The organism is Vibrio misgurnus, from assembly GCF_029635775.1.
In the GTDB taxonomy this organism is placed as follows: Bacteria; Pseudomonadota; Gammaproteobacteria; order Enterobacterales; family Vibrionaceae; genus Vibrio; species Vibrio chanodichtyis.
On sequence record NZ_CP113241.1, the window covers coordinates 1 to 230686 of the forward strand.

Annotated in this window: 195 protein-coding genes, 14 tRNA genes, 6 rRNA genes, 2 pseudogenes and 1 riboswitch (1 of these 218 cut by a window edge); of the genes and pseudogenes, 136 read left to right on the forward strand and 81 right to left on the reverse strand. The window is 47.1% G+C overall.

Going from position 1 to position 230686, the window contains the following annotated elements:
• From dnaA to gyrB, 4 genes are read left to right on the forward strand one after another with little or no spacing between them, the layout of a single operon-like run.
• A complete protein-coding gene (gene dnaA / locus OOK74_RS00005; RefSeq protein ID WP_166013994.1) occupies window positions 1-1404 on the forward strand; it encodes a chromosomal replication initiator protein DnaA in 1404 nt (467 codons plus the stop codon).
• Between the two features lie 52 nt (window positions 1405-1456).
• Window positions 1457-2557: a DNA polymerase III subunit beta gene (gene dnaN / locus OOK74_RS00010; RefSeq protein WP_274723433.1), complete on the forward strand. Its 1101-nt coding sequence runs from the start codon at window positions 1457-1459 to the stop codon at window positions 2555-2557.
• An 18-nt stretch (window positions 2558-2575) separates the two neighbouring features.
• Window positions 2576-3676, forward strand: coding sequence for a DNA replication/repair protein RecF (gene recF, locus OOK74_RS00015; protein ID WP_278182833.1), 1101 nt, complete (start codon window positions 2576-2578; stop codon window positions 3674-3676).
• Between the two features lie 11 nt (window positions 3677-3687).
• Window positions 3688-6105 (forward strand): DNA topoisomerase (ATP-hydrolyzing) subunit B, encoded by a 2418-nt coding sequence (gene gyrB, locus OOK74_RS00020; protein WP_274723435.1) that lies wholly within the window; start codon window positions 3688-3690, stop codon window positions 6103-6105.
• A gap of 71 nt (window positions 6106-6176) precedes the next feature.
• Here the strand turns inward: gyrB and OOK74_RS00025 are convergent, their stop codons facing one another.
• The 3 genes from OOK74_RS00025 to glyQ all read right to left on the reverse strand — a co-directional run bounded on the left by OOK74_RS00025 (window position 6177) and on the right by glyQ (window position 10759).
• A complete protein-coding gene (locus tag OOK74_RS00025; RefSeq protein WP_278182834.1) occupies window positions 6177-7433 on the reverse strand; it encodes a valine--pyruvate transaminase in 1257 nt (418 codons plus the stop codon).
• Window positions 7434-7745: 312 nt separating this feature from the next.
• The gene (glyS, locus tag OOK74_RS00030; RefSeq protein ID WP_278182835.1) at window positions 7746-9827 is read right to left on the reverse strand and encodes a glycine--tRNA ligase subunit beta; all 2082 of its coding nucleotides are present in this window, start codon (window positions 9825-9827) and stop codon (window positions 7746-7748) included.
• Between the two features lie 14 nt (window positions 9828-9841).
• Window positions 9842-10759: a glycine--tRNA ligase subunit alpha gene (glyQ, locus tag OOK74_RS00035; RefSeq protein ID WP_166013988.1), complete on the reverse strand. Its 918-nt coding sequence runs from the start codon at window positions 10757-10759 to the stop codon at window positions 9842-9844.
• A 204-nt stretch (window positions 10760-10963) separates the two neighbouring features.
• Window positions 10964-11074: riboswitch (yybP-ykoY riboswitch) on the forward strand.
• Window positions 11075-11164: 90 nt separating this feature from the next.
• Between glyQ and OOK74_RS00040 the strand changes: the two genes are divergently transcribed.
• Together OOK74_RS00040 and OOK74_RS00045 are read left to right on the forward strand one after the other, a co-directional pair.
• Window positions 11165-11719, forward strand: a complete 555-nt coding sequence (locus OOK74_RS00040; protein ID WP_274723438.1) for a TMEM165/GDT1 family protein — start codon at window positions 11165-11167, stop codon at window positions 11717-11719.
• A gap of 132 nt (window positions 11720-11851) precedes the next feature.
• Window positions 11852-12103, forward strand: coding sequence for a hypothetical protein (locus OOK74_RS00045; protein ID WP_166013986.1), 252 nt, complete (start codon window positions 11852-11854; stop codon window positions 12101-12103).
• Between the two features lie 88 nt (window positions 12104-12191).
• On the opposite strand, the gene tusA is transcribed toward OOK74_RS00045, so the two are convergent.
• Entirely contained in the window at window positions 12192-12443 is a 252-nt protein-coding gene (tusA, locus tag OOK74_RS00050; RefSeq protein ID WP_166013985.1) for a sulfurtransferase TusA, read from the reverse strand.
• A 261-nt stretch (window positions 12444-12704) separates the two neighbouring features.
• On the opposite strand from tusA, the gene OOK74_RS00055 reads away from it, so the two are divergent.
• Window positions 12705-13661, forward strand: coding sequence for a LysR family transcriptional regulator (locus OOK74_RS00055; RefSeq protein ID WP_274723439.1), 957 nt, complete (start codon window positions 12705-12707; stop codon window positions 13659-13661).
• Between the two features lie 18 nt (window positions 13662-13679).
• Here OOK74_RS00055 and acuI read toward each other — a convergent pair whose 3' ends face one another.
• The 6 genes from acuI to ilvG form a co-directional block, all read right to left on the reverse strand.
• Complete coding sequence (acuI, locus tag OOK74_RS00060; RefSeq protein WP_274723440.1) at window positions 13680-14660, reverse strand: acrylyl-CoA reductase (NADPH); 981 nt, start codon at window positions 14658-14660, stop codon at window positions 13680-13682.
• Between the two features lie 178 nt (window positions 14661-14838).
• The gene (gene ilvA / locus OOK74_RS00065) at window positions 14839-16371 is read right to left on the reverse strand and encodes a threonine ammonia-lyase, biosynthetic (RefSeq protein ID WP_274723441.1); all 1533 of its coding nucleotides are present in this window, start codon (window positions 16369-16371) and stop codon (window positions 14839-14841) included.
• Window positions 16372-16374: 3 nt separating this feature from the next.
• Entirely contained in the window at window positions 16375-18216 is a 1842-nt protein-coding gene (gene ilvD, locus OOK74_RS00070) for a dihydroxy-acid dehydratase (protein ID WP_278182836.1), read from the reverse strand.
• A 9-nt stretch (window positions 18217-18225) separates the two neighbouring features.
• A complete protein-coding gene (ilvE, locus tag OOK74_RS00075; protein WP_278182837.1) occupies window positions 18226-19164 on the reverse strand; it encodes a branched-chain-amino-acid transaminase in 939 nt (312 codons plus the stop codon).
• Between the two features lie 11 nt (window positions 19165-19175).
• Entirely contained in the window at window positions 19176-19460 is a 285-nt protein-coding gene (gene ilvM, locus OOK74_RS00080) for an acetolactate synthase 2 small subunit (protein ID WP_166013981.1), read from the reverse strand.
• 11 nt (window positions 19461-19471) lie between these two features.
• The gene (gene ilvG / locus OOK74_RS00085) at window positions 19472-21118 is read right to left on the reverse strand and encodes an acetolactate synthase 2 catalytic subunit (RefSeq protein WP_277207649.1); all 1647 of its coding nucleotides are present in this window, start codon (window positions 21116-21118) and stop codon (window positions 19472-19474) included.
• Between the two features lie 652 nt (window positions 21119-21770).
• Here ilvG and OOK74_RS00090 point away from each other — a divergent pair.
• A complete protein-coding gene (locus OOK74_RS00090) occupies window positions 21771-23294 on the forward strand; it encodes a YifB family Mg chelatase-like AAA ATPase (RefSeq protein WP_277207617.1) in 1524 nt (507 codons plus the stop codon).
• A gap of 93 nt (window positions 23295-23387) precedes the next feature.
• On the opposite strand, the gene OOK74_RS00095 is transcribed toward OOK74_RS00090, so the two are convergent.
• The 5 genes from OOK74_RS00095 to OOK74_RS00115 all read right to left on the reverse strand — a co-directional run bounded on the left by OOK74_RS00095 (window position 23388) and on the right by OOK74_RS00115 (window position 27368).
• Window positions 23388-23993 (reverse strand): thiol:disulfide interchange protein DsbA/DsbL, encoded by a 606-nt coding sequence (locus tag OOK74_RS00095; RefSeq protein WP_166013979.1) that lies wholly within the window; start codon window positions 23991-23993, stop codon window positions 23388-23390.
• 45 nt (window positions 23994-24038) lie between these two features.
• Window positions 24039-25025 carry a serine/threonine protein kinase gene (locus OOK74_RS00100; protein WP_278183241.1) on the reverse strand — a complete coding sequence of 329 codons (987 nt, stop codon included), beginning with the start codon at window positions 25023-25025 and terminating at the stop codon, window positions 24039-24041.
• Window positions 25026-25072: 47 nt separating this feature from the next.
• Window positions 25073-26494 carry a cytochrome c oxidase accessory protein CcoG gene (gene ccoG, locus OOK74_RS00105; protein WP_278182838.1) on the reverse strand — a complete coding sequence of 474 codons (1422 nt, stop codon included), beginning with the start codon at window positions 26492-26494 and terminating at the stop codon, window positions 25073-25075.
• A gap of 272 nt (window positions 26495-26766) precedes the next feature.
• The gene (locus tag OOK74_RS00110) at window positions 26767-27033 is read right to left on the reverse strand and encodes a YihD family protein (protein WP_166013977.1); all 267 of its coding nucleotides are present in this window, start codon (window positions 27031-27033) and stop codon (window positions 26767-26769) included.
• A gap of 167 nt (window positions 27034-27200) precedes the next feature.
• Window positions 27201-27368, reverse strand: a complete 168-nt coding sequence (locus OOK74_RS00115) for a hypothetical protein (protein WP_274723446.1) — start codon at window positions 27366-27368, stop codon at window positions 27201-27203.
• A gap of 289 nt (window positions 27369-27657) precedes the next feature.
• Between OOK74_RS00115 and trhA the strand changes: the two genes are divergently transcribed.
• The gene (trhA, locus tag OOK74_RS00120) at window positions 27658-28308 is read left to right on the forward strand and encodes a PAQR family membrane homeostasis protein TrhA (protein WP_278182839.1); all 651 of its coding nucleotides are present in this window, start codon (window positions 27658-27660) and stop codon (window positions 28306-28308) included.
• 20 nt (window positions 28309-28328) lie between these two features.
• Here the strand turns inward: trhA and OOK74_RS00125 are convergent, their stop codons facing one another.
• The 5 genes from OOK74_RS00125 to def are packed head-to-tail and all read right to left on the reverse strand — an operon-like array spanning window position 28329 to window position 34034.
• Window positions 28329-29774 carry a TrkH family potassium uptake protein gene (locus OOK74_RS00125; protein ID WP_278182840.1) on the reverse strand — a complete coding sequence of 482 codons (1446 nt, stop codon included), beginning with the start codon at window positions 29772-29774 and terminating at the stop codon, window positions 28329-28331.
• Between the two features lie 15 nt (window positions 29775-29789).
• Window positions 29790-31166: a Trk system potassium transporter TrkA gene (trkA, locus tag OOK74_RS00130; RefSeq protein ID WP_166013974.1), complete on the reverse strand. Its 1377-nt coding sequence runs from the start codon at window positions 31164-31166 to the stop codon at window positions 29790-29792.
• Window positions 31167-31224: 58 nt separating this feature from the next.
• Window positions 31225-32505 carry a 16S rRNA (cytosine(967)-C(5))-methyltransferase RsmB gene (gene rsmB / locus OOK74_RS00135; RefSeq protein WP_274723461.1) on the reverse strand — a complete coding sequence of 427 codons (1281 nt, stop codon included), beginning with the start codon at window positions 32503-32505 and terminating at the stop codon, window positions 31225-31227.
• Between the two features lie 54 nt (window positions 32506-32559).
• Complete coding sequence (fmt, locus tag OOK74_RS00140; RefSeq protein ID WP_278182841.1) at window positions 32560-33507, reverse strand: methionyl-tRNA formyltransferase; 948 nt, start codon at window positions 33505-33507, stop codon at window positions 32560-32562.
• Window positions 33508-33524: 17 nt separating this feature from the next.
• Window positions 33525-34034, reverse strand: a complete 510-nt coding sequence (gene def / locus OOK74_RS00145) for a peptide deformylase (RefSeq protein WP_274723462.1) — start codon at window positions 34032-34034, stop codon at window positions 33525-33527.
• Window positions 34035-34172: 138 nt separating this feature from the next.
• On the opposite strand from def, the gene OOK74_RS00150 reads away from it, so the two are divergent.
• Genes OOK74_RS00150 through OOK74_RS00165 form a run of 4 tightly spaced genes read left to right on the forward strand, consistent with a single transcriptional unit; the run spans window position 34173 to window position 37484 of the window.
• Window positions 34173-35294 (forward strand): LysM peptidoglycan-binding domain-containing protein, encoded by a 1122-nt coding sequence (locus tag OOK74_RS00150; RefSeq protein ID WP_274723450.1) that lies wholly within the window; start codon window positions 34173-34175, stop codon window positions 35292-35294.
• Window positions 35294-36409 (forward strand): DNA-processing protein DprA, encoded by a 1116-nt coding sequence (dprA, locus tag OOK74_RS00155; RefSeq protein ID WP_278182842.1) that lies wholly within the window; start codon window positions 35294-35296, stop codon window positions 36407-36409. Before OOK74_RS00150 ends, dprA begins: the two co-directional genes overlap by 1 nt.
• 2 nt (window positions 36410-36411) lie before the next feature.
• The gene (locus OOK74_RS00160; protein WP_274723452.1) at window positions 36412-36888 is read left to right on the forward strand and encodes a DUF494 family protein; all 477 of its coding nucleotides are present in this window, start codon (window positions 36412-36414) and stop codon (window positions 36886-36888) included.
• Window positions 36889-36899: 11 nt separating this feature from the next.
• Window positions 36900-37484: a DNA topoisomerase family protein gene (locus OOK74_RS00165; RefSeq protein ID WP_278182843.1), complete on the forward strand. Its 585-nt coding sequence runs from the start codon at window positions 36900-36902 to the stop codon at window positions 37482-37484.
• Window positions 37485-37572: 88 nt separating this feature from the next.
• Here the strand turns inward: OOK74_RS00165 and OOK74_RS00170 are convergent, their stop codons facing one another.
• Both OOK74_RS00170 and purE read right to left on the reverse strand, forming a co-directional pair.
• Window positions 37573-38706: a 5-(carboxyamino)imidazole ribonucleotide synthase gene (locus OOK74_RS00170; RefSeq protein WP_277207595.1), complete on the reverse strand. Its 1134-nt coding sequence runs from the start codon at window positions 38704-38706 to the stop codon at window positions 37573-37575.
• A 3-nt stretch (window positions 38707-38709) separates the two neighbouring features.
• Window positions 38710-39195, reverse strand: coding sequence for a 5-(carboxyamino)imidazole ribonucleotide mutase (gene purE, locus OOK74_RS00175; protein WP_166013966.1), 486 nt, complete (start codon window positions 39193-39195; stop codon window positions 38710-38712).
• Window positions 39196-39364: 169 nt separating this feature from the next.
• On the opposite strand from purE, the gene tsaC reads away from it, so the two are divergent.
• The 4 genes from tsaC to OOK74_RS00195 are packed head-to-tail and all read left to right on the forward strand — an operon-like array spanning window position 39365 to window position 42042.
• Complete coding sequence (tsaC, locus tag OOK74_RS00180; protein ID WP_274723455.1) at window positions 39365-39922, forward strand: L-threonylcarbamoyladenylate synthase type 1 TsaC; 558 nt, start codon at window positions 39365-39367, stop codon at window positions 39920-39922.
• Window positions 39923-39952: 30 nt separating this feature from the next.
• Entirely contained in the window at window positions 39953-40873 is a 921-nt protein-coding gene (hemF, locus tag OOK74_RS00185; RefSeq protein ID WP_274723463.1) for an oxygen-dependent coproporphyrinogen oxidase, read from the forward strand.
• Window positions 40874-40933: 60 nt separating this feature from the next.
• Complete coding sequence (gene aroE, locus OOK74_RS00190; RefSeq protein WP_274723456.1) at window positions 40934-41770, forward strand: shikimate dehydrogenase; 837 nt, start codon at window positions 40934-40936, stop codon at window positions 41768-41770.
• A complete protein-coding gene (locus OOK74_RS00195) occupies window positions 41767-42042 on the forward strand; it encodes a DUF1488 family protein (protein WP_274723457.1) in 276 nt (91 codons plus the stop codon). Before aroE ends, OOK74_RS00195 begins: the two co-directional genes overlap by 4 nt.
• On the opposite strand, the gene OOK74_RS00200 is transcribed toward OOK74_RS00195, so the two are convergent.
• Window positions 42023-42574: a gamma carbonic anhydrase family protein gene (locus OOK74_RS00200; protein WP_274723458.1), complete on the reverse strand. Its 552-nt coding sequence runs from the start codon at window positions 42572-42574 to the stop codon at window positions 42023-42025. The two genes, OOK74_RS00195 and OOK74_RS00200, sit on opposite strands and share 20 nt — an antisense overlap.
• Window positions 42575-43083: 509 nt before the next feature.
• Between OOK74_RS00200 and OOK74_RS00205 the strand changes: the two genes are divergently transcribed.
• The 5 genes from OOK74_RS00205 (at window position 43084) to OOK74_RS00225 (ending at window position 48373) form a co-directional block, all read left to right on the forward strand.
• Window positions 43084-44626 (forward strand): 16S ribosomal RNA (locus tag OOK74_RS00205).
• A gap of 62 nt (window positions 44627-44688) precedes the next feature.
• Window positions 44689-44764 (forward strand) — tRNA-Ala (locus OOK74_RS00210).
• A 284-nt stretch (window positions 44765-45048) separates the two neighbouring features.
• Window positions 45049-47936, forward strand: a 23S ribosomal RNA gene (locus OOK74_RS00215).
• A gap of 128 nt (window positions 47937-48064) precedes the next feature.
• Window positions 48065-48180 (forward strand): 5S ribosomal RNA (gene rrf, locus OOK74_RS00220).
• The 16S, 23S and 5S rRNA genes sit together here with 2 tRNA genes alongside, the layout of an rRNA operon.
• Window positions 48181-48282: 102 nt before the next feature.
• Window positions 48283-48373 (forward strand) — tRNA-Ser (locus tag OOK74_RS00225).
• Window positions 48374-48494: 121 nt separating this feature from the next.
• On the opposite strand, the gene ilvY is transcribed toward OOK74_RS00225, so the two are convergent.
• Window positions 48495-49388 (reverse strand): HTH-type transcriptional activator IlvY, encoded by an 894-nt coding sequence (ilvY, locus tag OOK74_RS00230; protein WP_278182844.1) that lies wholly within the window; start codon window positions 49386-49388, stop codon window positions 48495-48497.
• 138 nt (window positions 49389-49526) lie between these two features.
• Here ilvY and ilvC point away from each other — a divergent pair, with 138 nt between their 5' ends.
• Window positions 49527-51011: a ketol-acid reductoisomerase gene (gene ilvC / locus OOK74_RS00235; protein ID WP_278182845.1), complete on the forward strand. Its 1485-nt coding sequence runs from the start codon at window positions 49527-49529 to the stop codon at window positions 51009-51011.
• Between the two features lie 127 nt (window positions 51012-51138).
• On the opposite strand, the gene ubiK is transcribed toward ilvC, so the two are convergent.
• The 4 genes and pseudogenes from ubiK to OOK74_RS15055 form a co-directional block, all read right to left on the reverse strand.
• A complete protein-coding gene (ubiK, locus tag OOK74_RS00240) occupies window positions 51139-51390 on the reverse strand; it encodes a ubiquinone biosynthesis accessory factor UbiK (protein ID WP_166013958.1) in 252 nt (83 codons plus the stop codon).
• A gap of 119 nt (window positions 51391-51509) precedes the next feature.
• Window positions 51510-54620: a multidrug efflux RND transporter permease subunit VexB gene (vexB, locus tag OOK74_RS00245; RefSeq protein ID WP_278182846.1), complete on the reverse strand. Its 3111-nt coding sequence runs from the start codon at window positions 54618-54620 to the stop codon at window positions 51510-51512.
• An 11-nt stretch (window positions 54621-54631) separates the two neighbouring features.
• Complete coding sequence (locus tag OOK74_RS00250) at window positions 54632-55738, reverse strand: efflux RND transporter periplasmic adaptor subunit (RefSeq protein WP_274723589.1); 1107 nt, start codon at window positions 55736-55738, stop codon at window positions 54632-54634.
• A gap of 18 nt (window positions 55739-55756) precedes the next feature.
• Window positions 55757-56052, reverse strand: a pseudogene (locus tag OOK74_RS15055) (TetR family transcriptional regulator); the annotation flags it as partial.
• A gap of 188 nt (window positions 56053-56240) precedes the next feature.
• On the opposite strand from OOK74_RS15055, the gene rep reads away from it, so the two are divergent.
• A complete protein-coding gene (rep, locus tag OOK74_RS00255; protein WP_278182847.1) occupies window positions 56241-58256 on the forward strand; it encodes a DNA helicase Rep in 2016 nt (671 codons plus the stop codon).
• Window positions 58257-58330: 74 nt separating this feature from the next.
• Here the strand turns inward: rep and OOK74_RS00260 are convergent, their stop codons facing one another.
• Window positions 58331-58738 carry a c-type cytochrome gene (locus tag OOK74_RS00260; protein ID WP_277208460.1) on the reverse strand — a complete coding sequence of 136 codons (408 nt, stop codon included), beginning with the start codon at window positions 58736-58738 and terminating at the stop codon, window positions 58331-58333.
• Window positions 58739-59026: 288 nt separating this feature from the next.
• On the opposite strand from OOK74_RS00260, the gene OOK74_RS00265 reads away from it, so the two are divergent.
• The 12 genes from OOK74_RS00265 to msrQ all read left to right on the forward strand — a co-directional run bounded on the left by OOK74_RS00265 (window position 59027) and on the right by msrQ (window position 68391).
• Window positions 59027-59103 (forward strand) — tRNA-Arg (locus OOK74_RS00265).
• Window positions 59104-59139: 36 nt separating this feature from the next.
• Window positions 59140-59215: transfer RNA gene (locus tag OOK74_RS00270), tRNA-His, on the forward strand.
• A 62-nt stretch (window positions 59216-59277) separates the two neighbouring features.
• Window positions 59278-59354, forward strand: a tRNA-Pro gene (locus OOK74_RS00275).
• Window positions 59355-59424: 70 nt separating this feature from the next.
• Window positions 59425-59500: transfer RNA gene (locus tag OOK74_RS00280), tRNA-His, on the forward strand.
• Window positions 59501-59561: 61 nt separating this feature from the next.
• Window positions 59562-59638, forward strand: a tRNA-Pro gene (locus OOK74_RS00285).
• Window positions 59639-59993: 355 nt separating this feature from the next.
• Window positions 59994-61709 (forward strand): dipeptide ABC transporter ATP-binding protein, encoded by a 1716-nt coding sequence (locus OOK74_RS00290; RefSeq protein WP_278182848.1) that lies wholly within the window; start codon window positions 59994-59996, stop codon window positions 61707-61709.
• Between the two features lie 96 nt (window positions 61710-61805).
• Window positions 61806-63362 (forward strand): ABC transporter substrate-binding protein, encoded by a 1557-nt coding sequence (locus tag OOK74_RS00295; protein WP_278182849.1) that lies wholly within the window; start codon window positions 61806-61808, stop codon window positions 63360-63362.
• A 230-nt stretch (window positions 63363-63592) separates the two neighbouring features.
• A complete protein-coding gene (locus tag OOK74_RS00300) occupies window positions 63593-64570 on the forward strand; it encodes an ABC transporter permease (protein WP_166013951.1) in 978 nt (325 codons plus the stop codon).
• A 2-nt stretch (window positions 64571-64572) separates the two neighbouring features.
• Complete coding sequence (locus OOK74_RS00305) at window positions 64573-65511, forward strand: ABC transporter permease (protein WP_278183242.1); 939 nt, start codon at window positions 64573-64575, stop codon at window positions 65509-65511.
• Window positions 65512-65684: 173 nt separating this feature from the next.
• Window positions 65685-66632 carry an SPOR domain-containing protein gene (locus tag OOK74_RS00310; protein WP_278182850.1) on the forward strand — a complete coding sequence of 316 codons (948 nt, stop codon included), beginning with the start codon at window positions 65685-65687 and terminating at the stop codon, window positions 66630-66632.
• A 152-nt stretch (window positions 66633-66784) separates the two neighbouring features.
• Entirely contained in the window at window positions 66785-67789 is a 1005-nt protein-coding gene (msrP, locus tag OOK74_RS00315; protein WP_274723583.1) for a protein-methionine-sulfoxide reductase catalytic subunit MsrP, read from the forward strand.
• Entirely contained in the window at window positions 67789-68391 is a 603-nt protein-coding gene (gene msrQ, locus OOK74_RS00320) for a protein-methionine-sulfoxide reductase heme-binding subunit MsrQ (protein WP_278182851.1), read from the forward strand. Before msrP ends, msrQ begins: the two co-directional genes overlap by 1 nt.
• Window positions 68392-68461: 70 nt before the next feature.
• On the opposite strand, the gene gorA is transcribed toward msrQ, so the two are convergent.
• Together gorA and OOK74_RS00330 are read right to left on the reverse strand one after the other, a co-directional pair.
• Entirely contained in the window at window positions 68462-69817 is a 1356-nt protein-coding gene (gene gorA, locus OOK74_RS00325; RefSeq protein WP_278182852.1) for a glutathione-disulfide reductase, read from the reverse strand.
• A gap of 118 nt (window positions 69818-69935) precedes the next feature.
• On the reverse strand, window positions 69936-70775 hold the full coding sequence (locus tag OOK74_RS00330; protein WP_278182853.1) for a 23S rRNA (adenine(2030)-N(6))-methyltransferase RlmJ: 840 nt from the start codon (window positions 70773-70775) through the stop codon (window positions 69936-69938).
• Window positions 70776-71083: 308 nt separating this feature from the next.
• On the opposite strand from OOK74_RS00330, the gene prlC reads away from it, so the two are divergent.
• Together prlC and uvrD are read left to right on the forward strand one after the other, a co-directional pair.
• Window positions 71084-73126, forward strand: coding sequence for an oligopeptidase A (gene prlC, locus OOK74_RS00335; protein WP_278182854.1), 2043 nt, complete (start codon window positions 71084-71086; stop codon window positions 73124-73126).
• A gap of 137 nt (window positions 73127-73263) precedes the next feature.
• Window positions 73264-75435: a DNA helicase II gene (gene uvrD, locus OOK74_RS00340; protein ID WP_278182855.1), complete on the forward strand. Its 2172-nt coding sequence runs from the start codon at window positions 73264-73266 to the stop codon at window positions 75433-75435.
• Between the two features lie 754 nt (window positions 75436-76189).
• Here the strand turns inward: uvrD and OOK74_RS00345 are convergent.
• From OOK74_RS00345 to rarD, 3 genes are all read right to left on the reverse strand, one after another.
• On the reverse strand, window positions 76190-76852 hold the full coding sequence (locus OOK74_RS00345) for a LysE family translocator (RefSeq protein ID WP_274723577.1): 663 nt from the start codon (window positions 76850-76852) through the stop codon (window positions 76190-76192).
• Between the two features lie 60 nt (window positions 76853-76912).
• Window positions 76913-77731 carry an AraC family transcriptional regulator gene (locus OOK74_RS00350; RefSeq protein ID WP_274723576.1) on the reverse strand — a complete coding sequence of 273 codons (819 nt, stop codon included), beginning with the start codon at window positions 77729-77731 and terminating at the stop codon, window positions 76913-76915.
• 70 nt (window positions 77732-77801) lie between these two features.
• Window positions 77802-78710 (reverse strand): EamA family transporter RarD, encoded by a 909-nt coding sequence (gene rarD, locus OOK74_RS00355; protein WP_347403813.1) that lies wholly within the window; start codon window positions 78708-78710, stop codon window positions 77802-77804.
• Window positions 78711-78871: 161 nt separating this feature from the next.
• Between rarD and recQ the strand changes: the two genes are divergently transcribed.
• Window positions 78872-80707, forward strand: coding sequence for an ATP-dependent DNA helicase RecQ (gene recQ / locus OOK74_RS00360; protein ID WP_278182857.1), 1836 nt, complete (start codon window positions 78872-78874; stop codon window positions 80705-80707).
• 245 nt (window positions 80708-80952) lie between these two features.
• On the opposite strand, the gene OOK74_RS00365 is transcribed toward recQ, so the two are convergent.
• On the reverse strand, window positions 80953-82782 hold the full coding sequence (locus OOK74_RS00365; protein WP_278182858.1) for an ABC transporter ATP-binding protein: 1830 nt from the start codon (window positions 82780-82782) through the stop codon (window positions 80953-80955).
• 133 nt (window positions 82783-82915) lie between these two features.
• On the opposite strand from OOK74_RS00365, the gene OOK74_RS00370 reads away from it, so the two are divergent.
• From OOK74_RS00370 to fhuB, 4 genes are all read left to right on the forward strand, one after another.
• Entirely contained in the window at window positions 82916-85024 is a 2109-nt protein-coding gene (locus OOK74_RS00370; RefSeq protein WP_278182859.1) for a TonB-dependent siderophore receptor, read from the forward strand.
• A gap of 167 nt (window positions 85025-85191) precedes the next feature.
• Window positions 85192-85977 carry an ABC transporter ATP-binding protein gene (locus OOK74_RS00375; protein ID WP_278182860.1) on the forward strand — a complete coding sequence of 262 codons (786 nt, stop codon included), beginning with the start codon at window positions 85192-85194 and terminating at the stop codon, window positions 85975-85977.
• The gene (locus OOK74_RS00380) at window positions 85968-86891 is read left to right on the forward strand and encodes an iron-siderophore ABC transporter substrate-binding protein (RefSeq protein ID WP_278182861.1); all 924 of its coding nucleotides are present in this window, start codon (window positions 85968-85970) and stop codon (window positions 86889-86891) included. Before OOK74_RS00375 ends, OOK74_RS00380 begins: the two co-directional genes overlap by 10 nt.
• Window positions 86891-88852: a Fe(3+)-hydroxamate ABC transporter permease FhuB gene (gene fhuB, locus OOK74_RS00385; protein WP_278182862.1), complete on the forward strand. Its 1962-nt coding sequence runs from the start codon at window positions 86891-86893 to the stop codon at window positions 88850-88852. Before OOK74_RS00380 ends, fhuB begins: the two co-directional genes overlap by 1 nt.
• 622 nt (window positions 88853-89474) lie before the next feature.
• Here the strand turns inward: fhuB and OOK74_RS00390 are convergent.
• Complete coding sequence (locus tag OOK74_RS00390; RefSeq protein ID WP_278182863.1) at window positions 89475-90788, reverse strand: ATP-binding protein; 1314 nt, start codon at window positions 90786-90788, stop codon at window positions 89475-89477.
• A 392-nt stretch (window positions 90789-91180) separates the two neighbouring features.
• Here OOK74_RS00390 and OOK74_RS00395 point away from each other — a divergent pair, with 392 nt between their 5' ends.
• From OOK74_RS00395 to OOK74_RS00430, 8 genes are all read left to right on the forward strand, one after another.
• A complete protein-coding gene (locus OOK74_RS00395) occupies window positions 91181-91423 on the forward strand; it encodes a helix-turn-helix transcriptional regulator (RefSeq protein ID WP_045610741.1) in 243 nt (80 codons plus the stop codon).
• Window positions 91410-93152 (forward strand): DUF927 domain-containing protein, encoded by a 1743-nt coding sequence (locus OOK74_RS00400; RefSeq protein ID WP_278182864.1) that lies wholly within the window; start codon window positions 91410-91412, stop codon window positions 93150-93152. Before OOK74_RS00395 ends, OOK74_RS00400 begins: the two co-directional genes overlap by 14 nt.
• Window positions 93153-93384: 232 nt before the next feature.
• Entirely contained in the window at window positions 93385-93684 is a 300-nt protein-coding gene (locus OOK74_RS00405) for a hypothetical protein (protein WP_278182865.1), read from the forward strand.
• A 32-nt stretch (window positions 93685-93716) separates the two neighbouring features.
• Window positions 93717-94049 (forward strand): HVO_A0114 family putative DNA-binding protein, encoded by a 333-nt coding sequence (locus OOK74_RS00410; protein ID WP_278182866.1) that lies wholly within the window; start codon window positions 93717-93719, stop codon window positions 94047-94049.
• Window positions 94039-95064, forward strand: a complete 1026-nt coding sequence (locus OOK74_RS00415; RefSeq protein ID WP_278182867.1) for a DNA cytosine methyltransferase — start codon at window positions 94039-94041, stop codon at window positions 95062-95064. Before OOK74_RS00410 ends, OOK74_RS00415 begins: the two co-directional genes overlap by 11 nt.
• An 18-nt stretch (window positions 95065-95082) precedes the next feature.
• Window positions 95083-97092 (forward strand): McrB family protein, encoded by a 2010-nt coding sequence (locus OOK74_RS00420; RefSeq protein WP_278182868.1) that lies wholly within the window; start codon window positions 95083-95085, stop codon window positions 97090-97092.
• 85 nt (window positions 97093-97177) lie between these two features.
• Complete coding sequence (locus tag OOK74_RS00425; protein WP_278182869.1) at window positions 97178-99784, forward strand: restriction endonuclease-like protein; 2607 nt, start codon at window positions 97178-97180, stop codon at window positions 99782-99784.
• A gap of 84 nt (window positions 99785-99868) precedes the next feature.
• Complete coding sequence (locus OOK74_RS00430; RefSeq protein WP_051498221.1) at window positions 99869-100081, forward strand: hypothetical protein; 213 nt, start codon at window positions 99869-99871, stop codon at window positions 100079-100081.
• A gap of 138 nt (window positions 100082-100219) precedes the next feature.
• Here OOK74_RS00430 and OOK74_RS00435 read toward each other — a convergent pair whose 3' ends face one another.
• Window positions 100220-100906 (reverse strand): hypothetical protein, encoded by a 687-nt coding sequence (locus tag OOK74_RS00435; RefSeq protein WP_045610747.1) that lies wholly within the window; start codon window positions 100904-100906, stop codon window positions 100220-100222.
• A gap of 555 nt (window positions 100907-101461) precedes the next feature.
• Between OOK74_RS00435 and OOK74_RS00440 the strand changes: the two genes are divergently transcribed.
• Together OOK74_RS00440 and OOK74_RS00445 are read left to right on the forward strand one after the other, a co-directional pair.
• Window positions 101462-102514 carry a helix-turn-helix domain-containing protein gene (locus OOK74_RS00440; RefSeq protein ID WP_273492824.1) on the forward strand — a complete coding sequence of 351 codons (1053 nt, stop codon included), beginning with the start codon at window positions 101462-101464 and terminating at the stop codon, window positions 102512-102514.
• A gap of 9 nt (window positions 102515-102523) precedes the next feature.
• Window positions 102524-102994 (forward strand): PIN domain-containing protein, encoded by a 471-nt coding sequence (locus OOK74_RS00445; protein WP_430741953.1) that lies wholly within the window; start codon window positions 102524-102526, stop codon window positions 102992-102994.
• Between the two features lie 132 nt (window positions 102995-103126).
• Here the strand turns inward: OOK74_RS00445 and OOK74_RS00450 are convergent, their stop codons facing one another.
• From OOK74_RS00450 to OOK74_RS00460, 3 genes are all read right to left on the reverse strand, one after another.
• Window positions 103127-103465 carry a hypothetical protein gene (locus OOK74_RS00450; protein ID WP_278182870.1) on the reverse strand — a complete coding sequence of 113 codons (339 nt, stop codon included), beginning with the start codon at window positions 103463-103465 and terminating at the stop codon, window positions 103127-103129.
• Between the two features lies 1 nt (window position 103466).
• The gene (locus OOK74_RS00455) at window positions 103467-104723 is read right to left on the reverse strand and encodes a tyrosine-type recombinase/integrase (RefSeq protein WP_278182871.1); all 1257 of its coding nucleotides are present in this window, start codon (window positions 104721-104723) and stop codon (window positions 103467-103469) included.
• A gap of 351 nt (window positions 104724-105074) precedes the next feature.
• Window positions 105075-105941: a YicC/YloC family endoribonuclease gene (locus tag OOK74_RS00460; RefSeq protein WP_274723569.1), complete on the reverse strand. Its 867-nt coding sequence runs from the start codon at window positions 105939-105941 to the stop codon at window positions 105075-105077.
• A gap of 285 nt (window positions 105942-106226) precedes the next feature.
• Here OOK74_RS00460 and rph point away from each other — a divergent pair, with 285 nt between their 5' ends.
• Together rph and pyrE are read left to right on the forward strand one after the other, a co-directional pair.
• On the forward strand, window positions 106227-106943 hold the full coding sequence (gene rph, locus OOK74_RS00465; RefSeq protein WP_274723568.1) for a ribonuclease PH: 717 nt from the start codon (window positions 106227-106229) through the stop codon (window positions 106941-106943).
• Window positions 106944-107035: 92 nt separating this feature from the next.
• Window positions 107036-107677 carry an orotate phosphoribosyltransferase gene (gene pyrE, locus OOK74_RS00470; RefSeq protein WP_278182872.1) on the forward strand — a complete coding sequence of 214 codons (642 nt, stop codon included), beginning with the start codon at window positions 107036-107038 and terminating at the stop codon, window positions 107675-107677.
• Window positions 107678-107768: 91 nt separating this feature from the next.
• Here the strand turns inward: pyrE and lpxM are convergent, their stop codons facing one another.
• The 4 genes from lpxM to coaBC all read right to left on the reverse strand — a co-directional run bounded on the left by lpxM (window position 107769) and on the right by coaBC (window position 111662).
• Entirely contained in the window at window positions 107769-108731 is a 963-nt protein-coding gene (gene lpxM / locus OOK74_RS00475) for a lauroyl-Kdo(2)-lipid IV(A) myristoyltransferase (protein ID WP_274723566.1), read from the reverse strand.
• Between the two features lie 10 nt (window positions 108732-108741).
• The gene (locus OOK74_RS00480; protein ID WP_278182873.1) at window positions 108742-109689 is read right to left on the reverse strand and encodes a Kdo(2)-lipid IV(A) acyltransferase; all 948 of its coding nucleotides are present in this window, start codon (window positions 109687-109689) and stop codon (window positions 108742-108744) included.
• Between the two features lie 5 nt (window positions 109690-109694).
• Window positions 109695-110285: a nucleoid occlusion factor SlmA gene (gene slmA / locus OOK74_RS00485; RefSeq protein WP_274723564.1), complete on the reverse strand. Its 591-nt coding sequence runs from the start codon at window positions 110283-110285 to the stop codon at window positions 109695-109697.
• 174 nt (window positions 110286-110459) lie between these two features.
• Window positions 110460-111662 carry a bifunctional phosphopantothenoylcysteine decarboxylase/phosphopantothenate--cysteine ligase CoaBC gene (coaBC, locus tag OOK74_RS00490; protein WP_278182874.1) on the reverse strand — a complete coding sequence of 401 codons (1203 nt, stop codon included), beginning with the start codon at window positions 111660-111662 and terminating at the stop codon, window positions 110460-110462.
• A 289-nt stretch (window positions 111663-111951) separates the two neighbouring features.
• Here coaBC and radC point away from each other — a divergent pair, with 289 nt between their 5' ends.
• The 7 genes from radC to OOK74_RS00525 all read left to right on the forward strand — a co-directional run bounded on the left by radC (window position 111952) and on the right by OOK74_RS00525 (window position 118102).
• Window positions 111952-112626 carry a RadC family protein gene (gene radC, locus OOK74_RS00495; protein WP_278182875.1) on the forward strand — a complete coding sequence of 225 codons (675 nt, stop codon included), beginning with the start codon at window positions 111952-111954 and terminating at the stop codon, window positions 112624-112626.
• A gap of 310 nt (window positions 112627-112936) precedes the next feature.
• On the forward strand, window positions 112937-113173 hold the full coding sequence (gene rpmB / locus OOK74_RS00500) for a 50S ribosomal protein L28 (RefSeq protein WP_000091952.1): 237 nt from the start codon (window positions 112937-112939) through the stop codon (window positions 113171-113173).
• Between the two features lie 13 nt (window positions 113174-113186).
• On the forward strand, window positions 113187-113354 hold the full coding sequence (gene rpmG, locus OOK74_RS00505; RefSeq protein ID WP_001051800.1) for a 50S ribosomal protein L33: 168 nt from the start codon (window positions 113187-113189) through the stop codon (window positions 113352-113354).
• A gap of 164 nt (window positions 113355-113518) precedes the next feature.
• Window positions 113519-114025, forward strand: a complete 507-nt coding sequence (locus OOK74_RS00510; protein WP_278182876.1) for a hypothetical protein — start codon at window positions 113519-113521, stop codon at window positions 114023-114025.
• 76 nt (window positions 114026-114101) lie between these two features.
• A complete protein-coding gene (mutM, locus tag OOK74_RS00515) occupies window positions 114102-114938 on the forward strand; it encodes a bifunctional DNA-formamidopyrimidine glycosylase/DNA-(apurinic or apyrimidinic site) lyase (RefSeq protein WP_278182877.1) in 837 nt (278 codons plus the stop codon).
• Window positions 114939-114977: 39 nt separating this feature from the next.
• Complete coding sequence (locus tag OOK74_RS00520) at window positions 114978-115982, forward strand: NAD-dependent epimerase (RefSeq protein WP_278182878.1); 1005 nt, start codon at window positions 114978-114980, stop codon at window positions 115980-115982.
• Between the two features lie 122 nt (window positions 115983-116104).
• Complete coding sequence (locus OOK74_RS00525; RefSeq protein WP_278182879.1) at window positions 116105-118102, forward strand: LTA synthase family protein; 1998 nt, start codon at window positions 116105-116107, stop codon at window positions 118100-118102.
• 49 nt (window positions 118103-118151) lie between these two features.
• Here the strand turns inward: OOK74_RS00525 and coaD are convergent, their stop codons facing one another.
• The 5 genes from coaD to OOK74_RS00550 form a co-directional block, all read right to left on the reverse strand.
• Window positions 118152-118649, reverse strand: a complete 498-nt coding sequence (coaD, locus tag OOK74_RS00530; protein WP_278182880.1) for a pantetheine-phosphate adenylyltransferase — start codon at window positions 118647-118649, stop codon at window positions 118152-118154.
• A 75-nt stretch (window positions 118650-118724) separates the two neighbouring features.
• The gene (locus OOK74_RS00535; protein ID WP_278182881.1) at window positions 118725-119819 is read right to left on the reverse strand and encodes a glycosyltransferase family 4 protein; all 1095 of its coding nucleotides are present in this window, start codon (window positions 119817-119819) and stop codon (window positions 118725-118727) included.
• Window positions 119820-119842: 23 nt separating this feature from the next.
• Complete coding sequence (locus OOK74_RS00540; protein WP_278182882.1) at window positions 119843-120625, reverse strand: glycosyltransferase family 2 protein; 783 nt, start codon at window positions 120623-120625, stop codon at window positions 119843-119845.
• A complete protein-coding gene (locus OOK74_RS00545; protein WP_278182883.1) occupies window positions 120625-121395 on the reverse strand; it encodes a glycosyltransferase family 2 protein in 771 nt (256 codons plus the stop codon). The genes OOK74_RS00540 and OOK74_RS00545 overlap by 1 nt, the downstream gene beginning before the upstream one ends.
• On the reverse strand, window positions 121388-122458 hold the full coding sequence (locus OOK74_RS00550) for a glycosyltransferase family 9 protein (RefSeq protein WP_278182884.1): 1071 nt from the start codon (window positions 122456-122458) through the stop codon (window positions 121388-121390). The genes OOK74_RS00545 and OOK74_RS00550 overlap by 8 nt, the downstream gene beginning before the upstream one ends.
• Window positions 122459-122557: 99 nt before the next feature.
• On the opposite strand from OOK74_RS00550, the gene OOK74_RS00555 reads away from it, so the two are divergent.
• The 4 genes from OOK74_RS00555 to neuC all read left to right on the forward strand — a co-directional run bounded on the left by OOK74_RS00555 (window position 122558) and on the right by neuC (window position 126425).
• Window positions 122558-123286, forward strand: coding sequence for a 3-deoxy-D-manno-octulosonic acid kinase (locus OOK74_RS00555; protein WP_278182885.1), 729 nt, complete (start codon window positions 122558-122560; stop codon window positions 123284-123286).
• Window positions 123287-123561: 275 nt separating this feature from the next.
• Window positions 123562-124257: an acylneuraminate cytidylyltransferase family protein gene (locus OOK74_RS00560; RefSeq protein ID WP_278182886.1), complete on the forward strand. Its 696-nt coding sequence runs from the start codon at window positions 123562-123564 to the stop codon at window positions 124255-124257.
• Complete coding sequence (locus OOK74_RS00565; RefSeq protein WP_278182887.1) at window positions 124254-125297, forward strand: N-acetylneuraminate synthase family protein; 1044 nt, start codon at window positions 124254-124256, stop codon at window positions 125295-125297. Before OOK74_RS00560 ends, OOK74_RS00565 begins: the two co-directional genes overlap by 4 nt.
• 3 nt (window positions 125298-125300) lie before the next feature.
• Complete coding sequence (neuC, locus tag OOK74_RS00570) at window positions 125301-126425, forward strand: UDP-N-acetylglucosamine 2-epimerase (protein ID WP_278182888.1); 1125 nt, start codon at window positions 125301-125303, stop codon at window positions 126423-126425.
• 428 nt (window positions 126426-126853) lie between these two features.
• Here neuC and OOK74_RS00575 read toward each other — a convergent pair whose 3' ends face one another.
• The 10 genes from OOK74_RS00575 to OOK74_RS00620 all read right to left on the reverse strand — a co-directional run bounded on the left by OOK74_RS00575 (window position 126854) and on the right by OOK74_RS00620 (window position 138241).
• Entirely contained in the window at window positions 126854-127849 is a 996-nt protein-coding gene (locus tag OOK74_RS00575) for a glycosyltransferase 52 family protein (RefSeq protein ID WP_278182889.1), read from the reverse strand.
• Window positions 127850-127853: 4 nt separating this feature from the next.
• Complete coding sequence (waaA, locus tag OOK74_RS00580; RefSeq protein ID WP_278182890.1) at window positions 127854-129116, reverse strand: lipid IV(A) 3-deoxy-D-manno-octulosonic acid transferase; 1263 nt, start codon at window positions 129114-129116, stop codon at window positions 127854-127856.
• The gene (gene waaF, locus OOK74_RS00585; RefSeq protein ID WP_278182891.1) at window positions 129110-130165 is read right to left on the reverse strand and encodes a lipopolysaccharide heptosyltransferase II; all 1056 of its coding nucleotides are present in this window, start codon (window positions 130163-130165) and stop codon (window positions 129110-129112) included. The genes waaA and waaF overlap by 7 nt, the downstream gene beginning before the upstream one ends.
• 83 nt (window positions 130166-130248) lie before the next feature.
• Complete coding sequence (locus tag OOK74_RS00590; protein ID WP_278182892.1) at window positions 130249-131415, reverse strand: nucleotide sugar dehydrogenase; 1167 nt, start codon at window positions 131413-131415, stop codon at window positions 130249-130251.
• A gap of 110 nt (window positions 131416-131525) precedes the next feature.
• Window positions 131526-132470 carry an ADP-glyceromanno-heptose 6-epimerase gene (gene rfaD / locus OOK74_RS00595; protein WP_278182893.1) on the reverse strand — a complete coding sequence of 315 codons (945 nt, stop codon included), beginning with the start codon at window positions 132468-132470 and terminating at the stop codon, window positions 131526-131528.
• A 106-nt stretch (window positions 132471-132576) separates the two neighbouring features.
• Complete coding sequence (locus tag OOK74_RS00600) at window positions 132577-134091, reverse strand: hypothetical protein (RefSeq protein ID WP_278182894.1); 1515 nt, start codon at window positions 134089-134091, stop codon at window positions 132577-132579.
• A 171-nt stretch (window positions 134092-134262) separates the two neighbouring features.
• The gene (locus OOK74_RS00605; RefSeq protein ID WP_278182895.1) at window positions 134263-136449 is read right to left on the reverse strand and encodes a YjbH domain-containing protein; all 2187 of its coding nucleotides are present in this window, start codon (window positions 136447-136449) and stop codon (window positions 134263-134265) included.
• Complete coding sequence (locus OOK74_RS00610; protein WP_278182896.1) at window positions 136446-137255, reverse strand: capsule biosynthesis GfcC family protein; 810 nt, start codon at window positions 137253-137255, stop codon at window positions 136446-136448. Before OOK74_RS00610 ends, OOK74_RS00605 begins: the two co-directional genes overlap by 4 nt.
• Complete coding sequence (locus OOK74_RS00615) at window positions 137255-137944, reverse strand: YjbF family lipoprotein (RefSeq protein WP_278182897.1); 690 nt, start codon at window positions 137942-137944, stop codon at window positions 137255-137257. Before OOK74_RS00615 ends, OOK74_RS00610 begins: the two co-directional genes overlap by 1 nt.
• A gap of 66 nt (window positions 137945-138010) precedes the next feature.
• Window positions 138011-138241 carry a hypothetical protein gene (locus OOK74_RS00620; protein ID WP_278182898.1) on the reverse strand — a complete coding sequence of 77 codons (231 nt, stop codon included), beginning with the start codon at window positions 138239-138241 and terminating at the stop codon, window positions 138011-138013.
• Window positions 138242-138783: 542 nt separating this feature from the next.
• Between OOK74_RS00620 and OOK74_RS00625 the strand changes: the two genes are divergently transcribed.
• The 20 genes from OOK74_RS00625 (at window position 138784) to OOK74_RS00720 (ending at window position 161904) form a co-directional block, all read left to right on the forward strand.
• Window positions 138784-139272, forward strand: coding sequence for an outer membrane beta-barrel protein (locus tag OOK74_RS00625; protein ID WP_278182899.1), 489 nt, complete (start codon window positions 138784-138786; stop codon window positions 139270-139272).
• Between the two features lie 107 nt (window positions 139273-139379).
• The gene (locus OOK74_RS00630; protein WP_430741954.1) at window positions 139380-142034 is read left to right on the forward strand and encodes an SLBB domain-containing protein; all 2655 of its coding nucleotides are present in this window, start codon (window positions 139380-139382) and stop codon (window positions 142032-142034) included.
• 112 nt (window positions 142035-142146) lie between these two features.
• The gene (locus tag OOK74_RS00635; RefSeq protein WP_278182900.1) at window positions 142147-143127 is read left to right on the forward strand and encodes a Wzz/FepE/Etk N-terminal domain-containing protein; all 981 of its coding nucleotides are present in this window, start codon (window positions 142147-142149) and stop codon (window positions 143125-143127) included.
• Window positions 143128-143319: 192 nt separating this feature from the next.
• Window positions 143320-144450 (forward strand): non-hydrolyzing UDP-N-acetylglucosamine 2-epimerase, encoded by a 1131-nt coding sequence (gene wecB / locus OOK74_RS00640; protein WP_278182901.1) that lies wholly within the window; start codon window positions 143320-143322, stop codon window positions 144448-144450.
• 10 nt (window positions 144451-144460) lie between these two features.
• Window positions 144461-145738 (forward strand): Vi polysaccharide biosynthesis UDP-N-acetylglucosamine C-6 dehydrogenase TviB, encoded by a 1278-nt coding sequence (gene tviB, locus OOK74_RS00645; RefSeq protein WP_278182902.1) that lies wholly within the window; start codon window positions 144461-144463, stop codon window positions 145736-145738.
• An 83-nt stretch (window positions 145739-145821) separates the two neighbouring features.
• On the forward strand, window positions 145822-146841 hold the full coding sequence (locus OOK74_RS00650) for an NAD-dependent epimerase/dehydratase family protein (RefSeq protein WP_278182903.1): 1020 nt from the start codon (window positions 145822-145824) through the stop codon (window positions 146839-146841).
• An 8-nt stretch (window positions 146842-146849) separates the two neighbouring features.
• A complete protein-coding gene (locus tag OOK74_RS00655; RefSeq protein ID WP_278182904.1) occupies window positions 146850-147989 on the forward strand; it encodes a CapA family protein in 1140 nt (379 codons plus the stop codon).
• Between the two features lies 1 nt (window position 147990).
• Window positions 147991-149316, forward strand: a complete 1326-nt coding sequence (locus OOK74_RS00660; RefSeq protein WP_278182905.1) for a phenylacetate--CoA ligase family protein — start codon at window positions 147991-147993, stop codon at window positions 149314-149316.
• Window position 149317: 1 nt separating this feature from the next.
• A complete protein-coding gene (locus OOK74_RS00665) occupies window positions 149318-150562 on the forward strand; it encodes an O-antigen polymerase (RefSeq protein ID WP_278182906.1) in 1245 nt (414 codons plus the stop codon).
• Window positions 150559-151659, forward strand: a complete 1101-nt coding sequence (locus tag OOK74_RS00670) for a glycosyltransferase (protein ID WP_278182907.1) — start codon at window positions 150559-150561, stop codon at window positions 151657-151659. The genes OOK74_RS00665 and OOK74_RS00670 overlap by 4 nt, the downstream gene beginning before the upstream one ends.
• Window positions 151656-152897, forward strand: a complete 1242-nt coding sequence (locus OOK74_RS00675) for an MATE family efflux transporter (protein ID WP_278182908.1) — start codon at window positions 151656-151658, stop codon at window positions 152895-152897. Before OOK74_RS00670 ends, OOK74_RS00675 begins: the two co-directional genes overlap by 4 nt.
• Window positions 152894-153982, forward strand: a complete 1089-nt coding sequence (locus OOK74_RS00680; RefSeq protein WP_278182909.1) for a glycosyltransferase family protein — start codon at window positions 152894-152896, stop codon at window positions 153980-153982. Before OOK74_RS00675 ends, OOK74_RS00680 begins: the two co-directional genes overlap by 4 nt.
• Window positions 153979-155043, forward strand: coding sequence for a dTDP-glucose 4,6-dehydratase (rfbB, locus tag OOK74_RS00685; RefSeq protein WP_278182910.1), 1065 nt, complete (start codon window positions 153979-153981; stop codon window positions 155041-155043). The genes OOK74_RS00680 and rfbB overlap by 4 nt, the downstream gene beginning before the upstream one ends.
• Before the next feature lie 3 nt (window positions 155044-155046).
• Complete coding sequence (gene rfbA / locus OOK74_RS00690; protein WP_278182911.1) at window positions 155047-155916, forward strand: glucose-1-phosphate thymidylyltransferase RfbA; 870 nt, start codon at window positions 155047-155049, stop codon at window positions 155914-155916.
• Between the two features lie 12 nt (window positions 155917-155928).
• Window positions 155929-156801 carry a dTDP-4-dehydrorhamnose reductase gene (rfbD, locus tag OOK74_RS00695; protein WP_278182912.1) on the forward strand — a complete coding sequence of 291 codons (873 nt, stop codon included), beginning with the start codon at window positions 155929-155931 and terminating at the stop codon, window positions 156799-156801.
• An 8-nt stretch (window positions 156802-156809) separates the two neighbouring features.
• The gene (gene rfbC, locus OOK74_RS00700) at window positions 156810-157361 is read left to right on the forward strand and encodes a dTDP-4-dehydrorhamnose 3,5-epimerase (protein ID WP_278182913.1); all 552 of its coding nucleotides are present in this window, start codon (window positions 156810-156812) and stop codon (window positions 157359-157361) included.
• Complete coding sequence (locus OOK74_RS00705) at window positions 157354-158265, forward strand: glycosyltransferase (protein WP_278182914.1); 912 nt, start codon at window positions 157354-157356, stop codon at window positions 158263-158265. Before rfbC ends, OOK74_RS00705 begins: the two co-directional genes overlap by 8 nt.
• Entirely contained in the window at window positions 158262-159176 is a 915-nt protein-coding gene (locus tag OOK74_RS00710) for an NAD-dependent epimerase/dehydratase family protein (protein ID WP_278182915.1), read from the forward strand. Before OOK74_RS00705 ends, OOK74_RS00710 begins: the two co-directional genes overlap by 4 nt.
• On the forward strand, window positions 159173-159721 hold the full coding sequence (locus OOK74_RS00715; RefSeq protein ID WP_278182916.1) for a sugar transferase: 549 nt from the start codon (window positions 159173-159175) through the stop codon (window positions 159719-159721). The genes OOK74_RS00710 and OOK74_RS00715 overlap by 4 nt, the downstream gene beginning before the upstream one ends.
• Before the next feature lie 227 nt (window positions 159722-159948).
• Window positions 159949-161904 carry a polysaccharide biosynthesis protein gene (locus tag OOK74_RS00720; protein WP_278182917.1) on the forward strand — a complete coding sequence of 652 codons (1956 nt, stop codon included), beginning with the start codon at window positions 159949-159951 and terminating at the stop codon, window positions 161902-161904.
• Window positions 161905-162056: 152 nt separating this feature from the next.
• On the opposite strand, the gene OOK74_RS00725 is transcribed toward OOK74_RS00720, so the two are convergent.
• Window positions 162057-162326, reverse strand: coding sequence for a type II toxin-antitoxin system YafQ family toxin (locus OOK74_RS00725; RefSeq protein WP_278182918.1), 270 nt, complete (start codon window positions 162324-162326; stop codon window positions 162057-162059).
• Window positions 162319-162597: a type II toxin-antitoxin system RelB/DinJ family antitoxin gene (locus OOK74_RS00730; protein WP_278182919.1), complete on the reverse strand. Its 279-nt coding sequence runs from the start codon at window positions 162595-162597 to the stop codon at window positions 162319-162321. Before OOK74_RS00730 ends, OOK74_RS00725 begins: the two co-directional genes overlap by 8 nt.
• Window positions 162598-162785: 188 nt before the next feature.
• Here OOK74_RS00730 and OOK74_RS00735 point away from each other — a divergent pair, with 188 nt between their 5' ends.
• Window positions 162786-162959, forward strand: coding sequence for a Txe/YoeB family addiction module toxin (locus OOK74_RS00735; protein WP_278182920.1), 174 nt, complete (start codon window positions 162786-162788; stop codon window positions 162957-162959).
• Between the two features lie 249 nt (window positions 162960-163208).
• A complete protein-coding gene (locus tag OOK74_RS00740; RefSeq protein ID WP_278182921.1) occupies window positions 163209-163703 on the forward strand; it encodes a YehS family protein in 495 nt (164 codons plus the stop codon).
• A gap of 120 nt (window positions 163704-163823) precedes the next feature.
• On the opposite strand, the gene OOK74_RS00745 is transcribed toward OOK74_RS00740, so the two are convergent.
• Window positions 163824-164060, reverse strand: coding sequence for an RNA recognition motif domain-containing protein (locus tag OOK74_RS00745; RefSeq protein ID WP_166013882.1), 237 nt, complete (start codon window positions 164058-164060; stop codon window positions 163824-163826).
• 272 nt (window positions 164061-164332) lie between these two features.
• Here OOK74_RS00745 and OOK74_RS00750 point away from each other — a divergent pair, with 272 nt between their 5' ends.
• The 17 genes from OOK74_RS00750 (at window position 164333) to OOK74_RS00830 (ending at window position 179269) form a co-directional block, all read left to right on the forward strand.
• Window positions 164333-165685: an MBL fold metallo-hydrolase gene (locus OOK74_RS00750; RefSeq protein ID WP_278182922.1), complete on the forward strand. Its 1353-nt coding sequence runs from the start codon at window positions 164333-164335 to the stop codon at window positions 165683-165685.
• A 501-nt stretch (window positions 165686-166186) separates the two neighbouring features.
• Window positions 166187-166414: a Flp family type IVb pilin gene (locus tag OOK74_RS00755; RefSeq protein WP_274723261.1), complete on the forward strand. Its 228-nt coding sequence runs from the start codon at window positions 166187-166189 to the stop codon at window positions 166412-166414.
• Complete coding sequence (locus OOK74_RS00760; protein WP_274723292.1) at window positions 166383-166844, forward strand: A24 family peptidase; 462 nt, start codon at window positions 166383-166385, stop codon at window positions 166842-166844. The genes OOK74_RS00755 and OOK74_RS00760 overlap by 32 nt, the downstream gene beginning before the upstream one ends.
• A 269-nt stretch (window positions 166845-167113) precedes the next feature.
• A complete protein-coding gene (gene cpaB, locus OOK74_RS00765) occupies window positions 167114-167893 on the forward strand; it encodes a Flp pilus assembly protein CpaB (RefSeq protein ID WP_274723260.1) in 780 nt (259 codons plus the stop codon).
• A 12-nt stretch (window positions 167894-167905) separates the two neighbouring features.
• The gene (locus OOK74_RS00770) at window positions 167906-169234 is read left to right on the forward strand and encodes a type II and III secretion system protein family protein (RefSeq protein WP_278183244.1); all 1329 of its coding nucleotides are present in this window, start codon (window positions 167906-167908) and stop codon (window positions 169232-169234) included.
• Window positions 169231-169761 (forward strand): hypothetical protein, encoded by a 531-nt coding sequence (locus OOK74_RS00775; RefSeq protein WP_278182923.1) that lies wholly within the window; start codon window positions 169231-169233, stop codon window positions 169759-169761. The genes OOK74_RS00770 and OOK74_RS00775 overlap by 4 nt, the downstream gene beginning before the upstream one ends.
• 8 nt (window positions 169762-169769) lie before the next feature.
• A complete protein-coding gene (locus OOK74_RS00780; protein ID WP_278182924.1) occupies window positions 169770-171020 on the forward strand; it encodes a CpaE/TadZ family protein in 1251 nt (416 codons plus the stop codon).
• Window positions 171017-172306, forward strand: a complete 1290-nt coding sequence (locus OOK74_RS00785; protein ID WP_278182925.1) for a TadA family conjugal transfer-associated ATPase — start codon at window positions 171017-171019, stop codon at window positions 172304-172306. The genes OOK74_RS00780 and OOK74_RS00785 overlap by 4 nt, the downstream gene beginning before the upstream one ends.
• Window positions 172303-173223 (forward strand): type II secretion system F family protein, encoded by a 921-nt coding sequence (locus OOK74_RS00790; RefSeq protein WP_278182926.1) that lies wholly within the window; start codon window positions 172303-172305, stop codon window positions 173221-173223. Before OOK74_RS00785 ends, OOK74_RS00790 begins: the two co-directional genes overlap by 4 nt.
• On the forward strand, window positions 173213-174121 hold the full coding sequence (locus OOK74_RS00795) for a type II secretion system F family protein (protein WP_278182927.1): 909 nt from the start codon (window positions 173213-173215) through the stop codon (window positions 174119-174121). The genes OOK74_RS00790 and OOK74_RS00795 overlap by 11 nt, the downstream gene beginning before the upstream one ends.
• Window positions 174114-174980, forward strand: coding sequence for a tetratricopeptide repeat protein (locus tag OOK74_RS00800; RefSeq protein WP_278182928.1), 867 nt, complete (start codon window positions 174114-174116; stop codon window positions 174978-174980). The genes OOK74_RS00795 and OOK74_RS00800 overlap by 8 nt, the downstream gene beginning before the upstream one ends.
• Window positions 174961-175458 (forward strand): TadE family protein, encoded by a 498-nt coding sequence (locus tag OOK74_RS00805; RefSeq protein WP_274723253.1) that lies wholly within the window; start codon window positions 174961-174963, stop codon window positions 175456-175458. The genes OOK74_RS00800 and OOK74_RS00805 overlap by 20 nt, the downstream gene beginning before the upstream one ends.
• The gene (tadF, locus tag OOK74_RS00810) at window positions 175439-175981 is read left to right on the forward strand and encodes a tight adherence pilus pseudopilin TadF (protein ID WP_278182929.1); all 543 of its coding nucleotides are present in this window, start codon (window positions 175439-175441) and stop codon (window positions 175979-175981) included. Before OOK74_RS00805 ends, tadF begins: the two co-directional genes overlap by 20 nt.
• A gap of 2 nt (window positions 175982-175983) precedes the next feature.
• Window positions 175984-177270 carry a TadE/TadG family type IV pilus assembly protein gene (locus OOK74_RS00815; RefSeq protein ID WP_278182930.1) on the forward strand — a complete coding sequence of 429 codons (1287 nt, stop codon included), beginning with the start codon at window positions 175984-175986 and terminating at the stop codon, window positions 177268-177270.
• A 72-nt stretch (window positions 177271-177342) separates the two neighbouring features.
• On the forward strand, window positions 177343-177984 hold the full coding sequence (locus OOK74_RS00820) for an OmpA family protein (protein WP_278182931.1): 642 nt from the start codon (window positions 177343-177345) through the stop codon (window positions 177982-177984).
• 275 nt (window positions 177985-178259) lie between these two features.
• Window positions 178260-178532 (forward strand): nucleoid-associated protein HU-alpha, encoded by a 273-nt coding sequence (gene hupA / locus OOK74_RS00825; protein WP_166013866.1) that lies wholly within the window; start codon window positions 178260-178262, stop codon window positions 178530-178532.
• A 47-nt stretch (window positions 178533-178579) separates the two neighbouring features.
• On the forward strand, window positions 178580-179269 hold the full coding sequence (locus OOK74_RS00830; protein WP_278182932.1) for a DUF1481 domain-containing protein: 690 nt from the start codon (window positions 178580-178582) through the stop codon (window positions 179267-179269).
• 219 nt (window positions 179270-179488) lie between these two features.
• On the opposite strand, the gene purD is transcribed toward OOK74_RS00830, so the two are convergent.
• The 3 genes and pseudogenes from purD to OOK74_RS00845 all read right to left on the reverse strand — a co-directional run.
• Window positions 179489-180778, reverse strand: coding sequence for a phosphoribosylamine--glycine ligase (gene purD / locus OOK74_RS00835; protein ID WP_278182933.1), 1290 nt, complete (start codon window positions 180776-180778; stop codon window positions 179489-179491).
• A gap of 80 nt (window positions 180779-180858) precedes the next feature.
• Window positions 180859-182451: a bifunctional phosphoribosylaminoimidazolecarboxamide formyltransferase/IMP cyclohydrolase gene (gene purH, locus OOK74_RS00840; protein WP_278182934.1), complete on the reverse strand. Its 1593-nt coding sequence runs from the start codon at window positions 182449-182451 to the stop codon at window positions 180859-180861.
• A 91-nt stretch (window positions 182452-182542) separates the two neighbouring features.
• Window positions 182543-182676, reverse strand: a pseudogene (locus tag OOK74_RS00845) (phosphoribosylamine--glycine ligase); the annotation flags it as partial.
• Window positions 182677-182708: 32 nt separating this feature from the next.
• On the opposite strand from OOK74_RS00845, the gene zntR reads away from it, so the two are divergent.
• Window positions 182709-183107 (forward strand): Zn(2+)-responsive transcriptional regulator, encoded by a 399-nt coding sequence (gene zntR, locus OOK74_RS00850; RefSeq protein WP_278182935.1) that lies wholly within the window; start codon window positions 182709-182711, stop codon window positions 183105-183107.
• A 158-nt stretch (window positions 183108-183265) separates the two neighbouring features.
• Here the strand turns inward: zntR and OOK74_RS00855 are convergent, their stop codons facing one another.
• Window positions 183266-183871, reverse strand: a complete 606-nt coding sequence (locus tag OOK74_RS00855; protein ID WP_166013849.1) for a bifunctional 4-hydroxy-2-oxoglutarate aldolase/2-dehydro-3-deoxy-phosphogluconate aldolase — start codon at window positions 183869-183871, stop codon at window positions 183266-183268.
• A 12-nt stretch (window positions 183872-183883) separates the two neighbouring features.
• On the reverse strand, window positions 183884-185260 hold the full coding sequence (locus OOK74_RS00860; protein WP_166013848.1) for a GntP family permease: 1377 nt from the start codon (window positions 185258-185260) through the stop codon (window positions 183884-183886).
• Window positions 185261-185414: 154 nt separating this feature from the next.
• Between OOK74_RS00860 and OOK74_RS00865 the strand changes: the two genes are divergently transcribed.
• Complete coding sequence (locus OOK74_RS00865) at window positions 185415-185930, forward strand: gluconokinase (protein ID WP_166013847.1); 516 nt, start codon at window positions 185415-185417, stop codon at window positions 185928-185930.
• Window positions 185927-187723 carry a phosphogluconate dehydratase gene (gene edd / locus OOK74_RS00870; RefSeq protein ID WP_278182936.1) on the forward strand — a complete coding sequence of 599 codons (1797 nt, stop codon included), beginning with the start codon at window positions 185927-185929 and terminating at the stop codon, window positions 187721-187723. Before OOK74_RS00865 ends, edd begins: the two co-directional genes overlap by 4 nt.
• A 121-nt stretch (window positions 187724-187844) precedes the next feature.
• Here the strand turns inward: edd and OOK74_RS00875 are convergent, their stop codons facing one another.
• From OOK74_RS00875 to OOK74_RS00885, 3 genes are all read right to left on the reverse strand, one after another.
• Complete coding sequence (locus OOK74_RS00875) at window positions 187845-188843, reverse strand: substrate-binding domain-containing protein (protein ID WP_278182937.1); 999 nt, start codon at window positions 188841-188843, stop codon at window positions 187845-187847.
• 112 nt (window positions 188844-188955) lie between these two features.
• Window positions 188956-190194 carry a mechanosensitive ion channel family protein gene (locus OOK74_RS00880; RefSeq protein WP_278182938.1) on the reverse strand — a complete coding sequence of 413 codons (1239 nt, stop codon included), beginning with the start codon at window positions 190192-190194 and terminating at the stop codon, window positions 188956-188958.
• 78 nt (window positions 190195-190272) lie between these two features.
• The gene (locus OOK74_RS00885) at window positions 190273-191196 is read right to left on the reverse strand and encodes a D-2-hydroxyacid dehydrogenase (RefSeq protein WP_278182939.1); all 924 of its coding nucleotides are present in this window, start codon (window positions 191194-191196) and stop codon (window positions 190273-190275) included.
• 73 nt (window positions 191197-191269) lie between these two features.
• Here OOK74_RS00885 and OOK74_RS00890 point away from each other — a divergent pair, with 73 nt between their 5' ends.
• Window positions 191270-191857: a YjaG family protein gene (locus tag OOK74_RS00890; RefSeq protein ID WP_274723241.1), complete on the forward strand. Its 588-nt coding sequence runs from the start codon at window positions 191270-191272 to the stop codon at window positions 191855-191857.
• A gap of 105 nt (window positions 191858-191962) precedes the next feature.
• Here the strand turns inward: OOK74_RS00890 and fis are convergent, their stop codons facing one another.
• From fis to aroQ, 6 genes are all read right to left on the reverse strand, one after another.
• Window positions 191963-192259 carry a DNA-binding transcriptional regulator Fis gene (gene fis / locus OOK74_RS00895; RefSeq protein ID WP_000462885.1) on the reverse strand — a complete coding sequence of 99 codons (297 nt, stop codon included), beginning with the start codon at window positions 192257-192259 and terminating at the stop codon, window positions 191963-191965.
• A 23-nt stretch (window positions 192260-192282) separates the two neighbouring features.
• Window positions 192283-193251 (reverse strand): tRNA dihydrouridine synthase DusB, encoded by a 969-nt coding sequence (gene dusB, locus OOK74_RS00900; RefSeq protein ID WP_278182940.1) that lies wholly within the window; start codon window positions 193249-193251, stop codon window positions 192283-192285.
• Window positions 193252-193390: 139 nt separating this feature from the next.
• Window positions 193391-194278 carry a 50S ribosomal protein L11 methyltransferase gene (prmA, locus tag OOK74_RS00905; protein ID WP_278182941.1) on the reverse strand — a complete coding sequence of 296 codons (888 nt, stop codon included), beginning with the start codon at window positions 194276-194278 and terminating at the stop codon, window positions 193391-193393.
• 273 nt (window positions 194279-194551) lie between these two features.
• On the reverse strand, window positions 194552-195895 hold the full coding sequence (gene accC / locus OOK74_RS00910; protein WP_277207884.1) for an acetyl-CoA carboxylase biotin carboxylase subunit: 1344 nt from the start codon (window positions 195893-195895) through the stop codon (window positions 194552-194554).
• Window positions 195896-195909: 14 nt separating this feature from the next.
• Entirely contained in the window at window positions 195910-196368 is a 459-nt protein-coding gene (gene accB, locus OOK74_RS00915; RefSeq protein ID WP_278182942.1) for an acetyl-CoA carboxylase biotin carboxyl carrier protein, read from the reverse strand.
• Window positions 196369-196428: 60 nt separating this feature from the next.
• A complete protein-coding gene (aroQ, locus tag OOK74_RS00920; protein ID WP_274723153.1) occupies window positions 196429-196878 on the reverse strand; it encodes a type II 3-dehydroquinate dehydratase in 450 nt (149 codons plus the stop codon).
• 312 nt (window positions 196879-197190) lie between these two features.
• Between aroQ and OOK74_RS00925 the strand changes: the two genes are divergently transcribed.
• A complete protein-coding gene (locus tag OOK74_RS00925) occupies window positions 197191-198381 on the forward strand; it encodes a 3-phenylpropionate MFS transporter (RefSeq protein ID WP_278182943.1) in 1191 nt (396 codons plus the stop codon).
• A gap of 16 nt (window positions 198382-198397) precedes the next feature.
• On the opposite strand, the gene gppA is transcribed toward OOK74_RS00925, so the two are convergent.
• Both gppA and rhlB read right to left on the reverse strand, forming a co-directional pair.
• Window positions 198398-199891 carry a guanosine-5'-triphosphate,3'-diphosphate diphosphatase gene (gppA, locus tag OOK74_RS00930; protein ID WP_278182944.1) on the reverse strand — a complete coding sequence of 498 codons (1494 nt, stop codon included), beginning with the start codon at window positions 199889-199891 and terminating at the stop codon, window positions 198398-198400.
• A gap of 7 nt (window positions 199892-199898) precedes the next feature.
• On the reverse strand, window positions 199899-201209 hold the full coding sequence (gene rhlB, locus OOK74_RS00935) for an ATP-dependent RNA helicase RhlB (RefSeq protein ID WP_277207876.1): 1311 nt from the start codon (window positions 201207-201209) through the stop codon (window positions 199899-199901).
• A 111-nt stretch (window positions 201210-201320) separates the two neighbouring features.
• On the opposite strand from rhlB, the gene trxA reads away from it, so the two are divergent.
• The 11 genes from trxA to OOK74_RS00990 all read left to right on the forward strand — a co-directional run bounded on the left by trxA (window position 201321) and on the right by OOK74_RS00990 (window position 211978).
• Complete coding sequence (trxA, locus tag OOK74_RS00940; protein ID WP_001280783.1) at window positions 201321-201647, forward strand: thioredoxin TrxA; 327 nt, start codon at window positions 201321-201323, stop codon at window positions 201645-201647.
• 197 nt (window positions 201648-201844) lie between these two features.
• A complete protein-coding gene (gene rho, locus OOK74_RS00945) occupies window positions 201845-203104 on the forward strand; it encodes a transcription termination factor Rho (RefSeq protein ID WP_274723118.1) in 1260 nt (419 codons plus the stop codon).
• 150 nt (window positions 203105-203254) lie between these two features.
• Complete coding sequence (ubiD, locus tag OOK74_RS00950) at window positions 203255-205096, forward strand: 4-hydroxy-3-polyprenylbenzoate decarboxylase (RefSeq protein ID WP_277207872.1); 1842 nt, start codon at window positions 203255-203257, stop codon at window positions 205094-205096.
• On the forward strand, window positions 205093-205362 hold the full coding sequence (locus OOK74_RS00955; RefSeq protein WP_278182945.1) for a 2Fe-2S iron-sulfur cluster-binding protein: 270 nt from the start codon (window positions 205093-205095) through the stop codon (window positions 205360-205362). Before ubiD ends, OOK74_RS00955 begins: the two co-directional genes overlap by 4 nt.
• A gap of 15 nt (window positions 205363-205377) precedes the next feature.
• Complete coding sequence (gene fre, locus OOK74_RS00960) at window positions 205378-206088, forward strand: NAD(P)H-flavin reductase (RefSeq protein ID WP_278182946.1); 711 nt, start codon at window positions 205378-205380, stop codon at window positions 206086-206088.
• Between the two features lie 599 nt (window positions 206089-206687).
• Window positions 206688-208230: ribosomal RNA gene (locus tag OOK74_RS00965) — 16S ribosomal RNA — on the forward strand.
• 62 nt (window positions 208231-208292) lie between these two features.
• A tRNA-Ile gene (locus OOK74_RS00970) sits at window positions 208293-208369 on the forward strand.
• Between the two features lie 8 nt (window positions 208370-208377).
• Window positions 208378-208453, forward strand: a tRNA-Ala gene (locus tag OOK74_RS00975).
• Between the two features lie 284 nt (window positions 208454-208737).
• Window positions 208738-211624, forward strand: a 23S ribosomal RNA gene (locus OOK74_RS00980).
• 128 nt (window positions 211625-211752) lie between these two features.
• Window positions 211753-211868 (forward strand): 5S ribosomal RNA (gene rrf, locus OOK74_RS00985).
• A gap of 33 nt (window positions 211869-211901) precedes the next feature.
• Window positions 211902-211978: transfer RNA gene (locus OOK74_RS00990), tRNA-Asp, on the forward strand.
• A 215-nt stretch (window positions 211979-212193) separates the two neighbouring features.
• Here the strand turns inward: OOK74_RS00990 and pssA are convergent.
• Both pssA and OOK74_RS01000 read right to left on the reverse strand, forming a co-directional pair.
• The gene (pssA, locus tag OOK74_RS00995; protein WP_274723685.1) at window positions 212194-213534 is read right to left on the reverse strand and encodes a CDP-diacylglycerol--serine O-phosphatidyltransferase; all 1341 of its coding nucleotides are present in this window, start codon (window positions 213532-213534) and stop codon (window positions 212194-212196) included.
• A gap of 82 nt (window positions 213535-213616) precedes the next feature.
• Complete coding sequence (locus tag OOK74_RS01000; RefSeq protein ID WP_278182947.1) at window positions 213617-214051, reverse strand: GNAT family N-acetyltransferase; 435 nt, start codon at window positions 214049-214051, stop codon at window positions 213617-213619.
• A gap of 36 nt (window positions 214052-214087) precedes the next feature.
• Here OOK74_RS01000 and murB point away from each other — a divergent pair, with 36 nt between their 5' ends.
• Window positions 214088-215161, forward strand: a complete 1074-nt coding sequence (gene murB / locus OOK74_RS01005) for a UDP-N-acetylmuramate dehydrogenase (RefSeq protein WP_278182948.1) — start codon at window positions 214088-214090, stop codon at window positions 215159-215161.
• The gene (gene birA / locus OOK74_RS01010) at window positions 215158-216120 is read left to right on the forward strand and encodes a bifunctional biotin--[acetyl-CoA-carboxylase] ligase/biotin operon repressor BirA (protein WP_274723688.1); all 963 of its coding nucleotides are present in this window, start codon (window positions 215158-215160) and stop codon (window positions 216118-216120) included. The genes murB and birA overlap by 4 nt, the downstream gene beginning before the upstream one ends.
• A gap of 64 nt (window positions 216121-216184) precedes the next feature.
• On the opposite strand, the gene coaA is transcribed toward birA, so the two are convergent.
• Window positions 216185-217108, reverse strand: a complete 924-nt coding sequence (gene coaA / locus OOK74_RS01015) for a type I pantothenate kinase (protein ID WP_278182949.1) — start codon at window positions 217106-217108, stop codon at window positions 216185-216187.
• A gap of 209 nt (window positions 217109-217317) precedes the next feature.
• Here coaA and OOK74_RS01020 point away from each other — a divergent pair.
• From OOK74_RS01020 to rpoC, 13 genes are all read left to right on the forward strand, one after another.
• Window positions 217318-217393: transfer RNA gene (locus OOK74_RS01020), tRNA-Thr, on the forward strand.
• Between the two features lie 36 nt (window positions 217394-217429).
• Window positions 217430-217514: transfer RNA gene (locus OOK74_RS01025), tRNA-Tyr, on the forward strand.
• A gap of 34 nt (window positions 217515-217548) precedes the next feature.
• Window positions 217549-217623 (forward strand) — tRNA-Gly (locus OOK74_RS01030).
• Window positions 217624-217636: 13 nt separating this feature from the next.
• Window positions 217637-217712, forward strand: a tRNA-Thr gene (locus OOK74_RS01035).
• Between the two features lie 103 nt (window positions 217713-217815).
• Entirely contained in the window at window positions 217816-219000 is a 1185-nt protein-coding gene (tuf, locus tag OOK74_RS01040; protein WP_278182950.1) for an elongation factor Tu, read from the forward strand.
• A 222-nt stretch (window positions 219001-219222) separates the two neighbouring features.
• A complete protein-coding gene (gene secE / locus OOK74_RS01045) occupies window positions 219223-219603 on the forward strand; it encodes a preprotein translocase subunit SecE (RefSeq protein ID WP_278182951.1) in 381 nt (126 codons plus the stop codon).
• Window positions 219604-219618: 15 nt separating this feature from the next.
• Window positions 219619-220167 carry a transcription termination/antitermination protein NusG gene (gene nusG / locus OOK74_RS01050; protein WP_001287510.1) on the forward strand — a complete coding sequence of 183 codons (549 nt, stop codon included), beginning with the start codon at window positions 219619-219621 and terminating at the stop codon, window positions 220165-220167.
• A 130-nt stretch (window positions 220168-220297) separates the two neighbouring features.
• A complete protein-coding gene (rplK, locus tag OOK74_RS01055) occupies window positions 220298-220726 on the forward strand; it encodes a 50S ribosomal protein L11 (protein ID WP_166013822.1) in 429 nt (142 codons plus the stop codon).
• Between the two features lie 4 nt (window positions 220727-220730).
• A complete protein-coding gene (gene rplA / locus OOK74_RS01060; protein WP_166013821.1) occupies window positions 220731-221432 on the forward strand; it encodes a 50S ribosomal protein L1 in 702 nt (233 codons plus the stop codon).
• Window positions 221433-221702: 270 nt separating this feature from the next.
• Window positions 221703-222191, forward strand: a complete 489-nt coding sequence (gene rplJ, locus OOK74_RS01065; protein ID WP_274723608.1) for a 50S ribosomal protein L10 — start codon at window positions 221703-221705, stop codon at window positions 222189-222191.
• A 66-nt stretch (window positions 222192-222257) separates the two neighbouring features.
• Window positions 222258-222620: a 50S ribosomal protein L7/L12 gene (rplL, locus tag OOK74_RS01070; protein WP_274723607.1), complete on the forward strand. Its 363-nt coding sequence runs from the start codon at window positions 222258-222260 to the stop codon at window positions 222618-222620.
• Between the two features lie 239 nt (window positions 222621-222859).
• A complete protein-coding gene (gene rpoB, locus OOK74_RS01075; RefSeq protein WP_274723606.1) occupies window positions 222860-226885 on the forward strand; it encodes a DNA-directed RNA polymerase subunit beta in 4026 nt (1341 codons plus the stop codon).
• Between the two features lie 105 nt (window positions 226886-226990).
• Window positions 226991-230686, forward strand: the 5' portion of a protein-coding gene (gene rpoC, locus OOK74_RS01080; RefSeq protein WP_274723605.1) for a DNA-directed RNA polymerase subunit beta'. It continues 510 nt past the right edge of the window; the window shows 3696 of its 4206 coding nt (coding positions 1-3696); the start codon lies at window positions 226991-226993; its stop codon lies off the right edge, out of view.

A 230686-nucleotide genomic window follows, 5' to 3' on the forward strand; every position in this document is an offset into this window, starting at 1 on the left:
GTGTCATCTTCGCTATGGTTGCAATGTTTGCAACGGCTTCAGGAAGAGCTACCTGCCGCAGAATTTAGTATGTGGGTGCGTCCGCTCCAAGCGGAGCTCAATGACAATACTCTCACTTTATTTGCGCCTAACCGCTTTGTATTAGATTGGGTGCGCGATAAGTATCTCAATAGTATCAATCGCTTGCTGCTAGAGTTTAGTGGTAACGATGTGCCTAGCCTGCGCTTTGAAGTGGGTAGTCGCCGCGTGGTAGCAGTAAAGCCTGCTCCGGTGCGCACTGCCGCCGATGTGGCGGCAGAGTCTTCAGCTCCGGCCCAGCTTGCCCAGCGTAAACCGATCCATAAAACGTGGGATGACGACAGCGCAGCGGCCGATATTACTCACCGTTCGAATGTGAACCCGAAACACAAGTTCAATAACTTCGTGGAAGGTAAATCTAACCAGCTCGGTTTAGCGGCAGCGCGTCAAGTATCCGATAACCCTGGTGCGGCTTATAACCCACTGTTTTTGTACGGTGGTACGGGTTTAGGTAAAACTCACTTGCTGCACGCGGTGGGCAACGCGATTGTCGATAACAACCCGAACGCTAAAGTGGTGTACATGCACTCCGAGCGTTTCGTACAAGATATGGTAAAAGCATTGCAAAACAATGCGATTGAAGAGTTCAAGCGCTATTACCGCAGTGTTGATGCCTTGCTGATCGATGATATTCAATTTTTTGCTAATAAAGAGCGCTCGCAGGAAGAGTTCTTCCACACCTTTAATGCGCTGCTGGAAGGCAATCAACAGATCATTTTGACGTCTGATCGCTATCCAAAAGAGATCAATGGCGTAGAAGATCGTCTCAAATCACGTTTTGGTTGGGGTTTAACGGTAGCGATCGAGCCTCCGGAGCTAGAAACTCGCGTCGCGATTTTGATGAAAAAGGCCGAAGATCACCAAATTCATCTACCTGACGAAGTGGCCTTCTTTATTGCTAAACGTCTGCGCTCTAATGTGCGCGAGTTGGAAGGAGCACTCAATCGGGTGATCGCTAACGCCAATTTTACCGGTCGACCGATTACGATTGATTTTGTACGTGAAGCGTTGCGGGATTTGCTCGCACTGCAAGAAAAGCTGGTCACCATTGATAATATTCAGAAAACGGTGGCCGAATACTACAAAATCAAAGTCGCCGATCTGCTATCAAAACGTCGTTCGCGTTCCGTAGCGCGCCCGCGTCAATTAGCCATGGCACTGGCTAAAGAGTTAACTAACCACAGCTTGCCTGAAATTGGTGATGCTTTTGGCGGGCGTGACCACACCACAGTATTACACGCATGCCGTAAAATCGAACAATTGCGCGAAGAAAGCCACGATATCAAAGAAGATTACTCGAATCTGATCCGTACGCTTTCCTCTTAATTAGCGCTATGGTTTAGTGAACTTTGCTTTCACTTTCGTTGAAGAGAAGACGATGAAATTTACCATTGAACGTAGCCATTTAATTAAACCATTGCAGCAAGTATCTGGCACTTTGGGTGGCCGTGCTAGCTTGCCGATCTTGGGTAATTTGTTGCTCAAGGTGGAAGATAATCAACTATCAATGACCGCGACGGATCTGGAAGTTGAATTGCTAAGCCGCATCACCCTAGAAGGTGAATTTGAAGCCGGTAGCATTACCGTGCCAGCCCGTAAGTTTTTAGATATTTGCCGTGGTTTGCCAGATAGCGCAGTGATCACTGTGCTGCTCGAAGGCGATCGCATTCAAGTACGCTCAGGTCGTAGCCGTTTCTCGCTGGCCACGCTGCCAGCCAGTGATTTTCCAAATATCGAAGATTGGCAAAGTGAAGTACAAGTGTCACTCACCCAGGCCGAGCTACGTGGTCTGATTGAAAAAACCCAGTTTTCAATGGCTAACCAAGATGTACGCTATTACTTAAATGGTATGCTATTTGAGATTGAAGGATCGACTTTGCGTTCTGTAGCAACCGATGGTCATCGTATGGCGGTGGCGCAAGCTCAGCTTGGTGCGGATTTTGCGCAAAAACAGATCATTGTGCCGCGTAAAGGGGTACTCGAGCTGGTCAAATTGCTTGATGCGCCAGAGCAGCCAGTGGTACTGCAAATCGGCAATGCTAACTTGCGAGCAGAAGTGAACCACTTTGTTTTCACTTCTAAGCTGGTTGATGGCCGTTTCCCGGATTATCGCCGTGTATTACCGCAACATACCAGTAAAACGCTTGAAGCGGGGTGTGATGAATTACGCCAAGCTTTTTCGCGTGCCGCGATCCTGTCCAATGAAAAATTCCGTGGCGTGCGGGTCAATTTAGCCGATAACGAAATGCGGATTACCGCCAACAACCCAGAGCAGGAAGAAGCGGAAGAGTTGCTGGATGTGAACTTTGATGGCGATTCGATCGAGATTGGCTTTAACGTCAGCTACATTTTGGATGTGCTCAATACCTTGCGTTGCGACCAAGTGCGTGTGTCAATGTCGGATGCCAATGCCAGCGCTTTGGTGGAAAATGTCGCGGATGACAGTGCCATGTATGTGGTGATGCCGATCCGTCTTTAAAGGTGTAATCCAGTTGCCATGCCGCTTTCTCGGTTAGTGATCCAACAGTTTCGTAATATTAAAGCCTGTGATATTCGCCTATCAGCAGGCTTTAACTTTCTTATTGGGCCAAACGGCAGCGGTAAAACCAGTGTGCTTGAGGCGATTTATCTGCTTGGTCATGGCCGCTCTTTTAAAACCGCACTGACGGGGCGGATCATTCAAAACGAGTGCCGAGAACTGTTTATCCATGGTCGAATTTGTGAGCATGGTTTGAGCTCTGATCAATTTGAGCTACCGGTTGGCATTAATAAGCAGCGTGATGGCTCAACAGAGGTTAAAATAGGCGGCCAAACTGGGCAGAAGCTAGCGCAATTAGCGCAAATTTTGCCATTGCAACTGATTCATCCGGAAGGCTTTGAGCTGCTGACCGATGGACCGAAACAGCGCCGTGCTTTTATCGATTGGGGAGTGTTTCATACTGAACCCGCCTTTTATGAAGCATGGGGGCGGTTTAAGCGGCTAACTAAGCAGCGCAATGCGCTATTGAAAAGCGCGCACAGCTACCGTGAACTGAGTTATTGGGATCAAGAATTAGCCAATTTGGCGGAGCAGATTGACCAGTGGCGAGCCCATTATGTCAATCAATTGAAAAATGTGGCAGAGCAGTTATGTCGCGCATTTTTGCCAGAATTTGAGATTGATTTAAAGTACTATCGAGGTTGGGAAAAAGATCAGCCTTATCAATCAATTCTGCAGAAAAACTTCGAAAGAGATCAGCAATTAGGCTACACCGTTAGCGGCCCTAATAAAGCCGATTTGCGGATCAAGGTCAACGCAACCCCAGTGGAAGATGTGTTATCACGGGGGCAATTGAAATTAATGGTGTGTGCGTTGCGAGTTGCGCAAGGTCAGCACCTTACTGAGTTAACCGGCAAGCAATGCATTTATCTTATCGATGATTTTGCTTCCGAATTGGATAGCCTACGTCGCCAACGTTTGGCAGATAGCCTTAAAGGGACGGGGGCGCAGGTTTTTGTAAGTTCTATTACCGAAAGCCAAGTGGTGGATATGTTGGATGAGTCCAGTAAAACTTTTCATGTTGCCCATGGTGTAATAGAGCAAGGATCAATAGAGTGAGAGAGTAACTCATGTCGAACAATTACGATTCATCGAGTATTAAGGTACTGAAGGGTCTGGATGCAGTACGTAAGCGTCCGGGTATGTACATCGGCGACACGGATGATGGCACCGGTCTGCACCACATGGTTTTTGAGGTGGTGGATAACTCAATTGATGAAGCGTTGGCAGGTTACTGTAAAGACATCGTGGTGACGATCCACGAAGACAACTCAGTGTCAGTCAGCGATGACGGTCGTGGTATTCCGACTGAAATGCATCCTGAAGAGCAAGTTTCGGCGGCAGAAGTGATCATGACCGTACTGCACGCCGGCGGTAAATTTGATGATAACTCCTATAAAGTCTCCGGCGGTCTGCACGGGGTTGGGGTTTCCGTGGTTAACGCCTTGTCGGAAAAAGTCCAACTGACGATTTACCGTGGTGGCAAAATCCATTCGCAAATCTATCACCATGGTGTGCCACAAGCACCCCTCGCCGTCGTCGGTGAGAGTGAGCGTACCGGTACTACGGTACGTTTCTGGCCAAGTGCTCAAACCTTTACCAATATTGAATTCCATTATGACATTCTCGCCAAGCGCTTGCGTGAGCTGTCATTTCTCAACTCTGGCGTGTCGATTAAGCTGGCCGATGAGCGTGAACAAGATAAAAAAGACCACTTTATGTATGAAGGTGGTATTCAAGCGTTTGTTTCTCACTTAAACCGCAATAAAACTCCAATCCATGAAAAGGTATTCCACTTCAATCAAGAGCGTGAAGATGGTATCAGTGTCGAAGTGGCGATGCAGTGGAACGATGGTTTCCAAGAGAACATTTACTGCTTTACCAACAATATTCCACAGCGTGATGGTGGTACCCACTTAGCCGGCTTCCGTGGAGCTTTGACCCGTACGTTGAACAACTACATGGACAAAGAAGGTTTCTCGAAGAAAGCGCAAGCGGCGACTTCCGGTGATGATGCCCGTGAAGGTTTGACGGCGGTCGTGTCGGTCAAAGTGCCAGATCCTAAATTCTCTAGCCAAACCAAAGACAAACTGGTTTCTTCTGAAGTGAAATCAGCGGTTGAATCGGCGATGAATGAGAAACTGGCTGACTTCTTGGCGGAAAACCCGAGTGAAGCGAAACACGTCTGCTCCAAGATTATTGATGCGGCGCGTGCGCGCGAAGCGGCCCGTAAAGCCCGTGAGATGACTCGTCGTAAAGGTGCGCTTGATTTAGCCGGCTTGCCGGGCAAATTAGCCGATTGTCAGGAAAAAGACCCAGCATTATCTGAACTGTATATTGTGGAAGGAGACTCAGCGGGCGGTTCAGCGAAGCAAGGCCGTAACCGTAAGAATCAAGCTATTCTGCCGCTGAAAGGTAAAATTCTTAACGTAGAAAAAGCACGTTTTGACAAAATGCTCTCTTCGCAAGAGGTCGCGACACTGATCACCGCGCTGGGTTGTGGTATCGGCCGTGACGAGTACAACCCAGATAAACTGCGTTATCACAACATCATCATCATGACCGATGCGGACGTCGACGGCTCGCACATTCGTACCCTGCTGTTGACCTTCTTCTACCGCCAAATGCCAGAGCTGATTGAACGTGGTTACATTTACATCGCGCAGCCACCACTCTACAAAGTGAAAAAAGGCAAGCAAGAGCAGTACATCAAAGATGAAGATGCGATGAACCAGTACCAAGTGGCACTAGCAATGGATGGTGCAGCTTTACACGTTAATCCGGATGCTCCTGCGTTGGCGGGTGAGCCGCTTGAGAAACTGGTGCAGCAATACAATGCCGCGATCAAGTTGGTGGAACGGATGAGTCGCCGTTACCCGTATGCGCTGCTGCATGAATTGCTGTACGTACCACGTATCAGTGCTGAGTTGTGTGTTGACCAAACGGCGGTGCAAGCTTGGACCGAGCGTCTGGTTGAGCAACTGAATGCCAAAGAAGTGGGTGCCAGCCAATACAGTGTGCTGGTTGAGCACAATGCTGAACTGAATGTGTATCTGCCAAAAATTCAGGTGCGTACTCACGGTGTGACCCATGAATACTTATTGAGTGCTGATCTGATCAACTCGAAAGAGTACGCCAAACTGGCTGATCTGTCGCAAGCGTTAGATGGCCTGATTGAAGCGGGGGCATTCATTAAGCGTGGCGAGCGCGTGCAACCGATCACCAGCTTTGCTGCCGCACTGGAGTGGCTGATCAAAGAGTCACGCCGTGGCCTATCGATTCAACGCTATAAAGGTCTGGGTGAAATGAATCCAGATCAGCTGTGGGAAACCACGATGGATCCAGATACGCGACGTATGATGCAAGTGACGATTGAAGATGCGGTGGGCGCCGATGAACTGTTCACCACTTTGATGGGCGATCAAGTTGAGCCACGCCGTGCGTTTATCGAAACCAACGCCTTGAAAGTGGCTAACCTCGACGTCTAATCCAGCCTGTTAAGTGCTATAAATTAAGCCCGCGAAATTCGCGGGCTTTTTGCATTGCTCAGTTTGGGGGTTTAGACGTTGGCCTGTTGATACGCTTTTTTTACTTCTTCAGCGATGATCGCGATGCCTTGTGCCATTTCGGCTTCATTTTGCACATAGTTCATGCGCAAACATTGATGGGCGTGTGGCCACTCTTGTGGTTGACCGATAAAGAAGTATTCGCCCGGTACTATCAGCACCCCACGCGCTTTCAAACGTTGGTACAGCTCCATGGTGGTGATCGGCAATTCATCAAACCACAGCCAGAGGAAGATCGCCCCTTCCGGTTTATGGATGCGAAAACGCGGATCATCAATCGTACTTTGCAGCAGTTCTACCGCATGTTGCGCTTTTTGGCGATAAAACGGTTTGATCACCTGCTCGCTTAATCTCAGTAGATCGCCTTTTGCTATCATTTGTTGTACCAGTGCAGGGCCCATACTACCCGGCGCTAAGCTAATGATACCATTCATGTTGGTTAGCGCTTGAGTGACCGCTTGATTGGCGATCACTATCCCACAGCGCAGGCCGGGTAAGCCCAGCTTGGACAAACTCATACACAAGATGGTGTTGTCATTCCAAAACGGTGCAACGTCTTCAAAAATGATATTGGGGAAGGGCACTCCGTAAGCATTGTCGATGATTAAAGGCACACCGTGTTCACGCGCTAATTGGTCGAGTTTGTGGATTTCCTGCTCGGTTAAGACATTACCGGTTGGATTAGTCGGGCGTGAGACACAGATCGCTGCCACCGACTCATCGACTTTCAGCTCAGAAAAATCCACATGGTATTTGAACAGTCCTTGGTCGAGCAGCTCAATCTCTGGTCGGTAGGAGACAAAAATATCTTCATCAATGCCAGCATCCGCGTAGCCAATGTATTCGGGGGCCAGTGGTAGCAGAATTTTTTTGTGTGAACCATCGGGCTGTTTACCCGCCAGCAAGTTAAATAGGTAGAAAAAGCCGCTTTGGCTACCGTTGGTCAGGGTGATGTTTTTTTCGCTGATCTCCCAGCCATAGGTTTCGCGTAGCAGCTTAGCTAGCGATTTCACAAACACATCTTTGCCTTGTGGCCCATCATAATTGGTCATCGCATGCAGCAGCGAGCCATCGGCCAACATGTCGGCACTGGTGTGGTGAAAGTAATCGAGCATGGCAGGAATCGCGGCAGGGTTACCGCCACCGAGCATGATCGCACCAGGGGTGCGCAGACCATCATTCAAATCATCCATTAACTGGGTAATACCGGAATAGCGATTAAACTTTTCGCCAAAAGAGGAATAGTGCATTGCTCGACTACCTAATGATTGTTGTGTTTGTGAAAGATATACCGGTGGGATCTCCGCCGTTTAGAGTAGTGTTTCAACATAGCGCAATGTTTTTAACTGGCAAAGCACTATTTTTGAATCCCCTTCCGACTTGAAGCTGCAGCGGTGTTGGCTACGTTGCTTCAGCCCAATCACATAGCGTATCTATGCTCATGGGGATTCACTCACTTGCCGCCTACCTGCAACTCCAAGTTGTTTGGGGTGCGCGATGAAAAACAAAGCCCAACTCATAGGAGTTGGGCTTAAGCTTAGTCAGATCAAAGCTGGGCGAGCTTATTTTTGCAGTAGCGAAATGTCGGCAATTTGCAAGAACAGGTTACGCAGCTTGTTAAGCAGGGTGAGACGGTTCTGCTTCAGTGCTTGATCGTCGGCCATTACCATCACGTTGTCGAAGAAGGCATCGACAGGCTCGCGTAGGCCAGCCAGCTTGCTTAGGGCTTGTTGATAGTCACCAGTTGCGAACGCCGGTTCTAACGCTTCAGCCATGATTTCGACCGCTTCCGCTAAGGTTTTTTCGGCGTCTTCTTGCAGCAAAGCCAGATCGATTTCTGCGGCTAACTCACCATCGTACTTAGCCAGAATGTTGCCTACTCGCTTGTTAGCGGCGGCCAGTGCTTCGGCTTCTTCAAGTGCACGGAAGTGTGATACCGCTTTGACGCGTTGATCAAAATCAGCCGGTTTGGTTGGGTTACGCGCCAGTACCGCTTGGATGATGTCGCTGCTAAAGCCGGCATCTTGGTACCATGTTGGGAAGCGGCCGAGCATAAACTCAATCACTTGCTGCTCAACGTTGGCGTTGGTCAGGCGGTCACCAAACAGGGATTTGGCTTTGGCGATTAAATCGACCAGATCCAACTGGTAGCCGTATTCAACCAGAATACGCAGCACACCGAGTGAAGCTCGACGCAGCGCAAATGGGTCACTGCCTTTCGGCGCTTGGCCGATACCAAAAATACCAACGATAGTATCGAGTTTATCAGCCATCGCGACCGCCGCAGAAACGCCACGGCTTGGCAGTGCATCACCGGCGAAACGTGGCATGTATTGCTCGTTCAGTGCAACGGCTACTTCTTCAGCTTCACCATCGTGACGCGCATAGTGCATACCCATTACGCCTTGAGTGTCGGTAAATTCAAACACCATTGAGGTCATGAGATCGCATTTAGCCAGTAGGCCAGCGCGCTTAGATTTTTCAACGTCAGCACCGATCTGCGCGGCGATGTAGCCAGCCAGTTCAGTAATGCGGTCGGTTTTGTTTTTAATGGTGCCGAGTTGCTGTTGGAAAATCGCGTTTTCCAGCAGAGCTAAGCGAGCCACCAGCGGACGTTTACGGTCGGTATTGAAGAAGAATTCCGCATCCGCTAGACGTGGACGCACCACCTTCTCGTTACCTTCGATAACGTGGCGAGGCTCTTTCGATTCGATGTTGGAAACGAAGATGAAATTCGGCAGCAGTTTTTTGCTGGCATCATCCATCTGGTGCGAATAAACCGGGAAGTACTTTTGGTCACCTTTCATGGTGTACACCAAAGCTTCAGCCGGAACTTTGAGGAATTTCTCTTCAAATTTCGCGGTCATCACCACTGGCCATTCAACCAATGAGGTCACTTCTTCCACTAATGCATCATCCAGATCGGCGATACCGCCCAGTTGTTGCGCCGCTTGTTGCGCGCCTTCAATGATCAGCGCTTTACGCGTTGCGTAATCCGCGATGACTTTACCGCGCTGTTCAAGGATTGCAGGGTATTGTTGCGCAGATTCGATGGTGAACTCCGCTTCGCCCATGAAACGGTGGCCGCGTACGATGCGATCCGATTTCACGCCCAAGATTTCACCTTGGATCAACTCGCTACCAAACAAGATAGTCAGGGTTTTGACTGGGCGGATAAATTGAGTCTCTTTATCGCCCCAACGCATTGGTTTGGCAATCGGCAGGTTAGCCAGCGCTTTGGCGGCCATCTCCACCACCACAGATGCGGTTTGTTGACCTTGTACTTGCTCTTGAAACAGCAGCCATTCACCTTTATCAGTGACTAGGCGATCGGCTTGTTCTACCGTAATGCCATTACCACGAGCCCAACCTTCGGCGGCTTTGGTTGGCTTGCCATCGGCATCAAATGCCACGTTGACGGCTGGGCCACGTTTTTCTACCACGCGATCTGGTTGACTTGTAGCCAAATTGGCCACTTTGAGAGCCAAGCGGCGTGGTGTGGCAAACCAAGTCACGCCTTGGTGTGCGATGTCGGCGGCGGCTAGCTCAGTTGCAAAATTGGCCGCAAAGGCTTCAGCCAGTGTGCGCAGTTGCTTTGGTGGTAACTCTTCTGTGCCTAGCTCAATTAAAAATTCTTTTGCCATGAGTGCTGTTCCCCTTACTTCTGTTGTGACGGCTTACACATAGGGAAGCCCAGCGCTTCACGGGATGCGTAATAAGCTTCGGCGACCGATTTAGTGAGGTTGCGAATGCGCAGAATGTAGCGCTGGCGCTCAGTGACTGAGATCGCTTTGCGTGCATCAAGCAGGTTGAAGGCGTGCGCCGCTTTCAAAATGCGCTCGTAGGCTGGCAGTGGCAGTGGCTTTTCAAGTTCCAGCAAATGTTGGCACTCTTTTTCGCACTGGTCGAAGTAAGTGAACAGGAAATCCACATCCGCATGTTCAAAGTTGTAAGTGGATTGCTCAACTTCATTTTGGTGGTAGATGTCACCGTAAGTCACTTTGCCGAGTGGGCCATCGTTCCAGGTCAGATCATAAACTGAATCGACGCCCTGAATGTACATCGCGAGACGCTCAATACCGTAAGTGATTTCACCGGTTACTGGTTTACACTCTAGACCGCCCACTTGTTGGAAGTAAGTAAATTGAGTTACTTCCATGCCGTTCAGCCACACTTCCCAGCCCAGACCCCAAGCACCTAAGGTTGGGTTTTCCCAGTTGTCTTCCACAAAGCGGATATCGTGCACACAAGGGTCAATCCCCAATACACGCAGAGAACCTAAGTACAATTCTTGAATGTTGTCTGGTGATGGTTTGATGATCACCTGAAACTGGTAGTAGTGTTGCAGACGGTTTGGGTTTTCACCGTAGCGGCCGTCGGTTGGGCGGCGTGAGGGTTGAACGTACGCGGTCGCGATAGGTTCAGGGCCTAATGCTCGTAAGCAAGTCATCGGGTGAGAAGTACCTGCACCCACTTCCATGTCGAGCGGTTGCACAATAGTACAGCCTTGTTGGGCCCAATAATCCTGCAGCGCGAGGATCATACCCTGAAAGGTTTTGATGTCGTATTTTTGCATAGTCAGGTTCGCGCGATTCTTCTGTCTGAATTGATAAAAAATAACACTGAAGTATACCCAGTTATTGGCTGACAAAGTAGAGCAAATCTTGCTGATTTATTGGTCACACTGCGCTTTTATCGCTGCATGCTGGTTATTAGCGGGTAACCAGTGCATTAAGCTGGAGACAAAAGGTTGCACTCGGAACGCGATGTGGCTAAAATCCGCCCCGTCTTTGGGGAGTAGCTGGTCGTTAAGTGGTCAACTTAGCGATTCACACATCAACATATTTGGTACTCAATTACCATGGTGTGTGAGACCTGAGCCTTCAGGTTTAGCAAGACCTTAGACAAACAACACGAACTGGGATAGGGCGTGGTTGTTTGTCTATGGTTGCATAATAATCCCTATCCCGAAGAGCATGTCATGAGCGTTTTAGCAATTTCCATCACTACCGTTGCGTTGGCCGAGATTGGCGACAAAACCCAACTGTTATCCTTGTTACTGGCGAGCCGTTATCGTAAGCCGATCCCAATTATTGCCGCGATTTTTCTGGCTACGATCGCCAATCACGCGTTAGCGGCTTGGCTCGGCGTGGTGGTTGCAGACTATCTCTCGCCGGAGATCTTAAAATGGGTGTTGGTGGTCAGTTTCCTCGCGATGGCGGGTTGGGTGTTGATCCCGGATAAATTGGATGAAGATGAGTCTATCTCCAATCGCGGTCCATTTATTGCCAGTTTTATCGCTTTCTTTGTGGCGGAAATTGGCGATAAAACCCAGATCGCAACCTCAATTCTTGGTGCACAGTATGCTGATGCTCTGAGTTTTGTCATTTTGGGCACGACCATTGGTATGTTGTTAGCCAACGTGCCTGTGGTGCTGATTGGTAAGCTTTCGGCCGACAAACTGCCATTGGCATTGATCCGTAAAATTACAGCGCTGCTGTTTTTTGCTTTGGCGATTGCTGCTGGGTGCTATTAATCTGCACTGGGCAGTGCGATCTGGCTATGCCGCGTTGCACAGCGTGATCGACTGCCCATCCTAAGCCTGCATCTCGTGCTAGGGTTGTGTCGAGATCCATCTGAGAATCAACGGACACAAGGAGCAAGCCGTATGCTGACCCGCTATATGGGCATGAGTGCCAAAAGCCAAAGTTATTTATTTACCTTTGGCTTAATTTTGACCCTGCTAGGGATGACCTTAACCAATTTATGGATGCCAATGGTGATTGGTGCGCTTGTGATGACCGCCTTAGCGGTCGAAGCTTGGATCCGAGTAGCGCATATTATTCCGCTGCACGATCAAGTGCGTGAAATCAAACAGCAGCTCCATCAGCTACAAGCGGAGATCCACCGCGTCGAATAGAGGTTGATAAAAGCCATAACGGCAAGGTGGCCAGTTCGGTGGTTTTGCCGTTATGGGGCTATTTAAGCTTGGTTGATTCAGCGTTGATCTATTCAACTAGGCCTTTTTTAATCAAATATTGATACGGCAGAGTATCGGTGATAGCGCCGAGTAATTGATGATCCATAAAGCGGCAAAAACTCGGTATATCCCGCGTGGTCGAGGGATCATCTGCCGTGACCAATAAAATCTCCCCATCTTGCATTGTGCGCATGGTTTTCCGAACCATCATCACGGGCTCTGGACAGCGTAATCCTTCTGCTTCTAGGGTATGTGTGGCAATGTGCGGATTAAAATTCATGCTAAAACCTGCTGGGTATCACAATTAGGGCGTAGATATTACTGGTGAGGAAAAAATATTCAACATTCAGTCGCGAAAAGCTGGCTGGTAGCAGCCATTAATTATACGCCTATATCCATACTGATTATGACTCTCTCGCTGGTCGTCTTGCTGCTGCCTGCCAATAGTCTTGGTATCAGCTTTAGTCGAGAAAGCTGAGATTTTATTTATCGATTGGGTAAACTCTAGAGTATGGCCTTCTTGTAATAAGCGGATGTGAGTGTGGAATTAGAAGATATCTACCGTCGCGATCTCAACCTTTTGGTTGCTTTATGTGTGTTGGTTGAGGAGTGCAGTGTCAGCAAAGCCGCAGCTAGGTTGAATCTAAGTCAATCAGCAATGAGCCGAATACTTGGCCGTTTGCGTTATTTACTTAATGACCCATTATTTACCCGTCATGGACAGCGCCTGATCCCAACTGAAAAAGCCCTAACATTTAAACATGATCTTGGCCAGCCGCTTGAAACACTGCGCCAGTTATTATCTCCTGCTGAGTTTAATCCTAAGTCTTGTCAACAAACCTTCACCATTGCGACTACTGATTATGCGATGCAGACCATTTTGCCATTTGCTTTACCACGCATTTATCAAGAAGCTCCGAATGTGGCATTTGAGTTATTGCCATTGCAGCATGAGCGGCTAGTGGATCAACTGACTTATGATGGTGCTGATTTGGCGATTTGTCGGCCAATTGGTTCGATTCAACCTTTGCAAAGTCAAGTTTTGGGGCGGGTGGGTGTGCTGTGCTTATTATCAGAGCATCATCCGCTAGCTCAAGCGTCGATGACTTTACAAGATTATATTTATTATCCCCACGCGATGATTGCGATTAGTGATGGAGTTAAAGCTCTGCTTGATCAGGCGCTGCAAGGGCAACCAGCACGTCGAATGGTGCTTAGGGCTTATCATTTAGCGGCAGCGCTAGCGATTATTGATATCATGCCGCTTATTATTACCGTACCTGCGGATTTGGCTTATTTGGTGGCTGAGCGTTATCAGTTGGTGGTGAAACCTTTGCCGTTTGCATTTACTCCTTTTGATTATTCGATGATTTGGCATCCGCGCTGTGAGCATTCTCCTGCCCAAGAGTGGCTGCGCAGTATTGTCAAAGAGGAGTGCGGTAAATTGATTGCTAAGCGAGTAGAAGATATGGGACTTGATGATTCAAGGCCCATATAGGGCCTTGAATGGATGAGATTACAATTTAATCACCACCCGACCAGTCACTTGACCATTGGTGATGGCGGCGGCGTATTCCGCTACCTGTGCTAAGTCGATTTGGTGGCACGCTTGTTCAAAGTAACTGGCAGGAAGCAGTTCGACCAGTTTTTGCCACGCCGCCACGCGTTTTTCCAATGAGCAGTTAACCGAATCTACCCCTTGTAGGCGTACGTTACGCAAAATAAATGGCATCACGGTGGTCGGCAGATCGAAACCGCCCGCTAAACCACAGGCCGCGACCACACCGTGGTAATTCATTTGTGCCAAGATGTTAGCCAGCATCTGGCTACCAACCGTATCGATCGCTCCAGCCCACTGCTGTTTTTCCAATGCACGAGCTGGCTCGGCAAATTGGTCACGCTCAATAATACGACTCGCGCCGAGTTTCGTGAGTAGTGGACCATTCTCGGCCGCTCGCCCAGTCACGGCTACCACTTGATAGCCCAATGCCGCTAGCAAGGTTACCGCTACGGAACCCACCCCGCCACTGGCGCCTGTAACTAAGATTTCGCCATCTTCAGGTTGAATGCCACCATCGAGTAGTGCTTGCACGCACAGCATGGCGGTTAAACCTGCGGTGCCAATCATCATCGCTTGTTGGCTGGTTAAGCCTTGTGGCAGCGGTACTAACCAATCAGCCTGTAAACGTGCTTTCTGTGCCATGCCGCCCCAGTGGTTTTCACCGACGCCCCAGCCGGTCAGTATGACTTGATCGCCCGCTTGGTAGCGTGCATCTTGTGAGCTGAGCACTTTACCGGCTAAATCGATGCCCGGCACCATAGGAAAATGACGAATGATTTTGCCTTTACCAGTGATGGCGAGCCCATCTTTATAGTTGAGAGATGAGTAATCGACCGAGATCAGTACATTACCATCAGGTAATTGTTCCTCATCAATCGTGTTGATAGTGGCGATGGTGCGTTTATCTTGTTGGTTTAAGATTAATGCTTGAAACATGGGATTCTCCATTCATGGTCAGCGTTGGCTCTAGTCTAGTCTTGATTGGACTATGAATTAAATGAAAGTTAAGCATGATCGCTATGCTTCATGTGCATAGTTTTATTCAAGGTATGGTTTGAGGTGGTAGAACATAAGAAAAGCCCCACTATAAAGTGGGGATAAGGTGGGGCGGAGACTATTTCGCGAGGAAGAAACGGTAGGCCGGATTATCTGTTTCATCTTTATAACGATAACCGAGTTCAACCAAGTGTTCCGAGAAGCGGCCTAAATCTGGCGTATCCAATTCAAAACCGCACAATACCCGACCGTAGTCGGCACCGTGGTTGCGGTAGTTGAACAAGCTGATGTTCCAGTGAGTACCGAGCATGCTTAAGAATTTGAGCAGTGCGCCGGGGTATTCGGGAAACTCAAAGCTGTACAACCGCTCAGTCAGAGTTTTGGAGGGGCGTCCACCAATCATGTAGCGAATGTGCAGTTTGGCCATTTCGTCATCGGAGAGATCTTGTACCGGATAACCAGATTGGCGTAACTCATGGATGATCGACTTCAACTCTTCCGGTCCGCCAATTAAGCGCACCCCGACAAAAATATTGGCCAGTTTATCGTCACTATAGCGGTAGTTAAATTCGGTTACCGCTCGATTGCCGATAATATGACAGAATTCGAAAAAGGCCCCTTTGCGTTCCGGAATGGTCACCGCGAGTAAGCCCTCTCGCTTCTCCCCCAGCTCACAACGCTCAGAAACATAACGTAAACCATGGAAATTGGTATTGGCACCAGAAAGCACCGTGCCGAGCTGTTTGCCTTTCAGTTGCTGCTGTTCGGCAAATTTTTTCAGTCCAGCCAGTGCCAGTGCGCCAGAAGGTTCCGCGATGGCGCGCGTATCTTCAAAAATATCTTTCACTGCGGCACAAATCTCATCACTGGAGACGGTGATGTGGCCATCGAGATATTGTTGGCACAGGCGAAAAGTTTCATCGCCAATCCGTTTCACCGCCACGCCATCAGCAAACATGCTGACTTGATCGAGCACGACCGGCTTGCCGGCATCTAAGGCGGCTTTCAGACAGGCCGAGTCTTCCGGTTCAACCGCGATCACTTGAATTTCTGGCATCAACTGTTTGACCAATACCGCCACTCCAGCGGCTAGACCGCCGCCGCCGACCGGCACAAAAATGTAATCGAGATGGCCATTTTGTTGCAGCATCTCCATACCAATCGTACCTTGGCCAGCAATCACCAACGGATGATCGAACGGCGGCACAAAGGTGTAGCCTTGCTGTTTGGCGAGGCGTTCCGCTTCGGCTTTGGCCTCATCAAAATTATTGCCATGCAGCAGCACTTCACCGCCAAAACCACGCACCGCTTCGACTTTGATGTCTGGCGTCGTGCGTGGCATGACAATCGTGGTTTTGATGCCGAGTTTGCTGCCCGACAGCGCCATACCTTGTGCATGGTTACCGGCTGAAGCGGCGATCACGCCGGCGTCTTTTTGCGCTTGGCTTAAATGTGCCACCATATTGTAGGCACCGCGCAGCTTAAAGGAATGCACCGGTTGGCGATCTTCCCGCTTGATTTGTACTTGGTTGGCAATCCGTGCCGAAAGGCGCGGCATATTTTGCAAAGGGGTGATCGTGGCCACTTCATAGACTGGAGAGCGTAAGATTTGGCGCAGATAATCTGCGCCCGTTGGTTGCGTTTGTTCCATGATTTAGCCCTCAAGTTTCGACTGATCGCGCACCGCACCTTTGTCGGCACTGGTCGCCAAGCTAGCGTAGGCTTTGAGTGCCAGTGACACAGGTCGTTGGCGATCAACCGGTTTCCAGCCGAGTTGATCTTGCTCAGCGCGGCGGGTAGCCAGTTCAGTCTCACTGACTTGGAGCGTGATCGAGCGGTTGGGAATATCAATCGCGATGCTATCACCACTGCGCACTAAACCTATGCTGCCACCATTGGCGGCTTCGGGCGAGACATGCCCAATCGATAAGCCGGAGGTGCCACCCGAGAAGCGTCCATCGGTGAGCAGCGCACACTGTTTACCCAGTCCCATTGATTTGAGGTAGGTAGTTGGGTAGAGCATCTCTTGCATACCCGGTCCACCTTTCGGGCCTTCATAACGGATCACCACCACATCACCCGCTTGTACTTGGCCACCCAGAATGCCAGATACCGCCTCTTCTTGGCTTTCAAACACGACCGCGCGGCCACAAAATTGCAGAATGCTGGCATCCACCCCTGCGGTTTTGACAATGCAGCCATCGAGTGCCAAATTGCCTTTTAGCACCGCCAGCCCACCATCTTGGCTGTAAGCGTGGGCTTGATCGCGGATACAACCGGTTTGGCGATCGTCATCGACCGTCTCCCAGCGGCAATCTTGTGAGAACGCTTGGGTGGTGCGAACTCCAGCTGGACCGGCGCGGAACAAGGCGTTGATCGCATGATCTTCGCTCTGTTTCACATCGTATTGTGCCAACTGTTCACGCAGCGAAAGACCTAACACCGTACGGGTTTGATCGTTAAGTAAGCCTGCCCGTTGCAACTCGCCCAAAATGCCCATCACCCCACCAGCGCGGTGCACATCTTCCATATGGTATTTCTGGGTCGATGGCGCCACTTTACATAGGTGAGGTATTTGGCGAGATAGGCGATCAATATCAGCCATATCAAAGCCGATTTCACCTTCCTGTGCTGCGGCTAACAGGTGCAATACGGTGTTGGTCGAGCCGCCCATGGCAATATCCAGCGCCATCGCGTTTTCAAACGCGGCTTTGCTGGCAATATTGCGTGGCAAAACGGCGGCATCATCGTGCTCGTAGTAGCGCTTGGTGAGTCCAACAATCCGTTGCCCTGCGCTCAAAAATAGCTGTTTGCGATCCGCATGCGTGGCGAGGAGCGAGCCATTCCCCGGTTGAGAGAGACCGAGCGCTTCGGTGAGACAGTTCATCGAGTTAGCGGTAAACATTCCCGAGCACGAGCCACACGTGGGGCAAGCCGAACGCTCGATCTGTTCACTTTGCGCATCGGAAACCTTGGGATCTGCGCCTTGCATCATCGCATCGACCAGATCGAGCTTGATGATCTGGTCAGAAAGCTGGGTTTTGCCCGCCTCCATTGGTCCGCCAGAGACGAAAATGGTCGGAATATTGAGGCGCATTGCCGCCATCAGCATTCCCGGGGTAATTTTGTCACAGTTGGAGATGCACACCATCGCATCGGCGCAGTGGGCATTGACCATATATTCAACCGAATCGGCGATCAGCTCACGGGAAGGCAGCGAATAGAGCATGCCGCCATGTCCCATCGCGATACCATCATCGATCGCAATGGTATTGAACTCTTTGGCAATCCCGCCGCTGGCTTCAATTTCACGTGCGACCAGTTGACCGAGATCTTTTAAATGTACATGGCCGGGAACAAATTGGGTGAAGGAGTTGACCACTGCAATGATCGGTTTACCAAAATCTTGCTCTTTGACGCCAGTGGCACGCCATAATGCGCGTGCCCCCGCCATATTACGTCCGTGAGTGGTGGTAGCGGAACGATACTTAGGCATGGAAACTCCTTATTGCGCAGCTGGGTAAACGTAATCCAACCAGCCCCACTTGTCTTCGGTGCTGCCGTTGAACAGGCCAAAATAAGCGTTTTGGATGGCTTTGGTGATCGGACCGCGTTTGCCAGCTCCGACGGTAATTTTGTCGACGCTGCGTACTGGAACTACTTCGGCAGCGGTGCCGGTCATGAAAATCTCGTCGGCCAGATACAGCGCTTCACGGGAGATATTGGCTTCACGCACTGAGTATCCCATGTCACGAGCAAGGGTAATGATCGAATCACGGGTGATGCCCGGCAGGATCGAGCTGGTGGTTGGGGGGGTGAGTAATTCACCATTTTTGACCACGAAAATATTTTCGCCCGCACCTTCTGAAAGATAACCATCGACACTCAGCGCGATGCCTTCCGCGTAGCCGTGGCGACGTGCTTCGCCACCCACCAACAGTGAAGAGAGGTAGTTACCACCGGCTTTAGCGGCAGTTGGAATAGTATTCGGCGCGGCACGGTGCCAACTAGACACCATCGCATCTACGCCATTTTCCAGCGCTTCGTCACCCAGATAAGCGCCCCAAGGGAATGCGGCAATCATCAGATCCATTTCTGTGCCCGTTGGTGGACACACACCAAGACCGACGTTACCCACGTAGGCCAGTGGACGAATGTAGGCGCTATCGAGTTTGTTGGCGCGCAAGGTTTCACGGGTCGCTTCCATAATGGTTTCCATCGAGTAGGGGATCGGGAAGCGATAGATTTTGGCAGAATCAAGCAGGCGCTGCGCGTGTTCACGGTGGCGGAAGATGATTGGGCCTTTTGGAGTGTTGTAACAGCGCACACCTTCAAACACCGAAGTGCCATAGTGCATTGCATGGGTCAGTACGTGAACGGTCGCATTTGCCCATGGGATCATTTCGCCATTGAACCAAATATAATCAGCAGTTTTTGTTGCCATGATTGCCTTCCTTATGCATAAAGTTTTTGCTGTAAATTGTTGTTGGGGAGTTCGTCATTGCGGATCACGGTGACTTCCACCGAGCGTACATCCCACAGTTTTTCAATTTGATTGGTCAAGGTTGAGATCGGACGGTCACTGTCGACAATAATCTCAACGCTGGCGATTTTGCTGGCATGGTTTTGGGTCGCCGCGACTTGCTTGATCACAAAGCCACGATGCCGAGTTACGCGCAGCACGCGCTCTAATAACACGGGTTTATCATCGGCTTTAATATCGAGTAGATAACGTTGCATGTGGCTTCTCCCTAAGTATTCTCAAGCATGTCAGTATTGGATGCGCCCGGTGGTACCAATGGCCACACGTTCTCTTCTTCATCAATCTGCACATGCAGCAGATAAGCGGTCGGGCTGGCAAGCATTGCCCGTAGCGCAGGCTCAACTTCTTGTTTGCGGCTGATGGTTTTCCCTGGGATGTTGAAGGCTTTGGCCAGCATTACGAAATCTGGATTGTCATCCAAAATCGTTTCGCTGTGGCGACCATCAAAAAATAGCGATTGCCATTGACGCACCATGCCTAACCGTTGGTTATCCAGTAGCACTATTTTGACTGGGATCTGGCGTCGCTTGAGCGTGCCGAGTTCTTGCACATTCATCATAAATGAGCCGTCGCCGCTGATCAGGATTGATTGATCGTCAGGCCGTGCCACGGCTGCGCCCATTGCTGCTGGTAAGCCAAAGCCCATGGTGCCAAGCCCTGCTGATGAGATGAAGTTTTGTGGTGCGCGTGGTTGAATGTGCTGCGCAGCCCACATTTGGTGTTGGCCGACATCGGTGGAGACGATCGCGCTATCTGGCATCAGGTCGGACAGTTGCTTAAGCAGCAGTGGGGCATAGATTTTTTCGCCCGGATGATCGTAATTCCATTTTAATTCATGGCGCAGGCTGGCACTGTAATCGAGCCAGGATGCGATAGTGTGAGGCAGCTTAAGTTGCGGCAAAATCTGCTGAATATCGCCACGCAGTGCGGCGTGCGCATGGCGCAGTTTATTGAACTCGGCGGCGTCAATATCAAGGTGGATCACTTTAGCGTGGGGGGCAAAGGTATCGAGCTTGCCGGTCACACGGTCATCGAAACGCGCGCCTACCGCGATCAACAAATCACACTCTTGCACGATCAAGTTGGCCGCTTTGGTGCCATGCATGCCGAGCATGCCGAGATAATGCGGGTCGTGCCGTTCAATCGTACCTAACCCTTTGAGAGTACTCACCGCAGGCATTGGATTGTCGCGCAAAAACGTGCGTACTGTATCGGTTGCATGTGCCAGTTGGACACCGCCACCGACGTACAATACCGGACGTTCACTTTGCGCGAGCAGAGCTTGCGCGGCAGTTAACTGTGCACCATCCACTTGTGGCATCGCTGGCGGAGTAAAATTGGGTAAACGAGATACGGGAACTTGGCCAAGTTGCACATCTTTGGCGATATCAACCAGTACCGGGCCTGGTCGGCCGGTTTGTGCTACTTGAAAGGCTTCCGCCAGGGTTGGCGCAAGCTCATTTGGGTCGGTGACTAAGTAGCTGTGCTTGGTGCAAGAGAGTGACATGCCGATCACATCCATCTCTTGAAAGGCATCTGTGCCGATATGTGAGCTGGCGACTTGGCCAGTAATCACCACGATAGGTATCGAATCCAACAGTGCATCGGCGAGTCCGGTCACCAAATTGGTTGCTCCAGGGCCAGAGGTCGCCATACACACCGCGACTTGCTGGGTTGAGCGCGCCATACCAATCGCGGCCATCGCCGCACCTTGTTCATGACGACACAGGATATGCTCGACACCACCATCGTATAGCGCATCATAAATCGGCATGATTGCGCCACCGGGGTAACCGAACACGGTTTTAATGCCCTGTTGTTGTAATGCTGCAACGACTAATTGTGCGCCAGTCATCGTGCCTCCTTGCGGCAACAATTGCTGTTGCTGCGGGTGTTGTGTTTGCACTTCATGTGCTGCTCCCATGCTTCCTGTTGATTCTGAACGCGATTCTTGCGACGGGCTGCTGAACGGCAACTGCCAGTGGCGAGAGATTATCCCTATCCTGCTTGACGCTACAGTGGTGTTAGTGACGTGAATTCCCAATCGTATAACTTGTTTATTGCTATGTTCATGGTGATCAATTCACTTGCTGTCTATCTGCAACGCTAAGTTGTTTGGGGACACAAGGTCAGAATGTATTTTTTTGTACTGTCTAAATGGTAAAAAACCCCCGGACTTTTCAGTGCGGGGGTTTTTGGATTTGTTTGGTTATCTTTCGTCCACTCGCCCCTGCGTCGTCACCAGAATGACCACGATAATTAGGTTAATTAGAGCGTTAATGCGAGTGTTCAAATTCATAGTCAATTCGTACTTTAGGTTGAACTAATATCTTACCAATCGTTTTCTGTCTCTAGTGTTAACACACATGTTCGTTACATGACAAGCAAAAACTCATTCTTTTTTCACATTATTATTCTATCTCCTCAGGCTATATAACCTGTTCTGCACGGTTTATCGTCACTGTTGCTAGTGGTGCCGGCGGTTTAAATCAACCTAGAGGGATGTCATGGGACTTGCGATTATTCACAGTCGGGCCAGTATTGGTGTGCAGGCTCCTCCGGTCACGGTTGAGGTGCACATCAGTAACGGAATGCCCGGTTTCACATTAGTCGGTCTGCCAGAAACCACCGTTAAAGAATCACGCGATCGGGTGCGCAGCGCGATTATTAATTCCCGCTTTGAGTTTCCAGCCAAAAGAATAACCGTTAATTTAGCGCCGGCGGATCTACCTAAGGAGGGAGGACGATTTGATTTGCCGATCGCGCTGGGCATTTTGGTCGCTTCAGAGCAAATTGCACGAACTAAGCTGGAAGGTTACGAATTTATTGGTGAACTGGCGCTATCGGGGAAGATCCGTCGTGTAAAAGGGGTGTTGCCTGCCGCCTTGGCGGCCAACCAAGTGCAGCGAAGTTTAGTGGTGCCACATGCTAATGGCGATCAAGCGGCGTTGGTTAAGGGTGCAGCGCATAAGTCTGCGCACAGTTTGCTTGAAGTGTGTGCCGATCTGTGTGGTCAAAAAAACTTGTCGCTGTTTCAAAGTGCGCCGAGTGAGCAGCCACCGCCAAGCAGCCGTGATTTACAAGATATTATTGGTCAGCAGCAAGGGAAACGCGCATTAGAAATTGCCGCCGCTGGCAGTCATAATTTGCTGTTTTTAGGTCCTCCCGGCACTGGCAAAACCATGTTGGCGTCTCGTTTGTGTGATTTATTGCCGCCCATGAGTGATCAAGAAGCGATCGAAACCGCCTCAATTGCTTCGCTGACTCAGCAGGAGATTAACCAACACAATTGGAAATTGCGCCCGTTTCGCGCTCCCCATCACTCCAGTTCCATGGCGGCATTGGTTGGTGGCGGTACGATTCCGCGTCCTGGCGAAATATCGTTAGCGCATAACGGGTTATTATTTTTGGACGAAATGCCTGAGTTTGAACGCAAGGTGCTCGATTCGCTGCGTGAGCCATTGGAGTCGGGCGAGATTGTGATTTCTCGTGCGCAAGGTAAAACCCGTTTTCCCGCTCGTTTTCAATTGGTTGGCGCGTTAAACCCCAGCCCAACCGGTTATTATCAAGGCAGCCAAGCGCGGGCTAATCCACAGACGATCTTGCGCTATTTAAGTCGGCTCTCTGGCCCGTTGTTGGATCGGTTTGATATGTCGATTGAGATCCCAGCGCTACCGAAAGGCACTTTAGCTCATGGAGGTGATCGTGGTGAGTCGACCGCGGCGGTGCGTCAGCGTGTGATGGTGGCGCGTGAGCGAATGTTAGATCGTGCTGGCAAGGTAAACGCTTTGCTGCAAAGTCGTGAGATTGATCGTGATTGCCCATTGCTGAAGGCGGATGCTGAGTTTTTGGAGAGTGCCTTGCATCGGCTCGGTTTGTCGATTCGGGCTTATCACCGGATTATTAAGGTGGCACGTACCATCGCTGATTTGCAGGGGGAAAAGCAGATCACGCGGGCTCATTTGGCCGAAGCGCTCGGTTATCGCTCGATGGATCGCTTGCTTAGGCAGCTTAGTGCGCAGAATGTGTAATTTTGGTGTACCCGCTAATGATGAGCATCCAACTTAGCGAGCGCTTGGCTCGCTAAGTTTTTTAGCACAGAACGCTTGGTGTTTTTGCAGCATTTAGTGTTTTTGGGTCAGTAGGTAGTTGACCAGTGCGAAATATTCATCCAGTGAGGCAACGGACTGTCCTTGTACTAAGTAGCGGTTGTTGACCACTACCGCTGGTACACCAGTTAAGCCATTATCTTGGAACAGCTTATCAAAACGACGCACCATAGAATCGACCGCAAAGCCGTTATAAGCCGCATCAAATTTTGCAGCATCGACACCTTGATCTAGGAAAATTTGACGTAGTTCTGATTCATCTTTTGGTGGCTTACGTTGGCTATGGATGCGGTTAAATAGTACTGGCACCATTTGCTCTTCGATATCGAGAGCTAGCATGGTGGCGTAAGCTTTGCTCATCACCTTACCCATGTTACCGCCCATGAAAGAGACATGATTTTTGTGTAATTTAACGCCTTCTGGTAGTTGCTGTTTTAATTGGGCGATGATCGGTTCAAAGCTACTGCAGTGTGGGCAGTAGAATGAAAAAAACTCATTGACCACAGGGGTTGAGGAAACCGGAGTCTTCAGCACTTGGTAATGCTCGCCCGCTTTAAATTGAGTCGCATAGGCTGACACGCTTAACATCAGGGTTGCAACCAGTGCAAACAGCTTTTTCATGACTTTCTCCATTAAATTGATGGTGCTTAAAATAATTGTGCTTGCTTACCACTGCGGTTGCAGTGATAGCGGAGGGGCTTGCAGGGCGACAATCTGCTCTTGGAAAGCGAGAATTTGACTTTCCCAGTATTTGGCATCGTTAAACCAAGGAAAGGCTACCGGAAAGGCCGGATCTTGCCAGCGTTTGGCGAGCCATGCCATATAGTGCACCATGCGTAGACCACGTAGTGGCTCGATTAGTTTCAATTGCTGCGGGTTAAAATCGCAAAACTCTTGATAGCCTTCCAGCAGGATGTCCAATTGCAGTAATTTTTCTTGGCGATCGCCATGCAGCAGCATCCACAAATCCTGTACTGCTGGGCCGCTGCGTGCGTCATCCAGATCGACAAACATTGGGCCATCACGCCACAATATATTGCCGGGGTGACAATCGCCGTGTAGGCGGATGTGTGATTGATTCGCTGGCCAGTGTTGCTGTATCTCATTGATTAACAAGTCGAGTTGCTCAAAAAAGCCACGTTGTAAATGCGCGGGAACGCAGTGACTGTATTCCAGAATATGCCGCGGTTGATAGAGGTACTCATCCAGAGACAGAGTGGGGCGGTGATGAAATGATTTGCTCGCTCCCACCTTGTGAATCCGGCCAAGAAAGCGTCCGACCCACTCTAAATGCTGCTCATTATCCACTTCATATTGGCGTCCACCCATGCTGTTAAATAGGGCAAAACGGTAGCCTTGATGGTGATGTAATGTGGCACCGTTGATCTCTAGTGGGGGGACAACGGGGATCTCTTGCTGTTGTAGCTCCAGTGCGAAATCGTGCTCTTCATGGATCTGTTGATCGCTCCAGCGTTGTGGTCGATAAAATTTGACCACCAAGCGGCGTCGCTGTTCATCGCTAAACTGGTAGACGCGGTTTTCGTAACTGTTGAGTGGTAAAAAACCAGATTCTGCACGAATACCGATACTTTCTAGCGCGAACCAGATCAGATCGGGCGTTAAAGCATTAAAGTGAAAAGTAGCTTGGGTCATCAAATCATCAGAACTCATTACTGAGCCCTTTACCATGCGGGTGATTGTCAGAGCGGCTGAATAAACCGGCTCTCGACTTCAAGGGTAAATGGGTGGCTTATATCGTGCAGTATAAACTGAATTGTGGTTACCGCAGAGCTGATATTTTCTGGTTCGACCCCAAGGGCCATCGGCAGATTGATCATCTCACCCGGCTGCACCACCACAGTTTGCTTGCCGTACCATGAGACCTGATCCAGTCCGGTGACGGATAGCTGGTAAGTTTGCACTTGCTGAGTTTTATTGATCACTTTGAGCGTGTAAGTATTTTCAATTTCACCCGAGCTGTTGGTTCTAAACAGTTGGCTGCGATCTCTGAGCACGCTAAGGCCCGCGGGATCGAGATTGACGATTTGCACGAACAATAGACCGAGCATCATGCACAATACGCCAGCGTAGCCGAGTAGTTTGGGGCGCATGATTTTGGTGGGTTTACCGCGCAGCCGATGTTCAGAGGTGTAACTGATCAACTTTGTGGCGTAGCCCATTCGCTGCATCGTATGGTCGCAGGCATCGATGCAAGCACCGCAGTTGATGCACTCATATTGTAGGCCGTTGCGAATATCGATTCCGGTTGGACAGACCTGCACGCACAGCTCACAGTCGACGCAATCACCTAAGCCTTGGGCTTGGCGATCGGTGGTGCGGGTGCGTGGACCGCGTGTTTCGCCACGTGCCGCATCATAGCCGACGATCAAGGTGTCTTTATCAAACATCGCGGATTGAAAGCGTGCATAAGGGCAGATGTGAATGCACATAATTGAGCGCATCCATCCCGCATTGCCATAAGTACAGACGGTAAATAACAATACCCAAAACAGTGGCCAGAACTCGGCATTGAAGGTCAGCACATCGACTGTCAATTGGCGAATCGGTACAAAATAACCGACAAAAGTCAGCCCGGTTAGCAAGGCAATCGCTAACCAAGCGCCATGTTTGATGGTTTTGCGTAGCGCAAGGGATAGGGTGAGGCGGCCGCTGTCTTGCAAACGTCTTTTATTGGCACTGCCTTCGAGTTTTTCTTCAAACCAGAGATAGACAAATGTCCAGACCGTTTGGGGACAGAGATAACCGCACCAAACTCGGCCTAACCAGGTGGTGATAAAAAAGAGAGCGAAGGCGGCGATGATCAGCAGCAGCGCGAGTAACGTCAGATCTTGTGGGTAGAGGGTGGTGCCAAACAGATTAAATTGCTGATGCGTGATATCGAGTAAAATCGCCGGCCGATCACCATAAGTGAGCCATGGCAGCAGGCCAAACAGCAGCAGGAGCAAGCCACCAGCATAACGGCGCAGTTGTTGGTAGCGACCGCGACTGTGACGAACATAAATGTGATGATTGGGGTTAACGCGCGCGGGTCTGGAGTGGGGCGCTTTGCGATCCTGCTCTGGCAGCGTGATCGGTTTGACATCGATTTTATCCTGACTCATGGCGTGATCCTTGTTGGCATAAGCACAATATTAACCACCTATTTAAAGCACTAATTTATGGTCTCACACCAACCTAAGGCAATCGCGAGTTGGCGATTAAGTATAGTGTTAATCTGCAGATCTTGGTGGCCGAGACTCATTGTGTCATCAGCACTGTTCGCCCCTACGGTGACTGAGTTAACCCAGTGTAAAAAAAGCGGCTGACGCCGCTGGATAGATATTTTGAATGGTGTGACACAGGTTTAAGCGGCCAAACACCGCAGGATCATTGGCTATTGAATGATACCGCGCGCCCGGAGAATCGCGGTTTTGAAATCATCCTGATAATCTTTTTTTAGCCCTGGGATCGCTTCATCTTTGGCGCTATTGCGCATTTTTAGATGGTAGATCAGTACATCATCGGTCAAATCTTGCAGATCGCCTTGATAGCCTGCTTCTTGCGCCAGTTTGAGCAGAAATTGGATCAGATTGAGCTCAGAATCTTTGTGCCATTCAGGCTCCAGTAGTTGCAGTAGTTCTTCTACGCGATGGCATTGCATGACTTTCTCCACAGTTATTATAGTGATTTGTGACTAAAGGTAGCAAAAGCGCTCGGCAATACCAATTGATCGGTAAAAAAAAGTGAATCGTTAAAAACATCAGTGCCAAAAGCGTCTTGCACGCCAAGAGCGCGTATAAAAAAGCGCAGCTAAACTGCGCTTTTCGCTTAAGCCGCCTGACCGATTTTGGTTTCAGGAAAGGTGGTTAACACTTTTCTTTCAACCAAGGTGGGTGCGGTGGCTGTTTTTTTGCCAACCGGAGCCATGGCAAAGCCACTACGGCGACGCATTGCACTACGATTGGTATTTGAAAACCTGACGGTTGTTGGGCGCATAACATAACCTAACTGTCAGGCATATCCATTGCCGAGAGTAAACCCTGAATCATTACTCGTCGCACTTGAGTGATGAACATCATTGGGCACGACTGCTTTTGGCGCTGGCCGATCCGAATCATGAATCAGGAATAGCGATATGTGTTCATATCGCATACAGAATAGCACTTGCAGTTTGAATGGTCGATAGTTGACCAGCTTAGTAATGAGCATAATGATTAATTTTAGCTAACGCGTGTAAGCTCAATGTGCAATACTAGCGGCCAATGGTATGATTGAGTGAAATGAAATGTTGAATCGTTATCCGTTCAGAGAGGAGATCGCCAACGCGATCAGTCACGGACTTGGGCTGATTTTGGGGATCGTCGGTTTAGTGTTATTGCTGGTAAAAGCCAACGCCCAGCACGCAGATAGTTTGACTATCGCCAGTCTGAGTGTTTACGGCAGCAGCATGATCGTGCTGTTTTTAGCGTCGACTCTGTATCACGCCATCCCTTATCAACGGGCAAAACGCTGGTTAAAAACCTTTGATCACTGTGCGATTTATTTATTGATTGCCGGAAGTTACACCCCATTTTTGTTGGTCAGTTTACGCACTCCGCTGGCGGTGGGATTGATGATTGTCATTTGGTCGCTGGCTTTGATCGGTATCTTAGGCAAAATTGCTTTTATTTATCGCTTTAAAAGATTGTCGTTGCTGACTTATCTCACTATGGGGTGGTTATCCTTGCTGGTGGTGTATCAGTTAGCGATTCACCTTGCTGTCGGCGGATTAACCTTGTTGGCGGCGGGCGGAATCATCTACTCGCTGGGGGTGATTTTTTACGTGGCTAAGCGCATTCCTTACCACCATGCCATTTGGCACGCCTTTGTGCTCGTTGGCTGCACCTGCCATTTTTTAGCGATTTATTGGTACGTCGAGCCGATGGCTGCTGGCTAGTGAGCATGTTCGCATGGTGGCTAGTGACGCCAAAATGCCGGGAAAAATAGCACCAATATGGTCAGGATTTCCAAGCGTCCCATTAGCATTCCCAAACTTAATAGCCACTTGGCGGCATCTGGGAGCGAGGCAAAATTTCCCGTTGGACCAATCACGCTTCCCATGCCGGGGCCGACGTTAGCCACTGCCGTCACAGCGCCAGAAATGCTGGTGATCGAGTCTAATCCCATGGCCGATAACGCCCCCGCTAGCACCACGATAGTAATAAAGTAAGTCAGTGCAAATGCTACCACCGAGCGGATGATCTCTTCGTTGACTGGGCGTTGGTTATAGCGCTGAATAAAGATGCCGGATGGATGGATAAGATTAAGCAGTTGTTTTTTGAGGAGCGCCATCGCGATTTGAAAACGGAACACTTTGATGCCGCCGGACGTTGAGCCCGAGCAGGCACCGGCCATTAATAAAAAAGCAAAAATGGTCGAAGGCAGTGCGCCCCAGGCGGTAAAGTCATCCAACCCAAAGCCGGTGGTGGTCATCACTGAGACGATGTTAAACATCGCGACACGCAGTGCATCGCTTATCTGATAACCGTTTTTTAGCCATAACCAGCTGGCAACCATTAAGCTGGAGATGAGCACCACCCAGAAAAATCCACGCACCTGTTCATCGCTGAGTAGTGAGCGCGGGCTTTTTTTACGCAGAACTTGTACAAACAGCAGAAACGGCAGCCCGCCAAGAAACATAAATAAGGTGCCAACCCAATGTGCACCATGGGAAAAGCGATTCATAGAGCTGTCGCTAGTTGAGTAGCCCCCGGTCGAAAGGGTGGTGAAGGCGTGATTAATCGCCTCAAAGGGGGTCATGCCCGTGGCGAGATAGCTCATAAAACATAAGATGGTCAGCACCAGATAGACCGCCATAATGTTTTTGGCCACCGTTTTGGCGCGTGGGCTGCTTTTATCCGACTTATCGGATGATTCGGTTTGGAATAGCTTCATACCGCCGACGTTGAGCATCGGCAGCACCGCAACCGCCATCACAATAAATCCGACCCCGCCAAGCCATTGCAGTATCGAGCGCCAGAGCAGGATGCTCGGAGGCATAGAATCTAAGCCACTGAGTACCGTTGAACCCGTGGTGGTGAGGCCGGACATGGTTTCAAAATAGGCATCGGTAAAACTGATGTGGTTGATCAACACAAAAGGTAGCGCAGCAAATGCACTGGCGATGGTCCAGACTAAGCTGGTGATCAAAAACATATCGCGCACATTGAGTCGAAAGTGTTGGGTACGGCCAACGCTCAAACAAGCAAATGCCACTACATGGGTAATGATCACCGCTTGGGCAAAATCGAGGAAACCGCCACTGCCGGTCACAAACGCCACCAGTGTCGGTACATACATAAATAGGGCAAGCTTAGACAGCACCAACCCAATAATAAAAGCAATCGGCCGTAAGTTGAGCATAGCGCCAACCTTTATCTATAAGAAGAATGGACTCGGCTGGAATAGGGCTTCCACGTCGGGCACGTATTTTTTATCGACCAAGAACATCACCACATGATCGCCTTGCTCAATGGCGGTGCGATCATGGGCAATCAGCACCTCTTCACCACGTACGATGGCGCCAATCGTGGTGCCGGGGGGCAGTTTGATATCTCCCACTGCGCGTCCGACCACTTTGGAGGTAGTTTCATCGCCGTGCGCTACCGCTTCAATCGCCTCTGCCGCGCCTCGGCGCAGTGAGGAAACGTTAACAATATCGGCTCGCCGCACGTGAGTCAGTAGCGCGGAAATGGTCGCTTGTTGTGGTGAAATTGCCACATCAATCACCCCGCCTTGTACTAAGTCAACATAGCCGCTGCGCTGGATCAGCACCATGGCTTTTTTAGCGCCCATCCGTTTGGCGAGCATGGCCGACATAATGTTGGTTTCATCTTCATTGGTGAGGGCGATAAACACATCGACTTGATCGATGTTCTCTTCCGACAGCAACTCTTGATCGGCGGCATCACCACAAAACACGATAGTATTAGCGAGCTCTTCCGATAGCTGTTCGGCGCGCTGGTCATTACGTTCAATCAATTTAACACTATAGCTGTGCTCTAGCCGCTTGGCTAAGCTGGCCCCAATGTTACCGCCACCGACAATCATGATCCGTCGATACGGTTTTTCTAGGCGCTGTAATTCACTCATCACCGAGCGAATGTGGTTACTGGCGGCGATGAAAAACACTTCGTCATCGGCTTCGATAATGGTCGAACCTTGCGGGCGAATTGGTCGGCCTTGACGGAAAATAGCGGCAACCCGAGTGTCGATGTGCGGCATGTGATCGCGCAGTGCCGCAAGCGCGTTGCCGACCAGTGGCCCACCATAATAGGCTTTGACCGCCACTAGGCTAACTTTTTCTTCTGCAAAGCTGACCACTTGTAACGCTCCCGGATACTGGATCAAGCGTTCAATATAGCTGGTGACCAGCTGCTCTGGGGCAATCAGGTGGTCGACGGGCACCGCTCCAGATTGAAACAGGGCCTCTTTTTCGGCCAGATATTGCGGTGAACGAATACGCGCAATCCGGTTCGGCGTATTAAACAGAGTGAAGGCGACTTGGCAGGCGGCCATATTGGTTTCATCGGTATTGGTGACGGCAACCAGCATATCCGCATCTTGCGCACCCGCTTCGCGCAGCACATCTGGATGGCTGGCGTGGCCATTGACCACGCGCAAGTCATATTTATCTTGTAGATCACGCAGTCGTTCAGCGCTTTTATCCACTACTGTGATGTCATTGTTTTCACCAACTAAGTTTTCGGCCAGTGTGCCGCCGACTTGTCCGGCGCCAAGAATGATGATTTTCATAACCTGTTCTCTTTGTTTACTCAGCCCAAGACAAGCTGGCTTGCCTTGGATTCGTGCATCACAGTTGTTTTTTCAATACCGCGTAATAGAAGCCATCCATCGCTTGTTCACCGGGCAAAATTTGACGGCCAGGCTGGCTAGGATCGGAATCGATCAGGCTTGCATTGGGAGTGCGTTGCAAGAACGCTTTAACCTGTAAACTGTTCTCTTGTGGCGTAATCGAACAGGTCGCGTACACCAACGTACCACCGGGTTTTAATTGTTGCCACATGGCGTCTAAAATTTCGCGCTGCAGCTCAGCAAGAGCAGTAATATCGTTAGCGCGACGGAGCCATTTGATGTCTGGATGGCGACGAATTACCCCAGTGGCTGAACAAGGGGCATCGAGTAAGATGCGATCAAACTGCTCGCCTTGCCACCAATCTTGCGGATAGCGGGCATCACCACAAATCACTTGTGCCTTAAGTTGTAAGCGTTGCAAGTTGTCTTGTACCCGTTTCAGGCGGGTTTGGTCACAATCAATCGCCACCACTTGGCTATTTGGGGTGCGCTCTAGGATATGTGCCGTTTTACCACCCGGTGCGGCGCAGCAATCTAAAATCAGCTCTCCGGCTTGCGGAGTGAGGTAATTGATGGCCAACTGCGCTGCGGCATCTTGTACTGAAACCCAGCCTGCGGCAAAGCCCGGCAGTTGCTGCACATCACAAGGCGTGTCTAAGCAGAGTGCATCTGCTGCTTGCGAGTGCGGCTGGCTAGCAATACCCGCTTGCTCAAGCAGCGCTTGATACTCAGCACGCGTATGGTGTTGATGGTTGACCCGCAGCCACATCGGCGCTTTGCTGTTATTGGCTTCTACAATTTGTGGCCACTGCTCAGGATAGCTCTCTTTGAGCAGTTTGAGTAACCAACCTGGGTGACCGTAGCGTCCGGCATCATGGCTGGTGGCTTGTGCATCTAAGCGATCTTGATCGCGCTGGTAGTTACGCAGCACGGCGTTAATCAGACCACGTAGGCGCGGGCCTTTGAGATCTTGTGCGCCTTCGACCGTTTCACCGACGGCGGCATGGGCAGGAATGCGCATAAAACTCAATTGGTACAAGCCGACCAAAATCAGGAAGTGAAAGACCCGTTGCTTGCCTTTTAATGGTGTTTCCATCAGCGCTTGGCTGATCGATTCTAAACGGGGCAGTTGGCGTAATACGCCATAGCAGATCTCTTGCAGGAGCGCATGATCGCGTGGCCGAACTTGCTGCTGAGCGATAGGTAAAGCATTGGAGAGTGATTGGCCTAAATCAACCACTTGGTACAGAGCCGACGCGGCGGCGGCGCGGATATTCATCATAAAATCGAAACCAAAAAAATAGGCCCCAGCGCTATCGGCTAGGGCGAACCATTAACTGAGCTGGCTACCGACACTAAACCAGTCGGCGCGCGCATTAAGAATATCGGTCACAGGCAAGGCTTTTTTGCCTGGGATTTGTAGGCTTTCCAGCACCAAAACTTGGTGTCCGGTTGCTATATAAATGCCACTCTTATCCGCTTGCAGGATGGTGCCCGGCGTTTGGCTTACCACTCGATCTTCAACCCGAGCTTGCCAAACTTTGACGCTGTTTTCGGCGACCTCAAAATGGCTCATCGGCCATGGATTAAAGGCGCGGATACAGCGTGCAATGTGCGCAGCATCGTCACTCCAGTTGATGCGTGCCTCTTCTTTACTGAGCTTATGCGCATAATTAGCCTGTGCATCGTCTTGCGCTACCGCGACTGCGGTGCCTTGCGCGATTTGGCTTAAACAGTCGAGCAGTGCCTGTGGGCCGAGTCCAGCTAGCTTGTCATATAGGCTAGCGCTGGTATCGTGCGGCTCAATCGGCAAGCGAGCAATGTTGAGCATCGCACCGGTGTCCAGCCCAACATCCATTTGCATAATGGTCACGCCCGTTTCACTATCACCGGACCAAATCGAGCGTTGGATGGGTGCTGCACCACGCCAGCGTGGCAAAATTGAGCCATGCACGTTAATGCAGCCGAGTTTTGGTGTGTCGAGCACAGCTTTGGGGAGTAACAAACCGTAGGCGACCACGACCATCAGATCGGCATTGAGATCGGCAAGCTGCTGTTTGGCCTCTGGCGATTTAAAGTTTTCTGGCTGATAAACCGGAATGTTGTGCTCAAGTGCCAGGTTTTTAACTGGGCTGGCGGTCAGTTTTTTACCGCGTCCCGCTGGGCGATCCGGTTGGGTATAGACCGCGATGATGTCGTGCTCCGAAGACAACAACGCCGCCAAATGACGGGCGGCGAAATCCGGAGTACCTGCAAACACAATACGGAGTGATTGGCTCAAGTTTACCTCACAGTAAATTATTTTTTCTGGTTGAAGCGTTTGATTTTCTCTAGCTTCTCTTTAATACGGTTACGTTTCAGCGGTGACAGATAATCGACAAACAGTTTACCGGCTAAATGGTCCAGTTCGTGCTGAACACAAATCGCGAGCAGATCGTCTGCGATGAAGCGATAGGGTTGGCCATCTCGGTCTTGGGCTTGCACTGTTACTTGTGCCGCACGTGGCACCAGTGCACGAGCCCCCGGCACCGACAGACATCCCTCTTCAATACCGTCTTCCCCTTGGCTGGCAATGATTTCTGGATTAATCAGCACCATCGGCTGATCGCGCGTTTCAGAAATATCAATCACCACAATTCGTTGATGGATATCGACCTGGGTCGCTGCCAAACCGATGCCTTGCTCGGCATACATGGTTTCCAACATGTCATCGACAATTTGTTGGATGTGCGGCGTGATGGTCGTGACCGGTTTGGCCACGGTACGCAGCCGATCATCAGGGAAGGTTAGTACTTGCAATACAGACATATACACTCGAAATGTTGAACTGTGCCGAAACAGCTTAATGCGTGTTGGTTCAATTCTAGACATTTTATGATCCAAATGACAGCATCCGGACGTGATTTCTCCACCACCCAGTTCTCTTTCGACCAAGGAAGCAAGGTCATGGCACGATTAACCCGCTATATTGCTTGCGCGTTATTACCTTTCACTTTATGCAGTGCACCGGTAATCGCCGAGCCGAAAACTCCACTGACACTCAAACACAATGCGCCGCAAACTTATACTGTGGTCAAAGGCGATACTCTGTGGGATATCTCGGCATTGTATCTAGATAGTCCATGGTTATGGCCGAGGCTTTGGCAGGCTAACCCAGAGATCAATAACCCGCATTTAATCTACCCTGGCGATAAATTGACCCTGTTTTGGCGCGATGGGCAACCGGTGCTGAGTTTAAAGCCGATGGTAAAACTTAGTCCGCAAGTGCGAGTGGTGACAAAGCAAGCGGTACCTACGGTGCAAGAGAGTTTGGTGTTACCTTATCTGCAGTCGGATCGCTTGATGAGTCCCGCGGTTTTGCAAGATAGTGCGCGGGTGATAGGTTCCAGTGATGACCGTAAATATCTGACCAAGCAAGAGCAGTTGTATATCACAGGCGTTCACAGCGAGAAAACGTGGGGAATTTATCGCGAAGTTGCCCAATATCTGCGGCAAGATGAGGTGATGGTGGTGCTGCGTTTGGTGGCGCTAGGTGAGTTGGTGATGACTGACACGCATTTCAGTGGTTTGACGCTGTTCGAGCAGACGCAAGAGATCCTGCGCAATGATATTGCGTTACCAGAAGTTGACCTTGCACAGCGCGCTCTTTCTACCACTTTCTATCCACAACCTGCGCCAGAGGGAAGCCAAGCCCAGATCCTTGGTTCATTAGAAGGCAGTCATTATGCCGGGCAAAACCAAGTGGTGGTGATTGACCAAGGTCGTGATGATGGTTTGGTGCAAGGCAGCATGTTTGAGCTTTATCAGGCCGGAGCAAAAGTCAACACCAAGCAGGCTTGGTTTGCCAGCTCGCAGTCAGCTTCAGAGGTGCAGCTGCCGAATTTAAACATCGGCAGTTTGATGGTGATCCGCCCTTATGCGCGTTTTAGTCTGGCGTTAATTACCCACAGTTTAGCGCCGATCAGTCAGGATATTTTGGCGCTTGCCCCTGAGGCCGCTACACCATCCTCAATCGCGGATCGAGGGGATGTGGCCACACCCATTCCCCCACTTGATGATGCGGGTTAATGAAGGATCACGATTTAGCCACTTGGCTAGCGCTGTGTTTTACCCCCAAGCTGGGGAGCAGAACACTCTCTTATCTATTGGCTACTCAATCGCCAGCTCATCTGTCAACCTTCACGCCTCAGCAATGGTTGGCGCGTGGCCTTAAACCAGAACAGTTAGCCTTTTTAACCACTCGCGCCGCCGCGCAAGCTGAGCAGAGCTTGCAATGGCGTAGCGCTGCCGATCACCGCTACATAGTGACACCACATTGCTCGCACTATCCTCGTTTATTGAAAGAAATTGCAGCGCCGCCTCCGGTGCTGTTTATCGAAGGTCAGCTATCCGCTTTGCACGATCCTGCACTGGCGATTGTCGGTAGCCGTAATGCCAGTATTGACGGACGACAAATTGCGCGCCAGTTTGCGACCGAGCTGGTTCAATCCGGGTTGGTGGTAGTCAGTGGATTAGCGCTCGGGATTGATGGACATGCGCATGATGGCGCTTTGCAAGCCAAGGGGCAAACGGTGGCGGTATTGGGCTCTGGGTTAGCGCAAATCTACCCCAAACAGCATCAAGCTTTGGCGGAGCGAATTATTGCCCAAGGCGCATTGGTTTCCGAGTTTGCACCGCATGCTGCACCGCGGGCCGATCACTTTCCACGCCGCAACCGTATTATTAGTGGTTTGTCACTGGGGGTGGTGGTGGTCGAAGCGGCGGAAAAAAGTGGTTCGCTGATCACCGCCCGTTATGCTGCCGATCAAGGGCGTGAAGTTTTTGTGGTGCCCGGATCAATTTTCAACGCCGCCAGTCAGGGCAGTAATCAACTGATCCGGCAAGGGGCGTGTTTAGTGCAAAGCGTGCAACAGATCCATCAGGAGCTCAAAAATCCACTCTCTTGGTTACTCTCTGAACAAGCATCGCGCCAAGCGACACTTTTTTGTGCCAGCCACAGTGATGAAGAATTGCCATTTCCCGAGCTGTTAGCTAACGTAGGGGTAGAAGCTACACCCATTGATATTCTGGCAAGCCGGACTAAAATCCCGGTGCAGGAAATCATGATGCAGCTCTTGGAGTTAGAACTCCTTGGGCATGTGGTTGCAGTACCTGGTGGCTATATTAGAAAGGGGAGAGGCTAGCTATGATGATGGATATTTTGATGTATCTGTTCGAAACCTATATCCATAGCGATGCTGAGTTGCAAGTGGATCAGGACCATCTGGAAGATGAACTGTTGCGCGCAGGTTTTCATCAGCAAGATATTTATAAAGCCCTCCATTGGTTGGAAGATTTGGCGGCGTTGCAACAAACCGATGCCCAAACGGCGATCGCGAAAAGTGCCCCAACTTCAATGCGCATTTACGCTGCCGAAGAGATTGAGCGGCTTGATCTTGAGTCGCGTGGTTTCTTGCTTTTTCTTGAGCACATCAATGTGCTCACCGCAGAAACGCGAGAGATGGTAATTGATCGTGTGATGGGATTAGAAACCGATGAGTTTGAACTAGAAGATCTCAAATGGATCATTTTAATGGTGCTGTTCAACGTTCCGGGCAATGAAAATGCTTATACTTTGATGGAAGAGTTGCTGTATAGCCAAGAACAAGGCGTGTTGCATTAAGCGGGTGATAGATGAAGCGTAAAATTGACCCCCAACTGTTCACGGCTCACGAACAGGCGCTACCAAGCTCACCTTGTCCTCAATGTGGTGCAACCTTGCAGTTGCGTCACGGTAAACATGGGCCTTTTTTAGGCTGCAGCGCTTACCCAGAGTGTGATTATATTCAGTCGCTGCATCACAATGATGCTCAAGTTCTCAAACCGTTAGGCGTGGCTTGCCCAGCATGTGGCCATGAATTGGTGCTACGCCAAGGTCGTTATGGGATGTTTATTGGTTGTAGTGACTATCCGCAGTGTCATCATATTGAGTCGACCGACAGCCCCCATCAACCAAGCGAGCCTGTATTAGCCATCACTTGTCCTGAATGCGCTCAAGGTCATCTGATTGAGCGCCAATCTCGCTTTGGTAAACGGTTTTATGCTTGTGATCGTTACCCTAAATGCAAATTTGCACTCAATGGGACACCACGGGCTCAAATCTGTACCCAGTGTGGTTTTTCGGTAATGCTTGAGAAGCACAGCGCTGCGGGGATGCGTTTTCAGTGTGCCAATCGCAAATGTGGCCATATTCAAGCGGTTGCTACAGGGGTGATTTGATTCACCGTAGGGCTAACCCCATTCTCATTTTCAGCGTATCAACCATCAAGCCGCGTTAAACGCGGCTTGATCGCCAGAGCGGATCTGGTTAATGCTCGATCTGATTAGCAGCCAGATGCAGTGCTGGAAAGGCTTCTGCATCAAGTAGCGCCGCTAGCTGGCATAGTTTACGCTGCAGCTCACCGGTGTAATCGGCGGTCACATTGATGTGACCCATCTTGCGTCCAGCACGCTTCTCTTTGCCGTACCAATGTACATGACAACCTTCGAGAGCCAACACGGCGCTTGCCAATTGGTCTTCGCCGAGAATGTTGATCATCGTGGTTTCACGGACCAATTTGGTACTGCCTAGTGGCAAACCACACACCGCGCGTAAGTGATTTTCAAACTGACAGGTTTCTGCGCCCTGTTGGGTCCAGTGGCCCGAGTTATGTACCCGCGGCGCAATTTCGTTAACTAACAGTTGCCCCTGCACGTCGAAAAACTCCAGCGCTAATACACCAACATAGTTGAGTTGCTCGGCGACAGCTTGAAACATGGCGTGCGCTTGTGCTTGTAGCTCTGGTGCGTCAATCGCAGTCGATAGGCTGAGCACGCCTTGAGTGTGCACATTTTCTGCCAAGGGATACACCACGATATCGCCGGCTAAGTTACGCGCACCAACTAGTGAAACTTCACGATCAAAGGCGACAAACTGTTCGGCAACAATCGCTTGCTGTGGGTTGGCCGCTAAGTATTGTGCTAATTGTTGCCAAATCTCTTCGATCTGTGAATGGTGCTTTAAGCGCCATTGGCCTTTACCATCGTAGCCGCCAAGGGCACTTTTTAGCACCATAGGCAGCCCGATGTCAGTTACCGCTTGTGCGAAATCCGCTTGAGTGCGGATAATCGCATAGTCTGCGTTGGCTACTTGAGCGCGATCCAATAACGCTTTTTCTAGACGGCGATCGCCACCAATTTTGATGGCTTGCGCACTTGGGTAGAGTTTTCCGCTACTCGCACACAGATCAAGAATAGGATGTGGAATATGCTCAAACTCGGCGGTGATCACATCCACTTGCTCAATCGCGTGCTGCAACCCATGTCCCAGCACCTGTTGGGTTAATGGATGGACAATTTGTTCTGAGCCAACATCAAAAGCGATGGTGGTAATATTGAGCGGAGCTCCTGCCAAAGACATCATTCGCGCGAGCTGACCTGCGCCTAGCACTAACACACGCATCGGTTACTCCTCGCGAGGGTCTGGGTTATCCAACACCAATTGAGTTTGCTGAGCGCGGAACGCTTCAACTCGGCTCATCACTTCTGGTTGATGCACGCCGATAATTTGTGCCGCGAGTAATCCGGCATTGGCAGCACCGGCTTCGCCAATCGCTAGCGTGCCGACCGCAATACCTTTAGGCATTTGCACAATCGAGTATAACGAATCGAGTCCAGACAGTGCCCGTGACTGGACTGGTACGCCTAAAACCGGCAGGCAGGTAAATGCCGCGGCCATCCCTGGTAAGTGAGCTGCACCGCCAGCACCAGCGATGATGACTTGCAGGCCGCGCTGTTTGGCGCTGGAGGCATAATCAGCCAGTAGTTGAGGAGTACGGTGTGCCGAAACCACTTTGGTTTCATATGCCACACCTAAGTGGTCGAGCATCTCTGCTGCATGCTTCATGGTTGGCCAGTCTGACTTAGAACCCATGATAATACCGACGGTCATCTCAAACTCCTTCAGTGTTGTAAATTGAGCGACGAGCGCTGATTGCCGCGCATTATACGAGGATTTTTACCTCAAGCAAACGTTTGCTTTTTGTGGTTGTTCGGAAATACTGGTCAATTGCTCTGCGATTCGTACACTGAACAGAATAGAGCGATGAGGAGTTGAATAAGTGGATAATCTGCAACAAGCGGTCGATGCGCTACGCAGCGGTGGCGTGATCGCTTATCCGACAGAAGGTGTGTTTGGTTTAGGGTGTGATCCGGATAATCAAACGGCTATGCTACGTTTATTAGCGATTAAGCAGCGCCCTGTAGAAAAAGGGGTAATTTTAATTGCGGCTAACTATCAGCAACTGCAACCCTATATTGATGAAACCCAATTAAGTGCTGAGCAACTGGCGCAAGTCTTGGCATCTTGGCCCGCGCCTTTAACTTGGGTGATGCCAGCCAGTCGCTACACTCCAAGCTGGGTTCGTGGTCAGTTTGATACTGTGGCGGTGCGGGTTTCAGCTCATCCACTGGTGCAACAACTGTGTGTCGCGTTTGGTAAACCTTTAACTTCAACCAGCGCTAATCTGAGTGGTCAGCCAGCGTGTGTGACGCAACAGCAAGTCATCGCACAGCTTGGGGAACACATCAGTGTGGTGGTGGAAGGTAAAACCAGTGGCCGGAGTGGACCGAGTGAAATTCGTGATGCTCGCAGCCTACAAGTATTAAGACAGGGATAACCCTGCGCAGGAGAGAAAGTGAAGTCTACTATTGTTCAACCGGCGATTGATAAACAGGCGGTACAACATTTTTTACGGCAGTTGCAAGATAGTATTTGTCAGCAACTGGAGGCGGCGGATGGTCAAGCGCGGTTTATTGAAGATCAGTGGCAGCGGGAGGCGGGTGAAAAATTAGCGGGAGGCGGCCGCACGAGGGTGATGCGTGATGGTGCGGTTTTTGAACAAGGTGGCGTGAATTTTTCGCACGTCTTTGGTGAGCAAATGCCCGCTTCTGCCACTGCGCACCGGCCAGAGTTAGCTGGGCGTCGCTTTGAAGCGATGGGAGTCTCGTTGGTGATGCATCCGCATAATCCACATGTTCCCACCTCCCATGCTAATGTGCGTTTTTTTATTGCCGAAAAAGAGGGTGAAGCACCGATTTGGTGGTTTGGCGGCGGTTTTGATCTAACTCCTTGCTATCCAAGACTTGAGGATTGCCAAGCTTGGCATCAAACGGCGAAAAATCTCTGCGCGCCTTTTGGAGCGGATGTCTACTCTGAGCATAAAGCGTGGTGTGATCGTTATTTTTACCTGCCCCATCGTAATGAAACTCGTGGCATTGGCGGGTTATTTTTTGATGATCTCAATCAGTGGCCGTTTGAGCGTTGTTTTGAATATTTGCAAGCTGTGGGTGCTGGATATACCGAGGCGTATCTGCCTATCGTTGAACAGCGTAAAGCCACCCCGTTTGGTGAGCGCGAGCGTCAATTTCAGCTTTATCGTCGTGGTCGCTACGTTGAATTTAACTTGGTATTCGATCGCGGTACGTTATTTGGTTTACAAACGGGTGGGCGTACTGAGTCAATTTTGATGTCAATGCCACCTTTAGCGCGCTGGGAATATAGTTATCAACCCGAAGCCGGAACGCCTGAAGCTCTGCTTAGTGAGTTTTTAGTTGCGCGAGATTGGTGACGCGTTAGGTTTCCAATGATAGGGTCATGTCAGTGACCCATTGATGACGTAGGCAAGGATATGGCTTCTCAAATTGATCAGTATGTCGTGTTTGGTAATCCCATCCAGCACAGTAAATCGCCCTTTATTCATACTTTATTTGCTCGGCAAACCCAGCAGTCGATGACTTATACTGCTCAATGTGTCGCGCTGGATGGATTTAGTGAGGCTGCTCGCCACTTTTTTGCACAAGGCGGGCGAGGGTGTAATGTCACCGTGCCATTTAAGGAACAGGCGTATCATTTGGCTGGGCGGCTCACTGAGCGTGCTCGTTTGGCTGGTGCGGTCAATACGCTTAAAAAACTCGACGATGGTGAAATCTTGGGCGATAACACTGATGGTGCTGGCCTAGTGCAAGATTTGCTGGCTCGATCGGTATCACTGTGTGGTGCGCGCATTTTGCTGATTGGTGCTGGCGGCGCGGCGCGTGGTGTGCTTAAGCCTCTGCTTGATCAACAGCCCGCATCAATAACTATTACCAATCGAACCCTGGCTAAGGCGGAGCAACTGGCGGCGCTGTTTTCTTTATACGGCGAAGTGGATGCACAACCTTTTGCGAAGCTGGATCAGAGCTATGATGTGATCATCAACTCAACCTCGGCCAGTTTGAGCGGTGAACTTCCGGCGATTAGCCCCACGATCTTTTCTCCTCACTCAGTATGTTATGACATGATGTATGGTCAGAGCTTGACGGTATTTAACCAATGGGCGTTGCAACATGGTTGTACTCAGGTGATGGATGGTTTAGGCATGCTGGTGGGACAAGCGGCAGAAAGTTTTATGCTTTGGCGTGGCTTGCGTCCGGGAACACAACAAATTTTGCGTGAATTGCGTAAAAATCTAGCTGGTGGGATATGAATCAATCAATCTTATTCTCTGATTTACACCATTGGGATGAAGCGAAACAAGCGGTGGTCTTTTTTGCTCAGCAAAATGGGGCATTAATTGAGTGTCTTGCTGCTCGGCAAGTTTTACAAGCCTTAGCAGCAAGGGAGTTAACTGACCCACAAGAGATCGTCTGGGCATTTGAACAATGGCGCTTTGACCTAGAGGAGATCGCTGAACAGGCGATTGAAGAGGAAATGTTTAATCCTCTAGGCCAAATTGAGATCACTCGTGAGCCGATTTAACCTCACTAATATAGTCATTTTTGCTCTGCACATAATTGGCCGCTGATTGGAGTAGAAAAGCGCGCTCTTGTTCAGTCAGAGCTCGCGCTTGCTTTACTGGGCTGCCTAAATAGAGAAAGCCGCTGATCAGCCGCTTGCCGGGAGGGACTAAACTTCCGGCTCCGACCATCACATCACTTTCAATCACCGCTCCATCTAATACAATCGATCCCATGCCAACCAAAACGCGATCGTGTATTGTGCAGCCGTGTAGCATCACTTTATGCCCAACGGTGACATCATTGCCTATCAATAAAGGATGGCCATCAGGGTTTGCCGCATTCTTGTGGGTCACATGCAATACTGACCCGTCTTGAATATTGCTGCGTTTTCCAATTCGGATATGGTTGACGTCTCCACGAGCCGCGACTAAGGGCCAAATGCTGGCATCATCATCCAGCTCAATATCACCGACAATCACGGCGCTAATATCCACATAAACTCCAGTCCCCAATTTTGGTTCAATGCCCTTATAGCGACGAATCGAGCTCATAGTTGCTCCTTTTTATAGTCAATCTGGTGTGAATAGAGAGTTTAATCGCCAATAAATGGTGAATTACGGCTAAACTATCATCACTTGGTCGAGTGGTTAAAAAAAAACTCAAAAAGTCCTTGCTAATGTAATCAGCATCCCTATAATGCGCCCTCACTGACACGGCAGACGCCGCAAGGCTTCAGGGCCAGTCAGCTAGGCAAAACGCTTCGATGCAAAAAGATGAAAAAAGTGTTTGACACTGACCATTATCTCGCTAGAATGCACAGCCTCTTCGGTAAGAAAGCCGAAGCAAAACGCTCTTTAACAATATAAACCAATCAATCTGTGTGGGCACTCGTTGATGATAATCTCAAAAAGATTAATCAATGAACTGAGTGACCAAACGAGACGCAAGTCTTGGCACAGTCAATTCATTATCGTTCTGTTGGAACGATAATAACTTTGAATTACTAAGGTAATTTAAAGTCAGTATTCATTGAGCCGAAGCGAAAGCTTCAAAAAACTTTTAATTGAAGAGTTTGATCATGGCTCAGATTGAACGCTGGCGGCAGGCCTAACACATGCAAGTCGAGCGGCAGCACAGAGGAACTTGTTCCTTGGGTGGCGAGCGGCGGACGGGTGAGTAATGCCTGGGAAATTGCCCTGATGTGGGGGATAACCATTGGAAACGATGGCTAATACCGCATGATGCCTACGGGCCAAAGAGGGGGACCTTCGGGCCTCTCGCGTCAGGATATGCCCAGGTGGGATTAGCTAGTTGGTGAGGTAATGGCTCACCAAGGCGACGATCCCTAGCTGGTCTGAGAGGATGATCAGCCACACTGGAACTGAGACACGGTCCAGACTCCTACGGGAGGCAGCAGTGGGGAATATTGCACAATGGGCGCAAGCCTGATGCAGCCATGCCGCGTGTATGAAGAAGGCCTTCGGGTTGTAAAGTACTTTCAGTCGTGAGGAAGGTTGTAGTGTGAATAGCACTATGATTTGACGTTAGCGACAGAAGAAGCACCGGCTAACTCCGTGCCAGCAGCCGCGGTAATACGGAGGGTGCGAGCGTTAATCGGAATTACTGGGCGTAAAGCGCATGCAGGTGGTTTGTTAAGTCAGATGTGAAAGCCCTGGGCTCAACCTAGGAGTTGCATTTGAAACTGACAAGCTAGAGTACTGTAGAGGGGGGTAGAATTTCAGGTGTAGCGGTGAAATGCGTAGAGATCTGAAGGAATACCGGTGGCGAAGGCGGCCCCCTGGACAGATACTGACACTCAGATGCGAAAGCGTGGGGAGCAAACAGGATTAGATACCCTGGTAGTCCACGCCGTAAACGATGTCTACTTGGAGGTTGTGGCCTTGAGCCGTGGCTTTCGGAGCTAACGCGTTAAGTAGACCGCCTGGGGAGTACGGTCGCAAGATTAAAACTCAAATGAATTGACGGGGGCCCGCACAAGCGGTGGAGCATGTGGTTTAATTCGATGCAACGCGAAGAACCTTACCTACTCTTGACATCCTCAGAAGAGACTGGAGACAGTCTTGTGCCTTCGGGAACTGAGAGACAGGTGCTGCATGGCTGTCGTCAGCTCGTGTTGTGAAATGTTGGGTTAAGTCCCGCAACGAGCGCAACCCTTATCCTTGTTTGCCAGCACGTAATGGTGGGAACTCCAGGGAGACTGCCGGTGATAAACCGGAGGAAGGTGGGGACGACGTCAAGTCATCATGGCCCTTACGAGTAGGGCTACACACGTGCTACAATGGCGTATACAGAGGGCAGCGATACCGCGAGGTGGAGCGAATCTCAGAAAGTGCGTCGTAGTCCGGATTGGAGTCTGCAACTCGACTCCATGAAGTCGGAATCGCTAGTAATCGCAAATCAGAATGTTGCGGTGAATACGTTCCCGGGCCTTGTACACACCGCCCGTCACACCATGGGAGTGGGCTGCAAAAGAAGCAGGTAGTTTAACCTTCGGGAGGACGCTTGCCACTTTGTGGTTCATGACTGGGGTGAAGTCGTAACAAGGTAGCGCTAGGGGAACCTGGCGCTGGATCACCTCCTTACACGAAGATTATAGTGATGAGTGTCCACACAGATTGATATGGTTTAGATTTGAGCATGAAGTGGGGCTATAGCTCAGCTGGGAGAGCGCTTGCATGGCATGCAAGAGGTCTGCGGTTCGATCCCGCATAGCTCCACCATCTTTAAGTGCATTCGATGAGTGCTTTTAAAAATGGTTCTTCATGAATCTTGCTCTTTAACAATTTGGAAAGCTGACAAAACAACAATTTATTGTTGTTTGTAAAGTTCTCAATGTTTATCGAAAGATAAACACCAACAACACATTCAAGTGTGCTTGGTATCGAATAAGACTTAGGTCTTGTTCAAATTTGAGTCCGGCAAAATCTGTCTCGCACTCATGAAAATTAAACGCGAGACAACTTAGGTTGTTTAAACAACAACCCGAAACTCCTTCGGGTTGTATGGTTAAGTGACTAAGCGTACACGGTGGATGCCTGGGCAGTCAGAGGCGATGAAGGACGTACTAACTTGCGATAAGCGCAGATGAGGCAGTAAGAGCCGTTTGAGTCTGCGATTTCCGAATGGGGAAACCCAGCTGCATAAGCAGTTATCACTAGATGAATACATAGTCTAGTGAGGCAAACCGGGGGAACTGAAACATCTAAGTACCCCGAGGAGAAGAAATCAACCGAGATTCCGGTAGTAGCGGCGAGCGAACCTGGATTAGCCCTTAAGCACTCGTTGAAGTAGGTGAACAAGCTGGAAAGCTTGGCGAAACAGGGTGATAGCCCCGTAACCGACGCTTCATCGAGCGTGAAATCGAGTAGGGCGGGACACGTGATATCCTGTCTGAATATGGGGGGACCATCCTCCAAGGCTAAATACTCCTGACTGACCGATAGTGAACCAGTACCGTGAGGGAAAGGCGAAAAGAACCCCTGTGAGGGGAGTGAAATAGAACCTGAAACCGTGTACGTACAAGCAGTAGGAGCACCTTCGTGGTGTGACTGCGTACCTTTTGTATAATGGGTCAGCGACTTATATTCAGTGGCAAGGTTAACCGAATAGGGGAGCCGTAGGGAAACCGAGTCTTAACTGGGCGTTCAGTCTCTGGATATAGACCCGAAACCGGGTGATCTAGCCATGGGCAGGTTGAAGGTTGAGTAACATCAACTGGAGGACCGAACCGACTAATGTTGAAAAATTAGCGGATGACTTGTGGCTAGGGGTGAAAGGCCAATCAAACTCGGAGATAGCTGGTTCTCCCCGAAAGCTATTTAGGTAGCGCCTCGGACGAATACTACTGGGGGTAGAGCACTGTTAAGGCTAGGGGGTCATCCCGACTTACCAACCCTTTGCAAACTCCGAATACCAGTAAGTACTATCCGGGAGACACACGGCGGGTGCTAACGTCCGTCGTGGAGAGGGAAACAACCCAGACCGCCAGCTAAGGTCCCAAAGTATTGCTAAGTGGGAAACGATGTGGGAAGGCTCAGACAGCTAGGATGTTGGCTTAGAAGCAGCCATCATTTAAAGAAAGCGTAATAGCTCACTAGTCGAGTCGGCCTGCGCGGAAGATGTAACGGGGCTAAGCAATACACCGAAGCTGCGGCAATGTTCTTTAGGACATTGGGTAGGGGAGCGTTCTGTAAGCCGTTGAAGGTGAACTGTAAGGTTTGCTGGAGGTATCAGAAGTGCGAATGCTGACATGAGTAACGACAAAGGGGGTGAAAAACCTCCTCGCCGGAAGACCAAGGGTTCCTGTCCAACGTTAATCGGGGCAGGGTGAGTCGACCCCTAAGGTGAGGCCGAAAGGCGTAATCGATGGGAAACGGGTTAATATTCCCGTACTTTTGACTATTGCGATGGGGGGACGGAGAAGGCTAGGTGGGCCAGGCGACGGTTGTCCTGGTTCAAGTGCGTAGGCTAGAGAGTTAGGCAAATCCGGCTCTCTGTTAGGCTGAGACACGACGTCGAGCTGCTACGGCAGTGAAGTCATTGATGCCCTGCTTCCAGGAAAAGCCTCTAAGCTTCAGATAGTCAGAAATCGTACCCCAAACCGACACAGGTGGTCGGGTAGAGAATACCAAGGCGCTTGAGAGAACTCGGGTGAAGGAACTAGGCAAAATGGTACCGTAACTTCGGGAGAAGGTACGCTCTTGATGGTGAAGTCCCTCGCGGATGGAGCTGACGAGAGTCGCAGATACCAGGTGGCTGCAACTGTTTATTAAAAACACAGCACTGTGCAAAATCGCAAGATGACGTATACGGTGTGACGCCTGCCCGGTGCCGGAAGGTTAATTGATGGGGTTAGCGCAAGCGAAGCTCTTGATCGAAGCCCCGGTAAACGGCGGCCGTAACTATAACGGTCCTAAGGTAGCGAAATTCCTTGTCGGGTAAGTTCCGACCTGCACGAATGGCGTAATGATGGCCACGCTGTCTCCACCCGAGACTCAGTGAAATTGAAATCGCTGTGAAGATGCAGTGTACCCGCGGCTAGACGGAAAGACCCCGTGAACCTTTACTACAGCTTGGCACTGAACATTGAACCTACATGTGTAGGATAGGTGGGAGGCTATGAATCGATGACGCTAGTTGTCGTGGAGCCGTCCTTGAAATACCACCCTTGTATGTTTGATGTTCTAACTTAGGCCCCTAATCGGGGTTGAGGACAGTGCCTGGTGGGTAGTTTGACTGGGGCGGTCTCCTCCCAAAGAGTAACGGAGGAGCACGAAGGTGGGCTAATCACGGTTGGACATCGTGAGGTTAGTGCAATGGCATAAGCCCGCTTAACTGCGAGAATGACGGTTCGAGCAGGTGCGAAAGCAGGTCATAGTGATCCGGTGGTTCTGAATGGAAGGGCCATCGCTCAACGGATAAAAGGTACTCCGGGGATAACAGGCTGATACCGCCCAAGAGTTCATATCGACGGCGGTGTTTGGCACCTCGATGTCGGCTCATCACATCCTGGGGCTGAAGTCGGTCCCAAGGGTATGGCTGTTCGCCATTTAAAGTGGTACGCGAGCTGGGTTTAGAACGTCGTGAGACAGTTCGGTCCCTATCTGCCGTGGGCGTTGGAAGATTGAAGGGGGCTGCTCCTAGTACGAGAGGACCGGAGTGGACGAACCTCTGGTGTTCGGGTTGTGTCGCCAGACGCATTGCCCGGTAGCTAAGTTCGGAATTGATAACCGCTGAAAGCATCTAAGCGGGAAGCGAGCCCTGAGATGAGTCTTCCCTGACGGTTTAACCGTCCTAAAGGGTTGTTCGAGACTAGAACGTTGATAGGCAGGGTGTGTAAGCGTTGTGAGGCGTTGAGCTAACCTGTACTAATTGCCCGTGAGGCTTAACCATACAACACCCAAGGGGTTTTGATGGACTCAAAGTTAAGCGCATAAGAATGTGTGTGAGAATGAAGACAGCTTTCCAGAATTGTTGGTTTTCACTTTTTAAGAAAAAGTGAAATCAAAAACAGAATTTTGCTTGGCGACCATAGCGTTTTGGACCCACCTGATTCCATTCCGAACTCAGAAGTGAAACGAAACAGCGTCGATGGTAGTGTGGGGTTTCCCCATGTGAGAGTAGAACATCGCCAGGCTTTGATGTGTTGTTTTTAGATTGTTAAGAAAAATCTAAAGGCAAAAAAGTAGACGAAACGTCTAAGCTAGTAGTGTAAGCATACTGTTAGCACAAAATTTGCGGAGAGATGGCTGAGTGGTTGAAAGCACCGGTCTTGAAAACCGGCGATGGTTAATAGCTATCCTAGGGTTCAAATCCCTATCTCTCCGCCACTATTAGAAAAGGCCGCTGATTAGTCAGCGGCCTTTTTGCATTTCAGTGTATTCAATTTTAATTTATGGATTATGATTAGTGGCTGAGAACTCGGTTTCCTTAGATGCTCCCTCAGTTTTTTTAATTCACAATCTTTTGATTAGTTGAAATTACCCGCCATAATGCTTGAACTAGGGGATTATCTAGTTGCGAGCGTTTGCAGCAAACTCCGAGTTTAAAGGGATTGATTGGCACAAAGTTTAAGCGCTGAATTTTATCTCGAACAGGACTGTTGTTGATCACCACATCTGGCGCGATTCCCACCCCATACCCTAGAGCCACTAAGCTGACAATCGCTTCATGGCCTGCGATTTGTGCGTAGATATTGGGTTTAATCTTCATTTGCTTAAACCAAGCATTCGCTCGTTCACGAGCTGTCCCGGATTCTGGAATCACAAATGGAATTTCATGCCAACTGGGCTGCTGTTTTTTTAACTCATCGCTAAAGCTACTGCTACCACGCGGAGCGATAATCGAGAGTGGAATTTCACCGATGGTTGCGAATTCAATTCGATTTGGCAACTGTTCTGGCATTGCGGCAATCGCAATATCCGCTTCATCATGTAGGATTTTATCGATGGCTTGCGCGGGATCACCGGTCAATAATTTAAACTCAATATAAGGGTGCTGGAGGCGAAATGCGCTGAGGAGATCCGGTAGATGGCTATAGCTTGCGGTGACAGAGCAAAAGAGTTTTATTTCGCCACGTAATTCTTGGCCATGCTCATTGAGCTGGGTGCTGAATTGTTGCCAATCATTAATCATACGCACCGCCACGGGAAGTAATTGATGGGCAATCGGAGTCAGTTCGACGCTGCGGTTATCACGCAGAAATAGTGTATGATTTAAATCCTGTTCAAGCTTTTGGATTTGTCGACTTAAAGCAGAAGGGCTCAGATGCATTGCTGCTGCAGTATGACTGAAGTTTTTGCTGTCACACAGATGGATAAAAATCTGTAACGTTTTGATGTTCATAACACAATCCAATGTTGCATTTATTGCAATACTTGGTTGTGAATATATCACTTTATGCAATCTTGTCGCTCACTTAGTATGAGTTTATTCGGTCATATCACACCGACTTAACGGAATCACTTATTAAGGAGCATCCACATGGCAAACTATTTCAATACACTGAATCTGCGTGAACAGTTGGATCAACTGGGGCGCTGCCGCTTTATGGCTCGTGAAGAGTTTGCCAGCGCAGCGGATTATCTGGTTGGTAAGAAAATTGTGATTGTGGGCTGTGGTGCGCAAGGACTGAATCAAGGTCTGAATATGCGCGATTCGGGTTTAGATGTTAGCTATGCCTTGCGTCAGGCGGCGATCGATGAGCAGCGTCAGTCATTCAAAAATGCTAAAAATAATGGCTTCAAAGTGGGCAGTTACGAACAACTGATCCCTGATGCTGATTTGGTGATTAACTTAACCCCTGATAAGCAACATACCAGTGTGGTCAATGCGGTGATGCCACTGATGAAGCAGGGGGCGGCGCTCGGCTATTCACACGGTTTTAATATCGTGGAAGAAGGCATGCAGATCCGTAAAGATATTACCGTAGTGATGGTTGCGCCAAAATGCCCTGGCACAGAAGTTCGTGAAGAGTATAAGCGTGGTTTTGGTGTTCCGACACTGATTGCGGTACACCCTGAAAATGATCCACAAGGTGAAGGGTGGGAAATCGCTAAAGCGTGGGCGGCTGCAACAGGCGGCCATCGTGCAGGTTGTTTGGCGTCTTCTTTTGTGGCAGAAGTGAAATCAGACTTGATGGGTGAGCAAACCATTCTGTGTGGCATGCTGCAAGCAGGTTCAATCGTTTGTTACGAGAAAATGCTGGCCGAGGGTATCGAACCTGGTTATGCCGGTAAATTGCTGCAATTTGGCTGGGAAACGATTACCGAAGCACTAAAGTTTGGTGGCATTACCCATATGATGGATCGTCTCTCTAATCCAGCCAAAATTAAAGCGTTTGAACTCTCTGAACAGCTCAAAGACTTAATGCGTCCGCTGTATAACAAGCATATGGATGACATTATTTCTGGCCACTTTTCCAGTACCATGATGGCGGATTGGGCCAATGATGATAAGGAACTGCTTGGCTGGCGTGCTGCCACCGCTGAAACTGCATTTGAGAACTACCCTGCGAGCGATGTGAAAATTACTGAGCAAGAATATTTTGATCGCGGTATTTTGATGATTGCCATGGTGCGGGCAGGGGTTGAGCTTGCGTTTGAAGCGATGACTGCCTCAGGCATTATTGATGAGTCGGCTTACTATGAATCTTTGCATGAGCTGCCATTGATTGCTAATACTGTGGCTCGCAAACGCTTATATGAAATGAACGTGGTTATCTCTGATACGGCGGAATACGGTAATTATCTGTTTGCGAACATCGCAGTACCACTATTGCGTGAGCAATTCATGCCCAATGTAGGTGTCGATGTGATTGGCAAAGGTTTGGCTAGCACATCAAATCAAGTCGATAATGCCACTCTGATTGAAGTCAACAGCGTTATTCGTAATCACCCGGTCGAGTACATTGGTGAAGAGCTGCGCGGTTATATGAAAGATATGCAGCGTATCGCGGTGGGTGATTAATCTCGTTATCGGTTTTCCGCCAGCAAACACAACAACACCATATAAGAAAAACCAACAAGGCTTAGTCTACTGACTAAGCCTTTTTTGTATACGCTACTAGCTAAAGTTGGCGGTGTGTTTAGCGTGTTTATTTAGCGGCGAGTTTGGCTTCAAGCTCAGCCATTTTTTGTTCTAACTCGCTAAGCTTTTGGCGAGTGCGCAATAATACTTGGGTTTGTACATCAAATTCTTCTCGATTGACGACATCGAGTTTGTTGAGTTGGCCTTGGATGACTTGGCGTACTTTCTGTTCTACATCTGCGCCTAATTCTTTGACCGGTTGTGGCATCGCTTCATGAATTTGCTTGGCGATCTGCTCGAGTTTTTTCGCATCAAACATACTGATTACTCCTGTTAGGTTGGCAATATTCTATGCAATTCAGCCGACAATGTCGTTAGATTCGGCAATAAAAAAGGCCATCGAAATGGCCTTTTGTGAGTGGGTGATGGGAGATTGGATTACAGCTGACGGTGTGCCGCTTTCACTTCATCCATCCGTGCCAATTTCTCAAGATCTTTATCTTCGACAAAGATCGGCAGTGGTTTGTGTTTTTCAGCCAAGTAGCTGTAAATCACTGGCAGTACAAACAGAGTAAACAGAGTACCGATGGCCAAGCCTGAAACAATCACGATACCGATACTGAAGCGTTGAGCCGCACCAGCACCAGTGGCGTACATCAGCGGGATCAGACCGGCGATCATCGCAGCGGTAGTCATCAGGATCGGACGTAAACGTATTTTGGCTGCATGCATGACTGCATCAATACGATTCAGTTTGTTATGTAACTGCTCTTCTTTGGCGACCTCACAAATCAAGATACCGTGCTTGGTGATCAAACCAACCAAGGTGATCAAACCAACTTGTGAGTAGATATTCATGGTGGCCGTACCCCAAGCGAGTGCGATTAATGCACCACAAATCGCCAGCGGCACCGAAACCATGATCACCAGTGGATCTTTGAGAGATTCAAACTGAATCGCCAATACCAAGAAAATGATCGCCAATGCCAGGCCAAAGGTCGCATATAGCGCGCTGCCTTCGGTCACATACTGACGTGCTTCACCCATGTAATCATGGCTGTAGCCTTTCGGTAGCTTATTGCTGGCGAGATTTTCAAACCAGTCGATCGCATCGCCCATTGCAGTACCCGGTGATGGTACAGCACCGACGGTGGCTGAGTTGAGCTGGTTGAAGTGTGGTAAAGAGCGAGGTTCTGCCACCACATCAATAGTTACTAAGCTACCAAGCGGGATCACGTTGCCATCGGCTGCGCGAACATAGTAGCTGTTCATTGATTCTGGATTGAGACGCCATTTACGTTCCACTTGTGGGATCACTTCGTAAGAGCGGCCGTTGAGGTCGATACGGTTAACATAACCGTCCGCCATCATAGTGCTGAGAGTGATACCAATATCTTGCATGGTCACACCGTAAGCACCGGCTTTATCTTTATCAATGTTGATCTTCATGGTCGCTGAATCGAAGTTCAAATCAAGATCTGAATAAACAAACATTGGATTGGTTTTTACTTCGGTCAGCACATCAGTTGCGATGGTAAATAGGCTTTCAAAGTTGCTTGGTGTCGTGATCACAAATTGGATCGGTAAACCTGAGCCTGCCCCTGGAAGTTCAGGCATCTGGAAAGCAGTGACCGCCATGCCAGGGATGTCTTGTACTAAAGTACCAACTCGGTTGGTCACTTCGGCTTGGCTGGCTTGCCGTTGACTCCACGGCACCATAGAAGCGATACCTAATGCTTGGTTGGAGTTTGGAATACCGGTAAATACCTGCGCAAACTGAACTTCAGGCTGGTTGGACAGGATATCATTGACATCCGCCATGGTATTAGCCAGATAATCGAGGTTCGCATTTGACGGGCCAGTACCCATCAGCATCAATACCCCTTTATCCTCTGCTGGAGCTAATTCACTTGGAATAAACTTAAACAGCATAGGTAGGCTAGCAAATACGATCAACGCAAAACCAATCACCACTGGGCGATGAGCCATAACCGCTTGTAACATACCTTCATAGCGTGCCGTCATGCGATCGAGCAGATGGTGTACTTTTAGTTCAAATTTGTTTGGGGCTTCATTAGCCTTGAGCATTTTTGAACACATCATCGGCGACAAAGTCAACGCGATAATACCAGAGACAAACACCGCCCCGGCCAGAGTGAGCGCGAACTCTTTAAACAGCGCACCGGTAATGCCGCCCATTAACGCAATCGGAGCATACACCGCACCTAAGGTCAGCGTCATGGCGATAACAGGGATGGCGATCTCGCGGGTACCAATGATTGCAGCACGGAAAGGTGATTCGCCTTCTTTGACATGGCGGTCAACGTTCTCTAGCACCACGATCGCATCGTCAACCACCAGACCGATAGCCAACACCATCGCGAGCAGAGTCATCAAGTTCCAAGAGAAACCCATCATCTGCATTACCATTGCCACCCCAATCAGAGAAAGTGGAATAGTGACAATCGGGATCAGTACCGCACGCAGAGAACCCAAGAACAGGGTAATCACGATTAGTACGATAATGGCAGCTTCAATGATGGTTTTGATTACTTCATGAATGGATTCGTTGATCGCAACTGTTGAGTCATACAACACGCTCATTTGGATATTACTTGGCATGTTTTTGCGTAGCTCAGGCAGGATCTCCAACACATCTTTGGCAATATTGATCGGGTTGGCACTTGGTGCCGCATTGACTGCCGCAACGACCGCTTCACGACCGTTGGCGCTGGCCCGATAAGAGTCATGGCTTTTTTCTAAGGTGACTTTGGCAATATCACCAAGACGGGTCACGTTGCCTTTTTCTGCCTTAACCACCAGATTTTCCAACTCTTCTACGTTGGAAACTTGGGTATCAACACTGCCGTTATATAGCACGAATTCACCAATCGCTTGACCCGTCGCGGATTGGTAGTTATTGGCATTAAGCACACTCATCACATCAGATGCTGATAGGCTAAGTGCTGCCATTTTGGCTGGATCTAACCAGACACGTAGTGCGTATTGCATACCGCCATACAGGTCGATACTGGAAAGACCATTCACCGCATAAAACTGTGGGTTAACCACTCGCACTAAGTAGTCAGTGATCTGGCTAGAAGATAACTCTTCACTGGTAAAACCAATGTACATCACTGCGGTAGTTGAACCGGTTGACATGGTGACCGTTGGGTCTTCTGCTTCACCAGGCAACTGCGAGCGCACTGAGTTGGTTTTGGCTAATACATCTGACAATGCAGCGTTAGGATCGGTATTGAGCTTCATCGTAACCGTAATGGTTGAGCTGCCTAACACCGACTGTGAGGTCATATAGTCAATATTATCGGCTTGTGCGACGGCTTGCTCCAATGGCTGGGTAATAAAACCTTGGATCAAATCAGCGCTGGCACCGTAATAACTGGTGCTTACCGTGATTACGGTATTGGTCATTTCAGGGTATTCACGCACCTGCATTTTGAAAATGGCTTGCAGACCAAGCAACACAATCAAAAAGCTGATCGATACCGCTAAAACAGGACGTTTTATAAAAACATCAGTAAAGCGCATGATGCCTCCGCTTACAGCATTGGGGTTTCTGTTGGTACTTTGGTCGCATCACTTTCGACAATACGAACTTTAGCACCATTACTTAGACGAACTTGACCAGTAGTGACTACTACATCGCCCGGTTTTACACCTTCCAGGATATGCGCAATTGACTCTGAACGTTCGCCGACTTTTACCACATGTTGCTGCACGCGTTGCTCACCATTTTCTTCGGCCACCAGGTAAACATTGTCACCATACAGGGTATAGGTAATGGCAGTTTGTGGCAGAGTCACTTGGTTCTCTAGTTTCGGCAGAATAATGTTAGCGCGGGCAAACATACCGCTACGTAACTTACCATCACTATTCGGGATATCCGCTTGGACTTGGATTAAGCCACTCTGCACGCTAACGGCTGGCTCAATCGCAGAGATTGAACCTTTAAATGAATCTTGTGGATAAGAATCGACGATGATATCGACCTCCTGATCCATTGAAATCCGCGAAATATCGGTTTGTGGCACAGTGAAGCGCAGGCGCATCACGCTGGTATCTTCCAGACGAACAATATCGGTACCAGGTTGTAGATATTGGCCTAAAAACACGTTACGGATCCCGATCACGCCGGCAAACGGTGCTTTGATTTCGCGGCGCGCAATGCTGGCTTTCAAGCCTTCAATGTCAGCAGCCAACGCGTAGTAGTTCGCTTCTGCTTCATCGTACGCTTCTTTAGAAATTGAGCCCTTAGCAAATAAGCCTTTGTAACGTTCATATTTCGCCTTGGCGGCTGGCAGACGAGCTTCTGAGCTTTTTAGGTTGGCTTTTTCCACCGAAGAGTCAAGTAACACCAGTGGTTGCTGGTTTGCCACCTGAGTGCCTGATTCAAATAGAATTTGGCTAATTACGCCAGAGCTTTCGCTGGTTAGAGTTACACCTTGGTTAGGCTCAATGAAGCCGATTGCTTCAATCACTGGCACCCAATCAACGGAGTTAACGGTGGTTACTGTCACCGGAAATTCGGATTCAGGACGATTGGCCAAGTACTCGGCAATTTTCTGTTGTTTGAACAGGTTGAAACCTATCACACTGCCGAACAGCAGGATCGCGATAAGCAACATAAAGAATGTCCACTTTTTCATTCTGGTGCGAACTCCAAATTAGTGTTGAGTAATAGCATTACAACTAGATTCAATCATAGCATCGAGAGCCAAATCATCCAGTTGATAAAACCTAAAGCGTATTGACAAACAAGCAAGAGCCAGCGATTTCAAAACTCAGCACCGAAAATGATGGTCGAGAGGTTTGAACAATCCCTGCGGTGGTTTTCCTTGGTCGAATAACCTTCGACTTGGGCACACATTTTCTACTCTAGTTCCCTTGCGTAGCAACAAGTTATTGATAAACGGTCATACTGTACTCTATTACGCATAATGTCTCGATAAGCATTAGCCACATCGGAGCTGTGGACTAATTTGAGGCATCAGGTTTATCAGCCAGTGAACGTTTGCTTATTATAGCGGCTAACCCCCCCTGTTTTGCAATACACTTGTACAGCAAAATTTAATGCAGATGGTTTCTTTGTTGGTGATCTGAGGTGAGCAGATTATGATGAGCGGCTGAATAAATAGGATTGAGATCGCTATGAAGTTAAACCCAAGACAAGATGAAGCGGTCAAATATGTTTCTGGCCCATGCTTAGTCCTTGCAGGGGCGGGTTCGGGCAAAACGCGGGTTATCACCAATAAAATCGCTTATTTGGTGCAGCAATGTGGCTATAAAGCGCGCAATATTGCGGCGGTCACCTTTACCAATAAAGCGGCGCGTGAAATGAAAGATCGTGTGGCACAAACGCTGGGTAAAGCGGAATCACGAGGCTTAATGGTCTCCACTTTTCACACCTTAGGTTTGAATATTATTCGCCGTGAATTCAAAGCACTGGGCTTAAAAGCGGGGTTTTCATTATTTGATGATCAAGATCAGCTGGCACTACTCAAAGAGTTGACTGAAAAGCAGCTCGATGGCGATAAAGACTTGCTGCGCCAACTGCTGAGCACAATTTCCAATTGGAAAAACGACATGCTCACCCCGCAGCAGGCGATGGCGCGGGCACAAGGCGAACAGCAGCAGTTGTTTGCGCACTGTTTTGAACGTTATCAAAAACAGATGCTGGCTTATAACGCTCTAGATTTTGATGATTTGATTTTACTGCCGGTATTGCTGCTGCGCAGTAGTGAAGAAGTGCGCCAGCGTTGGCAAAATCGGATCCGCTATCTGTTAGTCGATGAATATCAAGATACCAATACCAGCCAGTATGAATTAGTAAAACTGTTGGTAGGGGAGCGTGGCCGTTTAACCGTGGTCGGTGATGATGACCAATCGATCTACTCATGGCGCGGCGCCAAGCCACAAAACCTAGTGTTGTTAGGTGAAGATTTTACCGATTTAAAATTGGTCAAATTGGAGCAAAATTATCGCTCAACGCGGCGTATTTTGCGTGCGGCGAATATCTTGATTGCCAATAACCCGCATGTCTATCAAAAAGCGTTGTTTTCAGAATTGGTCGAGGGTGAAAAACTCAAAGTTATTCTCGCCAACAATGACGATCATGAAGCAGAGCGAGTTACCGCAGAGATTATCGCGCATAAGTTTCTCAACCGTACCGAATATCGCGATTACGCAATCTTGTATCGGGGTAATCATCAATCGCGCCTAATTGAAAAGTCGCTCACCCAAAACCGAGTGCCCTATAAGTTATCGGGCGGCACCTCTTTTTTTGCGCGAGCGGAAATTAAAGACATGATGGCTTACCTGCGAGTGCTGGTGAATCCTGATGATGATAATGCATTTTTACGTATCGTGAATACCCCAAAGCGCGAGATTGGCCCTGCCACCTTAGAAAAGCTCGGCGGCTACGCTAATATGCGTGGTAAGAGCCTACTGGCGGCCAGCTTTGAACTGGGTTTGGAGCAGCATCTCACTGGGCGTGGACTCGATAATTTACGCCGTTTTAGCGAGTGGTTGGTGGCGGTGGCCGATAATGCACAGCGCGGTGATAGTGTCGAGGCCGTGCGCGCATTGGTGCGTGATATTCATTATGAAGACTGGTTGTATGAGACCTCTGCGAGCCCTAAAGCGGCGGAAATGCGCATGAAAAACGTCTCTGATCTTTATTCATGGATTGTGGCCGACTTGTCCGGCGATAACCCGGATCAACAACCGAAAACCCTTAAAGAAGTGGTTCAGCGTTTGACCTTGCGTGACATGATGGAGCGCGGTGAAGAGAACGATGATAGCGATGCTGTACAATTGATGACGCTGCACGCATCAAAAGGGTTGGAGTTTCCTTACGTGTATCTGATGGGGGCGGAAGAGGGTATTTTACCGCACCAAACCAGTATCGATGAGGAAAATGTCGAAGAGGAACGCCGCTTAATGTATGTCGGCATCACTCGTGCACAGCGTGAGCTGACCTTTATGGTGTGTAAAGAGCGTCGCCAGTTTGGTGAGCTGATCAAGCCGCAGCACAGCCGTTTTCTGGATGAATTACCACAAGATGATATTGAGTGGGAGCTCAAGAAAAAGCCGGTTAGTCAACAAGAGCGCATGGCCAAGGGCCAAGCACATATTGCCAATTTACGCGCGATGTTTAAGAAATAATCGCAACTGGTTATCGATTGGAAAATCCAGTAAGTGAGAGAGTCGCCACTGGCTGGGTTGTGGAGTACAGTTGATCACAACCCAGCAATCATATGTTCAATCGCCGCTACGATTTCAGCATCCGAACAATCGACACAGGTACCTTTGGCCGGCATAGCATTAAAGCCATGCAGTGCATGATTTTTTAGCACTTCTTTACCTTGTGCAATACGTGGTCCCCATTCGGCAGCGCTGCCGATTTTAGGAGCACCTGATACGCCAGTTGAGTGACAAGCAATACAAAAGGTGCCGTAGACTGTCGCACCATCGCGTGGACCCGTGGCCACGACTGGGGTCGGTTCGCTACTGGCCAGATAAACATTGCCAACCGGTTTGATCCGCTCCGCAATCGCATGTTTATCGGCATCGGTTATCGCCCATGTGCCACTTGACAGCGCTGAACCAAGCGTTATCACCAGCAGGTTAAAGAGTGTTCGCAACATATCTAAACTCACTTTACATAATTAAGGTAAGTGTGGCTTACCCATCCTTTTTCCAGCTTAAATTTCACATTATTAATGTTAAGTAGATGTGAAAAGTAAATTGAGTATAGCGCGGTAATATGTTGCAACAAACCTGCAAATACCATCTTCCCGCCGTGAATCACCCTCTTAACCAACAGAAGAGCAGCAAACGCCTGATGAAAAAGGCACCAATCAGTAAAAAAACTAAAAAAAACACTAGACGCCCTTAGGTGATCTACGTATTATTCCACTCCGCCGATAGGGCATGCGCCCGTAGCTCAGCTGGATAGAGCGTTGGCCTCCGGAGCCAAAGGTCGAAGGTTCAAATCCTTTCGGGCGCGCCATAATCGCCTGGGGAATATCGGTAATAAATATCAGTGGTGGCTATAGCTCAGTTGGTAGAGCCCCGGATTGTGATTCCGGTTGTCGTGGGTTCGAGCCCCATTAGCCACCCCATTTATTTTGGTGATAATTAATTATCTCCGGTTTTAAGTGTAGAGCTTAAGCAAAATTTAAGTCGGTGAATAGCGCAGCTTGGTAGCGCATCTGGTTTGGGACCAGAGGGTCGGGGGTTCGAATCCCTCTTCACCGACCACTTATTTCAAGATTAGGCAAATGCGTGGTCTTAAATAACGGCAGGCAAGCGGTTATTACAAATTTCAGTGGTGGCTATAGCTCAGTTGGTAGAGCCCCGGATTGTGATTCCGGTTGTCGTGGGTTCGAGCCCCATTAGCCACCCCATTTATTTTGGTGATAGTCAATTATCTCCAGTCTTAAGTGTAGAGCTTAAGCAAAATTAACTCGGTGAATAGCGCAGCTTGGTAGCGCATCTGGTTTGGGACCAGAGGGTCGGGGGTTCGAATCCCTCTTCACCGACCACTTTTCAAAGCCTCAGCATCTGCTGGGGCTTTTTGCATTTTATCTATCGCAAATTTAACTCGACTTTATACGCAGTGATTGGCTGGTATTAGCTTGGCTAAACGCCATTGCCCTCAGTTGCAAATCGGCCGGCAGTTCCTTTGTCTTGATCTCTTCATATTGCACTTTAGCTAGAGTTGGCGTTTTTTTGCCCCAGCTTTGTTGCTTTTACGCGCAAGATTTGCCAAATTGAGAGGCTTGTAAATCGTCAGAAGATAATTCTGATTCGAATGGATGCAAATGCACATCAGTTTCAGTTATGCGCTGATGTGCTTCAGACAGGGCAAAATTGCCTCAGCGGTAGAGGTCTGATGGAATGTCACTTTTAGCAGTTAAAAATCTTAGAATTGAATACCCTTCGCGGCATGGGGTGCATGTCGCAGTCAAATCGCTCACTTTGGATATCCAAGCGGGTGAAATTGTTGGAGTGGTGGGTGAATCTGGGGCTGGGAAATCAACGGTAGGCAATGCCGTGATTGATCTGCTTAGTCCTCCAGGTTCTATTGCGGCCGGTGAAGTTTATTTAAACGGTGAGAAAATTTCCGGTTTATCGCCCCAAGCGATGCGTGAAGTGCGTGGCAGCAAAATCGGCTTTATTTTTCAAGATCCGATGACCTCACTCAATCCACTGTTTACGGTGGAGCAGCAATTAACCGAAACCATTCATGCCAACATGCAGGTGAGTGATCAGCAAGCCTATCAACGTGCATTATCTTTGTTGCAGCAAGTTGGCATCCCCCAACCCGAAAACCGCCTCAAACAGTATCCGCATCAATTTTCCGGTGGTATGCGTCAACGGGTGGTGATTGCGATTGCACTGGCGGGTGAGCCTGATCTGATCATCGCTGATGAGCCAACCACCGCGCTTGACGTCTCGATTCAAGACCAAATCTTGACCCTGATCCGTGAGCTATGTAAGCAAAACAATGTCGGCTGTATGTTGGTGACGCATGATATGGGCGTGGTGTCGAATGTAACCGATCGCGTTGCGGTGATGTATCGTGGTGATTTGGTCGAGTTTGGCCCCACTGGCAAAGTGCTGGGCACACCACAGCACCCTTATACTCGCAGCCTAATTTCAGCAGTGCCGCGTTCTGATCGCAAGTTGGATCGTTTTCCACTCGTGAGTTACATCGAGCAAGCGCAACAATTGCAGCCTTTAGATGTGAAAAATCACTGGCTAGGGCAGAGTCAAGATCAGCGCCAATATCGTGGCCCGCTACTCAAAGTGGATAATGTGAGCTTGCGTTTTATCACTAAGGATTCTTTATTCGCCAGCCGCCGCGAATACGTACAAGCCTCCGATAATGTCAGTTTTGAAGTCCATGAAGGGGAAACTTTTGGCTTAGTCGGCGAATCTGGCTCAGGAAAATCAACCATTGCACGAGTGATCGCCGGCTTGTACCAACCCAATGCCGGGCGAGTGAGCTTTGAAGGGATTGATTTAACTGCGCTGAAATCGGAACACCAACGCCGCCCTTTACGGCGTCAAATGCAGATGGTATTCCAAAATCCGTATACCTCAATGAATCCGCGCATGAAAATTTTCGACATCATCGCTGAACCGATCCGTTTTCATAAACTGACGCACAGTGAAAGTGAAACGCGGCACATCGTCAACGATCTGCTTGAGCATGTCGGTTTAGGCGCGATGGCAGGATTAAAATACCCCCATGAATTTTCTGGTGGTCAGCGGCAGCGAATTTCTATCGCTCGCGCTTTAGCGACCCGTCCACGCCTACTGATTTGTGATGAACCGACCTCGGCGCTCGATGTCTCGGTGCAGGCGCAAATTCTGAACTTGCTCAAAGATTTGCAAGATGAGCTGAATCTGACCATGTTATTTATCAGCCACGATTTACCAGTGATCCGTCAGATGTGTGATCGCGTCGGAGTGATGCAGATGGGCACGCTGTTGGAAGTTGCACCGACTGAGCAACTGTTTACCGATCCACAGCATGAGTACAGCAAAAAATTGATTTCCTTAATGCCTGAATTTACAGGCTTACGTGAAACGACAACGGCAGCATAGCCGTTAAATTTCGCCAACCATGCCGTTTGGTTGGCGGTAGTGACAGAAGCAAACACAATCAACAAGGGATTGGATTCCCGCATAAGGAGTTATGCAATGAAAACCATAAAAAACCAACTAACGTTGGCCTTGATCGCGGCTGGCTTGAGTTTTGGTAGCTTGGCGGCGGATATTACCGTCGCTTATGATTCCGACCCAGTCTCGATGGATCCCCATGAGCAGCTCTCTGGTGCCACATTACAGCTTTCGCACATGGTGCTCGATCCGCTGATCCGTTTCACGCAGACTATGGAGTTCGAACCGCGTTTAGCACAATCTTGGCAGCGTATTGATAACGAAACCATGCGCTTTACCTTGCGTCAAGGGGTCAAATTTCAATCCGGTAATGATTTTAGTGCCGATGATGTGGTGTGGACCTTTAACCGCTTGAAGCAGTCAGCGGATTTTAAAGGTATTTTTGAGCCGCTGGTCGCGCTGACCAAAGTCGATGACTACACGATTGAAATCAAAACCGCTGGCACTTATCCGCTGATTGAAAACGTGGCGACCTATATTTTCCCGATGGACAGTAAGTTTTATACCGGCTTGACGGCTGATGGCAAAGATAAAGCCGAAATCGTCAAGCATGGTAACTCCTTCGCCTCTGAGCATATCTCAGGCACTGGCCCATTTATGGTGAGCAGTCGTGAGCAAGGGATTAATCTGGTGCTGCAACGTAATCCCAATTACTGGGATAGCGCATCAAAAGGCAATGTCGACAAGCTAACTCTCTCGGTGATCAAAGAAGATGCGACTCGGGTTGCTGCACTGTTGTCTGGCGGGGTGGATATGATTGCTCCTGTCGCGCCTAATGATTACCAACGCATCCAAAACGCCAAAGGCGTAGCGCTGTTTACTATGCCAGGTACGCGCGTGATCACTTTCCAAATGAACCAAAATAGCAACCCAGCCTTGAAAGATGTGCGTGTACGCCAAGCGATTGTGCATGCGATCAATACCCAAGGGATTGTCGACAAAGTGATGAAAGGTGCGGCGACAGTGGCCAACCAACAAAGTCCTATTGGTTATGCCGGTTACAATGAAAACCTCAAGCCACGCTTTGATCTGGCGAAAGCCAAGCAGCTGATGAAAGAGGCTGGTTATGAGCAGGGTTTTAATCTGACCATGATTGCGCCGAATAACCGCTACGTAAATGATGAGAAAATTGCCCAAGCAACCTCGGCAATGCTGGCGCGAATTGGCATCAAAGTCGATTTAAAAACCTTACCTAAAGCGCAATACTGGCCAGAGTTTGATAAGTGTGCCGCCGATATGCTGATGATAGGTTGGCATCCTGATACTGAAGATTCGGCCAACTTTACCGAGTTTTTGACTATGACGCGTGACGCCAATACCGGTAAAGGTCAGTACAACTGTGGTTATTACTCGAATGCCGAGGTGGATAAGCTGGTTGATGCCGCCAACTCCGAAACCGATCTTGCCAAACGCAGCGCAATGCTCAAGCAGGTGGAGGCGATCTTATATAACGAAGCGGCCTTCGTACCACTGCACTTCCAAGATCCCTCTTGGGCAGCGAAAACCAAACTCGACATCGCTCCGATCATCAATGGGATGGATTTCCCTTATTTTGGTGATCTGGTGGTGAAAGAGTAATCAGCGCTGACACATCTCGCTTAGTTGACTCTTGCGCAGTGTGTCGTCGGGTACTTGGTGGTCTTCTCGGCAGCAAAGTACCCGATGCCTGTTTCAAGCATTGGCGCGTCTGATCGCGCCGCGATCTAGCGCGTAATCAATCGATATAAAAATAAAATATACCCTTCCGACTTGGCGCTGCAGTTCCAAGTCGGAAGGGTATAGCAATATAAAAATGAAAGGGGCAGGGAATGTTTTCGTTTCTGGTCAAGCGCCTGTATCAGGCACTGATAGTGATGTTGGTGATCAGTTTGGTGGCCTTCGCCATTCAGGATAATCTCGGTGATCCATTGCGTGAGTTGGTGGGGCAATCGGTTTCAGAGTCTGAACGCCAAGCATTGCGTGACCACTTAGGGCTCAATGATCCGTTCATGGTTAAATACTCGCGTTTTATTAGCGCGGCAGTTCAGGGTGATTTAGGGACCTCATATTTCTTTAAGCGCCCTGCGTTGGATGTCATTTTGGATAAGTTGGTGGCCACCCTAGAATTGGTATTTGGGGCCACGCTGATCATTGTGTGTTTTTCCATCCCACTTGGCGTCTATTCAGCAATTCACCCTAAAAGCTGGATAACTAAAATCATTATGGCAGGGAGTAGTATTGGGATTTCGATCCCGGTGTTTCTGACCGCCATCTTGTTGATGTACGTCTTCTCGATTGAACTGGGTTGGTTGCCCTCTTATGGGCGCGGTGCCACGGCCAATGTTTTGGGATGGCAATCGGGCTTTTTTACGCTCGATGGCCTACGTCATTTGGTGCTGCCCTCAATCGCTTTAGCCTCAATCATGTTGCCGCTATTTATCCGATTAGTACGTTCGGAAATGTTGGAAGTGCTTGGTTCGGAATATATTAAATTTGCCCAAGCCAAAGGTTTGCCACTCAATAAAATCTATTACCAGCATGCATTGAAAAACACCTTGCTGCCGGTATTAACCGTCGGTGGGGTGCAAATTGGCACTATGGTGGCGTACACCATTTTGACCGAAACCGTCTTTCAGTGGCCGGGAACCGGCTTACTATTTCTAGAGGCGATTAATCGAGTCGATACGCCACTGATCACCGCTTATGTGATTTTTGTCGGGCTGATCTTCGTAGTGACCAATACCATTGTTGATCTGCTGTATGGTCTGATTAACCCCACCGTCAATCTCACGGGCAAAGGAGCGTAATGATGAGTGCAGTATCTGGTGCTCCTTCTCGCTGGCAGCGCTTTCAGCAGTCGGACTTTTTGTATTATTTTATGCGCGATAAAGTCGCGATCGGTAGCTTTAGCGTCTTTCTATTATTTGTGGTGGTGGCTTTAGGTGCACCATGGCTGGCACCGACTAATCCATACGATCTATCGGCGATCGATATTATGGATGCTGAATTGCCGCCAGCCTGGATGGAAGGGGGCGAAGCACATTTTCTGCTTGGCACCGATGAGCAAGGGCGTGACATTTTTTCGACGATTTTGTATGGCTCACGTCTATCGTTAACCATCGGTTTTTTGGCGGTCGCTTTACAACTGGCGTTAGGCATTGTGATTGGCCTGTCGGCAGGCTATTTCGGTGGTCGGATTGACAGTTTTTTGATGCGCTTTGCCGATATTCAGCTCTCATTTTCCACCATGATGGTGGCCATCATTGTCTCGGCAATTTTTAAAGCCAGCTTTGGTGGCGAATTTTTCGGCCAATATGCGGTGGTGATGTTGGTGGTGATCATCGGCATTGCCGAATGGCCGCAATACGCGCGTACTGTGCGAGCCTCGGTATTGGCCGAAAAGAAAAAGGAGTACGTTGAAGCGGCGCGCGTGATGGGCTTTAAAGCGCCGCGTATCATGTTTCGGCATATTTTGCCGAACTGTTTATCGCCGATATTAGTGATTTCAACTGTGCAAGTAGCCAATGCGATTATGTCAGAAGCCGCGTTGTCATTCCTTGGCCTCGGTTTACCGGTTGATCAACCCTCCTTAGGCTCGCTGATCAGCATCGGTTTTAGCTATATTTTTTCCGGCGCATGGTGGATCACCGCTTTTCCTGGGGTAGTGCTGGTGCTGCTGGTTTTGGTGATTAATCTGCTCGGTGATTGGCTACGCGATGTGTTTAACCCAAAAATTTATAAGGGCTAAGCCTGCCGAATCGATGAGCTTCACAAACTCTTGATAAACTCGCCGCCGAAGCTGAATGCTCGGCGGTTTTTTGCACTGTTTTTGCATCTATTTTCGGTACCGATGCCCTTCAAGCTGTGCAGCGATGGCGTAGGGCAAAGGCGATGGGTGATCAATGATGAGGAGAGCAGTGGATGTTGAAATGGATGGAATACCGCAAGCTAAATTTGGTTTGGCTATTGCTCGCTCCGCTGACCGGGTTTGCCAGTAGCGAATATTGGTGTGAAGCGCAGCAAGCGGCGATCAATCAATTGCCAGTGCTCGATCCGGCGTGCCCGATTGGTGAGGGATTATGGGGAAAAGCACCACAAGCGGCGAGCTCTCTGTTTTGGATCCAGTGTGGCATGCTAAGCCAGCCAATGCCGCTTGCCAGCGTTAAAACCCTCTATCAGCATATTTCGACCGACATTTGGCTAAAACCCGAGGCGCCAGGCTCGCGCTGCTTAATTGGCCCTTACCACGATTTTAGTGTCGCCAGTCAGGAGTTAAAACAGATAAAAAAACTGGCTAGTTTTGAACAAGCTTTTATACGTCAAGTGATCAAAAACACTGCGCCACAGCCAGTGCGGCAAGCTAAAGAGTTGCGCAGTGCAACGCCCACTGTAGCTCAGGCGGTGAGCCAACCAGCTCCGGTCAATCAATCACTCAGCACGCCGCCCAATAAGCCAATCTCCGCTCCGACCGCGACGAGCACTCAGTCACTCACCAAACTTAATAGCATGCCTCGCCCATCGGCAAATAACGACTTTGTGCTACGCCAGTCAATCAAAGTCGGCAGTCAAACCTTTGCACTGCCGTATACCGGCAACCCACAAGTGCCATTTTATATGGAACACGATTTAGCGTGGAATCGGCTTGATTATGCTGCAGCACAAAGTGTGTGCCAGCAGCTTGCCATGCGCCTACCAAGCGAGCAAGAGTGGTCAGCCTTACTCAATACCCAGCAGATGCAAGCGCAGAGTTGGCCAGTGCAACTTCCCTACTGGGGAGAAGGCCGCAAAGGGCTATTTGCGACCGGCAAAGTCAATCCGCTAAACGGCTCGTCACTGCTCAATGTGCTGTGCGTGAAGTCAGATTTATAAGTGGGAGGACAAGCGGTTAGGATGATAATTTATTCTCCGCGTGAATGAATGGCCTGATTTATGAAACAAATATTGATTTATATGGTCCATATTAAAGCAAAATATCACGTATTTGCTGTCTACCTAAACGGAAATAGTAGTAGGGGAAATTTATGTGGATTAAGAAGAATTACCGCTGGACCCTGTCTGATAATCAAGTGACTCCAGAATCCGTCTACCAAGAGCGTCGAGAAATACTCAAAAAGTTAGGGATTGCAGTTGTTGGTATGCCAATTGCGGCTAATACCCAAGCTGGAATTCTGGATTTTTTTTCTGCAAATGAAAAACCTGTTTTAGATAATAGAACGAATCTTTTCGCCGCGAAGCCAGCACAATATCAAGCTGATCTAGCGCTTACGCCGGAAAGTAAGGTTATGACATACAATAACTTTTATGAATTTGGTACCGGTAAATCTGATCCTGCTAAAAACTCATCCCGATTTATTGCAGACCCTTGGAAAGTTGAAATTGATGGCTTAGTCAATAATCCATTGACACTCGATTACGAGGATATCTTTAAGAAATTTGCACTAGAAGAGCGAATTTACCGCTTACGTTGCGTTGAAGCATGGTCAATGAATATTCCATGGATTGGATTTCCTCTCGCTGACATCATTAAGATGGTGGATCCTAAAAGCAGCGCTAAATATGTCGCATTTGAAACGCTCTACGATCCAAAACAGTTCCCTGCGCAAGGCGCATTCAGCAATATTGAGTATCCGTATGTTGAAGGGTTGCGCTTAGATGAAGCCATCAACCCACTGACCTTAATTTCTGTTGGTTTATATGGCAAAACACTTGCACCACAAAATGGAGCACCTTTGCGGCTTGTTGTGCCATGGAAATATGGTTTCAAAAGTATCAAGTCTATTGTTCGTATCCGCTTCGTCGATCGTGAACCACCCACGACATGGAATCGTTTAGCTCCGAATGAATATGGTTTTTATGCCAATGTAAATCCGAAGGTTGATCACCCTAGATGGAGTCAAGCCAGTGAACGTTTTATTGGTGAAGGGAATGTATTGAGTAGCCGTAGGCAACCGACGTTATTGTTTAATGGTTATGAGCAAGAAGTAGCACATTTATACAACAATATGGATTTGAGGAAGTTTTATTAATGATGCTAACACCTAAGCGGATTATTGCACTGAAAGTTGTGATTCATACCATCTCATTAGGTTGTTTGCTCTGGCTTGTGATAGCTGTTAATGCTGGTAGTTTAGGTGGTGATCCTACACCAGCGATCATTCACTACACCGGAATGAGTGCTCTAAATACTCTGTTTATCACCCTATTGATTACTCCCTTAGCCAGATGGAGTAAGCAAGGCTTGCTATTTAGAGTGCGTCGATTGCTTGGATTATACAGTTTTTTCTGGGCTATCTTACACTTGATGGCTTTTGCCGTACTCGACTTGGGGCTAGATTGGCGCTTATTGGCTGTTGAAGTGATTAAACGTCCTTACTTAACGATTGGGATGGTGGTATGGGTCATCTTACTATTGTTGGCGGTGACTTCTATACGAGTGATACAGCGTAGTATGGGGACTCAATGGCAAAAGCTACATAATGGGATTTATCTGGCTGTCATACTGGCCCCTATCCATTATTATTGGTCGGTCAAATCAGAGGTCGCAGAGGCGATCATTTACATTTTGATTGCGATTAGCTTATTGGTATTTCGTTGGCGAACCTTTAAATCTTGGATGATTAAACCGTGAGCAAAGGCAAAAAAGAACATACCCAATACGGATTCGAATTAGGTATGTTTTTCAGTACCAGATGATTTAATTATCTCATGGTAACAAACTCTTCGGAGCCCGTCGGGTGGATCGCGACCACGGCATCGAAATCGGCTTTGGTGGCGCCCATTTTGATGGCGACTGCAAAACCTTGGATCATCTCATCCACCGCAAAACCGATGCCGTGTAGACCGACCACGGTTTGCTCTGGTCCGGCACACACTAGCTTCATTTTGCATGGCTGACGGTGAGCGGTGACCGCGGTGTACATTGCGGTAAAGCTCGATTGATACACTTTGACGTTTTGCGCGCCGTATTGCGCAATCGCTTGTGGCTCAGTTAAACCAATCGTGCCAATCGGTGGGTGGCTAAACACCACGGTGGGTACCAGCTGGTAATCCATCTTGGCATTTGGTTGGTTGTTGAACAGTCGCCCAGACAGTTGACGTCCAGCTTTTACTGCCACTGGCGTGAGTTCAATACCACCATCCATAATATCTCCGACGCAGTAAATGCCGGCCACATTGGTATTTTGCCACGCATCGACTTTGATATAGCCTTGCTCATTGGTTGCCACACCGGTAGCCGCCAAATTGATTGCATCGGTAGCGGGATGGCGACCAATTGCCCAAATCAGCGTATCGACGTTATAGGTCTGGCCATTTTCCAGATGCAGAGTCAGGCTGCCATCGGCTTCTTTTACTACTTGTTTTGGCACGCTATGGGTATGCAGTTGTGGCCCTTCCGCGTTCATAACCTCGACCAAAGTATCGATGATCAATGGATCGAAGCTGCGCAGTGGCGACTGTTTACGGCAGAACAGGTGGGTTTCAGTGCCGAGCGCGTTGAGCACGCCAGCAATTTCGACCGCGATATAGCCAGCGCCAATCACGGCTACGCGTTTCGGCTGCTCGGTCAGCTCGAAAAAGCCGTTAGAGTCAATGCCGTATTCTGCGCCTGGAATATTGGGAATTGTCGGACGACCACCTACGGCGATCAAAATATGATCGGCGGTATAGTGCTCGCCATTCACTTCCACGGTTTTGCTATCGATAAAACGAGCAAAGCCTTTGATCACTTGGACTTTATTGTTGCCCAGTACCCGATCGTAAGATTGATGAATACGACCAATGTAAGCTTGGCGGCTTGCGATCAGTGTCGCCCAGTTGAAGTTTTTCACCTCGACATCGAAGCCGTAGTCTTTGGCGTATAGATGCATCGCTTCGGCGATTTGCGCCCCATGCCACATCACCTTTTTCGGTACGCAGCCGACGTTGACACAAGTGCCGCCTAAATCTTGCGCTTCAATCAGCGCAACTTTCGCTCCGTACATCGCTGCGCGGTTAGCAGAAGCGATCCCGCCGCTGCCGCCGCCAATGCACAGGTAGTCAAAATGTGTTGCCATTACTTTCTCCAATTATCTTGCGTGAAGTGGGCAAAATAGCCACTTCACTCTCTTTTGTTGTCTTTTTTATATCGGGGCGGCACGGGCATAATTCACTAGCCTTGCGCAAAATAGCGACTTATTCCGGTACGATCCATTGTAATTTGTAATGGCCAGTGGCTGGGGCAATCGCCTGCTGGAGAAACGGCAAAATGGTTTGCATCTGGTTTTCCAGCGTCCATGGCGGATTAATCACAATCATGCCTGAGGCGGTCATACCGCGCTCATTGGTATCCGGAGATACGCCAAGCTCAATTTGTAAAATTTTACGGATGCCTAAGTTTTGTAAGCCTTGTAGCATGTCATCAATATCGCAGCGATTGACCACCGGATACCAAATTGCGTAAATGCCAGTAGCCCAACGTTGGTGGCTGTGTGCGATCGCTCGTACCACATCGCGATACTCTTTTGCCAGCTCATACGGCGGATCAATCAGCACTAAACCGCGCCGTTCACGCGGTGGCAAACTGGCTTTGAGGCGGGTAAAGCCATCTTCTTTATAGATTGAAACTTGGCGATCGCGGTGGAATTCTTGTTCGAGCAGTGGGTAATCGCTCGGATGCAGCTCGGTCAGCACCATGCGATCTTGTTCACGCAGATGAGCGCGTGCAACGCGTGGTGAACCTGGGTAGTAACGCAGCGTGTCACCTTGATTGAGTTGACGAATGGCATCGAGATAGCTCTCGAGCTGCTCTGGAGTCGTCTCTTGTTGCCACACACGGGCAATCCCTTGTTTGTATTCGCCGGTTTTTTCCGACCACTCATGGGTCAGATCGTAACGCCCCACACCAGAGTGAGTATCGTGGTAGACGAACGGTTTCTCTTTTTGCTGCAGAGAAGTCAGGATCAGGCTTTGCACAATATGCTTAAGCACATCGGCATGGTTGCCCGCATGAAAACTGTGTCGGTAACTTAACAAAATAGGCTCTCAAATCCGCTTGAGCGGTAGTGTAGTGGCGGTGTAGGCAATGACCGCCAGCAATAGACATCACATATTGGCTCGATTATATACCGATTTATCACCGAGCGCGCAGCGGTGCGGTGCGCTTTTTTATGTCGCCAAGGCGGGCTGAATCGTAGAGTGGCTGGCACGTGAACCACGTTGGTGGATTGAATCGCGCTCAACAATGCAGCTCACCTATTGAAAAAACAGGCTGCCACCTATATTTATGAAATTAACCTCGGGTCGAATTGCGGCCTGCCTTGATGCTGAACAGGAATCCATTTATGTCAAATCCACTTGTTACCTTTACGGATCTGCCGCCATTTGCGGCGCTAAAACCGGAGCACGTAAAGCCAGCGGTTGAGCAGGCCATCGCGGATTGTCGCCGTACCATTGATCAGGTGGTGGCGGATCACCCGCAGCCGAGCTGGGAAACGGTGATCGCACCGATTGAAGCGATCGATGATCGTTTGAGCCGTATTTGGTCGCCGGTCAGTCATCTTAATTCGGTACTGAACAGCGATGCATTGCGCGAAGCGTATGAAAGCTGCTTGCCGTTGTTGTCTGAATATGGCACTTGGGTTGGACAGCACAAAAAGCTATTCGAAGCCTATAAAACCATTAAACAGAGTGCGGAGTTTGCGACGCTGAGTCGCGCTCAGCAAAAAACCATTAGTGATAGTTTGCGTGATTTTGAGTTGTCCGGGATTGGTCTGCCGGCACAACAGCAAAAACGTTATGGCGAAATCAGCAAACGCATGTCGGAACTGAGTTCTAAATTCTCCAATAACGTGCTGGATGCGACTATGGGCTGGAGCAAGCAGATCACTGAGGTCAATCAGCTGGCGGGAATGCCAGAATCGGCACTGGCGGCGGCGCAAGCGGCGGCCGAGGCCAAAGGTTTAGAGGGCTATTTGCTGACGTTAGACATTCCCTCTTACCTGCCGGTGATGACCTACTGTGATAATCAAGCGCTGCGGCAAGAAGTGTATCAAGCGTATGTGACTCGCGCTTCGGATCGCGGCCCGAATGCCGGTCAATGGGACAACAGTGAAATCATCGCCGAGCAACTAAAGCTGCGCCATGAAATTGCGCAAATGCTTGGTTTTAGCACTTACAGTGAAAAATCACTGGCGACCAAAATGGCGCAAACCACCGATCAAGTGCTCGGTTTCTTAAACGATTTAGCCAGCAAGGCCAAACCGCAAGGTGAGCGCGAAGTGGAAGAGCTACGTCAGTTTGCACAAAGTGAGTTTGGTGTTAACCAGCTTGAGTTATGGGATATTGCCTACTACAGCGAAAAGCAAAAGCAGCACCTGTTTGACATCTCTGATGAAGAGCTGCGCCCTTATTTCCCTGAGCAAAAAGTGGTGAATGGCCTGTTTGAAGTGCTTAACCGCTTGTTTGGTATGCAAGTTAAAGAGCGGCAAGGGGTTGATGTATGGCACCCGTCGGTGCGCTTTTTCGATATTTTTGATCAGCAAGGCACCCTGCGCGGTAGCTTTTATCTCGATCTGTATGCGCGTGAGCACAAGCGCGGTGGCGCGTGGATGGATGAGTGTCGGGTGCGCCGTCGCACCGCCAGTGGTGAACTGCAAACGCCGGTGGCTTATTTAACCTGCAACTTTAACCGCCCAGTCGGCGATAAGCCGGCGCTGTTTACCCACGATGAAGTCACCACCTTGTTCCACGAATTTGGTCACGGCATTCACCATATGCTGACTCAAGTGGAGATCGGTGCGGTGTCCGGTATCAATGGCGTGCCGTGGGATGCGGTCGAGCTGCCAAGCCAATTTTTGGAAAACTGGTGCTGGCAAGAAGAGGCGCTGGCCTTTATCTCCGGCCATTACCAAACAGGTGAACCGCTACCTAAAGCGATGTTGGATAAAATGCTGGCCGCGAAAAACTTCCAATCGGCGATGTTTATTTTGCGTCAGCTGGAGTTTGGATTGTTTGATTTTACGCTGCACACCACCTACGACCCGGAAGTTGGGCCACAAGTGTTAGAAACCTTGGCGCAAGTGAAAAGTAAAGTCGCAGTACTGCCGAGCTTGGAGTGGAATCGCTTCTCGCACAGTTTTAGCCATATTTTTGCTGGTGGCTACAGCGCGGGTTACTACAGCTACTTATGGGCAGAAGTGCTTTCCGCCGACGCTTTTTCGCGTTTTGAACAAGAAGGCATTTTCAACCCTGAGGCTGGCCACAGCTTCCTGACCCACATTCTCGAAATGGGCGGTAGTGAAGAGCCGATGGAGCTATTTAAGCGCTTCCGTGGCCGCGAGCCGCAAATTGATGCCTTGCTGCGTCATGCCGGTATTGCCGCTTAAACCCTTGCCAATCAGCCCACTTCAGGGTGGGCTGAACACTTTCTTGCTTCTTATTTACCGCTCCAAGTCGTTTGGGGATATTCCACAATTAGGGTTATAATCGTCGCCATTATGTATAAATAACCAGTGGCGAAGTCATGATCGATCCCTCTCTGTTACTCGATGGTCTCAACGATAAACAACGCGAAGCGGTGGCTGCGCCACTGGAAAATTTGCTGATCTTAGCGGGTGCTGGCAGTGGTAAAACTCGGGTATTAGTTCATCGCATCGCATGGTTGATGACGATGGAGCAAGCATCACCATTTTCGGTTATGGCGGTGACGTTCACCAATAAAGCCGCGGCCGAAATGCGGGGTCGGATTGAAGAGCTGATGCATGGCACCGCTTCTGGCATGTGGTGTGGGACTTTCCACGGCATTTGTCACCGCATTTTGCGCGCCCACTATCTCGATGCCAAGTTGGTGGAAGATTTCCAAATCATCGACAGTGATGATCAGCAACGTCTGCTCAAGCGCTTGATTAAAGCGCACAATCTGGATGATAAACAGTGGCCGGCCCGCCAAGTCGCGTGGTGGATCAACAATCAAAAAGATGAAGGATTGCGTCCGGCGCACATCAATGCGTTTGATCCGGTCACACAAACCTACCTTAAGCTGTATACCGCTTACCAAGATGCGTGCGATCGCGCCGGTTTGGTCGATTTTGCGGAAATTTTACTGCGCAGCCTAGAGCTGCTGCGAGGTAATCAAGATATTCGTCAGCACTATCAAACACGTTTTAAACACATTTTGGTCGACGAGTTTCAAGATACCAACGCCATTCAGTACGCTTGGCTGCGCATGATGGCTGGTGCCGAGTCCCATGTGCTGATCGTCGGTGATGATGACCAATCGATTTACGGTTGGCGTGGCGCGCGCGTGGAAAATATTGAGAAATTTACCCGCGAATTCCCGAGCGTGAATACCATTCGTCTGGAGCAAAACTACCGTTCGACCAAAACCATTTTGCAGGCATCCAACGCGTTGATCGCTAACAACAGTGAGCGGATGGGTAAACAGCTGTGGACCGATGGCGTAGTCGGAGAGCCGATTTCGGTGTACTCGGCGTATAACGAACTGGATGAAGCGCGCTTTGCGGTGAGCAAAATCAAAGCCTGGCACGAGCAAGGTGGCAGCTTGACCGATTGCGCGATTTTGTATCGTAACAATGCCCAGTCGCGGGTGTTGGAAGAAGCGCTGCTGCAAGCTCGCCTGGCTTATCGGATCTACGGCGGAATGCGCTTTTTCGAGCGACAAGAGATCAAAGATGCGCTGAGTTATCTGCGCTTAATCAATAACCGCAATGACGATACCGCGTTTGAACGGGTGATCAACACTCCGCCGCGTGGTTTAGGTGACAAAACGCTGGAAACTGTGCGCTTTGCTGCGCGCGATCGCGGTTGCACCTTATGGCAAGCCAGTATTAGCTTGCTCAGTGAGCAAGTGTTGACCGGTCGCGCGGCGGGTGCGCTGAGTCGCTTTGTCGAACTGATTAATGCTCTGGAAGATGAAGGGGTTGAGATGCCGCTGCATGTGCTGACCGACCATGCGGTGAAAACATCAGGCTTGTTTGATATGTATCAGCAAGAGAAAGGCGAAAAATCCAAAGCGCGGATTGAAAACTTGGAGGAGCTGGTCAGTGCAACGCGCCAATTTGATAAGCCAGAAGAAGCGCAAGAGATGAGTATGCTGACCGCATTTTTGACTCATGCGGCACTTGAAGCGGGCGAAGGGCAAGCTGATGAGCACAGCGATGCGGTGCAATTGATGACCTTACACAGCGCGAAAGGGTTGGAATTCCCACTGGTGCTGATGGTGGGAGCCGAAGAGGGCATGTTCCCCAGCCAGATGTCGGCAGAAGATCCGGGGCGTCTCGAAGAAGAGCGCCGACTGTGCTATGTCGGTATGACCCGTGCGATGCAAAAACTCTACATTACTTACGCTGAGATGCGCCGTCTGTATGGGCAAGACAAGTACCACAAGCCATCGCGTTTTATTCGCGAATTGCCAGAGAGCTGCTTGGATGAAGTGCGTATGAAAGCGCAAGTCAGCCGCCCAACCAGTACCGGCCGCTTTAGCCAAACCGTGGTCAAAGAGAGCTTTAACGAAACCGGTTTTAGTTTAGGCTCGCGAGTGCGCCATCCTAAATTTGGCGAAGGCACTATCATCAATTTTGAAGGCAGTGGCCCACAAAGCCGAGTGCAAGTGGCGTTTAATGGTGAAGGTATTAAGTGGCTGGTAACCGCTTACGCAAGATTAGAAAAGGTATAAGCAGCTTGGTGTGGTGGTATTGATTGCCTCTTTTTTGCAGCGGGGCAATCGGTTTGCGGTTGGGCTGCCCGCGATGTAAAACCACCAGAAAAGAAAGCCATCAGAAAATAACAGCTCAGAAAAGAAAACCGCAAAAAAGAAAACCCCGGGGGCAAGCCCACCGGGGTTAGAGTCTTACTCGCAGCATTCCAGCTACTAAAAAAGGTGCTCCCTGCATCAAATCCTTGATAGTAGGCTGTAATCCTTCAGCTCAATCCTTGCATCGCCTTCCTAGCGGTGTCCTGTGTCATCCATTACCACTCACTATCCTAGTGAGCACACATCACTTGTTCCCTGAGCGGTGTCCTTGACATCATCCTGATGTTCAATCCCTGCCTCGTCCAGAGGTGTCCATTTCCCATCCTGGTCGTTACCATCCTAGCAACGATTGCGTCCGTTCAATGTCCTGTTTCGCTTTCCCTGCCGACCATTCATCCTGAATGTCCGACTCTTCTTCCTGAAGATCACCAATCCTTGGTGGTTTCCTGTTCCGTATCAGTATCCTGCCGACAAGGTTTATCTTACTCAGCGGCGCGGGCTGAACAAGCTGATGAAATCGATTACTTTAGTGTTTAAAGATTAATCTATGATTTATTTTGTTTAAAAACAAAAGGTTGAGGTTTGGTGGTTGGTGGTTCTGGCACAATAAATCGAATTTATCCTACCCGCTTGTAGGAGATCTCTTACAAGCTGGTGGGATAAAGTAGAATGTTCGTCACCCAGCAGATTGGATCATGGCTTGACTCGCCTGCCATAAAATGCCGCCACCAGCCATAATAAACACGACTGCGCATACCTGATCGATATGGCGAGTAATACGTTGCATGCGCTGTTGCATGGGCTCGGTGGTAAGTAGCCAGGCTAAGCAAGAGAACCAGATGAGAGATAAACCCATCAAGATCAGAGCTGCACTCACTTTGCCAGAAAATGACATGCTAGCGGGAATGAGGCTAGATAATAGACTGACAAAAAACACTAAGGCTTTTGGGTTGAGTAGGTTGGTTGTTATGCCTTTGATAAAAGCTTGGCGTTGATGGTTTAGTTGTACAATCACTGAACTTGGTGCAGGTTGTGCTGAATTTGTTTTAGCGCTGAAGGATTGTAAAGCACCGATACCAAGATAGAGTAAATAACTGCCACCTGCCAATTGCAGCAGACTAAACAGCCAAGGTTGCTGTTTAACTAAGTAACTGATGCCGGTCAGGCTTAAGATCAGATGAATAAGAATGCCACATGATAAGCCTAGAGCGATCATGACTCCGGTTTTGCGACCATGTTGAGTGGCGTTTTGTATCACTAAAGCCACATCGGGTCCTGGGCTTAATAAGCCGATGCAATGTACGCCTGCTAATGTGAGTAAGATAGAAAATTCGCTCATAGTTTCTCCTTGGTTTTGACCCAAGTATCTACGCAGAGCATCGATCTAGCTTGTAAATTTTTAGCAGTGACGAATGAAAAGTGGGCGCTGAACTGCGGAAGGGGAAAGGCCGAAAGTTGATTTAAAGGCTTTGCTGAAATGCGCCTGATCGTAAAATCCGACTTGATAGGCAGCATCTGTGCCGGATGTACCACTTTGCAATAATTTCATCGACTGTTCTAGGCGCAAACGCTTTAGCCAAGCGTAAGGAGTCAGCCCTGTTTGTGCTTTGAAATGGCGTTGAAATTGAGTTGGAGAAAGATGGCATAGTTGTGCTAACTGCTCAAGTCTGAGCGGTTGATCAAGTTGGCTGAGAACCCACTCTTTGAGGATAGCCAAATTATGTTTGCCTAATGGTTTGACCGCAGGCTGTTTGAAATGGCTATAGCGGTGTAGTAGCGGTGCAAAACCTTGGTAGGGTAAGCAATCTTTAGCCAGTTGGCTGATATTATCTTGCTGCATTAGCTGGTGTAGCTGGCACAGTGAACGAAACAGTTGGGCATCCTCTACGATGAGTTGCTTAAAACCAATAATTTGCTCAAGATGCTGGGCTTGAAGAGTCTGTTGTAGCCACTCAGGCTCAATCGAAAACACTTGAACCTGATATCCAGCCTCATTGTGCGCTTGGCCATCATGCAGTTCATCTGGTGGCATCAGTACTAAGCCTCCTTGTCCCACTTGATGCCAAGCGCCTTGGTGATAAAAACGTTGTACTCCTTGAGTTATCATGCCGATATGGATATTTAGATGGTAGTGGCGCTCAAACGCAAACTGGCGATAGTCAGCGTTAATCAGACTAATTGCAGAGTAAGCGGTTGGGCAATAATTCACTTTATCCATAGGGACCAAAAATGTGGCTAATTTTCTATTATTTTAGTCAGTAATATTATCCCTGACTTGTAAAAAATCCTCAGCGGTTACGCTGGTGGCGCGCTACTCGTGCGGTTTTTAAGCCATCGAAGCTAAATATCAGCAACGCACTCCAAATAAAGGCAAACGTGAGCGCTTTATCGCTGGAAAATGCTTCACCGTAGATCAGCACCGCCAGCAAAAACATTAAACTTGGGCCGATATATTGGAAAAATCCCAGCGTTGAGAGCTTAAGGCGTGCCGCGGCACCGGTAAAACACAGCAGTGGTAAGGTGGTGACTACACCAGCGCACACCAGCAGAAGATTGAGCTGCCAAGGGTTAAGCGCCATATTGCTGGTGGTGGTGTCGGCGATCCAGAACAGATAAATCGCGGCGGCAGGCAGCATAAATAGGGTTTCCAGAAACAGTCCGGTTTGCGCATCGATTTGGATTTTTTTGCGCAGCAAACCATAAACACCAAAGGTTGTGGCAAGGGCGATGGCGACAATTGGTACCGAGCCAAACACCACGAGCTGAATTGCTACGCCAATTGCGGCCAGCATCACTGCAAACCACTGCAATTTGCGTAGTCGCTCACCCAAAAACAGCATACCGAGCAGCACGTTGAGTAGTGGGTTAATGTAGTAGCCTAAACTGGCGTCGAGCAGGTGATTAGAGTTTATCGCCCAGATAAAAATCAGCCAGTTAACCCCAACCAAGAGTGCGGTGATCAACAGTAAGCCCAATTTTCGCGGCGTTTTCACCACACTTTGTACATTACCCCAACGGCGGCCAAGTTGGACCAAAATCGCCAAGAGGAAAAACGACCACAGCACTCGATGACTGAGAATTTCAAGGGCAGAAACTGCGCCAAGTGCTTTGAAATAGATTGGTGCTATGCCCCACATGGTGTAGGCACTAACGGCAAGTAGCATGCCTTTTCTGGCATCTTGTTGTTCGGGAGTCATGAGTCGCTTCTTTGGTTATGATGACCAGCTTGGCTGGTGAAGAAAGCAAAGTATAACCTGAGAATGCTAGCGCGTACGCATTTTGCGGTTTTATTCACCGAGTATCCCCTCTACAATAGCCGGCTGATTGACCACCTAAACGCGCCGTGCACACGATTATTATGACCGCCACCTTACTTGCTGAATCTTCGCCACTGTTAACTTCACCACAACGTGTCTTACACGAGGTGTTTGGCTACCAGCAATTTCGGGTTGGTCAGCAAGAGGTGATTGATGCGGCGTTACAAGGGCGTGATAGCTTAGTGATCATGCCCACCGGAGGCGGTAAGTCGCTGTGTTACCAGATCCCAGCGCTGGTGCGAGAAGGGGTAACGCTGGTGATTTCGCCCTTGATCTCTTTAATGAAAGATCAGGTTGACCAACTCAAAGCCAACGGTGTGGCGGCTGAATGTGTCAACTCAACGTTAACTCGCGAAGAGTTGCAGGCGATTTACCAGCGGATGCACGCTGGTCAGCTTAAGCTGCTGTACGTGTCACCTGAGCGGGTGCTGAGCGCAGAGTTTATTGAACGGCTTAGCCATGTATCGTTAGCGATGATTGCGGTGGATGAAGCGCACTGTATCTCGCAGTGGGGGCACGATTTTCGCCCGGAATACGCGGCGCTAGGCCAACTGAAGCAGCGTTTTCCACAGGTTGCGGTGATGGCGCTGACCGCGACCGCCGATGATGCGACTCGGCACGATATTATGCAGCGTCTGCAGCTTAATCAGCCGCATCAATATCTGGGCAGTTTTGATCGGCCGAATATTCGCTATATGTTGGTGGAAAAGCATAAGCCGGTTGCACAAGTGATCCGCTATCTGGAAACGCAACGTGGTCAGTGTGGGATCATCTATTGCGGTAGCCGCAAAAAAGTCGAGATGCTCACCGAAAAACTGTGCAACAACCATATCCGTGCTGCCAGCTATCATGCTGGTATGGAGGCCGATCAGCGCGCTTGGGTGCAAGAAGCGTTTCAGCGTGATGATGTGCAAATTGTGGTCGCGACCGTGGCATTTGGCATGGGGATCAACAAACCCAACGTGCGTTTTGTGGTGCATTTTGATATTCCGCGCAATATCGAATCTTACTATCAGGAAACCGGCCGCGCTGGGCGCGATGGTTTACCGGCCGAAGCGATGATGTTGTACGACCCAGCCGATATGAGTTGGCTGCGGCGTATGCTGGATGAAAAGCCCGATGGAGCGCAAAAGCAGGTTGAAAGCCACAAATTGACCGCGATGGGCGCATTTGCCGAAGCGCAAACTTGTCGTCGCCAAGTATTGCTCAATTATTTTGGTGAGTACCGAGATCAGCCGTGCGCCAACTGCGATATCTGTCTTGATCCGCCGAAACATTTTGATGCCACTGAGCAGGCGCGTAAGGCGCTGTCGTGTGTGTATCGAATTAACCAAAATTTCGGGATTGGTTATGCGGTGGAAGTGTTGCGCGGTATGCAAAATATCCGTATCCGTGAACATGGCCACGATAAAATCACCACCTACGGGATTGGCCGTGATCACAGCCATGATTACTGGGTGAGCATTTTTCGTCAGTTGATCCACAAAGGTTTGCTCTATCAAAACATCACTCGCAATTCGACCTTGCAACTGACCGAAGAGGCGCGCCCTTTGCTGCGCGGCGAGATGAATTTACAACTGGCGGTGCCGCGCTTAGATACCGCGGTGCGCGCGGCAAAATCGGACAAACTGGCCAGCAAAAATTACGATAAAAAGCTGTTTGCTAAACTGCGAAAACTGCGTAAGGCGATCGCCGATGAGGATAATTTGCCGCCTTATGTGGTGTTTAGCGACGCCACCTTGATTGATATGGCCGAGATCATGCCGACCTCTTATGGTGAAATGTTGGCGGTGAATGGGGTTGGCCAGCGTAAGCTGGAAAAATACGCCGATCCGTTTTTGGATCTGATCGAACAACATTTGACGGGGTATAGTTGAGCCGAGCTTTAGCCGGTATCCGCCTCTTTGGCTGGCCGTATTCGCAGCACCAGCTTAGTTCGCAGCTGGTGCTGGTCTTAGAATGATCGGCCGGATCAGCCAATTTACTTATCCCCTTCCTACTTGAAGCTGCAGCGGTGTTGGCTACGTTCCTTCACCCCAATCACGTAGCTTGTCTACTATGCTCATCGGGACTCACTTGCCGCCTACCTGCAACTCCAAGTGGTTTGGGTATAGATCAACGGCTAGTCTTCACCAATAAAGCCACCAGTTTGATGGGCCCATAATTGAGCATAAATGCCGTTGTGCGCCAGTAGTGCTTGATGGGTGCCCTGCTCAACAATCTTACCTTCATCCATCACAATCAGGCGATCCATCGCGGCAATGGTCGATAAGCGGTGCGCAATCGCAATCACAGTTTTACCCGCCATTAAGCTGTGTAAATTGTCTTGGATCGCCGCTTCCACTTCGGAATCAAGCGCTGAGGTGGCTTCATCCATGATCAGAATTGGCGCGTTTTTCAGCAGTACGCGAGCAATCGCAATTCGCTGCCGTTGACCGCCAGACAGTTTTACGCCGCGCTCACCCACTTGCACATCGTAGCCACTGTGACCCTGCTCATCTTGCAGATCTAAAATAAACTCGTGCGCGTGAGCCTGACGAGCCGCCTCGTACAACCCGTGCTGGTCTGCATCTGGATTGCCATACAAAATATTATCGCGGATCGAGCGATGCAGCAGTGAGGTATCTTGAGTGATCATGCCGATATGGTGGCGCAGTGATTGTTGGCAGACTTGGCTAATGTCTTGCCCATCAATTTGAATTTGGCCACTTTGCACATCATAAAAACGCAGCAGTAAATTCACTAAGGTTGATTTACCTGCCCCAGAGCGACCAACAATACCGACTTTTTCCCCAGCTTGGATCACTAAGTTGAGATCCTCCAGCACGGTTTTGTGCTCACTATAACCAAAACGGACCTGAGAGAAACGCAGCTCACCGGATGTGACTTGCAGCGGTTTGGCCGATGGCGCATCGGCAATTTCGACCGGTTTTGCGATGGTGTGCATGCTGTCGATCACGGTACCGACACTTTCAAACAGCGCACGAATTTCCCACATGATCCACTTCGACATGCCTTGCATGCGCAGCGCAATGGTGATGCCAATCGCGATCACGCCCACGCTTACCGTTTCGGCAAGCCACAATTGGATAGATAGCGCGGCAATGCTAAACAGCAGCAGATAGTTGATCAGATCGACACTGTACAGCAGCGCAGTTAAGGTGCGCATTTGGCGATAGACAGTATGCAAAAATTGGCGCATTCCCGATTGTGCATAGTCAGTTTCACGCTGTGAATGGGAAAACAATTTAACGGTGGTGATGTTGGTATAGGTATCAACAATGCGCCCAGTCATTTGCGATTGTGCGTTGGCTTGATCGGTGGAAATGGTTTTTAGGCGCGGTACAAAATAGATCTGAATGACGATATAGCACAGTAGCCAAATCGCAATCGGCAGCACTAAGATTTTATCGGCTTCAGCAATCATCACCAGCATCGAAACCATATACACCGCGATATAGACCGACAGATCGACCAATTTCAGCACCGTTTCGCGCACGCTATTGGCATTTTGCATCACTTTGGTCGCCACCCGACCAGCAAAATCGCGCTGGAAGAAACCAATACTCTGTTTGAGTAAGTAGCGATGGGTCGACCAGCGGATCGCCATGGGGTAATTACCCAAAATGGTTTGATGCAGCAACATCGAGTGTACTAACGCCAAAACCGGCATCACCACCAGGATCAGTGCCGCCATCATCCACAGTCGTTCACCGTGCATTTCCCAAAAATTCGTCCGGCTTTGAGTGCTGAGAATATCGACAATTTCGCCCATGTAACGCACTAAGGTGACTTCCGAGAGTGCGACACAGCCACTGAGCAGTGACATCAGTAGCAGTGGTTTTTCAAAGCCTTGCGAATAATAACGGCAAAATGCCAGTAATGAATTCGGCGGCGTTGCCGGCTCGTGAGCTGGGAAAGGTTCGGTCAGTTTTTCAAACCATCGAAACATGAACAAGATGCCCTACTGAATAAAGTTGATAGAAGTCGCAATTTTTTGCTTTTTAATTAAGTCGATTATCACTAAAATTGCGTAAAATTAATACTAATAAAAATGATTCTCATATTATAGGATGGGTTTTATCATGCGTAATAGGCTCCCGAGTCAACTCGGACAACAGATTGGTCGTGCGCTGAATTGGCGCTGGTTCTCAGTGCTATGGCTGGCGGCTCCGGTGGCGATCGCCGCCAGCGATGCGCCAAGCGAGAACCAAACCTTGGAAACGCTGGTGGTGACAGCTTCAGCACTGAAAGTGGAAACACCCGCTCAAGAAATGCCCACCGCGTTATCAATGGTCACAGAGCAAGATTTAGCGGCTCGCGCACCACAAAAATTAGATGAAGCGCTGCGCTATACTGCGGGCGTGACGGCTCAGCCTTATGGAGCCGATAATGATACCGATTGGCTTAAAGTGCGTGGTTTTGACGCGGCCACTTATCAAGATGGTAGCCGTCTATTTCGTGATGGTTACTACACTTGGTTGGTTGAGCCTTACGCGTTAGAGCGGATTGAAATACTCAAAGGTCCGGCCTCGATTTTGTATGGTGAGGCACCTCCGGGCGGGGTGGTTAACGCGGTACAGAAGAAGCCAACGGATATCCCGCAAGGTGAAATGGGCGTGCAAATCGGTAACGATGCGCTGCGCAGCTTCAATCTGGATATTTCTGATTATGCCAATCAAGACGGTTCAATGCGCTACCGTTTAGTGGCGATGGTGAAAGAGAACGATGGTCAGTTAAATGGCACTTATGCTCGCCGTTACTACCTTGCGCCAAGTTTGAGCATGGATATTTCTGAGCAAACTCGGCTGACTCTGCTCGCGAGCTTGTTAGACGATAGCGGTGTGCCGACTAACCCATTTTTCCCTGCTTCTGGTACGCTGATCGACTCCAACTTTGGCAAAATCGATCCATCAACCAACTTAGGCCAGCCAGATTATGATCAATATCAGCGCCGTCAAATATCGGTGGGTTACCTGCTTGAGCATGAGCTGAATCAGACTTGGGCGCTGGCGCAGAGTTTTAACTACGGCAATAACGATCTCTATTTGCGCAGTAGTTATGCTAAGTATGAATTCCCTAGTAATGATTCGAATACGTTAGAACAGGGCCTGGTATTTCGTGATGGCTCAACCGCAAGCTTGAGCTTAGATAATAAAGCGCTGGCTAAGTGGGATACCGCGCGTCTACAACATACTCTGCTGCTCGGCTTAGAGTTGCAGCGCCATCAAACCAAAGGCGCTGAGTTTGATGAGTACAGTTTTGGTACCATCAATCCATTTAATCCTGAGTATGGTAACTACACGCCGATCAATGAAGCGAATGCGACGGATCGCACCATCACTAAACAGCAAGCCAGCCTCTACACTCAATATCAAATCAAATTTGATCAGCAGTGGATTGGGGTCGTCGGTGGGCGTATGGATTGGGTGGATACTGAAAACCACAACCAAACCTCCGGTCAGCATAAAAAACGCAATGATGCAGAGTTTTCCCTGAATGCTGGGCTGATGTATCTGGCCAGCAACGGCTTATCCCCTTACGTGAGTTATGCCCAATCGTTTGATGTCTTGAGTTCCCTAGATTTCAAAACTCAAGAGCTGTATAAGCCGCTCAAAGGTGAGCAAGTGGAAGTCGGTGTTAAGTACCAACCGCAGTGGTACGATGGTTATCTCAACCTCGCTTGGTTTGATATTACTCAACAGAATGCGCTGGTGACGAACCCTGAGAATTTCGTGGCAACTCAGACTGGTGAAGTGACCTCGCAAGGGGTGGAAATTGAAACGGTCGGTTATTTAAGCAATAACTTGAAGCTGACCGCCAGTTACACCTTTACCAATGCCAAAACGGATGAAACCAATCTAAATGGTACACAGCAGGCGGGCTTGATCCCGAAACATCAAGCGTCGGCGTGGCTCGATTATGATGCCAGCCAGCTTGGCCTTTCTGGTTGGACGTTTGGCTCTGGAGTGCGTTATATCGGCGAGTCGAAAGATAACCCACGTTCGAGCTATCGCAGCGTACCGAGTGTTACCTTAGTCGATCTGATGATGGGCTATGAAATTACCGAAAACTGGCAAGCGCAGCTGAATATCAGTAATCTGTTTGATCGCGAGTTTGTCTCAGCTTGTGATTATTGGTGCTATTACGGCCAGTCACGCAGCGCGGTGCTCAGTGCCAACTATCGTTGGTAATCACGGCTTGCTGATACTCGCCACTATCCTTGGTCATGGGGCTAAGGATAGTGGCCAAGCGGCGACTGATAATGGCGTGAGCCGTTGAGATTGGCTTAGCGCCTAGTGCAATTCCCGCTGAGAGCGGGATTTGTTGTTTTTGTTGATCAGTGATGATGAGGGGATCAATGTTTCAATTGGCGGATATTCAAATGGTGCGCGCTGGGCGTACTATTTTGGCCATCGATGAGTTGACCATTCCAACCAATCAACTAACCGTTGTGCTGGGTCACAACGGTTCAGGTAAATCGACCTTAGTCAGTTTATTGTCTGGTCAACAAGCGGCGGACAGTGGTCAAGTGACGCTCAACGGTCAATCAATCACCGCTTTGCCGAGTAAAACCCTCGCTAAGGCAGTGGCGTTTTTGCCGCAAAAATTGCCCACCAGTGCCGGCTTAACCGTGCGCGAATTAGTGCGTTTAGGCCGTTTCCCGTGGCGTGGTACCTTAGGGCGCTGGCGTCAGCAAGATGAGCAGATCATCGATGCGGCGTTGCAAAAAACCGGCGTTAGTCAGTTTGCTGATAGTTTGGCTGATGACCTCTCTGGCGGTGAACGGCAACGCGCCTGGGTCGCGATGTTACTGGCGCAGCAATCGCCGGTACTGATTTTAGATGAGCCGACCTCGGCGCTGGATGTGCATCACCAATATCAGTTAATGGCACTGTTGGCCGAGCTGAATCAAACCCAAGGGGTTGGGGTGATTGTGATTTTGCATGATCTTAATCTGGCGCTGCGCTATGCCACCCATATTGTTGCGCTCAAGCAGGGCAAGGTGGCCTTTGCTGGGCGCAGCGAATTGCTGCTGGATGAGCAGCGTTTATCGGATTTATATCATTCACCAATCCGCTTGATCGATCATCCTAATCCTGTGGCTCACTCTGCAACAAATAAGGTCGCGATTGTATGTGCTTAATCTGTTTATCGAAACTCGGCCGCGCCTTGCTGGTGCTCAGTTTATTGGCTCTGCCAGTGCAGGCGCAAATCGTGATCACCGATAGCCAAGGTGAGCAGCGTTTCGCCAACGTTCCGCAGCGAGTGGTGGTGTTGAACTGGGATCTGCTTGAGCAGGTGTTGGAGCTGGGAGTGGAGCCCGTCGGCGCGCCTGAGTTGAGCTCTTATGCGCAGTGGGTGGTGCAGCCTGCGCTGCCTCATTCAGTGCAAGATGTTGGCACTCGCAACGAACCGAATTTAGAGAAAATTGCTGCGCTGCAACCGGATGTGATTTTAGCCGCCGGCCCGCAACAAGATCTATTGCCGATGCTGGGACGGATTGCTCCAGTGCTTTATCTACCTAACTTTGCTGAGCAAGATAACGCCGCGCAAGTGGCGATTGCGCACTTTACTACTTTAGCCACGCTATTTGGTCAGCAGTCGTTGGCCGAACAAAAGTTGCAGGCTATGCAGGCCCGTTTTGCTGAGCTGAAAGCTTCCCTGCAGCAGGCGTTTGGCGAAAGCTTACCGGCGGTCGTGCCGCTGCGTTTTGCTAACCCCACTTCGGTCTTTCTGTATACCGAAAACTCAACGCCGCACTATGTGGTTGAGCAGTTAGGTTTGTCGGTGGCTTTGCCTCAGCCAGCCAAAGAGTGGGGCATAGTGCAAAAACGCTTAAGTGATTTGCAGCATGTTGAGCACGGTTATGTGCTGTATTTTTTGCCCTTTGCCGAAGAGAAAAAAGTGCAACAGTCACTGCTATGGCGAGCGATGCCGTTTGTGCAAGCGGGACAGGTTAATTCGGTGCGCGCGGTGTGGAGCTATGGCGGGGCGATGTCGCTGCGCTATAGCGCAGAAGCGATCACTGAAAGTTTGCTGGCGGTAGCGCCACAGTGATGAGGGGATGGCATTTTTTCGGCTTGGCCGCGGTGACCTTGCTGGTGGCGATCTTAAGTGTGCAAGTCGGGCACCATTTAACGCTGCATGAGCAGTGGCAATTGGTGCTTGGCAAGCAAGCGGCACACAATTTTGCTCAAGTGAATTTCGTGTACGGGCAATTGCCGCGTGCGGTGATGGCGCTGGTGGTGGGGGCGGTGCTTGGCTTGGTCGGCAGTTTGATGCAACAACTGACACAAAACCGACTGACCTCGCCACTGACGCTGGGTACTTCATCCGGTGCTTGGCTTGGACTGATCATCGTTAATATCTGGTTTAGTGATTGGGTGGCCGATTACAGCGCGCTGGCGGCGATGGCCGGTGCCTTATTGGCTTTTGCGCTGATTATTGCGATTGCTGGGCTGCGCAACCTGACCGGGTTACCGCTGGTTGTGGCAGGGATGGTGGTTAACATCCTGCTCGGTTCAATCGCGACCGCTTTGGTACTGCTGCATGAAGAGTTTGCCCAGAATGTGTTTATGTGGGGCGCGGGCGATTTAGCGCAAAACGGTTGGGAGTGGTTAATTTGGCTTTTGCCACGCTTGGCCTTGCTGGTGCCGTTACTGCTGTTTGCGCCACGGGTGTTAACCTTATTGCGTTTAGGGCATGAAGGGGCGGCGGCGCGTGGTTTAGCGGTACTGCCTGCGTTTTTGCTATTGATGGCTGGTGGTATTTGGTTGGTGGCGGCCTCAATCACCGCAGTTGGGGTGATCGGTTTTATCGGACTTTTGACCCCCAATATTGCCCGCGCCTTCGGCGCGCGTACCCCGAAAGTTGAGCTGTACAGCAGCGCGCTGCTGGGCGCGTTATTGCTGCTGGTGACCGATATTTTGGCGATGACGCTTAGTGCGTGGAGCGAGCAAGTGGTACCAAGTGGGATCACGGCTGCGGTGATTGGCGCGCCAGCACTGATCTGGTTTAGTCGTCGCCCACTCAAAGCGCAAGATACACTGTCGATTTGTTTAGCGACCCGCCGATCTACTCCGGCCCGCTGGGCGGTGATTGGGATTGCGGCTGGGTTATTGCTTGGTTTGGCACTGCACATTGGATGGCAGATGCCAACTCATAGCTGGGCGCTGCCCAATCAGTTTCAATGGCCGCTGCGTTGGCCACGATTACTGACCGCACTGTTTGCTGGGGTTGGTTTAGCGGTGGCAGGGACCGTGCTACAACGGTTGATTTATAACCCATTAGCCAGCCCAGATATTTTGGGCGTCTCTTCCGGAGCCACTTTTGCTTTGGTATTTGCGAGCCTATTTCTTGGGCAAAGTTTGCAAACTACCCACTGGGCAACGGCATTGATCGGCAGTGCGGCGGTGTTGGTCGTGTTGCTGCTGCTCGGGCGTCGCCATCACTATGCACCTTCCAGTTTGATCCTCACCGGAATTGCCTTAACTGCGCTGCTTGAAGCGTTAGTGCAATTTACCTTGGCCAAAGGAAGTGGCGACAGCTATCAAATTTTACTGTGGTTATCGGGTTCCACTTATCGGGTGACTGGCGAGCAAGCGGTGCTGCTCAGCTTGGCGGTTGTGGGCTGTGGTCTGGTGGCACTCAGTTGGTCGCGTTGGCTCACGTTACTGTCGATTGGGCGTGATTTTGCCGCCACTCGCGGCTTAAGCCCACGTCGGGCGAGCTTATTGCTGCTGATGTTGGTTGCCACGTTGTGTGCGTTAGTCACCGCTACTATGGGGCCAGTGAGCTTTGTCGGTTTGATTGCGCCGCACATGGCGTTGATGCTCGGCGCGCAGCGTGCGGATTCACAATTACTGCTCGCGGCATTGATCGGCGGCACACTGCTGTTATGGGCCGATTGGCTAGGCCAAGCGTTACTGTTTCCGGCACAAATCGCCGCCGGCACTCTAGTCGCCATCATTGGCGGCAGTTATTTCCTATTGCTGCTACTAAGCCAACGCGCCCGTTAAGCGATGGGCGCTACGGCGCAGTGGTTAGTGTCGCAAATGGTAAATAAGCAATATAGCTGGATTGAAAAAAGAAAAACCGCAGCCAGTGATTATCAAAAGCCCCGGCAAAGCGGGGCAATTATCAAGTCACTAAGTTTTAAGTAACGCCAAAATACTATTCGATGTTTTGGATCTGCTCATTGAGTAGCGGCCTAGACCCTAACAAACTCAATGAGTTATCGAAAAGAAACCGTTCAAAAATGCCTGTTTGCCCACCAAACTGCCCACCACTTGCCTATGGCTTTTACTAAATCTTAGTGGTTAGCAATGGAAAAACAGTGCCGTTTTTATGCTGCTGTTAGAGCTAAAACATAGCAGTTTTGAAGGGCTTTATCGAGCATGATTTCCGTCAACATAGCTTTGCCATTTTTTCACTGGTTCTACGCGATAGTAATGAGTCAGCAGAAAGCTCACTTAGCCCGAAATGGACATTATGGTGTCCATTTTAATAGAAATAAGCTCAATATGGATACTATGGTATCCAAGAGAGGTAAGACTGAGTCTCGAATGGTAAGCATCAGGTCTACAAATTGTTATCCCTAAGGTAACTTTGTGTAGACCTTCGGGGCTAGGCAACGCGCTTTTACCACCTCTTTGGTAAATACTGCGTGAAATACAAAGGCATCACGATATTGGTTTGTTCTAACGCTGAAGAGCCTTGTGTACCCGTTAACTTAAAGGTTTTATTTGGAGTACATTTTTCAACGTAGGATGCCAACGATTTTGCTCTTGTACGTTTACCACTTTTGACTTCCACAGGGATGATATCGCCTTCATCGGTTGCCAAAATAAATTCGATTTCGGCGCGGGCGTCATTCCATGAATAGCTTGGGTTAACGCCAATAGCTGTGAGCTCTTGTTGCACAAAGTTTTCAGCCACATAGCCTTTGTATTCATAGTTTTGTTGCTTAATCTCTTTATAACTGCTGCCCAGCATATGATTGAGCAGGCCCACATCAAACAGAAATAGTTTAACCATATTTTCTTTTTTATAGGCTGCCAACGGAGATTTCGGTAATCCTTCAATAGGGTAGTTTGGCAAAGCTAAGCGGCAGCAGTTAAGCCAATGGATCGCGGTTTCAAAATCGCTATAACGAGATTTACGCTCATGCACATGCTTAAATTTAAAGCGTTTAACCGACTCATCGCTGACAAGTGATAGCTGGGCTGGAATGCTATTAAACACCGATTCAATCAGTGTGGCATCGACCTTGCCCGCGTACTTACCAAAATCGCGGCGATAACCTTCAACTAAATCGGCATGAATTTTTGTGACTTTTTCAACACGCTCTAGAATGCTTGAATCCTTAAACTGATACCAAGCAGAAACGGCTTCCGGCATACCACCGGTAAAAAAATAGTCGGTTAGTTTATCCATCAATTTAGTGTGCACCGCCGGTGTGCTTGCTTGACTATCAAATGCTTTGATCAGTGCTTGCTCGTTGGATGCGTAAATAAATTCTTGGAAGGTCAGTGGTCGTAAATTGTATTGTTCTACCTTGCCCACAGGGAAGGTGTTGAGCAAACCAATATTTGAACCGCTGGCTGCGACAAAATAGGACGGTGCTTTTTCGGCAAAATACTTCAGCGAAGTTACGGCTCGTTCACATTCGCCAATTTCATCTAATATCAGCAAGTCGGTGTCTGGATTGAACGCTTGGTTGGTTAACAACTCAATGTTCATTACTAGCTCGTCAGGTGACAACGAGCCATCGAACGCTTCTTTGTAAGCTGGGTTTTCAAGGAAGTCGATACGAAGGATGTTGGCAAAGGTATTCCCAAACAACTCTTGCAGTAGATAGGTTTTACCTGTTTGTCTTGCGCCATCGATCAATAATGGCTTGCGCACAGGTTGACTTTTCCATGCTATTAGGGCGTTGAGTAAGTTGCGCTGCATTGTCATTTCCCGCCAATTAAGACTGTTAACTACCTGTAGTATAACTCAGTCTACACTTTTACGCGCAGAAAAGTGTGATATTTTACATTTTTATGCGCGTAAAAGTGTTGTGGCGTTCTAATTGAGCAAGACTCTCCCTTTTTGAAAAAGCTTTTGGCACTCATCCCTTGGGCTTTTGGGGCAGTCTGGGCAAAGCCTTAGTTCACGCCACTTAGGCACACACTAACCCTGCCCACAGGGTATTTATGACTTGGGGCATTATGTAAATACTGGGCAGGTAGCTAACTGCACCCTCAGAAAGCTGCACGATCTGGGCATTTATCTGCCTACTGCGTCCGTTTAGTACTGGCAAACTCCTAACTGAACTTAACAGATCAGTGAGGAAGCAAACGATGAACCCAACCACACAATCACCCACAAACACATTACACCCAGCGCGTCAGCAGCGGATTTTGCGCTTGCCCGAGGTAAAGGCAAAAACAGGCTTTGGCCGCAGTACCATTTATGCCCTGATGGCCAATGGTGAATTTCCCCGTTCCATTCGTATTGGCGCGCGTGCCGTGGGCTGGTTAGAAAGCGATATCGACCAGTGGATTGAAACCCGCCGTATCGGTGCTGCTTATGGCCGTGGATAAACCATCAGCATTAAACCAATTATCTGCCAGTGATATGCCTAGCAACGAGCCAACATTACCGGCTGGTTTTGCCTATAACGCGCAAAACTGGCTGGTGATGCAACCGGCTGGGCAAGATAGCCCAGTTAAAATCTGTTCTTGGTTGCAAGTGGCCGCCCGCACCCGCGATCCGCAAGGGGACAACTACGGCTATTTATTGCACTGGTTAGACGATGACAATCGCCATCGCTATTGGGCCATGCCAGCAGAACTATTGGCCGGAGACGGCAGCGAGTACCGCCGAATCCTACTCAGCCGAGGCATGCGGCTAAGCAACAGTGTCAAAGCGCGGCAGTTGCTCTCCCTGTTTATTCAACAAATGGGCGAACTGGCCACGCAAAAGGCCATCAGCGTGAACTGCATTGGCTGGCATCACCACGCTTATGTGCATCCGCGCCTCACCTTTTACCCAAGCGAACACAGCAACAACCCGCGCATGGTGTTGCAAACCATGCACCCGATAGAAGGCTTTATTCAACAAGGTAGTAGCGACAGTTGGCGGCAACACGTTGGCTGTTATTGTCTGGATAACCCGCTATTAATCGTTGGTGTCTGCACTGCGCTGGCTGCACCTTTGTTGCACTTGTGTGGGGTGGATGGTTTTGGTTTACACCTCTATGGTGCCAGCAGTACTGGTAAAACCGCAGCGCTGTATCCAGCATTATCGGTGTGGGGCGAGCCTAATCAGCTGCGCCACAGTTGGCGTGCCACGGCCAACGGTTTAGAAGGTACAGCATTAGCGCATAACGATGCCTTGTTGGCGCTCGATGAAATGGGCGAAGTTGACCCAAAAGAGGCGGGCGATGTCGCTTATATGCTTGCCAATGGTCAGGGTAAAACACGAGCAGGCAAATACGGTGAAATGCGCTTACCCGCCCGTTGGCGTTTGGTGTTTTTATCTACTGGCGAAGTGACGCTCGAAAGCCATCTTGCCAGTATCGGCAAGCGCGTAAAAGCCGGCCAGCAAGTGCGAGTGATTGATCTCAGTGCTGATGCTGGAGCGCAAATGGGCGTGTTTAACCATAGCCATGGTATGAACGCCGCCGATTTAGCCGATCATCTTAAACAGCAAAGTCGCCAACACTACGGCTGCTTGGCTTTGGACTGGTTACGGTATTTAACGCAGCACAGCGCGCAGGTGCGACCCGTTTTCCAAAACGTACGCCAACGTTTTTTAGCTAGCTTACCAATCGAGGCTGACGGCCAAGTGCGCCGGGTCGCCGAAAAGTTTGCCTTACTGGCTAGTGCTGGGTTGTTAGCCATTCAAGCCAAAGTACTCGATTGGTCAGCCCAAAGTGTCGAAGCCGCCTGCTTAAATCAGCTTAACCAATGGATACTCGCCCGCGGTGGTGTGGCCGCCAATGAAGACCAACAAGCCATTCGCCAAGTGCGCAGCTTTATTGAGCAACATGGCGAAAGCCGCTTTACGCCCAAACAAACCGGTTACAGCAGCCAAGTACGCCAACGCGCAGGTTGGCTTGATACTACTGGCCCACAAACCCTTTACCTGTTTTACCCAACCGGCTGGCGTGAAGCCACCGAAGGTCTAAGCCCAGATCGCGCCGCCAAAGCACTGATGGCCGCAGGCTACCTAGTCCCCGATGGTAATCGGCCACAGCGCAAAGTCAGCCTCCCCGACAACACCCGCCCACGAATGTACTGCGTGAAAGGCAGCATATTGGATGACTAAAAAGGTGATGAGCCCTGTGAGGGCTTGTCGCCTTTTAGTGTACCGCCAGTCAACCTACGGGCTGGGCGAGGATTAAAGGCTAAGGCAGACAATACCGCCAGTGTACTGGTTGTGTACTTGCTGTGATTGGTGATCGCCATTGCACTGAATGATGGAAAATAATCTTGTGATCTAATCAGTAGATGATAAGATGTCGGGCATGTATAAATGCACAGTTATCAAGGGCCGTGTAATGGAAGAGCTTAAATTTGGGTTTAATTCTCACGATATACCAGTAACGCTGGTTAACAATACATCGCCAAACGATGCTTGCGCATCGTTCTACTTTCGTCAAGATGGTGAGTATTATCTGCTTTGGGTTGAGCACCAAAATGTTGAGTATCGAGAGAGTGATGACTTACCAAGATATGCCATAAGCTGCGCCATCAACGAAGGGGATGATGAAAATCCCGAAATTTATAGCGACACATCCAAAAACGATATTTTTAGATCCGATGACGTTAAAGACTTGATCGCTTATTTCTATTCTTAGGTTTCATCTTCAATTTTTGTTAGTAGAGAAATATGAAAAACCTCAAACAATCGCGCTGCGTGATTGGCATTAAAGGGCAAATGCCCGACCCCGATTTCCCCGTTGATATCTGGTTCGATTCGCTGAAATCGGTGGCCAATGTGCTGTCGAAAGAAAATCAGCAGTTGTTAAAAGTAATCGCCGAACAACAGCCGAAATCGGTCACTGAGCTGGCCACGCTGACTGGCCGCGCTGTCAGTAATGTGTCGAGAACACTGAAAACATTGGGCAAGTACAACTTAGTTGAAATGCAAAGTACAAAAACCATGCTTCGCCCTATAGTCATCCATCAAGAATTTTTAGTAGTAGTTAATAATGATAAATAACAGTGCACAAATAAAACCTAGAACAATCTCCTTATTCTCAGGTTGTGGAGGCTTAGATCTTGGCTTTCATCAAGCGGGGTTTGATATTGTTTTTTCAAATGATATTGAGAAAACCGTTGAGGCAACCTATCGGCATAATTTAGGAGAGATATTAATAAAAGACATTACGGAAGTCGATATAGATTCTGAGATTCCTAATGATATCGATGTAATACTTGCAGGTATACCTTGCCAGCCGTTTTCCAGTGCAGGAAATCGAAAAAGCATGGATGATCATCGTGGTGGTCTTTTTGAAAGTGTTATGAATATTGTCGATAAAAAAAATCCGAAGGTTGTGCTTTTTGAAAACGTTAGAGGCTTTATTTCATCAAAAGATGATAAAGGCATGCCAATGCCACAACGTATTGAAAATGAGCTATTTGAACATGGCTATCGCACATACTGGAAATTGCTCAAAGCATCTGATTTTGAAGTCCCTCAAAATCGTCACAGGGTGATAATAATAGGAATTAGAGATGATGTTAAAGGTGATTTTGTTTTCCCTTCTCCTATAATCTCACCAGATTTAACAGTCAGTACAGTTATCAACAATAGTATATTGGATGATGAAAAGTTTGAGGTTTGGCCCTTGTCACCACAGGCAAAGCTTCTCTCATCATACATCCCTGCTGGAGGTTCATGGAAAAATATTCCAGATGATGTTTTACCAGAACGATTGAAACGTATTCGGAAGGAAATAAAAAGGTATCGATCTCCTAATTTTTATCGAAAGTTCAATCTAGATGAAATAATGGGGACTATTACAGCAGCTGCTACACCTGAAAACTCTGGAATATTACACCCGCTTGAAAACAGGAGATATTCTGTTAGAGAGATCGCTAGGTTTCAATCATTTCCTGATGACTTTAAATTCATTGGTGATAGTATTCCAAGCAAATACAAGATGATAGGGAATGCTGTTCCACCGAAGCTAGCTTATCACATAGCTAAGAGTGTTTTAGAGCAAGTATTTTAATTGCGAAAGGATCTTTTTATGGACTTATATTTATCACGAGACTTGCTTCTTTTGGCTGTTAATGGTTTTAAGTTGTTGGCAAATGGCGAAGAAGTTAAACAAGGAGTTACCCAAGATGTTAGTGCTATTAGACATTGTTTAGCATTATCTCGCCTGCTGAATAAAGAAGCGATAACTTCAGTAAAACTTAAGCATAAAACAGATCCTTACTTAGATGACTTTATTACCTATGTTGGTGATATTGTTAAGTTAGATCAGGATGGCAACTACACAACTAACTTTATTAATGACATAAAGCAGAAATCTGACTTTGGCGTTGGTAGTAATTTAATAAGTGCTGGCGTGGCAACTCATTCAACTCAAAGTGTTCAAAATTACCCTAAAAAAGCCAATAAGGGTTTAATAGTAATTGACGATTATGAGTTCTCATTGGTCAATGATTACTTGAATAAATTAAAAGAAAAGTATGACTTTTCTCGAGTCGGGTTTTCATTTTTAATTTGGTTGAATAGATTTAATAAATTTAGTGAGAATGACCGTGAGCCAAGAATCCTTTTTGATAAGCTTATTGAGTATGTGAAGCAAGAATACCCTTCTGATTTGGCTGATTTAATAGCCTACTCAGATAGCAATGATTTTGTGGAATATTCAAAAGACTTGAGTTCTTTGTTATCAGAAAGTGAAGTTGAGTTAACATCGCTCTTTGAAGTAAAAAAACAAGATTATGAAACTATACCGAGAAGCTCTAGTTCAAGCACTGTTGCTGTTCTGTCCAAGCCTTTCCTCCTTCTCGCTGGCATCTCAGGTACAGGCAAAACCCGCTTTGTGCGTGAGCAAGCAAAAACATCAAAGCAGTTTGCTGAAACCTATTGTTTAACCTCAGTGCGCCCTGACTGGCATGAGCCGAGTGATTTACTTGGGTACATTTCTCGTCTAGCAAAAGACGGCGAAGCCGAATATATCACTACCGATGTATTGCAATTTATCGCCAAAGCGTGGCGTGCCATTGCTGATAGCGGCTTAGCCATCGAAGTTCAAGAAAGCGAAGACCAAGGCGAGCGTTTAGTTGTCGCAGGTGAACGTGATGAGTTAGATAAGGTGCTGCCTTACTGGCTGTGCTTGGATGAAATGAACCTTGCGCCTGTTGAGCAGTATTTTGCTGATTATTTATCGGTACTGGAAACCCGCGAATGGCGTTGGACAGGTGAAAGCTTTATCTACAGCTGTGATGCCCTATTAAAACCCGCCACCATTAAAGAAATTGCAGATAAAGAAAAGCTGCGTGAAGCGCTAGGCTTTGAGGGTTCGCAATACGATGAGCTGTGGGCAGACATTTGCCAATATGGTTTAAGTATTCCGTTTAACCTGCTGGTCGCAGGCACGGTGAATATGGATGAAACCACTCACGGCTTTTCACGCAAAGTGATTGACCGAGCACTGAGCTTTGATTTTGGTGCGTTTTTCCCGAACGACTATAACGACTTTTTCACCCCAACCAGTTGCAATAAACGCCTTAGCTATCCTATTTGGTCAAACGCCTGCACAGCGGATTTAGCTGATACGTTTGATGTTGATGGCACAAAAACGGTTGCGTTTTTATCGGCCGTTAATGCAGTGCTAAAAAATACACCGTTTGAATTGGCGTTCCGTGCGCTCAATGAGCTGCTACTTGCGGTTGCCAGCAGCCAACCACAAGATGACCTGACCCTAAAAGCCGTATGGGACGACTTTATGATGTGTAAGGTTCTGCCGCGTATCGAAGGCGATACCGACAAACTCACCACATCCGATGGTAAGGATTTGTTGGTTAAACTGAGCACTGTGTTGGCAGACCAGTTAGCCCCCATTTGGCTGGCGTCTGACACAGACGAAACCAATCAACGCCCTGACTTGTATCGTGAGAAAATCGTGGACGATGGTGCTACTGATGAGGAAAAAGTACTGCGTATACCTTGCCGTTCAAAAGCGAAGTTGAAGTGGATGAGCGAGCGATTAGCCAGTGCCACCTTTACCAGTTTCTGGCCTTAATGAGTCGGTGCTGTTTGATGCCTTCTGCAATGAATGCAACCTATAAGCAGAACCCGTACAGTGATGGTGTAAGGAGTGGTAGGGAATGCCAGAGTTAATACGATTACAAACCCCTGACTTTGAGTTTTCAGTCTGGGCGAATGATATTAGCCAACGGTTGAGCGTGTACCAGAATACAATGGCGCATAGGGCGAGCGCTAATGATGTACAACCTAGCTACGAATTGCGCTTTGCGCCAGCGGCGCAGCTGAGCAATGCTATTGAACCGCAAGGGCTAGTTGCAGATGATCTGGTACAAAGTGGGTTAGATGAAAGTGACTTAGCCGAAAACGACCTTGTTGCCAATGGCTTAGCGAAACACGCTGAGCTTACATTAAATTCCCCACTGTTTTTTGAGAATACTCAGTACCAGTTTGAGTGGGTCTTTTTTAGTGAAGTCACTCATGCGCGGCTAACCCATCGCAGCCAAAACGTGAATGAGGCATTTCGTTTTGCTCCCGAAGTAAAAACCGCAAGGGGCGTGGTGCCCGCACGTTTAACCGGCACCATTAATACTGGCAATGATGTGGGCTGGTTACGCTTGCCACTTACCTTTGAGCACAATGGCAAAACACAGACTCAGCACATAGCCTTTGAAGTGATGCCAACCAAAATGGCACTTCACCAAGACTTGCCCGCCATGTACCAAGCTATAGACAAAGTTTACCCTCTTTGGCGCTTTAGTTTGGTCGAAAAAACCGAGCAAGATGCAGCGACCAGCCAGCAACGTGGGCATTTTCCACTGATGTGGTTGGCTAATTTTGCCGCGTTACGGGAGCGTTTTGAGCAAGGCTTAAAAGTGATTTGTGCAGCCCCTCATAGCCGTTTGCAACCGACGGTAGCCAATATTAAAGCGGCCAAATTAAAAGGCCGTTTGCCACATAAGTTAGCGGAGCAAGTCAAGCAAGACTTTGCCAATGGCCAGTACGATAAGCGCTACGCGGTCGAAAAAAAGCAACTGAGTGTCGATACCCCAGAAAACCGTTTTATCAAAATGGCGGTGAGTAAAAGTAAGCGGCAATTAGCGGAGTTTGAACAAAAGCTTAGGCAAAGTAACCAAGCACCAGAGCGGCAACGGTTGTCGGATTCATTTTTAAATGAGCTGCATAGTTGGCAACAACCGCTGCAAAAAGTATTAGGTCAAAGTTTTTTAAAAGAGGTTGGCGCATACACAGGGTTAAACCGTGAGTCGTTAGTGCTACAGCAAAAAACCGGTTACAGCGCGGTCTATCGCATTTGGCAGGAGCTGAAATTTTATTTAGATGTGTTTGGCAGTCAGTCGAGCATTTCAATGAAATCAGTGGCCGAGATTTACGAAGTGTGGTGTTTTTTGTGTTTGAAACAGATTTTAGAGCAAGACCTTGGCTTTGAATTGGTGGAAAACGGGGCGACTAAGCTCGCCCAGAATGACTTTTTTGAGTACCAACTAAAAGATGGTTTTGCTGGAGCCTTTCGTTTTAAACGCAGCGATGGTGTGACCGCTAGGCTGGCACACGAGCCGAAATTTACCAAAAAGGGTCAATCAATCCGCTCGTACTTAGTGAACCAAGAGCCAGATATTGTCTTGGAAGTGACACTGCCTAAAAGCGCTGATTTAACGAAAGCAGACTCATCAGAAGAAAAGCAGTTTATTTGGCTATTTGATGCCAAGTACCGTATTAAAACCGAGAAAAACCGCTTTGATGACAGCAATGAAGATATCGAAAGTACCGATTACGTACCAGACGATGCCATTAACCAAATGCACCGTTATCGGGATGCCTTGATTCGTCTATCAGAGCCGCGCTTGTCTGAGTCACCATCCAGTAAAATCGAAGGACAACCTGCTAAAAAAAGCCGCCCAGTTTTTGGTGCGTTTGCTTTATATCCAGGTTTTTTTAATCAAGCCACAACACCCAACCCCTACGCAGCCGCGATAGAAGAAGTGGGTATTGGCGCATTTGCCCTCTTACCTAGTCAAAATGAGCCTAGCCAAAACGAACTTAGTCAAACTGAATCAACCCAGACTAAGAGCCGTTATTCCGGTCACCAGTGGTTGTTAGAGTTTTTGCAAACGCAAATTGGCACAGCACCGAATACACAAACAGGGCAAGGCAATGAGGCCATGTATCCTGTGGCTGGCATGGCGGAAAGGCTTTACGTACAAGAAGCCGCACGCATACCGTATTACGGCATGCGCCAAGTACTGTACTCTGATTTGACGATGACAGTGGCATTGGGTGGGCAACGTGGCCGTGATAATGGCTACTTTGAACAATTTGAGCAAGGTACAGCGCAGTGGTATCACCTGCCGCAAAGCACGTTTTTGCAGAAATTTAAGCAGCATATTGCCGAGGAAATTCGCTATTTAGCGTTGGCGTCTACCTCAGACACTCAAAGTTCATCCAAGCAAATTGACAAACTGTGGCCGGTTAAACGAGTCACCGTGTTACCACGCTACGCCATTACCGAAGATCAAGCGGGTAAGAAGTCAGGTTCTGCTGATTTGTATTATTTATTTGAGCTTGGCAAACCGCTATCACTGCAAACGCCAGTGACCAATGTGCCACATCGCCCAATGAAAAACTCGATGAAACTCACAACCTTAACTCGCCTAGAGAGCGTCACTAAGTTTACCGAGGTTGAAAAAGTGTACGAAGCGGCAATGGTGTGAGCGAGTGTTATTAATTATGCAGAAGGTTAAGAGAATGACAGCCTCGTTTTCTAGCTGTTAGCCAATGCAGTGGGAGGATATGTGATGAATACTCGAACCTGTTCAATTTGTGAGATGGGTCAACTCATCCTGTATACTGAAAAGATTACGGTTGTGCATTTGGGGCAACAAGGCCAAATTGAAAGCCAGTATTCAATGTGTGATTATTGTAACAGTGAACAGGTAGGTGCAGATGAAGCTCGTTTTAACAAGCTCGCCATGAATGCCTTTAAAAAGCAGGTGTTTAAAACAGTCTGATACATACTGCCAATTAAAAAGCGACATCAAATGATATCGAGCTATTTGGCGCTTTTGATATTAAAATTGCACCAACAACACCCCTCTCGCTACCCGTTAGATCAGCGCCCTGTGAGGGGTTACTCTTTTTTCAGGCTTCTAATTTTTGGTACCGTAATGAGTTATGGCACCAAAATTCGCTTTCAACCACACATCACTCTCCGGCCCACAAAGGTGGTGCAGTAGAGCTAGGTTTATCTGGTGGCTGATCACGTTGCCGTTTCGTTTTTGGCTCTCCTTTCTAAAACCTCTCAGTAATAACCCCGTACATGATTTGCCCACTTGCTCTGGCGAGCAGGGCAGGCAAAAGCCGCGGTTTTGCTGTTTGGGGTGCAAGGTAGCGCGCTTTCCTGTTTTAGACAAAGGCGCAGCGCACCAAAAGATACAGGCGTTGGCCGGTGTGTTTGCTTTCAATGTGTTGGTTTTGCTCGTGTAATCCGCATATACCGGTAACAAATGTGCCGGTAACAAAACCAACCCGCCTTGCGCGTGGCCTTCAACCTCAGGTAAAGGTAGCCAATACAGGTTTGGCCATTGCTCGGGGCTCTGCCATTTTTCTACGATCACTTGCGCGCCAATGCTATTCAGCCATTGGTGAATGGGGCAGCCTGGATGCGCTTGTTTAACGCGCGGTAACTGATAGGTCAACCAGCGGGTTAAACGTTCGGCGGCATTATCGCACTGGCTTAATGCTGGGTAGAGGGTAAACGCGCCATGCCCAACCAGTAAAGCGACCACCTGCTGTATCCATTCTCTATCCCAATCGTTAGCACTTGCCCATAACACGTCACTTATCACCTTGTTGGTTCGTCATGCCGTCTATTTTCAGTGGTCGGGTGCAGACTCAGTGGTGAATTAGATGAAAGAAATGGCCATCAAACTAACCAGTCAAATCGGTTTTTTATGATGACCTGTGCGCGGCTAACTGTTTGATATACATAGTCCAATACAGCGCTGTTTGACGGCATTTAGCCCATGCAAAAAAATCGAGACGCCAAACGATCGTTTGCATTCTGGGTTTAAAAAATCAAACGGTTTGTACTTTGATGCCGAGGTTGGTTTAGGGTACAAAAAGTGCCAAACCTTGCTTTGAGCCAGTACTGGCAAGGCTTAGCAGCGTTGGATTTCAATCGAGAAGCCAAACAGTGAATGGGCTAATTTCCCTGTTTGGCGTTTCGATCCAAAAGCCAAACGGATAGTGGTTTTGGCGTATGGGGGTAAAGGCATGGGGAAGTGTGTGCGCGAACACGCGAATGATTGCCCTGTAAAACCAATCGACAAAAACGCCAACTTGGTTTATATTTTTAAAATAATTTTAGTTTTCATAAACCAGAGGTCTGTATGATTGGAGAGCGCATAAAACGAGCCCGTGCAGCCGCTGGCCTGTCGATGCAGGCCTTGGGTGAGCAAGTTGGTATTAGTGCCAACATGGTTAAAAAATACGAGCACGACCAGAGTATGCCTTCGTCGGGAGTTTTACTTAAATTGGCGACGGCTTTGTCGGTTCGTACTGAATACTTCTTTCGCCCAGCACAGGTGACTTTGGGTGAGGTGGAGTATCGTAAAAAAGCCTCAGCTTCAGCTAAGTTGCTAAAGAAGATTGAGTCTGATGTGGTTGACCAAGCAGAGCGCTGGTTAGCGCTTAAAAATGTATGGCCAAACTTCCCAATAGCGAGTTTTAACTACCACCCCGACGTTCCTGTTGTTAGTACTTTAGACGCAGTAGAGCAGGTTGCCACCAAAGTCCGTACTGATTGGCAGTTAGGTATGAATCCATTGCCAGACTTAATCGACTTGCTTGAGTCTAAAGGTATTTTGGTGATTGTCAGTAACGTACCCCAAGCCGATAAATTTGATGGGTTACAAGCCCAAATATCAGGGCAGCCAATTGTTGTTGTGTCTTCTCATTGGCCTGGTTGCCGCCAGCGGTTCACATTGGCGCATGAGCTTGGCCACCTTGTTTTACATGGCTTACTCGATGAATCCCTTGACGAAGAGATGGCCTGCAACCGCTTTGCTTCTGCGTTTTTACTGCCCGAAGTAGGCCTTTTTCAGCATCTAGGAGAGCGACGTTCGAACGTAGACCCCAAAGAGCTATATTTCCTGAAACACGAATATGGCTTAAGCATGGCAGCTTGTTTGTATCGCAGTGCCGACCTTGGTGTGATCACCGAAGAGAAAAAACGCCAAATATTTATACAGTTCTCAAAAAACGGTTGGCGAAAGCAAGAGCCTGGGAACCCTTTTCCACAAGAACAAACATTATTGTTTGAGCAGTTGGTTTATCGTGCATTGGCAGAGGGAATTGTTAGTGAATCGAAAGCCGCTGAGCTGTTACAGATGTCAGTGATGGCATTGCATAAGCAACGCCAAATGTTGGCTGAGGCTGTTTAAATGTATTTGTTGATCAGTGATGCCAATATCCTCATTGATCTCGAAGAAGGCCAATTATTAGGCGTCTTTTTCAATTTGCCTTACCAGTTCAAAGTTCCAGATGTGTTATTCCACGAGGAGTTAAGCGATCAACATGGCTATTTACTCGAGTTGGGGTTGTTGTTGGGGGAGTTAAGCCCTGAGTCTATGATGTACTCATTTGAACTGAGGCAAAAGTATGCTGGCCCTAGCATGAATGATTGCTTTGCACTTGCGTTGGCGAAACAAGAACAGTGTCCATTGCTAACTGGGGATATGGCGCTTAGGAAGGCGGCTGAAAAAGAAGCGATATTAGTTCAAGGTACGCTATGGGTTGTTGAGCAGCTCGTCACCCATGGTGTATTGTCAGTTGAAGAAGCTCAAGCTGCCTACGATAAAATGGCAAAAGCTGGTCGTCGCTTACCTTGGGCGCTTGCAAAGCAGCGTTTAACCCAATTATAAACTTTGCATAGCCCCAATTGCCCCATTCCTTGGGGCAGTTTAATATCCTCTTATTCACCCTCTAAAGCTCGGCATATCAAGTGTTGCCCCATTGTCCCAACTGCCCACGGTAAGTGAGCAAATGGGGGATTGTTAGTTTCGCCTGATGGGCCTTTTCGGCATGCGGCTGCGTTTGCCATCGAAGAAGGCCAATACTCTGAACCAATAGAGTGATTCTTCATACCCCAAGCTGTGCGTTGGACGTGCAGGCGGGATGAGTCCCAGTTTGCGTCCTAGGCTGACAATCACGTAGAACGTGAGTTTTAGCGTCAGCCAAGGAGCGAGTACCACCAATGTCATCAGGCAATACCGAGTAAGTGCGTAGCCTATACCATGAGGTTGTTCGAGTAAGGCAATGCCAATACACCAACCAAGCCCTGCCAGCATGGTGATTGGAAAGGTAATGGGGGCAAGTCGCATCATAAATTGCATGTTAGCGCCCTCCTGTGTGGTGTTGTGAAGCGGGCTCAAAGTTCACCAATGGTTCAACCACATCAGCCACGGTTTGATGGGCAATTCGGCGCTCTTCAAAGTAATCGTGGCGGTCGTAGATACCCTCAACGCCTTTTAGCTTATGGTTAAGACAGCGTTCGGCTACGTTGCCTGCAATGCCCAAAGAGGCGGCAAGGCTGCGAAAGGTGCGGCGCAAATCGTGTACGGCAAAGTGTTCAAGTTTGCCCATTTTATTGGGAGGCTGTTTTTTGCGCCCAGGCTCGCGACCAAAGAGCTTAGAAATGGCACGGTTTAGCGTATCTGGCCCCATATGTGGACGATGGCTTGCTCGTCTGGCTGGGAAAACATAAGGCGAGCCACAAGCGCGGATTTGCAACTCGTTAAACCAAGCAATGGCTTGGCGTGGTAAGGGAATGCTGATTGGCACGCCGGTTTTGCTGCGTTCTTTGGGCAGATCCCACACGCCTGTGGTTAAATCCATTTCACGCCACATGGCTTCGCACAGTTCGCTTTTGCGTACACCCAATACCAAAAACAGGCAGCAAGCGAGGTAGTTGTCGCGGCCAAAGCTATTGATATGGGTATGAAACACGCTAAAGGCGTAGTGAATCTCCTCTTTGCTAAGCATCCTGTCTTTACTGGACTCCACGCCCCCTGCATCGTCCACGGTAAATGCTGCGGCTGGGTTGTTCAGCGTTAAGTCGAGCTTTATCGCATGCCGAAACAGCTGCTTCATGTACATCAAGGTATCGTTGGCAATGGTAGGGCGGTTACTTTCTCGAATGCGCTCTAATACTTCGCGCACATGTGTGGGGCGCACAGCTTGGATAGGAAGTTGACCAATCACTGGTGCAATTTCTTTGGTAAAAACACGTTTGGGTATATTGGGGTGCTTTAACCGGCGACTTAAGTCTTTGGCATACCAGTCTTGAAACAGCTGGCTGACATTTTGGATCTCTGGGATGGTTTCAATAGCACGGATTGCTAATGGGTCTTCACCTTGCTGAAGTTGTAGCTGCATTTTAGACGATTCAAGTCGAGCCTCTGCTAAGGTCATGCTTGGATATTGACCGAGCGTGGCTTCTCGTCGTCCGTTTAGGCTGGTATACCTTAGCATCCAATACGGCATGCCAGATTTTCTTACGCAAAAATATAGGCCATTACCATCACTGTATTTTTTGTTTGCTGCTGCGGTGCGAGCATAAGATTGCACCTGAGTTGCGGTTAGTTTTGCCATCGTTTGTTACTCTATATTCCTAAGAAATCGTTAAAATTTGCTCACCATTGCCCACCACTGTTTGTTTATCGATTGGTTCGATAGTTGAGTGATTGAACAATCTGCAAGCAGCACGATAAGTGGAGATGGCATAAGGCGGTGGTGAGATAGATGCAAAAATCTGCTCACCAGATACCTTGACTTTTTGCTTATTGAGTCAAAAAAACAGGTCTTGCCCACCATTTTGCCCACCACTTAAACAGCAACTGGTAACGGACATCTGCAAACCGATTTGGACGGGGAAAATAAAAAAGCCCTGTATTTACAAGCAAATAACAGGGCTTCTAAGACATTCTTGGACGGGTGAAAAAACTATTCGATGTTTTGGATCTGCTCGCGCATCTGTTCGATCAGCACTTTTAGCTCAACGCCGGAAGCGGTGATATCGGTAGCGATGGATTTAGAGGCCAGCGTGTTTGATTCACGGTTGAACTCTTGCATCATGAAATCTAGTTTGCGACCACAAGAGCCACCTTTTTTCAGTACTTCGCGCGCTTCTTTGACGTGAGAATCGAGGCGATCCAGCTCTTCGGCGACATCGGATTTCTGTGCGAGCAGGATCAGCTCTTGCTCGACGCGACTTGCATCCAGTTCAATCTTCGCTTCTGCAAATTTGTTCAGCAGACGCTCACGTTGCCACTCGAGAATTTCTGGCATCCGCGCGCGTACTTTGACTACTTCGGCACTGATTGCTTGTAAACGTTGCTCAATCAGCGCTTTCATATTGTCACCTTCACGGCCACGCGCAGTGATAAACTCACTCACTGCTTCATCAAAGCCGTTCAGCAGGGCTTGATTGATCGCATCCATATCCTGTTCTGGCGTTTCCATCACTCCCGGCCATTGCATAACTTGGAATGGATTGATGCGGCTTAGTTCGCCAGTCATATGCATGATTTGGCTGGCAGCATTAATCACTTGTTGAGCAAGGGCTTGATTGATGGTTAGCTCGCTGCGCGCCGCAGGATTAGCTTCAAAGCGTAAATGACACTCGATTTTACCGCGCGATAGGCGCTGACGAAACCGCTCACGCAGCAGAGGCTCTAAACCGCGTAACTGCTCAGGCAGGCGGAAATAGGTTTCGAGATAACGTTGGTTAACCGAGCGGATTTCCCACACGGCACTGCCCCAATCACCTTTGATTTCTTTACGTGCATAAGCAGTCATGCTGTAGATCATTACCATATCCTTCAATTGAGTCGGCTAGTTATACTCTTGCTACTTGAAGTTGCAGCGGGGTTGACGACCTTCGCTTACCCCAATCACATAGTTTACTTATGCTCATGGGGACTCACTTGCCGCCTAACTGCAACTCCAAGTGGTTTGGGTATAGCGCAATCGAGCCATAATACGGCAAACAGGGGGCAGATCCTAGCTGCTCGGCCTCAGCTCTAGGATCTTGCCACTACTTCCAGTATAATTGCGCCCCAATTCTGTTTCCCCTTTCGCACAAGGCTTTTAACTATGCGCCCAGATAACCGCGCTGCGGATCAAGTTCGCCCGATCAAAATCACTCGCCACTATACGGCTTACGCAGAAGGCTCAGTGTTGGTGGAATTTGGCAACACCAAAGTGTTGTGTAATGCCAGTATTGAACAAGGTGTGCCGCGTTGGTTAAAAGGCCAAGGTAAAGGTTGGGTGACGGCCGAATATGGTATGTTGCCGCGCGCGACCCATTCGCGCACCCGTCGTGAAGCGGCCAATGGTAAACAGGGCGGCCGGACGATGGAAATCCAGCGTCTGATCGCTCGTAGCCTACGTGCAGTGGTCGATTTACAAGCGATGGGTGAAATTATGATCACGGTGGATTGTGATGTGATCCAAGCCGATGGCGGTACGCGCACTGCTTCGATTACGGGTGCAAGCGTCGCACTAGCCGATGCGTTTGCCCATTTGGTGGCTCAAGGTCAACTGAAGAAAAACCCAATGAAAGGCCATGTAGCAGCGGTTTCGGTTGGTCTACTAGGTGATGAAGTGCTGTGCGATCTGGAGTATGTGGAAGATTCCGCTGCCGATACCGATATGAATGTCGTGATGACTGAAGAAGGTAAGATGATTGAAATCCAAGGCACCGCCGAAGGCGAGCCATTCAGTCATGAGCAGTTATTGAGTTTATTAGCCGTGGCTCAAAAAGGCATCGCCGATATTGTGGCGGTGCAGAAGGCGGCATTAGCCAATTGATTTAGATAGCTCCCAGTTGGGGGCTATTTTTTTAGTTATCTTTCTAGGGACTAGAGTCTAGGAACTAGAAACTTAGATATGGAGAAGATGTAATGAAAGCGTACCAGCGTGAGTTTATTGAGTTTGCCCTAGAGAAACAGGTGCTAAAGTTTGGCGAGTTTACTTTGAAATCAGGCCGTAAAAGCCCTTATTTCTTTAACGCTGGTCTGTTTAATACTGGCCGTGATTTGGCCCGCTTAGGGCGTTTTTATGCCGCGGCATTAGTGGATGCAGGCATCGAGTTTGATGTGCTGTTTGGCCCAGCTTACAAAGGCATTCCGATTGCCACCACCACCGCCGTTGCGCTGGCCGATCACCACGAGGTGGATACTCCTTACTGCTTTAACCGTAAAGAAGCCAAAGATCATGGCGAAGGCGGCAATTTGGTTGGCAGCAAGTTAGCCGGGCGGATTATGTTGGTGGATGATGTGATTACCGCCGGTACCGCGATCCGTGAGTCGATGGAGCTGATTCAAGCCAATGGTGCCGATTTGGCTGGCGTGTTGGTGGCGATTGATCGTCAAGAAAAAGGCCAGGGTGAGCTGTCGGCGATTCAAGAAGTAGAGCGAGATTTCGGCTGCGCGGTGATTTCGATCATCAGCCTAAGCGATCTGATCACTTACCTTGAGCAGCAAGGCGGTAATGCTGAGCATTTACAGGCTGTCAAAGCGTACCGTGCACAATACGGCATCTAAGCAAATTGATATAACCCAAGCCTAAAATGAAAAACAGCCTCATAATCATGAGGCTGTTTTTTTACAGATGAGATCAGTTTTTAAGCGGTTGCTACTGGCAATTTTGATAGGTTTTACGCCCATCACGTTGGCTTTTTAACAGCCGTAAAATCCACATATACTGCTCAGGTCGCGGGGTGACTAAGTCTTCAATCGCTTGGTTCATAGCCCGCGCATCGCAGGTTTCATCGCCAGTTGGGAAATCTTGCAGCGCCGGTAAAATGTGCACTTGATAACGCCCCGATTCGCTGTCGTAACATGACATTAAAGGCACTACCTGCGCTTTACACAGTTTGGCCATTTTGCCAAAGCCTTTGAGGGTGGCTTTTTCAGTGGCAAAAAACGGTACAAACACCGAGTTTTGTGGGCCGTGATCTTCATCGGGTACCCAATAGCCCACGTAACCGGCTTGAATTGAGCGCAAAAAAGGTTTGATACCGGCTTCGCGGCTAAAGATTCGCCCACCATACTGCATACGCTGGACATGCATCAGCCAATCGGTGATGGGATTACGCTGCGGCTTCATAATGTTGGTGACTTTATAACCGCGTGCGGCGAGCATGACTGCTGCATAATCGATCGCCCAAGAGTGCGGTACCAGCAAAATAACCCGTTCGCCACGGTCGAGCAAGGGCAGCAAATTCTCTTCACCAATCAATTCACCGCGCGCGTTATTGTAGCGAGTTGAGCGTACCAACAGTTCAGAATAGCCCAGCATAAACTGCGCGGCTTTCACTAGGGTGTCATGCAAGATTTGCTCGCGGCGATCTTCGCTGAGCTGCGGGAAACAGAGGCCTAGGTTAACCCGAGCCCGACGCACCATCCGACCGTTGTTACGGATGATCAGTGGCACTAAGGATTGCGCTAATTTATCGCGTAACCGCCAAGGAATAAATGCCAATAGCCCTGCACAAGCGATTCCAATCCAAGTTCCCCAATGTTTGGGGTGCAAAAAGTGCCACTCAAATTTAGGAGAGTGTAAATGTCGCGCCATACTGGTGTCTTTATCGCTCACAAATGCCTCGTTACTGATAGCGTGAATGGTTCATGGTTGCATCCGGCATCGTTTTGAAGCGTTTATGTAGCCACATCCACTGCTCGGGGGCGCGCAGTATAAGCTGTTCAACAAATTTATTCATGTAAGCTGCGGCAGCGGTTTCATCTTTTTGTGGGTAGTCCGCTTCAATCGAAGTGTCCGCGATAATCTCATAGCGCCCTTGTGCATTACGGAAGCCAGAGCCGAGCACAATCGCACAGTGGCTAGTGTAAGCCAAAATACTGGTGCCGGTGGTGGTGCAAGCTTGCTGCACGGCAAAGAAAGGCACAAATACCGATTTGTTACGCCCATAATCGTGGTCGGGCAGATAGAATAAGCGGTGACCTTGGCGGAGGACTTTAATCATCGTTTTTACATCTTTACGATCAATCAATTGATTACCATTGTGGGAGCGCCCCCAATGTTGGATAAAATCGTAAGCGGGATTATTGTGTGGTCGGTAAACACCATAGCCACTCATGCCTAATACCCCAAATGCGCGCGCGGTGATCTCCAGATTGAGCGCATGGACACAGCACAGCAACACTCCTTTACCGTTTTGCGCATGGTCGCGAACCACTTGGGTATCTTGATTAATCAAAATCCGTTTAAAACGCCAAGTTGGCCAAAACCAAGTGATGCCCGTTTCAATTAAGGCAGCACCGGTATTTTTGAAATTTTCCAGCACAAAAGTATCAATCTCAGCTTGGCTCATCTCCGGAAAAGCCAGTTCCAGATTGCGTCTTGCCACACGTACACGTTGTTGGCCAAAACGCATGGAAAATTGGCCGATGCTGCGGCCGATGTTCAGTAACAGCGCGTAAGGTAGCAGGTTAACTAGCAGTGCCAGCAGGCCAAAACCGAGCCAGACCCCCCAGTATTTGGGGTGCAATAATGCATAAGAGAATTGAGGTTTGCTGTATTTTGTTTGGCTCATAGTGGTTACTCAATCTGCGCACTCAGTAGCGCCCAGTATTCATCAAAATTAGCGGTCGGTAGATATTTAAAATCGGAACGCACAAAGCGATTCAGGCTGCCTTCCACCTGACCGAGTAATTGCGCGGCAAGAATATTTTCATCGACCGGGAAGGATTTTCCTTCACGAATTTTACGTTCGCGCAGAATTTGTCGTAAAGAGGTTTCAATTCGTTCAAACAACTGATTGATCCGATCGCGGAGTCGCTCATTTTCAAACATTAGCGCATGTCCAGACAGAATGCGGGTTAAACCTGGATTACGTTCAGCAAAGGCGAGCAGCAGCTGCATCACTAGCCGAATGCGACTGAGGGTATCTTTTTCCTCATCAAAGATACGGTTGATGCGCGACATCAACGACTCTTCGATAAACTCTATCAATCCTTCAAACATGCGAGCTTTACTGGGAAAGTGACGATAGAGTGCGGCTTCGGAAACGCCAACCTGTTTGGCTAGTTTAGCGGTGGTAATGCGTGAAGCGCCTTCATTCGACTCGAGCATTTGTGCTAGAGCTTGCAAGATTTCTTCGCGTCGGTTGATTTTTTTATTGCCGGCCATGCACCGTTTTCCTTTTTATTATCACTGCGGATCAACAATCAATACCCTACCCTCAGCGCAATGAGGGTAGTGATGAAACCGATGAAGTTTAACTAAGCTCAACGGTGGTTCGAAGCGTGTTGATAAAAATGGTTGAACTGGGTGGCGAAAATAACGCCTAGCTGTGCTACTGAACTATGACATTAATCGATGGATCTGCTCTAGCACCGCTATAGCGAGCGCTTGCTTACTGGTTAAAGGCAAGCTTTGCTGACCCTCTCGCCAAAATAACGTCAAGGCGTTGTCATTACTGTTAAAGCCTTGTCCGGGCAGTGAAACATCATTGGCACAGATCAGATCTAAATTTTTACGCTGCAGTTTACTGTGAGCATAGGTTTCAACCTGCTGCGTTTCGGCAGCAAAACCGACGGTAAATGGGCGATGTTCGCTCAGGGCCGCAACTGCGGCAACGATGTCGGGATTTTTGACCATCTCAATGGTCAATATATCGTTGTCGCTATTCTTTTTGATCTTCTGCTCGGCCATGGTTTGTGGGCGATAGTCGGCCACGGCGGCGCAGGCGATAAAGATCTGGTGCGCAGTCGCTTCAGTCATGACTGCGCTATGCATTTCTAGTGCGCTTTGCACATTAATTCGTGTCACCCCCGCTGGGGTGGGTAAATGTACCGGACCGCTGACTAGCGTGACTTCTGCCCCCAATTGCGCGGCGGCTTTGGCTAGCGCAAAGCCCATCTTGCCTGAGCTATGATTGGTAATATAACGCACTGGATCGAGCGCTTCCTGGGTTGGACCGGCGGTGATCAGCACACGTTGTCCGTGCAGAATTTTGGGGATGAAAAATTGCTCGCAGCGCGCTACCAGTTCCATAGGTTCTAACATGCGCCCTGGGCCTACATCGCCACAAGCTTGTTCACCAGCCGCAGGACCCCAGATTGAGTAGCCGCGTTGCTCAAGGGTATCCAGATTGGCTTGGGTGGCAAGGTTACGATACATCTGCTGATTCATCGCTGGTGCGATCATCACTGGGGCATCAGTGGCGAGAATTAACGTGGTTAATAAATCGTTGCCCATTCCCGCCGCGATGCGTGCAATCAGATCGGCTGTGGCAGGAGCCAGCAGTACTAAATCAGCCCATTTCGCCAGTTCAATATGCCCCATCGACGCTTCTGCAGCTGGATCAAGTAAACTGGTAGAAACCGGGCGACCCGATACCGCTTGCATGGTCAGCGGAGTAATGAATTGCTGCGCAGCGTGCGTCATCACTACTTGCACGCTTGCCCCACGCTCCACTAATCGACGAGTGAGTTCGGCACATTTGTATGCTGCGATACCACCGCTGATACCGAGCAGAATCTTTTTGCCTGCCAATGTTTGCATTTCGAAACCCTCAAAAAATCTGCGCGCTATGTTAGCACAGTTAGTGGGAAATATTGCAGCCACCTCGGCACGATAGCGTGCGCGTGGCCAGTGGTAAAGTGGCGCTGGAGGTTCGCCGAAAACGACGATTGATAGCCTTTCGCCAAGCGATGGGCAGGCTAGCAAGTTTAAGCTTTTGTCTGCAGCCTTATTACATTAGCCCGTGAGGCGGTTCGAAACTTAAGTCACACGGCTTGCGAGTTGTCGGCTTCTCTGCTTTGTGTAAACCAAATCCTTGGCAGAGCGCACTATGAATCTCAAATCTTTACCAACCGAATCGATGCCGCGCGAAAAATTGCTGCAACGTGGCCCACACGCATTAAGTGATGCAGAATTGTTGGCGATTTTTTTACGCACCGGCACCCAAGGCATGAATGTGCTCGTCTTGGCGGATCTATTGCTGCGTGAGTTTGGATCGCTGCGCGCGCTGTTTTGCGCCTCTCAAGCCGAATTTTGTCAGCATAAAGGGCTAGGGGAAGCCAAATATGTGCAATTACAAGCGGTATTAGAAATGGCGCAGCGCCATTTGGCGGAAACTCTCAAACGGGGCGATGCCCTGACCAGCCCGCAGCACACCAAACTTTATTTATCCAGCGTGTTGCGGGATCGCCAGCGTGAAGCCTTCTATATCTTATTTTTAGATAACCAACATCGGGTGATCCGCGATGAGATTTTATTTGAAGGCACGATTGATGCCGCCAGCGTTTATCCACGAGAAGTGGTTAAGCAAGCATTGGCACATAATGCTGCCGCGGTCATATTGGCGCATAACCATCCTTCGGGAGTGGCAGAACCGAGTCAAGCGGACCGCCGGATCACCGATCGACTGCGTGATGCCTTGAGTGTGGTCGAGATCCGAGTGCTCGACCATTTTGTGGTGGGCGATGGTGAAGTGGTCTCTTTTGCTGAACGAGGCTGGATATAGTCAAAGCTAGATATAGTCAAAGCTAATAGTGTGCGGCATTTTTAAACTTGTGACTTAGCGAGAATCTGCTAATATGCCCCGACATTTTTTAACCCTGATTCAGCTCGCACCGTAAAAAGATCAGCAAATCCTGCGAAAAGGATCTGTTCGGGTCTTGAGCAATGTGCGGCAAGTTAGTATAATGCGCGACCTTTGATAGCCTTGTATGGGTATTCCATAACGGTTTTTACCCTCAACTTCTGATTTCGGAAAGAGAGAGGTTCGGCCACCAAGGTTGATATCGAGCTGAAACGATTTGGAGAAGACATTCATGTCACGAGTATGCCAAGTAACTGGTAAGCGTCCTGCTGTTGGTAACAACCGCTCACACGCAAAAAATGCTACTAAGCGTCGTTTTCTGCCGAACCTACAAACTCATCGTTTCTGGGTAGAGAGCGAAAAACGTTTTGTTAAACTACGTCTAACTGCTAAAGGTATGCGTATCATCGACAAGAAAGGCATCGATGCTGTTCTTGTAGAGATCCGTGCACGTGGCGAAAACGTTTAAGAGGAATTGAGCAATGGCTAAAGGCATTCGCGAAAAAATCCGCCTAGTATCATCAGCTGGTACAGGTCACTTCTACACCACTGACAAGAACAAGCGTAATATGCCTGGCAAATTCGAGATCAAGAAATTTGATCCTGTAGTTCGTCAGCACGTTGTGTACAAAGAAGGCAAAATCAAGTAATTGATTTTTCTTTTTCTTGTAGTGTGTGAAAAAACCCAGCCTTTGGTTGGGTTTTTTTCTGCCTGCAATTTGAGTTTGCCGTGTGATAGCGGAGATTTTATCCACTAGGATCTGATGACGCAGTTTGCTACTCTGTCAGCGTTGGCTTATAGCAAGGAGTGATTATGCGTGTTTCTCCCCATCGACGTCGCAGTTGGAATAATATTTTGATTCTATCGGTGATTGGCTTTATGGCGATTCTCAATCTGCCGACGCTGATTAAAACCTACCTAGTGCCACAGCCAACTAGCCACTTTCCTACCTTATTACGACCGGGTGCGACGTTACAGGCGATGAACCTTCCGCAATTTTCGCTCGAGAAAAGCCGTGAAGAGTGGTTTGCTAGCCCTGAACTTAGCGTAAGTGGTAAACAGTTAGTGCAACGTTGGCAAACGCTAACCGGAACCGAAGTCGATGATGCCACTTATCGTGCCTTGCAACCAACGTTACCCAGTGCACAGACCATCGAAGTGTGGTACGCCGACAGCGAAGAGCCACAGCGGATCACTTTCTACCAAACCCCACAATTTTGGTTGCTAAAAAACTGGCAAGATCACTGGATTGCCGTCTCGGTTGAAGCCAATTATCTGTTTCCGGCACTTTTGCCAGTTGATTCGACGTTGAATAAATAACGTGGCCAAGCAAGCGCTGATCAAATAAGCCGTTTAGCGCCGTTGATCGCATCATCCTGTAAGGAAGTGAATCGCAATGCCTGAATTACCTGAAGTTGAAGTGAGCCGGTTGGGGATTTCCCCGCATCTGGTGGGCGGTATTATCCAATCGATCATCTTGCGCGTCCCTAAGCTGCGTTGGCCGATCCCGCCTGAGCTTAAGCAATTGGAAGGACAACGGATTTTAGCGATTGAGCGGAGGGCGAAATACCTGATCATTGAAACGGCGCTTGGTAGCGCGATTGTGCATTTGGGGATGTCTGGTTCGCTGCGGATTTTAGAGGGTGATTTTCCGGCTGGTAAACATGATCACGTTGATCTGGTGATGAGTAACGGTAAACGGCTGCGCTATAACGATCCGCGCCGTTTTGGCGCTTGGTTATGGTGTGAGCCTGGGCAAACTCATGCCGTGTTGCAGCGTTTAGGCCCAGAGCCACTAAGCACCGCCTTTACCGCTGAATATATGGCTGACAAAGCACGCAATAAACGGATTGCGATTAAAGCTTTTATTATGGATAACGCTGCGGTGGTCGGGGTTGGCAATATTTACGCCAATGAATCTCTGTTCAGCTCCCGCATTCATCCGCTGCGCCCGGCTTATTCATTAGGCTTAATTGAGTGGCAAACCTTAGTTTGCAATATTAAACAGGTGCTGCAAGTCGCGATCCAGCAAGGGGGAACCACTTTGAAAGATTTTACCCAAAGTGATGGTAAGCCCGGCTATTTTGCCCAAGAATTACAGGTATATGGCAAGGCCAATCAACCTTGTCCTAATTGCGGAGCACCACTGTGTGAGCAGAAAATTGCCCAGCGCAATAGTTTTTTCTGCTTAACATGCCAGCCTGAATGGCAAGAATGTAGAGAAAAATTGTGATATAACCTGCACAGCTTTCGATCTGAAGAGAAAATTGTAATGAAATATTTAGTCACTGGTGCGGCAGGTTTTATTGGTTCAGCTGTGGTTGAACGTTTATGTGCGGAAGGTCATGACGTGGTTGGGATCGATAACCTTAATGACTATTACGATATTGCGTTAAAACAGGCTCGTATCCAGCGAGCTGCCCATGAGCGTTTTTCATTTATTAAAATGGATATTGCCGATCGCAACGCCGTTGCGGAACTTTTTGCTGCAGAGCAGTTTGATAAAGTGATCCACTTAGCGGCACAAGCGGGCGTGCGTTATTCAATTGATAACCCAATGTCTTATGCAGATAGCAATTTGGTGGGGCATTTGGCGATTCTGGAAGGTTGTCGTCATCATAAGATCAAACATTTAATTTATGCATCTTCTAGCTCGGTGTACGGTTTAAACCGTAAAACTCCGTTTAATACTTCAGACAGTGTTGATCACCCGATTTCTTTGTATGCTGCGACAAAAAAATCCAATGAGCTGATGGCGCATACTTATTCGCACTTGTACCAAGTACCCACTACAGGTCTGCGATTCTTTACGGTTTATGGCCCATGGGGGCGTCCAGACATGGCGCTGTTTAAGTTCACCAAAGCGATCATTAACGGTGATCCTATCGATGTCTACAATCATGGCGATATGATGCGTGATTTCACTTACATTGACGATATCGTGGAAGGGGTATTGCGCATTAAAGATGTGATCCCTCAGCCGAATGCGGATTGGACGGTAGAAAACGGTACTCCAGCTACCAGTTCGGCACCTTATCGAGTGTATAACATTGGTCATGGCAGCCCAGTACAACTGATGGATTACATCAAAGCGCTTGAGTCAGCATTAGGAATTGAAGCCAATAAAAACATGCTACCAATGCAACCGGGCGATGTATATGTCACCTATGCTGACACCGATGATCTGTTCAACGCAACCCAATACAAGCCACAAATGGGCGTTAAACAAGGGGTTGCGAATTTTGTGAAATGGTACAAAGAATTCTATACCGTATAGCGACATTTCCCACACCGTTTACAGCCGGGGCTGGTACCCCGAGCTGTAAATGCTAGCCTCTTATCCTATTTGGCGCCCAGTTTGTTTGGCTGAGCGTTAGTTATCTATTTGTGGTTGCCTAAATGAAGTATCAAGCCCACCTTCGTCAGCTTTGTCTGTTACTAATCCAGTTTAGCCTGTTCTCGATAAGCTTATTGCTGATCGCTCGCGTAATATTTTTTCTGCACATTGATGATCTACTGCCTAAAGTCGCAATAAATGATGATATTTGGCGCGCATTTTGGATTGGCATGCGGTTTGATGCCAAAGTTACCGCGATTGCTTATACACCACTCCTGCTGAGTGGCTTGATTGCGGCTTGCTCGAGCAAGGCTTACTTGCGTTGGCAGCGTTTTGCTGTGAGCTACCATAGTGTGATTGCGTGTTTATATGTGTTGGGCTGTGTTGTTAATCACTACTACTACCTCACTTATGGCAGCCATGTTGACCTCTTTATCTTTGGTCTGTGGGAGGATGATGCAAAAGCCGTGCTGATTAATCTGTGGCGTGATTATCCGATCATCCGCAGCGTACTAGTAGGATTGGCTATTGGTGGGCTGGCGTATTACTCATCACGCTGGTTTTTACGCAGCAGAATTGGAAAACTAAGCCTAGGCTTTGCTTGGCATTGGGGATTTACGGCGCTACTTATTATTATTAGCGTAATGCTGACTTTTTTGATTGCCCGTGGCTCGCTCGATAGCCACCCATTAAAGCGCTATCACGCCAGTGTTTCGGCGTTTAAACCACTGAATATGCTTACACCAAATGTGTTTATGGCGCTCGATTGGGCAATATCAGATCGCCGTCAGCAACAAAAATTTGAGCCAGTTTCACAACAAGTGCTCACCGATCAGATGCAAAAAATGCTTGGCCAAGCGACACCGGAATATCAAACCCCAGTGAATGATTATTTGCGTGATAATCCACCGCATGTGGTGGTCGCGATGATGGAAAGCATGGGAATGAATATATTGGTTGAGGATGATCCACAAACCAATGATCTGTTAGGCCGATTACGTCCATACTGGCAACAAGGTTTTTTGTTTGAGCGCTTTATGGCGGGAACAACCGCCACGATTGATAGTTTAGTGATGACCTTGTTTCATAGCCCTGTTGCTACCATTAGCCATTCGTCGATTCAGAACATTGCCCTGCCCAGTTCGGCAATTTTGCCGTATAAACGCGCGGGTTATAAAGTGGCATTTTTGTATGGCGGTAATGGCATGTGGCGCAATCTTGCCAACTATTTGCCAGTGCAGGGTTTTGATCGGGTTTATGATGAAAATGACATCATCGAAGCTTTTCCTGAGGCGGAGCAGTATGCAGGCGCTTGGGGGGTGCCGGATGGCTATTTATTTCAGTTTGCCAATCAACTCTTAGAGCAAGCGCAGCAGCCAACTATGCTCTTTATTATGACGGTAACTAACCACTCGCCCTATAAAGTGCCTAGTTATTATCAGCCGAAGCCTACTGCGATCAGTCATCGCTTATCGAGTTTGATTGGCTATCAAGGTGAGCAAGCAAAAGTGCTGCTAAATACTTTCCAATACTCAGCCGATGCACTAGGTCAGTTTATTGAGCGGATAAAACAGTCGGCGACCTTGCAGCACAAAACGGTAGTTGCCGTTGCGGGCGATCATCGTATGCGCTATAGCAGTGCAGATAAACCAAGCGAATATGCACTGACTTATGCTGTACCATTTTACCTCAATGTACCTACATCGATTTTGCAGCACGTTCCAGTTAACTATGATCCACTGCGGATTGGTTCTCATCGAGATTTGTTCCCAACTTTGTATCATTTGAGCTTGTCAGATCAACGTTACATTAGCTTAGGTGGCGAAAATTTACTTTCGGTGGATGAGGTGAGCAATATCGGCTTCAATGCGGAGCGTACGATAAATCAACAAGGTGCATTTAATAGTGATGGTTCTGGGCTATTTTATGAGTGGGATAAACACAATCCGCTGTTCAATCAAGCAGAGCCAACGGATCAACCTGTACCAGATTGGGGAAAACAATATTCACAATTGCAGGATTACTACTTACGTTCGCAAATCTTGCCAATAACACCGTAAAATATATGCAACTGAAGTAATCAAGTGAGTTGCTTCAGTTGCACTATACTCAATAACTAAGCTTTTTACTGTGCAGTGCCTTGGCGACGATGGGGGGGACAAAATCCGCCACATTACCACCATGAATGGCAACTTCACGCACTATAGTGGAAGAGATAAAAGCGTATTCTTCGCTAGGGGTGAGGAATACGCTTTCTAATCCTGGCATCAAACGGCGATACATATTGGTTAAGCCAAATTCGTATTCAAAATCGACCGTGGTACGTAACCCGCGGATCAGCACATTGGCTTGTTGCGCTTGCGCGAAATCGACCAGTAGTCCAGAGAAGCCTTTAGCGCTGACATTCTCTAAATGAGCAGAGACCTCTTGTGCAAAATAGACCCGCTCATCCAAGCTAAATAGGGTGTTTTTACTGGGGCTAGCCGCTACCGCGATGATCACTTCATCAAACAGCTTGGCGGCACGCTCAATCAGATCGAGATGCCCATTGGTGATCGGATCAAACGTACCAGGATAAATTACCCGGGAAATTGGTTTTGAGTTCACTATCTTTTACTCATATTGATGGATTGGCTTGTTATGCTAATCAATATTACGCGATTTGATCATACAAGTGGCTGATCATTCGTGATTGAGCAGTGAAGCAAAGAAAGCGAGGTGCTGTTTGGCACTTTCCTGACACGAGAAATCGCTGATCATTCGTTGCTGAGCTTTCTGTCCCATTGTTAAGCGGCTTGGTTCGGAATGATAAAGCCACTCAATTTTTTCTGCGATTGCATCAGCATCATTAGTTGGCACGATAAAGCCAGTTTCACCATCAATCAGTAGTTCTTTCCCTCCGCCGGTTGTCGTTACGACAGAAGGAACGCCCATCGCCATTGCTTCAATGATGGTTTTCGGTAAACCCTCACCACTAATCGAAGGTTGTACTTGTACTTGGCTTGCCGCTAATAATTGAGGTACATCTTTGCGATAACCAAGAAAATGGATGCGTTCACGCATTCCACTCTGTTCAGCCAATTTGAGGTTGTGTTCGGTTTCCATATCACGTCCAACCAGCAGGAGATGCAGGTTGGTGAGCTGTGCAAGCTGTTTGGCACTTTCAAGTAGGATGTGCACGCCCTTACTCGGGCGAGCATTTGCAATACAGATTGCCGTAAAGGCATTGTTTGGTAAACCGAGTGCGCTTAGATCGGCTGGTTGTGCTTGATACCAAGCAATATCATGTCCTTTATAAATAGTGAGCACTTTCTCGGCATGTTTCCATACTCGCTGACGCACATCATCCGCCACCGCTTGCGCAACGCAACTAATCCCATTCACTCGAGGATGGAGATGGGTTAAGTAGGCGCTCGGATCATGGCGATATAAGCCACCGACGGTTCCACGATAAGTGACTAGCTTAGTGTGTTTAAAGCCGATGCAGGCAAACGCCGCATTAGGAATGGTTTTCGAGTTCATCGCATATACTACGTCATAATGCTCTTCGCGCAGCGCTTGACGTAGGGTTTTAATGGTATGCAAACAAATCTTTTTACTAGGGTAACAATCGATAATTTTGACGCCATTGTCGCGAAAACGCGCGACATATTCAGCATCACCTTGGGTCATAATCGTAACCTCATGCCCCAGTTTTGCCATTTCGATAAACATTTCGGCTTCAGGGCGGACACTATTCCAAGCATCTTTGTAGGAACTGCAAATTAAAATTTTCATATAGTTACCATGATGCATTTAAATTATAGATATTGCCCAATGCCATTTTCACAACGAGTTAACTTATTTTTAATGGTGTTTTCTAAAATTTCATCATTTTTTGTTAATGATGCTCGAGAATTTTCTGGATGATAAAGGTGATAACCTACACCAGAAAATTTTAGATATAACCTGCGTTTACCAGCATTAAGCATGCGCAAAACAAATTCACTATCTTCTCGGCCCCAGCCAATAAAGTCTTGGTTAAAGCCATTCACCTCAATAACATCCTTTTTCCAAAAAGCCATATTGCAACCTCGAGTTGCCTTATCATTATTGCGTTCGTAAGAAAATAAACGAGACAATATAGAATTAGTAATGCAGTTTTTTCTGTTGCGTAATCCAGCTGTGAAAATATTTGGTGTGAGTTGTTCTGCGATTATTTTTCTTGCACAGTCTTGATTGGTTATAACGCGGCCACCTTGCACGAACCACCCTGATTTTGCAGATTTTTTATGGGATTCAATGAAGTTTTTAGAGAGAGCCATGTCACCATCAATCATGATCAAATAATCACCAGAAGCTTTGGCTATTGCTCTATTTCGGCTCATTGATAGCTGAAATCCATTATCTTCTTGCCAACTATGTATTAGTGGAATGGGATAGGATTGACGAACTTTTTCTATCATGAGTGCAGTATCTTCACGTGAGCCATCATCCGCTACAATAACCTCATCAGGCAATACCGTTTGGTGTAACACACTATTGAGTACAGCCTGTAAGGCTTCTTTCCAGTTATATGTGGTGATAATTAAAGAAACTTTCATTATTTATGATCCTGCTCTCTTAAATAAAGATCAACATATTTTATGAAGGTCGAATTCATACATAACCATGCTAATATAAAACCATGTTTACCATCTAAAAATCCGAGTTTAATAATATACATTTTTATAAAACTGGCTAAAGCATGAGTAATAGCTATACTCAGACTTGATTTTTTCTTACCCTCGCGCTCATCAGTCCAGGCTTTTAAGTATCCAGTTGTTTTATTGATATAGTGATGCAAGTTATCATAGGTGAAATGTTGTAACCTACCGGAAAGTTTTTTTACTTTATATGGTCCCACAACAACTTTTTCGTGCACTAAAGCATCATCGTAATGGGTATCTTTTGTTCGATATAAACGGACAATCCAGTCAGGAGACCAACCTGAATGATGAATGAATTTACCAAATGCCGAGCTGAGGCGATTAATTGCATATAGTGTATTAGCAGGATCATCTTGTATGGCACGTAATATATCAGCTTTCAACTCCGGCGTGACGCGCTCATCGGCATCCAGCCACAGTACATAGTCTGACTCAATATAGGACTGTGCTAAGCGACGTTGAGGGCCAAACCCAGGCCAATCGGAATTAACGTAAAATTTATTGGTGAAGCGGCGAGCAATCGCTTCGGTTTCATCACTGCTGCCAGAATCTAGGATCACAATTTCATCAACCCAGCCAACGACAGTTTCTAAGCAAGCTTGTAAATGTTTTGCTTCGTTTTTAACGAGCAGGGCGACCGCTAAGGTCGGTATTGAATTAGCCATGAGTTGAGTTACCTAAGTGAGTGGCGCGAGACATGATGCGATCAAATTGGTTGATTACTGCATCAACCGTGATGGCTTGCATTAAATCAGTACCTTTAGCTCGGGTGCTCCAAGCTAATTCAGCGAGTGGTTTACCTTGTTGCTGTGTGACGGCTTGTTCGTAGACGCTCACTACATCATCCACATTAAAATAAGGACCGGTACGTTTGGGGTTGCTGTGTGCGTAAAGCCCAAGCACTGGAGTGCCTTGGGTGGTGGCAATATGTGCTGGTCCTGAATCCGGAGCAAGTACTAACTTTGCCTCTCCAAGCACGGCAGTCAACTGTTTTAGGCTTGTTTTACCGACCAAATTTAGCACTGGGTGCGTCATCAATTGGCTAATATTGGCAGCTAGTTGCTGTTCACGCTGAGTTGGTGAGCCACACAATGTGACTTGGTAGCCTTGGCTAATCACATAGTCAGCAAATTGTGCATAACGTTCAGTCAGCCAGTTACGTTCATCTTTACTGGCGGCAGGGCAGATCACAATCGTTGGTTGTTGGCCTAGCTGAGTACGAGCAAATTGACGGTCTTGTACACTGATTGCTAGGTTCCAACTGGGCGTTTGGCGCGGTACGCCAAGAAATTCGGTGAATGAGAAAAAACTATCGAGCACATGGGCGGATTCGGTATCAGCAATCTTGCGGTTAGTAAATAACCACTGACCTTCTTTGGCTCGTTTAAAGCTAAAACCGACTTTGTATCGTGCACGAATACCGAGAGTCAGCAAGCTCGCACGCAGCGCCAATTGCATGTGTACTAATGCATCAAATTTGCACCCTTTAAGTTGTTGCCAAACCGCCTTGATCCCTGTCCAACCCGCTTTTTTATCAAACACGATGAATTCAACGTTGGGCAGCCCTTGCAGTAATTGGGCTTCAACTTTACCAACCACCCAAGTAACTTGAGTTTCTGGCCAGAATTGTTGCAGGTTTTGCACGGCGGCAACCGCATGACAGACATCACCAATCGCTGATAGGCGCACAAAGCAGACCGAGTTAGGTGGCGCAGAAAAAAGGGGCATCGAATAAAACTCATCTATTTAATGAGGCTAAATTATGCAGACTCCACTGATAAATGTAAAATAAGCGCTGAGTAAACCCGCCGATTAGGAATTTTGCGCGTGATCAGACAACAGCAGCTAAACCAAGATCAAACGATTTGGTATGACGACCAATGGGTGACTGAACCGTTGGAAACCTTGTTTGATCCCACATACTGGCAAACGAATGAGAAGGTGATTGGTAGCGCACAGGGCAGAGGCACCACTTGGTTTGTGCAAATGCATCATTTGCCTGCGGCATTGCGTCATTACCGTCGTGGTGGTCTGTTTGGCAAGTTGATAGTCGATTCCTACTGGTTCAGCAGCTTGGAAAACACCCGTAGTTATCAAGAGTTTATGTTGCTCGATCATTTGCGTACGCAAGGAGTGAATGTGCCACGGCCAATCGCTGCACGAGTGGTGCGGCATGGTTTGGTTTATCAAGCCGATATTTTGAGTGAAAAAGTGGCGAATGCGCGTGATCTGGTGGCGGTATTACAGGCTGGCCCGCTGGAGCATCAGGTATATCAGCAGATTGGCCAACAAATCGCTAAGCTGCATCATGCCCAAGTTAACCATACTGATTTGAATATTCACAATATTTTGCTCGATAGTGATGATCAAGTCTGGCTAATTGATTTTGATAAATGCGCGCAGCAAGCTGGTAATTCATGGAAGCTAGTTAACTTGGAGCGATTAGAGCGTTCATTTAACAAAGAGTTGGTGAAGAGAAGTATCCACTGGAATCACAATGATTTTCAGTCATTACTAACAGGTTATGAAAATCAAAAAACTAGGATAAGGGTGTAAGTTATTCTATTCAATAGTGTAGTCTCTTATGCTTTAATTGTATGAAGCGATACTGCTAAATAGTTTCAACTTCAAGTCTATCATTACAACTAAAAATTGCTTAAAATAGTCTTTAAAATTTAAAGTAGTAGACTGTTTAATGGTATTCAATATCATAAAGTTCCATTATTACAATGGGATAGCTATTTGGTGAGCATTAGATATGGATAAAAATCATCTCAGTAAGTAAAGAACCACTAAGATGAAAAGTGAAAAATTTCTTAGGTGAATAAGCTATGAAAGATAAATTTGTTGCACTTATTACCGCTAGAGGTGGCTCTAAAGGTTTACCAAGAAAGAATGTACTTACTTTGTATGACAAGCCATTAATTAGTTGGACAATAGACGCAGCTCTTAATTGTTCGCAAATTGAGCGTGTTTTTGTTACCACCGATGATAAAGAAATAGCCGATATAAGTAAAAAATGGGGGGCTGAAGTTATACAACGTCCAGCAGTGTTGGCATCAGATACAGCTAGTAGTATTGATGTGATTTCCCATGCAATTTCTTGGCTAGAAAGTCATAACATACCCTGTCAAAGAATGGTACTTCTCCAGCCAACGTCTCCACTGAGAACAAGCCAGCATTTGCAAGAGGCTTTCAATGTTTTTTATGAACATAATGCGAATCTTGTTATTAGTGTTTTTGAACCATCACATACCCCGATAAAGTCATATATTGAATGTGAAAATGGTAATATTAAAGGTTTGTATAGTGATGAGGCTCCATATGCAAGAAGACAGGATTTACCTAAAGCATTTCAGCCTAATGGTGCAATTTATGCTTTTCTAGTAAATGAATTTAAAATAAATAATCACTTTCCAAGAAGCAAGGTGTTTCCATATGTGATGTCAAAGGAAAACTCTATAGATATTGATACGCTTGAAGATTTAAATCTTGTAGAAAGAAAATTAAAGGAGGTAAATAAATGATTAACTCAGTATTTGAAATTTCTGGACGTAAAATTGGGCTAGATTTTGATCCACTTGTAATTGCAGAAATTGGCATTAATCATGAAGGTTCTCTAAAAGTAGCTTTCGAGATGGTTGATGCAGCAATTGATGCTGGAGCTGAAGTAATTAAACATCAAACTCATGTCGTCGAAGATGAAATGAGTGATGAGGCTAAAAGTGTTATTCCTGGAAATGCAGAAGTTTCAATTTATGAAATTATGGAGCGATGTGCTCTTAATGAAGAAGATGAGAAGCGTTTAAAAGAATACATTGAATCAAAGGGCGCTATTTTTATTAGTACTCCATTCTCACGTGCGGCGGCATTACGCTTGGAAAGAATGAAAGTGCCTGCTTACAAAATAGGCTCTGGAGAATGTAATAATTATCCTTTACTTGATTTGATCGCTAGCTTTGGTAAGCCAATCATTCTTAGTACAGGAATGAATGATATTATATCAATTGAAAAGGCAGTTAATATTTTTCGCAAGCATAAAGCTCCATTTTGCTTATTACATACAACAAATTTATATCCGACACCTGACAATTTAATTCGTCTTGGAGCTATGGAAGAACTGCAAAGTGCATTCCCTGACGCTGTAGTTGGCCTTTCAGACCACAGTATTGATAATCTTGCATGTTTGGGGGCCGTAGCCGCAGGTGCATCGGTTCTTGAGCGCCACTTTACGGATAGAAAAGATCGTCCTGGGCCAGATATTGTATGCTCAATGGATGCTAAAGAATGTGCTGAGCTCATAGCTCAATCTAAACGAATGGCACGAATGCGAGGTGGTAAAAAAGAAGCAGTAAAAGAGGAACAAGTAACCATTGATTTTGCGTACGCAAGTGTTGTCACGATTGCTGATGTTAAAGCTGGTGAAGCATTTACTCGGGATAATCTCTGGGTGAAACGCCCTGGGACAGGTGATTTTCTAGCGGAAGAGTATGAGAAATTACTTGGTAAAGTCGCATCACAAGCAATTCCTGCTGATATTCAACTGAAGAAAGAATACGTAAAGTAAATTATGAAAAAAATATTATTTTTGACAGGCACACGGGCAGATTTTGGTAAGTTGAAAAGTTTGATTACAAAAGTTGATCAGCACTTAGAATTTGAGGCTTATATTTTTATTACTGGTATGCATATGATGGCAAAATATGGCATGACAGCAAATGAAGTAGAAAAAGTAGGCTTTAAAAATCTATATAAGTACATTAATCAAAATGGTTATGATTCGATGGACGTAGTTCTGTCCAAAACAATTCAAGGACTTTCTGATTATGTGAAAGAGCTTCAACCAGACATGATTGTTGTGCATGGTGATCGTGTAGAGGCTATGGCTGGAGCGATTGTAGGAGCTTTAAATAATATATTGGTATCTCATATTGAAGGGGGGGAAGTTTCTGGGACGATTGACGAGCTGATTCGTCATTCAGTATCAAAGATGTCCCATCTTCATTTTGTATCAAATGAGTCTGCAAAATCTCGTTTACTGCAACTTGGTGAGTCAGAGTCAAGTATTTTTATCATAGGCTCTCCAGATTTGGATATAATGAAATCTAATAAATTACCTAGTTTAGATAATGTAAAATCTAGGTATGACATTAAATTTGAAGAATACTCTGTATTTATGTATCACCCAGTTACAACAGAAATCGATGAATTGGAACATAATATCTCAGAGTCAGTTACTGGTATAATTAATAGTGGAAAGAATTATATTGTTATTTACCCTAATAATGACCATGGTTCAGATGTTATTATAAGAAATTTCGATCGACTAAAAGGCAATGAAAAATTTAAAGTTTTCCCAAGTATTCGTTTTGAGTGTTTTCTTACAATTATAAAAAATGCAGAATTTATGATTGGTAATTCTAGTGCAGGTGTACGTGAAGTTCCATTTTATGGTAAGCCAACAATAAATTTGGGGTCACGACAAAAAAATCGTTCAAATGCGGAATCAATTATTAATGTTAAAGAGGATGCTCAATTAATCGTTGATGTAATAAAAAATTGTCACAAAAATCATTTTTCTCCTATAAATGAATTTGGTGAGGGTAATAGTGATAGTTTATTTATAAAATATATTGAAAATAAAAACACTTGGAATGTAAGTAGGCAGAAGGTTTTTATGGATCTAAAGTTATGATAATTCTACATATTGCAGTATTTAACGATAATGCTAGCCATCTTGGTTTTAAAAATATCAGATACAATATATAGAATATTATGTGATTGATCTGCTAGAGATTCTTAATGCATATAAACATTATATGTAATCGTTCACCAATAAGTAATTGACTATTGTCTAGAGTTAGGGGTAGATAAGCTTGATAAGTCCACGTTTCTTGTAGGTTTCTACCAATGTGCCCATTTGACCCATGAACTTATCACCAGCATCTGATGTGGCACTAAAGTAAGCGGCGAATAAACATTACATACCAATAACACCAAGGCATTGAGTTGACAGGCTCTATGAACCAAGCACAAAAATGGTTACAAATTCAGAGTGAGACCCCGCCTTGGTACAGCCATTGATAATTATAATATTACGATTAAAAACTAGAGAGTGTAATATTATATTTGATCTAAGCGATCGATTTTTTGTACATTTATAGCTTTGAGTTGACGATCTAATTCATTACGGATTTCTTGATCATGGTGATCATTTGATACCGTATAAATTGGCATTTCAGGATACAGTAACCGGCAAGTAAACATTACGGTTGAATAACTGCCTACAAAGGCTGAGAGTTCAATATGTTTATCAATAAGTTCAATCTCTAGTGGGTACTCACTCTGGTGATAGATAATATGCTTGTTATTCTCTAAAGCTTGACGAACTTCTTGAGGCTCTGTTCGATGTGGAAAATAAATAATTTTTCGCTTAGAGCACATTGCTAAACTTTCTAATTCTTGTATATATTGTTTGGTCGATTTATGCTTTTTATTACCAATTGCTCCTTGTCCGATATAACCAATTGGAGCTTCAGAATTATATAGTATTGGATTTCCGTAATGGTTTTTTAGATGTTTAAGTGTGTTTTTGTGAATTTTATGTGCCGTTGGGTTTAAATTAAACAATGTAAACACCTCTAAACTATGAGATTGCTCAAGATAGCCAACGGGTAAACATCCTTGTAATCTTATAATAAAATCCTGAATTAAACGAGGTCGATAAAATGGTTTTTTTGGTAAAATATATTTTGGATATTCGACTAATGTCAAAGTACCATCATCGAAATAAATTTCCTGTTGAATTGGCAAGTTCTTTATTATCATTTTGGTTCGTAACGCATTATATTCTGCGTGAAAAAAACGCTCAATATTTTGATTGTTTGTAAATTTTTTTATTTTTCTGATTGCTTGTGGTACATTGAATCTGCGGTGTGTTGGTGGAATTCTAATTACTTGTGACCAATCATTTGAGCAGAATAAATTTTCCAGTTGTGTTATGCCATGGAGGGTTGTTTGGTTAACAAGAACTAATAAACAATTTTGGCAGTTGAAATGGGCCTTTGCTTCTAAAGCAAGAATGTATTGTAGAGGTGTGGTTACCAAAAAAACGTTCATTGTTTTAATCCTGAGTAAAGTCGATGGTATGTTGTAGAGAGCCTTGATTAGATTGAACTACGGTCGTGGCATTCTTGCTCAGTTGAAAGCGAATGTTAGGTTCATTAATTAAGCATTGTAATGCCATGGTTAGTTCATTTTCAGGTTTAATTAAAATCCCAGATTCAATCAATAGCTGTTCAATGATTTCTTTAAAATTAAAATAACTTGGCCCAGTGATCACTGGCACCCCCAAAGCAACTGGCTCTAACACATTATGCCCGCCGACTTTATTGCCAAGCAAGCTTCCTCCCATAAAACAGATATCAGCGGCACCGAGTAAAACCAGCATTTCACCCATAGTGTCGCCAAGATACACTTGCGTGGAGTCGACAACGGTGTTTGCTTGTGTACGCCTTACTGTTTCGAAACCTTGTGTTTGGCATAATTCGAAGACCGAGTTAAAACGCTCTGGGTGGCGAGGAACTAATATTAAGAGTGCATTTGGGTGGGTTTCTAACACTTGTCTATGAGCATCTAATACTTGCTCATCTTCGCCTTTGTGGGTACTTGCGGCTATCCATACAGGCCTTTGTTGACCAAGCAGAGCACGTAGTTCCACGCCTTGGCGTTTGATCTCATCGGAAATATGGATATCGAATTTGATCGAGCCCGTCACACAGAGTTTGTTTGTCGGGACGCCAAGTTGAGCGAAACGATCAGCGTCCGCTTGGGATTGGCAAAGGACTTTACTCAAGCAAGGGTGGATAAGATTAAATAGCGGTTGAACTTTGGCGTAGTTTTGCTGAGATTTTTCTGACAAACGGGCATTGACCACGATAATTGGGATATTGGCTTTGTGCACAGTTGCGAGAGTATTGGGCCACAGTTCTGTCTCAATGATCAGCATCTTGGTCGGATTTATCGCTTTAAGAAAACCACGAACGGCAAAGGCAAAGTCGATAGGCATATAGCGATGTTCAACTAACTTCCCCAGCTTTTCAATTTGTTCAGCGCCAGTGCTGGTGGTGGTGGTCACGACAATCACTTGGCTGGGCGTTTTCTCTTTAATTGCTTTAATTAGTGGAATCGCCGCGAGGCTTTCTCCAACAGAAACTGCATGGATCCAGATTGGTTGGTTTTGCGCATCAAGCTTTGGGGTGATGCCGAAATGCTCTTTCCAACGTTTGCTGAACTTGGGCTTGTTCGGCTTGCTACGATACAAACCAAACAACAGCAAAGGTGCCGCTAAACCCAGTAGGAGTGTGTAGATCAATCTCACTAACATGCGTTCACCGCAATTGCGTCGAGTTTACGAATACTGTCTACCACTTGCTTTGGTGTCAGTTCAGACAAGCATTTGAGGTGTTGGTATTGGCACTCACGCTTAAAGCAGGGGCGACACTCAATATTGGTGTGAACAATTTCTACGTTTTCTGCCAAAGGCGGTGTGTATTTTGGTGATGTTGAACCATATAGCGCGACGACATTGCAACCCACAGCCGCAGCGACGTGCATTAGGCCTGAATCGTTGCTGACAACCGTGTGACAAGCCGCCAGTAGATCCACCGCTTCAATCAAACTGGTTTCGCCAGCCAGTACGTGAATTTGGTGATGAAACGCGCTAGGTACGCCTTGTTTAATGCCATTACAGGTATCGCGATCTTTTTGCGAACCAAACAACCACACTTGATGACCTTGTTGGCACATGGCGTGGGCGACTTCGGCATAATGATTTTCCGGCCATTTTTTTGCTGGTCCAAATTCAGCACCAGGACAAAGACCGATCACTTTGCTCTGCATCGTAAGATTAAACTTCGCCAGTGTTTGTTGCTGAGCATCAGTATGGATAGACAATTTAGGTCGAGGCAGGGCTTCTAACCCACCTAACGATGAGGAATCGAACATTTGCTCACGTGGGTGAGCCAAGGCCACGTAGCGCTCAACCATATACTGAAACGCTTTTTTGTTAGGGCGTAAATCATTGAGCAGCCCATAACGTATTTCGCCGCGCCAACCGGTGCGCAGAGGGATATTGGCAAACCATGGAATGAGCGCCGATTTGGCCGAGTTAGGCAAAACGTAGGCGTGATCGTACTTAAACTCTCGCAGAGACTTACCGATTTCACGGCGGCCTAGTAAATTAAAATCACCATGTCCGAGGGGCATTTCAATTGCGCAATTGACTTCGGGCATCCGCTCCAAGATCGGTTTACACCATCCAGGGGCAATGACGTCAATGAGAGCATCGGGATGTTGCTGTTTTAGCGTGGTATAGAGTGATTGTGACATCACCATATCGCCAACCCAAGAAGGGCCAATGATTAAATATTTCATTGTTATCTCTTACATCGCTACCTTGTTGTAAATGGCCCGATAATTTAAATTGTTAATCATATAGTTATGTGCTTATTCTGCGTTTAGTCCGTCCCAAACAAATCACGAGTGTATACTTTGTCCTCAACATCTTTTAGCTCTTTGGTCAAACGGTTAGAGACAATCACATCCGCTTGCTGTTTGAATGCTTCAAGATCTTGAATGACGCGCGAGTGGAAGAAGTGGTCCTCTTTCAGCACCGGCTCGTACACAATCACTTCGATACCTTTGGCCTTGATGCGTTTCATAATGCCCTGAATCGAAGAGGCACGGAAGTTGTCTGATCCCGCTTTCATTATCAAACGATAAATTCCTACCACTTTAGGTTGGCGCTGAATGATTGAATCGGCGATAAAATCTTTACGAGTGCGGTTGGCATCCACAATCGCACCAATGATGTTATTCGGCACATCATGGTAGTTGGCTAGTAGTTGCTTGGTATCTTTTGGCAAACAATAACCACCGTAGCCAAACGATGGGTTGTTATAGTGGGTACCAATCCGTGGGTCGAGCCCTACACCCTCAATGATATGACGGCTATTAAGGCCATGCACTTCGGCATAGGAATCCAGCTCATTAAAGTAAGCAACGCGCATCGCAAGATAAGTATTCGAAAACAGTTTTACCGCTTCCGCTTCGGTTGAGTTGGTAAACAGCACCGGAATATCTTGTTTGATCGCGCCTTGTACCAACAAGTTAGCGAACGTTTGTGCTCGTTCACTTTGCTCACCAACAATAATTCGTGAAGGGTAGAGGTTATCGTACAGCGCCTTACCTTCACGCAAAAATTCAGGTGAAAACAGAATGTTGGAGCATTGCAGCTTGTGTTTGAGTTTTTCCGTGTAGCCAACTGGAATGGTCGATTTAATCACCATCACTGCGTCTGGATTAATCTCCATCACATCACGCATCACCGCTTCGACTGATGCGGTATTAAAATAGTTAGTGGTGGGATCATAATCGGTTGGCGTAGCAATAATGACAAAACTCGCACCTTGATAGGCGGTGAGTTTATCGGTGGTCGCGGTGAAGTTGAGCTTTTTTTCGGTCAGGAACTGTTTGATTTCTTGATCCACAATCGGTGACTGGCGACGATTGAGCATCTCAATTTTTTCTGCGTTGATGTCGAGAGCAACGACTTCATTGTGTTGGGCTAGAAGTAATGCATTGGACAGACCTACGTATCCAGTTCCCGCTACCGCGATTTTCATACTGTTCTCTCTATTTTGTATTTCACCTTTTCAGGTGAGGGTATGATTTCTTTTACTTTTTTCCTCGCCCCCTTTTTTGTCACGATGTGGAGGCGATCAGGTGAGGTATCTTATTGGAGATTAATTTTCGCCATATATTCTGCGACACCTTGGGCTACAGTTTTAAACTGCACATCGCAGCCTGCACCACGCAGTTTAGTTAGGTCGGCCTGCGTAAATTCTTGATAAGCGCCTTTTAGGTGGTCTGGGAATGGAATGGTTTCCACTTCACCACGGCCATGGAAGGCAATTACTGCGTTAGCCACTTCATTAAACGATTCCGCTTTGCCCGTGCCACAGTTAAAAATACCAGAGATGCCATGCTCTAAAAACCATAGGTTAACGGCTGCTACATCGCCGACGTACACGAAATCACGTTTAAATTGCTCGCTGCCTGCAAACAGTTTTGGATTTTCGCCCGCATTCATTTGGTTATTTAAATGGAATGCCACCGACGCCATCGAGCCTTTATGCTGCTCACGTGGGCCATAGACATTGAAATAACGAAACCCGGTAATTTGCGACAGCGTTTCACCATGCTGTGCTGCATCCGCCCATAGGCGGCGCACATAGTTATCAAACTGCTGTTTGGAATAACCGTACACATTCAGCGCGCCTTCGTATTGCGGCTCTTCAATAAAGGTATCGGTATCACCGTAAGTGGCCGCAGAAGAAGCATACAGGAACGGGATTTCACGCTCTAAACAGTAGTGCAGCAGCTCTTTTGAGTATTCATAGTTATTGAGCATCACATACTTGCCATCCCACTCGGTGGTGGCTGAACAGGCACCTTCATGGAAAATCGCTTCAATCGGCCCGAAATCATCCCCTGCCATAATTTGTGCCAGAAAATCATCTCGGTCCATGTAGTCTGCGATTTGCAGATCAACCAGGTTTTTGAATTTACGACCATTTTTTAAGTGATCAACGACCAGAATATCGGTAATACCACGTTGATTAAGTGCTTGAATGATGTTGCTGCCAATCATGCCAGCGCCGCCAGTGACGATGATCATAACCTTTTTGCCTTATGCTAAATAAATTGGCGAAATAGTAGCAGGAAAGGAGGGGCGAGGAAAGAAAGGGCCTAGGTTCTAGAGTCTAGAACCTAGGATCTGGAACTTATTCCGCTCCCTGTTCTAACCACACCCAAGTATACGGTTGGCGTTTGAGCACATCTTGCTGATCTTGCTGTGCCGCGATGTTTTTGAGTAGAGGGATAGTATCAGTGTTTAGATCCTCTGCATTGGCAGAAGATAAATTTTGGTGTTGATATAAAAATGCTTCTTGCACGGCTTGTATATTAGTTGATAGCAGTGAGACAAATGTTTTTGCATTTGTATTCAATCTATCGTCCATATTGGTTCGATTAAATTTTAAGGTTGGAATGTTTTTTGTTATTGGGGTGTAAAACACCTGACGAATAGATTGGTTGTCATTAGATTGGCGCTTGGTGCTAACTAGTACACGTTGAATCCCTGATTGTGCATTTAAATTACCAGTATCAATGGTTATGCATTGACCATTTTGGGATTCTTGACAGTTTTCAATTTTAATTTCTGGTTGGTTTGGGAATTCATCTAATATATGGTCAGCGTTTAATACACCATTATTTGTGCCTTGGGAAACATGTTGTACTCCCCAATGCAGAGCTTGGTTATTGACAGCTTGTTGACCTTTTAAATAAAGATAATAATTTTCATCACCAATGCTTGCTGCATAGCTAAAATTACCGTCTGTATTTTGTGTAAGTGGCTGCCATAAATAAGCGTAATTAGCATTGCTAAGTATTTTTTTTCCATTTACAAATAGTAATGCATTTTCAATGGTTAAATTTGCTGGTGATCTCCATATACCACCGGTCCAATCAACTGGATCAAGAACAATGGGTGATCCTTGAATACCTCTTTGTGAAAAAGGGGTAAATTTAAATCCTAGTAAAGACTCTATGCGCTCATCCTTAGTTGTATAAATTATTGCTAATAGTGGATGTTGTTGCGAACTAAACTCGATGGCTGTATTGTCTGGATTATCTTTTTTATAATATTTTGTTATTTCATCTAGGTTTTGAGTGCTAGTGTTAAAGCCAGATAACAAATTAGAGCCTGACATTCTTTGAATAAAGCCATTTACGGTTTGTACTTGTGGATTGGCGCTATTGGGGGTTAAGCAAGAAGTGCGATTTCCGTCAGTATAAATAGCAAATGAATCAGGTAGTACAGATTTGGCAAAAGTGGTTACGTCGGTAATTCTGTTTGATAATTGATAATAAGCAAAGCTTAAATATCCATCATCAGGAATAGTACTTTGTGTGAAACGAAGTTGATTAACTTTTAGGTCTAAACTAGTAAAATTTCTAACGATGCTACCATCAGCATTATGAATAAATACCTCATATTGTGTAGAGGTTGTATTAATCGGCTGTGTTGAATAAGCGACTATCGTATCTTTTATTTCTGAATTAAAATTAGGAGCATATCCGAATATTTGACAGTTAATATCTGTGGGCTGTATCGTTCCAGTACCTAAAAAATCAATAGTAAAATACTTAACGGGTGCAGGAGAACTGCCGCTTTCGCCGCCGCCGCAGCCCATCAGGGCAAGTGCTATTACGCTAGAAATGATTGGTTTATGCATTAGATAGAATCCCTGAGTTTGCCAGATTGCGTTTCGTTGTTGTCATGCAAAAAATGATCCTAAAATCTAGACCCTAGACCCTAGACCCTAGACCCTAGACCCTAGACCCTAGACCCTAGACCCTAGACCCTAGACCCTAGAACCTAGAACCTAGAACCTAGAACCTAGAACCTAGAACCTTTCATACCAAGGGCTTCTCGCATCGGTCATCTTAAATAAACCGTACTGACGTGAGAGCATTTGCCCGCCATCACGTTGCAGTGGTAACCAAGAAACATTAACCCGTTCGGTGCTTGGGCGAATGGTCATCAAATCCAATGGAATCGAAATATAGAAGCCTTTGGAGAAACTGCCTTCGCCAAATTCTTCAGCGGAGAGATCGGTTTTAGTGGCAAAGGCACCGGCGATAACGCCACTGGCAAACTGTTTTGAGAAATCAACCGTAAAGCCGATATCCTCGGTCAAATAACGGCCAGCACTGACTTTGAGTAGCGTATTATCCAGCAGCGACCAAAATTGCGGTTGCCAATACAGTGTGGCATGACCGGTGAGGGTGCCAGTTTGTACGCGATATTTATTACCAGTGTCGGCATCGTATTGATGTTCTTGTTGATACAAGCCAAAAATAGAGCTTGGGTCGCGCTGTTTGACATAGTTACCATCAATCCCGATGGCCCAGTTTTTACCCAGTGGACGGTACAGCAGTTCGCTGCCCACCCCTGCAAACATAGTTTCGAGATAACCGGCATAAGCTTGGGTATAAAATTGCTGCCATTGATCAAAATAAGTCAGTTGCAAATGGCTGACTCGAATCGGTTCTTCAAAATATTGGCGTGATAGGGTGCGTACCCGTTTTAAATCGGTACCATCTGGCGGTACGGTATAGTTGAACTTGTCATAGTTATCGATCAAGTTGCCATACAAAGTACCGGAAACTCGCCAATGATCGCCCATTTTATAGCTGGCATTAGCATTAATGCCAATCGCGTAAAGATAAAAATCTTCTGATCCACCAAATGACTGTTGTAATACCGGTGAAAAACCAAAGCTCCAGCGTTGCTGTTGTTCGGCTTTTAACTCGCCATTGTTCGGCGCTGGGTGAGTGGATTGTTTGGCATCAGCCAGCTTCACATCGGGGTAATCGTGATCGATGACTCGTTTGAATGCGGCACTGTTCAAGTGAGTTTCGGTTAATGGTTGATCTTCACTGGTCTCAATAATTCGGTAGCTACGAGTGTGTATCCCAGTATTGGCAATTAAAGTCGCTGCACGTTGCTCGGCTTGCTCACGGTCGCGGTATTTTACCTGAGTACCTTTGACTACAATGCTATCGTGTTCTTGGTACACTTCGACGGGTTGATAACCAGCAATAGCCGCTAAATCTTCCGTTAAGTTTTGCCACTCTTCATCACTGAGCTCGGTCCTGCTTGGGGCAGGTTGGTAAGTCGGGGCTGGCGAATCGATCCAGGTTGGTTTAAGTGAGGCAACATTGGTTGCTAAAGTTAGGCCTGCGGTCAAAGTATTGCCACGCTGATAGCTGACCCGTAAATCGGCCCAATCGGTGAGCGCATAAGCCATACCAAAGTTCCATGGCGTAGCGACTGGCATTGGCTCTCGGCCACGTGTTACCGGAAAATCACTGCGGTAATCATTACCATCGTATTCCAGTTTTAAGCGCAGTGGTGCCAATGGTGTTTGGTATTCAATGCCACCAAATAGGGCGGTACAGCCAGTGAACATGCGCCCCAAATCAAACATGCCACCGTTGCCGCCGTAGCTGCCATCACGTCCGCAGTCTGGGCTGGCGGTTTTATCGCCACTGAGATTGGCGCGATTACCTAAATAACCCCAACCGACCCCTAGAGTAAAATCGAGTGGACCCACGTGTTTAGTGGCGACTAAATATTCACCATCAAATAATCCGGTGCCGCCTATATCACGCAGTCCGAGTGAAATATCAGGTAGCCAATAGTTTTCTTGCCATAAGCGCAGTTTGGCATCGATCGATTTATCGGTGTATTTGGTATCGCCACTAAAGCTTGCATCATTACTATAAAGCAGTGCATGCACTTGGGTATAGCGCACGGTGGTTTCTAGCCAAGGGAAAAGTTGCAGTGAAATTGCATAATGCAAGTAATCGTCATTATTCGTGACCGCTAAACTCAGTTCACCTTCTGGTAGCATACGAGCGCTGGGCATTTGGATAAGCCCAGTGCCGCCAAAATCCGCTTGTGCATGGCGCAGTGGCGGGTAGCTAAACTCATCGGCAAAAGCTTGCCGTGGCATCAGTATACTACTCACCATGACAGCGAGTAGTGAGAGGGAAGAATTCAATTGCGAAGAGCGGCCAGTTTTCATAACGGTAATCTATTTCTCAGTAGTTCGATCACTAACTGATTGATATCAGTGCTTGCGGTGTCGGAATAAACAGCAGAGTGAGTTAGTGGTAGCGGTACATATATGATTGCCCCAGGGGCTACTTCGGCAAAGTTTTGGTTCCAATAGGCGACGGTATGCTTTTGCACCGTGCCATCAGGCTGAATGACGATAATTTCACTAATTTGTTCATCGAATAATCCTGCGGCTTGTGCATAATCTTTGGCTGAGCGCCTGTTAAGCCAAGCTACCTCTCCCGGTTTGCTTACTGCACCATAAACAGAGACGTGAGTTGATTTTTGTTTGAGAGTGAGTAACCACTGACCATTGAGTCGCGGGTTATCCTGCGCAGCAATTCTGGTCCAATCAGGGTCCAGAATGCCAAATACGCGTTTCGCTACATCAATATGGCGCAGTTGCGTATCAAGTGATGTCCATAGCGCTTGCTGAGTCGCAGGGGCCGCCGCTTGCCGATCGGCCAGTTTCAATAGCACTTCGCGTTTAAATAAAAAAGCATGGCTTAAATCAAACAGTCCGGCACTTGACCACTCTACATCCAGCGTACTGAGCTGGTAATGTTGTAGTGCTTGCATAGTGGCGTGATCAAGCCGAACCGGCTCGGTAAAACGCAGTTGCACGGCATTGCCTGCCAAGCGAGCTTCTAGAGTGGTGGCGAGTGGTGTAGCCGCCAATAGTGAGTTTGCACTTAACCCGCACATCATCACGATTAAGGTTAGCCAAGCGTTCGAGGGAAAGGCCACTTTTAAGGGATGCCAAGCTTGCAACATTAGATGCCTCCTTGGTTTAAATAAGATTTACCGACCGCTAATGCATAACGATTTAAACCGGGAGCCAATTGTTGCTCGGTGGCAATAACCGCCCCTGTGGTTGGGTCAAGCCAGTAGAAGTTGTGATATTGCTGCTGAATCGCCTCGATAGTGATGCGTTCGTTAATGCGTAGTAGAGTGCGAAACTCGCCGTTTGGCAGTTGTTTGATCTGTTCACCTTGATTGACAAAATGAGACTGCGCCAAATAGCGAAAATGATAACCCGGTTGCCAGCTTAAGTAGAACTGCCAATCACGTGGGGTGGTGGTTTTATGTAATCCGAGTTGCAGAGGATCAACCGAATCAGATTCAAGGTGAATTAAGTTTTCGCTATCCAAGTTCAACGTTTTGGTAATTCTGCCACCTTGGGTGACAATCATTTCTTGACCAGATGAGACCCATTTTAATGCGGTATGAGAATTATTCGAGGTTGGCTCAGCCCAAGCTAATACCATTAATGCGAGTGGATTATTATTCTGCTGAATATATAAACTGGCGTAAGGAATACTGGCAACGGTTTGTGCTGAAATAACCGAAGCTTCTGGTCCAAAAATCGCAAGTTGCAAAGAATCAGATAAATGTTGCGCATTCTTTGCACATCCAGAAAGCAGAAATAACTGACAAAGAACGAAATAATATATTTTGCGCATGATAGATTGATCTAAAAAATTATAAGAAAACAACCGCTTTACGCGGTTGTTTTAAAGGTAAGATGACTACTTAGCTGCTGAAACAGAAGTTGTAGTATCTGTACCTGAGTCGCTCGCTGCTACTGCAACGACCGCTACTGCTACCGCAGCAACAGCAACTGCTGTTGTGGTTGCGGAGCCTACTGCTGCAGTGCTAGCAGCAGAACCGCCGGCACCAGATGTTGCAGTTTCTTCTGCTGCAGTGGCAAAACCACTGGCCAGCAGTGCACTTAGTAATACGAGTGCTGATTTTTTCATTGCTATCTCCATGAAAGATATTTATTACATCGATGTACATCCGCATCAATCGCGGATCATGCAAAAGATAGACAGAATTGCTTTTAATGTAAACAAAATAAAGGGAATAACGGAAAATATATTAATAATAATCACTAGAATTATCGGGATAGAATGAGTTTCTAAAATTAACCAATATAGACTTCACAAGCTTAACCAAGCTCGGTATGATTTCGCGCCTAATTGAGCAAATTAAATGATATTTTGCTCAAATTAAATGATGATAATTTGAAAGTTTTCATCGCTAACTTAAGCTTTTGTGATGCGAATCTCATAAGTGAGCCTGGTTAATAATAAAAAACTAAGGTAAGGGTAGCAAAAAAGTAAAAGATAAGAGAAAAACGGTTCTTAGAACCTCAACAATCAGCCATTACCGCGTTAGGAGGAACGATACCTCAGGGCGGTAGCGTATTTAAAATACGGTTGACTTAACCGATTCTGTCGTCAAGGAACGTTTTGTGAAATCATCAAGATGCCTTTTATCGAAGCCCATTTGGCTTAGTTTGGGACTTATTGCACCAAGCTTGATGGTGCCCAGTGTTACTGCAGCAACCTATGCAGGCATTGCTTTGACATACAGTAATGCCGAATATCAACCCAACCATACTGCCTCATTTAGCGATGGTTCACCGATCGCCGTCGCTTTGCAAGCGGGCTATTTTTTCAGTGATTATCTTGGCCTTGAAGCGCGTTATAGTACTTCGGTGCAGCGTAGTTCGGGGATTAGTATTGATAATTTGGCTGCCGCGTTGGTTAAACTCAATTTACCCATGTCAGCACAAGTTTCTCTGTATGGTTTGGCGGGTTACTCCTATTTTAGTTTAGATAAACAAGGGGTAGGTAGCGTGGATGAGTCTGGATTCAGCTCTGGCATTGGCATCCATTACGCACTGGATAACCGAAGTGCTATTGCATTCGATTTTATTAATCACGCCAATGGCGATGAAGCACGTTTAAATACGGTTAATTTGAGTTTTCAGTTTAAGTTTTAATCGATGACGTGCTAACTCAGGTCGTTTTAACAACCAACCACGCTCTTAACCAACCCCAAGCATTACGCTCATTATTTTCTCATTTTGCCTAAAAGCGAAGCAACCTTATGACCCAAGGATACATTTTACGGACACTTAGCCTAGTGGCTAGCTTGAGCCTACCGGTAGCGATGGCGCAAACGCCGACCCCGGAACAGATCCAAATGTTTAAAAATTTACCTGCCGCGCAACAACAAGCGTTGGCGAGTAAATATGGTATTGCCTTGCCAGCCTCGGTGAATAACTCAGCCAGTTATGAAAATCCGGAGGTCATTATGCCTCGTTCGTTAAATGAACAGGCCGCCCAGGGTCAGCAGCAAAACAAGACTAAGTCGCAAAATGGACAAGACAAAGCGCTTGAGCGTTTTGGTTTATCGCTGTTTTCGGGTTCACCCAGTACTTTTGCCCCCGTCGGTGATGTGCCAGTACCATCGGATTACACCGTTGGCGCTGGTGATGAAATTGTTATTCAACTATTTGGTAAAGATAACCAGACGCACCGCTTAAGAGTTAATCGCGCTGGAATCATCAATTTTCCTTCATTAGGCCCGGTTCAAGTTGCAGGGCTAAAATTCTCAGAAGTACGTCAATCCTTGGCTAAACGAGTTGAGGAGCAAATGATCGGCATTCGCAGTGATATTTCATTGGGTGAGCTGCGCACTATGCAAATCTTTGTGATGGGCGATGCTTACAAACCGGGTGCCTACACCGTCAGTGCACTGACCACGCTTTCACAAGCCATTTACTACAGTGGTGGTTTTAGCCAAAGTGGCGCGCTGAGAAATATTCAGCTAAAACGTGAAGGTCAAGTGGTGGTGCAACTGGATCTGTATGATCTGCTCCTGAAAGGTGATACCCGTAATGATGTGCGCTTAATGCCAAGTGATGTGGTATTTATTGGCGCAGTGGATAAAACCATTGTGATTGATGGTGAAGTGAATCGCCCCGCGATTTACGAAATTAAAAATAATGAAACCTATCAAGATGTCATCAATATGGCTGGCGGTTTTACGCCTAACGCTTATCAAGATAAAACCGAAATCAAACGTTATGCCAATGGTGGGATCCGCAAAGCGTTAACACTGGATTTGACCAATCAACATGACTTAAAAAGCAAAGTTAATAATGGTGATGTGGTCAAGATTTTGAAAAAGAGTGAGCAATTAAGCCACTATGTTGAAATCGCTGGTGATGTTCAGCATCCTGGATTTTTTGAATGGAAGCCAGGGTTACGAATTGCAGATGTATTTCAATCGGTAGACAGCGCTTTTAATTCTACGGCGGATGTCAATTATGCGCTGGTGGTGCGTCAAATCAATGTTCAACGTGATATTCAAGTGCACCAAATTAACCTCGCGAGCGCCATTCTTGACCCGAATGGCCGAGATAACCTCACGCTACAATCCCGAGATCGTCTATTAATTTTCAACCGCTTTAATTACCAAGATTTTGATGGTACGAATATCGCTGACAAAGAAACAGAAAATCGAGCTAAAACCCTTGAACAAGCGCAACTGCAAGCGCAAGTCGAGCAAGAAAAGGAACAAACAGATACTCAGTTAAGCTCCCCCTCACTGGAGAAAATTCAGTTTGCAGGTAAAAAAATCACGCATAATGAGTTTGAAAAGCTCAAACAAAATACTCGGCGCAATCTACTGGCTCCGGTATTGCTGCAACTGCATCAACAGTCTCGATCTGGTCGCGCGCCACAAGTTGCCGAAGTGGTGGGTGAGGTTAAATTCCCAGGGCGCTATCCGATCACTGAGCAGATGACGACCTCGGCTTTGATTGAAGCGGCTGGCGGCTTAACGTTTAATGCTTATACCATTAGCGCCGAATTAGCTCGGCGTGAAATTGATGCCAATCACGAGAGAGTGAGCACCCAAATTACCGCGATTGATTTACGCCAAGCTTTAAGTGATCAGCCAACAAACAAATTTATTCTGCAAGGCATGGATAAATTGAACGTATTGGAAAAACCGTCGGCAAAACTGCAACAAACCGTAGTACTGCAAGGTGAAGTGTTGTTTCCGGGCACTTACACGGTGCGGCAAGGTGAAACGTTGGCTGACTTGTTGAAGCGCGCGGGTGGTTTGACTGAATTTGCCAACCCGCGTGGCGCAATATTCACTCGTGAAGCGTTACGTTTACAAGAGCAAAAATTACTCAATCAGTATGCGGCGGATATGCGAGCAGAAACCGCGAAGAAGACCTTCCGTGCTGATACTAATTTAAGCTCGGTGATTTCCGATCCGGATAAAACCTTAGCTTTTGTTGAAGAAGCTAGCCGCAGTAAAGCTTTAGGCCGCATGGTAGTGCAGCTTAACCGAATTTTACGCGATGAAAGAAGTGCCGATTTTATCCTAGAGGATGGTGATTTTCTATTTGTACCCACTTTCCGTAATACGGTATCCATCATGGGCGAAGTGCAGGTGCCGGTGACCTATCTACTGGATAGCACATTGCGCGTGGATGATTACGTCAATAAAGCGGGTGGGGTGAAAAAACAAGCCGATGAAGACCGTATCTTCGTTGTACGAGCTGATGGTTCGGTTTACAAACCGAGTTCGGGCTATTGGTTTGGTAACAATAAAGACCAATTACAAGCGGGTGATACTATTGTGGTTCCACTAGATACCGATTACCGCGATGCACTGAGTACTTGGACTGCCGCCACTCAAATTCTGTATCAAACCGGTGTCGCGATTAATGCACTGAAGTAGCCTAGAGATTTGAAATCTAGAACCCTATAAACTCATTTCACCGATCCTATTCCTAGTCCCTAGTGCTTTATCTAGGGCCTAGGGCTTAGGGTCGTAGGATCTAAAACTCCCTATGCAGCAACAAAACTTAACGCCTCCGAACTACTTAGCCTACCCTCATCAGCCTCAAGCCATCGCCGATGATGAAATCGATCTGCGCGAACTATTTTCTGCCCTGTGGCAAGGTAAATGGACCATCATTGCTATCACGTTAGTCTTTGCGATTGGCTCGGTGATATTTGCGATTTTGCAACCCAACATTTACAAAGCGGAAGCTTTACTTGCCCCAGCATCGGAAGAGCAAGGGGGCGGCTTAAGTGCTTTAGCTTCACAATTTGGTGGTTTAGCCAGCTTAGCCGGGGTTAATCTGGGTGGAAAAGGTGGGGTTGATAAAACCCAAATGGCGATTGAAGTTTTAAAATCACGCCAATTTACCAGTGAGTTTATTCAGCAGCACAATATTTTGGCCGATATTATGGCCGCTGAAAAATGGGAGAGTAGTGCTGATCAACTGATTTATGATCCCGCCCTTTATAACGTGCAAACCAACACTTGGGTGCGTGAAGTCAAAGCGCCATTTAAACCCGAACCTTCGATGCAAGAAGCTTATAAAGAGTTTCGGAAAATGGTGGCGATTAATTCAGCTAAAGACACCGGTATGGTGACGATTTCGGTTGAACATTTATCCCCCAGGGTTGCTCAACAATGGGTGACTTGGTTAATTGAAGACATCAACAAAGTAATGAAAGAGCGTGATGTAGCCGAAGCGCACCGCAGTACCGCATTTTTAAATGAACAAATAGCCTTAACCAATGTGGCTGACATCCGTACCGTTCTGTACAAACTGATTGAAGAGCAAGCCAAAACCATCATGTTTGCCGAAGTCCGTGATGAATATGTGTTTAAAACCATCGACCCCGCCTTAGCCCCAGAAGAAAAAGCCAAACCCAAACGTGCCTTAATTTGTGTATTAGGCACCTTACTCGGCGGAATGCTAGGGGTGGCAATGGTGCTGGTGAGGTTTGCGTTTAGAAAGGAAGAGGTTAGAACCTAGGGGCTTCCTAGGGGCTTCCTATTGGGACAGTTTAACGAAAAGCAGTAAAACCTAGGCCTTACGTGGGATAGCAAGGATGCAGATGTCTCAAAATGGATAAAATGTGTCTCAACTTGGTTTGGAAGGCTGAGATGAAAGTGTGTAGTATTTCAATTTCTTTTTTAGAAATTGTTCTAAATTAGGTCTGAAGTAATGATGAAAAAGAAAGTTCTTACGGTTTTTGGTACACGACCAGAAGCGATAAAAATGGCACCATTGGTACATGCATTAGCATCTGATGAGCGATTTGAAGCAAGGTGTTGTGTTACGGCTCAGCATAGGGAAATGCTTGATCAGGTCCTTGAGCTGTTTGAGATCACGCCTGATTATGATCTGAACTTGATGAAAGCAGGCCAAACATTAAATGATGTAACCGCTAAAATTATTCAGGAACTGAAGCCTGTACTACAAGACTTTAAACCAGATGTTGTGCTTGTACACGGTGATACAGCGACCACATTTGCTGCGAGTCTTGCTGCTTATTACGAACAGATCCCGGTTGGGCATGTAGAAGCAGGACTTCGTACTGGTAATATTTATTCGCCTTGGCCAGAAGAAGGCAATCGCCGCTTAACTGGTGCTTTAACAAAGTTTCATTTTGCTCCTACCGAAACATCTAAACTTAACCTACTAAAAGAAAACTTTAACACTGACGATATTACAGTTACAGGTAATACCGTTATCGACGCATTGTTAATGGTTAAAGATAAAATCGAAAGTGATGAAGACTTAAAGCGAACGCTTGCATCTCAGTTTCCATTCTTAGATGAAAATAAAAAACTGATTCTTGTTACAGGACATCGACGTGAGAGTTTTGGTGGTGGGTTCGAACGTATTTGCGAAGCTTTAGCGATAACAGCAAAAGCGCATCCTGATACGCAGATTTTATACCCAATGCATTTAAACCCCAATGTTCGTGAGCCAGTAAATCGTATCTTGGCTGGTATAGACAATATTTATCTTATAGAGCCACAACAATACCTTCCATTTATCTATTTAATGATGCAAGCAAACATCATTCTTACTGACTCTGGTGGTATTCAAGAAGAAGCCCCTTCTTTGGGTAAGCCTGTTTTAGTTATGCGAGATACCACTGAAAGACCTGAAGCTGTTGAAGCTGGCACTGTCAAGTTGGTTGGTACAGATATTGAAACCATTGTCACTAACCTCAATGAGCTGCTTACAAACGAAGTTGCTTATAGAGAAATGAGTTTTGCCCATAACCCATATGGTGATGGTAAAGCTTGTAAACGAATTCTTGAAATATTAGCAATTGATGCATAGGTAGTAAAATATGTTGAATGGTAAAGATATAAAAATCGGTATTGTGGGTCTTGGTTATGTAGGTCTTCCTTTGGCTGTAGAATTCGGTAAGATATTTGACACATTAGGTTTTGATATTAACCAAAGTCGTGTTTCAGATCTGTCAGAAGGTAATGATTTTACTTTGGAGTGTTCAAGGGAAGAGCTTAAAGAGGCAATAAATCTAAAATATAGCGCTAATATTGAAGATTTAAATGACTGTAATGTGTATATAGTGACAGTACCTACGCCAATTGATGAGCATAAACAACCTGATCTAACACCACTGATTAAAGCGAGCGAGATGCTTGGTAAGGTGATTTCAAAAGGTGATATTATTGTCTATGAGTCAACTGTATACCCTGGTGCTACCGAAGAAGAGTGCATACCGATAGTAGAGAAAGTTTCAGGGCTTACTTTTAATAGTGATTTTTATGCTGGTTATTCACCTGAACGTATTAATCCTGGCGACAAAGAACATCGTTTACCAAATATTTTAAAAGTTACAAGTGGTTCAACACCTGAGATTGCAGAGTTTGTTGATCAACTATATAAAAGTATTATCACCGCAGGCACTCATAAAGCGTCATGTATTAAAGTAGCAGAAGCAGCTAAAGTTATCGAAAATACTCAGCGTGACGTAAATATTGCTTTGATTAATGAACTTTCAATTATCTTTGATAAATTAGGTATTGATACATTAGAAGTATTGGAAGCTGCTGGTACAAAGTGGAACTTCTTGCCTTTCCGACCAGGTCTGGTTGGTGGACACTGCATTGGTGTAGATCCATATTACTTGACACATAAAGCCCAAACTGTTGGGTATCATCCAGAGATGATTCTTGCTGGTCGTCGTTTAAATGATGGTATGGGGGCATATGTTGTATCGCAGCTTGTTAAAGCAATGCTTAAGAAACGGATCCACGTTGACGGTGCAAACGTACTTGTTATGGGACTAACGTTCAAAGAGAACTGTCCAGATTTACGTAATACAAAAGTTGTTGATATTGTAAGTGAATTAAAAGAATATAATATCAATGTTGATATCACGGACCCTTGGTGCAGTAATAAAGAAGCAAACTATGAATATGGTTTAACGATAATTGAACAACCAAAACAAAATCATTATGATGCTATTATTTTAGCGGTAGGACATAATCAGTTTAAAGCGATGGGGTCAGAAGAAATACACATGTTTGGTAAAAGTGAACATGTACTTTATGACCTAAAATATGTTTTGGATAAAAATGATGTAGATATGCGTTTATAAATTTTTTATAAATGGAGTTTTAATCATTACGAGGTGAAGTTATAGACCTCGTATTCCTATTTCTTTAAATATTTGGTCTAAATATGTCTCGTTACGATGAAATACAAATTGAATTACTCAATGACCCAAAAACATGGTTGGTGACAGGAGTTGCAGGCTTTATTGGCTCAAATCTGTTAGAAACATTGTTAAAGCTTAACCAAAAAGTAGTAGGGCTTGATAATTTTGCTACCGGGCATCAACGTAACCTTGATGAAGTAAAAAGCTTAGTAACAAATGAACAGTGGAATGCTTTTACATTTATTCAAGGTGATATTCGTAACTATGAAGATTGTAAGCAGGCAGTATCTAACGTGGATTATGTACTTCATCAAGCCGCTCTAGGTTCAGTCCCGCGTTCAATTGCTGATCCACTTACAACTAATGCCACTAATATTACTGGCTTTTTAAATATGCTGGATGCAGCAAAAGAAGAAAAAGTAAAAAGCTTTACTTATGCAGCTTCAAGTTCTACATATGGTGATCACCCTGCGTTACCAAAAGTAGAAGAACATATCGGTAAACCGCTATCACCATATGCCGTTACAAAATATGTGAATGAGCTTTATGCTGAAATATATGCTCGTACTTATAGCTTTAAAACCATTGGCTTACGTTATTTTAATGTGTTTGGACAACGGCAAGACCCGAACGGAGCTTATGCCGCTGTTATTCCGAAATGGACATTAGCAATGATTCATGGCGGTGATATATATATTAATGGCGACGGCGAAACAAGTAGAGATTTTTGTTTTATTGATAATGTCGTGCAAATGAATATATTGGCAGCTACCACAACAGAAGATAATAAAGATGAAGTATATAACGTTGCCTTAGGAGATAGAACGTCTTTGAATGAACTTAAGCATTATATTCAAACGGCCCTGTCAAATGAAAAAGTAAATTGCCAAAGTAATGTTATTTATCGAAAATTTCGTTCAGGTGATGTACGACATTCTCAAGCTGATATATCGAAGAGTGTGAATAAGCTTGGATATAGTCCTTTATATAGAGTTAGTGAGGGTTTGTCATTATCAATGAAATGGTATATCAGCCACAACTAGGGTGAGGAATGATGAACGTTAAAGCTAGTGTTGTTATAGGTGGAGATTTTGCACCGGTGAATATCAATGAGGACGCTCTCATCAAAGGGGACTTGAAGAGTGTCTTTAATGATTTAATGCCAATTTTAAGCAACTCTGATTTCAATGTTTTTAACTTGGAATGTCCTGTGCTCGACGAATTCTCATTCATGGAAAAGTTTGGGCCTAAATTGAAGTCTTCTAGTCATGTTTTAAACCATATTGGCAATGGATTTATTGATTGTGTCGGTCTGGCTAATAATCACATTATGGATTATGGTGAAGTCGGACTAAAATCAACCATTAAAGCGTGTTTAGATAATGATATTTTGTTTTTTGGTGCTGGAAATAATTTAGACTCAGCGAGGGAAGTTAAGAAGGTTTCTATTAACGGGATCGTGGTTGGCTTTCTTGGAATTGCGGAGCAAGAGTTTTCTATTGCAACCTCAAATTCTTATGGAGCTAACCCTTTAGAGCCTATAGATAACTATGAGACGATAAAAGCTTGTCGATCTGAGTGTGATTTCTTGGTTGTTTTCTTCCATACAGGTAATGAACAGTATGAATATCCTAGTCCAAGATTAAAGAAAACGAGCCATTTCCTATTGAATGCTGGTGCAGACTTAGTATTGTGTCAACATTCTCATTGTGTTGGAACTTATGAGAAGGTTGGAGATAAGCATATAGTATATGGACAAGGCAATATGCTATTTGATTTCCATAACAATATGAAAGGTTGGAATGAAGGAATGCTAATAAAGCTAGATTTTATTAATAATGGTAACGTTGAGTTAGACTTCATTCCTATTTATCAAACTCCTGGAGAAATTGGTGTTAAGTTGATGCCAGAAAATAAGTCAAAGGATTTTATTGATGATTTTTTTGAGCGAAGTAAGATAGTTTATGACGATAACGCATTGCAAATTAAATGGAATGAATATTGTGATACTGTATCTAGTAGGTATTTATCCGATTTGTTATTCCCTTACAACAGATATGGTTCTTGGATTATTAGAAAGTTTTTACTTGCAGATAAAATAATTAATAGTAGAGCAAAAGCATTGTTAATAAACATGTTTAGATGCGAAATCCATAGAGATGTTGTTGTTAATATACTTAAAAGAAAATAATATGAAAAAAATTCTGTTTTATTTAAAATATTTTTTTATTCGCTTTCATTCTGTGAAAAGATATTTGGATGTAAAAAATAGTGAGGCTTTAGATAATGAAAGGTTATCTAACTTGCAGTTGAAAAAGATGAAAGCCTTATTTTATCATGCGAAGACAAACTCTCCATATTATGCTGAAAAATTTAAAGATATCAATGAATCTGATATTAATTCTATAGAGGATTGGGAAAAGTTACCTATATTAACTAAAGAGGATATACGGTTATATCAAAATGATATCAAGATAAGAAATGTCTCACGTAATAGGTTTAGAGAGGTTACCACCGGTGGCAGTTCTGGCCAGCCGCTTAAATTATATCATGATAACAGCCATTCTGTTGATGCTTTAGGCTGGAGAGCTTTAACTTGGTGGGGAGTTCACCCTAGCGACAATATTGGTTTTATATATAGAAAAGTTAGAGTTGGATTTAAAGCCATTCTAAATTACATATTATGGTTGCCTACTAAAAGATTTTTTCTCGATGCTTCTCTAATGAATGACAGAAGTATGAAGCTGTTTGTCCAGAAAATAAAAAGTAATAAACCAAAAATAATAAATGGTTATGTTGGTGCCGTTGTTGAGTTTAGTAGATATTGTATATCAAATAATGTTGATATTGAGGGAGTTAAAGCTGTATGGGTTACGGCTGCGCCTCTATCAGAAGCTAATCGAGTATTAATAGAAAAGGCATTCAATTGCCCTGTTTTCGATCAGTATGGCTGCAGTGAAATATACTGGGTAGCTGTAGAATGTAAACAACATAGTGGACTACATGTATTTGAAGACGCAAGATATGTAGAAATTCTTGAAGATGGAAAGAAAGTTAAGGACGGTACATATGGTACTGTAGTCATCACAGACCTTGAGAATTATGCCTTTCCCCTAATAAGATACGTGAATGGAGACAGAGGTCGTTATCTAGAGGAGCCGGCTTGCGGCTGTGGGTTGAAATATAAAAAGCTCGATAAGATAAAGGGGAGAGTTTCCGAATGTTTACGAAGTCCAAGTGGAAACGTTATTGCTGGCGAATATTTAACTACTATATTTGATGACGAACCAGAATTGGTTACTGACTTTCAAATCCGACAGTTACAAGACTATTCTGTGATTTTGTATTGTGTCGTTATTCATCAAAATGATACGACTATGAGTTATTGTGACTCAAAGATAAAACTAATTTCTAGATTGTTGGGTGGTGATTGTGATGTTACTTTATCAATAGTTAATAACATTAAGCATGATGATGGTAAGACTAGATTTATTAGATCTGATGTGAAAGTGAATTAAGATGTTTCTCTTCTTGTTTCTTACATTATCATTTCTATCTTTAATCTCTACAAAGGATGTATTTTCACCGGGGAAAATTTACTTAGCAGTAATTTTCGTTTTTTTTGGTGACGCAATTTTTTCTAACGCCACAAACATATCTTTTCAGCTAATCATATCAATTTTATTAATTTTCGGCTTTCTAATAATTTGTGCTGAAAAATTTGGATTTAAAATACAACTTAATAAGTTTAATGCTGCGCCGCGTGAAGTTTTACCAAAATCTTTTGTATACAAGTTGTGGTTGTTAACTCTAGTTCCGGTAGTTGCTCAAATTTTATTTGTTTATCAAATGGGAGGTATTACAGGCTATTTTATTAGCATAGGTGAAAGGGTCTACGCATGGAAGGGGTATGGGTTATATCTATTGCTAATTAGACTTATAAGTATAATTAGCTATTGTTATTTTTTCTATATGATGATTCATTCTTCAAACCGAAAAAATAAATTGCTTTTTACTTTACATTTTATGATTTTCATTTCCTTAGCGCTACTATCTGGCTCAAGAAGTATGTTGTTATGGAACCTTGTATATATGGTGATACTATATCATTATATGAGGTATAGAGTTAACTTTGGTAAAGCGTTGTTATCATTTGGAATTGTTGTATTTTTAGCTATGATGCTCGGAGCAATAAGAGATGGCTACAAAATGAATGATGATGGTTTTTCAACAGGAATTGAGCTTTCCGAAAAGTTGCTAAATATGGCTAATTTTACATATGGTACGAAGCCCATACATTTGCTATTAGATATAAATGAAAATTATGATTATAGTTTTGGTAAAACGTATTTGACTGTCTTTTCTAACTTGGTGCCAAGAGGTTTATGGGTAAATAAACCTGATCCTGGAGGGATAGTTTTTACTAGAGATATTTTGGGTGACCCATTTGGTGGCTTTTCTTATTATTCTACAGGTATTTTTGGTGAAGCGTTTATTAACTTTGGACTCATTGCCGGTAGTATCTTTGCAGTAGTTCAGCTTTTTATTTTATATTTGTTTCTTGCAAAGTATATCTCTAATGTTAATAATAGTAGAGATAGTTTTGAGTATAGAAAATTAATCGGTTATTATCCTTTTTTACTTTTGGGTATTCCAGCATATTTATATGCAGAGTTTACAACAAACACTCTTAGTATGTTTTTCTTTAAGATTTTTCTATTTTATTTAGTTGTCAAATTCACCTGTTTAAGGATAAAGATTTGAGTGAAAAAGTGTTGTTTGTATTAAAAGATGATGGGAATGAAGGTTCGAATAATAGTGCTAGAAAGTTAGTAGAACTCTTTTTGTCAAATAAAAATAAGGCCAGCATTTTATATTTAAAAAAAGAAGATGGTAAGCCTTTATTGTTTAGGAAACGTCGTTCAATTTATTTAAATCATGCAAGGCTTAGAAAGGTTGGTTTTTTTTCATCAGCCTATTCTATCCTAACGAATTTCTATAGATTAACATGTCTATTTTATTCTTTAAGGAAAAGAAAGATTGTTATTAATAATGCAACCTTATTAGATGTCCTTATTGTTTCTTTAGTAGCCAAACATGAGACTTTCGTATTCCTTAGGGAGGTTCATTTGCCTGCAATATTTCTACTGATTATCAAACTGTTGAGTAAATTTTTAGGGCTTAAGGTTTTGTCTAATAATCATTCAGTCAAAAATCGAATCAAAAGTGTAGATATTACAGTAGTGAATAATTATGTTGATTTGCACGATCATGGTGTCGATTTATCTAGTTGCAAAGATAAGATAAAAATTTTATCTGTTGGCGCAATCTATCCGTTGAAAAATCAAATAGCATTAGTGGAAATGGCTAAGTCCCTTGTCGGTTCTGTTGATTTCGAAATTGATATCTACGGCCCGGTCGTAGATGAAGACTATCATTCGAAACTTATAAGTATGATTTCTTATTGGAAACTTGATGATTTTATAAATATTAAAGGCCAAGTTTCCAATAGTGAACTAATGCTTGAATATAAGAATTATCATGTGTTCATTCAATCGTCTTCATTTGAGGGCATGTCCAGAGCTTTGATGGATGCTTTATCGTTCGGACTATATTGTATTGCTACAGATGTCGGCGATACTAATCGTCTGTTTGTTAATGATTGCGGTTTGCTAGTTACAAAAATGTTCGATGATAAGGATAGAGAAGCTATCAAGTGTAAGTTGATAGCTATGCAAATGAATTTTTTATCTGTGTCTTCTGATGTTGCTATTGCACGTGAGAATATTCGTATCAATTTTTCCTCGAAATCATGCATTAAACAGTTAGAAATAGCTGGCCTAGTTGAACTTTCTTTATGAATATTAGTCATTTAATTTTATCCAATAAATTAGTCCAAAATACAATTGCCTCTATTTTCTTTAGATTATCTGTGCTTATTATGGGCCTTATCTTTGCTCGAAACTTGGGTACAGATTTTTATGGCGAATTTGTCTTGGTTCGTTCTACTGTGCAAATATTTGAGACTGCATTAGGCATTTCTCTTGGAATAGCTGTATCAAAAGTATTTTTAATTAATAGAGAAAATTTTAGGGATGTAATTAATTCCAGTTTATTTTTTATCGTTATTATTGCTTCTTTGGTTTCTTTTTTGTTTATATTTGTTTTCGATATAAGTAACTTTACCGGTGGCAATATCATTATTATTGTTTTTTATGGTTTTCTAACTATTTTTTTTCAGTTTCTTTTGAATTTCCTCAAAGGCATTGCGGAGTTTAAATTAGTTTTTATAGTAAGTTTTGTTTATTTGGTTTCTTCGATTTTTGTTTCTTATTATCTAACTCTAAGTATATCAGGCGCAAATGGTGCGCTCATTAGTTATATTGTAATATTGTTGATTTCCTTTGCTACCATGCTTACATTTGGCTTTAAATGGTTCTTGAAATTTGACTTTGATTTTAGATTCAATCTTGTCGATACAGTTAAGTTCTATAAAACTGATGCTTTGCCTGTTATGCTATCTGCGATGCTTTCTCCTTTAGTTCTTTGGTTAGTTAATGTATTGGTTGCTTCTGGTCAAAATGGTACTCATAACCTGTCTTTGTTTAATGTTTCATATTTACTGTATGGTTTGATGACATTTTTCCCTGTTGTATTGGCTGAAGTGTTTTTCAAAAAAATTGCAGAAGAATTAAACAGCAATTCAAATGTTATGGTGTTTATATATAAGTATGCCATTAGATTGTTAATTGCAAATGTACCTCTTGCATTATTTTTTTACTATTTCTCAGATGATATTGTATTGCTTTATGGCGAAGAGTTTTCCGGATCTGTGCAGTCATTTAGATTGTTTATTTTTTGCTCATTTCTGACCTGTACTCTACCTCTTCTTGGAAAATTATTCATACTTGGTGGTATGTCGTTCTTCAATTTTATTTCTAACTTTATTTGGGGTACGTTTGTATTGATTTTTATCTATCTTGGTAAACATTATTTATCGTTCGATATCCCTTTGCTTTGTGCAATTTCATTTTTTGTTTCTTATTTTATTATTTTAGTTATGCAATGGTCTATTGCTTATAAAAGGTTTGCTAGATGAAAACTATAACACTTGTTGTTCGAGGTGATGTAAACGTTTCTCCAACGGTCAATAATTACCTGGCTGCGTTTATTAATCTTGGTTACGACGTAAATTGTATATGCTCTACAGTATCTGGCGCGAGAGTAGAAAATGTCAATTACCATGAAGTTGGCAATGGCTATTCTGCTAATGTCTTGATAAAATTTTTAAATTATTTCAAATTTGGCCTATCTGTCAGAACTTTGATTAATAAAAGCAGTCTTAGTGATTCTGATTTGTTTTGGGTTTCTCGAATTGATACAGCGTTATGTATGCTGTCTTTATTTAAAAACAGAACGTCAGTGCTCGCTTTGCATGAAATGCATGATTCTTTTCCTATTTGGAAGAAGATTACAAAACATGTGATACCTAATTATAACTCTCTAGTTTATAATGAATCTAATAGAGCGCAGATAGCTAGAGTTTTTTATAGTCTTGAAAAACTTCCTTTTGTTATACCTAACAAGCCATCCAGTCATCCAAGATCTAAAAACATTAAAATTGTAGATGAATCCTTGTCAAAAAAAATGGATTTAATCAAGGATAAGTTTGTTGTCATTTATCAAGGTTCACTCCAATCAGATCGAAACCTAATGCCGTTGGTCAAAGCTTCCAAGATGCTTGGCAGTGGTATTAGACTGGTGATTATGGGGAAGGATGTTGATAACAGGGTAAAGGATTTTTTAGATGTTAACCCTGACATAATCTATTTCCCATGGGTTGTGCCTCCGGATCATTTAGCAGTAACTAGCCATTGTTCAGTTGGGGTTGCCTTTTATGATACAGATTGTTTGAATTCTATTTATTGTGCTCCAAATAAAATCTGGGAGTATTCTGGTTTTGGGATACCTGTTATCGGGCAGAATATACCAGGGTTGGATAATACTGTTGCTCGATATGAATTTGGAAAGTGTGTGGATTTGGATGATGTAGAACTTATAGTTAGTTCTTTAATCGAAATAAAGAATAATTATAATAAGTATTCAATTAATGCCTCTAAGTTCTATGATTCAGTTGATTTTGATTCTTTGGTAGGAAGGGTATTGGAGTATAATTTAAAATGAGAATATTAGTAACAGGAGGCGCAGGTTTTATCGGGTCGGCGGTTATTCGGTATATTATTGGTAATACTAGTGATGTTGTAATTAATTTGGATAAACTTACGTACGCAGGTAATCTAGAATCTCTTTCCTCTATTGAAGATAATGAACGTTATACTTTTGAGCATGTGGATATATGTAATTCCGGTGAACTAACGCGTGTTTTTAATACTTATAAACCAGATGCTGTAATGCATCTAGCCGCAGAATCTCATGTTGATCGTTCTATTGATGGTCCCGTGGCCTTTATTGAAACTAATATTGTCGGGACATTTACCCTACTGGAAGCTGCGCGTAACTATTGGAATCAACTGGATAGCTATAAAAAAGCAGCGTTTCGTTTTCACCATATCTCAACAGACGAAGTTTACGGTGATTTGGAAGGCAAAGAAGACCTGTTCACGGAGGAAACCTCTTACGAGCCATCTTCTCCATACTCTGCGTCAAAAGCTTCTAGCGACCACTTAGTACGATCTTGGTTACGAACTTATGGTTTGCCGACAATTGTGACTAATTGCTCTAATAACTATGGTCCGTATCATTTCCCTGAAAAACTGATACCTTTGATGATTTTGAATGCTTTGGAAGGTAAAACGTTACCAGTATATGGCGATGGTATGCAAATTCGTGACTGGCTGTTTGTTGAAGATCATGCTCGCGCACTTTATAAGGTTGTGACGGAAGGTCAAGTTGGCGAAACTTACAATATTGGCGGTCATAACGAAAAGTCTAACATTGATGTGGTGAAGACAATTTGCGCACTGTTGGAAGAGTTAGTGCCAAATAAACCTCAAGGAGTAAATCAATACCAAGATCTCATTACCTATGTAAAGGACCGCCCTGGACATGATGTGCGTTACGCCATTGACGCATCAAAAATTGAGCGTGAGTTAGGATGGAAACCGCAAGAAACGTTTGAAAGTGGCATTCGAAAAACCGTTTTGTGGTATTTAAACAGCAAAACATGGTGGAGCCGAGTTTTAGACGGTTCATATAGCATGGAACGTTTAGGAGCAGGAGAATAATTGATGAAAGGCATTATTCTTGCCGGCGGTTCCGGTACGCGTTTGTATCCATTAACTCGCGGTGTATCTAAGCAACTATTGCCAGTTTACGATAAACCGATGATCTATTACCCGTTGTCAACACTGATGCTAGCTGGTATTCGCGATATTCTGATTATCACCACACCTGAAGATAACGACAGCTTCATGCGTTTGTTGGGCGATGGTAGTGATTTAGGCATTAACCTGCAATATGCGATACAGCCAAGCCCTGATGGTTTAGCGCAAGCGTTTTTAATTGGCGAACAGTTTATTTGCGACGACAGCGTATGTTTAGTGTTGGGCGACAATATTTTCTATGGTCAGTCATTCGGCAAGCAATTAAAGCGCGCATGTGAACTCAGCTCTCAGGGAGTTGCGACGGTATTCGGTTACCAAGTAAAAGACCCTGAACGCTTTGGTGTGGTTGAATTTGATGAAAATATGAAAGCGGTATCAATTGTAGAAAAGCCATTGCAACCAAAATCAAATTACGCAGTGACCGGTTTGTATTTTTACGATAACCGTGTGGTAAAAATGGCGAAACAGGTTAAGCCTTCTGCCCGTGGCGAATTAGAAATCACCACTTTGAATGAAATGTATCTTAATGATGGCTTACTAAACGTGGAATTACTCGGCCGTGGGTTCGCTTGGTTAGATACCGGCACTCATGAAAGCCTGCATCAAGCTTCTTCGTTTGTGCAAACCATAGAAAACGTGCAAGGGCTTAAAGTTGCGTGTTTGGAAGAGATTGCGTGGCGCCAAGGTTGGTTAAGCAAGGACGAGTTAATCACTATTGCTAAGCCAATGTTGAAAAATGCTTATGGTCAATATCTTCAATCGTTAATTAAATAAGCAGGGTATGCGATGAAAGTATTAATTACTGGCTGTAACGGTCAAGTGGGGCACAGCCTGACAGAGCGATTAACCAAACAAGCAGAAGTGTTAGCGTTAGATTATGAAGGGTTAGACATTACAGACCGTGAAGCTGTGCTAAATACCGTGACTGAGTTTCAACCCCATTATATTATCAATGCAGCAGCACACACCGCGGTTGACCTCGCCGAGCAAGAAGTTGAGCTTTCTTATGCCATTAACCGCGATGGGCCAAGTTATTTGGCGCAAGCGGCAAAAGAATGTGGTGCGGTGATGCTGCACATTTCAACCGATTATGTGTTTGATGGTACAGGCGACAAGCCTTATCAAGAAAGCGATGCTACTGGGCCACAAGGTATTTACGGGCAAAGTAAACTGGCGGGTGAGCAAGCCGTTGCTGAATGTTGCCCACAGCATTTGATTTTACGGACCGCTTGGGTATTTAGTGAACACGGGAATAACTTTGTTAAAACGATGCTACGTTTAGCACAAAGCCGAGATGAATTAAGCATTGTTGGAGACCAATTTGGTGGCCCAACCTATGCGGGTGATATTGCTGATGCGTTAATTAATATGGTGCAATATATTGAACGGGGTAACCAACCTCAATGGGGGGTCTATCATTTATCAGGCATGCCTTACACCAGTTGGTTTAATTTTGCCCTCGAAATTTTCCAAGCCGCAGAGCAGCACGATGTAATTACCAAGCTACCTAAGCTTTCGGCTATTCCAAGCTCTGCTTACCCAACCCCAGCTAAACGCCCAGCTAACTCTCGCCTAGATTGCAGCAAAATAGAAAATCAATTTGGTATTAAACCAAGTGATTGGAATGTAGCGTTAAACAATATTCAAGCCTATAAGTAATTAACATCATGAAAGTTATTGATACTAAAATTCCCGACGTAAAAATTATTGAGCCAAACGTGTTTGGTGATGAACGTGGTTTCTTTATGGAAACATGGAACCAAAAGCGTTTTGAAGAGCTAGTAACAGGCAAGCCAACTACTTTCGTTCAAGATAACCACTCAAAATCGAAAAAAGGTATTTTGCGTGGTCTGCATTATCAAACTGAGAATACTCAAGGTAAACTGGTTCGTGTGGTTTATGGTGAGGTGTTTGATGTTGCAGTTGATATCCGAAAAAACTCACCCACATTTGGTCAATGGATTGGCGAGTATTTATCTGCTGAGAATAAACGCCAGTTATGGATACCAGAAGGTTTTGCCCATGGTTTTTATGTAACCAGTGATGAAGCAGAGTTCGTTTATAAGTGTACAGATTTTTATAATCCTCAAGCGGAACTGTCTATCAAATGGGATGATCTTGACATCGGTATAAAATGGCCTATAACAATTGCTCCTCAGCTCTCTGAAAAAGATAAAAATGCCATCAAATTAATTGAGAGTTTAGCTTATAATGAATGATAGAGTTTGTGTTTTACTAGCTGCATACAATGGAGCTGAATATATACAAGAACAGCTAGATTCAATTGTAAATCAAGTGTATGTGTTGGTTGATATTTATGTGAGTTTGGATTTGTCGAATGACAAGACATTTGAGATTATAGTGGATTATCAAGATAGATATCCAAATATTTATTTTTTGAACTACGGTGAAAGGTTTGGAAGTGCTGGTAAAAATTTCTTTCATTTGCTGAGTACAGTAGATTTCAGTAGCTACGATTTTATCAGTTTTGCAGATCAGGATGATATTTGGCTCCCACACAAGTTATCTACTTCAATAAAATTAATTAAGGAATTTGGCTCTGATGCTTACTCTGGAAATGTGGTGGCATTTTGGGCGAATGGAAAGAGAACGTTGATCAAGAAGGATTGTGAACAAGTAGAATTCGATTATTTGTTTGAGTCAGCTGGTCCTGGTTGTACTTTTGTATTAAAGAGTAAGTTGGCTTGTGAAATAAAAAGCAGGTTAAATGAAAAGCTTGTAGATATTGATGATTTGTGGCTTCATGATTGGTTTTGTTACAGCTTTGCTAGATCTAACGGGTTTAAATGGCATATTGGTAGTGAGCCCTTGATGTTATATCGTCAGCACGATAATAACCAAGTAGGTGCAAGCGAAGGGGTTGGGGCATTAATTTCTAGGGCTAAAGTAATATTAAGTGGTGAGGGTTTTGATAAGGTTATTCAGCAGTCAAAATTCTTAGGTCAAAACGAATTGCCGATTCAATTAATTAACAGTGGAAGTTTTCTTAGTCTTTTGAGATTAGCATCGATTGGCAGTAATTGTAGGCGAAAAGGTAGTGAAAAATTTTTATTCATTGTTGCTTTGTTGCTGTTAGCCATAAAAAAGGTTTTTAAAGCATGAGCATACTGCTTACCGGCGCAACTGGTTTTGTTGGCTCGTTTATCTCTAATAATGGTAGTAATGATATTCGTTGCGTCATTCGAGACAATGATCGGCATAAGTTTAAGTCAATATTTACAATAACTAATCTTGATAGAAAAACAAAATGGCAGGGGGCTTTTAGTGAAGTCGAAAGTGTTATTCATCTAGCTGGTTTGGCTCATTTTAATACTTTCACCTCTGAAGAGTATCATACAGTTAATGTTGATGGAACCCTCAACCTCGCCTATCAAGCTGCTAGTGCTGGCGTAAAGCGTTTTGTTTTTGTCAGCTCTATTGGGGTTAATGGAACATCCACTCAAAATGAGTCATATAGATTTGATTCGCCAGAATGCCCCCACAATGCGTATGCAAAATCAAAGCATGATGCGGAACTTGGATTACGTAAAATTTCAATTGAGACAGGTTTAGAAGTGGTAATTGTAAGGCCAACTTTGGTTTATGGGCCAGAAGCCCCTGGTAACTTTGGAATGCTCACTAAACTTATTCTCAAATTCCCATTTCTTCCTTTTGGTTTGACAGAGAATAAGCGTGACTTTATCGCAGTTCAAAACCTGGCAGATTTGCTCATAACTTGTGCGAAACACCCAGATGCTGGGGGGCATACATTTTTAGCTTCAGATGGTGAAACTGTTTCCATTAAAGACTTCACTAATGCAATAGCTATAGGTCTTAATAAAAAGTTAATTCAGTTACCTGTCCCTGTTAGCCTCATGCGCTTTGCTGCTCGTTTAGTTGGCAAATCAGCAATGGCGGAACAGTTACTGGGTAATTTACAGGTTGACTCTTCCAATGCTAAAGAAGTTTTAGGTTGGACTCCTCCTTACACCATGGAGCAAGCAATGGCTTCACTTTCTGAGAATAAAAAATGATCCGTTTTATCGATTTTTTAGCTGCCTTCTTTGGCTTATTATTTCTTTGGCCAATATTACTTATCGTCACCATTATTGGGTTGTTTGATACTGGCTCACCGATTTTTGTTCAGACTCGAGTCGGCAAAAACCAAAAGCCGTTTAAACTAGTAAAGTTTCGCACGATGTCCGTTGAGACTAAGTCTGTAGCTAGCCATCTAGCAAGCAATGCATCTATCACTAAACTTGGTGCCTTTCTGCGCAAGACAAAAATTGATGAGTTACCACAATTGATTAACGTCGTTAAAGGTGAGATGAGTTTAGTGGGCCCTCGGCCAAACTTATTTAATCAAGAAGAGTTGATTAAAGAACGTGATGCATTAGGTGTATATGATGTTCTACCTGGTATAACAGGCCTTGCGCAAGTACAAAATATTGATATGTCCACACCAAAGCTGCTTGCTGAAACGGATAAGCAGATGATAGATACGCTGAATATCAAAAACTACTTTAAGTATATTTTGATGACGGTGACAGGTAGTGGTAGCGGTGATGCTGTAAAGTAGAACATTGACTGCTATCTCTTCGGCACGCTCACCTTGGCTAGGGGTGAGCGTGAGCGAAGTGTCTCAATGGCTCGGCTTGCGGCGAAAAAGCGTCTCAAGCCACTTCTGATCCCAAGCGAAGCCGGTTTTTGGCTCAGCGGGTTTCAGTCAACCTAGGTGGTGGGGATGGTGAGCGTCAGTGTCGTCCCCGCAAGCTCCTTTTCTCCCCTCTCATAAAGTAAAGAATAATGACTCGACTGAATGTTATCTGGGAACTCTCACGCGTGAAAAAGCGCCTCATCAGTGTGCTGATTGATGTGTTTTTCATTGTGTTTGCATTTTACAGCGCCTACTGGGTGCGTATGGACCGTGTGCAATGGATCGACTCGCCGAGCATTGCGTATCTGCTGCTTTCGGTGATCTTCGTGACCCTGATCGCCTTTACCAAGCTTGGCTTGTATCGTGCGGTGCTGCGCTATCTCACCTTGCACGCTTTGTCGGTGGTGAGCCTCGGGACGCTGATCTCCGCGGCGACGGTTGCGATCGCCGCGTTCTACTTTGACGCGCCGGTGCCGCGTTCGCTGCCGATCATCTATGGCGCGTTTTTGTGCTTATTGTGTGGCGGCTCGCGTTTGGTGGTGCGGGTGCTGGTGTATGGCCTCAGTGGCAAAGGGCGCAAGGTGCTGATCTATGGCGCCGGCTCAGCCGGGCGCCAGCTCGCGATCGCGCTGCGCAATTCTGAAAGCTACAAAGTGGTTGGCTTTCTTGATAGTGACAAAACCCTGGAAAATACCGTGATCATGGGCCTGTCGGTGCACGATGTCAGCCACGCGCCGTGCTTGGTCGAAAAACATCGAGTCACACAAATTTTGTTGGCGGTACCGAGCGCCTCGCGCGCGCGCAGAAAGAAAATTCTCGAGTCGTTGATGGATTTATCCGCCGAGGTACTGACCGTGCCGGATATGCAAGATATCGTGGCCGGCAAAGCCTCTATCGATCAACTGAAAGATGTCGCGATTGATGACTTGCTCGGGCGCGATCCGGTGATCCCGCAGCCGTGCCTGATGCAGGCCAACATCTTGGGCAAAGTGGTGATGGTGACCGGTGCCGGGGGCTCGATTGGCTCAGAGCTGTGCCGGCAAATTGTGCGCCACAAACCCAAAGCCTTGGTGCTGTTTGAGCTGTCGGAATTTGCGTTATACCAAATTGACCGTGAGCTTGGGCAATTGGTCGAAACCGAGGGGCTCAAGGTCGAGATCATTCCGCTGCTTGGTTCGGTGCAGCGCATTAACCGTGTTGCGGTGACCATGAAAAGCTTCCAGGTACAAACCGTGTACCATGCGGCGGCGTACAAACACGTGCCGCTGGTCGAATACAACGTGGTCGAAGGGGTGCGCAACAATCTGTTTGGCACCTATTATACTGCGCAAGCGGCAATTGAAGCGGGGGTTGAGTCGTTTGTGCTGATCTCCACCGATAAAGCGGTGCGCCCAACCAACGTGATGGGCACCACCAAGCGGATGGCCGAGCTCGGTTTGCAAGCGCTGGCCGAGCAAGAAAATGCCAAACCGAAAGGCACGCGCTTTTGTATGGTGCGCTTTGGTAATGTGCTCGGATCTTCAGGCTCGGTGGTGCCGCTGTTTAAACGGCAAATTGCCGCCGGCGGCCCAATTACCGTGACCCATCCCGATATCATTCGCTATTTCATGACCATTCCGGAAGCGGCGCAACTGGTTATTCAAGCTGGCGCGATGGGCAAGGGCGGCGATGTATTTGTGCTCGATATGGGTGAGCCGGTGCGCATTACCGATCTGGCGGTGAATTTGATCCAACTGTCAGGGCTTGAGGTCAAAGATGAGCAGCACCCTTACGGCGATATTGCGATTGAATTTACTGGGCTGCGCCCCGGGGAGAAGCTGTATGAGGAGTTGCTGATTGGTGATCACGTCGAGCAAACCGCCCATGAGCGGATCATGACCGCCCGTGAGCGCTATTTACCGCTGGCGGAATTTGAGCGGTATTTAAGTGAGCTTGATGCGGCGTGCCATGCGTTTAACCATGAGCGTATTCGTGCTTTGTTGCTTCAAGCTCCGACCGACTTTAACCCCACCGATGGCATTGGCGATCTGGTGTGGCAGCGTAGCCAACACCATTTATCCGAATCGGCTCATCCAATTTCACCAGAGAAACCGCAGGTGCATTAAGTGCGCGTGATGATGGTTGAACATTAAAAAAACTGCGGCTTGCCCGCGGTTTTTTACGTTATGCGGCAGGTTGTTGTGGTTAATTTGCTATGCGTTAAGTTAGTGGGACGTTGCCTGCCCCTTAGGCAAGCGTTATGTGCCCAATTGACTGATTAGAATAAATCACTATGTGAACCCAGACGCGCTAGTTGTAGTTGTTCGTTAAAAACTCGATAGATTAACACTAGGTCAGGCTTAATGTGGCAGTCTCGAAATCCAACCCAATTTCCAGTTAACGGATGGTCAACATTCTTGGGTTCAAGTTTTTCGCCGCGTTGCAGTTTAGAAATAACATGGCCGACTTCGATGATATCTGAAATCGGCATCCTAGTTATCTTTTTGAAATCTTTCTTAAATTGTGTTGAGTACTCAAGTTTAAACATGCTTAACTTTGCCTTCAGTAAGCTCATTCAGCATAGCCTCAACGGATTCGGCTTTATGTGCTTTCCCTTCAACAAGCTCTTGAATCGCAGATGCAGTAACCTCATTAGGTTGTGGAACTCGCAGCTCAAAGGGGATCCCACCATGGTTAATAACCGCTTTTGCAAATAACTTTATGGCTTGTGATGTACTTAGACCCATCTCATTACAGACGTTTGTGAACGCAATTTTAGTGTCGTGGTCAATGCGCGTGCTTAGCATTTCTGTTCTCATAAATAGTACCTTTGTGCATACAATGTATTACATAGTTAGACAAAGTATATGTACACATAACAAACGGTTCAAGAGGGACAGCTAACGCGCGGCATTTTTGTTATGCGGCAGGTTTTTGTGGTTAATTTGCTATATGCGTTAAGTGGGTTGGTGCGTTGCCAGGCCCTTAGGCGGGCGTTAGCTGCACTTTGATCCCACTGTCTGATGTTAAGCGTTCACCATGTGAACGTATTGGTAAGCCGGAACCGCTCAAGGAAAATCTATCTGGCTTTTGGTCTCGACGAATCGATGATACCAATAGACTCGTTTATGCAATTGATGAAAATGCAATTACGATTATCTCCTGTCGTTACCATTACTAATCCTGTTATCCCCTTCCTACTTGAAGCTGCAGCGGTGTTGGCGACGTTCGTTCACCCCAATCACATCGTTTGTCTATGCTCATGGGGCTCATTCACTTGCCGCCTACCTGCAACTCCAAGTGGTTTGGGTATAGGCATGCTTTTGATTGCAGGCACAATCGATAGGGAACGGAGCGCAAATCTGATAAAATTCGCGCCTTCCAGTAATCAAGTTGATAGAGCTGGATTTACCTAACACTAGGAACTATTTTGACCAATAATGATATTTTGCGCCGTGTACGTTACACCTTCGATTTGAAAGATGAGCTAATGGCTGAGATTTTTTCTTTAGCCGATTTTGCTGTGACCAATTTACAAATCACGAGCTGGCTGAAAAAAGAAGATGATCAATCGTTTGTGAAACTGAGTGATGCCGAGCTTACCGCCTTTCTCAATGGTTTTATCAATTTTAAACGTGGTAAGCGCGAGGGTGATCAGCCCAATCCCGAAGAGTCGAAGCCAGAACAGAGACTCACCCATAATATGGTGTTTCAAAAGTTGCGCATTGCGTTGAACTTGAAGTCGGAAGAGATTATTGAAATCCTGCAACGGGTCGATTTTCGTTTAAGCAAGCATGAGCTGAGTGCATTTTTCCGTAAGCCGGACAATAAGCACTACCGAGAGTGCAAAGACCAAATTCTGCGCAACTTCCTACTCGGCCTGCAGCATCAGTTTCGTCCAACGAGTGACGAATCTGCGCTATAACTAGAGACTGAATCGCCACTACTTCACTATTGGCACGCTACATTTCCTGGCTTTTCGCTGGGTGTGGTGTGGTTTTCGGCAATAAAAAACCAGCTTGTTCAGCTGGTTTTAGCATCCATCTTATTGCGCGGCTTTAACCCGGATCTTACTTTTTGCCACGTTGGTTTGGTTCAGCGCCGCAATCGCCGCTTTGGCTTCGGCCGCTTCTGGCATTTCCACGAAAGCAAAGCCTTTTGATAAACCGGTTTCTTGATCTAACACCAGCGTGCATTCTGCGACTGAGCCATGTTCAGAGAACAGTTTACGAATTTCGTGCTCTGTTGTGCTGCGAGCAAGGTTGCGAACTAACAGTTTCATAGTGGTCCGTTGAGGTAGGGATAATCGCAATGATTGTCTCAATAAAGCCGGTGGTGACCAAGCGATAGTTTGGCTTTAGCATAAAATATCCCTTCCTACTTGAAGCTGCAGCGGTGTTGGCTACGCTCGTTCACCCCAATACATTGACTGAAAGAGTGATGATATTGCGTGGTAAACCGCGGCCTTGACCGCGGTTTTTGCGTATTTTGGCTTGGCCGTGGCGGAAAAACGTTATCATCATTGGGGTAATTGGTGTGCGAAGGGGCAAGGGTATGCAAGTGATCCATCACGGTGGTAAAGATAGCGTTACGGGTTCATGTCATGAATTGCGGGCCGATGGGCAAGCCGTGCTGATTGATTGTGGTTCGTTTCAAGGTGCGGATGAGCGCCCGCTGGCGGTCGAGTTTGCGCTGGATCATCTTGATGCTTTATTACTGACTCACGCGCACATTGATCATATTGGTCGTTTGCCGTGGTTATTGGCGGCAGGGTTTCAGCAGCCAATTTATTGCACCGCGGCCACCGCAGAGCTAGTTCCTCTGATGTTGGAAGATGGCCTTAAGCTGCAATTTGGCATGTCACCCAAACAATGTGAGCGAGTACTTACTCAAGTGCGCCGTTTGCTGCGAGTGCAGGAGTATCATCAATGGTTCGACTTACCGAGCAAGCAGCCATCGAGCAAACATTTACCTAGCAAGCAGTCAGCCAATCAACCACTGGCGGTACGCTTTCAACCAGCAGGGCATATTTTGGGCTCGGCGTATCTGGAAATTCGTCTCGCTAACGGTGAAGTGGTGGTGTTTTCCGGAGATTTAGGGCCAAGTCACACGCCACTGCTGCCGGATCCGCAACCCCCTGAGCGAGCTGATTATCTATTTATTGAAACCACTTACGGCAATAAACAGCATGACGATGTGCAAAGTCGTGGTGAACGGCTGCGCGCGATTATTGAGCGCTCACTGAGTGATGGTGGGGCAATTTTAATTCCGGCGTTCAGTGTTGGCCGCACTCAAGAGCTGTTGTTTGATATTGAACAGTTGATCTTTAGCGAGCAGATTGCTGCCAATTTGCCGATTATTCTCGATTCTCCGATGGCACAACGTGTGACACGTTCTTATCGTCGTTTTAAGCAGTTGTGGGGGCAAGAAGCCAAAGCGCGGCTGCAAATGCAGCGCCATCCGCTGGCGTTTGAGCAATGCATTACGGTGGAAGATCACCGCACGCATCAACGTTTGGTTAACCGTTTGGCTTCAACCGGCGAAGCCGCGATTGTGGTTGCTGCATCGGGTATGTGTCAGGGTGGACGCATTATCGATTATTTAACCGCGCTGCTGCCCGATAGTCGCACCGATGTGATTCTGGCCGGTTTTCAAGCTGAAGGCACGCTAGGGCGAAAAATTCAAACCGGTGAGTCACCAGTGTTGATTGATGGTGAGCCGGTGCCAGTCAATGCGCAGATCCATACCATGTCGGGTTATTCCGCCCACGCCGATCAAACCGATCTGCTGCGTTTTATCATCGGCATCGCGGTAAAACCGAAACAAGTGCATCTTATCCACGGGGAAGCAGCGGCCAAACAAGCATTCGCTGCCGAGTTGACTAAGCTTGGTTATAGGGTGGTTTGAGTCGTTGTACTACTTAACATTGCTAGCGGGGGGTGAATAAGCGCACTGGTGTTGGGTGATCGGTTTGGAATATAAAAATTGATGTTGGTCAAGTTTTTCAATCGGGAAGGAAATACCGAATGCTCCCATACGAAAATATATTCACTTCATGCCTGGTAAATTAAAACAAACAATCCTACTACAGCCATGATTGTTATTCAGTGTCACAGGGTTAATTACCTGCTTAATTTTTAATGAAAATTATCTGTGCGAATTAAATAAATATTTAAATATATCCAATAAATAATGGCTTCTACGTCTTAATGATAAGAAGCGTAATAAAAGTAATTATTTCAGACATTCTGTCTCATAAATGAGAAGGTGCTGCTAAAGTTACGATTACCACAACAAATGAGCATACTTTCGATGGACATCTTGTAATAGATTGATAGCATTAATTAAGAAGTGCTGATTTTGTGATGTCACTTCAAAATATATTAATAAATTGAAAAGGAAAATCTTATGTTGACTAAAGCTTATGTAAAAGCGCGCTTGCTGGTGGAATCTTTTGCTCAAGACCAACGTGGCGTGACCGCGATTGAATACGCGATTATCGGTGTGGCGATCTCTGCCATTGTGTTGGCTGTGTTTAGTGGTGAAAATGGATTAAAAGATGCTCTAGAAGGTGCTGTAAGTTCGATTACTAAAAATATTAATGATGCAAGTGGAATTGTTCCTGACGGCAACTAATTATTCATTGAGTGTTTTAATATTTTTAGCATTGCTACTAATTGCTTTCAGTGATATTCGCACTAGAAAAATCAGTAACACTACGCTGCTTATATTGGCATTGTTATTGCTATTAGGCTGGTTTAGCCAGCCTAACTGGCAGATTTGGCCTTACAGCTTAACCATCCTGCTGGTCGGTTTAGGCTTGTTTAAACTTGGCGTATTAGCCGCTGGTGACACTAAATTGCTGGCGGTGCTCAGTTTAGGCATTGATCCACTTTATATGCCGTTAACCTTAGTCGGGATTGCCATCGTCGGCGGATTGATGGCTCTGGGCTATTTACTGTATGGCTTGGTGACCGATTTGCAGCAAGTGCGTCAGCGCGGCATCCCTTATGGGGTACCGATTTGCTTGGTCGGTGGCTTGGCGGTCTATGTGTCGGCACTTTGAACGATACCCGGTTAACTTGTGCAAGATGGATGCGCTTCACTTGGCGAGTTAATTAAGAATAATCTTATTAAACAACTGGTTAATCTTGCTGGTTGTTTAACTATTTTAACCCTTTTTCAGTTTATGGTGGTGTCGCTTTATTGCCATAAATGGGCTTGTCTTCGATCGGTGTAAACCAAACGGAAACGGCATTTCGCATCATGCTGTGCCTGCGCTAGGGTTTGCCATTCATCGAGATAGGTTATCTTTTTCTCACTTGGGACGGTGAAATGAATTCCAAGCTTTTAATTGCACTCGCGATCATTGTGATTGGTATTGGTGGGTATGGATTACTCACTCCTGCGCCCGCGCCGATTGCGGCCGATCCTGTTGCCCCTGTGGTGGTGGAAGTCGCTCAACCGGTCAAACAGTATCAAGTCTGGTTCGCTAAACAGTCACTGCACAAAGGCCAGCTTATTACGCGCGCCGATCTTGAATTGCAGCGGATTGATGAAGAGCAAGCGCTGCGCCTTGGTGTCACCGAGGATCTGGCATTCGATTTTGCGGCCGAGCAACGCATCAAGCAAGATCTCGCCGCTGGGCAAGTGTTGTGGCCTGAGCTGTTGGTTAAATCTGATCACGCGGCTTATGTCGATCTGATTTTAAGCCCACAGCGGGTACCGTTCGCAATCCAAGTCAATTCTGAATCGGTGGTGGGTGGCGTGATCCGTCCTGGTACTTTGATCGATATTTTGGCGCTCTCTTCGTTAAAACAAAATCTCGCTACCGATGAAACGGTGCGCAGCTTTGAAACCGTCTCTCTTACGCCGGTTTTGATGGGAGTCAAAGTCTTACAAGTTAACCATCCGGATCAGCCAACCAGCGTGATTGTCGAATTGACCCGTAAGCAAGTCGCGACCTTAACCATTGCTCGCCACATTGCCCAGTTAGAAATTCATCTTTCCACTGGCGATAGTTTAGCCAGCGAACTTTCCGCCAACGCCGGCGATGTATTAACCGATTATAAAGCGATTCAGGAGTTTCGTGCCGGCAGCACGACAATACGTTAAGGATAAAAAATGATGCAGCGTTATGTTTATGGCTTATTGGCGGTGCTGGTCAGCGCAATAGCCCTGCCGGTTGCGGCGCAAAGGATACTCAATTTAGCGGAAGGGGATGCGCACACCTTACGCACCCAGCAAGAGATCCAATCGGTATTTATCTCAGATCCTAAAATTGCTGATTATCAAGTGATTGACCGGCAAACGGTGGTCATTTTCGGTAAACAGGTGGGAAACGCCAGTTTATTGGTGTTCGGTGACAACAGCGAAACTCTCGCCAGTCGGCGTTTAGTGGTCAACACCAGCATGGTGCATATTCAGCAGCAAATTGCCATTAAATACCCTTATGCGGAAGTCTCTATCGCCAATTTGGGTCAGCAAGTGGTGCTCTCCGGTACGGTCGCGACCGAAAAAGAGCGCGACGAAATTAATATTTTGGTCGGCGAATTATTAGCGAAAAGCTCGAAAGATACCGATGTCGAGTGGGATATCGGTGATGACCAAGACTATAAGTTAGAATTTATGCAAAGACGCCGTTTTGAAGGCGTGGTCAACAATATTGAAGTGGCGACGACTAAGCAGATCAATGTCAAATTGTCGATTGCCGAAGTTTCCCAATCGTTTATGGAAAACTTTGGTATTCAGATGAACAGCAGTGGGCAAAGTAGCGGGATCTTCGTTAACCCACTCAGACACTTTAGCAGTAGTGATATCGTGACCTTAATTACCGCGATTGGTGATGACAGCGTCGGACAAATTCTTGCCGAGCCCAATTTATCTGTGATCTCCGGTGAAACCGCGAGCTTCTTAGTCGGTGGTGAGTTACCGGTGGTGACGATTATCGATGGCGGCACCAACGTGTTGTACAAAGAGTTTGGGGTGCGATTAGAAATCATGGCCAAAGTGCAACGGGATGACAAAATACGCTTGGCATTAATGCCAGAAGTCAGCTCGCTAGATAGCCAATACGCCAACGCGACTTACAATTTGCCCGCGTTAAAAACTCGCCGTGCCCGCACAACGGTTGAACTCGGTGATGGGCAGAGCTTTGTGTTGGGTGGCTTGCTCAATAAAGAAGAAACCGAATCGCTGCGTAAAATTCCTTTTATTGGTGATATCCCGGTGCTTGGTGCGCTATTTCGCCATAGTGAAACTACGCGTAATAAAACCGAATTGGTGATTGTTGCTACGGTGAATTTGGTACAGCCGATCGAGCCTAGCAGCGTGCAATTACCGAGTATGCAGCGTACTTCAACCCTTGAGCGCTTTTTTGCCCTACCGGCCGCCAACTCAACCATTGACCAGCAGCTTAGCCAGCAGATCCTAGCGACAGGAGGATTTAAGCAATGAAACATCCGATCTTGATCATTATGTTGTTGGGTTTAACCCTGGTAGGTTGCAGCTCCGGCTGGCCAGATAAGGCTGGCCCAGCGATTGATATTTACCCAGTACACAGCAGCTTAGCTTTGCGTGCGGATGGAAAAAATCATGCGCAAGCGCAAGCCTCTTTTGAGCAATTTTTAGCCGAGCAGCGTCATCAGTTACTTACCCAAAATAGCGTTCTGTATTGGCGCACCAACAGCGGCGAAAAATTTGCCCTCAACGCGCAAAAACAGCTGCGCAAATTAGGCGTGGCACCGGAAAGTGTGCGGCTAGAGAAAATGCCAGCCCAATTTGGCGATCGGTTTGATTTCAAAATCGAGATCGTTACTCATCGGGTCGTGGTGCCGATTTGTGCTGCGGCACAAATCGGTCAATTTGGCCAAGAAGGGAGTGGCTGTGCCAGCGAGTCGCTACGCTGGCAATCGATGGTCAACCCGCAAAAAATGTTAACCAATCATCGCTCCGTCTCACCAGATACTGCAGTAGGGGAATAACGGCCATTATGTTTGATTTAGTCGATCTATTAAGTAAAAAACAAGCCACTGAGGTGATTGATCAGCAAAAAATCACCACGGTCGTGTTTTATCAAACGGAACAATGCCAAGAGTTAGTGATGGAGGCTTATCGCTTTGAAGGGATAGTGCCACCGGTTGCGGTAAAAAATTGCGATGAAGCGATCGCGGCTCATGTGCGTCAATCAGATATCGAAATTGTGATCATTGAGCTTAATGACAGTCACAATATCAGCCAAGATGCCGAGCGCATTAGCCACCTACTGCCAAACCATGCTTCGGTGATTATTATTGGTAGTGAAGATGCGATTTCGACCATTCGTAATCTAAAAAGCATGGGCTTTTACTATGTGTTTTGGCCAGTGACCAAGCAAGAGCTGATTGATTTTGTGAAGAGTGTTTATGATAACCGTCAGCGCAGTAGTCATCGCGGTCCGGGTCAAAAACGCCGTGCTAAATACGTGAGTTTGCTCGGTAGTAAAGGTGGGGTAGGCACCAGTTTGATCACTGCCGAAATCGCCTATCAGCTCTCTAGTGTGCGCAACACTTCTTGTTTAGTAGTCGAGCAGCATTTTCAAGGTGGCAACTTAGATATTTTGCTCGGCATTCGCAAAATGGAAAAGCGCCGCATCCAAAAAGGGGCGTTTTCTTCTTCGCTCGACAGCGCTTCAGCACAAAGCTTGTTGTATAAGCACACCCCGATGTTGTCGATGTTGGCGCTGACTTCAGAGCATCTAGATACACTATCGTTGCTTGATTATAGCAATGCGGTGGTCGACCAACTTTCGGAAGAGGTTAACTTTATCCTAGAAGATTTATCCGCTTCGGTAGGTTTTGCGGTTGAAGCTGATAAATTTTTATCTCAAGCCGATGTGATAGTGCTGGTGATTGAGCCGACGGTCTCTTCGGTACGTGAAGCAGCAAGATTAAAAGAGCGCATCAGCAAAGCCAATACCAATCCTGCTCTGCGTCTACTGACAGTGTTTAATCAATCCTTGCCGGTTAAATTGCACTCCGCGACCAAGCAAGATGCGGAAAGTATTTTAAAGCAGCCCATCGATATCGATATTCCATTTTGTGACACCATCAACCATACCGTATTAGAAAATCAGCGTTTGGTGACCTCTAAGTTAAAAGCGGCTGAGCCGCTACAAAACCTCACTGCGTTGATCTTAGGTGAAACGGTCAGTAGCAAGGCTGGTATGTTGGATGCACTTAAACAGAAGTGGTCTCGTAAATGATCGGCGCCAAAGCAATCTACGTTGGCCTGCGCAAACAAATTTTTGATGCGTTAGAGCCGGAAGCGATTGCTCAAATGAGCAAAGAGCAGCTCGCCAAGCAACTTGACGGCGCGGTGGGTTTATTGATCGAACGCGAGCGCTTAACCGTGCCGAAAGTGATCCGCGCTGAGTTTGTCAAAAACTTGGTCGATGAACTGGTTGGGCTCGGGCCATTGCAGACCTTAATGGACGATGATTCGATCAGCGACATTATGATTAATGGCCATCAAAGCGTGTTTATTGAACGGGGTGGTTTGGTTGAAAAGGCGCAAATCGATTTTATTGATGAGCGCCAACTGTTGGATATTGCCAAACGCATCGCGTCTCGTGTTGGACGGCGGGTCGATGAATCCTCGCCGACCTGTGATGCGCGCTTACAAGATGGCAGCCGGGTTAATATTGTTATTCCACCGATTGCGATAGATGGCACCGCGATCTCGATCCGTAAATTCAAAAAGCAGAGCATCGATTTTACTAAGCTGTGTGAATTTGGCGCAATGAGCCCAGAGATGGCGCAAGTGCTGATGGTCGCAGCGAGATGTCGTCTCAACATTCTGATTTCCGGTGGTACTGGCTCAGGTAAAACCACCATGCTGAATGCGCTATCACAATTTATTGGTGAAAATGAACGGATTATCACCATTGAAGATGCCGCAGAATTGCGCTTGCAGCAGCCGCATGTGGTGCGTTTGGAAACTCGGACTGCAGGGATTGAAAATACCGGCATGATCAATCAGCGTGATCTGGTGATTAACTCACTGCGGATGCGTCCGGATCGAATTATCGTCGGTGAGTGTCGTGGTGGCGAAGCGTTTGAAATGTTGCAAGCGATGAATACTGGCCACGATGGTTCAATGTCAACCTTGCACGCCAATACGCCAAGGGATGCTTTAGCTAGGGTTGAGTCAATGGTGATGATGGCAACCAGCAGTCTGCCGCTAGAAGCGATCCGCCGTACCATTGTCAGTGCGGTAGATCTGATCATTCAGATCAGTCGCTTGCATGATGGTAGCCGTAAAGTGATGAGCATTACCGAAGTGGTGGGGCTAGAAGGCTCCAGCGTGGTGTTGGAAGAGATTTTCCGCTTCCAACCGAGCGACCGCCAAAGTGAAGAGGGCAAAGTTAACGGGCATTTTATTACCTCGGGTTTAATGCAGCGTTCGGTGCTGTATGAAAAAGCGCGTTTCTTTGGCTTAGAAGATCATTTGACCAAGGCATTTCGGGCGCTAGAGGAGAAATCCGCATGATTTGGTTGCTGCTACTTGGAGTGGGGATGGTTTTGCTGCTGGCTGGGATCCGGCAGCGCAAATATGATCGCTATGATTATTTGGCTGAAATGGCGAAAACCGTACACGTTGATTCGATGATCTCTGAACATCAAGCGATTGATATCAAATCGCTCTCTTACCGTACTTTACAGGATCGGATTGAGCAGTTCTGGAAAAACTTGAGTAAACAATTGGGTAAATTGGCTTTGCTAAAAGTGGTTGGCTTTATTGCTGGGCTGATTTTGTTTGGCATTGAATTTAATCAACGCTTTGTGCGTGGTTCCGTGGCGATTGTGGTGGTGCTCTGGGTGGTGGCTGGGGTGACGTTTGCGTATTTCTGGTTGCAAAAACGTCAACAGACTGAGTTTGAAGAGAGCTTTCCTGATGCTTTGAGCATGCTCAGCAGTGCAGTTTCTTCTGGTGAAAGTATTACTCATGCGATCATGTACGTGGGTAATTCGCTCAACAGCGAAGTGGGGAAAGAATTTAAAATTATGGGCAAGCGCTTGCAGCTTGGCGAATCGCCTGATGATGTGTTTCGTAAAGCCTGTTTGCGTTTTCCATACCCTTCTTTTCATTTTTTTGTGATCACCTTGCGCGCCAATATGCAGCGCGGCGGGCAATTGAAAGACGTCATTCTGCGCCTCAATCGGTTGCTGTTTAATGCCCGTTCAATTGAGAAGAAGAAATTCGCCTTAACTTCAGAAGCGCGAACCTCGGCCAAAATTGTTGCCGCGATCCCCTTTTTCTTTCTATTCATGCTGCAATACCTTAGTCCAGAAAACTATGAGTTTGTGATGTTTGATCCGGCTGGGCGGCCAATCCTTTACTACGTCCTGATCAGTGAAGCGATAGGGATTTCGATTGTATGGGGGTTAATGAAGAGTGTTCGCTAATTTTTCATGGGCCGCGATTGCCAAGGCTGGGCCGCTGTTTCCTATCGCCATACTGGCGTTTGGGGTGCTACTGCTGATCATCTCGATGCGCCAAGAGAAGAAAAGCCAATTTTGGAAAGATTTTTATCTGCACCAAGCAAGCCGTCAGAGTGAACAAAAAATCACCCTGCTGGAGCGTTTATCGGCCACATTGAATCGGCTGTTTTCTTCAGATAAAACGCTGCAACAGCAGAAAATGTTAGCTGCGGGTTTTTACCATCCGCAATTGGCAACTTATTTTATGCCACTCAAATATGCTTTGTTAGTGCTTGGTGCGCTCGGCATTTATCTGCTTTCGCTACAGGTCAGTTGGTTAGCCAATCAGTTATGGTTGGTTATGGCGCTATGGTTAGTGGTGAGTTTGATTTTTCCGGATGCTTATCTAGCGATGCGCGCTAAGGGCCTCAGCCATAAAATTTCCAACAAGCTGCCTTATCTACTCGATTTGATGGCGGTTTGTGTGCAAACCGGTATGACGATTGAAGCTGCGATCAGCTACCTCGCCAAAGAAATGAAGGGCTTCGATAAAGATATCAGCTACTTATTAGTGAAAACCGACGATAGATCAAGACTGGTTGGCTTAGATCTGGCGTTGGATGAGTTATACGCACGGGTTCCGTCGAATGAGATGCGCAGTTTCGTGATGACCTTAAAGCAAAGCTTGCAGTATGGCAGTTCGATATACAGTGTGTTGACGACTTTGTCGGCCGATATCCGTGAAGTGCAGATGCTGCACATCGAAGAGAAAATTGGCAAATTGGCGGCGAAAATGTCTATCCCATTGATTGTATTTATTATGGTGCCGATTGTGATTTTAATTGCCGCCCCAGGCGTGATGAGGATGATGATCAATGCATAAAGGAATCTTGCTGCTCAGTCTCATGCTGCTTACTGGTTGTAGCAGCTTGTTGCCTCTCGATAGTGCCAGTAAACCCGCGACTCAGAATTACGGCCAGCCACTGGAGTTTGATGAAGAGCAATTACTGATCAAAACCAATAATCAAGCCGGCTTGATAGCGCTGTATAAGCGTCAACTGCAGCAACAACAAAACCCAACCACCCGGTTTAAATTGGCGCAAGCCTACTTTGATAGTGGTGATCCCGAATCAACCTTGTTTACGCTCGCCCCGCTGACCAGTGGCAGTACGGCTTTGCCGCGCGACGAATTGTTTTTTCTGCAAGGGCGCGCGCAATATCAACTCAATTTAGCCGAGCCGGCACATGAGTCGTTGCTGGCTGCGTTACAAGCGAACCCTGATAGTGGCAAAACACTCAATTTGATTGGGATCTTGTATGCCCAACAAGGCGAGCGAGTTAAAGCTCGCGCTAGTTTTAACCGTGCGCGTGAACTGATGTTTGATGATGTCACGATTAAAAATAATTTAGCGCTGCTCGATATTTTTGAACAGGACTACCAAAGTGCGGCGGCACGTTTACTGCCGATTTATCTTAATGGTCAAGCTGATCAAACGGTTACTGCCAATTTAGCCTTAGCCATGGCACAAATTGGCAGCTATGAGCATTTGCGTTCTTTCTATGGCAAGCAATATGGTGATCAAGAGCTTTATCAGTTGTACCTTAACTTGCGTCAAGTGCAGTTGATCAATCCAGTGACTGAGGCGGCAACCACGGAGCCATTGACCAGCCATGACTCGTTAAGCCATTCATCGCTCAACCTACAAGCAGAGGAGCAAGTCGATGCGTCTTTTGTTTTCTAAAAAGCAATCTGGGGTGGCAACCATTGAGTTTGTTGGTGGTTTTTTTGCCTTTTGGCTGATGTGTATGGCTTGGGTCGAAATGAGCTTTCTCTCTTATGTTTCCAGTCTGGGTGACTTAGCGATTGCTAGCGCAGCCAGAGAAACCAAAAAAGTCGATGGTACTTATTATCAAGCCCAGTTTAAAACCATTTTAGAGCAGCAAGACAGTTTATGGTCTCATATCGTGAGTGCTGATAAATTTCAATACAGTATCCAGTTTGTGAAGAAATTAGATGATTTGCACGATTATGAGAAAAATTGCCTTGGTGAAGATGGTGATCAACTGAATTGTAATGATCCTAAAAATATGGCGATTGCGGTATATAGCATCACTTATGATTATCAGCCGATTTTTAATTTCTTTTTAAATGATAAAACGGTGTTTGCTCGGGAAGCTATTGTTATTCAGGAGTATCAACGTGAAAAATTTACCCGTTAAATTACAACAAGGTAATTTTACCGTCGAGTTTGCGATTGTTGGTGTATTCTTTGCTCTGCTGTTGGTATTTAGTGCGGATATCGTCGTCAAACTGGCTTATAAAGGTAAACTAGAGCGGCTTTCTTATTCTGCGGCAGCGATTATTAAAGAGCGTACCGAAGTTTATGATACGGATCATTTTGACTTTGAACCTAGTAAAGAGATTGGAACTGAAGCAACGCAATTATATGACATTACCTTGGCATCATTAAAGCGTACTACCAATAATTTTGACCCGGAAAAATTTGGTTTTCAGATCCGGATGGTGCGTGAAAATAAAGATGTGCGAGCACCTTTTTCTGGAGGTTACATCAATTGTAACAATACACAATCTTTGCAGGATCTCGACTTTATTACTACCTTCGGTCGCCATGCGACACTTTATGAAGTGACGCTCTGTTATGATACGCCAAGTTGGTATGGGCATTTAATTGGCCAACAATTTTCACGTGTCAGCAGTCGCTCTGTCAGTATGGGGAGATAAATATGCACACTTATTCGCGTTTACACCATCAATCCGGCCATGCGGCGATTCTATTTTCGCTATTTATTCCGGTGTTATTTGGTATTTTTACACTGGGTACCGATGGCGCACGGGCCATTCAAGATAAAGCGCGTTTATTAGAAGCGGTTGAGGTTGCCAGTCTTGCGGTAGCTGGCCAAGGTTCAGATAATGTAAAGCTCGCCAAAAATTATCTTGAGTACTATTTCCCAGCTGCGACTATTCAAGAGTCTGATATTCAAATCAAAAAGATTAACTGTGAAGATAATAATCGTTGTAAAGACGATGAAAGTCGCTTTTTTGAATATCAAGTGACCGCTAAAATCAGTCAGCCAACCTGGTTTCCGGGTAATGAGGCCGTTATTGGTTTTGGCAAAGACTATGATATTGCCAGTCATTCGGTGACGAGAAAATTTCACTCGGAAACGGTGGATGTCATCTTGGTATCAGATTTTTCTGCCTCAATGCATAACACATGGAAAGGAGGATCGAAGAAGAAATTTCTCGATCTTAAAGATATTATTGTTGTTATTGCCGATGAATTAGATAGCTTTAATGGCTATATGGCTGATAAAAGTTTGAAAAATAAGCTTGGTGTGGTTGGTTTCGATTATTATACCAGTAGGTACAATAATAATGTTCGTTATTTTTATTCACATCTAATTTGTGGGAATAATGAAAAAGAATGTACGAAAAACAATCCAGGTGGTAGTGACACTTCGGTTAATTATACTGCGACAGTTAGAGATGTATTCAATCTGAATTCTATAGCACATACGCCTTGGCAAAAAAGAGAGGTGACCAATGTTTCCTCATTTGAGGATGTTCTCTTGACCGATGATATGGCTTCTTTGAAAACAAAAATAAACTCAAACTCGTTTAATATAACCAGTGGTTCTGGCAGTGGTACGGCATTTTATGCTGGGTTAATTCGAGGAGCTCAAATCATTCATCAACAAGGAGAAAACCCAAGGCAGTTAATTATCATTTTATCTGATGGTGTTGAGTCAAATAAAAAAACAACGCAGAAACTTATTCAAGCGGGTCTGTGTAAAACTATTTTTGATAAACTCAATAGTCAACAGCACTCAAATGGCGACAATGTAAAAGCAAGAATATTTGCTGTGGGTTTTGATTATGAAGTTAAGGACAATCCGCAACTGGCTGATTGCGTCGGAGCTGATAACGTTTTTCAAGCTCAAAATCGAGATGATATTAAAAACAAAATCCTTGAGTTGATCACGGAAGAAATTGGTCATTTATCGCAATAAAGAACAATGGCTTATTTTGACTAATAATTTTATTTACACGATATATTTTCCCTGTACAGAGGAATTCTGATCATGAAAACACTTTTCCGCCAGCTCTCGATGATTGTACTGCTTGTTGGCTTTGGCATGACTAATGCGTTGGCGGTTTCTAATGCGAGTCAAAGCGCGTTTCATCACTACTGTAATGGCCCGCAGCTGGAGTTTGAACAGCAAATTCAGGTCGGCTCTGGTCGACGCGTATTAGTCAATCACGCTGCATTTCCCTACATTGAGCAAGTGGGGCAATTTCAAGCCAGTGCTGCATTTATTGAGCAACAAATGGTCGCCGCTGGAGTACAAGCGAACTGTGCTGAATACTTGTTAAGCCATGCCAAATCTTGGCAAGCAGGATCGCAAGAGACGCTGGCTAGAGTCTATTTCTCATTTGATAGTGCTGAGCTGACTTCAGCTTCGCGTTATCTGCTCGATCAACTCTTGGTAAGCTTAAAAGACAATCCGACCCTGATTGTCGAAGGACATACTGATAATACAGGAAGTGATGCGTATAACTTTGCGCTTGGCCTGCGCCGAGCAGCCAGCGTGGAAGCTTATTTGCAGCAATCTGCACAAACACCATTACAGTTGCAAAGCGTGTCTTACGGCGAAGCTCGCCCTATTGCGAGCAATGCGAATGAGGCTGACCGAGCACAAAACCGCCGAGTAGAAATTAAATAACCCCATCTATGGATGACTTAATTGAGTGAGATAATGAGCGATCGCATTCACCCAGCGGCTGGTGATGCTAGCTTCAACCCTTATTCAGCAAGGTGTTTATCCTCTGAGGCTAAACCCAGTTTGGGCAGGAGAAGTAACAAATTGTGAGTTATTACTCATATTGCGGTTAAAAGTGCGTCATAAAAGCTAAAGTTGCGCGACAAACCTTTGCCAGAGCAGGCAGTTATGTTTTAGAGTGAGCTCGATTCGATAACCTATTGAGAAGGGAAACCTACATGAACAAGACCCAATTGATCGACTTTATTGCAGAGAAAGCGGACCTGACCAAAGCACAAGCCAAATCAGCTCTCGAAGCGACTCTGGGTGCGGTTGAGGGTGCTCTGAAAGACGGCGACCAAGTACAACTGATTGGTTTTGGTACATTCAAAGTTAATCATCGTGCTGCGCGTACTGGCCGTAACCCAAAAACGGGTGAAGAGATCAATATTGCGGCAGCTAATGTTCCTGCATTTGTGGCAGGTAAAGCGCTGAAAGACGCGATCAAGTAATTGCTTTATACTACGCCGAGATGAAAACTCTCGGCGTTTTTTTATTTATGAAGCAGCGATTATCCCTCCTTTTTTTCGTATCTGGCTTATTGGCTGGCTGCGGTTCCACTCCCAATCCTAACCTTGAGCAGATCAATCAATTTACCGGTGGTAAAGCGATCAGTGAGGCGACCAGTTTTTACTGGTATACCGAGCGCTTTCAAAAACCGAGTTCGGCGGCTGATTATGTGACCTCTGGCAATCATGGCAGTTATCAGTCCAGCTATCGCTGGGAAGAGGGGCGAGTGCGTGAAATTCGCCGCGAAGGTGAATACCTTGAAGGCAAAAAATTACAGCCATTTCGAGTGCATATTCGCTTTAGTAACCAAGGTGAAGCGGTGTATCAGCAATATCGGCTCGCGGGTAAAGTATTGCCGATGAGTGATGAGCAACTGACAGACTATGTGCTGCAAGCCAAAGCGGTGGCTGAGGTGTCTAAACAGCAAGACAAGCAAGGCTTAGAGCTGCTGCAAGGCTATTGGAATGGCAAGGTGTTTGAAACCTGTAGCGGTGTTGAATACCAGCGGGTGGAGTTTAACCAAACCTTGCCCAGCTTTATGCTCAATCGTCTTGCTTCGATTAAGAGTTACGTGGCGTTCCTCGGCAAAATTCGTAACGGTACGGTACATATTGATGAGTTACTGCTGCTTGAGGCGGAAAACTACGACTGTGTGAAACGCCCAGCGCTGCTTGATTAACTCAACCCGCCGCCGCAGGCAATATCCCCTTCCTACTTGAAGCTGCAGCGGTGTTGGCTACGTTCGTTCACCCCAATCACATAGTGTGTCTATGCTCATGGGGATTCACTCACTTGCCGCCTACCTGCAACTCCAAGTTGTTTGGGTATAGTGTTCGTTGCTGGCTAATGGCTTCTTACGGCGGTATCACCACAACCTCGCCGTTGCATAAGGGCTGGGTTATTGAGCCTGCTCGCGTGCAATCGCGCGATAGCCGATATCGCGGCGGCAGAACATGCCGGTGCAGCGAATTTGATCGGCTAGTTGATAAGCGCGTTGCTGCGCCTCAAGCACCGTGTTACCGAGTGCAGTGGCACACAGCACTCGCCCGCCATTGGTCACCACATGATCGCCTTGCATTTCCGTACCAGCGTGGAACACTTTCTGTCCCTCGCTCTCGGTTGTCGGCAGACCAGAAATCACTTCACCTTTTGCGTAATCCCCTGGGTAACCTCCCGCGGCGAGAACCACACCAATTGCGGCACGTGGATCCCACTTCGATTCCACCTGATCGAGTTGACCCGCAATCGCGGCTTGGCACAGTTCGACCAGATCCGACTGCAGACGCATCATGATGGGTTGCGTTTCGGGATCGCCAAAGCGGCAGTTGTACTCAATCACTTTTGGCGCGCCAGTTTGGTCGATCATCAACCCTGCGTATAAGAAGCCTGTATAAGTGTTGCCTTCTGCAGCCATACCGCGCACGGTTGGGTAGATCACTTCTTGCATCACTCGATCATGGATCGCTTGAGTCACGACCGGAGCAGGCGAGTAAGCGCCCATTCCGCCCGTGTTCGGGCCGCTATCGCCATCGCCCACACGTTTATGATCTTGACTGGTGGCCATGGGTAGCACATTTTCGCCATCCACCATCACGATAAAGCTGGCTTCTTCACCATCGAGAAACTCTTCAATCACCACTCGGCTGCCGGCGGCGCCAAACGCATTACCCGCCAGCATATCGTGGATCGCCTCTTCTGCCTCTTGCAAGGTCATCGCGACAATCACGCCTTTGCCGGCCGCTAAACCATCGGCTTTGACCACAATCGGTGCGCCTTGTGCACGCACATAAGCCAGTGCGGGCTCAATTTCAGTGAAGTTAGCGTAAGCGGCGGTTGGGATGTGGTGACGGGCGAGGAAATCTTTGGTGAACGCTTTTGAGCCTTCAAGCTGCGCTGCGCCTTGGGTTGGACCAAAAATAGGCAGGCCTGCGGCACGAAATGCATCGACCACCCCAATCACCAGCGGAGCTTCAGGACCAACGATGGTGAGCTCAATCGCCTGTTGCTGAGCAAAAGTGACCAGCGCGGGAATATCGGTCACTTCAATATTGACGTTGTGTACTTTGTGCTCAAGGGCGGTTCCTGCATTGCCGGGAGCCACATAAATTTTCGTCACTTGTGGATTTTGCGCGACTTTCCACGCTAGGGCGTGTTCACGACCGCCAGAGCCGATGATGAGAACTTGCATGTTAACATCCTTAATAAATGGATTAGTTACTAGAACCAAGGCCTAGCTCCTAGACCCTAGGAGCTAGAATCGAGAACCAATTAATGACGGAAATGACGCATACCGGTGAAAATCATCGCCATGCCGTGTTGGTTGGCGGCATCGATCACTTCTTGATCGCGCATTGAACCACCCGGTTGGATCACGCAGGTAATGCCTGCCTCGGCCGCGGCATCAATCCCATCACGGAATGGGAAGAAGGCATCGGAAGCCATAACACTGCCAGCCACTTGTAATCCTTCATCGGCGGCTTTGATACCGGCAATTTTCGCCGAGTAGACGCGGCTCATTTGACCTGCGCCAATGCCAATCGTCATATCGCCTTTAGCGTACACAATCGCGTTGGATTTAACGTATTTGGCCACTTTCCAGCAGAACAGTGCATCGCGCAGCTCTGCTTCGCTAGGTTGACGAGTGGACACCACTTGCAGATCTGCTTGGGTCACCATGCCTTGGTCACGCTCTTGCACCAGCAAACCACCGTTGACGCGTTTCAAATCAAAACCCGTGGTTTGGCCTTGCCATTCACCACATTCGAGCAAGCGCACGTTTTGTTTCGCTGCCACCGCTTCGATCGCCGCTTGAGAGACTTTCGGCGCGATGATCACTTCGACAAATTGGCGTTCGATGATCGCTTGTGCCGTTGCGCCATCTAACTCGTAGTTAAACGCGATAATACCGCCAAAGACCGAAGTTGGGTCGGTTTGGTACGCGCGGTTGTAAGCTTGCAGTAGATTATCGCCCAGAGCCACACCACATGGGTTGGCGTGTTTAACAATCACACACGCTGGCTCACTGAACTCTTTAACGCACTCGAGTGCCGCATCAGTATCGGCAATGTTGTTGTAAGAGAGGGCTTTACCTTGGATTTGGCGCGCGGTGGCGACGGAGGCTTGCTGCGGCTGCGCTTCAACATAAAATGCCGCGGCTTGATGACCGTTTTCGCCATAACGCATATCTTGCTTTTTGATGAACTGTGCGTTGAACGTGCGTGGAAAGTGAGATTCTGCATCACCTTCTTGGTTGTCACCATACGATGGCACTAAGGTGCCAAAGTAGTTGGCGATCATGCCATCGTAGGCGGCGGTGTGTTCAAACGCAGCAATGGCTAGATCAAAACGGGTAGCGTGGGTGAGTGAGTTTTGGTTAGCATCCATTTCACCAATGACGCGCTGATAGTCTTTAGCATTAACCACAATCGTTACATCTTTATGGTTTTTCGCCGCAGAACGCACCATGGTTGGCCCACCGATGTCGATGTTTTCGATGGCATCTTCGAGCGTGCAATTTGGGTTAGCCACGGTTTGTGCGAAAGGATACAGGTTAACCACCACCATATCGATCGGTTGGATGCCGTGGCTGTTCATCACAGCGTCATCTTGGCCACGGCGGCCTAGAATGCCACCATGTACTTTAGGATGCAGTGTTTTTACCCGTCCATCCATCATTTCTGGGAAACCGGTGTAATCGGAAACTTCGGTGACAGCTAGGCCTTGTTCGGCCAGTAGGCGAGCGGTACCGCCGGTGGAGAGAAGTTCCACTCCACGCTCTGCAAGCGCGGTTGCGAACTCAACAATGCCGGTTTTATCTGATACGCTGAGAAGCGCACGATGAATAGGACGAGCGTTGTTCATGCTTCCATTTTCCTTTAAAAGATATTTGCCGAAAGTGATCTGTCGTGTGGGAGGGGAGTGAAGCGCACTTCAACACCATGCTCAGCACAATCAACAGAGCCGTTTGGGAAAAGACCTTAGCTGCCTGATTTGGATGGCGCGTATTCTAACCAATCTATTACAAAAGATCTCGCGCAATCGTTTGGCATGGGAAAAATAATCGCTAAAAAACGCTTTTTCAAGCATAAATTTTAACGAAACGGTAAATAGGAGCAGTTATGTTTCAGATTGGAGAGTTAGCCAAACGCAGTGGGGTTTCCAGCGATACGCTGCGTTTCTATGAGAAAAATGCACTACTGGTGCCTGTCGCGCGCAGTGACGCGGGCTACCGAATGTATGATCAGTCGAGCTTGGTTCAGGTGAATTTTATCTTAAAAGCCAAACAATTAGGCTTAAGCTTGGAAGAGATCAAAGAGCTGCTGGACATTCGTCTCGAAGCCACCGCACATAGCTGTGCTGAGGTCAAAGCGATCACCAGCGCTAAGCTCGCGCTCATTGACCATAAAATTGCCGAGTTAACCCACATTCGCAACGCACTCAAGCGCATCAATGATGCTTGCTGCGGACATCTGGAAGACAACGCCAGTCACTGCTCCATTTTAGCCGCGTTGGAATAAGTTGTTGTATTGCAAAGCTTGAATTGAACGGTGATTTATCACTGGTTGATGTGGTTTTTAATGTCGCCAAGCGGGGGCATTAGCGTACATCAACCCCAAAATACCAAACCAAAAAGACCAAGCTTGGCGGCTTGGTCTTTTGTCGTTATGCGGGGAGCTTATACGTTACGGACTAATTCCGCGATCGCATCCCAATTGCCTTGATCCATCAGATCGGTAGGCACCATCCAGGTACCACCACAGGCGATCACCGATTTAAGCGCCAGATAGTCTGGGGCGTTGGTCGGGTTGATACCGCCAGTTGGCATAAAGCTAATCGGGTACACCGCACACAGCGCTTTGAGCATCGGTAGGCCACCTGAAGGTTCAGCAGGGAAGAACTTCAAGGTACGTAGACCCATTTCCATCGCTTGTTCAACTAGGCTTGGGTTGTTGACGCCTGGGATGATCGGGATGTTGCGCTGCTGACAATATTTCACTGTGGTTGGGTTAAAACCTGGGCTAACAATGAAATCGGCACCAGCGGCGATCGCTTGATCCACTTGGGCGCTGGTGAGCACGGTACCGGCACCAATCAACAGCTCTGGATACGCATCACGCATGATGCGTATCGATTCGGCTGCGGCTGGAGTGCGGAAAGTCACTTCTGCGCAAGGCAAGCCATTTTCTACCAGCACTTTAGCCAGCGGCAGTGCGTGGGCGACATCATTAATCGCAATCACAGGGACGATTTTGATCGCTCGTAAGCGTTGTTCAATGGTCATAAGTCCATACCTCTACAGAATAAAGCTGAGTGTTGCCACAATCAGGAAGGCGATACCGCCCAATAGGGTTTCCATCACAGTCCACGTTTTCAGAGTGGTTTTTTCATCCATCTCCATCAAACGTGATACCAGCCAGAAACCAGAATCGTTAAAGTGGGAAAGCACAGTAGCACCGCCGGCAATCGAAATCACGATAAAGCACAGGTCAAACTCCGATAAACCGGTGGTCGCAGCGACGGTCGGTGCAATCAATGCTGCGGTGGTGGTGAGGGCGACTGTGGCTGAGCCTTGCGCCACTCGCAAACAGGTGGAAATCACAAACGCGGCAATTACAATCGGCATTCCGGTGTCAGACAGCACGCCCGCCAGTGCGTGGCCAATGCCGCTGGCGCGTAATACGCCACCAAACATACCGCCCGCGCCGGTGACTAAGATCACTGCACAGATTGGTGCCAATGAATCACCACACAGTTTTTCTAGGCGTGCCATGCCGTAATCTTTGGCAAAGGCGGCCAAACAGACCAGTAGGGTGATCAGCAAGGCGACCGGCGTTTTACCCAGCATGCGCAGCAATTCGACCAGTGGCGTTTTGCCATCAATCACACCCGCTACCGCTAAGGTGTTTAAACCGGTATCCATGAAAATCAGCAGCACGGGTAGAACCAAAATGATCATGACCGTAGCAAATTTTGGCAGTTTTGCTTCATCGATGATCGCATCGGTATTGAAGAATGCTTTTGAGAGCGGAATATCGAATTTTTTGCCCGCGTACAGGCCAAATAGGTAAGCGCCGAAGTACCAAGTTGGGATGGCAACCAAGATCCCGACAATCAGCAATAAACCGATGTTGGCGCCAAGCAGTTCAGCCGCAGCCACTGGGCCTGGGTGAGGTGGCACAAACGCGTGCATTACCGCAAAGGCACCCGCAGAAGGCAGTGCGTATTTGAGTGGTGAGCCACCAAAGCGTTTCGCGACACTGAAGATGATCGGCATCATCACAATCAGGCCGGCATCAAAGAAGATCGGAAAGCCAAACAGCAGTGAGGCGACACCGAGTGCAAACGGTGCGCGCTGCTCACCGAAGCGACCAATTAAAGTGTCGGCCAGCACTTTCGCGCCGCCAGTCACTTCTAAGACTTTGCCAATCATTGCGCCAAGGCCGACTAGGAGTGCGACCGAGGCCAGCGTGCCGCCAAAGCCGCTCATCATGGTCGGAACCACTTGATCGGAGGCCACGCCAGTGGCAATGGCGGTGCCTAAACTGACTAAGGTCAGCGCGGCAAACGCGTGGATTTTAAAGCGAATGATCAGCAGTAATAGGGCAATAATTGCCACTACGGCTACTGAGAGTAGGTAAGTCGGATCAGAGGTTTGTAGTAGGGGGTTCATAAGTTCACCGTCCAGATTTTATAGTTTGTGTTATAGCTCACATTTAGTAAAGTTACCGGTAACATGTTACCCATAACATGAATAAGATAAACCCATATTTTGAAGTGAATTTTAAAAATGCGATCACGCGCAAGTTTGGTATTAAGGAGTCGTTATGGCTGGTAGTAGCATCATTGTGATGGGGGTTTGTGCTTGCGGTAAAAGCACTATTGGTGAGTTATTGGCAAGGCAGACCGGGCGCAAATTTATTGATGGGGATGATTTGCATCCCCGCGCCAATATTCAAAAAATGGCGTCTGGCCAGCCGTTAAACGATCACGATCGCACGCCTTGGTTAGAGCGGATCCGCGATGCCGCTTATAGCTTAGAGAGCAAAAATGAGCACGGGGTGATTGTGTGCTCGGCGCTGAAAAAGCAGTACCGTGATCAGATCCGTGAAGGCAACCAAAACGTGACCTTCCTGTTTTTAGACGGATCAAAGGATTTGATCATGGAACGCATGCGCGCTCGTCAAGGCCATTTCATGAAAGAGAATATGGTCAATAGCCAGTTTGAAGCGTTAGAGCGTCCCGATGGTGAGCCGCAAACCCTGATCATCCCGATTGATTGCTCGGTGGAGCAAGTGGTGAGCTGTGCGATTCAAGCGCTGCAAGAGCAGGAGGGGTTATGATCCATCCAATTTTAGCCAAGGTAACCGACAATCTGATTGAACGTAGTCGTGAAGCGCGCGCAGCATTTATTGCGCGCAGTCAAGCGCAGCAACAAGCGGGCAAAGGCCGTGCGGCACTCTCTTGCGGTAACTTAGCCCATGCGGTTGCCGCATCTTGCAGTACCGAAAAGAACACCATTTTGGATTTTACCCGCAGCAATGTAGCGATCATTACTGCATACAACGACATGTTAAGCGCACACCAGCCTTATCAAGCCTATCCAGATCGCATCAAAACGGTGCTGGCGCAGTTGGGTCACTCAGCTCAAGTTGCGGGTGGCGTGCCAGCAATGTGCGATGGGGTGACGCAAGGCCAGCCTGGTATGGATATGTCGCTATTTTCAAGAGATTTGATTGCACAAGCGACTGCATTATCACTTAGCCATAATGTGTTTGATGCCACTTTGCTGCTCGGGATCTGTGACAAAATTGCTCCAGGGCAACTGATGGGCGCGCTCTCTTACGCGCATTTGCCCACCGCCTTTATGCCAGCGGGTTTAATGGCCACCGGGATCAGCAATGATGAGAAAGTGGAAGTGCGCCAGAAATATGTGGCCGGTCAAGTCGGTAAAGAGGCGCTGCTGGCGATGGAGTGTCAGGCTTACCATGCGCCGGGCACCTGCACGTTTTATGGCACAGCCAATACCAACCAACTGGTGTTTGAAGCGATGGGGCTGATGCTGCCAGGCTCGGCGTTTGTGCATCCACACAGCGAGCTGCGCCAAGCACTCAATGATGATGCAACGCTTAAAATTGCCAGCATGACTCAAGGCTCGGCGAACTATCGCCCACTGTATCAAGTGGTGACCGAAAAAAGTCTGCTTAACGGGATTGTTGCGCTGTTGGCCTCGGGCGGCAGTACCAATCACTCGATCCATATGCTCGCGGTCGCGCGTGCGGCGGGGATTTTGCTGACTTGGCAAGACATTAGCGATCTGTCGGATGTGGTTCCGTTACTGGCCAAGGTCTACCCTAATGGTCCAGCGGATATGAACGCGTTCCAACAAGCGGGTGGTGTACCAGCCTTAATGCAGCGTTTGCATGAGGCCAAACTACTGCATGCCGATGTAACTCCAGTGTTTGGTGAGTTTAGCGATCAACTGAGCTTGCCTGAGTTGATGGATGGTGAGCTGCGTTGGGTGGCGTGCCAAGGCACGCGCGATGCGCAAGTGATTGCGGCACCGGATCAAGCTTTCCAAGCCACTGGTGGCACCAAAGTGCTGAATGGAAATTTAGGTCGTGCGGTGATCAAAGTGTCTGCGGTAAAGGCGGATCAGCAAGTGATTGAAGCGCCTGCAGTGGTGTTCCAGTGTCAACACCAAGTGGAAGCGGCTTACCAACGTGGTGAACTGAACCAAGATTGCATCGTGGTGGTGACTCATAATGGTCCAGCGGCCAATGGTATGCCAGAGCTGCACAAGTTGATGCCGATTTTAGGTAATGTGCAAAAAGCGGGTTTTAAAGTCGCGTTAGTGACCGATGGTCGTCTATCGGGCGCTTCGGGCAAGATCCCATCGGCGATCCATGTGTCACCGGAAGCGGTCCGTGGTGGCGCGATTGGTTTGGTTCGCACCGGTGATCGACTGCGGCTTGATTGCACTACTGGCACGCTGGAAAACTTAACCGAGATAAGTCAACGCCAGCCGCTCAGTTTAGATACTGAGCGCGATCAGCAGATGTGGGGGCGTGAGTTGTTTAAAGTGATGCGTCAGGCCGTCTCTTCGGCTGAGCAAGGGGCGAGTTTTATTGTTTAACCTTATATTGTCGAAGATGGTCAGATAGCACAGACAAAAAAGGCGGTATCACCGCCTTTTTTGATCTCTCTTCATCATTTAACGTCTGAACACTGAATATCGGATCACTGAACGCTAGGCGTTACACACTGCCACCTTGTGTAAAACGATAGCCCATATCCACCACTTTATTGGCTTGGCGTTGGCCTTTAAGCGCGGCAATTAGCAGCTCGGCACTTTTCTCGCCAATCGCATAGCGTGGCGTATCCACACTGATTAGCTTGGGGCTGATGGCTCGGCCGATATCTAGCGCATTGTAACCCACGACCGCCAGTTGCTGCGGAACGCAAATCCCACGTTGCTGGGCGACCAGTAAAGTACCAATTGCGATATCATCGTTGGTGCAAAAAACTCCATCCAGATCAGGATAACGAGCTAAAGCCTCATCAAGTAACTGTGCCGCGAGTGAGAAACTGGAATGCGAGCCAGTCAGGACGTGTTTAATGCTCAAGCCCGCTTCTTGCATCGCACGATCATAGCCCTGCATACGTAGCTTGGTACGGGTATCAAGCCGTGCTCCGAAATAAGCAATCGAGCGTTTACCGGTAGCGATGATTTTTTTCACTGCCTGATAGGAGGCTTCCACGTGATCCATACCGACCGCCATATCAATCGGCTGACTTGGCAGCTCCATGGTTTCTACCACCGGTAAGCCCGAGTTGGCGATCATCTGTAACGTGCGTGGGGTGTGATGGCTTTCGGTCAAGATCAGCCCATCAACCTGATAGGCAAGTAAAAACGCTACTTTGCGCTCTTCTTCTTGCTCATCATAGCCAAAGTGGGCGAGTAGGGTCTCATAGCCATGGGCTTTGGTGACCGCTTCAATCCCTTGCACAAAAGAGGCAAAAATTTGGTTGGACAGCGAAGGCAGCAAGATTCCAATCGTGTTGCTCGATGCTTTCGAGAGCATGGCGGGGGCACGGTTTTCTATATAACCTAGGGCTTCCACCGCCAGCGCAATTTTCTCTCGCGTGGCAGCGGCAACCGAGTCTGGATTACGCAGATAGCGCGACACGGTCATTTTGGTTACGCCAACTTGATCGGCCACATCTTGCAAGGTTGCCCGCTGTTTTTTTGTCATAGGTGCTTGAGTATTTTATAAAATGTTATGAGTAACATTATGACCAAGTGCCTAAAGTTGCACAACCGCCACGTTGAGTTGGCTTCGCTTTCGTGCCCCCTACTATGGGGGATTAATTTCTCAGCGCCCGAAAATCATTGCCGGTTGGTGCTTGTGATACGCAGAGGCCAAATTCAGGCAGCACGGCAAAAATATGATCAAAAATATCGGACTGAATACGCTCATATTCCACCCAAACCGTGGTGTTGGTAAAACAGTACACTTCCAGTGAAATACCATCATGAGTGGGGGCTAATTGACGTACCATCAACGTCATATCTTGATGAATATATGGATGATTGCGCAGATAGCGTTCTAGATAAGCGCGAAAACTGCCGATGTTGGTCAGACGTCGGCCATTGATCCGACAGGCTAAATCCCACGGTTTTTGCTGATTGTAGTGGCTGATCTCTTGCTCTTTTTCGCTCAAGTAAGGTTCGAGCAGTTGGGCTTTTTTCAGCGCCTGTTTCTCCTCTTCCTGCAAAAAATGCACGCTGGTGGCATCGATCAACATACTGCGTTTGATGCGTCGACCACCGGATTCTTGCATGCCTTTCCAGTTTTTAAACGAATCGGAAATCAATGCGTAGCTTGGAATGGTGGTAATGGTTTTATCCCAGTTTTGTACTTTGACTGTGGTCAGGCTGATATCAATCACTGCACCATCAGCGCCGTATTTGGGCATTTCTAACCAATCACCGACCGAGAGCATTCTATTAGCCGAAAGCTGTACGCCGGCCACCAATCCCAAGATCGGATCTTTAAACACCAACATGACTACCGCAGTCATTGCGCCTAAGCCGCTGAGCAGGATCACTGGAGATTTACCAATCAAAATAGAAGTAAAAAACAGCGCAGCGATAATAAACACGATCAGTTTGATACTTTGTAAAATACCGCGGGTGGGCAGATTTTTTCCCACTTGGGTGCGGCTGATCAGGATCTCCAGCACATTGAGCAAGGAATACATTGCCAACATGCCAAATGCCACAATCCATAACGAGGTGACGGTGTGCAGCACATCGTAAGTCAAAGTATCCGGGCGCAGCCACAACTCGGTTTGGACGGCGATGACGATGCCTTGGATCAGTAGCGCAAAACGGCTAAACAGGTGCTCTTTAAATAACGCATGGCGCCAAACGCTCTGCTCATGGTGAGCATAGCGTTTGAGCCACAGCAGCACCCCGCGATGTAACACCAAGTGGATGGCAATCGAAATCGCAGCGATCAATCCTAGCGCTTCAGCCAGTTGGATCACGCGTTCAAGCTCAATATCGTACTGCTGTAACCATAGGGTCAATGTGTCAAGCATGGCTTACTCCTTAATCAATCTGCCGCTCATAGTATCTTAAGCGCAGATCGCTTGCCACGCTAAGCCCGCGAGAGAGTTTTAATAGCCTTTGGCAAAATCAATCGTGTTGCGTAGTGGGCGCTGCTCTCGCCAGCGCTGATAATTATCAGCAAAGATATCGATCACTTGCTCAGGAAAACTGACTGCCGCAATGTGCGGTGTCACCGTGATGGCGGGATGCTGCCAAAAGGGGTGTTCAGTGGCGAGAGGCTCGTGCTCAAAAACATCTAAAAAGGCGTGGCGGATGTGTCCTGCCGCCAACAAGGCGGGCAGATCCTGCTCAACTAAGGTCGCTCCTCGTCCGACGTTAAACAGCAGTGCCTGATGACAGTGGCGTAAGCTGGCGTGATTGAGCAATCCGGCCGTTGCCAACGTATTGGGTAAGGTATTGACCAGCAAATCGGCGCGCGCGAGTGCCAATGACAGTTCGCTGATTGGGTAAGTGACATCGAAATCGCCTTCGCAGCTAGGCACACCAGTGCGGTTGACACCAATTACGCGCAGCCCAAACAGTTTGGCCACTTTGGCTAAATGGCTACCAATTGAGCCAGTACCAAGGATCACCATGGTTTGATTGGCCAGTGATGCGTAAGGGTGCGGCTGCCAGCATCGTTGTAACTGTTGGCGATGGTAGATGGCAAAATCCCGTTGCTGCTGCAGAGCGTAACCTATTACATACTCTGCGATTAACTGGCCAAAGATGCCTTTGATATTGGTCAGTTGATAGTCTTGTCGCAGCTGCGGTTTGATTAATGTATCGACGCCGGCATAGGCCGATTGCAGCCATTGCAAGCGCGGGAAATCATCAAGGCAGCGTGCTGCGAGCGGTGGCGCGGCGAGTAAAATTGTGGCTTGAGTTCGATCATCGGTCAACCTGAGCTCAGGCAGTTGGCGTTGCTTGAGTAGCTCGCGGTAGTGTTGATCATGTTCGGTAAGAATGTAGAGATAGTGGAAATTGTTCATAGGCGCGTCTTTTTTCCCTTATGGTTATCCAGTACACTTCCGCTGTCTTTTTCCGCAACGATTTGAAGTGACTATGTTACAAAATCCTTTACAACTTCGTCTTGAGAAGTTTGAACCTTGGCAACAGATTACCTTTATGGCCTGTTTGTGTGAACGTATGTATCCTAATTTCGCGATGTTCTGTCAGCACACACAGTTTGCTGAGGCACGTATTTATCGTGACATTCTCGACAGTGTATGGGAGTTGATGACGGTAAAAAATGCCAAAGTTAACTTTGAGCATCAGCTTGAGAAGCTTGAAGAGCTGATCCCGACCTCGGATGCGTTTGATCTATATGCGGTGTATCCGGCAATTGACGCCTGTGAAGGGTTGGCCACTTTGCTGCACGGCTTGCTTGATCGTGATGATTTGGCGCAATCGATGCTTAAAGTGAGTCAGATTTCGGTACAAACCGTAGCTCAGCTTGAAGAAGCGCAAACCGGAGAAGCGATCACCAACCACAACCAGAAAGATAACCAAGCGGTCTGTGCCGAGTGGGATGTCCAGTGGGCGATTTTCCGTCCGCTCCGTGAAGCGGTCGAGCGCGATATTGAGCTGATTAAAGATCTGCGCAAAGAGCTGCGCGAAGAAGCAGTCAGCAATATTGGAGTCGGAGTGTAAATCACTCAGCGCGTCAGCCTCTGCTCAGCAAGGCTGCTTGGATATAAAAAAACCGCCTCAAATCAATTGAAGCGGTTTATAAAATAAGGCGTTAACTAATGTAAATTAGTTCATGCCGTATTTTTTCAGTTTCTTACGAAGAGTACCGCGGTTGATACCCATCATGGTTGCTGCGCGAGTTTGGTTGCCGCGCGTGTATTGCATGATGGTGTCCAGAAGTGGTTGCTCAACTTCAGCTAGAACTAATTCATACAGTTCAGTCACTTCTTGACCATTCAGTTGTGCCAAGTAGTTTTTAAGAGACGCTTTAACAGAGTCGCGCAGTGGCTTTTGCGTGATTTGGTCTTGTGAAGTCACGGTAGTAACGGTTAAAGCTTCTGAAGTCAGATTTTGTTCGAACATATTCGGTCTAGCTCTTCTCTTAATTATGATGCAACGTTATCAAAATACCCTTCGAGCACATCAAGTTGCTGCTCTGCAGTCTCAATGGCATTGAAGGTACGGCGAAACGCACTCGCTTGTTCATGCTGTTGCAGGTACCAGCTCACGTGTTTGCGTGCAATCCGTGGGCCTAAATACGCTCCATAAAATTGATGGAGTGCGTTGACATGACCAAGCATGATGTCTTTCACTTCCGTTAACGGAAGCTCTGGCATTGTGGTGCCGTGTTCCAAATAGTGTTGGATTTCCTGAAAAATCCATGGTCGTCCTTGGGCTGGACGGCCAATCATTAAAGCGTCGGCACCGGTGTACTCCAGTACATAGCGAGCTTTTTCCGGGCTATCGATATCACCGTTCGCGATAACCGGAATGCTCACCGCCGCTTTGACCGCTTTAATGCTGTCGTATTCCGCCTCACCTTTGTACATGCAGGCACGAGTTCGCCCATGGAGCGCCAGTGCTTGGATGCCGCAGTCTTCGGCTAATTGAGCGATTGAGAGACAGTTCTTGTTGTCTGTATCCCAACCAGTGCGGGTTTTGAGTGTTACAGGAACATTCACCGCATTGACTACTGTTTTCAGGATATTTTCAATCACATCCGGATAGCGTAGCAGTGCAGACCCCGCGAGTTTTTTATTTACTTTTTTGGCTGGGCAGCCCATGTTGATATCGATGATTTGCGCACCGTTTTCAACGCTGAACTGTGCAGCATCAGCCATCAGCTGTGGATCGCAGCCAGCAATTTGTACTGAGCGAATGCCCGATTCGCCTTGGTGTACCATGCGGTTTTGCGATTTGGCCGTTTTCCACAGTGCAGGATTAGAGGACATCATTTCGCTGACCGCCATTCCTGCTCCGTAACGTAAACACAGCTCTCGAAATGGTCTGTCGGTGACACCCGCCATTGGGGCGACGATCAGATTGTTCTTAAGTTGATAGTTTCCGATTTTCAAAACGTCTTCACAGCTTCGTACTAGCAAGGGCGCGCATTTTACGCATTTTTTTGATATCTGAAAAGACTAATATTTGAGCATTGGCGATTTGTTTTGCTAAATAGCCGATTTATCAGTCAATTAGACTACAAAGTCTTGTCTAGCCTAGCTTGCGACCAGAAATACGGCACCATTCGCTTTTTTCGGCGATCGGGTCAAGTGCGACATCAGCGCGATAGAATTCTGCTACGCTTTCGGCTTGGGTATCTAAGATACCGGACATCGCCAGTTGGCCGCCGGGTTTGAGTAGTCCTTTGATAATCGGGGAAAGCTCACGCAGTGGGCCGGCCAAAATGTTAGCCACTACCACATCGGCCATTAAGCCTTCTGGTTGGTCTTTTGGTAGGTAAACTTCGATTTGATCTTCGACGCCATTACGCGCGGCGTTATCTTTCGAAGCCAGTAAGGCTTGTGGATCGATATCAATCCCGATCACTTTTGCTGCGCCAAGTTTGATCGCAGCAATCGCGAGGATGCCGGAGCCACAACCAAAGTCGATCACGGTTTTGCCACTCAGATCGAGATGATCCAGCCACTCTAAGCACAATGCGGTGGTAGGGTGGGTGCCAGTACCAAACGCTAAGCCAGGATCAAGCATCACGTTGACCGCTTGAGGATCGGGCACTTCACGCCAGCTTGGACAGATCCAAAGGCGACGGCCAAATTGCATTGGATGGAAGTTGTCCATCCACTCGCGTTCCCAGTCCTTGTCTTCCACTTGTTCGACTTTGTAAGCAAAATCTTGCGCCAGCATGTTGCTGGTTTTGATTTGTTCAAGGATCAGCGAGGTATCCATATCCGCTTCATACAGAGCGACCACATCGGTATCGCCCCATAGGCGGGTTTCGCCTGGTAACGGTTCAAAGACCGGCGTATCTTTGGCATCGAGGAAAGTGACTGACACGGCACCGGTTTGTTCCATCAGCATATCGCCAATCGCTTCGGCGTTGTCGTTGGTCGCATTGAGTTTAATTTGAATCCAAGGCATGGCTTAAGATCTCATCGGGTTTAGATTGGCGCAGAGTGTAGCAGATTTGCCACTGATGTTCAGGCCAGAAAGTGGTCAGAGATAAAACAAAAAGCCCACCGAAGTGGGCTTTATCCACTGCTTGAAGCTGCAGCGGTGTTGGCTAGGTTCGTTCACCCCAATCACATAGTCTGCCTATGCTATGGGGATTCACTCACTTGCCGTCGACCTGCAACTCCAAGTAGTTTGGGTCTCATTCATTTGGCGATGCGCGATGACAATAAAAACTGCGGCTTATTTGATGCCGAGTTTTTTCTCCAGATAGTGGATGTTAGTACCACCATGTTGGAAGTTTTCATCTTGCATGATCACTTGTTGCAGTGGGATATTGGTTTTGATCCCCTCCACAATCATTTCATTGAGTGCGTTACGCATGCGCGCAATCGCGACATCACGGTTTTCACCGTAAGTGATGAGTTTGCCGATCATTGAATCGTAGTGCGCCGGTACGGTGTAGCCAGAGTAAATATGCGATTCCCAACGTACGCCCATGCCGCCAGCGGCATGGAAACGCTCAATCTTGCCCGGGCAAGGTAGGAAACGTTCAGGATCTTCCGCGTTGATCCGGCACTCGATGGCATGGCCACGGATTTTGATATCGTCTTGGGTGAACGACAATGGCTGGCCAGCCGCAATACGCAGCTGCTCTTTGATCAGATCGACGCCAGTGATCATTTCCGTCACGGGATGTTCAACCTGAATACGGGTGTTCATCTCAATGAAGTAGAATTCGCCGTTTTCGTACAGGAATTCAAAGGTACCAGCTCCGCGATAGCCGATTTCGATACAAGCACGAGTACAACGCTCACCGATGAACTTACGCATCTCTTCGGTGATACCCGGTGCTGGCGCTTCTTCGACCACTTTTTGGTGGCGACGTTGCATAGAGCAGTCACGCTCACCAAGATGGATTGCGTTACCTTGACCATCTGCGATCACTTGCACTTCTACGTGACGTGGGTTTTCCAGGAATTTCTCCATGTACACCATGTCGTTGTTAAAGGCTGCTTTGGCTTCAGCACGCGTCATCTGGATCGATTTAGTCAATTCAGCTTCGTTACGTACCACGCGCATACCACGACCGCCGCCGCCGCCGGAGGCTTTGATAATCACGGGGTAGCCGATGCGTTTGGCGTGGGCTTTATTTTTCGCTTCGTCGTTATCGAGTGGGCCGTCTGAACCCGGTACACAAGGGACACCGGCTTTTTTCATTGCGGTGATGGCCGACACTTTGTCACCCATCAAGCGGATGGTTTCCGCTTTCGGACCGACAAAGATGAAGCCGCTACGCTCGACTTGCTCTGCAAAATCGGCATTTTCTGACAAAAAGCCGTAACCTGGGTGGATCGCGACAGCGCCCGTCACTTCCGCCGCCGAGATAATGCGTGGAATATTCAGGTAACTGTCGATACTTTTCGCGGGACCGATACAGATCGACTCATCCGCCAGCAGGACGTGTTTTAAGTCACGGTCTGCGGTTGAGTGGACGGCAACAGTTTTGATGCCCAATTCTTTACATGCGCGCAGAATACGTAGGGCAATTTCGCCTCGGTTTGCGATGACTACTTTATCTAACATAGAAGTGGCCTCGACTATTCGATAACAACGAGCGGTTGATCGAATTCTACTGGTTGACCATCTTCGACTAGAATCGCTGTTACTACGCCGGATTTGTCCGCTTCGATCTGGTTCATCATTTTCATCGCTTCAACAATACACAGTGGATCGCCGGCTGAAACTGTTTGACCTACTTCGATGAAGGATTTGGCTTCTGGACTTGGTGAACGGTAGAAAGTCCCCACCATAGGAGAAAGGACTTGATGACCAGCTGGTGCTTTGGTTGCCGGTGCTTCGGTTACCGCCGCTGCTTGAGCTACAGGCGCTGGCGCGGCAACGGGTGCAGGTGCTGCGGCATAGTGCACTTGAGCGGTTGGAGCTGGCGCACCGTAACGACTGATGCGTACTGACTCTTCACCTTCAGAAATTTCCAGTTCTGCGATGCCAGACTCTTCAACCAACTCGATAAGCTTTTTGATTTTGCGGATATCCATTATTTCTTTCTCTTTCATCTTGTGAGTAAGACAGCCCCGCAGGGCTGTAGAGTTTCTTGTTTACTGAGTCTGCAATGCGTGGATCGCGGCAGACAGAGCAAATTGGTAACCTTGCGCACCTAAACCACAAATCACCCCTTGTGCTTTATCTGACAAGTAGGAGTGATGGCGGAATGGTTCGCGAGCATGAACATTCGATAAATGTACTTCAATAAACGGAATTGCCACCCCAAGTAGTGCATCGCGTAGCGCAACACTGGTATGGGTGAAAGCCGCGGGATTGATGATGATAAAATCCACCTTGCCGTAGGCTTGGTGAATCGCTTCAATCAGCTCATATTCGCGGTTCGATTGCAGATGTTGTAACTCAATGCCAGCATTTTGCGCTTGATCGCGCAATTGGGCGACGATCTGCTCTAAGCTTTGCGAGCCGTAATGGGCAGGCTCACGCAAACCTAATAAATTGAGGTTTGGTCCATTTAGAACAAGAATGCGAGAGTTTGCAGTCATTGTGTAGCCATCTTCCTTTATTGTGTGGTGAATAAGCAGTTTCCCATAAATTGACTTATTCGACATAAAGTTTTTGTCAAAAGTTCGCAGATTTTAGTAAATTGCCCACGATTATAGCCAATTCATAACAAATGGCAGCAATTTACTGGTCTAATCACCTAGTTTTACCGTTTGATTGTGCCGTCGAGTTAACAAAATTAGGTGCTGTGGGTGAGAACTAGGAAATCTGCAGTCTGCGAATCTTCCCTTTTTGATCAACTCATCGCCATGCATAATGTGCGCGTTTTCTCTCCCTTTTGATTAGGAATGATCATGTTAACCCCCTCTCCTTATGGCTGGATTTCGCAGTATTTCATCGGTTTTTTCTTTGCTTATGGCGTTTATTTGCCATTTTGGTCACTTTGGTTTGCGGAACAAGGTGTTTCGGCAACCGATATTGGTATGTTGGTGGGGATCGGCTTTGCCACTCGCTGTGCCGCCAATTTATTGTTGACCCCACGTCTGCATCGCGTTGAGCAGTTGATGCCAGCCTTACGTTGGCTGAGTTTTGCTGGCTTGTTATTTGTTGGCTTGCATTTTTTTACCGGTGGAAGTTTTTGGTTAATGGCGCTGGCTACGGTGTTATTTAACCTATGCTGTGGGCCGATTTTGCCACTTTCAGATGCTTTGGCGAACTACTACTCTAAGCTAAAAATGCTGGATTATGGGCGCACTCGCCTGTGGGGATCAGTGGCGTTTATTGCCGGATCTACTGTGGTCGGTTTTTTGGTCGCCCAATGGGGAAGTCATATGATTTTGTATACGGCTTTGGTTGGTATGGCGGCCTCGTTGTTGCTTGGTTTTCGTAAGACCACGCCGATGCCAGTGACCGAACAGCAAGATGATATGCAGCGCCCTAAGTTGACCCAATTGCTGACCGAATGGCCAATTGTTAAGTTTCTGTTGTTGATCGCACTGCTTCAAGGTAGTCACGCCGCGTATTACAGTCTTGGTTCGATCTATTGGAAGCAGGCTGGCCACTCGGAAGATATTATTGGTTATTTGTGGAGTCTAGGAGTGGTCTCGGAAGTACTGGTGTTTGCGTTTAGTAAGCGCTGGTTTGCGGGATGGAGTCTGCGCTCGCTATTTATTGTGGCTGCCTTTGGGGTCATGGCTCGTTGGGGGCTGACCGCTTCGACCACGATGATTGTGGCTTTAGTCGCCATTCAATTATTGCATGGCGTGACTTTTGCGATTGCGCATATTGCGGCGATTCAATATATCCAGCAAGTGGCACAAAATAAGATGGTGGCTTTGCAAGCGTTGTATAACGCAATCCCACTTGGCGCGGTGATTGCAGGGATGACAGCGTTGAGTGGCTGGGGTTATGAGCATTGGGGGGCTGCCGTGTTTTGGGTGATGGCGGCAATGGGGGCTTTAGCATTATTGCTGCCGATTGATAACCCGACATCGGCAGCGTCAGAAGGCGACACGGTGCATGCACAGCCTGAAACGTCGCTTTAAAATGGTTGGTGATTAATTACCAGCACTCTATCGAGAGTGGCCAGCCAGTATCGGTTTGGCGATTTGCCTCAAGCTCGAGTTCGGTACGCGTGAGAGGGTTTTTGGCTAGCCAGCAGCCATCAATCCTCAACGTCAAGTTATCGTCTTGGGCGCTGAGTTTGATGTCCGGCTCTAGTGAGGCATTGCGACGATGACTGAGTAAGACCGCAAGGCGCAGCAGACGCAGAATACGCTTAGCGCTGATGGCAGAGAGTGCATATTGCTCAGGCAATAGCGTTAGTGACTCACGATAGCGGCGTACTACTTCGGCTAAATAGTGCTTTTGTGCGCGAGTGTAGCCAGGAAGATCCAGATGCTGCAGTAGATAAGCGCTGTGTTCACCGCCTTTTTTAAAATCGATGGTGAGACCAATTTCATGCAGCTGTGCCGCTGTGCGCAGTAACATCTCGGCTTGTGGTTCGCTGACCCAGCAAGCACCGCCACATTGGGCAAGCAGTTTGCTCGCGAGTGTGGCGACTTGCTGACCATAAGCACGGTCAATTTGATAGCGGGTTTGCAAACTGTGTACAGTACGCGCTCGAATATCATTTTGACGTAAACTCTGCACCATTTCATAGACTAAGCCTTCGCGTAGTGCGCCGCCAGCCAGAGTCATTGCTTCAATATTGAGCGATTCAAAGATCGCGATCAGGATTGATAAACCGCTTGGAAAGACCAGCGCACGTTCAAGGGTTAAGCCTTCGATATCCAGTTCTTCCAGATGATTGGCTTGCATGGCTTGTTTTTGTAACCGCTTGAGTTTGGCAAGCGTGATCACTTCATCCATGCCTTGCGCTAGCATGATCTCTTGCAATGCCTGTACGGTGCCACTTGCACCTACACACACATTCCATCCGAGCTGAGTATAGTGTGCGAGGATCGGCTCAAGCATCTGTTTGGCGGCACTAATTGCGTGCTCAAAGTTGCTGGTGGTGAGTTGACGATCTTTAAAATGACGTTCTAACCAAGTGACACAGCCCATTTTTAAGCTGGTCAGTGCTTTGGCATCAAAATCTTCACCGATGATCAACTCCGTACTCGCGCCACCAATATCCACCACTAGGCGACAGCCTAAGCCACCAGAGGTATGCGCCACCCCTTTGTAGATGGTTGCTGCTTCAGTTTCACCAGAAATGATTTCGATAGGATGACCTAAAATTTGGTTAGCGGTGGTGAGAAAATCCGCTGCGTTGCAGGCGGTGCGCAGTGTTGCGGTGCCGACAATGCGGATATTATTGCTGGGAATATCTTGCAGTCGTTCAGCGAAGAGGCTGAGACAATCCCAACCTCTTTGCATTGCTTCTAAGCTCAAGACGTTATGTTCATCTAAACCTGCGGCTAGACGTACTTTGCGTTTGATTTTGGCCATCGTCTGTACGCTGCCATCGATATGACGCACGACCAACATATGAAAGCTGTTGGAACCTAGATCAATCGCAGCATACAGCGGTGAAGAAACGACTTGGCTCATAGCGACATCACGCGTCCTTTTTCGGACGAGGCGCGCGTGGGCGGCGTTGCTGCGGTTTACGATTGCCGTTATTGTTGCGTGAGCCTGCTGTGTTGTTGCGTCGCTGTTGTGGCGATGAACGCAGGCTTAGTGGCGCAGGTAAATCAGTTAATAGCGCGCTTGGATCGTAATCTGATACTGGAATTGAGTGTTCAATATAGCTCTCAATTTCAGTCAAGTTAATCGCGTACTCTTCACAAGCAAAGCTGATTGAGTGACCGCTTTCGCCAGCACGCCCAGTACGACCAATGCGGTGAACGTAGTCTTCACAATCATCCGGTAAATCGTAGTTAAATACGTGGGTAACTTGCGGAATATGCAAACCACGCGCCGCGACGTCGGTGGCGACTAGAATATCCACTTCACCTTGGGTGAATTGCTCTAAAATACGTTCACGCTTTTTCTGAGGGACATCACCAGTCAGAAGGCCAACACGATGGCTATCTGCCGCTAAATGCGCCCAAATTTGCTCACAGCGATGTTTAGTATTGGCGAAGATAATCGCGCGATCTGGCCATTCTTCTTCGATCAGCGTTTGTAGCAGCGCCATTTTATGATCGTTCGATGGATAGAACAGCTCTTCTTGAATGCGATGACCCGTTTTTTGTTCTGGCTCGACCACCACATGCTCAGGATTGTTCATATGCTCAAACGCCAATTCTTGTACACGATAAGAGAGTGTCGCAGAGAACAGCATATTGAGACGATCTTTTGGCTCAGGCATGCGGCGGAACAAAAAGCGAATGTCTTTAATAAAGCCCAGATCAAACATGCGATCGGCTTCATCAAGTACAACCGCTTGAATGTGGTTGAGGTTAAACACGCGCTGTTTGTAGAAATCGATGATCCGTCCGGTGGTGCCGATCAGAATATCCACGCCACTTTGCAGCTTAGTTAACTGCTTATCATAGCTTTCGCCACCATAAGCCAGTGCGGCTTTTAGACCAGTACTTGCCAATAGTGGCTCCGCATCATTAAAGATTTGGATCGCCAGCTCGCGAGTGGGAGCCATAATAATCGCACGCGGTTGATTTTCCGCTCGACCTTCAGCTGCTGGTGTGGTTAATAAATGGTTGAAGGTAGCAGTGAGAAACGCGAGCGTTTTACCAGTCCCAGTTTGGGCCTGGCCTGCGATGTCTTGGCCGGAGAGCAGTACCGGCAACGCCAATGCTTGGATAGGGGTGCAGTAAACAAACCCTTTTTTTTCCAGTCCATCAATGACTTGTGGTTGTAAACCAAAGTCGGCGAACTTATGCTCTGTGATATGCGTCTTTTTCATCGCTATAGAATATCAGCTTACGCTTGCAATACGGAAGTAAATACATTCCAATAGAGCATCTATTTACTGGTTGAGTTATCACCAGTGCAGAAAATTACATTGGAGTGAAAGATGAGTGACAAAATTTTGCAGCTAACCGATGACGGTTTCGAGAACGATGTAATCAAAGCTGCAGGCCCGGTTCTAGTCGACTTCTGGGCGGAGTGGTGTGGTCCTTGTAAAATGATTGCGCCTATCCTAGATGAAGTTGCAGATGAATACGCAGGCAAACTCACTATCGGCAAACTGAATATTGACCATAACGCTGGGACGCCACCGAAGTTTGGTATCCGCGGCATTCCAACCTTGTTACTGTTTAAAGATGGCAGTGTGGTAGCCACCAAAGTGGGTGCGCTATCCAAGACTCAACTGAAAGAGTTCCTTGACGCGAACCTGTAATCAGTCAAACCGCCAAACCGTACATATTGCTATGTACGGTTTTGTTTTTGGCAAAAAACAATTTCTAGACTAGGCTAATATTTAGTGCTAGTTTATCGCACGTTAATTAAACAGTTGTTCACTTCTTGGTCAATCCTAAGGCCATGTCTATCTTAATTTAACAACAATCCTTTTTGACTAAATAAGTATCCACCACAATGAATCTAACAGAACTGAAGAACACCCCTGTGTCTGATCTGGTTAAGCTGGGCGAAAGTCTGGGCCTTGAAAACCTGGCACGCCTACGCAAACAAGATATTATTTTCGCAATTCTCAAAGCACACGCAAAAAGTGGTGAAGACATTTTTGGCGATGGGGTTCTGGAAATTCTTCAAGACGGTTTTGGTTTCTTACGTAGTGCAGACAGTTCATATCTGGCTGGTCCTGACGACATCTATGTGTCACCTAGCCAAATTCGTCGCTTCAATTTACGTACTGGCGATTCGATTGCCGGAAAAATTCGCCCACCTAAAGAAGGTGAGCGCTACTTTGCGTTGCTCAAAGTCAACACGGTCAATGATGATCGCCCAGATAACGCACGCAATAAAATCCTGTTTGAAAACTTAACTCCTCTGCATGCCAATGAACGTATGGTGATGGAGCGTGGTAACGGTTCAACAGAAGATATCACTGCGCGTGTTCTCGACCTTGCAGCACCAATCGGTAAAGGTCAGCGTGGTTTGATTGTTGCTCCGCCAAAAGCGGGTAAGACCATGTTGCTACAAAACATTGCGCAAAGCATTGCTAACAATCACCCTGAGTGTGTGTTGATGGTGCTGCTGATTGATGAGCGTCCTGAAGAAGTAACCGAGATGCAGCGCTTGGTCAAAGGCGAAGTGGTTGCTTCAACCTTTGATGAGCCAGCATCGCGCCATGTACAAGTGGCAGAAATGGTGATTGAAAAAGCTAAACGTCTGGTTGAGCACAAAAAAGATGTGGTGATCTTACTTGATTCGATTACTCGTTTAGCGCGTGCTTACAACACGGTCGTACCAGCATCCGGTAAAGTATTAACCGGTGGTGTGGATGCCAACGCATTACATCGTCCGAAGCGTTTCTTCGGTGCGGCACGTAATGTTGAAGAAGGTGGTAGCTTGACCATCATCGCAACAGCGTTGGTTGATACTGGTTCGAAGATGGATGAGGTCATTTACGAAGAGTTCAAGGGTACCGGTAACATGGAATTGCACCTGAACCGTAAGATTGCCGAAAAACGCGTATTCCCAGCTATCGACTTTAACCGTTCAGGTACCCGTCGTGAAGAGCTGCTCACCAAAACGGATGAGCTACAAAAAATGTGGATCCTGCGTAAAATCGTTCACCCAATGGGCGAAAGTGATGCAATGGAATTCCTGATTGATAAATTGGCGATGACCAAAACTAATGATGAGTTTTTCGATGCGATGCGTCGTCAATAGTTGTTACTGATTAATCATGTTCTCAAACACCACCCTTGCGGTGGTGTTTTTGTTTGATCTGAGATTGATCGATCTCAGATCAATAAAGCACGCGGAAAAATTATAGGCTTTGTTATACTGAGAATATCGCTGTCAATGAGTATCAGACCTATGAATTTTAAGGACTTACGGGATTTTCTTGACTATTTAGAGCAACGTGGAGAGTTAAAACGCATCACCGACCCGATTGATCCGCATTATGAAATGACCGAGATCAGTGATCGGACCTTGCGTGCCAAAGGGCCAGCGTTGCTGTTTGAAAATCCGTTAGGTTACGATTTCCCTGTGCTGACCAATTTATTTGGCACCCCAGAGCGAGTCGCGATGGGCATGGGGCGACAGCAGGTGCAAGAGCTGCGCGATGTGGGCCAGTGGTTGGCTTATCTTAAAGAGCCTGAGCCACCACGTGGCCTAAAAGAGCTGATCGAAAAGCTGCCTATTTTCAAACAAGTGTTGAATATGCCAGTCAAACGACTACGGCGTGCCGCTTGCCAAGAAATTGTATGGCAGGGAGATCAAGTCAATCTTGATAAAATTCCGGTGATGAGTTGTTGGCCAGAGGATGTTGCGCCACTACTCACCTGGGGTTTGACCATCACTCGAGGCCCACATAAAAAGCGCCAAAATCTGGGGATCTATCGCCAGCAAAAAATTGCGCGCAATAAAGTGATCATGCGTTGGTTGGCGCATCGCGGTGGGGCGTTGGACTTACGTGACTGGATGGAGAAACATCCCGGAGAACGCTTTCCAGTCAGTGTCGCGTTTGGTGCCGATCCTGCCACGATTCTTGGGGCAGTAACACCAGTGCCGGATAGTTTATCTGAATACGCTTTTGCAGGTCTGCTGCGAGGCAGCCGTACCGAAGTGGTTAAGTCGATCAGTAATGATCTCGACGTGCCAGCCAGCGCTGAAATCGTGCTCGAAGGTTATATCGACCCTAACGAATTTGCCGCTGAAGGTCCGTATGGCGATCACACCGGCTACTATAATGAGGCGGAACGCCATCACGTGTTTACTGTCACTCATATTACCATGCGTCAGCAGCCAATTTATCACAGTACTTATACCGGACGTCCGCCGGATGAGCCTGCGGTGCTCGGTGTGGCGCTTAATGAAGTCTTCGTGCCTATCTTACAAAAGCAATTTCCTGAAATTGCCGATTTCTATCTGCCTCCTGAAGGCTGCTCGTACCGCATGGCGATAGTGACACTCAAGAAGCAGTATCCCGGGCATGCTAAGCGAGTCATGCTCGGAGTGTGGTCGTTTTTGCGTCAGTTTATGTATACCAAGTTTGTCATCGTATGTGATGAGCAAGTGAATGCACGCGATTGGTCACAAGTGATGCAGGCGATGGTGGGCAATATGTCACCGCAGCGCGATACGTTGTTTATCGAGCATACACCGATTGATTCGCTGGACTTTGCTTCACCAGTGGCAGGCTTAGGCTCGAAGATGGGCTTAGATGCGACCCGTAAATGGGATGCCGAGCTCGCGCTGGCGACAAACGCTGAAATCCCTGGTCATGCAGCGCTGACGGTTGACCTCATCAAAAGTCTACTAGCAGATGAACCGGATATTTTGGACGTGGCGTTACCCGATGCTGGCCAAGGTCAGCTCGCACTATTGTTAATCAATAAGCAACAAGCCGGTCAGGGGTTGCAGGTACTGCAGCGCGTGAGCGATAAATTAAGCGCTTATACACCGCTTAAGTTTGTGATTTTGTGTGATGACGATGTGGATATTGATGACTGGAATGATGTGATCTGGGCAATGACGACACGCATGGATCCGGCGCGTGATAGTCTGCGGATCGCGAGTCAAGATCTGCTCGGGTTTGATGCTACCAATAAGCTACCGAGCGAGGTGACTCGCGAATGGGGCAAGCCGATCCGCAAAGATCCCGCGTTGGTCGCTAAAATTGATCATTTATGGAGTAAGCTTGGGATCGAATGATGAACAGCGTCCGCTTACTGCCTAGCGAAAAACAATTTACAATCCATCCGGATCAAACGGTGCTTGATGCTGCGCTCAACCAGCAGATAGCCTTTCCTCACCGCTGCCAAATTGGAATTTGTACGGCTTGCTTATGTAAGTTGGTTGACGGTGAGGTGGAGTATCAACTCGAACCGTTACTGACTGAACAAGAAAAAGCCACAGGTTGGATGCTCGCCTGTCAAGCTTACGCGACCACTGATTTAGTGCTGACTTTTAAAGAGTAAGCCAGAGGAAGTTCAATGATAATTCAATGCCAAGTCAAGTCTGTGCAACCACTCGCAACCCATACTTACCAAGTTTTACTGCAGCCAGAGTTGGCGATCGCTTATCAAGCGGGACAGTATTTAATGGTGGTAATGGATGACAACGATAAGCGACCGTTTTCGATTGCCAATAGCCCATCGCGGGCGAGTGGGGAATTAGAGCTGCATATTGGTGCCGCGGATCACAGTCCCTTTGCACACCAAGTGGTGGAGGCGTTTCAGCAAGCATATCTCAATCACACGACGATTAAAATTGACATGCCACATGGCAATGCAGGGTTGCAACAGAGTGATCGCCCATTGCTGTTGATTGCGGGGGGCACTGGCTTTAGCTATGTGCGATCCATTTTAGATGCTTGTCTGATGCAAGGTAAAACTCAGCCGATCCACCTTTATTGGGGGGCGCGTGATGCGGCGCAGCTTTATGCACTGAATGAGTTGCAAGAGCTTGCCAAGCAATATTCTCACTTGCAGGTTGTCCCTGTGATCGAGCAAGTGCAAGATGGCTGGACAGGAAAAGTCGGCAATGTACTGCAAGCAGTGAATGGTGATTTTGTCAGTTTGGCTGATTTTGACATCTATATAGCCGGGCGTTTCGACATGGCTGCGGCGGCACGTGAACAATTTACTCAAAACAAACAAGCTCGACGTGATCGAATGTTTGCCGATGCTTACGCTTTTATTTAAATACAGCGCCTAAGTATAGGGAATGATAATGAGATAGGAGCCTTACTGGAAAGGTCAGGCTCTTTGTTGTTTATTGTTGTTTAAATAACCACAGAATAATTTATCTGTGGATAACGTGTGCTTAATCTATGAGTAAAGTGGGATAAATAAGCCTTTGCGCGTAAGTTAAGCGCTTGGGCGTTATTTTTGTATTTTTTCTCAAAAAACACTTGCCAGTGTGAAGCAGATCTCTATAATGCGCCCTCACTGACACGGCAGACGCTGCAAGGCTTCAGGGCCAGTCAGCTAGGCAAAACGCTTCGATGCAAAAAGATGAAAAAAGTGTTTGACACTGACCATTATCTCGCTAGAATGCACAGCCTCTTCGGTAAGAAAGCCGAAGCAAAACGCTCTTTAACAATATAAACCAATCAATCTGTGTGGGCACTCGTTGATGATAATCTCAAAAAGATTAATCAATGAACTGAGTGACCAAACGAGACGCAAGTCTTGGCACAGTCAATTCATTATCGTTCTGTTGGAACGATAATAGCTTTGAATTACTAAGGTAATTTAAAGTCAGTATTCATTGAGCCGAAGCGAAAGCTTCAAAAAACTTTTAATTGAAGAGTTTGATCATGGCTCAGATTGAACGCTGGCGGCAGGCCTAACACATGCAAGTCGAGCGGCAGCACAGAGGAACTTGTTCCTTGGGTGGCGAGCGGCGGACGGGTGAGTAATGCCTGGGAAATTGCCCTGATGTGGGGGATAACCATTGGAAACGATGGCTAATACCGCATGATGCCTACGGGCCAAAGAGGGGGACCTTCGGGCCTCTCGCGTCAGGATATGCCCAGGTGGGATTAGCTAGTTGGTGAGGTAATGGCTCACCAAGGCGACGATCCCTAGCTGGTCTGAGAGGATGATCAGCCACACTGGAACTGAGACACGGTCCAGACTCCTACGGGAGGCAGCAGTGGGGAATATTGCACAATGGGCGCAAGCCTGATGCAGCCATGCCGCGTGTATGAAGAAGGCCTTCGGGTTGTAAAGTACTTTCAGTCGTGAGGAAGGTTGTAGTGTGAATAGCACTATGATTTGACGTTAGCGACAGAAGAAGCACCGGCTAACTCCGTGCCAGCAGCCGCGGTAATACGGAGGGTGCGAGCGTTAATCGGAATTACTGGGCGTAAAGCGCATGCAGGTGGTTTGTTAAGTCAGATGTGAAAGCCCTGGGCTCAACCTAGGAGTTGCATTTGAAACTGACAAGCTAGAGTACTGTAGAGGGGGGTAGAATTTCAGGTGTAGCGGTGAAATGCGTAGAGATCTGAAGGAATACCGGTGGCGAAGGCGGCCCCCTGGACAGATACTGACACTCAGATGCGAAAGCGTGGGGAGCAAACAGGATTAGATACCCTGGTAGTCCACGCCGTAAACGATGTCTACTTGGAGGTTGTGGCCTTGAGCCGTGGCTTTCGGAGCTAACGCGTTAAGTAGACCGCCTGGGGAGTACGGTCGCAAGATTAAAACTCAAATGAATTGACGGGGGCCCGCACAAGCGGTGGAGCATGTGGTTTAATTCGATGCAACGCGAAGAACCTTACCTACTCTTGACATCCTCAGAAGAGACTGGAGACAGTCTTGTGCCTTCGGGAACTGAGAGACAGGTGCTGCATGGCTGTCGTCAGCTCGTGTTGTGAAATGTTGGGTTAAGTCCCGCAACGAGCGCAACCCTTATCCTTGTTTGCCAGCACGTAATGGTGGGAACTCCAGGGAGACTGCCGGTGATAAACCGGAGGAAGGTGGGGACGACGTCAAGTCATCATGGCCCTTACGAGTAGGGCTACACACGTGCTACAATGGCGTATACAGAGGGCAGCGATACCGCGAGGTGGAGCGAATCTCAGAAAGTGCGTCGTAGTCCGGATTGGAGTCTGCAACTCGACTCCATGAAGTCGGAATCGCTAGTAATCGCAAATCAGAATGTTGCGGTGAATACGTTCCCGGGCCTTGTACACACCGCCCGTCACACCATGGGAGTGGGCTGCAAAAGAAGCAGGTAGTTTAACCTTCGGGAGGACGCTTGCCACTTTGTGGTTCATGACTGGGGTGAAGTCGTAACAAGGTAGCGCTAGGGGAACCTGGCGCTGGATCACCTCCTTACACGATGGTTATCGTGATGAGTGTCCACACAGATTGATATGGTTTAGATTTGAGCATGAAGTGGGTCTGTAGCTCAGGTGGTTAGAGCGTACGCCTGATAAGCGTAAGGTCGGTGGTTCGAGTCCACTCAGACCCACCACTAACGATGGGGTTATAGCTCAGCTGGGAGAGCGCCTGCCTTGCACGCAGGAGGTCTGCGGTTCGATCCCGCATAACTCCACCATCTTTAAGCGCATTCGATGAGTGCTTTTAAAAATGGTTCTTCATGAATCTTGCTCTTTAACAATTTGGAAAGCTGACAAAACAACAAATTATTGTTGTTTGTAAAGTTCTCAATGTTTATCGAAAGATAAACACCAACAACACATTCAAGTGTGCTTGGTATCGAATAAGACTTAGGTCTTGTTCAAATTTGAGTCCGGCAAAATCTGTCTCGCACTCATGAAAATTAAACGCGAGACAACTTAGGTTGTTTAAACAACAACCCGAAACTCCTTCGGGTTGTATGGTTAAGTGACTAAGCGTACACGGTGGATGCCTGGGCAGTCAGAGGCGATGAAGGACGTACTAACTTGCGATAAGCGCAGATGAGGCAGTAAGAGCCGTTTGAGTCTGCGATTTCCGAATGGGGAAACCCAGCTGCATAAGCAGTTATCACTAGATGAATACATAGTCTAGTGAGGCAAACCGGGGGAACTGAAACATCTAAGTACCCCGAGGAGAAGAAATCAACCGAGATTCCGGTAGTAGCGGCGAGCGAACCTGGATTAGCCCTTAAGCACTCGTTGAAGTAGGTGAACAAGCTGGAAAGCTTGGCGAAACAGGGTGATAGCCCCGTAACCGACGCTTCATCGAGCGTGAAATCGAGTAGGGCGGGACACGTGATATCCTGTCTGAATATGGGGGGACCATCCTCCAAGGCTAAATACTCCTGACTGACCGATAGTGAACCAGTACCGTGAGGGAAAGGCGAAAAGAACCCCTGTGAGGGGAGTGAAATAGAACCTGAAACCGTGTACGTACAAGCAGTAGGAGCACCTTCGTGGTGTGACTGCGTACCTTTTGTATAATGGGTCAGCGACTTATATTCAGTGGCAAGGTTAACCGAATAGGGGAGCCGTAGGGAAACCGAGTCTTAACTGGGCGTTCAGTCTCTGGATATAGACCCGAAACCGGGTGATCTAGCCATGGGCAGGTTGAAGGTTGAGTAACATCAACTGGAGGACCGAACCGACTAATGTTGAAAAATTAGCGGATGACTTGTGGCTAGGGGTGAAAGGCCAATCAAACTCGGAGATAGCTGGTTCTCCCCGAAAGCTATTTAGGTAGCGCCTCGGACGAATACTACTGGGGGTAGAGCACTGTTAAGGCTAGGGGGTCATCCCGACTTACCAACCCTTTGCAAACTCCGAATACCAGTAAGTACTATCCGGGAGACACACGGCGGGTGCTAACGTCCGTCGTGGAGAGGGAAACAACCCAGACCGCCAGCTAAGGTCCCAAAGTATTGCTAAGTGGGAAACGATGTGGGAAGGCTCAGACAGCTAGGATGTTGGCTTAGAAGCAGCCATCATTTAAAGAAAGCGTAATAGCTCACTAGTCGAGTCGGCCTGCGCGGAAGATGTAACGGGGCTAAGCAATACACCGAAGCTGCGGCAATATCTTTTAGATATTGGGTAGGGGAGCGTTCTGTAAGCCGTTGAAGGTGAACTGTAAGGTTTGCTGGAGGTATCAGAAGTGCGAATGCTGACATGAGTAACGACAAAGGGGGTGAAAAACCTCCTCGCCGGAAGACCAAGGGTTCCTGTCCAACGTTAATCGGGGCAGGGTGAGTCGACCCCTAAGGTGAGGCCGAAAGGCGTAATCGATGGGAAACGGGTTAATATTCCCGTACTTTTGACTATTGCGATGGGGGGACGGAGAAGGCTAGGTGGGCCAGGCGACGGTTGTCCTGGTTCAAGTGCGTAGGCTAGAGAGTTAGGCAAATCCGGCTCTCTGTTAGGCTGAGACACGACGTCGAGCTGCTACGGCAGTGAAGTCATTGATGCCCTGCTTCCAGGAAAAGCCTCTAAGCTTCAGATAGTCAGAAATCGTACCCCAAACCGACACAGGTGGTCGGGTAGAGAATACCAAGGCGCTTGAGAGAACTCGGGTGAAGGAACTAGGCAAAATGGTACCGTAACTTCGGGAGAAGGTACGCTCTTGATGGTGAAGTCCCTCGCGGATGGAGCTGACGAGAGTCGCAGATACCAGGTGGCTGCAACTGTTTATTAAAAACACAGCACTGTGCAAAATCGCAAGATGACGTATACGGTGTGACGCCTGCCCGGTGCCGGAAGGTTAATTGATGGGGTTAGCGCAAGCGAAGCTCTTGATCGAAGCCCCGGTAAACGGCGGCCGTAACTATAACGGTCCTAAGGTAGCGAAATTCCTTGTCGGGTAAGTTCCGACCTGCACGAATGGCGTAATGATGGCCACGCTGTCTCCACCCGAGACTCAGTGAAATTGAAATCGCTGTGAAGATGCAGTGTACCCGCGGCTAGACGGAAAGACCCCGTGAACCTTTACTACAGCTTGGCACTGAACATTGAACCTACATGTGTAGGATAGGTGGGAGGCTATGAATCGATGACGCTAGTTGTCGTGGAGCCGTCCTTGAAATACCACCCTTGTATGTTTGATGTTCTAACTTAGGCCCCTAATCGGGGTTGAGGACAGTGCCTGGTGGGTAGTTTGACTGGGGCGGTCTCCTCCCAAAGAGTAACGGAGGAGCACGAAGGTGGGCTAATCACGGTTGGACATCGTGAGGTTAGTGCAATGGCATAAGCCCGCTTAACTGCGAGAATGACGGTTCGAGCAGGTGCGAAAGCAGGTCATAGTGATCCGGTGGTTCTGAATGGAAGGGCCATCGCTCAACGGATAAAAGGTACTCCGGGGATAACAGGCTGATACCGCCCAAGAGTTCATATCGACGGCGGTGTTTGGCACCTCGATGTCGGCTCATCACATCCTGGGGCTGAAGTCGGTCCCAAGGGTATGGCTGTTCGCCATTTAAAGTGGTACGCGAGCTGGGTTTAGAACGTCGTGAGACAGTTCGGTCCCTATCTGCCGTGGGCGTTGGAAGATTGAAGGGGGCTGCTCCTAGTACGAGAGGACCGGAGTGGACGAACCTCTGGTGTTCGGGTTGTGTCGCCAGACGCATTGCCCGGTAGCTAAGTTCGGAATTGATAACCGCTGAAAGCATCTAAGCGGGAAGCGAGCCCTGAGATGAGTCTTCCCTGACGGTTTAACCGTCCTAAAGGGTTGTTCGAGACTAGAACGTTGATAGGCAGGGTGTGTAAGCGTTGTGAGGCGTTGAGCTAACCTGTACTAATTGCCCGTGAGGCTTAACCATACAACACCCAAGGGGTTTTGATGGACTCAAAGTTAAGCGCATAAGAATGTGTGTGAGAATGAAGACAGCTTTCCAGAATTGTTGGTTTTCACTTTTTAAGAAAAAGTGAAATCAAAAACAGAATTTTGCTTGGCGACCATAGCGTTTTGGACCCACCTGACTCCATTCCGAACTCAGAAGTGAAACGAAACAGCGTCGATGGTAGTGTGGGGTTTCCCCATGTGAGAGTAGAACATCGCCAGGCTTTTAATTTAGCACCAAGCGCTAACCAGACAGCGGAGCGGTAGTTCAGTTGGTTAGAATACCGGCCTGTCACGCCGGGGGTCGCGGGTTCGAGTCCCGTCCGCTCCGCCACTTATTATGAAACCCAGTCTTCGGACTGGTTTTTTTGCTATTGGCTATTTACTCTTTGGTCAGCGATATATTGGTTTATCCTGTTTTATCTCCTCATTTTATCTCTTGAGTTACCCTCCGTCAGTGACCATCATGCGTGCCCCTTTCATCCGAGTAATAAAAAACCGATGCACAAGGCATCGGTTTGGTGGTGGGATGGTTTAATCCGGAGCTGGCTAGAGTATCTGTTTAAGCAATCTATCCGCTTTTAAGCGCATAATTCTACGCACTAAACGCTGCACTTTTTCTGGATACTGTTCGAGTTTTTCAATTTGCTTATAAGTACAGATAAACTGAGTATGGTGCAGGATATTGTCGATTTCGGCGGTAAACTTATCTGTCAGCAGATGGTGCTCATCACGGATCAAAAGCGCATTTTCCAGGTCTAACTTCCAAGCACGAGGATTGAGGTTATTGCCAGTGATCAGCATGTGACGCTTATCGATCCAAACGCCTTTGAGATGGAAGCTATGATGCTCGTGTTTCCAGAGATGAATGGAGAGCTTACGGCTAGCGATATGCGCTTCATTGACTTTAGCAAAACGACGTAGGTTCAACTCGTATAAATAAGGTAGACCGCCAATCGTTTTGAACGGCTCTTCTGGCGCGATATAGAAATCATTCGCTGTCTTATCACCGATCACAATATGCACTGTGACCCCACGGCGTAACGCTTTTTTCACTTCCTTAGCAATGCTCGGTGGAAAATTGAAGTATGGTGTACAGATGAACACTTCTTCCTTAGCGGATGCTAAAAGTTGGATGATGGTTTGATTGAGTCGATTTCTACGGCGTCCAAGCCCGACTAATGGTGTAACCGCAACCTGTTGTTGAGTAATTTTTTGTTGTTCAAACTGGTAATTTGCTTGGGTAAGCGAGGCGCGGAACTGGCGGATATCCGATTTAATTTCTTTAGTGGTTGGCTTATGGTCACAAGCAAGATTATTGACTGCCGGGTGAGCAAGTATCTCTTGTCGGACAAATTCAACCATGCTGTTAGCAAGCGCCGTGTTTTCAAGAGTATGGTAGCGATCGAAACGATAACGGTCATGATAAGCAAGATAAACGTTATTGAGACTAGCTCCGCTGTAAATCACCTGATCGTCAATGATGAAGCCTTTAAGATGTAATACGCCAAAAACTTCGCGTCCCCTTACCGGGATCCCATAAACGGGAATACGATGCTCATATTGTTGGGCAAATTCGCGATACATCGCGGCATTACCTTCAGAGGTCGCAGCTCCGATTAAGCCTCTTTGCGCGCGATGCCAGTCAACACACAACTGAATATCAAGTCCTGGGTTACGTTGTTTGGCCGCGTAAAGTTCGCTGAGAATTTCACGACCTGCATCATCATTTTCTAAATAAAGGGCAACCAGGTAGATACGTTTGCGCGCCTGACGAATCGATTCGACCAAATGAGTTCGAAATTCCGCAGCGGAGAGCAGTATGCCAAATTTGTCTGGCTCCTGCGCAATCGCTGGTAGTTGTTCGAGAGGGTTTCTTCGAGCAATCATTGGGATGCATTACCTTGTTGTGTGCAAAATTGCGAGCAGTGGATATTACCAAAACTGGTTAAGAAAAGGCTAGAAATGGCGACTATTCTTGACATAACTTGGCTTGATATTGCATCGGAATGAGATCCTTGCCGGATTGCAAGTAACGCTGATAAAGCGTTTCCAGTTCCGTTGGTAAAGCGGCTGGCTCCACTGGTGTGAAACCACCGTGCTGATAAAAATCGACTAAATGGGAGTAAGCGAAGCAAAATGTTGTCTGATCAAGCCATTTGGTTTGGCAATAACGCAGCAGTTGTTGGCCAATTGTTTGTTGGCGTTGCTCCGTTTTTACCGCCATTCCGGTCAGTAACCGAGATGATCCCACGGTACGAAAACGTACCACAGCGATGATTTCTGTTTTATCCAGTCCGACAATGATCGACTCATTACGCTTAGGTTTCGTTGCAGGGTAATACATTTTATAAAAACGTTTGATTAGTGGAAGTTTGATCGGATCAAATTGCTGAAACTCTAACATTGGTCTTTCGTGCTTATTGGTGATCTGGGGTAGAATGTGGCCAGTTTAAGTTATCCTAAGACGACCATGCAAATTCAACTCGGCGCGAATCTCAAACCCTATCACACTTTTGGTATTGAACAATTTACGGCTCAATTAGCCGTGGCTGAATCGATTGATGATTTACAAATGCTGTACTGCTCTGAGCAATGGGCGAATGTGCCTAAGTTGATGTTAGGCAAAGGCAGTAACATGCTGTTTACTTGTGCCTATTCCGGCATGGTGGTACTTAATCGGCTACGTGGAATAGAGCATCGACAAGATGAACAACATCACTTATTGCATATTGCTGGCGGCGAAGATTGGTCTGAACTGGTGGCTTGGTGTGTTGATCAGGGCATTGCTGGGTTGGAGAATTTGGCGTTAATTCCAGGTTGTGCCGGCTCGGCACCGATCCAAAATATCGGTGCTTATGGACTCGAATTTAAGGATGTTTGCCATTATGTGGACTACTTATGTCTAGAGAGTGGTTCAATCAAGCGCTTGATGGTTGATCAATGCCAGTTTGGTTATCGTGACTCGATTTTTAAACATCAACTGTATCAAAAAGCGGTGGTGGTGGCAGTTGGTTTGAAGTTAGCAAAAGCTTGGCAACCGATCATCAATTATGGTCCGCTCAAAGATCTTCCTCAGACTGCAACAGCTTATGATGTCTATCAGCGGGTTTGTGCTACACGGATTGAAAAATTGCCCGATCCTGCGGTCATGGGTAATGCCGGCAGCTTTTTCAAAAATCCGCTGATCAGTGTGTCGGCGTTTGCTGATTTACAAGCGCAGTACCCCGGTGTAGTGGCTTATCCTACTGATCAGGGCGTCAAAATTGCTGCGGGATGGCTAATTGATCAAGCAGGGTTGAAAGGTTGGCAAATCGGAGGCGCTAAGGTTCACCCTAAGCAGGCGTTGGTGATTGTGAATACTGGATCGGCAACAGCGGCAGATGTATTACAGTTGGCGGCTTATGTGAAACAACGCGTGCTGGATTGCTACGGAATTGAACTTGAACATGAAGTTCGTTTTATTGGCGCACAGCAAGAAACCAATCTTGAGCAATGGATGAGTGAGCAATCATGAAAGAGCATAGTGTCAAGCTGTCTATTCTTAATCAGTTAGCGGATGGTGAGTTTCATTCGGGAGAGGTGTTAGGCGCTCAGCTTGGGATCTCACGCGCAGCAATCAGTAAACATCTGCAAGGGATCCGCACGTGGGGGGTCGATGTGTTTCGGGTGCAAGGCAAGGGTTACCAGCTTGCCCAGCCGATGCGATTATTGGATCAAGCAGTGCTGCAATCCCAAGTCACCAATCCGGTAGAGCTGCATCCGATTATTGATTCGACCAACCAATATTTGCTTGATCATGTCAACACGCTGGCATCGGGAACGGTTTGCTTGGCCGAATATCAAGCCTGTGGCCGAGGTCGACGTGGTCGACACTGGGTTTCGCCGTTTGGGGCGAATCTCTACCTTTCCATGTATTGGCGTTTAGATGCTGGTATGGCCGCCGCAATGGGACTGAGCTTGGTGGTTGGCGTGGCGATCGTCGAAGCGTTAGAAGCGATGGGGGTCAATGGCGTAAAACTTAAATGGCCGAACGATCTTTACTACCACGATAAAAAGCTGGCCGGAATATTAGTCGAAATGTCTGGGCAAGCAGGCGCCGCCGCCCATTTAGTGATTGGAATGGGGATTAATCTGGCAATGCCGGATAAGCAAGACAATATTGATCAACCGTGGATCAGCCTAGCCGAAGTCACCGGGTGGGAGAGCATAGATCGAAATGTCTTAGCGATTAATCTTATTAATGCGTTAGATCGTACCTTGCGTCAATATGAAGTGTCTGGCATGCACAATTTTGTCGAGCGTTGGAATCGTTGGGATAATTTTATTGGTCGTCCGGTGAAATTGCTTATTGGATCCAATGAAATTTTAGGTATTGAGCGCGGAATCGATGCGCACGGAGGCGTGTTATTAGAGACTCCAGAGGGCTTGAAAAGCTTTATTGGCGGAGAAATATCACTGCGTAAAAATGATTAATCAACGTAATAGGTTTGCCAGTGAGAGTAGGTATCCTGATCACTCGAAAGGCACGCCTAACGGATTATTTGCGCAATAACACTTCACCCACGCTATGGTTTAGCCCTTTACGGAGAATTAATTGAGCGCGACCTTTGGTGGGCAGTATATTTTCGATCAAATTTTTGCCGTTAATCGTCTCCCAAATTGAACGTGCTTTTTGCTCGGCTTGCTGCTCTGATAGCGCGGTATAATGGCTGAAGTACGAACCTGGCTTTCTAAAAGCGCTATTACGAAATTTCATAAAACGCTCGATATACCACTTTTCGATCAGTTGGCTCTCTGCATCGACATAAATTGAGAAATCAAGAAAATCAGAAATAAAGACACGATGTGGATCGTGTGGATAGTCCATCCCGCTTTGCAGAACATTTAGCCCTTCGATAATCAGCACATCTGGGCGATCAACGACATTGACCTCATCAGTAATATCATAGGTCAGGTGTGAATAAACTGGAGCAACCACATGCGGTTGACCCGCTTTAACCGCAGAGACAAATTCAACTAAACGGCGAATATCATAAGATTCGGGAAAACCCTTTTTATGCATGATCCCGCGTTCAGTTAGGATTTGATTTGGGTACAGAAAGCCATCGGTGGTGATCAGTTCAACTTTAGGATGATTTTCCCAGCGTGATAGCAATGCCTTCAATAAGCGAGCCGTCGTGCTTTTACCCACCGCAACACTACCGGCAATCCCAATCACAAACGGTGGTGCAGAGCCCGCACTGCCTAGAAATTGCTGTAATACACCATTGCGGCTTTGCCGAGCTTCAATGTACAAATTGAGTAAGCGAGCAAGAGGCAGGTAGATCTCGACAGCTTCAGTCATGGTCAAATGATCATTGATCCCTTGCAATTCCTTAAGATCGCTTTCAGATAAAGTCATAGGGACTGAATTACGAAGTTCAGCCCAGTGTTGACGATCAAAGGTTAAGTAAGGAGTCATAATATCAGTTCAATCATGTGGTCAATGATAAAGAAAGCGAAAATACAGTAAGGTCAAACGAAAGCAAAATAGAATGATACGTGAATTCGCGATTGAATGGCAATTTGAGCAAAAAAACAACGGAAAAACAAAATCCTTTGAAAAAAGCATTTTTTTAAATATAGGGCTTGCAAGGTCTAAGATCATTCACTAGAATGCGCACCACTTATGCCGACTTAGCTCAGTAGGTAGAGCAACTGACTTGTAATCAGTAGGTCACCAGTTCGATTCCGGTAGTCGGCACCATTTTCTCCATTAGCAATGAAAATGGTCAAAAAATTTGGAGGGGTTCCCGAGTGGCCAAAGGGAGCAGACTGTAAATCTGCCGGCTCCGCCTTCGATGGTTCGAATCCGTCCCCCTCCACCATATTTTTAAGGAAATAGCGCTCAGAGCTACGTGTGCGGGCATCGTATAATGGCTATTACCTCAGCCTTCCAAGCTGATGATGCGGGTTCGATTCCCGCTGCCCGCTCCACTCATTTTAGAGTGCTGATATAGCTCAGATGGTAGAGCGCATCCTTGGTAAGGATGAGGTCGGCAGTTCGATTCTGCCTATCAGCACCAGATCTAAGCAAAAATTTCCTTTTGATATATACTTTACTACCGATATTTTTTGGTTGCGTGGTCATATCAATGCCACCTACATCCGTACCTAGAGGGACAACTCATGTCTAAAGAAAAATTTGAACGTACGAAACCGCACGTAAACGTTGGTACTATCGGCCACGTTGACCACGGTAAAACAACTCTAACTGCAGCTATCTGTACTGTACTTGCAAAAGTATACGGCGGTAAAGCGCGTGACTTCGCGTCAATCGACAACGCACCAGAAGAGCGTGAGCGTGGTATTACTATCAATACTTCTCACGTAGAGTACGATACACCAAACCGTCACTACGCACACGTAGACTGTCCAGGACACGCGGATTATGTTAAGAACATGATCACTGGTGCTGCACAGATGGACGGCGGTATCCTAGTAGTAGCTGCGACAGATGGTCCAATGCCACAAACTCGTGAGCACATCCTGCTGGGTCGTCAAGTAGGTATCCCTTACATCATCGTATTCATGAACAAATGTGACATGGTTGATGACGAAGAGCTACTAGAGCTGGTTGAAATGGAAGTACGTGAGCTGCTTTCTGAGTACGATTTCCCAGGTGATGACCTGCCAGTAATCCAAGGTTCAGCACTGGGCGCGCTAAATGGTGAAGAGCAGTGGGAAGCGAAGATTGTTGAGCTAGCAGAAGCACTGGATTCATACATTCCAGAGCCAGAGCGTGCAGTAGACATGGCATTCCTGATGCCAATCGAAGACGTATTCTCAATCCAAGGCCGTGGTACTGTAGTAACTGGTCGTATCGAGCGCGGCATCCTGAAAGTGGGTGACGAAGTTGCGATCGTAGGTATCAAAGATACAGTAACGACTACCTGTACTGGTGTAGAAATGTTCCGTAAGCTGCTTGACGAAGGTCGTGCAGGTGAGAACGTTGGTGCCCTGCTACGTGGTACTAAGCGTGATGACGTAGAGCGTGGACAAGTACTGGCGAAACCAGGTTCAATCACTCCACACACTAAGTTCGAGTCAGAAGTATACGTACTGTCAAAAGATGAAGGTGGCCGTCATACTCCATTCTTCAAAGGTTACCGTCCACAGTTCTACTTCCGTACAACTGACGTAACAGGCAGCATCGAGCTACCAGAAGGCGTAGAAATGGTAATGCCAGGCGACAACATCCAAATGGTAGTTGACCTGATTGCACCAATCGCGATGGACGAAGGTCTACGCTTTGCGATCCGTGAAGGCGGTCGTACAGTAGGTGCTGGTGTTGTAGCGAAGATCATCGCTTAATTATTTGACTAAGCACTATTAAAAAGGGCATCATTTGATGCCCTTTTTCTGCGCTGCACAATAATGTGTCGATTTCTTGATCAGATGCAGTCAAAGTTTTGGAGTGAGGCGTTTTTCGTCACACTTAAGTATGGAATCAGCGCATTGCGTTGACCGAATGGATTTGCCCTGCAACAGCGGGGTTGTTGTCGTCTAGAAGTCAGATTTGTGACAGGTTGGTTTATGAAAGCAAACAACGCTGAAGCTCCTGATAGCTCAAATGCAGCAGATACTCTGAAGTGGGTAATCACTTTTATTCTGCTGGTTGCCGCTGTTGTGGGTAATTACCTGTATGGTGAACTTTCTGTGGTCGCTCGTGCCGCAGGTGTAATTGTGTTGATTGCCGCTGCACTCGGTGTGGCTGCGACAACAACAAAAGGCAAACAAGCGATCGTGTTTGCTCGCGAGTCTCGCATGGAAGTTCGCAAAGTAGTTTGGCCTACGCGCCAAGAAACTATGCAAACCACGTTGATCGTTTTAGCAGTAAGTATTGTAATGGCTCTGGCACTTTGGGGTATTGACGGCATTATGGTTCGTCTCGTCGCCTTTGTGACCGGAGTATAGTAGAGGGTTTAATACATGAGTGAAGCTCCGAAAAAACGCTGGTATGTAGTTCAAGCCTTCTCTGGATTTGAAGGACGTGTTGCTCAGTCACTTCGTGAACATATCAAAATGCACGGTATGGAAGAGTTGTTTGGTGAAGTATTAGTACCAACAGAAGAAGTGGTTGAAATGCGCGCAGGCCAACGCCGCAAAAGCGAGCGTAAATTCTTCCCAGGTTATGTGCTCGTACAGATGATCATGAATGATGAATCTTGGCACTTGGTGCGTAGCGTACCTCGTGTTATGGGATTCATTGGTGGTACATCAGATCGTCCAGCACCGATCACCGATAAGGAAGCGGATGCGATCCTAAACCGTCTTGAAAAAGCCAGCGAAGCGCCGCGTCCGAAAACGATGTTCGAAGCTGGTGAAGTGGTACGTGTTAATGATGGTCCATTTGCTGACTTCAACGGTACCGTTGAAGAAGTGGATTACGAGAAGAGCCGCTTGAAAGTATCGGTATCGATCTTTGGTCGTGCAACACCGGTTGAACTCGAATTTGGTCAAGTTGAAAAGCTTGATTAAAAAAGCATCGATTTAGACTTGTTTGAGGCGTGGATTATGACTATAATTTCGCGCCTTTTTATAGGTTCTTTATGAAACTCGGGGAGCTGACCAATCGGTTAGCGTTTGCACCCATAATCTAGGAAATATCATGGCTAAGAAAGTTGAAGCTTATGTGAAGCTGCAAGTTGCAGCTGGCATGGCAAACCCAAGTCCACCAGTTGGTCCTGCTCTAGGTCAACGCGGTGTTAACATCATGGAATTCTGTAAAGCGTTCAACGCACGTACAGAATCTATGGAGAAAGGTCTACCAACACCAGTTGTTATTACTGTGTACAGTGACCGTTCTTTCACGTTCGAAACTAAGACTCCACCAGCAGCAGTTCTTCTGAAGAAAGCGGCTGGCATCAAGTCTGGTTCAGCGCGTCCTAACACTGCTAAAGTGGGCACAATCACTGACGCTCAAATCCAAGAAATCGCAGAAACTAAAGCTGCTGATATGACTGGTGCTGATATCGAAGCGATGAAGCGTTCTATCGCAGGAACTGCTCGTTCAATGGGCCTAGTGGTAGAGGGTTAATACAATGGCGAAACTAACTAAGCGTATGCGTACTATCCGCGCAAAAGTGGATGTAACTAAAGAGTACGACATCAACGAAGCAGTTGCACTGCTGAAAGAGCTGGCAACAGCGAAATTCGTTGAATCAGTTGACGTTGCTGTTAACCTAGGTATCGACGCTCGTAAATCTGACCAAAACGTTCGTGGCGCAACTGTGCTGCCACACGGTACTGGCCGTGACATCCGCGTAGCGGTATTCACTCAAGGTGCTAACGCTGAAGCAGCTAAAGCTGCAGGTGCGGAACTGGTTGGTATGGAAGATCTGGCTGACCAAGTGAAAAAAGGCGAAATGAACTTCGACGTAGTTATTGCTTCTCCAGATGCAATGCGCGTAGTTGGTCAACTAGGTACTATCCTAGGCCCACGTGGTTTGATGCCAAACCCGAAAGTTGGTACTGTAACTCCTAACGTTGCTGAAGCAGTTAAGAATGCTAAAGCAGGTCAGGTTCGTTACCGTAACGACAAGAACGGTATCATCCATACTACAATTGGTAAGGTAACGTTCGAAGCAGAACAACTGAAAGAGAACTTAGAAGCTCTGTTGGTTGCTCTGAAAAAAGCAAAACCATCTTCTGCGAAAGGCGTTTTCGTGAAGAAGGTAAGCATCTCTACAACTATGGGTGCTGGCGTTGCTGTCGATCAGAATACTCTGAGCGCACAAGTTTAATGCATTTGCTTAGGCGCAAAATTTGTGTATAATTTTGCGCCTAATATTTGTGGTTGGGGCTGAACCTTTACCCTTGTGGTAATCACTCAGTCTCCGTCCAAGACCGTAGGCGTTATCTTCGGATAACTTAATAAAACCTACGTAGATGGTGCCCGAACTGACAGAAAGATTTACTTTTTAAGTTACCTTTCTTCTGGGACTGCACCAAAAAAACTCTCACTGTTGCTGATAATAGTGAGCGGTGTAACGACAACCAGGAGTTAATCCAAGATGGCTTTAAATCTTCAAGACAAAAAAGCAATTGTTGCTGAAGTCAACGAAGCGGCCAGTGGTGCACTTTCTGCAGTTGTTGCTGACTCTCGTGGTGTTCAAGTTGCTGCGATGACTAATCTGCGTAAACAAGCTCGTGAAGCGGGCGTTTACCTGAAAGTTGTTCGTAACACACTAGCACGTCGCGCAGTAGAAGGCACAGCTTACGAATGTCTAAAAGACGTATTCGTAGGTCCTACTTTGATCGGTTTCTCTAATGAGCACCCAGGTGCTGCAGCGCGTCTTTTTAAAGAATTCGCAAAAGAGAACAAAGCATTCGAGATCAAAGCAGCTGCATATGAAGGCGCACTGACTGACCCTGAAGTATTAGCGACACTACCAACTTACGACGAAGCAATTGCACGCCTGATGATGTGCATGAAAGAAGCTTCTGCTGGCAAGCTGGTTCGTACTATCGCTGCTGTCCGCGATCAAAAAGAAGCTGCATAAGCCTAACCGCTTTTGCCTTCTACTGGTTGCTAAATAAACTTATTGTTGACTTAAAAGAGAATTGTTATGTCTATTACTAACGAGCAAATCCTAGACGCTATTGCAGAAATGTCTGTAATGCAAGTTGTTGAACTGATCTCTGCTATGGAAGAGAAGTTCGGTGTTACTGCTGCTGCTGCAGTTGTATCTGGTCCAGCAGCTGCTGCTGTTGAAGAGCAAACTGAATTCAACGTAATTCTGGCTGCTGCAGGCGCGAACAAAGTTGCTGTTATCAAAGCAGTACGTGGCGCAACTGGTCTAGGTCTGAAAGAAGCTAAAGCTCTAGTAGATGGCGCTCCAGCTGCTGTTAAAGAAGCGGTATCTAAAGACGAAGCAGAAGCACTGAAGAAAGAGCTTGAAGAAGCTGGTGCAACTGTTGAAGTTAAGTAATTCCTACTTAATTTCTTAGCCGCAAGGCTAATGGCTGGTGGTTTAATGACCACCGGCCTTTTTGCGCTGTAGGGTATGGGCGAATTTTCCCGCTGTTTAAGCGTTCCATATTCATGCAAATGAGTTCATTCCATGCATTGAACTCTCACTACAGTAAACAGCGATTAGTCACTGTCCTACCCCTTTTTAACCTGAAAGGCGGACAGTTTGGGTCACTTATCAGCGAGCTGAGGAACCCCATGGTTTACTCTTATACCGAGAAAAAGCGCATCCGTAAGGACTTTGGTACTCGTCCACAAGTGTTGGACATTCCATACCTGCTATCGATCCAGCTCGATTCGTTCGAAAAGTTCATCGAACAGGATCCTGAAGGACAATACGGTCTTGAAGCCGCTTTCCGTTCTGTATTTCCAATTCAGAGCTATAACGGCAATTCAGAGCTGCAATACGTTAGCTACCGTCTTGGTGAGCCAGTTTTTGACGTTAAAGAATGTCAAATCCGTGGTGTAACTTATTCAAAACCGCTACGCGTAAAACTGCGCCTAGTGATCTTTGATAAAGACGCGCCAGCAGGTACTGTCAAAGATATTAAAGAACAAGAAGTCTACATGGGTGAAATTCCGCTCATGACAGATAATGGTACCTTCGTAATTAATGGTACCGAGCGGGTTATCGTATCCCAGCTGCACCGAAGCCCAGGCGTGTTCTTCGACAGCGATAAGGGTAAGACCCACTCTTCAGGTAAAGTTCTGTATAACGCACGGATCATTCCGTACCGTGGTTCATGGCTTGATTTTGAGTTCGATCCAAAAGACAACCTGTACGTACGTATTGACCGTCGTCGTAAGCTACCTGCTTCAATCATTTTGCGTGCACTAGGTAAAACTGGCGCTGAAATTCTGGACATCTTCTTCGAAAAAGTGAATTTCGAAGTGAAAGATCAAACTCTAATGATGGAGTTGGTTCCAGAGCGTCTACGTGGTGAAACAGCAACATTCGATATCGAAGCGGATGGTAAAGTTTACGTAGAGAAAGGCCGTCGTGTGACTGCACGTCACATCCGTCAACTTGAAAAAGATGGCGTGAACTTCATTGAAGTTCCGGTTGAGTACATCGTAGGCAAAGTGTCTGCGAAAGATTACGTAAACGAAGCAACAGGCGAACTGATCATTGCCGCTAACCAGGAAATCAGCCTGGAAGCATTGGCGAATCTGTCTCAAGCCGGCTACAAGAAGCTAGAGGTTCTGTTTACCAATGATCTGGACCACGGTCCGTTCATGTCAGAAACCCTGCGCGTTGATGGCACCACAGATCGCATCTCTGCTCTGGTAGAAATCTACCGCATGATGCGCCCTGGCGAGCCGCCAACTAAAGAAGCCGCTGAAGGACTATTTGATAGTCTATTCTTCTCTGCTGAACGTTACGATTTATCAACTGTTGGCCGTATGAAGTTCAACAGCTCTATCGGTCGTGATGATGCCGGTGAGCAAGGTACGCTGGATGAGATCGACATCATCGAAGTGATGAAGAAACTGATCTCGATCCGTAACGGTAAAGGCGAAGTGGACGATATCGACCACCTTGGCAACCGTCGTATCCGTAGTGTTGGCGAAATGGCAGAAAACCAATTCCGTGTGGGTCTGGTACGTGTTGAACGCGCTGTGAAAGAACGCCTAAGCTTAGGTGATCTTGACAATGTGATGCCACAAGATCTGATCAATGCGAAACCGATTTCTGCTGCTGTAAAAGAATTCTTTGGTTCTTCTCAGCTATCTCAGTTTATGGACCAAAACAACCCGTTGTCAGAAGTGACGCATAAGCGTCGTATTTCTGCTTTGGGCCCTGGCGGTCTGACTCGTGAGCGTGCTGGCTTCGAAGTTCGTGACGTACACGTAACGCACTACGGTCGTCTCTGTCCTATCGAAACTCCGGAAGGTCCAAACATCGGTTTGATTAACTCACTGTCAGCGTTTGCTCGTTGTAATGAGTATGGTTTCCTAGAAACACCTTACCGCCGTGTGGTGAATGGTATCGTGACTGACGAAGTGGATTACCTTTCTGCGATTGAAGAAGGTCAATTCGTTATCGCTCAGGCGAACGCTAAGCTCGCGGAAGAAGGCGGTTTTGCTGATGAGCTGGTTACTGCACGTCAAAAAGGCGAGTCAGGTCTTCACCCTCGTGAACACGTTGACTACATGGACGTTGCGACCAACCAAGTCGTATCGATCGCAGCATCGCTGATCCCGTTCCTAGAACACGACGATGCTAACCGTGCCTTGATGGGTGCGAACATGCAACGTCAGGCGGTGCCAACTCTGCGTTCCGAGAAACCACTGGTTGGTACCGGTATTGAGCGTAACGTAGCGGTTGACTCTGGTGTAACCGCAGTTGCCAAACGTGGCGGTATTATCCAGTCGGTTGACGCTTCACGCATCGTAGTGAAAGTGAACGAAGAAGAGTTGATCTCCGGTGAAGCGGGTATCGATATCTACAATCTGACTAAGTACACGCGTTCGAACCAAAACACTTGTATCAACCAGCGTCCATGCGTGATGCCGGGTGAACCTGTGGCGCGCGGCGATGTACTGGCAGATGGTCCTTCGACTGACCTTGGCGAATTGGCTCTTGGCCAAAACATGCGTATCGCATTTATGCCTTGGAATGGTTACAACTTCGAAGACTCAATCTTAGTCTCTGAGCGTGTAGTACAAGATGACCGCTTTACCACGATCCACATTCAAGAGCTGTCTTGTGTGGCGCGTGATACTAAGCTCGGTTCAGAAGAGATCACGGCTGATATCCCGAATGTGGGTGAAGCTGCACTGTCTAAACTCGACGAATCAGGCATCGTGTACATTGGTGCTGAAGTGAAAGGCGGCGATATTCTGGTTGGTAAAGTGACACCAAAAGGTGAAACACAACTGACTCCAGAAGAGAAACTGCTGCGTGCGATCTTCGGTGAGAAAGCGTCTGATGTAAAAGATACTTCTCTGCGGGTACCAAACTCAGTAGCGGGTACGGTTATCGACGTACAAGTCTTTACTCGCGATGGCGTAGAAAAAGACAAACGTGCGCTTGAAATCGAACAGATGCAGCTGAAAGAAGCCAAGAAAGATCTGACAGAAGAGTTCCAAATTCTGGAAGGTGGTCTGCTGGCGCGTGTGCGTTCAGTGCTGTTGGCGGGTGGTTACACCGAAGCGAAACTGGGTTCAATCGAACGTAAGAAATGGTTAGAGCAGACACTTGAAAATGAAGAGCTGCAAAACCAACTAGAGCAACTGGCAGAACAGTACGACGAATTGAAAGCAGACTTCGATAAGAAGTTTGAAACTAAGCGTCGTAAGATCACCCAAGGTGATGATCTGGCTCCTGGCGTACTGAAGATTGTTAAAGTTTACCTCGCAGTGAAACGTCGCATCCAGCCGGGTGATAAGATGGCGGGTCGTCACGGTAACAAGGGTGTTATCTCGAAGATCAACCCTGTTGAAGACATGCCATACGATGAAAACGGTCAGCCGGTTGACATCGTACTCAACCCACTGGGCGTACCATCGCGGATGAACATCGGTCAGATCCTAGAAGTTCACTTAGGTCTGGCGGCGAAAGGTATCGGTGACAAGATCAACCAAATGATCAAGGAACAACAAGAGCTGGCTAAGCTGCGTGAGTTCCTGCAGAAGGTGTATGATCTGGGCGATACTCGTCAACGCGTGGATATTGCGACACTGAGCGATGAAGATGTGCGTACACTGGCCCAAAACCTGCGTGCAGGTCTACCAGTTGCCACTCCAGTATTCGATGGTGCTCCTGAAGCGTCGATCAAGGCGATGTTGGAACTGGCGGATCTGCCAGCTTCTGGTCAGTTGACTCTGTTTGATGGCCGTACGGGTGATGCGTTTGAGCGTCCAGTTACCGTTGGTTACATGTACATGCTCAAACTGAACCACTTGGTTGACGATAAGATGCACGCTCGTTCTACAGGCTCTTACAGTCTGGTTACTCAGCAACCTCTGGGCGGTAAAGCTCAGTTCGGTGGTCAGCGCTTCGGTGAGATGGAAGTGTGGGCACTCGAAGCATACGGTGCTGCGTATACTCTGCAAGAGATGTTGACCGTGAAATCGGACGACGTGAACGGCCGTACTAAGATGTATAAGAACATCGTAGATGGCAATCACGCGATGGAACCTGGTATGCCAGAATCATTCAACGTACTGTTGAAAGAGATCCGCTCGCTAGGTATCAACATCGAGCTAGAAGACGAATAATAAACCCTCAGGTTTCCCCGCAAGGGGAAGCCTAGTGGTTTTCGGTAGGAAGGTGCTCGCAGCTAAGTGCAGCGAGTCCCTTTTAACTCCTTACAGGAGCTGAATGTGAAAGACTTATTAAACTTTCTAAAAGCACAGCATAAGACCGAAGAATTTGATGCGATCAAAATCGGTCTGGCTTCACCGGACATGATCCGCTCATGGTCTTTTGGTGAAGTGAAAAAACCTGAAACCATCAACTATCGTACGTTCAAACCTGAGCGCGATGGTCTGTTCTGTGCGCGTATTTTTGGCCCAGTAAAAGACTACGAATGTCTTTGTGGCAAATATAAGCGCCTGAAACACCGTGGTGTGATCTGTGAGAAATGTGGCGTTGAAGTCACCCAAACTAAAGTTCGTCGTGACCGTATGGGCCACATCGAGCTGGCTTCTCCAGTAGCACACATCTGGTTCCTGAAGTCTCTACCATCTCGTATCGGTTTGCTGATGGATATGCCTCTGCGTGACATCGAGCGCGTACTGTACTTCGAAATGTACGTAGTGACTGAGCCAGGCATGACTGACCTTGAACGTGGTCAAATGCTGACGGAAGAAGAGTATCTCGACCGCTTGGAAGAGTGGGGTGATGAGTTCACTGCGAAAATGGGTGCGGAAGCGATCAAAGATCTGCTGGCATCGATGGATCTGCAAACCGAAACGGAGCAGATGCGTGAAGAGCTGGACACCACTAACTCAGAAACCAAGCGTAAGAAGCTGACTAAGCGTCTGAAATTGGTAGAAGCGTTCCTTGCCTCTGGCAATAAACCAGAATGGATGATCCTGACTGTGCTGCCAGTGCTGCCACCAGATCTACGTCCACTGGTGCCACTGGATGGCGGTCGTTTCGCTACGTCAGATCTGAACGATCTGTACCGTCGCGTGATCAACCGTAACAACCGTTTGAAGCGTCTGCTTGAGCTAGCAGCCCCTGACATCATCGTACGTAACGAAAAACGTATGCTGCAAGAGTCTGTGGATGCGTTGCTGGATAACGGCCGTCGTGGTCGTGCGATCACCGGTTCAAACAAGCGTCCTCTGAAGTCTCTGGCTGACATGATCAAAGGTAAGCAAGGTCGTTTCCGTCAGAACTTGCTGGGTAAACGTGTTGACTACTCAGGTCGTTCGGTTATCACCGTAGGTCCATACTTGCGTCTGCATCAGTGTGGTCTGCCGAAGAAAATGGCGCTTGAGCTATTCAAACCATTTATCTACAGCAAGCTGGAAACGCGTGGCCTAGCGACGACGATCAAAGCGGCCAAGAAAATGGTTGAACGCGAAGAAGCGGTGGTGTGGGATATCTTAGATGAAGTGATCCGTGAACACCCAGTGCTACTGAACCGTGCACCAACACTGCACCGTTTGGGTATCCAAGCGTTTGAACCGGTTCTGATCGAAGGTAAAGCGATCCAACTGCACCCATTGGTGTGTGCGGCATATAACGCGGACTTCGATGGTGACCAAATGGCGGTACACGTTCCTCTGACGCTAGAAGCGCAGTTGGAAGCACGTACCCTGATGATGTCAACCAACAACATTCTGTCGCCTGCGTCAGGTGATCCAATCATCGTACCATCGCAAGACGTGGTACTGGGTCTGTACTACATGACCCGTGAAAAGATCAATGCGAAAGGCGAAGGTATGTACTTGACTGGCCCGGCTGAGGCTGAAAAGGCATACCGCACCAAAACGGCTGAGCTACACGCTCGCGTTAAAGTGCGTATTACCGAAACCATCAAGCATGAAAACGGTAGCTCGACCACAGAAACCAAGATGATTGACACGACCGTAGGCCGTGCCATGTTGTGGCAAATCGTACCGAAAGGTCTGCCATACAGCTTGGTTAACCAGAAGCTGGGTAAGAAGCAAATTTCTAACCTGCTCAATGAAGCGTACCGTAAGCTGGGTCTGAAAGACACCGTAGTCTTCGCGGACCAAATCATGTACACCGGTTTCGCTTACGCGGCATTGTCTGGTGTATCGGTTGGTATCGACGACATGGTGGTTCCAGCGGCTAAGTACACCGAAATTGCAGAAGCGGAAGAAGAAGTTCGCGAAATTCAAGAGCAGTTCCAGTCAGGTCTGGTTACCGCTGGCGAACGCTACAACAAAGTGATCGATATTTGGGCTTCAACCAACGATCGCGTAGCGAAAGCGATGATGGAAAACCTCTCTTCTGAGCAGGTGACTAACCGTCAAGGTGAACAAGAGAAGCAAGAGTCGTTCAACAGCATCTATATGATGGCTGACTCGGGCGCTCGTGGTTCGGCCGCTCAGATCCGTCAGTTGGCGGGTATGCGTGGTCTGATGGCGCGTCCAGATGGTTCGATCATCGAAACGCCAATCACCGCAAACTTTAAAGAAGGTCTAAACGTTCTTCAGTACTTTATCTCAACGCACGGTGCTCGTAAGGGTCTGGCGGATACGGCACTGAAAACAGCGAACTCCGGTTACCTGACTCGTCGTCTGGTAGACGTAGCGCAAGACGTAGTGGTTACTGAACACGATTGTGGCACTGTAGAAGGCGTGGTGATGACACCACACATCGAAGGTGGTGACGTGAAAGTAGCACTGACCGAATTGGCACTGGGTCGTGTGGTATCGGAAGATATCCTCAAGCCAGGTACTGAGGAAGTTCTGATCTCTCGTAATACGCTGCTCGATGAGAAGTGGTGTAAGGTGATCAACGATAACTCAGTTGACCAAATCAAAGTGCGTTCAGTGGTAACTTGTGAATCTGACTTCGGTTGTTGTGCACTGTGTTACGGTCGTGACCTAGCACGTGGTCACTTGGTTAACCAAGGTGAAGCGGTTGGTGTTATTGCCGCACAGTCTATCGGTGAACCAGGTACACAGCTGACGATGCGTACGTTCCACATCGGTGGTGCGGCATCAACGGCAGCAGCAGAAAACAGCATCCAAGCCAAGAACAACGGTTCGGTGAAACTGCATAACGCGAAGTTCGTAATCAACAAAGATGGCAAGCTGGTGATCACCTCGCGTGCTTCTGAGCTGACCATCATTGACGAATTTGGTCGTACCAAAGAGAAACACAAACTGCCATACGGCTCAATGCTGAGCAAAGCCGATAGCGATGCCGTCGCCGCGGGCGAAACCGTCGCGAACTGGGAAGCGCACACCATGCCAATCATCACTGAAGTGGCTGGTCGCGTACAGTTTGTGGATATGATCGATGGTGTTACCGTTTCTCGTCAAACCGACGATTTGACCGGTCTGTCTTCAAGTGAAGTGACTGAAGCCGCAGCGCGTCCAGCCGCAGGTAAAGATATGCGTCCAGCGATTAAGCTGATTGATGCGAATGGTAAAGATGTCCTGATCCCAGGTACAGATATGCCAGCTCAATACTTCCTGCCAGGTAAAGCGATTGTGAACTTGGACGACGGTGCTGAAGTGAATGTGGGTGATACTCTTGCTCGTATTCCTCAGAAATCTGGCGGTAACAAAGACATCACCGGTGGTCTACCACGCGTTGCGGATCTGTTTGAAGCGCGTAAGCCAAAAGAGCCTGCGATTTTGGCCGAGCACTCAGGTACCGTATCGTTCGGTAAAGAGACCAAAGGCAAGCGTCGTCTGATCATTACTCGTGACAGCGGTGATACTTACGAAGATATGATCCCGAAACATCGTCAGTTGAACGTGTTTGAAGGTGAGCGTATCGAGCGTGGTGATGTGATTGCGGACGGCCCAGAGTCGCCACATGACATTCTGCGTCTGCGTGGTATCCATGCAGTGACCACTTACATC

Bases quoted from the DNA above. Each gene is read 5' to 3' on its own strand.
- uvrD (WP_278182855.1), top strand. From the start codon at position 73,264: ATGATCGATCCCTCTCTGTTACTCGATGGTCTCAACGATAAACAACGC.
- OOK74_RS00820 (WP_278182931.1), top strand. From the start codon at position 177,343: ATGAAAACACTTTTCCGCCAGCTCTCGATGATTGTACTGCTTGTTGGC.
- OOK74_RS00090 (WP_277207617.1), top strand. From the start codon at position 21,771: ATGGGACTTGCGATTATTCACAGTCGGGCCAGTATTGGTGTGCAGGCT.
- glyQ (WP_166013988.1), bottom strand. From the start codon at position 10,759: ATGCAAAAATACGACATCAAAACCTTTCAGGGTATGATCCTCGCGCTG.
- OOK74_RS00415 (WP_278182867.1), top strand. From the start codon at position 94,039: ATGATAAATAACAGTGCACAAATAAAACCTAGAACAATCTCCTTATTC.
- OOK74_RS00025 (WP_278182834.1), bottom strand. From the start codon at position 7,433: ATGCACTATTCCTCTTTTGGCGAAAAGTTTAATCGCTATTCCGGTATT.
- OOK74_RS00565 (WP_278182887.1), top strand. From the start codon at position 124,254: ATGATTAACTCAGTATTTGAAATTTCTGGACGTAAAATTGGGCTAGAT.
- fre (WP_278182946.1), top strand. From the start codon at position 205,378: ATGATAATTCAATGCCAAGTCAAGTCTGTGCAACCACTCGCAACCCAT.
- OOK74_RS00615 (WP_278182897.1), bottom strand. From the start codon at position 137,944: ATGCGCAAAATATATTATTTCGTTCTTTGTCAGTTATTTCTGCTTTCT.
- OOK74_RS00040 (WP_274723438.1), top strand. From the start codon at position 11,165: ATGAGCGTTTTAGCAATTTCCATCACTACCGTTGCGTTGGCCGAGATT.
- pyrE (WP_278182872.1), top strand. From the start codon at position 107,036: ATGAAAGCGTACCAGCGTGAGTTTATTGAGTTTGCCCTAGAGAAACAG.
- OOK74_RS00525 (WP_278182879.1), top strand. From the start codon at position 116,105: ATGAAGTATCAAGCCCACCTTCGTCAGCTTTGTCTGTTACTAATCCAG.
- ilvD (WP_278182836.1), bottom strand. From the start codon at position 18,216: ATGCCTAAGTATCGTTCCGCTACCACCACTCACGGACGTAATATGGCG.
- OOK74_RS00390 (WP_278182863.1), bottom strand. From the start codon at position 90,788: ATGCAGCGCAACTTACTCAACGCCCTAATAGCATGGAAAAGTCAACCT.
- ilvC (WP_278182845.1), top strand. From the start codon at position 49,527: ATGGCAAACTATTTCAATACACTGAATCTGCGTGAACAGTTGGATCAA.
- OOK74_RS00800 (WP_278182928.1), top strand. From the start codon at position 174,114: ATGCATAAAGGAATCTTGCTGCTCAGTCTCATGCTGCTTACTGGTTGT.
- trxA (WP_001280783.1), top strand. From the start codon at position 201,321: ATGAGTGACAAAATTTTGCAGCTAACCGATGACGGTTTCGAGAACGAT.
- def (WP_274723462.1), bottom strand. From the start codon at position 34,034: ATGTCTGTATTGCAAGTACTAACCTTCCCTGATGATCGGCTGCGTACC.
- ubiD (WP_277207872.1), top strand. From the start codon at position 203,255: ATGAATTTTAAGGACTTACGGGATTTTCTTGACTATTTAGAGCAACGT.
- purH (WP_278182934.1), bottom strand. From the start codon at position 182,451: ATGAACAACGCTCGTCCTATTCATCGTGCGCTTCTCAGCGTATCAGAT.
- gorA (WP_278182852.1), bottom strand. From the start codon at position 69,817: ATGGCAACACATTTTGACTACCTGTGCATTGGCGGCGGCAGCGGCGGG.
- OOK74_RS00720 (WP_278182917.1), top strand. From the start codon at position 159,949: ATGACTCGACTGAATGTTATCTGGGAACTCTCACGCGTGAAAAAGCGC.
- OOK74_RS00045 (WP_166013986.1), top strand. From the start codon at position 11,852: ATGCTGACCCGCTATATGGGCATGAGTGCCAAAAGCCAAAGTTATTTA.
- gyrB (WP_274723435.1), top strand. From the start codon at position 3,688: ATGTCGAACAATTACGATTCATCGAGTATTAAGGTACTGAAGGGTCTG.
- dprA (WP_278182842.1), top strand. From the start codon at position 35,294: ATGAAGGATCACGATTTAGCCACTTGGCTAGCGCTGTGTTTTACCCCC.
- OOK74_RS00755 (WP_274723261.1), top strand. From the start codon at position 166,187: ATGTTGACTAAAGCTTATGTAAAAGCGCGCTTGCTGGTGGAATCTTTT.
- rep (WP_278182847.1), top strand. From the start codon at position 56,241: ATGAAGTTAAACCCAAGACAAGATGAAGCGGTCAAATATGTTTCTGGC.
- OOK74_RS00455 (WP_278182871.1), bottom strand. From the start codon at position 104,723: ATGGCAAAACTAACCGCAACTCAGGTGCAATCTTATGCTCGCACCGCA.
- OOK74_RS00610 (WP_278182896.1), bottom strand. From the start codon at position 137,255: ATGTTGCAAGCTTGGCATCCCTTAAAAGTGGCCTTTCCCTCGAACGCT.
- OOK74_RS00860 (WP_166013848.1), bottom strand. From the start codon at position 185,260: ATGAACCCCCTACTACAAACCTCTGATCCGACTTACCTACTCTCAGTA.
- rho (WP_274723118.1), top strand. From the start codon at position 201,845: ATGAATCTAACAGAACTGAAGAACACCCCTGTGTCTGATCTGGTTAAG.
- OOK74_RS00880 (WP_278182938.1), bottom strand. From the start codon at position 190,194: ATGCTTGACACATTGACCCTATGGTTACAGCAGTACGATATTGAGCTT.
- waaF (WP_278182891.1), bottom strand. From the start codon at position 130,165: ATGAAATATTTAATCATTGGCCCTTCTTGGGTTGGCGATATGGTGATG.
- OOK74_RS00605 (WP_278182895.1), bottom strand. From the start codon at position 136,449: ATGAAAACTGGCCGCTCTTCGCAATTGAATTCTTCCCTCTCACTACTC.
- OOK74_RS00680 (WP_278182909.1), top strand. From the start codon at position 152,894: ATGAAAACTATAACACTTGTTGTTCGAGGTGATGTAAACGTTTCTCCA.
- OOK74_RS00370 (WP_278182859.1), top strand. From the start codon at position 82,916: ATGCGTAATAGGCTCCCGAGTCAACTCGGACAACAGATTGGTCGTGCG.
- vexB (WP_278182846.1), bottom strand. From the start codon at position 54,620: ATGCGCTTTACTGATGTTTTTATAAAACGTCCTGTTTTAGCGGTATCG.
- OOK74_RS00150 (WP_274723450.1), top strand. From the start codon at position 34,173: ATGGCACGATTAACCCGCTATATTGCTTGCGCGTTATTACCTTTCACT.
- purD (WP_278182933.1), bottom strand. From the start codon at position 180,778: ATGCAAGTTCTCATCATCGGCTCTGGCGGTCGTGAACACGCCCTAGCG.
- OOK74_RS00260 (WP_277208460.1), bottom strand. From the start codon at position 58,738: ATGTTGCGAACACTCTTTAACCTGCTGGTGATAACGCTTGGTTCAGCG.
- OOK74_RS00815 (WP_278182930.1), top strand. From the start codon at position 175,984: ATGCACACTTATTCGCGTTTACACCATCAATCCGGCCATGCGGCGATT.
- neuC (WP_278182888.1), top strand. From the start codon at position 125,301: ATGAAAAAAATATTATTTTTGACAGGCACACGGGCAGATTTTGGTAAG.
- OOK74_RS00520 (WP_278182878.1), top strand. From the start codon at position 114,978: ATGAAATATTTAGTCACTGGTGCGGCAGGTTTTATTGGTTCAGCTGTG.
- OOK74_RS00100 (WP_278183241.1), bottom strand. From the start codon at position 25,025: ATGACCCAAGCTACTTTTCACTTTAATGCTTTAACGCCCGATCTGATC.
- OOK74_RS00095 (WP_166013979.1), bottom strand. From the start codon at position 23,993: ATGAAAAAGCTGTTTGCACTGGTTGCAACCCTGATGTTAAGCGTGTCA.
- secE (WP_278182951.1), top strand. From the start codon at position 219,223: ATGAAAGCAAACAACGCTGAAGCTCCTGATAGCTCAAATGCAGCAGAT.
- OOK74_RS00550 (WP_278182884.1), bottom strand. From the start codon at position 122,458: ATGCCCCTTTTTTCTGCGCCACCTAACTCGGTCTGCTTTGTGCGCCTA.
- trkA (WP_166013974.1), bottom strand. From the start codon at position 31,166: ATGAAAATCATCATTCTTGGCGCCGGACAAGTCGGCGGCACACTGGCC.
- edd (WP_278182936.1), top strand. From the start codon at position 185,927: ATGATCCATCCAATTTTAGCCAAGGTAACCGACAATCTGATTGAACGT.
- aroE (WP_274723456.1), top strand. From the start codon at position 40,934: ATGGCTTCTCAAATTGATCAGTATGTCGTGTTTGGTAATCCCATCCAG.
- OOK74_RS00110 (WP_166013977.1), bottom strand. From the start codon at position 27,033: ATGCAATGCCATCGCGTAGAAGAACTACTGCAACTACTGGAGCCTGAA.
- accB (WP_278182942.1), bottom strand. From the start codon at position 196,368: ATGGATATCCGCAAAATCAAAAAGCTTATCGAGTTGGTTGAAGAGTCT.
- OOK74_RS00350 (WP_274723576.1), bottom strand. From the start codon at position 77,731: ATGGATAAAGTGAATTATTGCCCAACCGCTTACTCTGCAATTAGTCTG.
- OOK74_RS00775 (WP_278182923.1), top strand. From the start codon at position 169,231: ATGAAACATCCGATCTTGATCATTATGTTGTTGGGTTTAACCCTGGTA.
- rph (WP_274723568.1), top strand. From the start codon at position 106,227: ATGCGCCCAGATAACCGCGCTGCGGATCAAGTTCGCCCGATCAAAATC.
- ilvG (WP_277207649.1), bottom strand. From the start codon at position 21,118: ATGACTGGCGCACAATTAGTCGTTGCAGCATTACAACAACAGGGCATT.
- ilvM (WP_166013981.1), bottom strand. From the start codon at position 19,460: ATGCAACGTTATCTACTCGATATTAAAGCCGATGATAAACCCGTGTTA.
- OOK74_RS00675 (WP_278182908.1), top strand. From the start codon at position 151,656: ATGAATATTAGTCATTTAATTTTATCCAATAAATTAGTCCAAAATACA.
- OOK74_RS00375 (WP_278182860.1), top strand. From the start codon at position 85,192: ATGTTTCAATTGGCGGATATTCAAATGGTGCGCGCTGGGCGTACTATT.
- nusG (WP_001287510.1), top strand. From the start codon at position 219,619: ATGAGTGAAGCTCCGAAAAAACGCTGGTATGTAGTTCAAGCCTTCTCT.
- OOK74_RS00380 (WP_278182861.1), top strand. From the start codon at position 85,968: ATGTGCTTAATCTGTTTATCGAAACTCGGCCGCGCCTTGCTGGTGCTC.
- OOK74_RS00290 (WP_278182848.1), top strand. From the start codon at position 59,994: ATGTCACTTTTAGCAGTTAAAAATCTTAGAATTGAATACCCTTCGCGG.
- accC (WP_277207884.1), bottom strand. From the start codon at position 195,895: ATGTTAGATAAAGTAGTCATCGCAAACCGAGGCGAAATTGCCCTACGT.
- OOK74_RS00430 (WP_051498221.1), top strand. From the start codon at position 99,869: ATGAATACTCGAACCTGTTCAATTTGTGAGATGGGTCAACTCATCCTG.
- ccoG (WP_278182838.1), bottom strand. From the start codon at position 26,494: ATGAGTCAGGATAAAATCGATGTCAAACCGATCACGCTGCCAGAGCAG.
- fis (WP_000462885.1), bottom strand. From the start codon at position 192,259: ATGTTCGAACAAAATCTGACTTCAGAAGCTTTAACCGTTACTACCGTG.
- cpaB (WP_274723260.1), top strand. From the start codon at position 167,114: ATGAATTCCAAGCTTTTAATTGCACTCGCGATCATTGTGATTGGTATT.
- rplL (WP_274723607.1), top strand. From the start codon at position 222,258: ATGTCTATTACTAACGAGCAAATCCTAGACGCTATTGCAGAAATGTCT.
- prmA (WP_278182941.1), bottom strand. From the start codon at position 194,278: ATGCCTTGGATTCAAATTAAACTCAATGCGACCAACGACAACGCCGAA.
- OOK74_RS00885 (WP_278182939.1), bottom strand. From the start codon at position 191,196: ATGAACAATTTCCACTATCTCTACATTCTTACCGAACATGATCAACAC.
- gppA (WP_278182944.1), bottom strand. From the start codon at position 199,891: ATGAGCCAAGTCGTTTCTTCACCGCTGTATGCTGCGATTGATCTAGGT.
- coaBC (WP_278182874.1), bottom strand. From the start codon at position 111,662: ATGCAAACATTGGCAGGCAAAAAGATTCTGCTCGGTATCAGCGGTGGT.
- OOK74_RS00785 (WP_278182925.1), top strand. From the start codon at position 171,017: ATGATCGGCGCCAAAGCAATCTACGTTGGCCTGCGCAAACAAATTTTT.
- OOK74_RS00805 (WP_274723253.1), top strand. From the start codon at position 174,961: ATGCGTCTTTTGTTTTCTAAAAAGCAATCTGGGGTGGCAACCATTGAG.
- glyS (WP_278182835.1), bottom strand. From the start codon at position 9,827: ATGGCAAAAGAATTTTTAATTGAGCTAGGCACAGAAGAGTTACCACCA.
- rhlB (WP_277207876.1), bottom strand. From the start codon at position 201,209: ATGAAAAAGACGCATATCACAGAGCATAAGTTCGCCGACTTTGGTTTA.
- fhuB (WP_278182862.1), top strand. From the start codon at position 86,891: ATGAGGGGATGGCATTTTTTCGGCTTGGCCGCGGTGACCTTGCTGGTG.
- ilvE (WP_278182837.1), bottom strand. From the start codon at position 19,164: ATGGCAACAAAAACTGCTGATTATATTTGGTTCAATGGCGAAATGATC.
- hupA (WP_166013866.1), top strand. From the start codon at position 178,260: ATGAACAAGACCCAATTGATCGACTTTATTGCAGAGAAAGCGGACCTG.
- rpoB (WP_274723606.1), top strand. From the start codon at position 222,860: ATGGTTTACTCTTATACCGAGAAAAAGCGCATCCGTAAGGACTTTGGT.
- OOK74_RS00450 (WP_278182870.1), bottom strand. From the start codon at position 103,465: ATGCAATTTATGATGCGACTTGCCCCCATTACCTTTCCAATCACCATG.
- OOK74_RS00865 (WP_166013847.1), top strand. From the start codon at position 185,415: ATGGCTGGTAGTAGCATCATTGTGATGGGGGTTTGTGCTTGCGGTAAA.
- rsmB (WP_274723461.1), bottom strand. From the start codon at position 32,505: ATGAATATCCGCGCCGCCGCCGCGTCGGCTCTGTACCAAGTGGTTGAT.
- OOK74_RS00590 (WP_278182892.1), bottom strand. From the start codon at position 131,415: ATGAAAATCGCGGTAGCGGGAACTGGATACGTAGGTCTGTCCAATGCA.
- rplJ (WP_274723608.1), top strand. From the start codon at position 221,703: ATGGCTTTAAATCTTCAAGACAAAAAAGCAATTGTTGCTGAAGTCAAC.
- rfbD (WP_278182912.1), top strand. From the start codon at position 155,929: ATGAAAGTATTAATTACTGGCTGTAACGGTCAAGTGGGGCACAGCCTG.
- OOK74_RS00295 (WP_278182849.1), top strand. From the start codon at position 61,806: ATGAAAACCATAAAAAACCAACTAACGTTGGCCTTGATCGCGGCTGGC.
- OOK74_RS00170 (WP_277207595.1), bottom strand. From the start codon at position 38,706: ATGCGTGTGTTAGTGCTAGGCGCAGGTCAGCTCGCGCGAATGATGTCT.
- OOK74_RS00440 (WP_273492824.1), top strand. From the start codon at position 101,462: ATGATTGGAGAGCGCATAAAACGAGCCCGTGCAGCCGCTGGCCTGTCG.
- OOK74_RS00790 (WP_278182926.1), top strand. From the start codon at position 172,303: ATGATTTGGTTGCTGCTACTTGGAGTGGGGATGGTTTTGCTGCTGGCT.
- OOK74_RS00300 (WP_166013951.1), top strand. From the start codon at position 63,593: ATGTTTTCGTTTCTGGTCAAGCGCCTGTATCAGGCACTGATAGTGATG.
- OOK74_RS00165 (WP_278182843.1), top strand. From the start codon at position 36,900: ATGAAGCGTAAAATTGACCCCCAACTGTTCACGGCTCACGAACAGGCG.
- ilvA (WP_274723441.1), bottom strand. From the start codon at position 16,371: ATGGAACAAACGCAACCAACGGGCGCAGATTATCTGCGCCAAATCTTA.
- mutM (WP_278182877.1), top strand. From the start codon at position 114,102: ATGCCTGAATTACCTGAAGTTGAAGTGAGCCGGTTGGGGATTTCCCCG.
- ubiK (WP_166013958.1), bottom strand. From the start codon at position 51,390: ATGTTTGATGCGAAAAAACTCGAGCAGATCGCCAAGCAAATTCATGAA.
- rplK (WP_166013822.1), top strand. From the start codon at position 220,298: ATGGCTAAGAAAGTTGAAGCTTATGTGAAGCTGCAAGTTGCAGCTGGC.
- OOK74_RS00750 (WP_278182922.1), top strand. From the start codon at position 164,333: ATGCAAGTGATCCATCACGGTGGTAAAGATAGCGTTACGGGTTCATGT.
- OOK74_RS00160 (WP_274723452.1), top strand. From the start codon at position 36,412: ATGATGATGGATATTTTGATGTATCTGTTCGAAACCTATATCCATAGC.
- OOK74_RS00575 (WP_278182889.1), bottom strand. From the start codon at position 127,849: ATGAACGTTTTTTTGGTAACCACACCTCTACAATACATTCTTGCTTTA.
- dnaN (WP_274723433.1), top strand. From the start codon at position 1,457: ATGAAATTTACCATTGAACGTAGCCATTTAATTAAACCATTGCAGCAA.
- pssA (WP_274723685.1), bottom strand. From the start codon at position 213,534: ATGATTGCTCGAAGAAACCCTCTCGAACAACTACCAGCGATTGCGCAG.
- OOK74_RS00480 (WP_278182873.1), bottom strand. From the start codon at position 109,689: ATGAGCCAAACAAAATACAGCAAACCTCAATTCTCTTATGCATTATTG.
- OOK74_RS00310 (WP_278182850.1), top strand. From the start codon at position 65,685: ATGTTGAAATGGATGGAATACCGCAAGCTAAATTTGGTTTGGCTATTG.
- rpmG (WP_001051800.1), top strand. From the start codon at position 113,187: ATGGCTAAAGGCATTCGCGAAAAAATCCGCCTAGTATCATCAGCTGGT.
- OOK74_RS00955 (WP_278182945.1), top strand. From the start codon at position 205,093: ATGATGAACAGCGTCCGCTTACTGCCTAGCGAAAAACAATTTACAATC.
- OOK74_RS00725 (WP_278182918.1), bottom strand. From the start codon at position 162,326: ATGTTTAAACTTGAGTACTCAACACAATTTAAGAAAGATTTCAAAAAG.
- OOK74_RS00535 (WP_278182881.1), bottom strand. From the start codon at position 119,819: ATGAAAATTTTAATTTGCAGTTCCTACAAAGATGCTTGGAATAGTGTC.
- OOK74_RS00410 (WP_278182866.1), top strand. From the start codon at position 93,717: ATGAAAAACCTCAAACAATCGCGCTGCGTGATTGGCATTAAAGGGCAA.
- OOK74_RS00715 (WP_278182916.1), top strand. From the start codon at position 159,173: ATGATCCGTTTTATCGATTTTTTAGCTGCCTTCTTTGGCTTATTATTT.
- OOK74_RS00730 (WP_278182919.1), bottom strand. From the start codon at position 162,597: ATGAGAACAGAAATGCTAAGCACGCGCATTGACCACGACACTAAAATT.
- recF (WP_278182833.1), top strand. From the start codon at position 2,576: ATGCCGCTTTCTCGGTTAGTGATCCAACAGTTTCGTAATATTAAAGCC.
- OOK74_RS00635 (WP_278182900.1), top strand. From the start codon at position 142,147: ATGCAGCAACAAAACTTAACGCCTCCGAACTACTTAGCCTACCCTCAT.
- OOK74_RS00405 (WP_278182865.1), top strand. From the start codon at position 93,385: ATGGAAGAGCTTAAATTTGGGTTTAATTCTCACGATATACCAGTAACG.
- purE (WP_166013966.1), bottom strand. From the start codon at position 39,195: ATGACCGTCGGTATTATCATGGGTTCTAAGTCAGACTGGCCAACCATG.
- zntR (WP_278182935.1), top strand. From the start codon at position 182,709: ATGTTTCAGATTGGAGAGTTAGCCAAACGCAGTGGGGTTTCCAGCGAT.
- OOK74_RS00395 (WP_045610741.1), top strand. From the start codon at position 91,181: ATGAACCCAACCACACAATCACCCACAAACACATTACACCCAGCGCGT.
- wecB (WP_278182901.1), top strand. From the start codon at position 143,320: ATGATGAAAAAGAAAGTTCTTACGGTTTTTGGTACACGACCAGAAGCG.
- birA (WP_274723688.1), top strand. From the start codon at position 215,158: ATGAAAGAGCATAGTGTCAAGCTGTCTATTCTTAATCAGTTAGCGGAT.
- OOK74_RS00655 (WP_278182904.1), top strand. From the start codon at position 146,850: ATGATGAACGTTAAAGCTAGTGTTGTTATAGGTGGAGATTTTGCACCG.
- OOK74_RS00620 (WP_278182898.1), bottom strand. From the start codon at position 138,241: ATGAAAAAATCAGCACTCGTATTACTAAGTGCACTGCTGGCCAGTGGT.
- OOK74_RS00250 (WP_274723589.1), bottom strand. From the start codon at position 55,738: ATGAAAAAGTGGACATTCTTTATGTTGCTTATCGCGATCCTGCTGTTC.
- tusA (WP_166013985.1), bottom strand. From the start codon at position 12,443: ATGAATTTTAATCCGCACATTGCCACACATACCCTAGAAGCAGAAGGA.
- tuf (WP_278182950.1), top strand. From the start codon at position 217,816: ATGTCTAAAGAAAAATTTGAACGTACGAAACCGCACGTAAACGTTGGT.
- rpmB (WP_000091952.1), top strand. From the start codon at position 112,937: ATGTCACGAGTATGCCAAGTAACTGGTAAGCGTCCTGCTGTTGGTAAC.
- OOK74_RS00600 (WP_278182894.1), bottom strand. From the start codon at position 134,091: ATGCATAAACCAATCATTTCTAGCGTAATAGCACTTGCCCTGATGGGC.
- aroQ (WP_274723153.1), bottom strand. From the start codon at position 196,878: ATGACTGCAAACTCTCGCATTCTTGTTCTAAATGGACCAAACCTCAAT.
- OOK74_RS00115 (WP_274723446.1), bottom strand. From the start codon at position 27,368: ATGCGCCCAACAACCGTCAGGTTTTCAAATACCAATCGTAGTGCAATG.
- rfaD (WP_278182893.1), bottom strand. From the start codon at position 132,470: ATGATCATCGTCACTGGCGGCGCTGGCATGATTGGCAGCAACATCATT.
- OOK74_RS00400 (WP_278182864.1), top strand. From the start codon at position 91,410: ATGGCCGTGGATAAACCATCAGCATTAAACCAATTATCTGCCAGTGAT.
- OOK74_RS01000 (WP_278182947.1), bottom strand. From the start codon at position 214,051: ATGTTAGAGTTTCAGCAATTTGATCCGATCAAACTTCCACTAATCAAA.
- OOK74_RS00890 (WP_274723241.1), top strand. From the start codon at position 191,270: ATGTTACAAAATCCTTTACAACTTCGTCTTGAGAAGTTTGAACCTTGG.
- OOK74_RS00630 (WP_430741954.1), top strand. From the start codon at position 139,380: ATGACCCAAGGATACATTTTACGGACACTTAGCCTAGTGGCTAGCTTG.
- OOK74_RS00660 (WP_278182905.1), top strand. From the start codon at position 147,991: ATGAAAAAAATTCTGTTTTATTTAAAATATTTTTTTATTCGCTTTCAT.
- OOK74_RS00925 (WP_278182943.1), top strand. From the start codon at position 197,191: ATGTTAACCCCCTCTCCTTATGGCTGGATTTCGCAGTATTTCATCGGT.
- OOK74_RS00125 (WP_278182840.1), bottom strand. From the start codon at position 29,774: ATGCTCAACTTACGGCCGATTGCTTTTATTATTGGGTTGGTGCTGTCT.
- OOK74_RS00830 (WP_278182932.1), top strand. From the start codon at position 178,580: ATGAAGCAGCGATTATCCCTCCTTTTTTTCGTATCTGGCTTATTGGCT.
- OOK74_RS00510 (WP_278182876.1), top strand. From the start codon at position 113,519: ATGCGTGTTTCTCCCCATCGACGTCGCAGTTGGAATAATATTTTGATT.
- OOK74_RS00745 (WP_166013882.1), bottom strand. From the start codon at position 164,060: ATGAAACTGTTAGTTCGCAACCTTGCTCGCAGCACAACAGAGCACGAA.
- OOK74_RS00665 (WP_278182906.1), top strand. From the start codon at position 149,318: ATGTTTCTCTTCTTGTTTCTTACATTATCATTTCTATCTTTAATCTCT.
- ilvY (WP_278182844.1), bottom strand. From the start codon at position 49,388: ATGAACATCAAAACGTTACAGATTTTTATCCATCTGTGTGACAGCAAA.
- OOK74_RS00200 (WP_274723458.1), bottom strand. From the start codon at position 42,574: ATGAGCTCGATTCGTCGCTATAAGGGCATTGAACCAAAATTGGGGACT.
- OOK74_RS00760 (WP_274723292.1), top strand. From the start codon at position 166,383: ATGCAAGTGGAATTGTTCCTGACGGCAACTAATTATTCATTGAGTGTT.
- tviB (WP_278182902.1), top strand. From the start codon at position 144,461: ATGTTGAATGGTAAAGATATAAAAATCGGTATTGTGGGTCTTGGTTAT.
- OOK74_RS00195 (WP_274723457.1), top strand. From the start codon at position 41,767: ATGAATCAATCAATCTTATTCTCTGATTTACACCATTGGGATGAAGCG.
- OOK74_RS00545 (WP_278182883.1), bottom strand. From the start codon at position 121,395: ATGGCTAATTCAATACCGACCTTAGCGGTCGCCCTGCTCGTTAAAAAC.
- rfbB (WP_278182910.1), top strand. From the start codon at position 153,979: ATGAGAATATTAGTAACAGGAGGCGCAGGTTTTATCGGGTCGGCGGTT.
- radC (WP_278182875.1), top strand. From the start codon at position 111,952: ATGAATCTCAAATCTTTACCAACCGAATCGATGCCGCGCGAAAAATTG.
- trhA (WP_278182839.1), top strand. From the start codon at position 27,658: ATGTTGAATCGTTATCCGTTCAGAGAGGAGATCGCCAACGCGATCAGT.
- OOK74_RS00540 (WP_278182882.1), bottom strand. From the start codon at position 120,625: ATGAAAGTTTCTTTAATTATCACCACATATAACTGGAAAGAAGCCTTA.
- prlC (WP_278182854.1), top strand. From the start codon at position 71,084: ATGTCAAATCCACTTGTTACCTTTACGGATCTGCCGCCATTTGCGGCG.
- OOK74_RS00650 (WP_278182903.1), top strand. From the start codon at position 145,822: ATGTCTCGTTACGATGAAATACAAATTGAATTACTCAATGACCCAAAA.
- OOK74_RS00875 (WP_278182937.1), bottom strand. From the start codon at position 188,843: ATGACAAAAAAACAGCGGGCAACCTTGCAAGATGTGGCCGATCAAGTT.
- OOK74_RS00710 (WP_278182915.1), top strand. From the start codon at position 158,262: ATGAGCATACTGCTTACCGGCGCAACTGGTTTTGTTGGCTCGTTTATC.
- OOK74_RS00460 (WP_274723569.1), bottom strand. From the start codon at position 105,941: ATGATCTACAGCATGACTGCTTATGCACGTAAAGAAATCAAAGGTGAT.
- OOK74_RS00345 (WP_274723577.1), bottom strand. From the start codon at position 76,852: ATGAGCGAATTTTCTATCTTACTCACATTAGCAGGCGTACATTGCATC.
- OOK74_RS00705 (WP_278182914.1), top strand. From the start codon at position 157,354: ATGAATGATAGAGTTTGTGTTTTACTAGCTGCATACAATGGAGCTGAA.
- OOK74_RS00365 (WP_278182858.1), bottom strand. From the start codon at position 82,782: ATGTTTCGATGGTTTGAAAAACTGACCGAACCTTTCCCAGCTCACGAG.
- OOK74_RS00770 (WP_278183244.1), top strand. From the start codon at position 167,906: ATGCAGCGTTATGTTTATGGCTTATTGGCGGTGCTGGTCAGCGCAATA.
- recQ (WP_278182857.1), top strand. From the start codon at position 78,872: ATGACCGCCACCTTACTTGCTGAATCTTCGCCACTGTTAACTTCACCA.
- msrP (WP_274723583.1), top strand. From the start codon at position 66,785: ATGTGGATTAAGAAGAATTACCGCTGGACCCTGTCTGATAATCAAGTG.
- OOK74_RS00420 (WP_278182868.1), top strand. From the start codon at position 95,083: ATGGACTTATATTTATCACGAGACTTGCTTCTTTTGGCTGTTAATGGT.
- OOK74_RS00780 (WP_278182924.1), top strand. From the start codon at position 169,770: ATGTTTGATTTAGTCGATCTATTAAGTAAAAAACAAGCCACTGAGGTG.
- rarD (WP_347403813.1), bottom strand. From the start codon at position 78,710: ATGACTCCCGAACAACAAGATGCCAGAAAAGGCATGCTACTTGCCGTT.
- rfbA (WP_278182911.1), top strand. From the start codon at position 155,047: ATGAAAGGCATTATTCTTGCCGGCGGTTCCGGTACGCGTTTGTATCCA.
- slmA (WP_274723564.1), bottom strand. From the start codon at position 110,285: ATGGCCGGCAATAAAAAAATCAACCGACGCGAAGAAATCTTGCAAGCT.
- rplA (WP_166013821.1), top strand. From the start codon at position 220,731: ATGGCGAAACTAACTAAGCGTATGCGTACTATCCGCGCAAAAGTGGAT.
- OOK74_RS00560 (WP_278182886.1), top strand. From the start codon at position 123,562: ATGAAAGATAAATTTGTTGCACTTATTACCGCTAGAGGTGGCTCTAAA.
- waaA (WP_278182890.1), bottom strand. From the start codon at position 129,116: ATGTTAGTGAGATTGATCTACACACTCCTACTGGGTTTAGCGGCACCT.
- OOK74_RS00855 (WP_166013849.1), bottom strand. From the start codon at position 183,871: ATGACCATTGAACAACGCTTACGAGCGATCAAAATCGTCCCTGTGATT.
- coaA (WP_278182949.1), bottom strand. From the start codon at position 217,108: ATGACTCCTTACTTAACCTTTGATCGTCAACACTGGGCTGAACTTCGT.
- acuI (WP_274723440.1), bottom strand. From the start codon at position 14,660: ATGTTTCAAGCATTAATCTTAAACCAACAAGATAAACGCACCATCGCC.
- msrQ (WP_278182851.1), top strand. From the start codon at position 67,789: ATGATGCTAACACCTAAGCGGATTATTGCACTGAAAGTTGTGATTCAT.
- rfbC (WP_278182913.1), top strand. From the start codon at position 156,810: ATGAAAGTTATTGATACTAAAATTCCCGACGTAAAAATTATTGAGCCA.
- OOK74_RS00305 (WP_278183242.1), top strand. From the start codon at position 64,573: ATGAGTGCAGTATCTGGTGCTCCTTCTCGCTGGCAGCGCTTTCAGCAG.
- OOK74_RS00425 (WP_278182869.1), top strand. From the start codon at position 97,178: ATGCCAGAGTTAATACGATTACAAACCCCTGACTTTGAGTTTTCAGTC.